This is a genomic window from Arthrobacter sp. YD2 (assembly GCF_030410475.1).
In the GTDB taxonomy this organism is placed as follows: Bacteria; Actinomycetota; Actinomycetes; order Actinomycetales; family Micrococcaceae; genus Arthrobacter_B; species Arthrobacter_B zhangbolii.
The window spans coordinates 327205-557052 of record NZ_JAUHHB010000002.1; the positions used below are offsets into that span (position 1 = coordinate 327205).

Below are 229848 nucleotides of genomic sequence, written 5' to 3' on the forward strand. Positions count from 1 at the left end.
TCTTGACGCCGTGAACGCTGACTCCGGTGTTCCGCTGACCGAGCTGCGCGTTGACGGCGGCATGGTGGCCAATGATGAGCTCATGCAGTTCCAGGCGGACATCCTCGGCGTGGACGTTGTCCGCCCGAAGGTCATTGAAACCACCGCGCTGGGTGCCGCCTACGCCGCCGGCCTGGCCGTCGGATTCTGGAATGACACCGAGGAACTCTCCCAGAACTGGGATGAAGGCAAGCGCTGGAGCCCGCAGATGGAAGATTCCGAGCGGCAGCGCCAGATGCGCCTGTGGAAGAAGGCCGTCACCAAGACCTTCGACTGGGTTGATGACGACGTCCAGTAACCTACGGTCCCAACCGGCGACAGAGCTCGTCGGGTAACGGCTGGCAAATGCCCCGGCGGATATCCGCCGGGGCATTTGCGTACCCGGAGTTCGTCACATTCGGCGCGTTGGTTGGCGGCCCCGGGACAGGTTCGGTAGCGTTCGGTCAGCATCAATGGTGATGCAGATCACAGAAACAGGTAGAAGTGTCTTCCGAATCCAATACAACACATACGGCGCTTCCGGTTGCCGTTATCGGCGCCGGGCCCAGCGGCCTTGCGGCCATGCGTGCACTGGCAAAACAGGGACTCGACTTTGTGGGCTTCGAACGCCACACCGAGGTCGGCGGGCTCTGGAACATCGGGAATCCGGCCAGCACGGTCTATGAGTCCGCGCATCTGATCTCCTCCAAGTCCACCACCCAGTTCAGCGAGTTCCCGATGCCGGAGGGAACCCCGGACTATCCCGGGCATAGGCACCTGAAGGCCTACTTCACGGCCTATGCCGAGCACTTCGGGTTGAGCCACCGAATCCGCTTCGGCACAGCGGTCACGTCCGCAGTCCCGTCAGGGGATGCCTGGACCGTCAGCTGGGACGGTCCCGACGGGCCCGGAAACGGCAGGTTCAGCGCGGTGATGGTCGCATCCGGAACACTGCACACCCCGTCGGTTCCGCGTTTCGCCGGACAGTTTGCCGGCGAGATCCTTCATTCCGCGGCCTACAAGCGGGCAACTGAGCTGGCCGGGAAGCGGGTACTGATAGTCGGGGCAGGCAACAGCGGCTGCGACATAGCGGTGGACGCCGTGCATCACGCAGCCGCCGTTGATATCAGTGTCCGCCGCGGTTATTACTTCGTGCCCAAGTATGTTTTCGGCCGGCCGACGGACACCCTCAACCAGGGCCGGCCACTGCCGCGCCCCCTGAAGCAGTTCCTGGACAAGCGGCTCCTGCGCATGTTCACCGGGGACCCGCAGCGGTACGGATTTCCGAAGCCGGATTACCGTATCTACGAGTCGCACCCGGTCGTGAACTCCCTGGTGCTGCACCACCTGGGACACGGCGATCTCCGGGTCCGGGCGGACATAGACCGGCTGGACGGGCACACGGTGCACTTCCGGGACGGCACATCGGGGGAGTATGACCTGATCCTGCTGTCCACGGGGTACCTGCTGGACTATCCGTTCCTGGACCCACAGCTGCTGGGCTGGACCGGACCGTCACCGTCGCTGTACCTGAACATCTTCAGCCGGCAGGCAGCCAACCTGCTGATGATCGGCATGGTGGAAGCCTCGGGCCTGGGCTGGGAAGGCCGGTACCGGCAGGCCGAGCTGGCCGCGGCCTATCTTGCGGCCCAACGCGACGATCCGGCGTCGGCGGAGCGGTTCGCCCGGCGCATCGCCGGGCCCGGCCCGGACGTCACGGGCGGGTACCGCTACCTCGGCCTCGACAGAATGAGCTACTACGTCAACAAAGACGCGTACCGGGCCGAACTGGACGCCCACCTGGAACAGCTGGCTGCGCCCGCCCCGGCACGGGACGAGGTGAATGCCTGATGTCCATTGACGACGTTGTCCTGAGTTTCACCCCGGGGTCCCTGGTGATCCTGAACGTGGTCCTTGCGGTCATCATCCTCGGCATCGCCCTGGAAGTCCGGCCGGCTGATTTCCGAACCGTGCTGCGCAGCCCCAAAGCGGTACTGGTGGGCATTGCCGCCCAGTACCTGGTGTTGCCGGCAGTAACCGTGGGGCTGGCTCTGCTCCTGAATGTGCCGGCGTCGATTGCGCTGGGCATGATCCTGGTGGCGTGCTGCCCGCCCGGCGGGATATCCAACGTTCTGACGCACCGGGCCCACGGAAACGTGGCACTCTCGGCGTCCATGACCGCGGTGTCGAACCTGGTGGCCATTGCAGTGATGCCGTTGAACGTAGCCCTGTGGGCACGGCTGAACCCTGGCACCGAATCCCTGATGCGGGAATTCTCGCTGGACCGGTGGGAGATGCTGATCCAGGTCCTGCTGATCATCGGACTTCCCTTCGCCCTGGGGATGCCGCTGGCCCGGCGTTACCCGCGCATTACCGATAAAGTGCGGCCCTGGGTCCAGCGCATCGGCCTGATCGCCCTGCTGGTTTTTATTGTTTCGGGCACGGCGAGCAACCTCGGGCCGCTGCGCGAACACCTGGGCACCATCTTCCTGGTGGTACTGCTGCACGACGCCGTGGCTTTGGCCGTGGGCTACTGGACTGCGGCAGCCGTCCGGCTGGACGAGCCCAGCCGGAGGGCCTTCGCCTTCGAAGTGGGAGCCCGGAATACCGGCCTGGGCCTCGGCCTGACCCTGACCTTTTTCGCCGGGTTGGGCGGTATGGCCATGGTTGCTGCCTGGTGGGGCATCTGGGACATCCTGGCCGGACTCCTGCTGGCCGCCTGGTGGCGGCGCAGGGACGCCCGGGCAGGCAGGGCAGCGGCCCAACCGCCGGATGCTGAACCGCCGGCTGCTGAACCGCCGGCCGCGGCAACAAACGGAGCAGACCGGTGACCCGCGTCTGCGTTACGGGCGGCAACGGGTTCCTGGGCAGTGCCGTGGTGGCACGGTTGGCCGAACACCCCGATATCACCCATGTACTGAGCCTCGACATCCGGGAACCGGCTCCGGAGCGACGGCTCGACGGCGTCGCCTACGCCCTCGCAGACGTGTGCTCACCGGAGGTCGCGCGGCTGCTGGCAGAGCACCGGATAGACACGGTGGTGCACCTGGCGGCAATCGTAAACCCCGGGAAAAGCACCACCCGGGAACAGGAATACCGGGTGGACGTGGACGGGTCACGCAACGTCCTGGCGGCCTGCATTGCCGCCGGCGTCAAACACGTGATCATTTCCTCCTCCGGGGCCGCCTACGGCTACCACCCGGATAACTCCCCGTGGCTGACCGAAGCCGACCCGATCCGCGGGAACGACGAATTCGCCTATTCACAGCACAAACGCCTGGTGGAGGAGGAACTGGCCCGGGTCCGCGTTGAGCATCCGGAACTGAAGCAGACAGTTTTCCGGATCGGCACCATCCTGGGGGAACGGGTCCGCAACCAGATCACCGCCCTGCTGGACGCCCCGCGGCTGCTGAGGGTGGCGGGCAGCGAGTCACCCTTCGTTTTCGTCTGGGATGAAGACGTTGCCGGGGTGATGGTGCAGGCTGCCGTCACCGGCCGCAGCGGCATCTACAACGTGGCCGGCGACGGCGCACTGACCGTCCGGGAGATCGCCGCGCTCCAGGGACGGGGCACCATCACGGTCCCGGCTCCGGTGCTGGCCGCAGCGCTCTGGCTCGGCAGCAGGCTCCGGCTGACGGTGCACGGTCCGGAACGGGTGCGGTTCCTGCGCTATCGGCCGGTGCTGGACAACAGGGCGCTTAAAGAGGAGTTCGGCTACACCCCCGGCCGCACGAGCAGGGAAGCGTTCCTGGCCTTTCGGGCGGCGCGCGAGGCACAGGAAGCCGGGGAGGCGCAGGGAGCCCGCAGGCGCCGGGATGCGGCTGCACGCTAGGGCCGGGTGCACTTGGATGACGGAGGGGCCTGCGGCGCCGGGAAATTCCCCGGCGCCGCGGCGCTGCCGGTCAGGAGCCGCAGCACCGCCGGTCAGAAGTAGGACACTCCGTTGGTTTTGAAAGGCAGTCCCAGGCCGCCGGCCACTTCCGCCAGCAGTTCCGGGCAGAAGTAATAGACCTTGGTTTCGGCAATCAGCGGCACGCCGTCGGCTGCACGCATCCGGACGACGTCGGCCACCACCTCCGCAGCGTGCGGACTGTCCTTGGGCCGCTCCCACAGCAGGATAACTTCCTCGCCGTCGAACGCATGCACGGTGGCCCGGTAGATCTCGGGCGCATCCGGACCGAACGTGTGCTCCAGCGAACCGGTACGGATTTCCTCGTGTCCGGTTTCGCTGACGTTGCCCACCACCTCGGTCCGGCCGTTTGCAAGGAACAGGCTGACCATGGACTCAATGTCGTAGGAATTGAACGCATCCGCCAGCCGGCGCAGCAAGTCGGCGTGCCCGGCAGGAGCCGCCGCGGAACTGCCTGCGGGAGTGCCCGCCGCGGAACTGCGGGCCGAACCGTCGGCCGGACTATCGGCACGGGAGGACGGCTCCTGCGCGGCAGCCAGCGTACTCCGGCCGCGGTGCAGGGCCGATTTCACCGCACCGGCACTGGTCTCAAGCACGTCAGCGGTTTCGGCGAGGGAATAGCCGAAGACGTCCTTGAGGACCACGCAGACGCGCTCCCTCGGGGGCAGGAGAAGCACCAGGCGCAGCAGGGCGGCTTCCACGGCCACGGCTGTAAGGGGATCGGCGGCGCCGTCATCGGGGCGGTCCATCTCCGGTGTGCTGAAATCCGCCGTCGTGCTCCGGTTGCTGCGCCGGACGGTGTCCAGCCAGGTGTTGGTGGCAATGCGGATCAGCCAGGCCTGAGGGTTCCGGATGGGTTCGTGCCGCTGGGATGCCTCGGCCAGTGCCTTGGCCAGGGTGTCCTGGAGCAGATCCTCCGCGTCCCACACGTTTCCGGCCAGGCTTCGGCAGTAACGGTAAACGGAAGGACGAACCGGCTCCAATGCGAGCAGGAAATCGCGCCGGACCTGCCGCAGCCGATGCGGAATCCCGCCCAGTCCCGCACTGTTGCTTTCCATGCCCGCCAATGACACAGCAGGGGTTGTCTCCACTGACATTTCTCCGCTCCTTTTCCCGGGCCGCCCCCGGCGGTCCTGAACCAACAATGGCATTGCGCCAGAGTCTTTAACCGGTAGACGCACGGAGCCGCCAAAAAGATACGCTGCCGGTCGGAATTTCCCGCTGCGGCTCACCCCGTCATCCTGCTTCCGGAGCGCACGCTCTGTTGTAAAGTGGAGAAATGAGCGCAGTACTCCTCCTTAGCTAGCCGCGCACCGTCCGTGCGCGGCCGCCCCTTGCTTGTCGAGGGGCTTTTGTGTGTCTGGGGAGGACCCGGTTTTCCGGGACGGGGAACACGGGCCCGGAATGCGCGGATCAACATTTTTCTTTCAGGACAGAGGCGAAGCATAGTGAGCACGCAGTCACAGACTGATCAGCAGGAAGAGGCCGTCTACAGTTTCGCGGCCATCGAGCAGAAATGGCCTCAGGTCTGGGAGGACCTTGGCGTATTCGCCCCTGCCGACGACGGCTCGCGCGAGCGCCGCTACGTCCTGGACATGTTCCCCTACCCGTCGGGTGACCTGCACATGGGCCATGCCGAAGCGTTCGCCATGGGCGACGTCGTCGCCCGTTACTGGCGCCAGCTCGGTTACGACGTGCTCCACCCGATCGGCTGGGATTCCTTCGGCCTGCCGGCTGAGAATGCCGCGATCAAGAACAACGCGCACCCCAGCGACTGGACCTATCGCAACATTGAAACCCAGGCTGAATCCTTCAAGCGCTACGCCATCAGTGTTGACTGGTCCCGCCGCATCCACACCTCGGACCCGGAGTACTACCGCTGGACCCAGTGGCTGTTCACGCGCTTCTACGAGCGTGGTCTGGCCTACCGGAAGAACTCCCCGGTCAACTGGTGCCCCAAGGACCAGACCGTGCTGGCCAACGAACAGGTAGTCAACGGCGCCTGTGAACGCTGCGGCACCCAGGTCACCAAGAAGTCCCTGAACCAGTGGTACTTCAAGATCACCGATTACGCGGACCGCCTGCTCGATGACATGGAGCAGCTCAAGGGCCACTGGCCCGAGCGCGTGCTGGCTATGCAGAAGAACTGGATCGGCCGCTCCGAAGGTGCCCACGTCCGCTTCGTCATCGAAGCCGCCGGCGGCAAGGGCGAAGAGCAGGTCACCGTCTTCACCACCCGCCCGGACACCCTGGCCGGTGCCACGTTCTTTGTCGTGGCGGCAGACGCACCGCTGGCGATGGACCTGGTCACCGATGAGAACCGCGATGCGCTGACGGCGTACCGGGAACAGGTCAAGACCCTCTCGGACATCGAGCGCCAGTCCACCGAACGCACCAAGACCGGCGTTTTTACCGGCCGCTACGCAGTGAACCCGCTTAACGGCGAAAAGCTGCCCGTCTGGGCCGCCGACTATGTGCTGGCCGACTACGGCACGGGCGCCATCATGGCGGTCCCGGCGCACGACCAGCGTGACCTGGACTTCGCCAGGACCTTCGACCTGCCCGTGAAGGCGGTCCTGGACACCGGCGAAGAGGATCCCGCCGTCAGCGGCGTGGCCACCACCGGCGAAGGCACCCTGATCAACTCCGGCACCCTCGACGGACTGCCGAAGTCCGAAGCGATCCCGGCCGCCATCACCATGCTCGAAGAGCAGGGCACGGGGGAGAAGTTCGTGAACTTCCGCCTGCGGGACTGGCTGCTCTCCCGCCAGCGCTTCTGGGGCACGCCCATCCCGATCATCCACTGCGAAAAGTGCGGCGAGGTTCCGGTTCCGGATGACCAGCTGCCCGTCACCCTGCCCACCGGGCTGAAGGGCGAGGCCCTGGCGCCGAAGGGCACCTCACCCCTGGCCTCGGCCGAGGAATGGGTCAACGTCTCCTGCCCGAAGTGTGCCGGCCCCGCCAAGCGCGACACCGACACCATGGACACCTTCGTGGACTCGTCCTGGTACTTCATGCGCTTTGTCTCCCCGCACTTCACCGAGGGCCCGTTCGATCCCGAGGCTGCGAAGAACTGGATGCCCGTTGGCCAGTACGTGGGCGGCGTCGAGCACGCCATCCTGCACCTGCTCTACGCGCGGTTCTTCACCAAGGTGGTCCATGACATGGGCCTGCTGCCGGCAAGTGAGCCCTTCAGCTCGCTGCTGAACCAGGGCCAGGTGCTCAACGGGGGCAAGGCCATGTCCAAGTCCCTGGGCAATGGCGTGGACCTGGGCCAGCAGCTGGATAAGTACGGCGTCGACGCCGTGCGCCTGACCATGATCTTCGCGTCCCCGCCGGAGGACGACGTCGACTGGGCGGACGTCTCGCCGTCGGGCTCTGCGAAGTTCCTGGCCCGCGCCTGGCGCCTCGGCCAGGACGTCAGCAGCGAACCCGGCATCGCCTTCACGGGCGGGGACAAAAAACTCCGTGCCATGACCCACCGGACCGTAGCGGACGCCACCGAACTGCTGGAGAACAACAAGTTCAACGTGGTGGTGGCCAAGCTGATGGAGCTGGTCAACGCCACCCGCAAGGCCATCGATTCCGGCGTGGGCGGTGCCGACCCGGCAGTACGCGAAGCGGCCGAGGCGGTTGCCGTGATCCTGAGCCTTTTCGCCCCGTACACGGCCGAGGATCTGTGGAACCTGCTGGGCCGCGACGCCTCCGTGGTGAACGCCGGATGGCCGACTGTGGATGAAACCCTGCTGGTGCAGGACACGGTCACCGCTGTGGTCCAGGTCCAGGGGAAGGTCCGTGACCGCCTCGAGGTGGCCGCGGACATCTCCGAGGACGACCTGCGCGAGGCCGCGCTGGCCTCCGAGGCCGTGCAGCGCACCCTGGACGGCCGCGGCATCCGCACCGTGATTGTCCGGGCGCCCAAGCTCGTGAACATCGTTCCGGCCTAGGCACCGGAACCATGGACTGGCTGGAACGGCTCGCACTGCGGGCCAGGGGGCGGCAGCGGGCAACTGCCGCCGCCCCCGGGCCGGTCGTGGGCATAGTCACCGACTCGGCAGCCGCCCTGCCCGCGGGGTGGGCCGAAGCGGCGAAGGCGTCGGAGTTCGTGCGGGTTGTTCCGATGCCGGTGATGATCGGCGACCAGATCTACGGGGAAGGCTCCGAAGACCTGATCCCGGCACTGGCCATGGCCCTGGCCCAGGGGCACCCGGTACGCACCTCCCGTCCGGCACCGGGCCGGTTTGAGGCTGCGTATGCCGAGCTGGCAGCCGCCGGCTGCACCTCGGTGGTCTCCGTGCACCTGTCCGGGCAGCTCTCCGGCACCGTGGACTCCGCCAGGCTGGCCGCCCGCTCCGCATCCGTTCCGGTGGAAGTGATCGACAGCACGACGGCGGCCATGGGACTGGGTTTTGCCGTGGCCGCGGCTGCCGAGAGTGCCCGGAGCAGCAACTCGGCAGAGACCGTCTCCGCGTGCGCACGCGCCGTGGCCGCGGACTCAAACATACTTTTCTACGTGCCCAGCCTGGACCAGCTGCGCCGCGGAGGGCGCATCGGGGCTGCCGCCGGCTGGCTGGGTACCCTGCTGGCCGTCAAACCGATCCTGGTGATCCGTGACGGTCGGGTGGTCCCGCTGGAACGTGTCCGCACCGCCCCGAAAGCGCTGGCCCGGCTGGCCGAACTGGTGCAGGAGGATATTGCCGGCCGGACCGGAAAGGTCCGTGCCGCGGTGCACCACTTCGGCAATGCGGCCGAGGCGGAGCGGCTTGCCGGCATCATCGGTGCCGCGGCCCCGGAGGTGGAAATCCTTATCTGTCCGCTCCCGGCAGTTCTGGCGGCCCATGCCGGGCTGGGCGTTTTGGCGGTGGCGGTGGCCGGCGACGGGGCTGCCGGGTCCGGGACCCGCACACAGGAGGGGCCCGCAAACCCCGGTGAGCTGGGATCCGGCGGGGTTGCCCCTGCAGACAAGGCCTAGGGAAGCACGCCCGGGATTCCCGGGTGTTGTCCTCGGCGGCGTCTTCCTTCAGCATGTTCTTGTCCTCCACACTATGTTCTTGTCCTCCACACCGCGGCTGCCGGCAGCGTTCCGGCGGTCCCGCTCCACTCGCTGCCAATCGGTGCGCAGGGAGGGGCAGGCCTGCAGCTAGGTTCGGCGGATGGCACAGCATCGTTGGGACACTGCGGGCACCGCGGACACCGGGCAGGATGAGTCCCCGGATCCTCCCGGGTTTCGGCGCCGGTGGGCGCTTTCGCTGCCGGCGGCAGTGCTGGCAGTGTGTCTGCTGCTGGGATGCGCAGCGGCAGCTGTGCTGCTCCGCGACACAGGCCCTGCGCCCATCGCCAGCGTTGAGCTGTCCGCGCCCGCCTCCACTGCCCCGGCAGATGCCGAAGGAGCTGCCGGTACCGGCACAGCGGGGAGCACCCGGCCGGCTTCCCCGGTTCCTTCACCTGAGGCGGCGGAAGCGGATCCGGGTCCCGCCACGGTGGTAGTCCACATCGCCGGTGCCGTGCAGCGTCCAGGTATTGTGCGTCTGCCGCCCGGCAGCCGGATAGTCGATGCCGTTGATGCCGCCGGCGGAACGGCCGCCGACGCGGACCTCACCGCCGTGAACCTTGCCGCCCCGGCGCAGGACGGGGCGATGGTATTGGTTCCCCGGATCGGTGAAGAGGCACCTCCACCCGCCGGGGCCAACGGGGACACCGGCGGGGGAACTGGAGGCGGCGCGGCCGCCGGCGGTTCACCGACAGGGCCCGATGCCGGTTCGGCTGCCAAGGTCAACCTGAACACCGCCGACGCTGCCGAGCTGGAGACGCTTCCGCGGGTGGGGCCGGTCCTCGCGGAGCGGATCATTGCGTGGCGTACCGAGCACGGAAGCTTCAGCCGGCCCGAGGACCTGGACGCAGTGCCGGGCATCGGTGAAGCCATGATGGCCGCGCTCCTGCCGCTCGTGACGGTATAGCTGCTCCGGTATGAGTCAGCAGGGGGACTGGGCCCGGTATGTGTCTTCGGCCCGGGGCTCCATGCCCGGTGCAGCCGAACCCGGTGCAAGCGAACCTGGTGCAGCCGAACCGTGTTCAGCCGAGCCGGGAGCGGAGAAGCCGTTACCGGTGCCTGCTGCACGACGGCAGATCCGGCGGGAGGCAACCCGGCGGTCCAGGTTAGGGGCGGCGGAGCCGGTACCGCTGCGTGAAATGCGGCTGCTCCCGACGGCCGCGGCGGCGTGGGCTGCCGCTTTCCTCGCGGTCCGGCTGCCACCCTCGTCCGGATGGCTGACAGCAGGCATCGTGGCTGCGGTGAGTGTCGGTTTCCTGCTGCTAACGGGGGTCCTGGCACGCCGCCGCCCTGCCGCACTGTCCAATCGCGCCGAGCGGTCCAGCCGCGCCGAGCTGTCCAATCGCGCCGCACTGTCCGATCGCGCCGCACTGTCCGATTCCCCTGCCCGGTTCAATCCCGCTGCCCTGTTCAGGGGGACGGCAGTGCCCCTGGCGGCCGTGGCACTGGTCTGTGCCGGGGCGGCCGGTGCGTTGGCGGAGCGCAGCAACGGTCCGATGGCCGGGGTGATTGCCGCGGAGAGATCAGTAAGCGGAGAGTTCCGTGCCGTCTCCGATGCCCGGGCGGCCACACCGGACCGCTTCACCGGCAGGCCCCGCTATCTGGTGGACGCCGTCGCCGAGAGCGCTACGGCGGACGGGAAGCGCTTTGGCAGTGCCGCACCCATTCTGGTGGTCGGTGGAGATGACTATGCAGGCATCCGGTGGGGTGACGGGTTTAGCAGTGCCGGGGCACTGAGCAAACTTCCGCCCGGCGACCGGAACCTGGCGCTCCTTCGTGCAGCAGCGGCCCCGGACATCCGCCCCGCCGGAGGCTGGTACGGTGCTACCGCGCAGCTGCGGGCCGACTTTGTGCAGGCCGCTGCGGACCGCGGCGTATCCGTGGACGGGCTTTTAGCCGGAATGGTGCTCGGCGACCGCAGCACGTTGGACCCGGACCTTGGCCAGGCGATGAAGGACACCGGATTGACCCACCTGACGGCAGTCTCCGGCGCCAACTGCTCGTATCTCCTGGCCTTCATCTTCCTCACCGCCCGCGCGGCCCGCGTGCCCCGAGCAGCGGCAGTGGTGCTGGCACTGGCCGGACTGGCGGCGTTTGTCCTGCTTGTCCGGCCCGATCCCAGCGTGTTGCGGGCAGCGGTCATGGGCGGACTGGGCACGCTGGCAGTTCTCTCCGGACGCGGCCGCCTGCCCGTGGCACTGTTGCTCCTGTCCATTACCGTCCTGCTGGCCATCGATCCGTGGTTGTGTACCAGCTACGCGTTCATCCTCTCGGTCTGCGCCACGCTGGGCCTGGTGGTTCTCGGGCCGCACCTGGTGCTGGTGTTGTCCCGCAGACTTCCGCTCTGGTTCGCGGCATCGCTGGCCGTACCGATCGCCGCGCAGCTGTTCTGTGCCCCGGTGCTGGTTCTTCTGCAGCCGCAGCTGCCGGTATATTCGGTGCCCGCCAATTTAGTGGCCGCCCCTGTTGTCCCGGTGGTGACCATTGTCGGCATGCTGGCCGTCGCCGTAGTGGGCCTGGCCCCGCCGCTGGCCGCGGTGCCGCTGGTCGCTTCGGCCGCGGGTGCCTGGTGGGTGGCCGGCACCGCCCGCACCTTCGAATCCGCGCCCGGCGCGCTGCAGCCCTGGCCCGCCGGCGGACCGGGGTTCGTGCTGATGGCAGCGGCGGCGGCCGGAGGGACCGCTCTGGTCCTGTACCTGTCCCGCGGCAGAAGCAGGCATCGGGACCGTCCGCCCCGGCGCCGGGGCCATGGTTGGAAGGCGGGACGGTGGAGCGTCGTTCCCTGGCAGGCCAGGCCCTGCAAGGTTGGCCGCTGGACGGTAGCCGGCGCCGTCGTCGTACTGATCCTGCCGGCGGGAACGGTGCTGGCCCTCAGGAGCGTGGGGGAGGGGCTGCCGGGCCAGGCGGATGAGTGGGTTCTTGCTGCCTGCGACGTAGGGCAGGGCGACGGGCTGGCCGTCCGTACCGGGCCGGGCAGCGCCGTCGTGGTGGATACCGGCGGGGAACCGGCTGCCATGGAGACCTGTTTGGACAGGCTGGGTGTGCAGAACGTCGACCTGCTGGTGCTCACGCATGCACACCTGGACCACTACGGCGGAGCCGCCGGTGTTATCTCCGGGCGGACCGTACGGGAGGTGGGCTATTCCACGGCGGGAGCCGGGCTGCCCCGGGACCTCGATGTCGCCCTCGCCGGATCAACGGCGCCACGTACGCAGCTGACGGCGGGAATGACGGGCAGTGCAGGGGATGTGAGCTGGGAAGTTCTCTGGCCGCCGGAAACGGCCGGGAGCACGTCGGGGTCCGCTGCGGGGGAGGACGATGAGAACAATGCCAGCGCCGTCCTGCTGCTGAGTGTCGGCACGGCGGACCTGACGCCCCTGAGAATCCTGCTCACCGGTGATGCGGAGACAGACGCCGCGACAGCGGTGTTGGCATCCCATCCTGGACTGCGGTCCGGGGTGGATGTCCTCAAGGTGCCCCATCACGGTGCCCGCAACGGCGGCGACGCCTGGCTGCGTGCAACCCGTCCCTCTCTGGCGGTCATATCGGTCGGTGCGGACAATGACTATGGACATCCCGCTCCGCAGATTATTGAAGGGCTGGAACGCTCCGGTACGGCGGTGGTGCGCACCGATGTCCTCGGCACCATAGTGGTGGCCCGGGAGGAGGACGCCCTGCGGATCAGCGGGTTGCGGTGAATAATTGACCTGGCCGAGGAACCGGCAAAGACCCGGGACGGGTCAACCGGCAAAAACGGAGGAGTCCCGGAGTCTGCCCTTCGGAGGGAACCGGCCGGAAGCAAACACGGGCAGGTGCAAAATTGGCGGGGCCGGGCCGGCATGGCAATCTTGGAGTAGGCCGGTCCGCGCTGCGGATACGCGCCGCCCCGCTCAACCCGCTTCGGCCCGCCCCCTCGGCCCGCCCGCACCATCCCAGGAGATCCAGCTGTGAATCCGGCCGTTCCATCCAAGCGCAGCTCCGGCGGCAAAACCTCCGGCAGCAAGACATCCGCGACGGCCTCCTGGCGCGATGTGGAACCCGCTCCCGTTGTGCTGCTGGCCGGCTCGGAGGACTATCTGGCCGCCCGGGCGCGGGACCGGATCCGCACCCTGCTGCGGGAAAAACAGCCCGACACCGAACTGGTGCAATTTGACGCCGCGACCTATGCATCCGGGGAACTCACCCTCCAGTCCAGTCCCTCACTGTTCGGCGAAGCCAAACTCATCGAGGTGGTCAACCTGGCCTCCATGAACGAGGATTTCCTCACAGAAACCCTCGCCTACCTGAAGGATCCGTCACCGGACGCAGTCCTGGTGCTGCATCACAGCGGCGGCAACCGCGGCAAGAAGCTGCTGGACGCCGTCAAGGCAGCCGGTGCCCCCGTGGTGGAATGCCAGCCGTTCAAGAAGGACGCCGAAAAACTCGACTTCGTGACCTCCGAATTCCGTACCGCCCGGCGCCGCATCGACCCTGCTGCCGCCCGGGCACTGGTCAACGCCGTCGGCTCCAAACTCTCCGAACTCGCGGCCGCCTGCCAGCAGCTGATCAGCGACTCCACCGGCGAGGTCAGCGAGGAACTCGTGGAACGCTACTACGGCGGCCGCGTGGAGGCGACGGCGTTCAAGGTCGCCGATGCCGCCCTTGCCGGCCGGGCAGCGCAGGCACTGTCCATGCTGCGGCATGCCCTGGATACCGGAGTGGACCCGGTCCCGCTGGTAGGTGCCCTGGCCATGAAGGTACGGGCCGTAGCGCGGGTAGCCAATTTGCGCGGCTCCTCAGCCTCCATGGCCAAAGAGCTCGGCATGGCGCCCTGGCAGGTGGACCAGGCCCGGCGGGATGCCCAGCGGTGGACCTCGGAATCCCTCATCGAAGCCGTACAGGCCCTCGCCGAAGCCGACGCCCAGGTCAAGGGCGCCGGCCGCGACCCGGTGTACGCCGTGGAACGTGCCGTGACCGTCATTGCCCTGGCGGCCTCCGGGCGATAGCCGCGCCGCAGCGTCCTCTGGATGAAAGCAGACCCTGTGGCTAAAAGCTGACGGTCCTGGAGCAGAGACGGTGTTAAACCAAAAACGGCCGGCCCCCGAAGGGACCGGCCGTAGATGTAAGTCTGTACTGGCTGCTTAGAGCGCGCTGACCTTCTTGGAGATGGCCGACTTGCGGTTGGCAGCGTTGTTCTTGTGGATAACGCCCTTGCTGACGGCCTTGTCCAGCTTGCGGCTGGCGGTCTTCAGCGCTTCGGCTGCTGCGTCCTTGTCGCTGGCCTTGACTGCGGCATCAACCTTGCTGATGACGGTCTTCAGCTCGGACTTCACCGAGTTGTTACGCTGACGCGCCTTCTCATTGGTGAGGATGCGCTTCTTCTGGGACTTAATATTGGCCACTTATAAACTCTCTTTGTATTGCGGACTTGGTCGGTGAGGGAATTTCAGCCCAGGCATTGACTGAGTGGCGTGGGGATACCGTTTGTGGCGCCTGTGCTGAAGTGCCCGTCGACCTGCGCGGACACACAGCAATAAATGTTAGCAGAGATTGGGCACGTGTACGCCAACGCAGCCCTCAGCGTGCCGGGCGCTGCATAGCCAGCGCTGCGGCCACCCGCCGAAACACGGACTCGTCCATGACGGCGCCTTCCCGGCGGACGTCCTCCGGTGCCAGTTGCAGCACGCGGTCCAGCTTGACCTCGCTCGGGCGGCCCTTGCTGTCCCAGGGCCCGGTGCCGACATCAAGGTACCGCGGATCGGCGCTCCGGGAATTGTTCCGGTCCCGGCTGGTCATCATCAGCCCCAGCAGCAATCCCCGGTTCCGGCCGATCAGCAGGACCGGGCGGTCCTTGCCCTGCGACGGGTCATCCTCGTAGGGAACCCAGGCCCAGACAACCTCGCCCGGGTCAGGGTCGCCGTCGGGCTGCGGGGCGTAGACCGGGCTCAGCGGACCCTGGTAGTCGCCGGCAGCGCTGTTCTTCCCGGCACGTCCGGCGCCGGGTCTCAGGCCGGGGGAGGGAGACGGTGTCCGCGGCGACGGTGTCCGGGCGCCGGTGCCGGCACGGGGGCCCGAACGCGTGCCCGGCGGCTGGGCGCCAGTGGCGGAAACCTGGCGGAGCAGGCGTGCCGCCGAACGGGCCAGGGAGACAAAAGAGCGGGCGTTGAATGGCATGGCACTACGTTATGCCCCCGGCGCAGCAAACGGCCCGGCACCAAAGTTCCTGCCCGGACGGGCAAACGTGGGAGACTGTTAATTCGAAAGAACACCCATCAGCCCTCCGGGACTCCAGCACAGAATACCCGCGCACCCGCGTGATGCGTCGGAGAGTCCCGGGAACAGTAAAGGAACCGCCACAGTGTCACCTATGGCCCGCTTCTCGCCGGTGCCTGCCGCGACGGATCCGGCGATCATCAGAAACTTCTGCATCATCGCCCACATCGACCACGGCAAGTCCACCCTGGCCGACCGTATGCTCCAGTCGACCGGCGTGGTTGAGCATCGGAACATGAAGGCCCAGTACCTGGACCGGATGGATATCGAGCGCGAGCGCGGCATCACCATCAAGTCCCAGGCCGTGCGCATGCCGTGGGAACTGGATGGACAGTCCTATGCACTGAACATGATCGACACCCCGGGCCACGTGGACTTCACCTACGAGGTCTCCAGGTCCCTGGCCGCCTGCGAGGGAGCTATCCTCCTCGTGGACGCGGCGCAGGGCATCGAGGCACAGACGCTCGCGAACCTGTACCTGGCCATGGAAAACGATCTGACGATCATTCCGGTCCTGAACAAGATCGACCTCCCGGCAGCGCAGCCGGAGAAGTACGCCGAGGAACTCGCGAACCTGATCGGCGGCGATCCGGCGGATGTCCTGAAGGTCTCGGGCAAAACCGGTGTGGGCGTGGAGGACCTGCTGGACAAGATTGTCCGCGACATTCCTGCCCCGGTCGGAGATCCGGATGCCCCTGCCCGGGCCATGATCTTCGACTCCGTGTATGACACGTACCGCGGGGTGGTCACCTACGTTCGCGTGATCGACGGTTCACTGTCCCCGCGCGAGCGCATCCAGATGATGTCCACGCGCGCCAGCCATGAACTTCTGGAGCTCGGCGTCAGCTCACCCGAACCCACCCCGTCCAAGGGACTGGGTGTTGGTGAGGTGGGGTATCTCATCACCGGTGTGAAGGATGTCCGCCTGTCCAAGGTGGGCGACACCGTCACCAACCTTGCCAAGCCGGCCACCGAATCGCTGCCCGGTTACGCCGATCCCAAGCCCATGGTCTTCTCCGGGCTGTACCCGATCGACGGCGCCGACTACCCGGTGCTGCGCGACGCCCTCGAAAAGCTGATGCTCAACGATGCCGCCCTGGTGTACGAACCCGAGACCTCTGCGGCGCTGGGCTTCGGTTTCCGTGTTGGTTTCCTGGGCCTCCTTCACCTGGAAATCACCCGTGAACGCCTTGAGCGTGAATACAACCTGGACCTGATCTCCACCGCACCCAACGTGGAATACGAGGTGACGCTTGAGGACAAAAAGGTCGTCAAGGTGACCAACCCCAGCGAATACCCCGAAGGCAAGATCAAAGAGGTCCGCGAGCCGATGGTTTCGGCCACGATCCTGGCGCCGAGCGAATTTGTCGGCGCCATTATGGAGCTGTGCCAGGCCCGCCGCGGTGTCCTGGGCGGCATGGACTATCTCTCCGAGGACCGGGTGGAAATCCGGTACCGTCTGCCGCTGGCGGAGATCGTGTTCGACTTCTTCGACATCCTCAAGTCCAAGACCCGCGGTTACGCCTCGCTGGACTGGAAGGCCGACGGCGAGCAGGTGGCGGACCTGGTCAAGGTGGACATCCTGCTCCAGGGCGAGCAGGTGGACGCCTTCAGCTCCATCACCCACAAGGACAAGGCCTACAGCTACGGCGTGATGATGACGGGCAAGCTGCGCGAGCTCATTCCGCGCCAGCAGTTCGAGGTGCCCATCCAGGCCGCCATCGGTTCCCGCATCATTGCCCGCGAATCCATCCGCGCCATCCGCAAGGACGTGCTGGCCAAGTGCTACGGCGGCGACATCAGCCGTAAGCGCAAGCTGCTGGAAAAGCAGAAGGAAGGCAAGAAGCGCATGAAGATGGTGGGCCGCGTGGAGGTCCCGCAGGAAGCCTTCGTGGCAGCACTTTCCTCCGACGAATCCAAGGACAAATCCAAGAAGTGACACCCAGCGCACTGCCCCTCGGGGACCCGGCACCCGCCGACGGTCTTCTCCCCGCCCAGGCCGCGGACGGAGCAGCGGACCGGAATTTCGGGCTCTACGTCCACATTCCGTTCTGCTCCGTCCGCTGCGGCTACTGCGACTTCAACACCTACACCGCCACGGAACTCGGCGGGGGAGCCTCGCAGGCCGCCTATGCCGGCACGGCTGAACGGGAAGTGGTTTTCGCGGCCGGCGCCATGCGCCGCTCCGGCCTGCCGGAGCGCCGTATGGGCACGGTCTTCTTCGGCGGCGGCACACCCACGCTGCTGCCGGCTGAAGACCTCGCAGCTATCCTGCGCACCGCCGTCGACCAGTGGGGACTGGAGCCCGGCGCGGAGGTCACCACCGAGGCCAACCCGGATTCGGTAACCCCGGAGTCCCTTCAGCTGCTCGCGGACGCCGGGTTTACCCGTGTGTCCTTCGGTATGCAGTCCGCGGTGCCGCACGTGTTGGCGGTCCTGGACCGCACCCACACACCCTCGCGGGTGCCACAGGCGGTGAAGTGGGCGCGCGACGCCGGCCTGCACGTCAGCGTGGACCTGATCTACGGGACGCCGGGGGAGTCCATGGCGGACTGGAAAACCTCCCTCGAGGAAGCGCTGAGCTACGAGCCGGACCATATCTCCGCTTATGCGCTGATCATCGAAGAAGGCACCAAGCTCGCTGCCCGGATGCGGCGCGGGGAGGTTCCGCCCATTGACGACGACGACCACGCGGACAAGTACGTCCTCGCCGACGAGATGATGAGCGCCGCCGGCCTGTCCTGGTACGAGGTCAGTAACTGGGCACGCACACCTGCTGACCAGTGCAGGCACAACCTGGCCTACTGGCGCAGCGATGACTGGTGGGGGATCGGCCCCGGGGCGCACTCCCATGCAGGCGGTGTGCGCTGGTGGAACGCCAAGCACCCCACGGCCTACGCCCAGCGGATTGGTGCGGGCGAGTCGCCGGCGGTCGGGCGGGAGACGCTCGACGCCGACACCCGGTATGTGGAAGACATTATGCTGCGCACGCGGCTGGCCGAGGGGCTGGACCTGTTCAGGCTCCGGGAACCGGGGCGGCTGGCGGTGGCAGGACTGATGGCTGACGGCCTGGTTGATCCGCGTGCCGCGCTGACGGGACGGGTGATCCTGACCGGCCGGGGGAGGCTTCTGGCCGACGCCGTGGTCCGGCGGCTGCTGCCGGACTAAGCAGCGCAGCTTCCGGGGAAGGTGCCTACTTGATGCGGCGCAGGTTGAACGGGTAGCGGTAGGGCCTTCCGCGGTTGCACTCAATGCCCGCGATCACGGAGGACACCGCAACGTACACCCAGATCAGGGCGTTGAGCACGGCAAAGAATCCGCCGACAACAGGGATGAAGGACAGCATCCAGACAATCAGGGCAGCAATGCTGGGCGGAAGCGTGAAGTTAAGCGCTTCCTTTGATTCCTGAGCGGTGAACGGTCCGCGGTCGCGGAAAACAAGGTAAATGATCAGCGACGGAACAAAAGCAAGGATGCCGCCAAAGTGCGCCATGGTTGCCCACTGCCGGTCTTCGGAGGCGGTCAGGGGCAGGGCGTTGGCCGGTGCCCCCTGATAGACAGGGCGTTGTCCGCTGCCGTGTTCATCCGGTCGTGGCTGGTGATTCTGGCGTGTGTTGGACACGGCGTAATTTCCTTCTGACTCGTGCTGACACAGGGTCGGTCCGCTACTACGTATTGAACAAGAGTACTGGCTGGGCCGCTTTATAACGGAACGGCGACGGCGGATGAGTCGTGTGTCTCATTCCGGCACGGTCAGGAAATCGATGACTTCCTCGACCCTGCCCAGCAGCGACGGTTCCAGATCGGCGTAGGTGTTTACCTGCCCAAGGAGCTTCTTCCAGCCCACGGCCACATCCGTGTGGTCAGCGTGGGGCCAGCCCAGTCCCTGCAGGATCCCGGTCTTCCAATCCAGGTGCCGGGGGACCACCGGCCAGGCGCTGCGACCGATTACCGAGGGTTTAATGGCCTGCCAGACATCCACGTAGGGGTGGCCCACAATCAGTACGTTCCCGTGCGCGCCGGGGCAGGTCATGGCTTCGGCGGCGATGCGGGACTCCTTGGAGCCGGGTACCAGATGGTCCACCAGGATGCCGAGGCGGCGCCCCGGGCCGGGAGCGAAGTCCTTCACCGCGGAATAGAGGTCATCCACGCCGTGCAGGGGCTCCACGACAATTCCCTCCACCCGGAGATCATCACCCCAGACCTTCTCCACCAGCTCGGCGTCGTGCTTGCCTTCCACCCAGATACGGCTCGCCCGTGCGGTGCGCGCGCGCTGGTTGGCCACCTTCACCGAACCTGACGCCGTGCGTGCCGGACCGGCTTTGGTGCCGGCCGCCTGCGGGGCCGTGACCTCCACGGGCTCGCCCTCCAGCAGGAAACCAAAACCGAGCTCAAAGGATTTCCGCTTGCCGCGGCGGTCCTCCAGCACCATAAGGTGCAGCCCGCCGGACTTTTCCACCCGGATCACCGCTCCCACCCAGCCGGTGGCGACGTCTTCCAGGACCAGGCCGGATTCGGCACCGACTTTGCGCAGGGTGGTCCGGGCCGGCGCAGTAATGTCCTGCGGGCCCCAGGAGAAGTTGGACACGTTGCTTGCCTCGCTACTGTTGCTGAATCAGGGAGCTGACCGCAGCGGGGCCGCGGATCCCTCAATGCTAACAACGCTGCCGTTCCGTACTAGACTTAGCACTTGAACACTGTGAGTGCTAAGCGGCGCCCCGCGGCGCAGGTGCTCCGCACGCCGCATCACAAGGACGCGCCCTTCTGATGCGCCCGCCAATTAACAGGGAGGGAAAACCATGAGTGAGCCACGCCGACTCGAGGTCCTCCGTGCCATTGTTGAGGATTACGTCCATTCGCGTGAACCGGTGGGATCCAAGGCCCTGGTGGAACGCCACCACCTGGGAGTGTCTTCGGCGACGATTCGCAATGACATGGCGGCCCTGGAGGAAGAAGGGCTGATTACCGCCCCGCATACCTCGGCAGGACGCATCCCCACCGACAAGGGCTACCGTCTGTTCGTGGACCGGATCTCCGACGTCAAGCCCCTCTCGGCACCCGAACGCCGCGCCATTTCCTCCCTGCTGGAGGGTGCAGACGACCTCGACGACGTGATGGACCGGACCGTGCGGCTGCTGTCCCAGCTGACCAACCAGGTGGCGGTTGTGCAGTACCCGCACCTCGGCAATGCCAAGATCCGGCACATCGAGTTTGTGCTCCTGGCCCCGGCCCAGGTGCTCGTGGTGCTCATCTCCACCACGGGCCGGGTGGAGCAGCGGGTTATCACGGTCCCCGAACCCGTGACCGAACCCGACCTTTCGGACCTCCGCCAGCACTTCCTGTCCTCTCTGGCCGGGACGCCGCTCAGCAGCATTACCGGCCACGTCGCCGAAGCCCTGGCGACCGTTCCGGCGGCGCGCCGCCGGGTTGCCGACGCCCTCGGGCACAGCCTGGAGCTGCTCGCCGGAATTAACCGGGAGGACCGCATGGTGATGGCCGGAACGGCCAACCTTGCCCGCTCCACGGTAGACTTCCCGCTGACCATCGGCCCCGTGCTGGAAGCCCTGGAGGAACAGGTGGTAATGCTCCGGCTGCTCTCCGAAATGGAACAGGACGCCCGGGGTGTTGCCGTCCGGATCGGACGGGAAAACCCGTACGGCGGCCTCTCCGAAGCCTCGGTGGTGGCCACCGGCTACGGGCCGGATGCCTCCGCCAAGGTCGGCATCCTGGGCCCCACCCGGATGGACTATCCCAACACCATGGCGGCGGTCCGTGCCGTGGCCCGATACTTGTCCCGAATACTGAATAACTAGGCTTATTGAACTCCACGCGGCCAGCCGTTGGCGGGCCGCCCCGCCGGCCGGGAAACCTGCCGGACTCCAAACAACGCCTTCAGCCATGAAGGCAGGTAATGCAGGCAATGCAGGAAGCGATGTGCACGAGTGAGCGATCACTACCAGGTTCTGGGCGTCGGACGAGACGCCACCGGTGAAGAAATCAAGAAGGCGTACCGGAAGCTTGCCCGCAAGCTGCACCCGGACGTCAACAACGCTCCGGGTGCCGCCGACGAGTTTAAGGCCGTGACGCACGCCTACGAGGTCCTCTCCGATCCCGAGAAGCGGCGTATCTATGACACCACCGGGAACGAAAACGGAACCGACAACGGTTTCGGCGGTGGCGGCTTCGGCGGCCAGGGCTTCGGCTTCCAGGACATCTTCGACACCTTCTTCGGCGGCGGCGCACCCGGCGGCGGCCGGGGCCCGGCCTCGCGCAGCCGGCGCGGCCAGGACGCCCTGATTACTGTTCGGATTGACCTCAAGGATGCTGTCTTCGGCGTCAACAAAAAGATCGACGTCGACACCGCCGTGGTATGCCCCACGTGTGACGGGTCCTGCTGCCAGCCCGGCACCTCCCCGCGTACCTGCGACATCTGCCACGGTACCGGCCAGGTCCAGCGGGCGGTCCGCTCCATCCTGGGCCAGGTCATGACCTCGGCTCCCTGCGGCACCTGCAACGGTTTCGGCACGGTCATTCCGGATCCCTGCCACGAGTGCTCCGGCGAGGGGCGCGTCCGCAACCGCCGCACGCTGAACATCAAGATCCCGGCCGGCGTCGCCACCGGAACCCGGATCCAGCTGAGCCAGCAGGGCGAAGCCGGCCTCGCCGGCGGACCCGCCGGTGACCTCTACGTGGAAATCCGGGTCAATAATGACCCCACCTTCCTGCGCGAGGGCGATGACCTCCATGCCACCCTGACGGTGCCGATGACCGCCGCAGCGCTGGGCACCACGGTCACATTGGACACTTTCGACGGCGAACGCGACGTCACGGTCAAGCCCGGCACCCAGTCCGGCGAGGTCACCGTGCTCAACGGTCTCGGCGTCACGCACCTGCGCGGCCACGGACGCGGCGACCTGCGCGTCCACCTGCACGTGGAAACCCCGCAGAAGCTGGATTCCGAGCAGGAGGAACTGCTCCGCCGGCTGGCCCAGCTGCGCGGTGAGGAATACAGCGAAGGCCGGCTGAACAGCTCGGGCACCGGCGTATTTGCCAAACTGCGGGACCGGCTGGGCAACCTCTGAGATGACCAACCCCATCTTTTTCGGGGACCCGGCGCAGGTGGCCGCGGCCAGTCCGGGGGACACATTCCGCCTGGAGGGGCCTGAGGCCCGGCACGCCGTTTCCGTCAAGCGGATCAGTGCGGGCGAAAACGTGGACATTGTCGACGGCGCGGGCCGGCGCCTCACCGGTACCGTGTCCGCGACCGGCCCCTCGCTGCTGGAACTGAGCGTGGAACACGCGGCGGAGGAACCACCGGCAGCAGTTCGTTTCATCCTGGTCCAGGCCCTGGCCAAGGGGGACCGGGATGAGCAGGCAGTGGAGGCAGCCACTGAACTGGGCGTGGATCACGTCATTCCGTGGCAGTCGGACCGCAGCATTGTCCGTTGGAAGACGGAAAAGGCGGTGAAGGGGCAGGCCAAGTGGCAGGCTCTGACCACGGCGGCCGCCAAGCAGTCGCGCCGCGCCTGGATTCCCGGCGTGGAACCCGTCCTGGACAGCCGGGGCCTGGCCCGCCGGCTCGCGGACACGGACCTGGTCCTTGTGCTGCATGAGGAAGCCGACGCGCCCCTGGCGGACGCGGTGCGGAACCTCCCGGGCCGCAGCGCAGACGCAACCGGCAGGACGGCGGCGCCGGCAGAGATAGCGATAGTGGTCGGTCCGGAGGGCGGGATCAGCGCGGCAGAACTGGAACTGCTGCGCGGCGCCGGGGCGCTGGCTGTACGGCTGGGACCGCATGTGCTGCGCTCCTCCACCGCCGGTCCCGCAGCCCTGGCAGTGCTGAACCAGCTGCTGGGCCGCTGGTAGCGGAACGAAGTCCCGCTCCCGGTGTCAGCTCTCCGGGTCTCCCGGCGCTGCGGTGACCGTGATGCGTTTGGAATCGCCTGCCGCCTCATGGCCCTTGTAGTACACCTTGAGGCTGTAGGTGCCGGGGGCCAGGGTGGTTGAGAAGGTGAATTCCCGGGTGGAACCCGGTCCTTCGTGGAAGTCGACCCGGCCGGAGGCCACGGCGTCCGAGGAGGGCCGGCCATCCACTACGGGTTCGGCCCGCCAGTACAGGCCCTCCGGCTGCGATGCGGCTGTGCCGGTGACGGTGAGCGAGGTGGACCGGACCTGGGATTCCTGCGGATCAATGATCCAGATGGGGGCTACCAGGGACGGATCGCGCCGCAGCGGTTCTTCCAGGGATTCGTGGCCGAAGGCGCGGTAGCCGGCTTTGCCGTCCACCAGCACCACCACGGTGCTTTCCTGGCCTACCGTTGTCAGTCCGGCGTTCACCGCCGCGGCGGTGGCGGTGTACACCAGTTGCTGCACCGCTCGGTGGGCCATGCCGGCGTCCAGGGATCCCTTGAAGGCCTTCGACGGGATGTCCACCGTGATGACGTTTTTGCTGGAAATGGAAGCGGTCACCTTGTCCGCGGGCTGCCACGGCGTGAAGTAGTCCTGATCCAGCGGCTTCCCTGCCGTCATGGCGCGGACCGCTTCGCCGATGGGGTCGCCGGTATTGTCGGACTGCAGGAATTCGCGGTAAAGGCTCACCGTGGTGTCGTTCAGTCCGAGCCAGTAGACGGGCATCAGCGTGCCGGAACCTGCTTCCGCCGGCGGTGAAATGGTCATCGGTGCCAGGCTGCGGGACTCGGCGCTGAAGGCCGTGGGCATGGTGGTGGTGGGATACTCCGCCACCACTCCGCAGCCGCCCGTGGCCAGCATTGCCACGAGCAGTGCGGCACCGGCACCCGCACGGACCAGCCTGCGGCTGCGGCGGGCGGCGTCAGGGGAGGATGCTCGGCCCGGCAACAGGGTGACCATCAATCCTCCTCAGGCGGTCGGGGCAAAATGTACGTCTTCAACCTTTACATACGGTTTGGGGCCATCCGGCGCCGTTTGCGGCTGGCGTGCGGACTGAAACACGATTGAGACATCACCGTTGCGATGCCGAGATATTCCGGCTCCACTCCCGCCCGGGACGGGGCACATCAAGTAACATTTAGGTAGCCGGCAGACCCGCCGGCGCCGTCGCGCACCGGAAATAACCGGCGCCGTGCCGGCGTTGACATTGCGGGGTGCTGCGGGCGCGAGCCGGCGCCACCCGGCGACTGCACCATTCCAAACTCTGAACGCGACTTACCAAAAGGGGCGATGAAAGGCCTGCGAGGGCCGACTATATGACCGAATCTTCAATGGAAATCGGCACCATCCGGCGGGACACCCAGACAATAGTCTTTGATTCCACGGAACACATGGTCCAGTCGCTGGGGGCCAATGACGAGGCCCTGCGGATCATTGAGGCGGCCAACCCCGAGGTGAGCATGCTGGTGCGGGGCAATGAGCTTTCCGTGTCCGGCCCGTCCGCGGACGTGGAGCAGACGGTGCGGCTGGTCAACGAAGTGCGGATCCTGGCCCGCAACCAGACCCGGGTTACGCCGCAGGTCCTGGAGCAGCTGATCAGCATGCTGCGGGACCAGACCGCCGTCCGCCCGGCGGATGTCCTGACGCAGAACATCCTGTCCACGCGCGGCAAGACCATCCGGCCCAAGACCCTGAACCAGAAGAACTACGTGGATGCGATTGACCGCAACACGGTGGTCTTCGGCATCGGCCCCGCCGGCACGGGCAAGACCTACCTGGCCATGGCCAAGGCCGTCCAGGCGCTGCAGCAGAAGGAAGTCAACCGGATCATCCTGACCCGCCCCGCTGTGGAAGCGGGGGAGCGGCTCGGCTTCCTGCCCGGCACACTCAGCGACAAGATTGATCCTTACCTGCGTCCGCTGTACGACGCCCTGCACGACATGATGGACCCGGAATCCATTCCGCGGCTGATGGCGGCGGGCACCATCGAGGTGGCACCCCTGGCCTACATGCGCGGCCGGACCCTCAACGATGCCTTCATCATTCTCGACGAAGCGCAGAACACCACGCCGGAACAAATGAAGATGTTCCTTACCCGCCTCGGCTTCGGCTCCAAGATGGTGGTCACGGGTGACGTCACCCAGGTGGACCTGCCGGGCGGCACTGCCTCCGGGCTGCGCATCGTCCACGACATCCTCGGTGACATTGACGACGTCGCGTTCTCCGAGCTGCAGGCCGTCGACGTTGTGCGGCACCGGCTGGTCAGCGACATTGTTACTGCCTACAGCGAGTGGGATGAAACCCGCCGGCTGAGCCGGACCCCGGCCGAAGGCGGCGGCGGACGTGCCAACAACCGCGGACTATCCAATCAGCACGGGCGGGAGGCCCGTAAATGAGCATCGAAGTCAATAACGAATCCTCAGCCCCGGCCATTGACGAGGAAGAGCTGGCCCGGCTGGGCCGGTACCTGCTGGACAGCCTCTACGTGCATCCGGAAGCGGACCTGTCCATCATCCTGGTGGACGAGGACGCCATGGAGAAGCTGCACATCGAGTGGATGGACCTTCCCGGCCCCACAGATGTCCTCTCCTTCCCCATGGATGAGCTGCGCCCCGGCACGGCAGGACGGATAACTCCCGCCGGCGTGCTTGGCGATATTGTGCTCTGCCCGCAGGTGGCAGCCCGCCAGGCGCAGGATGCCGGCCACGAGACCCAGGACGAACTCCTGCTCCTCACCACACACGGCGTGCTCCACCTGCTCGGCTATGACCACGCCGAGCCGGAGGAGGAGAAGGAGATGTTCGGCCTCCAGCGCCGCCTGCTCTCTGCCTACACGGGCAAAGAAGCGCCCAAGGAGACGCGCAGTTGAGTATTGGCGTCCTGATCGTTATGGCCATGGCGTTTATGTTCCTGGCAGGTCTGCTGACCGCTGCGGAATCCGCCTACGGCTACCTTCCCCGGCAGGACGCCGAGGCGTTGCTGAACGGCAAGGCCGGTGCCCCGCTGCGGCGCATCCTTGCCCACCCCGTGGCCCATATGCACGCCCTGCGGTTTTGGCGTGTCTGGTTTGAAATGGCCATGGCGGTGTCCGTGGCCACCCTGTTCCAGCTGGTACTGGACAACATCTGGCTCGCCGGGCTGCTGGCCACGGTCACCATGGCAGCCGTCGGTTTCGTCCTGGTGGGCGTTTCACCCCGGCAGATCGGGCGCAAGCACGTCACCGCCGTCGTCGTGATGACGGCAGGACTGGTGCGGGTGCTGCGCGCGGTGCTCGGACCGGTTCCCGGCTGGCTGGTCCGGCTCGGAACCGCCGTGGCACCCGGCACCCAGGGACCGGATGCCGCCTTCTTCACCGAAGAGGAATTCCGTGAACTGCTGGACCGCGCCTCGGATGCGGACATGATCGAGGACACGGAAGCGGAACTGATCCACTCCGTCTTCGAACTCGGAGACACCAAGGTCAGGTCGGTGATGGTCCCGCGTACCGACATGGTCTGCATTGACGCCGGGAGCAGCCTGCGCCAGGCCATGTCCCTGTTCCTGCGCTCGGGCTATTCCCGGGTCCCGGTGATCGAGGACAGCGCGGACCATCTGGTGGGCATCCTGTACCTGAAGGACGTTGCCGCCCAGGTCCACAGCGACCCGGATCACGCCTCCGTGCAGAAGGTCGAGGACTTTGCCCGGAGCGTGCGCTACGTGCCCGAGTCCAAGGCCGTCAGCGAACTGCTGCAGGAACTGCAGCGCGAGTCTACCCACGTGGCCATCGTCATCGACGAATACGGCGGCACCGCCGGACTGGTCACCCTCGAAGACCTGATTGAAGAGATCGTCGGGGAGATTGTTGACGAGTACGATTCCGAGCGCCCCGAGATAGAAAACCTGGGCGGCGGCCGCTACCGGGTGAGCTCCAAAGCCGGTATTGATGACCTCGGTGAGCTCTTCGACGTCGAACTGGAGGATGATGAAGTGGACACCGTGGGCGGTTTGCTCGCGAAGGTCCTCGGCCGTGTCCCCATTGTCGGCAGCGAGGTAGAGGTCGAAGGCATCACCCTGCACGCCGAGCGCCTGGAGGGACGCCGGAACCGCGTCTCCCACGTCCTGGCGTGGAAAGCGGCCCCTGCAGCAGAAAACGAAGAATCCCGCGACGACGGCAGGAACACTGCCCACCGCTCCCGCTCTACAGAATTGGTACCCCGAAATGACTGACCCGAAATTCCGCGCAGGATTTGTTTCCCTGGTGGGCCGGCCCAACGCCGGCAAGTCCACTTTGACCAATGCGCTGGTCGGTTCCAAGGTGGCTATCACCTCCGCCAAGCCGCAGACCACCAGGCACACCATCCGCGGCATCGTGCACCGCGAGGACTCCCAGCTGATCCTCGTGGACACTCCCGGCCTGCACCGCCCGCGTACCCTCCTGGGCAAGCGGCTGAACGAGCTGGTGGCAGACACGCTGGCCGAGGTGGATGCGATCGGTTTCTGCCTGCCTGCCAACGAGGCGGTTGGCCCGGGTGACCGCTACATCGCGGCCCAGCTGGCGGCGTTGAAGCGTACCCCCGTGATCGCCCTGGTCACCAAGACGGACCTGGTGGACCGTGCGGCACTGGCGAAGCAGCTGATGTCCGTCACGGCGCTGGGCAATGAGGTGCTCGGCGAGAAGGGGTGGGCCGACGTTGTGCCCGTCTCGGCTGCCGACGGGTTCCAGGTGGATACCGTAGCCGACGTACTGGTAGGCCACATGCCTGCCTCGCCGCCGCTTTACCCCGACGGTGAGCTCACTGACGAGCCTGAAGCCGTTATGGTCGCCGAACTCGTCCGCGAGGCCGCCTTGGAAGGCGTGCGGGATGAACTTCCTCACTCGCTGGCCGTTGTGGTGGAGGAGATTGTTCCCCGGGAAGGGCGCAGCGAGGACAACCAGCTGCTGGACGTACGGGTCAACCTCTACGTGGAGCGTTCCTCCCAGAAAGCCATCATCATTGGCCGCGGCGGATCCCGGCTGCGCGAGGTCGGTACCGCCGCCCGCCGCGGTATTGAAGCGCTCCTGGGCACCCGGGTCTACCTGGACCTGCATGTGAAAATAGCCAAGGACTGGCAGCGGGATCCCAAGCAGCTCGTCAAGCTGGGCTTCTAGGCCCGGCCGGTCCCTGCCTCCGGGCAGCGGGCCGGGCCGGAAGCACCGGCAGGGGTCTGTTCCCAGCAGCAGCCCTTACACTTTGAACATTCGTTTGAGCATATCGATTCATGAAGGGGACCGGCTATGTCATCTCGCCGTGCCGCAACGGGCGGCGGCCCCTCGGGAAAATCTACCGGAGGGTCGGACGCTTCCGCCGTGCCCGGCGGCAGACACCTGTCCCGCAGGGCGTCCGCCGGCCACCCGGTTCTTAAGGGCATTGCCGCGTTCCTTTCCCTCGTGCTCGTCGCCGGGGTTGTCTTCGGCGTGGTCCAGGTACTGCGCCTGCAGGGCAACTTCGATACACAGCCGCTGAACCTGGGCTCCGGCGACTCAGTGGAGCAGGTGGATGCCAACACTGATCCCATGCAGATCCTGGTCCTCGGCACGGACCAGCGTGACGGCCAGAATTCGAACAACTCCGATGTCATGATGCTGGTCAACCTTTCGGCCGACCGTTCCAACGTGACCGTTGTCAGCTTCCCGCGTGACCTGCTGGTTCCGCTGCCGCAGTGCCAGGATCCGGAATCCGGCCTTGTCTACGAGGCCATGGACCTGGGACAGCTGAACGGAGCCCTGGGCAACGGCGGCCCCGGCTGCACGGTCGCGGCCATCAACGAGCTGACCGGCCTGACCATCGACCACTTTATGATGGCTGACTTTGATGCCGTAGAAGAACTGTCCAATACGCTGGGCGGCGTGGAGGTCTGCGTCAATCAGCCGGTGGATGACCCGCTTTCCGGCCTGAATATCCCCGCCGGTGTCAGCAGTATCCAGGGTGAACAGGCCCTGGCCTTCCTGCGGACCCGGCACGGTTTCGGCAACGGCGGCGATGAGGGCCGTATCCGTGCCCAGCAGAGCTTCCTCGCCTCCATGGTCCGCAAGGTCAAGGACGAAGGCACGCTGAACAACCTGCCCAAGCTGTACTCGATCGCCGAGACTGTCACCAAAAACCTCACTGTTGATGACGGCCTGGCCCAGATCCCGGACCTGGTATCCCTGGCCACCCGGCTGAAGGATACCGACCTGGGCAGCATCGCATTCGTGACGGCGCCCGTGGTTCCGTACGAATACGATCCGAACCGCCTTGTCCTCGACGAACCCAACGCCCAGCCTCTTTTTGACGCACTTCAGGCGGACAAGGGCATCACCAACGGCACGGAAGAAACCCCGGCACCGACGGATGCCGCCACGGAGCCGGCAGCACCGGTTGAGGAACCGGCTGTCACAGTGGATCCGGCTGCCGTTCCCGTGACCCTGCTCAACGCATCCGGCACTGCCGGACGCGACTCTTCCGTAGCTCAGTCCCTGGTGTCCCAGGGCTTTGTCCAGGCCCTCGCCGGCGGCACGGCCGCAGCGGAGAGCCCGGCAACCCAGGTGTTCTTCGGCTATGGCTATGAAGAAATGGCACTGGAAGTGGCACGGGTCCTGAATATCCCCGATGTTCAGGTAGTGCTGAGCCCTGCCGCGGCCGGCGTGTCCGTGGAAATCGGCGCCGACTTTGCCTCGGGTTCGGCCATGAAGGACCTGGGCGATCTGGGGGACCTGAGCGGACAGACCGCAGCGCAGGTTACGTGCCAGTCCGCCTTTGGGAACTAGCGTTTGAAGCCGCGTAAGAGGTGCGTGTTAGTCTGATCACGTGCACGCAGAGACCCTACTTCTTAGCTGCCGCGGCGAGGCCACACAAGCACCTGCTTAGGCCGGTTCCTCGCTGCGGAGTTTGTGTTGCCGGCCACTCTCTTGCGAAGTTCGATTAGAAAAGGCCCTTTCAACACCATGCGTAACGCACAGCAGACATCCGGCATGCCGACGTCGAAGTACACCCCGTTCCACGAGCAGATCACGGTGGACCTGCCGGACCGGACCTGGCCGGACAAACGGATCAGCAAGGCACCGCGCTGGTGCGCCGTAGACCTGCGGGACGGCAACCAGGCGCTGATTGACCCGATGACCCCCGAGCGCAAGCACAAGATGTTTGACCTGCTCGTCAAAATGGGCTTCAAGGAGATCGAGGTCGGGTTCCCGTCAGCCTCCCAGCTGGACTTCGACTTTGTCCGCCAGCTGATTGAAGGGGACCGGATTCCGGACGACGTCACCATCCAGGTCCTGACCCAGTCCCGGGAACACCTGATCGAGCGCACCTACGAGTCCCTCGAGGGAGCGGACCGCGCGATCGTCCACCTCTACAACTCCACGTCGGTGCTGCAGCGGCGGGTAGTGTTCAACACCGACCGGGACGGCATCGTTGATATCGCCCTCTCAGGTGCCCGGCTGTGCAAAAAGTATGAAGAACAGCTGCGCGGAATCGATCTGACCTACGAATACTCGCCCGAGTCCTACACCGGCACCGAGCTGGACTTCGCCGCACGGATCTCGGACGCCGTGGCTGAGGTCCTGGAGGCCTCGCCGGACCGGCAGATGATCCTGAACCTGCCCGCCACGGTAGAGATGACCACCCCGAACGTCTACGCGGACTCCATCGAATGGATGCACCGCAACCTCGCCAGCCGCGATTCGGTGATCCTGTCCCTGCACCCGCACAATGACCGCGGAACCGGCGTCGCAGCCGCTGAACTGGGCTACCTGGCCGGCGCGGACCGCATTGAAGGCTGCCTCTTCGGCAACGGCGAGCGGACCGGCAACGTGGACCTGGTAACCCTGGGCATGAACATGTTCAGCCAGGGCATTGATCCGCAGCTGGACTTCTCCGACATGGACGAAATCCGCCGCACGGTGGAGTACTGCAACCAGCTGCCCGTTCCCGAGCGTTCCCCCTACGGCGGCGACCTGGTCTTCACCGCGTTCTCCGGCTCGCACCAGGACGCCATCAAAAAGGGCTTCGAGGCGATGGAAAAGGACGCGGCCGCGGAGGGCAGGACGGTGGACGAGATCCCGTGGGCCGTGCCGTACCTGCCGATCGATCCGAAGGACATCGGCCGCAGCTATGAAGCCGTGATCCGGGTTAATTCGCAGTCCGGCAAGGGCGGGGTTGCCTACCTGCTCAAGCACGAACACAACCTGGACCTGCCGCGCCGCGCGCAGATCGAGTTCTCCGGCGTCATCCAGCGCCGTACCGACACCGCCGGCGGCGAAATCACCGGGGCGGAGCTGTGGAAGGTCTTCCAGGACGAATACCTGCCGCACACCCCCGAGTCCGACGGCGAGGCGTGGGGACACTACGAACTCACCTCGGTGAACGCGGATACCCCCGCGGACGGCCGCTTCAACCTGACGGCCACCTTGAGCGCGAACGGGGTGTCGCAGCGGCGGATGGCCAGCGGTACCGGTCCCATCGCGGCGCTGCTGGAAATCCTGGGCCAGGACGGCATCGACGTCCGGCTGCTGGACTACACCGAGCACGCCCTCTCCGCCAGCGGAAACGCGCACGCCGCAGCATACGTGGAACTGGCCGTGGGGGAGCGGGTGCTGTGGGGCGTCGGTATTGACGCCAACACCACCATGTCTGCCCTGAAGGCAGTGATTTCGGCAGTCAACCGGGCCATCCGCGACCAGGCCTGAGCACCATCGGGGCGCGCCCGGACGGCAGCAGTCCGCCGGGCGCCCCGGGACGTGGGAAAATAGCAGCGTGGCAAAATCCTTTGCATCCCGCACCTACCGGGATGACGCAGTGGTCCTGCGCACGCACAAGCTGGGCGAGGCGGACCGTATCCTGGTCCTCCTGACCCGGGAACACGGCCAGGTACGCGCCGTGGCCAAAGGCGTGCGGCGGACCTCCAGCAAATTCGGTGCCCGGCTTGAACCGTTTATGGTGGCGGAACTGCAGCTCTCGCACGGCCGGAACCTGGACATCGTGACGCAGGCGCAGACCAAGGGGGCCTACGGGCACGGGATAGTCGCCGACTATGCCCGCTACACCGCCGCGGCCGCCGTCGCCGAAACCGCTGAACGCCTCACCGACATTGACGGTGATTCGGCGAAGGCCCACTACCAACTGGTCATCGGTGCGTTTGCCGCGCTCAGCCGGGGCGCGCATGCACCGGAACTTATCCTGGATTCCTACCTGCTGCGGGCCCTGGCCACCGCCGGCTGGGCACCGAGCTTCACCGAGTGCGCCCGCTGCGGTGCCCCCGGGCCGCACACGGCGTTTTCGGCGCCGCTGGGCGGGGCCGTCTGCGCAGCCTGCCGTCCCCCCGGCTCGGCGTCGCCGTCACCGGAAACGATGACGCTGCTGGCCGCCCTGCTCAGCGGTGACTGGAACACGGCCGATGCCTCCGGCCCGCAGCCGCGGCATGAGTCCGCCGGGCTGGTAGCCGGCTATCTTCAGTGGCACCTGGAACGGGTGCTGCGGTCCCTTCAACATGTGGAGCGTGTCTGACCTTGCGTTCGAAATCCGCGGCCGGTGTCCCGGCAGGATCCCCCGGCTACCCCGCACCCCACCCGTCCGGCGCTCTGCCTCCGGCGGTTCCGGCTGAACTGGTGCCCGCCCATGTAGCCATTGTGATGGACGGCAACGGCCGCTGGGCCAACCAGCGGGGACTGCCGCGCACCGAAGGCCACCGGGCGGGCGAAGCCGCGCTGCTGGATGTTATGGCCGGGGCCATCGAAATGGGGATCCGGCACGTGTCCGTCTACGCCTTCTCCACGGAGAACTGGAAAAGGTCACCCGAAGAGGTCCGTTTCCTCATGGGCTTCAGCCGGGACGTGCTGCGCCGCCAGCGGGACCAGCTCAACGAATGGGGTGTACGGATCCGCTGGTCCGGCCGCCGGCCCCGGCTCTGGCAGAGCGTGGTCAGGGAGCTGGAGGTCGCCGAAGAGGCCACCCGGGACAATACCGTCTGCACCCTGAACATGTGCGTGAACTATGGCGGCCGGGCGGAAATTGCCGACGCCGTGGCTGCGATCGCCGCCGACGTTCAAAAGGGCCGGCTGCGTCCGGGCTCCATTAGCGAGAAAACCATCCAGAAATACCTGGACGAGCCGGACCTGCCGGACGTTGACCTGTTCCTGCGGACCTCGGGGGAGCAGCGCCTCTCCAACTTCATGCTGTGGCAGTCCGCATACGCCGAAATGGTCTTTATGAACACCCTCTGGCCGGACGTGGACCGGCGGACCCTGTGGGAGGCCGTGGAGATTTACGCCCGCCGGGACAGGCGCTATGGCGGTGCGGTGGACCAGGCCGCCACGGGCGCCCTCTGACTAGCGCCCGAGCATAAACGCCCCGGCCCAGCGTGCCAGCCCTGCATATACGCGGGTACGCACCGGAAGGGCTGAGAGCAGGGTGTCGTGCAGGGCGCCGTCATACCGGAACACGGTAACCTCCGGGCCCAGCAGCAGGCCGCGCTGCACCATCAGGCCCACGTCCAGCACACTGTCGGTGCTGAGCATCAGCGGATTCCAGGTAGGCGCGATCGTGGAGGCAGCCGAAGCCATGAGCAGGACCGGCACCCGGATGTCCAAACCGCGGGCCACCTGCGCGTGCCCGGCCAGCACAGCCTTGATCCAGCCGGCGCGGACCGGAAAGCTGAACGGCGGGCGCCAGGCAGGGTCCACGTTCCACTCACCCTCCATCTGGGCGCTGATGCTCCGGTAGTAGAAGCCGAACTCCGGGATCTTCAGCCGGGCCAGCGGGCGCCGCCGGGCCACGGGTTCCAGCAGCCCGTTGGTCGCGAAGCGAAGCATGGCACTGCCGCTGAACTCCAGCCACGGACTGTTCAGGATCAGGGCCCTGATCCGCCCCGGGTTCCGGTGGGCCCACAGCGAGGCCACCAGCCCGCCCGTGGAGTGGGCCATCAGGGTGGTCCGCACCGCAGTGTCCGAACCGAAACGGTTCCTGAGATCGGTGTCCATGGCGGCCAGGGCAGCCTCAATATCGGCGTCATATTCCTGCAGGTCCGCGACATAACCCTCCGACTGCCCGGGGCGCAGGCTCCGGCCGTACTTGCGCAGGTCCACGGCGTAGAACGCCACGCCCTGCGCCGCCCAGAAGCGGGCCAGCTCGGTCTGGAAGAAATAGTCGCTCCAGCCGTGAATATAGAGGACGGCGTCCACGCCGCCCACAGTGCGGACGGGCAGGACGGCCGCCAGATCGGCCGGAGGAACATAGGAAACGAGGGTAGCCGCAACGGGGCCTTCCGCATCCTCTCCCAGGTCAAGGGTCAGGCTGCGGAATCCGTCGCCGAGAATGTCCGGAATCCAGTCCGCCTGCGTCTCACCCATGGTTTCGAGAATAGTCGACCCGGCGTAGCGGGAAGTGCGGGGTTTGGTTGCCGGTCCGGGTTCTGGAATCTTTAAGCCATGCGCATTTATCCTGCCTTTTTCCGTCTTGTGTTCTCCGGGATGGACCCCGAACGTGCCCACCGGATCGGTTTCACCCTGATCCGCACCGCCGCACGTACCCCCGCCGGGCCGGTGATGCGGCGGCTGATGAGCCCGTCCCCGAAGCTCCGGACCAGGGCCTTCGGCATCGACTTTCCCTCACCGTTCGGGTTGGCGGCCGGTTTCGACAAGGAGGGATCCGGCATCCTGGCGCTCACCAACCTGGGTTTCGGGCACGTCGAGGTGGGCACCGTGACGGCGCAGGCCCAGCCGGGAAACCCGAAGCCACGGCTGTTCCGCCTGGTCCAGGACCGCGCCGTGATCAACCGGATGGGGTTCAACAACGACGGCGCCGCGAAGGTGGCGCCCCGGCTCGCCTCGGCCCGGGCCGCCCTGGCCCGGACATCCGGTGCGGGACGGCCGGTGATCGGTGTGAACATTGGCAAAACCAAGAAGGTGGACCTGGCGGATGCCGTGGAGGATTACCTGCTTAGTGCCCGGGAACTCGCTCCGCAGGCCGACTACCTGGTGGTCAACGTCAGTTCCCCGAATACTCCCGGCCTGCGGCTGCTGCAGGACATCGAGTCGCTGCGCCCGCTCCTGACCCGGGTGCGGGAGGCCGCGGATGAGTCCGCCGGGCGCCACGTACCCCTGCTGGTGAAGATCGCCCCTGACCTCAGCGACGCCGATATTGACGACGTCGCCGATCTGGCCCTGTCCCTGCAGCTGGACGGAGTGATTGCCACGAACACCACCGTCACCCGGGGAAACCTGGTGACGGATCCGGAAACCGTAACCGCCTGCGGAGTCGGCGGACTCAGCGGCGCCCCGCTGAAACAGCGTTCGATCGACGTCCTGCGCCGCCTCCGCAGCCGGCTGGGAGCGGACGGCCCCGCCATCGTGTCCGTCGGGGGAGTGGAGACGGCCTCGGACGTGAAGGAACGCCTTGATGCCGGGGCCACGCTGGTGCAGGGATACACGGCGTTCCTCTATGAGGGACCGTTCTGGGCTGCCCGGATCAACCGCAGCCTGGCCCGGTCCCGCTAAGCGGGCGCCGCGCAGAGGAATCCGTACCCCGGGCGGGCCCGCGCATCAGACTCGTCCGACCATCAAACTCGTCCGCACATCAAAAAGGGACCACGCATCAAAAAGGGACCGCCCATCAAAAAGGGACCGCCGGAAGGCGGTCCCTTTTTGGTGCGGTGCGTGGGGATCAGGAGGGGTACTGTCCGCGGCTGACCTGCGGCTTCGGCAGGCGGAAGCGGCGCAGCTGGAGGGACCGGGAGACCCCGTACCAGACATCCCCGGGATTGGGGGCCCCGAACTTGGCGGTCAGGCGCTTCCTGATCTGCCGGCGCAGCATAAAACTGTCGGCGATGACCAGCAGGATGAGGACCCAGAAGGCCGCCATCACAATCAGCTGGACATCGATGTTCCGGATGAAGCTGAAGAGAACAAACACCAGGGCGGCAATCATGATGAACTCGCCAAGGTTCCACCGGGCATCCACTATGTCGCGGACAAAGCGGCGGTTGGGTCCCTTGTCGCGGAGCGGCAGGTAGCGCTCCTCACCGGTGTCCAGGGCCCGGCGGGTCTTCATGCGTTCTTCGCGCAGGGCCTCGCGGTTGGCTGCCTTGGCTGCCTTCCGGTCATCGGGTACCAGCGGGCGCCGGCGGGCAGCCTCCTGGTCCTTGCGGCGGGGCGTGGGCGCACCCTTGCCGACCCGTTCCGTTGCACCGGCTTGTGCGGCGGCTGCCTGGTCCACAGTTTCCTGCGCGGTGGGCGCTTCATTCTTTCGTCCAAACACACCCCAAGGATACCGCGAATGATCCGCCGGAAACTCCGTTTGCAGTCCGGGGGAGCGGCGGGTAAAGCCTGTGCTGCTGCCCGCCCGGCGGCAGGCAGCACACTTCAATGCGAACCCGGGCCGGATGTAGGGTTTTGGCTATGACTTCCAACCCTGCCCCCGAGCACGATTCGTCACCGGACGTGCATGAAGACTCCCTGCGCGCCAGCGTGGCCGCAGACTTCCCCCGCACCGTCGAACAGCTCAAATCCCTGGTCAGCATTCCGGGCATAGCCTGGGATTCCTTTGACCCCGAGCACCTCAACCGCAGCGCCGCCGCCGTCGCCGACCTCGTCCGTGAGGCCGGCATCGAGGATGTGCAGGTGCTGCGCGTGGATAACAACGGCACCCCCGGCGGCCCCGCCGTCGTCGCCCGCCGCCCCGCCCGCGACGGTGCACCCACGGTGCTGCTGTATGCCCACCATGACGTGCAGCCGCCCGGAGACCCCGATCTGTGGGAGTCCGATCCCTTTACGGCGCAGGAGCGCAACGGCCGCCTGTACGGGCGGGGTGCTGCGGATGACAAGGCCGGCATTATGGCCCACATTGGTGCCCTCCGGGCCCTGACGGACGTGCTGGGGGAGGACTCGCCGGTCGGCGTCACACTCTTTATCGAGGGTGAGGAGGAAGCCGGTTCGCCCACCTTCCGCACCTTCCTTGAGACGTATCAGGACCTGCTCCGCGCCGATGTCATTGTTGTCGCCGATTCAGGCAACTGGAAAGTGGGCGTTCCGGCCCTGACCACAAGCCTGCGCGGCCTGGTGGACGGCGCGGTGGAGGTCCAGGTCCTGGACCACGCAGTGCACTCGGGCATGTTCGGCGGTCCGGTGCTGGATGCGCCGACGCTGCTCGCCCGGCTGATCGCCACGTTCCACAACGACGCCGGCGACGTCGCCATCGAGGGCCTGGTCTCCGGTGATGACGCAGCTGTGGAGTATCCGGAAGCGGACTTCCGTGCGGATTCCTCGGTGCTCGAGGGTGTCCGGCTGGCCGGCACGGGGTCGATTGCCTCCCGGCTGTGGACCAAGCCAGCCCTTTCCATCATCGGCATCGACGTCCCCACCGTCGCCATGTCCTCCAACACCATCCAGCCCAAGGCGCGGGCCAAGTTCAGCCTGCGGCTCGCTCCGGGCCAGAGCCCCGAGGCAGCCATGGAGGCCATTGAGGCCCATGTGCAGGCCAACGCCCCGTTCGGCGCCAAGGTGACGTTCACGCCGGGGGAGCAGGGCAACGCGTTCGCAACCGATACCAGTGCCAGTGCGGCGCGCACAGCACTCTGGGCCCTGGAACGGGCCTGGGGCGTGGAACCGGTGGAATCCGGAATGGGCGGTTCCATTCCGTTCATCGCGGACCTGGTGGACCTGTTCCCAGAAGCCCAGATCCTGATCACCGGTGTGGAAGACCCGGATTCCCGGGCGCACAGCGCCAATGAGTCACTGGACCTGAATGACTTCCGCAACGCCATCCTGGCCGAAGCGCTCCTGCTTGCCCGCCTGGGTGCCCGGCAAGGCTAGAACTGCCTGCGTACGGATGCGGGGCGGGAATTGATTCCTGCCCCGCATCTGTTAGATCGATGGGGACCACCAGACGTACCATTGAGACACTGGCCGCGGTCCGCGGCAGGCGCGACGGCCTGCCGAACGGACGGCCAGCTGAGGAAAGAGAGAAACTATGAGCGTTTCCACGAGCGAAAACAAGACCGCTGCGGCAGAGGCAGAACTGCCCACGCATGAAGTACTGCTCTCGGATGTGGCCGCCCAGAAGGTCCGCAGCCTGCTGGAGCAGGAAGGCCGTACCGACCTCCGCCTCCGGGTGGCGGTGCAGCCCGGAGGCTGCTCGGGACTTATCTACCAGCTGTACTTTGACGAGCGCGTCCTCGATGGCGACGCCGTCCGGGACTTCGACGGGGTTGAGGTCATTGTGGACAAGATGAGCGTTCCGTACCTTTCCGGCGCTTCCATCGACTTCGAAGACACCATTTCGAAGCAGGGGTTCACCATCGACAACCCCAACGCCGGAGGATCCTGCGCCTGTGGAGATTCCTTCCACTAAGACGCAAAAGGCTGACGGCCCGTAACAGCAGAGCTTTTTTTGCCCGGCGCGGCGGCGATCTGTCACTGGATCGCCGCCCGTACGGGTAAGCTCTACACGTAGTAGTAAAACTAATGTCCGCAGCCGGGAACTTTTTTGTCTCCGGCCGGACAGCACTTGCACGCAACAAGAGGAAGGGCCGTCTGTGAGTTCGCAGGACCGAACCAGCAGCCGACGCGCCAGGATCTTAAAGATCTCAGCCGTAACGTCGGCCGGCGCGTTGTTTTTATCGGGGTGTACATCGGATGTCCAGAAGGGCTGGCTGCCTACGGACCGCGACACCACTAACCACACCGGCCGCATCATGGACCTTTGGGTCAACTCATGGATCGCCGCACTGGCAGTAGGTGTCCTTACCTGGGCGCTTCTGCTGTGGTGCATGGTTGCCTACCGCCGCCGGAAGAATGAGACGGGCTACCCCCGCCAGCTCAGCTACAACCTGCCGCTGGAAATCTTCTACACGGTGATCCCGCTGTTTATGGTCCTGGTGTTGTTCTACTTCACCAACCAGGACATCCAGGCGCTCAACGAGCGCAGCGATGATCCGGACAAGGTCGTCATTGACGTCCGCGCCAAGCAATGGTCCTGGGACTTCAACTACGTCAACGAAGACAAGTACAGCCAGGGCGTCCAGGTAAACCTCGACGGCCAGGAAGTCACGCAGGACAAGTTCCCGACGCTGGTACTGCCCGTTGACAAGACAATCGAACTGCAGCTGAACACCCGCGACGTGCAGCACTCCTTCTGGGTGCCTGCCTTCCTGCAGAAGATGGACGTCTACCCCGGCCGCACGAACTACATCACCCTCGAAACCGGCAAGATCGGAACCTTCGACGGCAAGTGCGCCGAGCTCTGCGGCGAGTACCACTCCGAAATGCTCTTCAACGTCGACGTGGTCTCGGAAGACGATTACAACGAATACGTAGCCGGTCTGCCCGACGGACAGGTCACGGGCGAGTACGACCGTATGTACAACTCAGAATCAAGCGAAGTAAGGAGGTAGGAGGACGCTATGACTACTCTCGAATACACTTCGGAAGATTCCGGCACCAAGGTTGCACCACGCGTAGTACCCGTCTCCAAGGGACGCATTGTCGTCAACTGGATCACCTCCACTGACCACAAGACGATCGGGTACATGTACCTGATTGCCTCATTCATTTTCTTCTGCCTCGCAGGCGTGATGGCACTGGTCATCCGCGCGGAGCTGTTTGAACCCGGTATGCAGATCCTGCAGACCAAGGAACAGTACAACCAGCTGTTCACGATGCACGGCACCGTGATGCTGCTGATGTTCGCCACCCCGCTGTTCTCCGGGTTTGCCAACGTCATCATGCCCCTCCAGATCGGTGCGCCGGACGTTGCCTTCCCGCGTCTGAATGCCCTGGCCTTCTGGTTCTTCCTCTTCGGCAGCACCATCGCGGTGGCCGGCTTCATCACCCCGCAGGGCGCTGCGTCCTTCGGCTGGTTCGCTTACGCGCCACTGTCGAACACCACGTTCTCGCCGGGTGTCGGCGGTGACCTCTGGGTCTTCGGCCTGGCGCTCTCCGGCTTCGGCACCATCCTGGGTGCGGTCAACTTCATCACCACCATCATCTGCATGCGTGCCCCGGGCATGACCATGTGGCGTATGCCGATCTTCACCTGGAACACCCTGGTCACCGCCATCCTGGTGCTCATGGCGTTCCCGCCCCTGGCTGCAGCACTGTTCGCCCTTGGTGCGGACCGGCGGTTCGGTGCAATGATCTTCGACCCCGAACGCGGCGGTGCCATCCTGTGGCAGCACCTGTTCTGGTTCTTCGGCCACCCCGAGGTGTACATCATCGCGCTGCCGTTCTTCGGCATCGTCTCGGAAATCTTCCCGGTCTTCAGCCGCAAGCCGATCTTCGGCTACAAGGGCCTGGTCTACGCGACCATCGCCATTGCCGCACTCTCCGTGACCGTGTGGGCACACCACATGTACGTCACCGGTGCTGTTATGCTGCCGTTCTTCGCCTTCATGACCATGCTGATTGCGGTGCCCACCGGCGTGAAGTTCTTCAACTGGATCGGCACCATGTGGCGGGGCTCGATTACGTTTGAGACGCCGATGCTCTGGAGCATCGGCTTCCTGATTACCTTCCTCTTCGGCGGCCTGACCGGCATCATCCTCTCGGCACCGCCGCTGGACTTCCACGTTTCGGACACCTACTTCGTGGTGGCGCACTTCCACTACGTGATCTTCGGAACCGTGGTCTTCGCAATGTTCGCCGGCTTCTACTTCTGGTGGCCCAAGTGGACCGGCAAGATGCTCAACGAACGCCTGGGCAAGATTCACTTCTGGCTCCTGTTCGTCGGCTTCCACGGCACCTTCCTGATCCAGCACTGGCTCGGTGTGCTGGGCATGCCGCGCCGCTACGCGGACTACCTGGTGGAGGATAACTTCACCGCAATGAACCAGTTCTCCACCATTGCCTCCTTTGTCCTGGCTGCCTCGATGATCCCGTTCTTCTGGAACGTGTACATCACCTGGCGCCACGGCAAGAAGGTGGAAGTGGATGACCCGTGGGGCTTCGGCGGATCGCTCGAGTGGGCTACGTCCTGCCCGCCGCCGCGCCACAACTTCACCTCGCTGCCCCGTATCCGCTCGGAGCGTCCGGCACTGGACCTGCACCATCCGGAACTGCAGCAGCACGTAACTGACGAATCAGCCGCGGCCAAGGTCTTCGGCCCCGGCGACCGGGAGGAAAAGGTCAAATGAAAGTAGAGACTAAGCTCTTCGCTTACATGACGCCGTTCTTCCTGGTGGTCGGCGTGGTCTACGGCTACCTGGTGGAATGGACGGAGCCCGTAGGTTACCTCGCGCTCTTCCTGACCGCCGGTATGTCCGGCATGATCGCCTTCTACATCGGCTTCACCGGCAAGCGCGTCGGACCCCGTCCCGAGGACCGGCTGGACGCCGAAATCCATGAAGGCTCCGGCGAACAGGGCTTCTTCAGCCCCTGGAGCTGGTGGCCGCTGCTGCTCGGTGCCGCCGCAGCCACCGGATTCCTCGGCATGGCAGTGGGCTGGTGGATCCTGTACATCGGTATGGGCATGGCCATCATCGCCCTGGTCGGCTGGGTCTTCGAATACAGCCGCGGAAACCACGCACACTAGGACAAGCGGCAACGCTTAGCCAGTAAAGAGAAGGACCTGCAGGTAACTGCGGGTCCTTCTTTTTCGTGCGTTTGCAGGGCGCAGCCGCACGCGGGGGGAGTGCAGTGTGTAGGGTGCTGCTATGCCCCAGCGCCTTATGCTGCTCGATACTGCCTCCCTCTACTTCCGCGCCTTCCACGGCATCCCGGAGACCATCCGGCGCGACGACGGCACACCCGTGAACGCCCTCCGTGGCCTGCTGGACATGATCGCCCGGCTTGTGGCCGAGTTCCGCCCCACCCATCTGGTGGCCTGCTGGGACAATGACTGGCGCCCGGCGTGGCGGGTGGAGCTTATTCCCACCTACAAGGAGCACCGGCTGTCGGCCGCCGGTCCTAGCGGCGCCGAGGAGGTGCCCGCCGGACTAACCGCCCAAATACCCCTGATCCGGGAGGTCCTGGCCACATCAGGGATCGCCGTTGTGGGCCGGGACGGATATGAGGCCGATGATGTCATTGGAACATATGCGGCAACCGCCGAAATGCCGGCAGACGTGGTTACGGGGGACCGGGACCTGTTTCAGCTGATCGATGACGCCCGGGAGGTCCGCGTGCTCTACACCGCACGGGGGATGAAGAACCTCGCCGTCCTGGACGAAAAAGCGGTGGTGGCCAAATACCGCGTCCTTCCGGGCCAATATGCCGACTACGCCACCCTGCGCGGAGACCCGTCCGACGGACTGCCGGGGGTAGCCGGGATCGGGGAGAAGACGGCCGCCGCGCTGTTGGGCGAATACGGCACGCTGCAGGCCCTCCTGACGGCCGCCGCGGAGCCGGACAGCCCGGTATCCGCCCCGGTCCGGGCCCGGCTCAGCGCAGCCCGTGACTACCTCGCCAACGCACCGAAAGTTGTCCGGGTGGCGCGGGACGTTGCCGTTCCTTCACTCAACGACGCCGGTGCACGCCTGCAGGCGCCGGCAGGGGAGGACAGGGCGCGGTTGGAAGCACTGGCAGCACAGTGGAACGTGGAAGGCCCCATGAAACGTTTCCTGCAGGCGCTGCAGGGCAGCGGAGGCTGAGTACCTGCGGCATGTCCGGGTCCCGGCGCCCGGCGGGATGTGCCCCGGCGATGCCGGTATTCTTAGACGGCACTGGTTTTCCCGGCGGAAGGGGCGAAGCAACAGAATGCAACGAATCGGAACAAGGCCCGGCACGGGAACTCTACTGTGAACAGCCATCGGCTCCGCCTGCTCAGCGAAGGCATAGATACCGGCACGGGAGTTGCCAAGCACGTCCAGCTGCAGGGTATCCTCCGCCGCTTCGTGGAAACGCACGCCCGGGCGGGCGATGTCATTCCATCCGAACGGGAACTCTCCGAACACTTCGCCGTGGCCCGCATGACCATCCGGCAGGCCGTGGACGCCCTAGTCGCCGACGGCGTCCTGGAACGGGTGGTTGGCCTGGGCACGTTCGTTGCACGCCCCAAAATGGACCTCCAGGTCCAGCTGACCTCCTACTCCGAAGAAATGCACAGGCGGGGGATGGTGCCCGATGCACATGTCCTCAGCTTCGAGCAGGTGGGCGCATCCCCGCTGGTGGCCAGGGAGCTGCAGATCGATCCCGGACAGCCCGTGGTGCGCTTTCGCCGCCAGCTCCTCGCAGACGGTGAACCCATGAGCGTTGACGAGAACTTCATCCCGGCACACTATGTGCCGGGAATCCTCGAGGAGGATCCGCCGACGTCCTTGTACAACGTGCTGAGTGAACGGTACGGCCTGGTGATGGAATGGGGTGAGGACACCATCGAGGCAACCGCAGCATCCGCGTCAATTGGGCGGCTCCTCAACGTGGAACTCGGTGCACCCGTGCTGAAGATCCAACGGCATGCCTATGTCTCGCGGTCGATGGTGGACTACTCCGTGTCCTACTACCGGGCGGACCGGTACAAACTGTGGGTGCCGCTCCAGCGCCCGGGCGTCCGCACACCGCGTTCGTATCACCCGCGCCGGCATCCCGGTTCCTAGCCGCCGGCCCCCGGCCAGCCAATTTCCTTCCATAGCCAGCCAGCCGCCTTCCCGGCCCTGGCGGCCAGCCGGCCACAGCGGCCATACCGCGGCCGGCACCACACCCCCAGCACGAAGAGGACAGAAAATCATGATCACCATCCGGATGTATAAGCGCGATGAAGCAGGGGTGCTGCACTTCCGCGAGGCCCTCTACGAGGAGGACGAGGGGCAGCTGATGCTGACCTCGGGCCCGGTGGGCCATGAAGGCTCAGCGAAGGTCCAGCAGGTGGCTCCGGAGGCGGCGGAGGGCCTGCTCCATGCCTTCGCCGTGGCCTCGGCGGAAGACGGCTACTCCGAGCTGGAACCGGACGAGCAGCACTGGGTTATCGCCCAGTACGCTCTCAAGACCGTCTCCGGCACGGAACGGGACCGCTACCTGGAGCACAAGGCCACCCAGGCCATCTCGTCCTACTTCCTGTGGCGAGGGCTGGGGGAGGTGGACCACACCGAGTTCGCACCGCGGAAACTGAACATCTATTGCCTGGTGCCGGACGTCAAGCTTGCGGTGGCCGGGCTCAAAGTGGTGCTGCGCGATCCGCTGCTGGACTTTACCAAGCTCTCCATCGGGTCCGCCCCGGTGACCGACCTAGGGGCCCTGCGTAAGCGCCACCCACTGCCCGCCAAGCAGCCTTTTACACTGGCCTAGCCGGCCGCGGCACCGGTACGTAGCCGGGGACAGACAAGGGAAGGGCCCGACCGGATGATCCGGTCGGGCCCTTCCCTTTGGTGCTGATACGCCTTGCGGCTGGATCAGTGCTGTTCGATCGATGCCTGGTCGTCGGCCTTGGCCTCAACCTCGGCAGGCGACTCGTGGTGATGTGCGTTCTCCAGCTCGGACGGCGTCACCGGGGCGACACGGTCTTCGAAGAAGAAGCGGGAGATCTTCGCACGGCGCTTTTCCTTGCGGGAGATCTTGCCGTTGGCATCCGGCTGGGCCGGCAGTGCCTTGTAGGACTCGAAGTCCACCAGGCGGTAGCGCTTGTACTCGTCCAGCGGCTCGTGCACCTCGATGTACTCACCGTGCGGCAGCCGGACAATGCGTCCGCTTTCCACGCCGTGGAGCACAATCTCGCGGTCCTTGCGCTGCAGTGCCAGGGCAATGCGGCGGGTAATGATGAATGCCAGTACCGGGCCGAGGAAGAACAGGACACGGAGCCAGTAGGTCACATCGTTGAGCGAGACATGGAAGTGCGTGGCGATGAGGTCGGAGCTGGCTGCAGCCCACATAACGCTGTAGAACGTGATGCCGGCAACGCCGACTGCCGTACGGAACGGTGCGTTTCGCGGGCGGTCAAGCAGGTTGTGTGTCCGGTAGTCCTTGGTGAGCCAGGCTTCGATCCACGGCCATGCGAACAGCAGGGTGAAGACCAGGCCTGCCGGCACCAGGGCCGGGAGCAGGACGTTTAGGACCAGGGTGTTATCGCCCCAGGGGAACGGGATAACCCATTCGAAGGGGAACGCACCCAGGAACCCTGGCATCAGGCGCAGCGCACCGTCAACCCAGCCGATGTACCAGTCAGGCTGGGTACCGGCAGACACCGGCGACGGGTCATAGGGACCGTAGTTCCAGATCGGGTTGATCGTGAACAGGCCCGCGATGATGGCAATCACGCCGAAGACGATGAAGAAGAATCCACCGGCCTTGGCTGCGTAGACGGGGCCGACAGGGTAGCCGACCACGTTGTTGTTCGTACGGCCGGGGCCGCGGAACTGGGTGTGCTTGTGAATGACAACCATAAACAGGTGCAGGGCGATCATCAGCAGGATCAGCGCGGGAACCAGGAGGATATGCAGCACGTACAGACGGCCGATAATCGCGGTTCCGGGGAATTCACCGCCGAAGAGGAAGAAGCTGATGTAGGTGCCCACCACGGGAACCGACTTGATCACGCCGTCGATGATGCGCAGGCCGTTACCGGAGAGCAGGTCATCGGGGAGGGAGTAGCCGGTGAAGCCGGCGGCGAGGGAGAGGATGAGCAGCGTACCGCCCACCACCCAGTTGAGTTCGCGGGGCTTGCGGAAGGCGCCGGTGAAGAACACGCGCAGCATGTGCACGGAGACCGCCGCTACGAAGAGCAGTGCGGACCAGTGGTGTACCTGGCGCATAAAGAGGCCGCCGCGGACATCGAAGGAGATGTTCAGGGAGGATTCATAGGCCACTGACATCTCCACGCCGCGCAGCGGCACGTAGCTGCCTGCGTAATGCGTTTCCGCCATGGACGGATCGAAGAAGAACGTCAGGAACGTACCGGTGAGCAGCAGGATGACGAAGCAGTACAGTGCAACTTCACCGAACATAAAGGACCAGTGGTCGGGAAAGACCTTGCGGCCGAACTCCTTGACCATGGCCGAACCGCTAACCCGGGAGTCAACGAAGTTCGTGATGCGGCCAAGACGGGTCTTGGCCTGGTACGGCGTAGCAGAGGGAACACTCATGGTTAGCCACGCTCCCAGTAGCTCGGTCCAACGGGTTCTTGGAAGTCGTCAGTTGCAATCAGGTAACCCTCATCATCAACGCCGATCGGCAGCTGCGGCAGCGCGTGGCCGGCCGGGCCGAAGATGACCTTGCATTCCTGGGTCACATCGAAGGTTGACTGGTGGCACGGGCACAGCAGGTGGTGCGTGTGCTGTTCGTACAGTGCCACCGGGCAGCCGACGTGGGTGCAGATCTTGGAGTAGGCCACGATGCCGTCAACGGCCCAGTCTTCCCGGCCGGGGGACGGGTTCAGCTCGGAGGGGTCCAGGCGCATCAGCAGGACAACTGCCTTGGCCTTCTCCTCGAGCTTGTGCTCCTCCAGGTCCTGCAGGCCTTCCGGAATCACGTGGAAGGCAGAACCGATGGTGACATCGGAGGCCTTGATCGGAGTGCCGCTGGGATCGCGTGCCAGACGCAGGCCCTTTTCCCACATGGTGTGCCGCAGCGTGTCACCGGGCAGCGGGCCCAGGTCGCGGAAGACGGCAATGGCGGGAAGGGGAGCCAGGATCATGGCGCCGAGGAGGGTGTTGCGGATCAGGGGACGGCGCTTGATGCCGGTCTCCTCGATGATGTCGCCCACCATCTTTTCAGCGATGACGCGGTCCTCTTCGGGCCGGATCTCGTGGCGTTCCTCCACGACCTCATGGTCCGGCATAAGGGTCTTGGCCCAGTGCACGATACCGACACCGATGCCCAGCATGGCAAAGGCGGTACCCAGGCCGAGGAGGATGTTCTGCAGCCGCAGCGTAGCGATGCTGGCATCATCCAGTTGGATGCTGAAGTACCCGATGAAAAACACGATGGTACCGATGATGGAGATGACGAACAGAAGCGCCACCTGCCGTTCGGCCCGCTTTTCGGCGCGGGGATTAACGTCGGCTAGACGAGGGCGGTGCGGAGGAAGTCCCGGATCCTGGAACTTCTCCCCATCTCCCTGGCCAGCCGTAGCGACGGTGCCCGAGGTGTTCGGACTGCCGTGACTATGGTCGCCCATGATCCCCCTCATCCTTCTCTGAAAACTGCATTTATAGACCTATGTGTAACTGTGATGTCACCCGTGCGGGTGAGCGCGGCGGTGGTTAGGAAGACCGGGAGGTCAACCAAATGGTGAAAGCGATGATGATTCCCAGACCAGCGGTCCAGATAAAGAGACCCTCGGAGACCGGACCCAGCGAGCCGAGCTGCGCTCCACCGGGGGAGCCGCTTGTCTCGATGTCCTTCAGGAACGTGATGATGTCCTGCTTGTCCTCGGGGGAGATGTTGGTGTCGTTGAAGACAGGCATGTTCTGCGGGCCGGTGACCATGGCCTCGTAGATGTGCTTTTCGCTGACGCCGTCCAGGGACGGGGCGAACTTGCCGCGGGTCAGCGCACCGCCGGCTGCGGCGGCGTTGTGGCACATGGCGCAGTTGACGCGGAACAGTTCGCCGCCGTTGGCGGAAGCTTCCTCGTCGGAGGTGTCCGGCTCAAGGTATTCCGAATCCGGAACTGCAGGGCCGGCGCCGAGGCTCGCAACGAAGGCAGCCATCTGAGCGGTCTGCTCCTCATCGAACTGGACAGGCTTCTGCTGGGCCTGCGGGCCCTGCATGGCCATCGGCATACGGCCGGTGCCCACCTGGAAGTCCACAGATGCGGCGCCGACGCCTACCAGCGAAGGCCCGTTCTCGGTGCCGGTGGCTTCAACGCCGTGGCACGTTGCACAGTTGGCGACGAAGAGCTTCTGCCCCTCGCTGACGTCTTCGGCAGTGTACGTGGTGGTCGCGGCCTGGGCCTGGTTGGTGCCGTTGGCTACGGCATAGAGACCACCCGTAACGAGGAGTCCCAACAGCAGCAGCGCGACTGCTGCGAGGGGATGACGCCGCCTTTGCGATAGTGCCTTCACTTCGTAGTTCCTAACTTATGTGGTCTTTGGGAAACAGGTGCCACTTTGGGGTATTTCGTGGGTGCGGTCCTCAAGCAGTGTTACTTGAGGAAATAGATGATGACGAACAGGGCAATCCAGACCACATCAACGAAGTGCCAGTAGTACGAGGTGACGATCGCCGAGGTCGCTTCGAAGTGTCCGAAGCGCTTGGCGGCGTAGGCACGGCCGATGATGAAGAGGAACGCGATCAGTCCGCCGGCCACGTGCAGGCCGTGGAAACCGGTGGTGAGGTAGAACGCGGAACCGTAGGAGTTCGACGAGAGGGATACGCCTTCAGAGACGAGCATTGCGTATTCGTAGGCCTGTACGGAGACGAAGATCGCTCCGAGTACGAAGGTCAGCAGGAACCACTCAGTCATGCCCCAGCGGGAAAGCTTCAGGAGCCCTCCGGTGCGGCGTGCCTGAAGCCGTTCTGCGGCGAAAACGCCAGCTTGGCAAGTGAAGGAACTGGAAACAAGGATCACCGTGTTAACGAAAGCGAACGGAACGTTCAGCTTCTCCGTCTCCATGGCCCACAGATCGCTCGACGTGGAGCGAAGGGTGAAGTACATGGCGAACAGGGCAGCAAAGAACATCAGTTCACTGGAGAGCCACACCACGGTTCCAACGGAAACCATATTGGGGCGGTTCAGCGTAGGGTGAGCCGGGGTACTGGGGGCATGGGTCGCTGTTGTCACATAGACATTATGGCGGTAAAACCGCCCAGTTCTCCAACAGATGGAGGCGCTCGGCGCGTCCAGGAAGGCGACCGGACCCCCGGATCCCAGTACTGGCGCGGAAATGGGGGTTCCAGAAACAATCCAGCAATTTCTACGAATCGTAGATAACCTAAGGTGTGTGACTACCATTCCGACTTCAACGGACACCTGGCCGAGCCTGATTACTGCTCTGATTGAGGGCAGGAACCTCGGGACGGAGCAGACCCGATGGGCCATGGCCGCGATCATGGCGGGGGAGGCCACGGACTCGCAGATTGCGGGCTTCCTGGTTGCCCTCCGGGCCAAAGGGGAGACCGTTGACGAGCTCACCGGGCTGGTTGAGGCCATGCTCGCCAGCGCACGCCCCATCCATATTCCCGGTGACACACTGGACATCGTGGGCACCGGCGGGGACCGGCACAATACGGTGAATATCTCCTCAATGGCTGCCCTGGTCTGTGCCGGCGCCGGAGCGAAGGTGGTAAAGCACGGCAACCGGGCGGCGTCGTCGTCCTCGGGATCAGCCGACGTGATCGAGGCACTCGGCGTGCGGCTGGACCTTCCGGTGGACCGCGTTGCGCAGGCTGCGGTGGAGGCGGGAATCACGTTCTGCTTCGCCCAGGTGTTCCACCCCTCCATGCGGTTCGCCGCCGTGCCGCGCCGCGAGATGGGGGTGGCCACCGCGTTTAACTTCATGGGACCGCTGACCAACCCTTCGCGGCCGAGCGCCTCGGCGATCGGTGTGGCGGATGCGCGTCTGGCGCCGCTGATGGCGGGGGTGCTGGCGCGGCGCGGCGTGCGTGCCCTGGTCTTCCGCGGGGATGACGGCCTGGACGAGATGACCACCACCGGCGTGTCCACCGTCTGGGAGGTCCGTAACGGGGCCGTGAGCGAGTCAGTAGTGGATCCCCTGGACCTGGGGATCAGCAGGGCCACGCTGGAGGATCTGCGGGGCGGAGACGCGGCCGCCAATGCCGCCGTTGTGCGCAGCGTGCTGGCCGGTGACAAGGGCCCGGTGCGTGATGCTGTAGTGCTCAACGCCGCCGCGGCCCTCGTGGCACTGGATCCGGAGGCTGAGGGCACCCTGCCTGAACGGCTGGCGCGAGGGCTGGAGCGGGCCTCTGCATCCATTGACAGCGGTGCGGCCCAGGCTGCCCTGGACCGCTGGGTGGAGGTAACCCGCTAGGTCCCCCGCGGCTGACGGCGGCGGGTCAGCTGTCGAAGCCGAGGGAGAAGGCGGCGTCGAGATCGTGTTGGGAGTATGCCCGGAACGCAATCTGTGTGGTGGTCCCGATGACGCCCTCGACCTTGGAGAGCCGGTTGGCGATAGCGTCCGCCAGGTCTTCGTGGCGGCGGACCCGCGCGATGGCGATCAGGTCGCAGTCGCCGGTGACCGAATAGACCTCGCTGATGCCCTCGATCTCTGAAATCTCTTCGGCACATTCCGGAATCCGGGCCGCATCCGTCTGGATGAGTACAAAAGCGGTGATCATGGCGGGCCTTTCGCTGCTGGGGTGGCGCCGGTGGCGCCTGTTTTCCCTTTGAGCCTAGTTGATCCGTTCCGGCCGGGGGTTCTGCGCCCCTCGCCGGGACACCACATGCCACACCAGCCGGTGGCCGAGAAGGAAGGCGCCCAGCACCAGCAGGGTTACCAGCTGGAAGCTCGGTGCGGTGCCACCGCCGGCCAGCGCCCGGATGCCCAGGCCTGCCGCCACGGTGATAAGCCAGATTACGACGCCGGCGGGCCACAGCTGCCCGGGACGGCGCCACGCCCGCATAACGGCCCAGGCGGCCAGGCAGGCAAGGATGAAGGGCAGTGCGGTAAGGAGGATTCCGGTCACGGCGAGCCCGTGCTCGTGGCTCTGCCGGCCCAGGGCGGCGAAGATGGTGATGAGCACCAGGTCCGCGCCCAGCAGTACCGGCCAGCTGCGGCGCTGCGCCCGGGAGGCGGCGGTGCCCCGCGAGGCGCCCGCAGGCTCCGCGGATCGGGGAGTGTTGGTCATGTTCATGCCTTCTGTCCTACCGCGTTTTCGCGCACATAGGGTCCGATCAGTTCGCGTACCCGTGCTTCCACTGATTCGCGCCCGGTGCCTGATTCGAGCAGCCGGGTGGAGGAATGCACAATCGCGTTGATGAGTTCGGCGGTGACCGCGGGATCCTCAACGCCGAGCAGGGTCAGTGTCTCCACCAGGGGCGTGAGCAGCTGCCGGTGCATCATGGCGCTTTGATTGTCCAGTTCCTCGCCCGGGGCAACGGCGGCCAGCGCGTTGCCTACCGCGTGTTCCCCCTCTGCCACCAGCGCAATGTTGGTCAGGACGTAGGCCATGATCCGGTCAGCGGGCTCCGGCTCCGCGTCCATGGCCTCCCGGACCCGGCGGGTCCAGCGGGGGAAGACGTCCAGTACCAGCGCGTGCAGCAGGTCCTGCCGTGATTTGTAGTATTGGTAGGCGCTCGGACGGGCGAGGCCCGCCAGCGCGGCAACTTCGGCCATGCTGGGTGCCTCGCCCGTGCGGGCCAGGAGGGTACGTGCCGCGTCCAGCAGCGCCCGCTGCTGTGCCGCCCGGTGTTCGGCCACCGTGGGGGCATTAATTCGGGGCACTGATCCTCCTGTTCGTACTGTCCAAGCGTTGTGCGCCGGGGTTAGCCGGCCAGCCGACCGTCGACCATCTCCACTACGCGGTCGCAGTGGTGCAGGACGTCGTGATCGTGCGTCACCATAACTGTAGCAACGCCACGCTCATGGGTTTCGCGTGCCAGCAGGGCCACTACGTCCTGGCTGCGTGCGCGGTCCAGGGCCGCCGTGGGCTCGTCCACGAGCAGCAGGGTGGGTCGGTTCACGAGCGAGCGTGCAATACCCACGCGCTGGCGTTCACCGCCGGAGAGCTGGTCGGGGTGGCTCTTGGCCTTGTGGTCCATGCCTACCGCTGCGAGCAGTTCCATGGGATCGAACCCGTCCCGACTGCCTGCGAGCTTGAGCATAAGCCGCAGCTGGTCAGCGGAATTCAGGGCCGGAATCAGGTTGCCTGACTGGAAGACAAAACCAATCTCCTTCAGCCGGAACCTGGCCCGGTCGGACTTGCTGAGGGTGCCCAGGTCCACACCGTTCACCTGTACGGTGCCCGAATCCGGGGTGGTCAGGGCGCCCGCCACGGCGAGCAGGCTGGACTTGCCGGCACCGGAAGGGCCAACAACTGCCACCATTTCCCCGGGTGCAACCGACAGCGTGACGTTGTCGAGTGCCTGGACGGTGCTTTCGCCGTCGCCCAGTGCGAGGTTCGCTGCCTCGATGAGCAGCCCGCCGGTACGGGTGCCGGGAGTGTGTGCCTGTGTTTCGGTGCTCATCGCTGTCCTCCAAGTGCCACCAGGGGATCTACGCGGGAAATCCGGACAATGGCAAGGGCGGCGCCCACCAGGCCCAGAAGGATCGTCAGCACGGTTGCAGTGGCGATCGGAGCGGCTTCCAGGGCGAACGGCATGGCCGTGCCGCTCAGGCCGGCGCCCATGCCGAGTCCGGCGAGGATGCCGATCACGGTGGAGACGACGAGGATGATGGCGGCCTGGAGCAGTCCGTCACGCAGCAGGTAGCCGGTGGAGGCGCCGACGGCGCGCAGCACGGCCAGTTCGTGACGGCGCTGGATGGTCCACACCGTGAAGAATGCGCCGACCACCAGTGCGCAGATCGCGTAAAGGAAGACCTGGATCATTTCCAGGGTCATGGTTTCGGCGGAGTAGCCGGGGGAAGCGTTGAAGGATTCCGCCAGGGTGGAGGTGACGGTGCCCGCGGCGGCGTCGCCGGCTGCGAAGTCGATGTCCGCGCCGTCGGCGGCCTTCAGGGCCACGGTGCTGGCCGTGGCGAAGTCCACGGAGTCAATGGCGTCCTGTGTCGGGGTGCCGGGGGCGCTCTGGCCGCTGGCCAGGTACTGCCAGGTGTCCAGCGGCAGGTAGGCGAGGTCAACGTGTCCGAAGGTTGCCTGCCCGTCGGTGTAGCCGACCACGGTGAGGTCGACGCCGATGCGCTCGAGCGTCACGACGTCGCCGATGGCCAGGCCGGCGTCCGCGGCCGTGGAGGAGACCACGATCTCGTCGGGAGCGCTGATGCTGCGGCCTTCGCCAATCTGCGGAGCCAGGAAGGAATCCGTTTCGACGCCGAACAGTGCCAGGTCAACCTGGGTGCCGTCGCCGGTGGTGCCGTTCATCATGGCGGTGCCCATCAGGGCCGCTTCCTCGACGCCGGGCTGCTCGGCCCAGGTTTCGGCCTGGCCCCTGTCCACCACGCTGCGGGAGAACGCATTATCGGTTTTGGTGCCTTCATTAAAGGCGAAGGCGGTGGCCGGCATGGACTTCAGGCCGGACACACCGTCATTGACGAGGCCTGAGGACAGGCCGGAAAGCAGGACCATAAGAACGGCTATAAGGGCGACAACGCCACCCATCAGTCCGAACCTGGCCCGTGCGAAACGCAACTCGCGAAGCGCTAAAAACATCGGAACCCCTTGCTGGATCGTATGCAGATGTTGCCAACAGCTTGTCGGTAACATACCAACATACTGTCAGAAACATGCTGGAGGAACAACCGGGATCTGACCGCGGCGGAATCTGGGGGAGCCGTGTCTGGCGGCTGCCCCGCCGGGGTGGTCTGCTTAACTCATGGCCAAACGCGGAGGACCCGCCTCCCGCTCCGGGCACGGCCGCAGGCGCTATCTGCGCTGGTTGGCGGTGTTCGTCGTCCTCGCGCTTACCTTCGAGTACGTGGTCCTGCCGCAGCTTGCCGGCACGGAGAACGTCCTGAAGTCCCTGTCCAGGCTCCCGCCGTTCCTGATGATCGGAGCACTCTGCCTGCAGGTTGGGTCCTGGCTGAGCTACAGCGCCCTGACCAGCGTGGTACTCCCGGGGAGCGCCCGGCCGTCCTATTTCACGCTGATACGGATAGACCTGTGCGACAGTGCCGTCAACCATGTGGTGCCCGGCGGTGGCACTACGTCGGCGGCTGCGCGCTACCGGCTGCTGACGCTGGCCGGGGTGCCGCCGCGGGAGGCTCTGAGTGCTGCGACCATCCAGACCCTGGGCGCGTATCTGATCCTCGGCGCCCTGTTTGGCGTGGGGTTGGTCTTTATGGCTGGGCAGGTAAGCGTGAACAGGAACTACGCCGTCGCCGGGGCCGTAGTGCTGGTGCTCTTTGGTGTGGCGCTGGTACTTCTGGTGCTGCTGGGCCGGCATCTCGATGCCGCAGTGCGGGTGGCGCGGGCCGTGGCGAGGGCCGTGCCGCGGCTGCACCCTGACGGCGCCGAACGCTTTGTCCGAACCGTCGCCGGGGAAACCCGGATTTTCCATGCGGAACCCCGGAGGTCTGCGGAGGGGATCGGACTGGCAACCCTGCGCTGGGTTCTGGACGCCGCGAGCCTGTGGGTGCTGTTGGCGGCATTTGGGCACCAAGTCGGTGCAGGGCAGCTGATCGTGGCCTATTGCCTGGCCAATCTGGTGGCCATGGTTCCGCTCACGCCGGGTGGTGTGGGTTTGGTGGAGGGGCTGCTGGTGCCAACGCTGACGGGGTTCGGCACACCGGCCGGGGTGGCTGTCCTGGGAGTGTTGTCCTGGCGGATCCTGCAGTATTGGCTGCCGATCCCGGTGGGCGCCCTCGCATATCTGACGCTGCGCCTGGGGGTTCTGCGGCATGCCGCCCGCCGGCCCCGGGGGATAGTCCTTCCCGGTGCCGGCGGCACGCGGCGAAGCTAGGACCAGATATCGTCGCCGCGCAGCGTCGCGTCAGCGCCGCCGTCGGTGTAGATGGTCTGGCCGGTGGTGTGGGTGTTCTCCTCGGAGGTCAGCCAGATCAGCAGGCGGGCAATGACCTCGGGCTCGGAGTGGCCGTTGAGCGGCATTGGAACGTTTTCATCCACCATGGCCCGGCCTTCGGGGGTGGCGAGCAGTTCGCGGGTCATCGCCGAGAGTACGGTGCCCGGGGCGACGGCGTTCAACGGGATGCCGGCTCCGGCGAAGGCCGGGGAGATGCTTTCGCGGCGAACCCAGCGGCTCAGGGCACGCTTGCTGGACGGGTAGTTCAGGTAGCCGGTCTGCGGGCCCTGGTCTGCCAGTTCCTTGCCGATCCGCAGGGCTTCCTCCTCGTTGCCGGCCAGCATTGCCTCGACCAGTTCGGGGGAGTTGGGCTGCAGGCTGGCCATGGAGCTGACGACGGCGGCGCGCGGGGCGCTGCTCTTGGCCAGCGTGGGTGCCAGGGCGGTAAGGAAATCGGTGACGCCGAAGAAGTTCACTGCCACGGTGATGGGTGCCGGGGCGGAAATGCCGGCGCAGGCGATCACGGCGTCGACGTTGCCGCCGGCCAGCTCAACGGCCCTGGCGACGGCGGCCGAGCGGCCCTCGGGGGTGCTCAGGTCCGCTTCGACGTCGGCGTTGCGCAGGTCAACGCCAATGACGTTGTTGCCGGCCTCCTTCAGCAGGTTGGCGGTGGCTGCTCCGATGCCCGAAGCTGATCCGGTGACGATATATGTTCTAGTCATGTTTACAGTGTAAACCCGTTAATGGAGCAGTGGCAGGGCCGCTAAAACCCGCAACTGGTGGCCAGCGCAGGCCGGCAGTCAGCGCAGGCGTTCCGGCCAGTCCGGCGGAACCCGGTCTGCCGGGCCGGGGACTGACTGGTCAAGCGGATGATGCTCCGGCGGAGCCAGCACGGGGCCGGCAAAGACCGAGGCGTCCGTGTAGTTCCAGAACCAGTCCTCGCCGGGCTCGTAGCTGCGGATGATCGGGTGCCCGGTGTCCTGTTCATGGGCGGTGGCATGCCGGCCGGGGGAGTTGTCGCAGCAGCCTATGTGGCCGCATTCGGCGCAGCGTCGCAGGTGGTACCACCAGCCCTGCTGCTGCGTGCATTCCACGCAGCCCGGGCCGCTGGGCGGAACCGAAGCATTGATGCCGGGGATGGAGGGGACGGATTCCATCGGGGCTCCTTCCGAAAAGCGGTAGGTTCCACGCTAACCAGCCGCGGGCTTCGGCAACAGGGCCGCCGGCCGCCTCGACCAGGTCGCCGGGGGGAGTCAGCGGTCCGCTCAGCCCAGCCAGGCGGTCGTGTCGGGCGGCAGCATCCCGTCCTGCAGCGGCGCGCTGGTGTGCAGTACGGTCCCGGCGGGCAGAGCGACAGCAGTATGCCCGAAGTTGGTAATGCTCTGCCAGCCGCCGGGACGCTCGAAGTGCAGCACCGAATCCGCGCTGGGCAGCCAGGCCAGTTCCTCCGCGCACTGCTGCTTGTCCCGGAGTTCCAAAGCACGCCGGTAGAAGTTCAAGGTGGATTCCGTGTCGGCATCCTGAACCGTCACGGCCGCCGGCCCGTACTCCTTCGGCTGGGGCAGATGGGCCGGGACGGTACTGAATCCGAAGGACGGCCCGTCCGTGGTCCACGGCAGCGGCACACGGCAGCCGTCCCTGCCCTTTTCCACGCCGGCATTGCGGAAGAACGTCGGATCCTGCCGGTCGGCATCCGGAATGCCGGCTACCTCGTGAAGACCCAGTTCCTCACCCTGGTAGAGATAGGCCGAACCGGGCAGCGCCAGCATCAGCAAGGTGGCTGCCCGGGCACGGCGCAGGCCGGCCGTGCGGTCCAGCTGGTCCTCGGGTCCTCCGGCGAACACCCAGGCCTTGCCGTCCTGCCCCTTCCCGCTGTCCTCCGGCGCGGGCGGCAGCCCGTACCGCGTGGCATGCCTGACCACGTCGTGGTTGGAGAGCACCCACGTGGAGGAAGCGCCGGTGGCAGCTGCCTGCTCCAGATTTGCCGTGATGACCGAACGGAAGCGGGCGGAGTCGAAATCGGCCTGCAGCAGGTCGAAGTTGAAGGCCTGGCCCAGGCCCTCGGGGCTCGCGTAGCGTCCGCGGCGGGAAGCGTGGACCCAGGCCTCGGCCACCGCCGTGCGCGGAGGCGTGTACTCATTAAAAAGGGTGCGCCATTCGGCGTAGATCTCGTGCACCTCGTCCCGGTCCCAGAACGGGTGCCCGCCGTCGGTGCCCTCACCTTCCGCTATGAGTTCGGCTTGTGAGGGCAGCGGTTCGCTCAGATCCTTGGCCAGGGCATGGGCCACGTCGATCCGGAAGCCGTCCACGCCGCGGTCGGACCAGAACCGCAGGGTCGCCAGGAATTCGTCCCGGACCTCCCGGTTCTCCCAGTTGAAGTCCGGCTGTTCCGGGGCGAACAGGTGCAGATACCACTGTCCGTCCGGCACCTGCTCCCAGGCGCTGCCGCCGAAGACCGACTGCCAGTCCGACGGCGGTTCACTGCCGTCCGGGCCCGTGCCGTCCCGGAAGATGTACCGCTCACGGGCCGCGGAACCCGGGGGAGAGTCCAGCGCTTCACGGAACCAGGTGTGCCGGTTGGAGGAATGGTTGGGGACGATGTCGACGATGAGTTTGATTCCGGCGTTATGCAGGGCGGCGGCCATCGTATCGAAATCTGCCAGGCTGCCCAGGCGCGGATCGACGTCCCGGTAATCGTCGACGTCGTATCCGCCGTCCGCAAGGGCGGAGGGATAGAAGGGGCTCAGCCAGACGGCGTTGATCCCGAGTGCGGAGAGGTAGGGAACCTTGGCGGTGACCCCCTGCAGGTCGCCCAGGCCGTCGCCGTTGGTATCCGCGAAACTGCGCGGATACACCTGGTATACGGCGGCTTGCCGCCACCAGTGGGGATCCGTCATGGGATCGGCGTCGGAGGGGAAGGGCTGCGGGGTTGTGGTCAAGGTGGTCCTTTGGCGATGGGGTGCGGTGCCCGTGAAAATGGTCTGGTTGGACTCTACTCTGCCCGCGGTGCGGCCGCGTTCGGAGTTGCTGACGGCTTCTCCGCAGGATCCCCGGTTCCTTCCCGGCTCCTGTCCCGGTGCCTGTCCCGGGCTTCCCGGGGACGCTGCGGAGTTCTAGAGTGTGCCCATGCCCGGGGCTGCGCCGCACACAGCAGCCCCTCCCGGCCCGCATTTCCCGGGAGCCGGGCCTAACCGGACCCGGGAGCATTTTCCAAGGACGTGAGGATATGGCCACATTTCCGGACGACGCCGGTGCGGACAGGGAGATCAAGGACCGTCTGCGGGCCATCTGGTCGATGGGGGACTATGCGGCCGTGGCCGCGCAAACCGTTGAGCCTCTGGGACCGGCCCTGGTTCGGGCCGCCGGGGTCAGTGCCGGCGACCGGGTCCTGGACATTGCCGCAGGGACCGGAAACGCGGCCATCGCGGCTGCCGAAACGGGAGCGGACGTTACGGCGTCGGACCTGGCACCGGATTTACTGAATGCCGGCAAACGCCTGGCGCTGGCCCGGTCCGTCCGGCTGACCTGGTCTGTGGCCGACGCCGAGGATCTGCCCTATGCCGACGCGTCCTTTGATGCGGTGGTTTCCTGCGTGGGGGTGATGTATGCCCCGCACCATCGACTGGCTGCCGCTGAACTGGTTCGCGTCTGCCGGCCCGGGGGAGGCCTCGGGATCATCAGCTGGACGCCCGAAGGCTTTATCGGCAGCATGTTCGCCGCCATGAAGCCGTACTCACCGCCACCGCCGCCCGGAACGCAGTCTCCGCCCCTGTGGGGAAACCGGGAGCATGTGGAGTCCCTGTTGGAAGGCCGGGTGCGGGAATTCCGTGCGGAGCGCAGCACCCTGCTTATTGACCGGTTTTCGACGCCGAAGGACTTCCTGGTGTTCCTGAAGGCACACTACGGACCGGTCATGGCGGTTTACGCGTCCCTGGCGTCGGCGCCGGAGCGGGGCAGCGCCCTGGATGCGGAACTGCTGGCTCTGGTGAAGAGGTACAGCACGCAGGCGGGCGGCATGACCATGGACTGGGAATATCTGCTCGTAACCGCCAGACGGGCCTGACGGAGGCGGACATCCGGGGGCCGGGGCGGCCAGAACGGCAGGCCGGAACGGCAGGGGAGTGGGCGGGGTTTGATCGGATCCGGGAGTTCGGCGGTGTGGGCTGTTGGCGGACATACGCCGGGGTTATCTGCTTTATCCGGACTCAGCTGCCGGTTTGCGGGCCCATGACCGAAACCTTCGCGGATGGCAGGGCCTGCCGCAGGCACTCGGCAACGCGCTGTGCGTCTTCATCGGTGGCGGCGCCCGCGAGGGAGATACCCAGATGCGAGGCGGGGTAATCGGCGGACACGTATGATTCCTCAACCAACGGATCCTCCAGGCACTGCTCATATAAACCGGTTCCGGGGTCGGAAGCGCTCACCGTCCAGCGGTCCGGGCGTCCGTCGGGGCTGTCCGCTCCGCCGGTGCCGCAAGCAGTCAGGGCCAGCACGGCAGCCAGCACAGCGGCGCTGCGTGCCGCCACCACGGAAAGCCAGCCATACCTGCTCATTGATGCACCTTCCGGGAAGCCGGACAATTAGCGGAAGCCTACTGTAGCCCGATGGCCGTCCACAGGTGCTCCCGCACGGGTCGGGGGACCTCTTCCAATACGCTAGTTGACATAATGTGGATTATCGGCGTTTATCCGGGGTTCGCGGAAGGAGCTTTACTGTCCGTATTCTGCCTCTGGTACATATAACTCCTTCTGTGCCTGATCCCCCGGATTTTTCACCGATTTGAGTGTTTTTTCGGCGCGCGGCCGGCTGTGCCTCAGTTCTGCGGTGTTGCCGCCTAGATCGCCGGGTGCGCCGCGCAGGCGTCCGAATCCCGGAAAACGGCTGACCTGGTCACGCAGATTCCCGTCGCCGGGCGGCCCGCAGCGCACCGGTGAACGAGTTGACATAACGTCCCCCGCAGGCTGGCAGAGGTATCCGGGCAGGTTGACATAACCGCGCAGTGACGCCTGTGGCTGCCGTTGCCTCCCCCGGCTGCCCTGGCACCGGCGGCGGCGGAGCCCTGAGCCCGCACGGCATGCCGGTCCGGTCCAACAAACGGGATGTTGGTCACTTTGACGCTATATTTCGCCATGACGGGCCCGCCGTCGCTGTACGGTTTGGTGCAGCGACTTTGATTGCCTATATGATCTACGCTCAAACCCCCCCAAATCAGGAGATAAACACAACAAAATGGCTACCGATTACGATGCCCCGCGCGTCAAGGAAGAAGACCAGCCGACAGACTCCCTGGAGGGACTGAAAGCTCAGCAGCGCGGCGGAGCGATGACTGCCGTCATTGATGTCGAAGAGTCGGACGCGATCGACGGTTTTGACCTTCCGGGTGCGGACCTGTCCGGCGAGGAACTCCTGATCAAGGTTGTTCCCCCGCAGGCTGACGAATTCACCTGCATGTCCTGCTTCCTCGTCCGCCACCGTTCGCAGATTGCCCGCGAAAAGAAGAACGGCGAGGCCTACTGCCTGGACTGCGAAGGCTAAGCACTCCCCGCTTGGACCAGCCGGGTTCCGTCCGTAAGGCGGGGCCCGGTTTTTTGCTGCCCGAAACGCCCCCGCCGCCTGCCGGGGGCCACCCCCTTCGCGTCTAGGATTTCCGGATGAGCATCACACTTCCCGCCTCAGCCCGGCAGCTTGGCCCGGCAGACCACGCCCTGGTGGAACTTGCCCGCCGGACCATCGACGCAGCCACCGATGCCGGCCCGGACGAGGACGGCATCCACACCATGGGTGCAGCGGTCCGGACAGCCGACGGCGGCGCGTATGCGGGCGTGAACCTCTATCACTTCACCGGAGGTCCCTGTGCGGAACTTGTTGCCCTGGCAGCAGCCCGGGCCGCCGGAGCGGGGCAGCCGACCCATATTGTGGCCGTCGGCAACCACGGCCGCGGCGTGCAGAGCCCCTGCGGCCGCGACCGGCAGGTGCTCAGCGATTACTATCCCGGCATCCGCGTTATTGTGCCGGCACCGGAGGGCCCGGTAAGCGTTGAGGCCCGCGATCTCCTGCCGCTCGGGTTCGTTCCCCCGGCGGACTGAGAGCATGGCCGGAACCTGCCCCGCCGTCAGTCCCCCGGCCCCTCCACGTCCTGGATGACTTCATTGCGGCGCAGGAACCACGGCCGGTACGGCGGATCGAACCGGGCGAAGCGCGGACTGCCCAGCGGCGTGAAACCCTCTGCGGAGACGGCCCCGAGCAGGCCGGCCAGGTGGCCCTGGAAATTGGCCTCGCTCCACCTCCCGCTAAAGGAAGCGGCTGCGCCGGTCCGGCCCGGGACCGGGACAATGCTGACTGCCGGATCCGCCGGTACCGGTGCGGTAGGGGCGGTCAGATCGGCTGGAAGGACAAAAGCCACGCTGTAGGCGCCGGGGACAGGGCTCGGCTCAAGCAGCACCGGCGCCGTCATGGCCAGAGTTTCCGCGAACCGCACCTCCCCCGGGGGATCCGGCTCCAGCACGGCCCGGGAGGAGTTCTGCCCGCTGATGTAGGCAAACAGATGTCTGAACCCGGTGTTGCCGGCGCCTTCAAACCCGGCATTTACCGTCACCTGGGCCAGGACGTGCGCCGGGTAGTGGCGCAGTTCGAAGCCGGGGTATTGGCCCAGGACGGTATAGGGCTGCTGCTCTGTCATGGTCCAGCCGAGGGTACGCTTCACGCACGCACAACAACAGCGTGGAGGGCACTAGGATAAAGCGGTGCCCACCGATTCGACTGCCCTGCTGCGCGACCTGGTTCTTCCCATGCTGGAGCAGGATCTTGTGCCGATTGTCCAGCTCGGGCACCCTGCCCTCCGGCGTACTGCCCTGCCCTTCGACGGCGAACTGGACGCTGCCGAACTGCAGGCCCTGATCAGCCTTATGCGCAGGGTGATGCATGCTGCCCCCGGCGTGGGGCTCGCGGCACCGCAGCTGGGTATCCCGCTGCAGATCGCGGTGCTTGAAGACACCTTCGAGGTGGGCGCTGAAGTGGCGGCGGTCCGGGAACGGTCTCCCCTGCCCTTTTTCACCATCATCAATCCCCGTTATGAGGCCGACGGCGAGCAGTCCGCCGAGTTTTATGAGGGGTGCCTGTCCTTTGAGGGATACCAGGGGGTGGTCCGCCGGCACGCGTCCGTGGTGCTGGATTACACCGACGCGCAGTCCCGGCAGCACATGGAGCGGTTCAGCGGATGGCAGGCCCGTATTGTCCAGCATGAAACGGACCACCTCTACGGAACCGTGTATGTGGACCGGATGCTGACCCGCTCCCTGTGCAGCAATACCGAATATGCCCGGCGCTGGGCCTCGCCGGATATCGGCGAGGCCCGGCACGTGCTTGGGTTCTAGCCCCTAAACAGGGGCGGCCTCCGTTTTCCGGGCTTCGTCCGGAGCGGGGTTCTGCGCGGTCGGAAGCCATCGCGCCCACCAGTCCAGCAGGTGCTCGAAGCGCTGCCGGCGGTGCCATGGCGTGCCGCTGCGTGAGAGTTCGTGGTTCTCCCCCGGGAAAAGCAGCATCTGCGTGGGCACGCCCCGGAGTTTCAGGGCAGTGTAATAGCGCTGGGCCTGCTCCACCGGGCAGCGCAGGTCATCTTCGGAATGAACCACAAAGGTGGGTGTCCGGACGGACTCCACACACGCCATCGGGCTCTGAGCCAGTACGCCGGCATGGTCAGTGCCGGTGTACCCGGCACTGAAGAACCAGCCAATGTCGGCGGACCCGATGAAGGAGAGCGGGTCCAGGAAACCGCGTTCCACCACGGCAGCCGTGAACCGGTGATCGTGGGCAATAGTCCACGCGGTGAGGTATCCGCCGTAGGATCCCCCCATGATTCCCAGCCGGCTGCTGTCCAGCTCGGGGTGGGCGGCCAGGGCGCCGTCAACATACGCCAGGACATCGGCGAGGTCATGGGTTCCCATGGCGCCCTTGATGGCCCTGCCGTGTTCCTGCCCGTATCCGGCGGATCCGCGCGGATTGCACATGAGCACCGCATAGCCTGCGCGGGTGTAGATCCGGGTCTCATCGAAGTATCCCCAGCCGTACTGGGCAAAGGGGCCCCCGTGGATGTTGAGCAGCACCGGATGCGGGCCGGGGCCGTCGGGCAGTGCCAGCCAGCCGTGGACCGGATAGCCGTCCGCGGAGGAATACGTCTCTTCCATGGGTGCTGATACCGGGCACTTTTCCCGCAGGTCGGCGGAGAAATCCGTGACGCTCCGCAAGCCGCCTTCCTCGACGACGGCGAGGTCCCCTGCAGTGCCCGCGTCCGTGTAGCTCACCACCACGGTGCCGTCCGCGGACCCGGCGGCGGTAACCACCCGGGGCCCCGAGACCAGCGTCTGAACACCACCCCGCGGATCCGCGGACAGGAGTTCACCCGTGCCGCGGTGCCGGTTGAAGACCAGTGCCTCGGCGCCGCGGTGGGCCAGGACGGTGCCTTCGGCAAGGTCCGTGTGTTCCGGATCCGTGAGCCTCCGGACGGCGGCCGGATCTGCGGTCGGCGCGGCATACAGGGCAGTATTGCGCGACACGAAGTCCGTGCCGCTTTCCGCGAGCTCCTGGCCGAGGTAGAACAGCCAGGCCCCGTTGGTGCTTTCCACCGGATCCGAAACGGACAACGGCGTCCGGCCGCCCGGGTTGGTCAGCTTCCGCAGCCCGGTACCGTCGGTGGTGATGCTGTAAACGTCGCTCACGAGCGTGGTGTCATCCTGCTCCCGGGAGTAGAGGATGCGGGTCCCGTCTGCGGAGAAAACCGGCTGCAGGTGATCGGCCGGTGCAGTGGTGAGCTGCAGAGCCGCAGGTATGCCGCCGGAATCCGGGCGGGCCTCGGGTCCGGCCGCCGCGCGTCCCCGGGGTTCAACATACGGCTCGGCATCCAGGTCCGGCAGGTCCAGCAGGAAAACCTGGGTGGGTTTGTCCCCCGTGTAACCCGTCCCGTTCATCCGGTACTTCAGCGTGGTGATCAGGCGGGGGTCCTCTGCAGCGGCGGGAACGCCCTTGACGGTGCCGTACCGGCCTTCCTCGGGCACACGCGCGGAGAAAACCACCTGCTGCCCGTCCGGCGAGAAGGAGAACCAGCTTACGCCCAGCTTCGCATCCGTCACCCGGACGGGTTCGCCGCTGCCGGCACCCAGCACAAACAACTGGGGCGGCTCCCCCGCCCCGGCGCGCAGGAAGCCGAGGGAGGCGCCGTCGGGACTGTACTTCGGCATGGTGTCCCGGAAGCCGCGGGTGAGCCGGCGGGGCTGGCCGTCCCCGGCCAGGGGAACCCGCCACAACTGTCCGGTGTACGCGTCGGAGGCAAAATCGGGGCGGGTCACCGACACGACACAGTGCAGAGCATCGGGATGCACGGCGGGGGCGGAAAGGGAATTGAGGAGAGGCAGGTCACATGGATTCACGCTTCGAAGCCTAATCATCACCGGCTTCCCGGCCAACTGCCGCCTTAGGATGGACATATGCCTCCCCAGCCGCCCCTCGCCTGCCCGGTCTGCGGCGGCAGGCTCGAACCGGATTCCGCCCGCACAACACTAACCTGCCCTGCCGGACACCGGTACGACGCCGCGAAGCAGGGGTATTTCAACCTGCTCACCGGCAGCGGCACGAAATTCCAGGCCGATACCGCCGCTATGGTGGCAGCCCGCACCGATTTCCTGGCCGCCGGGCATTACCGTCCGCTGGCAGCCGAACTCGCCCGGCTGGCCGCGGAATCGGCGCCGGAACAGGCAGTGGTGCTCGACGCCGGCGCAGGCACCGGCTACTACCTTGCTGAGGTACTCGCGGCCCTTCCCTCCGCAACAGCGGTGGCACTGGATATCTCCAAGTACGCACTGCGCCGGGCAGCCCGCGCGCTGCCCGGCACGTACTGCCTGGCCTGGGATGTGTGGCGGCGGCTGCCGCTGCCGGACGCGTCGGTGGACGTGGTGCTCAATGTCTTCGCCCCGCGGAACCCCGCCGAATTCCGTCGGGTGCTTACGCCGGGCGGGCTCCTGGCCGTGGTGACGCCCCGCCCCGAGCATCTGCAGGAAATCCGCGGTGCGGCCGGGATGCTGGACATCGCCGGCAACAAGGAAGGCGATGTCGCCGCGGCCGTCGCGCCGGGATTCACCCCCGTGTATACAGGCACCTGCACGTATCCGATGCAGCTTTCTTCCTCCGATATTCAGAACGTGGCACTCATGGGCCCTTCGGCCCGGCATCTGGACGAGGCAGCCCTCCGCGCTGCGGTTGCAACACTGCCGGATCCGATGCAGGTGACCGCCTCGTTCACCCTGCAGCTGTTCCGGGCGGAATAGGCACACCTTTACAAAACGTTATCCATCCGGTGCCCCGGGCCCTAGGTCTGAGGCGGAAATTCAGGCAGAATGAACGCATACGCCCGCAAGATACCGGAGACCGGCGCCCAACATCAGCACCACAGGCGGCGGACCGGGGAACCGAGGGGATCACACGATGCAGGACGTTTTCGAATGGATGCTCAGCTACGGCTGGGCGCTCTGGCTGGTGCTCTTCCTGGGCTTTGCAGCTGTTGAAGCACTCACCCTGGACCTGTTCTTCGGGATGTTGTCAGTCGGTGCGCTGGCGGCCATGATCGCCTCCCTCTTTGCCGCACCGCTTTTCCTGCAGGTGGTGATCTTTGCGCTGGTCTCGGTGCTGATGATCGGCGTGGTGCGGCCGCTGGCCCTGAAGCACCTGAGGCACAGCACCAAGGACCAGCTGTCGAACATCGACCGGCTGCTGGGTGCTCCCGCGCTGACTCTGGAACCCGTGTCCGGCACGGCGGGAACGGTCAAGCTCGGCGGAGAGACCTGGTCTGCACGCAGCGCCGATTCCACCGTGCTGCCGGCCGGCGTGCAGGTCAGCGTTGCCCGGATAGACGGCGCCACCGCCGTCGTGGAAGCGCCGCACAGTGGCGGCCCTGCGGAGCATCCGGCTCCGAACCAAAACGAAGCACGCTGAGACTACAGCCGGGACGGCGCCGCCGCACCGGAGACAACAGAGCAGGATCCGCGGATCCCGCGCAAACCCGAGGGGGAACATGGGAACGGGAACAGCCGTCCTGATAGTAGTACTAGCCGTCCTGGTGATTTTTGTCCTGGTGGTCCTGGTCAAGGCCGTCAAGATCGTTCCGCAGGCGCGGGCCGGAGTAGTGGAACGCCTCGGCAAGTACCAGCGGACCCTGACCCCGGGCCTGACCATCCTGATTCCTTTCGTTGACCGCATGCTGCCGCTGCTGGACCTGCGCGAACAGGTGGTGTCCTTCCCGCCGCAGCAGGTCATCACGGAGGACAGCCTGGTTGTCTCCATCGACACGGTGGTCTACTTCCAGGTCACCGATGCCCGTGCAGCCACCTATGAGATTGCCAACTACATCCAGGGTGTGGAGCAGCTGACCATCACCACCCTGCGAAACGTGGTGGGCGGCCTGAACCTGGAAGAGGCGCTGACGTCCCGCGACCAGATCAACGGCCAGCTGCGCGGCGTGCTGGATGAAGCCACCGGCCGCTGGGGCATCCGGGTGTCCCGGGTGGAACTGAAGACCATCGCTCCCCCGCTGACCATCCAGGATTCGATGGAAAAGCAGATGCGTGCCGAGCGGGAACGCCGCGCCACCGTCCTGACGGCCGAGGGTTCGAAGCAGTCGCAGATCCTGACCGCCGAAGGACGCCGGCAGGCGGCCATCCTTGCTGCCGAAGGTGACGCGAAGGCAGCAATCCTGCGTGCCGACGGCGAGGCCCAGGCCATTGCGAAGGTTTTCGGTGCCATCCACAAGGGGAACCCGGACCAGAAGCTGCTCGCCTACCAGTACCTGCAGACCCTGCCCAAGCTCGCCGAAGGCAGCTCGAACAAGGTGTGGATCATTCCCAGTGAACTCGGTGAGGCACTGAAGGGTGTTGGCAGTGCGCTGGGCGACTTTGTACCCGACCCCAAGCAGCATTCCGCGAACGGCAATGTGCCGGCGCAGAACGGGACCGGCCCGTCCGCGGATCCGAAGGCCTAGACCGCCCTGTGGTATCCGGTGCCGGCCTGCAGCCGGTATAATTGACTGTTTGCCGGGCAGTAGCCGCTAAACGCGGCAGGACGCGGGAACAGCGACGGCGTCGCCGGCGTTGTTCCAAGTGCAACAACAGGCGGCCAGGGGTGGCCGGCCGGATGCCTACCGGGGACGACAGGGCGACGGCACCGGCATGACAGAGGGTCCGCCAGCGGATCCAGCGTATTGATGAGGGAGAAAAGATGAGCGATCGTAGCCTGCGGGGTATGCGCCTGGGCGCGCAGAGCATGGAGACAGAATCCGGCGTAGAGCCGGCTCCCCGCCAGCGGGTGGAATACCGCTGTGAGGACGGCGAGCGTGTTTTCGTAACTTTCGCTGCCGAAGCGGACATTCCCCCGGTCTGGATTTCCAAGACCGGCAAGGAAGCGCTTCTGGTAGACGGTGAGAAGCCGGACACCAGCAACGACAAGCCGGTGCGTACGCACTGGGACATGCTGCTGGAGCGCCGCAGCATCGAGGAACTCGAGCAGATCCTCCAGGACCGCCTGACGCTTCTGCGCGAACGCCGCGGAGAGCGCACCAGCGCCTAGTCTTCCTGCATCCGCACGGGCCTCGGCCCGGCGCCACTGAAGACACAAGCAGGGCGGCTGCCGTAACGGCAGCCGCCCTGCTTTTTTGTGCCCGGAATCCTAGCCGCGGCCGGTGAGCTTCTTCCAGCGTGCCGACAGGCCCCAGCGGGTGACGTTGGCGATGGCTTCGAACACAATGTTGCCGCTCATCTTGGAGGCACCGAATTCACGCTCGACAAACGTGATGGGCACCTCGGTAATCCGCAGCCCCATCCGGGCCACCCGGAACGTCATATCCACCTGGAAGCCGTAGCCAACGGACTCAACGGCTCCGAGGTCCAGCTGCTCCAGGGTGCCGCGTCGGAAGGCGCGGTAGCCCGCGGTGATGTCCCGCACCGAGATGCCGAGCATCAGGCGGGAATAGGTGCTCCCGGCCCGGGAGAGAAGCTTCCGGCGAAGCGGCCAGTTCACTACGGAGCCACCGGGTACCCAGCGCGAACCGATCACCAGGTCCGAGCCGGCCTTGGACGCCTCCAGCAGGCGCGGCAGTTCTTCGGGACGGTGCGAACCGTCCGCATCCATCTCTACAAGGATGTCGTAACCGCGCTCCAGTCCCCACCGGAAGCCGGCGATGTAGGCAGCGCCAAGACCTTCCTTGCCCCGGCGGTGCAGCACATGCACCTGGGGGTCCTTGGCGGCGATTTCGTCTGCGTAGGCGCCGGTACCATCCGGGCTGTTATCGTCCGCAATCAATACATCCGAGTCGGGGACGGCGTTCCGCAGACGCGTGAGCGTTTTGGGCAGCGACTCGATCTCGTTGTAAGTAGGGATGATGGTCAGGACACGCACTCGCTAAGCCTTTCGTGGACGCACGCCGCCGCTGTTCGCGGCCGGCACGGGGATCTCTCCCCCGGCAGAGTACCCAGTATATGGGAGTGCGTGTTGGTGTTCTTCCGGCCGGCAGCTGCGGAGGCGCACACATCCGGGCGGGTTCAGCCGTCTTCGGGCCAGTACCGGCTGAATGCCGGGCCTGTTTTCTACTGACGGTTGAACCCACCCGAGTGCGCTAATACTGGACCCGGAGACCGGCGGCCTGCGGCGTACGCGAAACCCCGGCGCGTTGTATCGCGGCCCTTGCAGCACGGTCACGGCCGATCTGAGCAGCACAAAAACGACGGCCGGGTGTAGCCGGACAAGGCCTCTGTGCGCCTTCGAAACGGACGGTCCCGACTGCGGTTCTCATAGCCTACGTGCTGACCCTCAACTGTCAATAAGGCTGCTGACTAGGGGTTTTCCGTATTGTCGCAGGTCAGAGCGGCATTCCGCGGTGCATGGATTGGTTGGCATTTTTGCCGGGCTGCCAGCTACCCGGCGAGGTCCGATGCGCGGTACAGCTCTATGCCGTTATGAACGGTCTGCAGGCAGCGCGGTTCATCACCGGTATCCAGCGCCGGGAGCAGCGGCGTACCGGCCCTCGGGTCCGTACTCCAGGCCGACACGTTGGCATCCGGGGTTTGCACCATAAGCTCCTGCACCTCCCAGACGGCAAAGGATGCCGGCGCGCCCGGGGCCAGCTGGCCGAGCATGAAATTGCTCTCACCTGCCGCCCGCCAGCCTGCCCGGGTGTGTCCGATAAATGCGGCCCGTGCGGAAACCCGTTCCTTGGGGTTCGAGTGGAAGACGGCTGCCCGGACCCCGGCCCAGGGATCCACGGCCAGGACGGGGGTGTCCGAGCCCAGGGCCACGGGGACCCCGGAGGAGAGCAGCGAAGCCATCCGGTTCATCTGCCGGCTCCTCTCCCCCAGCCGCTGTTCGTACAGCCCGCCCGGGTTGCCCCAGGCAGCGTCAAAGCCCGGTTGCAGGCTTACGCCCACTCCGAAGCGGAGGAGCCCGGCAATAGCCGCATCGTCGGTCATTTCGGCATGCTCGAGCCGGTGGTGGGCGGCACGGATGGCTGCCTCGCCCACCGCGTCGGCTGCCAGCTGCAGCCCGGCCAGGGCAACATCCATGCCCGCGTCGCCAATGACGTGGAAGCCGCCCTGCAGCCCTGCCCGGGTCATCAGCTCCAGATGCCGGCCTACCTGTTCCGGGGTCAGGTACAGGGTTCCGGTGCCGCCGGGTTCGTCGGTGTAAGGCTCACGCAGGGCTGCCGTCCTCGCGCCGATGGAACCGTCTATGTTCAGGTCTCCTGCCAGACCGAGCAGCCTGCCCTCAAAGAAGTCCAGCAGCCCGGCTACCTCCGCCTCCGTTTCCACCAGCTGGCCCCAGTACGGCAGTACCTGCGGCAGCGGAGTCTCCGGAAGGGCGCCGTCCAGTCCGAGGAGCCGGCGCAGGTCCTCGGGAGGCGCAATGTGCGGGGCCGCCATTTCCGTCACGGCCACTATGCCGCGGGAAGCGGCATGCCTCAGGGCTGCCTGCTGGAAGGCCGCACGCTGGTCCGGGTCAATGGCGCGGGAGACGGTACGGGCCGCTTCGTGCGCGGCCCTCACCACAAAGCCGTTGTCCCACCCGTCATATTCGTGGAGCTGCATGTCGGCTGCAAGGGTGCCGGAAACCACCGCGCAGTGGACATCGGTGCGGGAGAGGTACACCGGACGGTTGCCGGAGGCCGCATCCAGTTCGGCGGCGGTGGGGACCCGGCGCTCGGGCCAGGACGATTCATCCCATCCGGAACCAAGGATCAGTCCCGCGGTCCCCTTCGCGTAGCTGCTGACCCGCCCGAGCAGGTCCGCCAGGGAGCTGCAGCCGCTGAGGTCCAGCGTTTCCAGGGACATGCCGAGTTCGGTGGTGTGGACGTGTGCATCCACGAAGCCCGGGGCCACCAGCGCACCGTGCAGGTCCACCACCTCCATCCTGCTGTCCTGGATGGAGGTGGCGGCGTGTTCGGAACCCACCCAGGCCACGGTGTCGCCATCGACGAGCATGGCGGTGGCGAAAGGGTCAGCGGCACTGTAGACCGAGCCGTTGCGGTAGAGCGTCAGGGTGGGGGCGCTCTGGATGGGACTGCCGTTCAAGGACTCACCTGTTTTCTGTAGAACTATCGGTAAAACGTACGGAACGTGGTTAGCCCACGTTGGAGTAGGCGACGACGCCGCGCCGCACCAGGGCAATGGCGTCAAGGAAGCGGCGGCGCATTCCCGGCGGCAGGTCCGGCACCTTCGCCAGCTGGTCGAGCAGGTCAATCACCTGCTTGGCCCAGCGCACAAAGTCGCCGGCGGCCAGCTCGGTGCCGTTCAAGGCGACCTGCAGATGCTTGCCCTTGACCCACTTGTACATTGGCCAGACCAGCCCGAGTTCCGGTTCCCCGGTCTCGGGCAGCCGGGATGCCTCTTCCATATCGGTCAGCTCGGACCACTGCCGGATGACGGTGTCCACGGCGACCTCCAGCGAGATACTGGGCATCTTGGGCCGCAGGCCGCGTTCCTCACGCTTGGCCTGGTACACCAGTGCCGTGGCAAGGCAGGCGAGCTCGGCTGCATCCAGGTCATCGAAGGCACCCTGTTCCAGTGCCAGGGCAACCAGGAGGTCCTTTTCGCCGTAAATCCGCCGCAGCTTCTGGCCGGCCGGTGTGACGGCGTCAGTACCGGAGGCATCCGGCGCCACATAGCCGTAGCGGGTGAGGACGTCGCAGACCCGGTCGAAGGTTTTGGCAATCGTGTTGGTCCGGCCACGGATCTGGCCGACCAGGTTGTCGGTCTCGCGGCGAAGCTTCCACCAGCGCTCAGCCCAGCGGGCATGGTCTTCCCGTTCGCTGCAGCCATGGCAGGGATGCGCACGCAGCTTGCGGCGCAGCTCGGCAATGGCCTTCTCCTGCCGTTCGGTTCCGGACGTGTGCAGCGTATTGGCACGTGCAGCGGCAGGACGCGGCGGCCGGTGGTCATGCAGCGCGTTACGCAGTGAGGAGGCAAGGTCGCGCCGGTCCTTGGGGGAACGGGAGTTAAAGGATTTGGGGATCCGGATGTGCGAGACGGCCTCTGCAGGACCGTCCAGGTCCATGCTGCTGATCCGCCTGATTTGCTTGTCCTCCGTCAGGACCGAGGGACGCACCTCGTGTGCGGCGGCATCCACGTCCAGGACCACGGCGTGGCCGCCGATGCGGCCGCCGGGTATGAGGATGATGTCGCCGGGACGCAGGTTCTCCAGCGATGCGGCGGCGGAGCTGCGCCTGTTCCGGGCACGGGACTTGGAAGCTGCGGATTCCAGGTCCGATAGTTCCCGGCGAAGCGCCGAGTACTCGGTGAAGAACCCGAGATGGCAGGTCATCGCCTTTTCGTACCCGGCCAGTGATTCCTCACGGGAACGGACCTGTTTGGCCAGGCCCACCACTGAACGGTCGGCCTGGAACTGGGCGAAGGAGGATTCAAGGATTTCGCGTGCCCGTTCCCGGCCGAACTGGGCAATGAGGTTGATGCTCATGTTGTAGGTGGGCCGGAAGCTGGAGTTCAGCGGGTAGGTCCGCCGTGATGCCAGGCCGGCAACGGCAGCGGGATCGGTTCCGGGCTGCCACAGCACCACGGCATGGCCCTCGACATCGATCCCGCGGCGTCCGGCACGTCCGGTGAGCTGGGTGTACTCCCCTGCCGTGATGTCCACGTGGGCTTCGCCATTGAACTTGTCCAGCTTTTCCAGCACCACTGATCGTGCCGGCATGTTGATGCCCAGGGCCAGGGTTTCGGTGGCAAAAACGGCACGGACCAGCCCGGCTGCGAAGAGACGTTCCACCACCTCCTTGAAGGTGGGCAGCATGCCGGCATGGTGGGCCGCGAATCCGCGGACCAGGCCTTCGCGCCAGGTCCAGAAGCCCAGCACTTCCAGGTCATCCTCCGGAATGTCCTGGGTAGCCTCATCCACCACCCGGGCTATTTCCCGGCGTTCCTCCTCGGTGGTCAGCCACAGACCGGCGTCGACGCACTGTCGCACGGCGCCCTCGCAGCCGTTGCGGGAGAAAATAAAGGTGATGGCCGGCAGCAGGCCGTTGCGGTCCAGCTGGGCAATGACCTGCGGGCGGGATGCACGCGGAATCCGGGTGATCGGCGGACCGCCGTTTCCATGGCCGCCCGGACGGTTGCCGCGGTGCCGGTCGCTGCGCCCGCCGCGGGATGATCCCCGGGCGCCGCCCCAGTGCCCGCGCTGGTTCACGCGGGACTCGGCCCGCGCGAGTTCGGCCAGTTCAGGGTTTACCCGGTAGCGCTCCTTGATGCCGGGCTGTTCGCCGGCGGCTTCGTCGAACGAGACATCGGATTCGAACAGGTCGTAAATGTCCCTGCCCACCATGACGTGCTGCCACAGCGGAACCGGCCGGTGTTCGGAGACCACCACGTCGGTGTCTCCCCGCACGGTGTCCAGCCAGGCCCCGAACTCTTCGGCGTTGGAAACCGTGGCGCTCAGTGAGGCAACCAGCACATCGGAGGGAAGGTGGATGATCACTTCCTCCCATACCGCTCCGCGGAACCGGTCAGCCAGGTAATGCACTTCATCCATGACCACATAACCAAGGTCCATCAGGGCATCGGAGTCGGAATAGAGCATGTTCCGCAGCACTTCGGTGGTCATCACCACTACGTCGGCGTCCGGATTGATACTGGTGTCCCCGGTGAGCAGCCCCACGCGTTCACTGCCGTACGCGGCCGCCAGCTCCGTGTATTTCTGGTTGCTCAGCGCCTTGATGGGGGTGGTGTAGAAGGCCTTCAAACCCTTTTCAAGGGCGAGGTAGACGGCAAACTCTCCCACCACCGTTTTTCCTGCCCCGGTGGGAGCGGCCACCAGGACGCCGCGGCCGGCTTCCAGGGAACGGCACGCCTCCGACTGGAAGGCATCGAGTTCAAAGCCCAGCGACTTCTCGAAGATTCCGAGGGAGGTTTTGCGATGTTCGGAACGTTGTTTTGCGGCGAGATACCGCTCCGAAGGAGACGTCATAAACCCAGCCTATGCTCTGTGTGCCCGGCACTGCGCCATATCATCGGTGGGCGAACGTGGACGGGGCCGGTTCAGAGCTCGTGTACGGGCGTGGCGGTGTTCACGTCCGCTGCCACGGCGGCTTCCCTCGATGCCTGCCTGCGGATCCGGCGCTTGTCATTGATCAGGCAGATGCCAACGGCAACGGCAAACAGCAGCAGCAGCGGCGCGGCGAGGTAGAACATGCTCAGGGCGTCGGCACCGGGGGCTGCCATGGCCGCAAACAGGCAGATCACAAACACCGTAATCCGCCAGTACTTCAGCACGGTTTTACCTGTGAGCAGGCCGGCAAGGTTCAGTCCCACCAGGAAGACAGGGATCAGGAAGGCGATGCCGAAGGCCAGCAGCAGCCGCAGCACAAAGGCCAGGTAGACGGAGGCGGTGATGACGTTGGAGCCGCCCTCGGGGGTGAACTCGGTCAGCACACGCACGGCGTTGGGCAGGATGAGCCAGGCCAGGCCGACACCGGCCAGGAACAGCGGGACGGCGGCAGCGAGGAACCCCAGGGCCGCCCGGCGTTCCTTGGTCTTTAACCCCGGCGTGACAAAGGCCCATGCCTGGTAGAGCCAGACAGGGCTGGAGACCAGCAGGCCGATAAAGACCGAGACCTGGATCATCTGGTCAAAGGGGGTAGCCACACCCTCAAAGTTGATCGTGGTGAAGCGGCCGTCGCTGTTGCCCGCATCGATGAGGGGCCTGGTCAGGGCTTCGAAGACGGGCAGGTACAGGAAGAACCCGCCCACGGTGCCCAGGACCACGGCGACGGCGGCCTTGACCAGGCGGTTGCGGAGCTCCCGCAGGTGCTCCTTGAGGGCCATCCGACCCTCAGGGTTGGATTTGCGCCCTTTACGCAGCGCCACGGCTGCTAGCGGCTGGCGGGCGGGTTACCCGCGGAATCCGGGGAACTTCCGGGGGTACCGGACGGCGGAGTCTGACCGGGGAAGAACGTCTGGGACTGTGCCTGCTGCTCAGGGTTCACCACGTGGCCCTCCACCGGGTCGGTGGCGGGTTTGGGGTCTTCGTCCTTCATCTGGCGTACCTCGGACTTGAAGATGCGCAGGGACTGACCAACGCTCCTTGCCAGGCCCGGAAGTTTCGGGGCGCCGAACAGCAGGATAGCCAGTACAACAATGACAATGATTTGCCAGCCTTCAAGCCTCATGGCGGGGTCCTTTCGTTGAGCAATAATTCTATGTCAGAGATCCGGGAGATCGCGCCATGCGCGCGGCTGTCCCTTGGCTGTACGGCGTTCAATGCGCCGCTGCCGGCGTGCGTCGCGGCGCGCGGCCTTCCCGGCCTCGTAGGACGTTCGTGCCGTTGCCGGTTCCATGAAGATCCCGCCGCCGCCCTCCTCCACGACGGTGGAGGACACCGTCTCCGGGACGCTGAAGGACAGTTTCGCTGAAGCGGTCTCGAACTCGCGCAGGATGCCGAGGAACCGCTGGAAGAGCCGGTAGCCGATCAGGGCGTAGAACGCCGCCGCGCCTGCCGCGAGGGCAAGCCAAATGAGTATCCAGGACCACCAAGGCATAGTCCCAGCATAGTGGAGTCTGCTGTGCGGGAACGCAACGGTTCCTAGGCGGGCGGATAGTTCGCTGCGGCCTCCCTTAGCCAGGCCTGCGTTGCTGATCGCAGCTCCGGCGGTGATGCGACGGCGGCGGCTCCGCCCAGCCGGGCAATGAACGCCGGAATCCAGTCGGTATGGGCTGTGCGCAATTCAACTGCCGTCCTGCCGTCGGGAAGGTCCGCGCGCCGTTCGGCGTCGTAGGCTTCGGCCACCCACAGGGCTGACGGCTCCAGCACCAGCACAACCAGGCTGTCCAGCGGCCCTGGCGTGAAGAGGCTCGACGGGAAGGCGGCATCCGTTCCGGGGGCATGGGTCAGGGCCGGCCCGCTGTCCCGGACGCCGTGGATACGGTCCAGCCGGAAATGCCGCATTGCTTCGGCCCGGTGGCACCAGGCTTCCAGATACCAGGTGTTGTCCACGGAGAACAGGCGCCGCGGGTCCACCGTGCGGTCGGTGAGCTCGTCACGGCTGGGTACCAGATAGCGCAGTTCAAGCTGGCGGGCGCCGGCAATGGCCTGCTGGAGCTGGGCCAGGACCGGCGCGGCCGCGGAGTCGTCCAGCCGTGCGGCGACGGCGGTTCCGACTCCGCCTGACTCCCCCGCTGCCGCAGCCAGCTTCTCCAGTGCACTGGCGACCGCCGCTGAGGAGCCGATTCCGGGAAGCGCCGAAAGCGTGTCCAGTCCTACGATCAGTGCCGCTGCCTCGTCCATCCCGAAACGTACCGGCTCGGACAGGTCATCCGCGTTCTCAATGTAGATCCGGTCATCATCGAAACTGACATCCATCAGGCCGTTGGGGTAATGCCGGGGTCCGCTGACAAAGAGCAGGTTCAGGTCCTTGGCCAGCTGTTCCTTGCTCACCCCGAACACGGCGGCGGTTTCCGCCATATCCGCGCCCTGGTTGGCCAGGACATAGGGCACCAGGTCCAGCAGCCTGGTGAGATGGTCCTGGGCGCCGGAGGCCTGCCGGTGCCCGGGCGCCGCGGGTACCTGCAGCTCGAATGCCGGCAGCGGTCTGTCCTGGACTTCAAGGGATGCCGTCAGGGCGGTCCGGACGCGGTCCACGTACTCTGCCGGCTCGACGGCGACGGCGGCGGCTCCCAGCGCCGCCGTGTCGGCAGCGAGGGCATCAAGGTCACGGACCCGCAGGTGCAGCCGGTCCCGTCCCCCGGATCCTTCGGTTACGGTCAAGGCCTCAAGGCGCAGTGCGGCGCCGGACCCGGGACGCACGTCCACGGCCGCCGGGCGTGGGGGAAACACGCCGTCGAGCGAGGCCAGGGAGGCATCCATGTCAAAGTCCGCGGGCACGGGGTAGGTGCCGGGCCGCAGCCGGACGGGTCCGTCCATCCGTGAGAGCCGGAAGATCCGCTCGGCGTTGCGGTCAAGGTCATAACCGGCCAGGTACCAGTGGCCGAAGCGGCTGCCCATGCCCCACGGCTGCACGCGGCGCAGTGAGTGCTCTCCGGCCCCGGCCGGCCGGTAACCGAAAGTGACCGGAGTGCGTGTCGTGGTGGCCTGCCAGATTTCGTCGAAGTGCGGGTCATTGGTGCGGATGGTGGGCTGCAGCGGAATCCGGCCGGCGTCTTCGGGCAGCACGCCGCGGGCCTGGAGTTTGCGCAGGGCACGGGCGGCGGCGGAGCCCAGGGAGGCCTGGTCCCACATGCGCGCTGCCAGGCCCAGGACCGCTGATTCCTCCGGTGTGAAGCGGACGCCGGGCAGACGGTACGCGTCCTGCCGGATGCGGTAGCGCTGGATGGTGTTGTCCTCGAACATGGGGTCTTCGCTATAGGACTCCACGGGGATGCCCTGCTCGCGCAGGAAGGCCTTGTCCCGGTCGAAAAGCTTCTCCCGTGCTTCGGGCGAGGAAGCCTCTGCATACAGTTCGATCTCTTCGAACAGCTCGTGCTTGGTAAAGCCCCTGCGGGTGGAGAGCAGGGCAATGACCAGGTTCAGCAGGCGTTCGGTTCTCTTGGCGGACACGGGAGCTAATCTACCTCCCTTCCGGACAGGGCAGACGACAAAGGGCGGAACCGCCGTCGGTGATGACGGCGGCTCCGCCCTTTGCGGAGGATTCGGATTAGCGGACGCCGAGCAGGTCCACCACGAAGATCAGGGACTCTCCCGGAGCCACGGCGGAACCGGCACCCCGGTCGCCATAGGCCATGGAGGACGGGATTTCCAGCCGGCGGCGGCCGCCGACCTTCATGCCCAGCAGGCCCTGGTCCCAGCCCTGAATGACCTGGCCGACTCCGACACGGAAGTCCAGGGGCGTGCCCCGGTTCCAGGACGCGTCGAATTCCTCGCCGGTGGAGAAGGCAACGCCCACGTAGTGGGTGGAAACCGTGTCGCCTGCCTTCACTTCCTGGCCGTCGCCAACAACGATGTCCTCGATGACGAGATCAGTGGGTGCGTCGTGTTCCGGGAAATCAATCTCCGGCTTCTGACGGTCGTATTCGCGCTTTCCGAATGACATGGTGCTCCTCGCGGTTGAGTCAGGTGTGTCTGGTGAATCAGGTGTTAAAGGCTACTTGACTTCCTGGATGTCTACGACAAACACCAGCGGACCGGACGGGCTGCTGCCGGAGGCCGGATCACCGTAGGAGAGCTCGGACGGCAGGACCAGGAGCACCTTGGAACCGGCCTTCTGGCCGGCCAGGCCATAGGTCCAACCGGAGATGACGTTGCTCAGCGGGAACTCGGCGGGTTCTCCCCGCTCGTAGCTGGAGTCGAAGGTGGCGCCGTCGCGCAGTCCCACGCCCAGGTAATCGGCCACAACCGTGCCGCTGGTCTCGAGCACAGGACCGTCGCCCTCCTCGAGGACCTTCACGATCAGCTTCTCCGGCTCCTCGGCGCCTTCGGGGATGGTGACCGACGGCGTTCCGTCCTCGGCGAACGTGACCTCGGGCAGCTTGCCGTCAGCGCTCAGGGATTCGACTTCCTCCGGGGCCATCAGCAGGGTCCCGTCCGCGTTGCGGGCGGCTGCTTCATCCTGGGTCAGCGGCTTCACGGTGTCCTTGGCGTCGGTGACGGTGAAGACGAGGAAGTTCTCCTCACGGCCCGTCTCTTCGTCAGCCGGAATGTAGTACGCGAAATCGGAGCCCACGGGTGCACCGAGCAGTGCGTCATACATCTGGGAGTTGCCGGTCTTGAGGTTTTCGTCCACGGCAATGCCTTCGGCCTGTTCCGCGGTGTAGGTCTCCTGGCTGATGGAACCGTCTTCAGGGTTCACAATGGCCAGACGGATCATCGCCGTCTGCTCGGCCGCAACCTCGGCACCGTCACCGTTGTTCACGCGGGTCAGCGTGGGGTCTTCCGCGCTCAGCGGCTTATCAAACTCCACGGTGGGGGCAGCACCGTCCTCTCCCCGTTCGATCTTCACAGAGGACAGCGGGCCGGCGTCGTTCCCTTCGCCCTCGCCGCCGGAGCAGGCGGTGAGGAACAGCAGGAAAGGAAGGAGGATGGCTAGTACTTTGCGCACAGTACTTCTTTCAGTGGTGGACATGGGTGTGATGCGGGCGGGCACAAGGGCCCCGGGGCGCACGGGGCTTCCCGGCCGGGAGCCGGGCGCCGCGCAACACCGCAACAGGCCCACCCTAACGGGTTCTCCTGAGTGAATCCTAGGCGCGGCGCAGGAGCCGGTCCTAAAGGCACGGCCTTAGAGGGTGGACAGAAGCGCTTCCACCCGCTCGTCCACGGAGGCAAACGGATCCTTGCACAGGACGGTCTGCTGGGCCCGGTCATTGAGCTTCAGGTGCACCCAGTCCACCGTGAAGTCCCGGTTGGCGGCCTTGGCGCGGCGGACAAAGTCACCGCGCAGCTTGGCCCTGGTGGTCTGCGGCGGCTGGTCCACCGCCTCCTTGATGTCACTGTCCTCCACCACCCGCGCGGTTTCCCCGCGTGCCTGCAGCAGGTAGAACAAACCCCGGCGCCGGGAGATGTCGTGATAGGTCAGGTCCACCTGGGACAGGCGCGCGGAGGACATCTCCAGGCCGTGCCGTTCACTGACCCGGTCCACCAGCTTCTTCTTGATGGCCCAGTCAATCTCGGTATCGATACCTGAATGGTTCCCGGATTCAATTGCGTCCAGGGTCCGTTCCCAGAGGTCCACCACGCGTCCGGTATGCCGGTTGTGCCCGCCGTTCACGGCCACGAAGTCCTTGACCCGCTGCAGGTAGATGCGCTGCAGTTCCAGCGGCGTGATGGTGGAGCCGTTGGCCAGTCTCAGCGGCTGCCGGCCCGAGAGGTCATGGGAGGTTTCCCGGATGCTGCGGATGGGGTTTTCCAGCCGCAGGTCACGCATCAACACCCCGGCTTCGATCATCCGCAGCATGAGGTCCACGGATCCGGCCTTGAGGAGCAGGGTGGTTTCGGACATGTTCGAGTCCCCGGCGATCACGTGCAGGCGCCGGTAGTGCTCGGCGTCGGCATGCGGCTCGTCACGGGTGTTGATGATGGGCCGGGACCGGGTGGTGGCCGAGGAGACCCCTTCCCAGATGTGGTCGGCGCGCTGGGAGAAGGCATAGAGGGAACCGGACTGGGTCTTGAGCACCTTGCCGGCGCCGACCAGCAGCTGGCGGGTGACCAGGAACGGGATCAGCACATCGGCGAGCCGGGAAAACTCCAGCCTGCGCGGGATCAGGTAGTTTTCGTGGCTGCCGTAGGAATTCCCGGCAGAGTCGGTGTTGTTCTTGAACAGGTAGACGCTGCCGTTGAAGCCTTCGGCCTTCAGCCGGTCTTCGGCCTCGTCCACCAGATCGTCCAGGATCAGCTCACCGGCCCGGTCATGGGCCACCAGCTGCGCCAGGTCGTCGCATTCCGCGGTGGCGTACTCGGGGTGGGATCCGACGTCGAGGTAGAGGCGGGAACCATTGGTGAGGAACACGTTGGAGGAACGTCCCCAGCTGACCACCTTGCGGAAGAGGTAGCGGGCTACTTCCTCCGGGGACAGGGGCCGTGAGTCCGGCCCTGAGTAAGCAATGCCGAATTCCGTTTCGACGCCGAAGATCCTGCGGTCCATCAGTCTCCTTCCGCGCTGGACAGCAAACGGTCCAGCTCAACGGTGTTTATCCTGCGGAAGGCCCTGACGGTCCCCCGTGTGGAGAGCGGGTCCCTGTCGAGGACGGCCACTTCGAGCAGGCCGGCGCCCAGGGGTTCAGCCGGCTGCCCGGATCCGGCGCCCTCGGGCGTGCGGGTGGCAGCCAGTGCACGCACTGCCGTCCGGATGGCGGACGGGAAGTCCGCGTCCTGGTTCCAGGTGCGCGCCAGTGCTTCGTTGACAATTTCGGCCTGTCCGCCCATTACCGTGTAGTTGCTTTCATCGGCGATTGAGCCGTCGAAATTGAGCCGGTACAGGTGGTCGGAGTAGGGATCGGCACCGACCTCCACTACAGCCAGTTCCACCTCGAACGGCTTGCCCTCGGTGGTAAAGACCGAGCCCAGGCTTTGTGCGTAGACACTGGCAAGGCCGCGCGCGGAGACGTCCTCCCGGGAATAGGAGTAGCCGCGCACGTCAGCGAACCGGATGCCTGCCTGGCGCAGGCTTTCGAATTCGTTGTATTTGCCAACGGCGGCGAAACCGATGCGGTCGTAGATTTCGCTGAGTTTATGCAGTGACGGCGAGGGGTTCTCCGCCACCAGGGCAATGCCCTCGCGGCAGGTAAGCACCACCACTGAGCGTCCCCTGGCGATGCCTTTCCGGGCGAAATCCGCCCGGTCCTTCATGAGCTGTTCGGGCGAGACGTAGAACTGCTGGGTCACGGTTACGCCTCCAGTCCGGCGGCGGAGCGCCGTTGGATCAGGTCAGTCGAAAGTTCCTGCAGCTCGCGTTCGGGGATTTCCCGGTTCCCGGCGCTGTTGACCACGTAGATCACGGGCCAGAGGCGGCGCACCACATCGGGCCCGCCGGTGGCCGAATCGTCGTCGGCGGCGTCGTAGAGGGATTCCACCGCCACCCGGACCGCTTCGTCCTCGTCCATATTCGGCCGCCAGAGTTTCTTCAGGGCGCCCCTGGCAAACACGGATCCGGAGCCTACCGAGTGGTGCTCATATTCCTCATAACGGCCGCCGGTGACGTCGTAGGAGAAGAGCCGCCCGGTCCGCCGCTGCGTGTCGTAGCCGGCGAACAGCGGAACCACGGCCAGTCCCTGCAGCGCCAGCGGCAGGTTGGAGCGCACCATGGCTGCGAGCCGGTTGGACTTGCCGTCCAGGCTCATGGGCGTGCCTTCGATCTTTTCGTAATGCTCCAGCTCCACCTGGAACAGGCGGATCATGTCCAGGGCAAGCCCAGCGGTACCGGCAATGCCCAGGACGGAGTAATTGTCCGCCGGGAACACCTTCTTGATGTGCCGGCTGGCAATCATGTTGCCCATGGTCGCCCGCCGGTCCCCCGCCATCAGGACGCCGCCCGCGTAGGACAGCGAGACGATGGTGGTGGCCTGCGGAGCCAGCCCGGCTCCGGATCCCGCGGATACGGGCCCGAGGGTCCGCGATGAGGGCAGCAGTTCCGGGTTATGCCTGGTGAGATGTTCGGTGAAGGAGGACGAGGGTGCTTGATGGACAGCGGCAGCAGGGTCCCGGGGGCCCATCCGTCACTGACCGCCCTTTTGGATAAAACCGCGGACAAACTCTTCCGCGTTGTTCTCGAGGACACCGTCAATCTCATCCAGCAGGTCGTCCACGCCTTCTGTTTCCGCGCTGGCCGCGGGTGCCTCCGTCTCGGCTGTGGGAGGAGGAACTGCTTCGGTTTCCTCCTGTTCGGCGGGATGCGTTCCGGTGGTTTTGCGGTCCTGGGTTGCCATGATGCGAAGCCCTTTCTTGCCCGGGGGATGAATCCTAGTCCTATGGTGCCACGGTGGCCGCTGAACCGGTCAGGAGTCTGGCGACAAAATCCTCCGCATCGGCGGAAGCGTTGAAAAGTTCCTCGGTCAGGGCCCTGGTTCCGCGCAGCGGCTCCCGGGTGGGGATGCGCTGAAGCCGCCGGCGGGAGGGCAGTTCAAAGATGATGGAATCCCAGCTCGCCCCGATCACTTCACGCGGGAAGCGTCGGAGGCAGTTGCCGCGGAAATAGGCGCGGGTGTCCTCGGGCGGATGCGTCACGGCCCGGGCGATCTCCTCATCGGTGAGCACCCGGTCCATCTGCCCGCGTGCGGCCAGCCGGTAGTACAAACCCTTTTCCGGGCGCATGTCCGAGTACTGCAGGTCCACCAGATGCAGGCGTGCATCGGACCAGGCCAGCCCGTCGCGTTCCCGGTAGGCCTGCAGGATTTTCAGCTTGGCCACCCAGTCCACCGAGGCTGCGGCTTCCAGCGGATCCCGTTTCAGCGTGCCCACCAGCGACGTCCAGCGGGAGAGGATGTCCTCGGTGTCCGCGTCCGCCTCCCCTGCCGCGCGGGCGTGGGCGGCGGCGGCCTGGAGATACATCTCCTGCAGGTCCAGGCCGGTGACCATCCGGCCGTCGGCCAGTTCAACCAGCTGCTGCAGGGTGGGATCGTGGCTGATCGCCTGCAGTGCGCCCACCGGATCCCGGAGCTCTATGGCGGGAACGGTGCCGGCCTCGATCATGGACAGGACCAGGGAGGTGGTGCCCGTCTTCAGCAGCGCGGACACCTCACTTAGGTTCGCATCACCGATGATCACGTGCAGCCGGCGGTATTTTTCCGCCACCGCGTGCGGCTCATCCCGCGTGTTGATAATCGGCCGCCGGATGGTGGTCTCCAGGCCGACTTCGGTTTCGAAGAAATCCGCCCGCTGGCTCAGCTGGAACCCCTGGCGCTGGTTGTTGGTGCCGATACCCACCCGGCCCGAGCCGACAATGACCTGGCGTGAAACAAAAAACGGCACCAGACCGCTGACAAGGCTGCCGAACGGGACGCTGCGGGGCACCAGGTAGTTCTCGTGGGAACCGTAGGAGGCGCCTTTGTTGTCGGTGTTGTTTTTGTACAGGTTCACGGGAGCAAAACCCGGCATACGCGCAATGTGGCGCATCGCCGCGAGCACCACCGCGTCCCCGGCCTTGTCCCACAGCACTGCGTCGCGCGGCCGGGTGACCTCCGGGGACGAGTACTCCGGATGGGCATGGTCCACGTACAGGCGTGCCCCGTTACCCAGCACCATGTTCATCAGCACCGGATTATCGGAGGTCTGCTCCCCGTAGAGGGCAGCGGGTCCCCCGCCCTCCAATGCGATCTGTTCGGCGTCGAGCACCGGCGGATCATCGGTGAGCTGGGTGGGATCCGCCGCCGCCCGGGGCACCGCAAATCCGCGGGCATCATTGAGCGGTGCCTCGTCCGTGTAGTCCCAGCGCGTTCCGGAGAGGTTGCCCGCTCCGGCACGCAGGCTCGCCGCGTAGGCGTTGACAATCTGGCTGGAGAGCACAGTGGCGTTGGCCGAGGGCAGCGACGGCGCCAGGATCCCGTATTCGGTCTCGGTTCCCATCACGCGGCGCACGGTCACAGATACTGCCCCGGGTTGGCGGCGGTTTCGATGGTGCGGCCCGGTTCCTGACCGGCCTTGCCCTGGACGATGGTGCGGATATAGGTAATGCGCTCGCCCTTCTTGCCCGAGATCCGTGCCCAGTCATCCGGATTGGTGGTGTTGGGCATATCCTCATGCTCGCGGAATTCATCCACGACGGCGCGCATCAGGTGTTCGATGCGCAAACCGCGCTGATGCAGCTGGAGCAGGTCCTTGATGGCGTACTTCTTGGCCCGGTCCACAACGTTCTGGATCACCGCCCCGGAGTTGAAGTCCTTGAAGTACAGCATCTCGGTGTCCCCGTTGGCGTAGGTGACTTCCAGATACTCGTTGGCCTTGTCCTCTGCGTACATCTTTTCCACTGTGCGGCGGATCATTTCACGGACCGTGGCCACCGGATCGTAGCCGTGTTCGGCCAGGTCTTCCCGGTGCAGGGGAAGGTCCGGGGTCAGGTACTTGGTGAAGATCTCTGCGGCTCCTTCCGCGTCGGGCCGCTGGATCTTGATCTTCACGTCAAGCCGTCCCGGCCGCAGGATGGCCGGATCGATCATGTCTTCACGGTTCGAGGCGCCGATGACGATCACGTTTTCCAGCTTTTCGACGCCGTCGATCTCGCTGAGCAGCTGCGGAACAATGGTGGTTTCGACGTCGGAGGACACTCCGGTTCCACGGGTGCGGAAGAGCGAATCCATTTCGTCGAAGAACACGACCACGGGGCTTCCGTCCGAGCCCTTTTCCCGTGCCCTGCCGAAGATCAGCCGGATGTGGCGCTCGGTCTCCCCCACGTACTTATCCAGCAGTTCGGGACCCTTGATGTTCAGGAAGTAGCTGCGTGCCCCCTGCATGCCGGTCTGTTCCATCACCCGGGCAGCCAGGGCATGTGCCACGGCTTTGGCAATCAGGGTTTTGCCGCAGCCGGGAGGGCCGTAGAGCAAAATGCCCTTGGGTGGCTTCAAGCCGTGTTCGCGGTACAGGTCCGGATGCATAAAGGGCAGTTCCACTGCGTCGCGGATCTGTTCGATCTGCGGACCCAGGCCGCCGATGTCTGCGTAGGAGATGTCCGGGACCTCTTCCAGGACGAGGTTCTCCACTTCACTGCGCGGAATCTTCTCCAGCGCGTAGCCGATGCGGGTGTCCACGGTCAGCGCGTCACCCACCCGCACTTTCTCCCGGCCAAGGGGACCATTGAGCCGGACCACGCGCTCGTCGTCGGCCCGGCCGATCACCAGCACCCGGTCCGATCCCAGGAGTTCCTTCACCGTGAACAGTTCGCCCGCCCGTTCAAAGCCGAGCGCAGCTATCACGGTGAGGGATTCGTTGAGCAGTACCTCCTGGCCCGGGACTATCTGTCCCAGGTCCAGGAGGGGGGAAACCGCCACGCGCAGTTTGCGCCCGGACTGGATGATGTCCAGGCTCTCCTGGACGGCTGCCGCGGTGGTCACACCGGGCTGCGCGTCACCGCGCTGGTTGACTCCGATCACGGTGCCAAAGCTGAAAGGTGTGGCACCCTCGTTCTCCAGGGCATCCTTCAACCGGATGATCTCCGACTTCGCGGTCTCCAGCATGGCCACGAGCCGGGCGTTGTTGTGTGTCAGGGCAGCAAGCTGCCGGTCCAGATTCCGTAGTTTGTCACGAAGGACATTCAACTGCCGTGCTTCCGTGCTGGTTCCAGCCGCTGAGGATACGGGCCGGGTTTCCCCGGTTCCCGGTCCGGTGTTCTCGGGTTCAGCCATCATGCCGACCGCCTTCACGTTGCTCTGGGTCTGTCCAACGACAGTAACCCAGGGCGCCGTGAGAAACACGGGGTCAGGTCTCTTGTGTTTCGGCAGTTACCCGTTATGGGGTGCCGGACTCCTGCTGGAACTTTTCAGCGCTTTCCAACGCACCCCGCTGGACGGTGGAACTGGCGTCCCGTGCCGCCCGGCGCAGCTTGTGGGCTGAGACCTCCCGCTCGCCCACCGCAGCGGGGGTCCAGGCGTTCATGTCCTCTTCGCTGAAGTTGGTCTTGGACGCCCGGCGCTTGGCCACGAGGCCGGTGGCACCCTCGGCCAGCCGGCGGGCTGTCAGAAGGAAACCGGTGTGCGCCACCATGCGGTGGTCCGGCCGTACGGCAAGCCCCTCCAGGTGCCAGCCACGGACCATGGATTCCCAGCCATCGGGTTCGGTGAAGCGGCCGTCAGCCCGGATGGCCTCTGCGGTGCGGGAGAGCTGGGTAACCGTGGCGACGTAGGAAATCCATACACCGCCCGGGGCCAGGACGGTGGCAACGGCGTCGGTGCATTCCCAGGGGGCGAGCATGTCCAGGACCACCCGGTCCACGCTGCCGGGTGCCTGGGTCTTCACCACTTCGTCCTGGAAGTCGCCCAGGCTGATGTCCCAGGCCGGGTGCGGTCCGCCGAAGAAGGTCTCCACGTTGCCGCGGGCAATCTGTGCGAATTCCTCACGCCGTTCGTAGGAGTGCAGGCTGCCCTGGTCGCCCACGGCACGCAGCAGTGAAATGCTCAGCGCACCGGAACCGACGCCGGCTTCCACCACCCGCGCGCCCGGGTAGATATCCGCCATGGTGACGATCTGCGCCGCGTCCTTGGGGTAGACCACGGCCGCACCGCGGGGCATGGAGAGGACGAAGTCGGAGAGCAGCGGGCGAAGGATCTGGTACTGGTGGCCGGCCGTGTTCGTGACAACGGACCCTTCGGGCAGCCCGATGACGGAGTCGTGCTGCAGGTAGCCGCGGTGCGTGTGGAATGCCCCGCCCTCGGTGAGGGTGATGGTGTTCCGGCGTCCCTTTTCGTCGGTGAGCTGGACCCGCTCGCCGGGGCGCAGCGGCCCCCTGCGGATTTCAGCTCCGTGCGGCGCTGCGGCGGTGTCCTGCTCCTGGTTATCGGAGTTCATGGTGTTTCCTTTGGTTCTTGTGCGGGTCTGTACTGCCTCGGACCGGTGAGGGGCGGGGCGGGGTCAATGTGGGATACGGGAGGCTGCGGGTCCGGTGCTACCGGGCCGGGCGGGCCGGCTTGCCGGTCATTGCGGCGATGACTGCGGCCTTGTGGAGCAGGCCGACCACCCGGCCCTCCCGGTTGATCACGGCGTACTCACCGCCGGTCAGCTTGGAAAGGTACTGCACCAGTTCCTGCCCGGAGGCGGCATCGGGTACGTAGGCACCCGGGGCCAGCGGGCGGGAAACGGCATTTACCGTGACGGTGGCCGAGTGTTCCGGCGGCACCTGGGCCAGGGCACCGCGGTCCACCACGGCTTCCGGCTGACCGGTTGGCGCAGTGATGACCACAGCTGCGTCCGGGTGTTCGCGGATCAGGTGCGCGGCGACGGCGGCGGTGGACCCGGCAGGCAGCGAAACGGCCGGTTTCATCAGGGCTTCGGCGCTGACCTGCGGCAGCCGCAGCCGCATCCGGGCGTTGGTGATGGCAGCCCCGGCGCCCATCCAGAGGAAACCGCAGAGCAGTGCAGCCACCAGGACCAGGCTCAGCGACGGCGATTCACCGCGCAGGTAGGGAGGAACAAACAGTGCCGCCAGCAGCAGCACCACAATGATGCGGCCTGCCCAGCCGGCTGCCACGGTGCCGCGCTCCTGCGAGCCCGTAGCCTTCCAGACGGCGCTCTCCACAATCCGGCCGCCGTCCAGCGGCAGGCCCGGCAGGACGTTGAAAATGGCCACCAGCAGGTTGGCGTAGACAAAGATCAGAGTGACCAGCTGGCCTACGCTGCCGGCCGGTACCAGCTGCAGCACGCCGAAACCGATGGCTGCCAGGACGAAATTGGCCGCCGGTCCGGCAAGGGCGACCACCAGGGAACGCCCCGGCGTCGAGCGGAGGTCGCCGAACTGTGTGTGACCGCCCCAGAGGGTGAGGACAATCCTGGCGGTGGGCCAGCGGTAGGCCCTGGCGGTGAGGGCGTGGGCAACTTCGTGGGCGAGGACGGACAGCAGGAGCAGCAGGGCATAACCGAACGCGACGGCGTAGGCACCGATTCCGAGGTACGGGAACGCGCCGCGGACCTGGGGGCCGAACACGGCGACGATCAGCGCGGCGATAATGAACCACGAATAAGCCAGGATGATCGGCACACCGGCGATGCTGCCCAGCGGTATGCCTTCCCTGCGTCCGGTTCCCGCCGGATCGGTACTGCTCACCTGGCGGGCTCCGGGACAGTGGCGGGGAGCAGGCTGATCAGATCGCGGACACCCCGGCCGGCGAGCGTATCCCATTCGTGCTCCACCGTCCCGGGTGGCAGCGGAACGAAGTTGGGGATGCCAAGGGTCACGAGGCCGGCGGCACGGGCGGAGGCGGTTCCGGGGAGCGAATCCTCGATGGCCACTACCCGGTCGGGGCGCAGATCCGGAACAGTCCGGGCGAGCGTCTCGAATGCCTGCAGGTACGCCTCCGGGTGCGGTTTGCCGGCGTCGACCATGTCACCGGTGACCACCAGGTCGAAGCTGCCGGCCGGCAGGGACTCGACAATCACCTTCGCCAGGACCGGTTCGGACATGGTGACCATGCCGCACGGAATGCCTGCCTCCTTCAGCCCGGCCAGCAGCTCGCGGGCCCCGGGGCGCCACGGCACGTCCTGCCGCACCTGATCGGCCACGCGGTTGATGAGGCGGTCGACAATCGTACGGACGGGGAGGTCCACGCCTGCCTTACGGAGCATGCCCGCTCCGAATTCCAGGGCCTGGCCCACCATGGCCTCCGCCTGCGCCTCGGTCCATTCCACTCCGAAACTCAGGGCAAGGTCCTTCTCGGCGGCGATCCAGTACGGTTCGGTATCCACGATGGTGCCGTCCATGTCCCAGAAAACAGCCTGCAGGGACGGATCGGCGGAACTGCGGACGGAATTGGCTGAGGCGTGTTCGGGCATGTCCTCAGTCTAAGGGGCGGCGGCAGAGTGTGTTTCTTTTGCTCTCCGCGAAGCCCCGCTACGCGGTCCTGACACGAGGTGGTCCGGGGCATAGTGTGGTCGTGTGAGCAATACTGATGGCTTTGGCGCCGCTGGCCTCCAGGACTATTTTGGTGACGATTCGCCCTCAGGGCGCGTCACGGTGATGCTGGCTGCCTTCGAAGGATGGAACGACGCCGGCGAAGCCGCCTCCGACGCCCTGAAGGTCCTGAGCAGGCACTGGGACAGCGAAAAAATAGCCAGCATAGACGCCGACGAATACTACGACTTTCAGTTCACCCGGCCCGCGATCAGGCGCACCGCCTCCGGGGCCCAGCGGATCAAGTGGCCCACCACGCGGATTTCAAGGGCGGAAGTCCCGGACAGCAACCTGGACGTCATCTTCGTCACCGGGGTGGAGCCGTCCTACAAGTGGCGCGCCTACACCGCCGAGATTATTGCCCTGGCCAAGGAACTCGATGTGGACTGTATTGTCCTGGCCGGGGCCCTGCTCGCCGATGTTCCGCACTCCCGGCCCATTCCGGTCACCGCCACGTGCGAGGAAGCGGACCTGCAGGATGCCCTGACCCTGGAGCCATCGACCTATGAAGGCCCCATCGGCATTGTCGGCGTGGTCTCCCATATGGCGGGGCTGGCGGACATTCCCTCGGTTTCGCTGTGGGCCGCGGTGCCGCACTATGTAGGGCAGGCGCCGTCGCCCAAGGCGCAGCTTGCCTTGCTCAACCGCATCGAAGAACTCCTGCAGGTGCCGTTGGAAACCCAGCTGCTCACCGAAGAGGCCGAAGCCTGGGAACGCGGGGTGGATGAGCTGGCTACCGAGGATCCGGAAGTGGCAGCGTATGTGCGCCAGCTGGAGGAAGCCAAGGACACCGCAGAGCTGCCCGAGGCCAGCGGCGAGTCGATTGCCCGCGAGTTCGAGCGTTACCTCAAGCGCCGGCGCCGGGACTGACAGCACTCCCCCGGCCGGCAGCATCCCGCGGGACGCGCGCAGCCGGGGGCGGGTTCCTAGAGGCGGGTTCCTAGAGGCGGATGCCCAGCAACGCGTTGACTGCGGCGGAAACCAGTTCCCCGCCGCCCCGGGTGCCCGGTGTGCCCGCGGATACGGCTGCGGATGCCCAGGCATCCACGGCCCGCAGCGCGGCAGGTGCGTCCAGGTCCTCTGCCAGTGCGGCGCGGATCTGCTGCAGCAGCGTCCTGGCGGCGTCTTCGGCAGTATATTCAAGCGCCCTGCGCCAGTCGGCGAGACGCTGTTCGGCCGCGCGCAGCTGGTCAGCCGTCCAGAACCAGTCGCTCCGGTAATGGTGTCCCAGGAGAACCAACCGGATGGCCGCGGGCTCCACGCCGTCGGCACGCAGCCGCGAGACGAGCACCAGGTTGCCCAGCGACTTGCTCATTTTCTCGCCGTCAAGGCCCACCATGCCGGCGTGGGCATAGTGGGAGGCCAGCGGCGCACCGGAACAGGCGTAGGCATGGCCGGCACTCATCTCATGGTGCGGGAACACCAGATCGGATCCGCCTGCCTGCACGGTAAACGGCCGGGGAAGGAACCGCTGGGCAATGACGGAGCACTCAATGTGCCAGCCCGGACGGCCGCGGCCGAGCCGGCCGCCGTCCCAGGACGGCTCGCCGGTGCGTGCCTGGCGCCACAGCAGCGGATCCAGGGCGTTGCGCTTGCCCGGCCGTTCAGGGTCGCCGCCGCGTTCGGCGAACACCGGCAGCATCTCCTCCCGGCTCATGTGGGAGACCTGCCCAAGCCACCAGGCATCCGGGTCTGACGGGGCCAGCGCTGACGCGGCGTCGACGTCGAAGTACAGATCGCCGTCGGGTTCCCCGGCGCTGCCGGGCACCCGGTACGCCAGTCCGCGGTCCATGAGGGCTTCAACTGCCGGGACGATCCATTCAACGGACTCCACCGCACCGATGTAGTGGTCCGGTGCCAGGACGTTGAGGGCTTCCATGTCGTCACGGAAGAGCTGTGTCTGTTCCGCGGCGAGCTCCCGCCAGTCCACTCCCGTGGCGTTGGCGCGCTCCAGCAGCGGATCATCCACGTCGGTGACGTTCTGCACGTAGGTGACGGTGTGCCCGGCGTCCCGCCACTGGCGGTTGAGCAGGTCGAAGGCAACGTACGTGGAGGCATGGCCCATATGGGTGGCGTCATAGGGGGTGATTCCGCAGACGTACATGCTGGCGGCACCGTCCGGCTGCACGGTCACATGTTTTTGTGCAGCCGTGTCATACAGACGGATGTCATCCGAGGTTCCGGGCAGGGAGGGCAGGGAGGGGGATTTCCAGGCAATCACCTAACAAACTCTACTGCTCACGGCTAGGCCGTAATGACGCCGAAGCCCAGCAGCAGGTAGATGCACACGCCCAGCAGGATGCGGTACCAGACGAACAGGCGGTAACTGCGGGTTGAGACGTAGCGCAGGAACCAGCCGATGATGACAAAGCCCACAACGAAGGCAACCACGGTGGCGGCGCCGGTCTGCAGCGCCGTGTACGGCATGGGCTCGTCGATTGACTTCACCAGCTGGAAGAGTCCGCTGCCGAAGACGGCGGGTATGGCCAGCAGGAAGGCGTAGCGGGCAGCCGCTTCACGGGTGTACCCCATCAGCAGGCCGGCAGTAATGGTGCCGCCGGAACGCGAGACGCCGGGGATCAGTGCCAGGGCCTGGGCGAATCCGTACAGGATGCCGTGCTTGTAGGTCAGCTTGTCCAGGGTGCGCTGCTGCCGTCCAACAGTGTCCGCCACCGCCAGGATGATGCCGAAGACAATCAGCATGGTGGCCACGATCCACAGGCTGCGGAAGGTGTTTTCGATCTGGTCCTGGAAGAGGAGCCCCAGGACCACAATGGGCAGTGTGCCGATAATGATCAGCCAGCCCATCCGGGCATCCGGATCGCTGCGCGGCACCCGGCCCACCAGGGAGCCCCACCAGGATTTGATAATCCTGACGATGTCCTTCCAGAAGTACACGGCCACCGCCGTTTCAGTGCCCAGCTGGGTGATGGCGGTAAAGGCGGCACCCGGATCCTGTGCACCGGGCAGCAACTCACCGACAATGCGCAGGTGGGCGCTGGAGGAGATGGGGAGGAATTCTGTCAGGCCCTGGATCAGGCCAAGGAAGATCGCTTCAAACCAATTCACACTAGAACTCTATGACACGAACTCCGTGCCCCGCGGACGGGGTCCCCGGTGCCGGCAGCGGGTTCTTCCGGGATTACCAGCCCGCCGGGCGGTTGCTGCCGTTGTCTCCGGTGTCCGGAGTGCGTCGGCTTTCGGGCCGGGTTGACGGGGCATCGCCGGTAAGGTCCGGGCCGATGACGTCGATGCTGTCGTCTTCGGCCGGATCCAGCTCGTCACCGGTTTCATAGTCCTCGTCATCGTCCTCATAGATCTCCAGCGGGGTGACTTCCCCGTAGGCGTCGTAGAGGACTTCCTCGTAGACTTCGAAGGCATCCGCAATTGCCAGATACGCGCTCTCCACCACCGGGTCCTTCTCGCCGCGGCGGGTTGCGGCGGCGGCAAGGTGCTCCTCCAGGGCGGTAATCAGGGACTGGAGCGCGATGCGCGGATCTATGCTCATGCACTAGACGTTAGCTGTAAAGTAGGCAAAATTGGAGGGAAATGCGCGAACAAATTCTTGCACCGGATGTCTCCCGCCGGCCGGAAAACGCCCGGGACTATGAGTACCTGGTGGTGTCGGTAGATCCCACTGAGCCGCTTCACGAAGCGCGCCGACGGCTGGTTGAGCACGCCGAATACGGGAAGTGGGAGCTGCACCGAAGCCGGATTTACAGCGGCGGTGGCCGCCGTTTCTGGCTGCGCCGCCGGATCCTGCGGGTACAGCGCACCGCCTGAGCCCGGATTACCCGCTGTCCACCGGCCCCAGGACAGCATTGGCCACACTGGCATGCACCGAGTCCTCGCTGGAGGGATGGAACATGCCCGCGAGGACATCGCGGTACAGCCGCTCCAGTTCCTGCCCGCGGGAGTAGGCCTTTCCCCCTGCCACGCGCACCGCGGTTTCCACGACGCTGCGGGCGGTCTCCGTGGACCGGTATTTCAGGCCCGAGAGCAGCGGGAACCAGTAGGTCCCGTGATCGACGCCCTCTTCCAGGTCCCGGGCGACGGCTGCGAGCTGCAGGTGCACCCCGTCCATGCGCAGTGCCGCATCGGCGATCTTCCACCGGGTCTCCGGATGGGCCGACGCCGGAACCCCGTCGGGCGAGACGCGCCCCGCCGCTGCCTCGGCTGCCAGCTGTACGGCCCGGTCGCCTATCCCGGTGTACACGGCAGAGAGCAGGGTCTCGAACATGCTGAAGATCCCGAATACAAAAGCGTCCCCGTGTGGGCCTACGGGCGTGGACCGGACCATCCGGCCCGCCGGAACCTCGGCTCCCTCCAGTCGTGTGGTGCAGGACTGGCTGGCACGCATGCCCATGGTGTTCCAGTCATCAGCCGTGCTGATGCCTGCCGTGCCCCGATCAGCGAATCCGAAGACCAGCCGCGGCTCGCCGGGGTCCGTGGCGTCCTTGCCGAAAATCCCCAGCCGCGTCCATGCCGGGGACAGGCTCGTGAAGATCTTGGTTCCGGTGAAGGCATAGCCGCCGTCCCCCAGCGGACGCGCGGAGGTGTGCGAGTCAAAGAGCACCGCCGGGTTGCCGGGTTCGGAGACCCCGAAGGCGAACAGCTCCCCCGCGGCAGCCTCCCGGAGAATGAACGCCAGGGAATCATCTCCGCGCAGGGCCAGCAGGTGGGCAACCCCGCACCACACCAGGTGCATGTTCACCGCCAGGGCGGTGGCGGGTGCCGCGCCTGCCAGCAGCCGCTGGCAGGCCACGACGTCGGGCACCCCCATACCCGACCCGCCCTCGGTGAGCGGCGTGAACAGGGCAAGGTAACCTGCTGCGCGCAGATCCTCCAGGTCCTCCGTGAAGAAGGAATTGGTATCGTCATAGCCGGCTGCGCGGGAGCGCAGCCGCTCCAGCAGTTCGGGGCTGAGGATTTCGGTGGCCGGCACGGCGGCGCTCCTTTCGCAGAAGGCGGTCTGGCCCGGGGGCCTAGTAGTCCTGCAGCAGGCGGGAGAGTACCCGCGTGCCGAATTTGAGTGAGTCCACCGGTACGCGTTCATCCACGCCGTGGAACATGCCGGTGAAGTCCAGGTCCTCCGGCAGGCGCAGCGGTGCGAAGCCGTAGCCGGTGATGCCCAGCCGGCTAAGCGACTTGTTGTCCGTGCCCCCGGAGAGGGTGTACGGCAGTACCGGTGCGCCCGGATCCTCTGCATGCAGGGCGGAGATCATCGAATCCACCAGGTTTCCGCTGAACGGGACCTCCAGTGAAACGTCCCGGTGTTCATAGCTGACGTCTATTCCCTCGCCGGCGAGTTCCCGGATGGTGGCAAGCACTGCCTCTTCCTGGCCCGGGAGGGTCCGGGCATCGATCAGGGCCTCGGCGGTCCCCGGGATGACATTGTGCTTGTAACCGGCCTTCAGCACGGTGGGATTTGAGGTGTTCTGCAGGGTAGCGCCCACAAACCGGGCCACGGTTCCCAGTTCAGCCAGGATCCGGTCCGGGTTGTCCGGATCGAACTCGACGCCGGTCAGCTCCGTCACGCCGTCGAGGAAGGCCCGCGTGGTGTCGGTCAGTTCAATGGGCCACGGGTGGCTGCCGATGGTGGAGACGGCGCGGGCCAGCCGCGTGACGGCATTGTCCGTGTTGATCTGGGAGCCGTGACCTGCGCGGCCGTGGGCAACCAGCCGGAGCCAGGAAATGCCTTTTTCAGCGGTCTGCAGCAGATAGGTGCGGCGTCCGCCGATGGTGGCCGAAAACCCGCCCACCTCCGAGATGGCCTCCGTAGCGCCGTCGAACAGTTCCGGGCGGTGCTCCACCGCCCAGCGGGCACCGTAGTCCCCGCCCGCCTCTTCGTCAGCGAAGAAGGCAAAGACAATGTCGCGGCGGGGCCTGGTGCCGGTGGCTGCCATGGAGCGCATAACGGACAGGATCATCGCGTCCATGTCCTTCATATCGACGGCGCCGCGCCCCCAGATCAGGCCGTCACGTTCCTCGCCGCTGAAAGGGTCAACAGTCCAGTCCTGCTTCTGGGCAGGAACCACGTCCAAATGCCCGTGCACCACCAGTGCCGGCAGGGACGGGTCGCTGCCCTCCATCCGGGTGACCACCGAAGCGCGGCCGGGGGCTGATTCAAACAGATCAGCTGTGAGTCCGGCCTCCTCAATCAGCCCTGCGGTGTATTCGGCCGCTGCCCGTTCCCCCGGGCCGGAATTGTCGCCGAAGTTGGAGGTGTCGAAGCGGATCAGGTTCCGGCAGATCCCAACAACCTCGTCTTCGGCGCGGAGGTGTCCGGACGCGGACTCTGGACGGACATCATCGGGCATGCGGGTTCTCCTTCGTAGCTGTCCAGCAAGCTTAGCCAGAATGGAGGTGCGGACGGTCACATTTGGACCTTGGAAAGTGCACAACCGCCCTCCGGCTTGGGCCGATTCGTTGTTACGGCCAAAAGCGTGTTAGAGTTTTTTCCGTTGCTTTTGAAGCTTTCAAACAGCGGAAACGCTGCAGACAAGGCAGATAAACCACTCTCTGCGCGGGTGGCGGAATGGCAGACGCGCTAGCTTGAGGTGCTAGTCCTCTAACGAGGGTGGGGGTTCAAGTCCCCCTCCGCGCACAGCGAAGTCCCCCGGGAATCTTTGGATTCCCGGGGGACTTTTTTGTTATCTGTTGCGCCGGTGCCCCGAATCCGGGTTGCCTTGATTACGTCAAGGCAAAAGGAGGCCCCCGTGGCTTCGGAGACAGAAGGTACCGGCAGGGCGTCCGCGCTTCCGCGGAGCGCCGTTATCCTGCTCACTCTGGCGGGAGGGACCGTAGCAGCCTTCGGCCTTGCCGCCGTCAGGGATGTTTTCACCCCGGCCTTTCTTGCTCTGGTACTTACCCTCTGCGTCCATCCGCTGAGTCAGTGGCTGCATGGCCACGGCGTTCCCCGTGGTCTGGCAACCGGAACGGGGATAGTCACCGTTTTTGCCCTGCTCGCCGGTTTCGCCGCGGTGCTGGTGGCGGCCTTGGGCCGGTTTTCGGCTCTGCTGCCGCAGTACGCCGGGCAGCTGGAAGAGGCCGGGGCGTCGCTGGCGGACGCACTGACCGCTGCGGGCTTCGGGCCGGAGCAGGTGCAGGCAGCCGGTGAGAGCCTGACCCCCGAACGGCTGCTCGGATTCATCGGGGGTCTGCTGGGCAACGTCACCGGGCTGGTCGGGGCCTTGGTCATTATCCTTACGCTGCTCATCCTGATGGCCGTGGACGGTTCCCGGATCCCCGCCCTGCTGGAGCACCTGGGCGGCCACCGTCCCGTCCTGGTGACGGCGCTGAAGGACTATGCCTGCAGCGTGCGCCGCTACATGGTTGCCACCACTGTCCTGGGGCTGCTCCAGGGGCTTTTCAACTGGCTGGTCCTGCTCATCCTGCAGATTCCCGGGGCACTGCTGTGGGGGCTGCTGTCCTTCATCTGCAGCTTTATACCGAACATCGGGTACTTCATCGCCCTTATTCCGCCGCTGTTTTTCGGCTACCTCACCGGGGGCTGGCCGACGGTGGTTGCCGTGGTGATCATTTTCGGCGGCGTCAACGCCGTCATCCAGTCAATTGTGCAGCCCCGGTATGTGGGCAACGCGGTGAATCTCAGCGAGTCGGTAACCTTCATCTCGGTCCTGTTCTGGGCCGTGGTGCTCGGACCGGTGGGTGCCGTCCTGGCCATCCCGCTCACCCTGCTGGTGCGGACCATCCTGCTGGACTCGAATCCGTCCCTGTCCTGGTGGCGGCCGGTCACCGGCGACCGGACGGAGCTTGAACCGCTGCTCTCGGCGGAGGACGCCGCCATCCGGTCGCGGCGCCGGAGGATCAGCCGGCGAAGGGCCGGCGGTGCCGGGGCCTCCCCCGCGTGACGGCCCGTCTTACTTCCCGCGGCGGCTGACGGCACTGCATACGCGCCGGACTGGCCGCCCGCGTCCCCGGGATTCCGGTGGAACGTGTCCTGTACGCCCGGGCGCCGGTACGCTCGGAGTCATGGACGGCGGTACTGGCTTTAACCTCCTGCTGGTTGTCTTCTTCATCCTCCTTGGCGGAGTATTCGCCGGTGCCGAAATGGCACTGGTGTCCCTGCGCGAGAGCCAGATCAACCGGATCGAAGCAACGGGCACCGGCGGAAAGAAGATCGCGGCGTTGGCCCGCAACCCCAACCTCTTCCTTTCGTCCATCCAGATAGGCGTCACGCTTTCAGGCTTTTTCTCGGCCGCATACGGCGCCTCGGCACTGGCCCCGGCCGTGGCACCGCTGCTGCGCGGCGCGGGGCTGGGACCGGCAGCCGCAGATGCTGCCGCCTTCATCCTGCTCACCCTCGCCGTCGCCTATTTGTCCCTGGTGCTGGGAGAACTGGTCCCCAAACGCCTGGCAATGCAGAACGCGGAGCGGGTGACCAGGATCCTCGCCCCGCCGCTGAACGTCTTTGCCGTGGTGATGCGCCCAGTGATCAAGGCGCTGTCCGTATCCACGGACGCGGTAGTCCGCCTGCTGGGCGGTGACCCGCGGGTCAAAACCCCGCCCATTAGCTCGCAGGAACTGTGGGACATGGTCGCGGCCAGTCCGGTCCTGGCGGAGGACAGCAGGCGGATCCTTTCGGACGTTTTTGGCGCAGGCCAGCGCCTGCTCCAGGAAGTGATGCGCCCGCGGCCCGAGGTACGTTTCCTGCAGGCGGACCTGACACTGCCCCAGGCACGGGTGGCAGTCCATTCGCTGCCGTATTCCAGGTACCCCGTCATCCGGGACTCCCCGGATGACGTCATCGGCTTCATCCACGTCCGTGACCTCCTGCGGGGAGACGGGGACGGCGGGGCGAACGCCACGGGCGGAAGCCGGGGCGAAACTCGGACCATCGCGGATATTGTCCGCCCGCTGCTGTTCCTGCCCGGGACGGCCACCGTAGTGCCCTCGCTGTCGCGAATGCGGGCCGAGCAGAGCCATATTGCGGTTGTGGTGGATGAATACGGCGGAACGGACGGCATTGTCACGCTGGAGGATCTGGTCGAGGAACTCGTGGGCGAGATTTACGACGAATATGACACCGGGCGCGACCCGGAAGACCGGTTCCGGAAGGAAAAGGGCCAGCTGGTGGTGGACGGGGCGCTGATCCTTCAGGAGTTTGAACGCCTGACCGGAATCGGCCTGCCGGAGGGGCAGTACGAGACGGTGGCGGGATACATCCTTGAACAGCTTGGCCGCATGGCCCGCCCCGGGGACAGTGTCGCTGCACCGGGGTGCCGGCTGGAGGTCCTGGGCGTACGCCGGCGCAGGATCGGGGCCGTCCGGGTGATTCCCGGGTCAGCCGGGCAGCCGGGTGGCCCGGCGCCATTGCCTTAGCCTCGCGCACCGCGCAGAATACCGACCAATGCGGTATCGGTGAACGTCCGGGAGGACAGCCATGGCTGACATCAAAGCGGAAACCGGTCAGACCGAGCTCAAGCGGGTCATGGGGACCAAACTGCTGCTGCTGTTCATCGTCGGTGACATTCTGGGAACCGGTGTGTACGCCCTCACCGGGCAGGTCGCCGGTGAGATCGGCGGAGCGGCGTGGGCGCCGATTCTGCTGGCCTTCGCAGTGGCCACCATCACGGCACTGTCGTATCTGGAGCTGGTCACCAAGTATCCGCAGGCGGCCGGAGCGGCGCTCTACACCCACAAGGCCTTCGGGGTACATTTCCTGACCTTCCTGGTCACGTTCGCTGTGCTCTGTTCGGGTATTACCTCCGCGTCCACTGCGGCCAAGTTCCTGGCCGAAAACTTCATTGTCGGATTCCGGCTGGAATGGGGGCAGACCGGAGTCACCTGGATAGCGGTCGCCTTTATGCTGCTGCTGGCCGCGATTAACCTGCGTGGAGCCGCGGAGAGTGTGCGCTTCAATATCGTCCTGACGGCCATTGAACTGACCGGGCTGCTGATTGTGATCGTTATTGGTTTCTGGGCCATGGGCCAGGGGAATGCGGACTTCTCCCGCGTGGTGGTGTTCGAGACCGAGGCGGGCAAGAGCGTGTTCCTTGCGCTCACGGGCGCCACCGCCCTGGCTTTCTTCTCCATGGTTGGCTTCGAAGACAGCGTGAACATGGCGGAGGAAACCCACGACCCGGTGCGGATCTTCCCGAAAGTGATGCTGACTGGCCTGAGCATCACCGTGACGGTCTACCTGCTGGTGTCCATCGCGGCGGTGGCCGTGGTCCCCGTGGGCCAGCTCTCCGAAAGCGCAACACCGCTGCTGGAAGTGGTGCGGGCAGGAGCCCCGAACCTGCCGGTGGACAGTATCTATCCGTTCCTGTCCATCTTTGCCGTAGCCAATACCGCCCTGATCAACATGCTGATGGCCAGCCGGCTGCTCTACGGCATGGCGCGGCAGGATGTGCTGCCGCGCGGGCTCTCGCTGGTACTGCACGGACGGCGGACGCCGTGGGCGGCCATTGTTTTTACGACGGCGATTGCCGTGGGCCTCATTGTGGTGGTCACCAACTTCATGGGCCGGGGAACGGTCACGGCCCTCGGCGGAACCACCGCGCTGCTGCTGCTGGCCGTCTTCACGGTGGTGAACATTGCGTGCATCGTGCTTCGCCGGACGCCAACGGACCGGCCGCACTTCCGCTCCCCCGGCATCATGCCCTTCATCGGCGCCCTGACCTGTGCCTTCCTGCTCGGCCCGTGGGCCCAGGATCCCATCGAATACCGCATCGCCGGGATCCTGCTGCTCCTGGGCCTGGTGCTCTGGGTGCTGACCTGGTTCTGGAACCGTGCCGTCAAGGCACGCAGGACCCGGTTTACCGACCCCACGGAGTTGAATTAGGTGCGAAGGCACGGCCCGTACACATCAGGAAGAAGGAGACCATGAGCGTCGTCGTCGGATACGTCCCCACACCGGAGGGCGAATCGGCCCTGAGCGCCGGCATCCGTGCTGCCAGGGAACTGGGTACCGGGCTTGTGGTGGTGAATGTGGAGAGCAGCCACGGCGCCCGGAGTGCCGCCCCACGGGACTACCTCCAGGCACTGGAGACGGTGCTGCAGGGCTCACGGCTGCCCCATCAGCTGCTGCATCCGGTAGGCGACTACGATTCCGCGGAGGAGATCCTCAAGGCAGCGGAAAGCCATGACGCGCGGCTGATCGTGCTGGGGCTGCGGCCCCGCACCCCGGTTGGGAAACTGCTGATGGGCAGCACCGCCCAGCGGGTCCTGCTGGAGGCCGGCTGCCCGGTGCTCGCGGTTAAGGCCGGGCAGGCCTAGAGTTCCGAGAGCACCGCCTCAACGCCGGTAAACGTCTCTTCAAAGGACGTGGACAGCGGCGAGAGCCCCAACCGGATACCGTCCGGGTTGCGGTAGTCGGGAATGATCCCCTGTTCCCAGAGCCTGGCAGTCACCGCTTTGAAACCCGGGCCGTCAATGGTGATATGGCTGCCACGGCGCTCCGGATCGCGCGGTGAGGCAAGCACGACGCCGTGCGGCGCCAGCAGCGCGTCCACAGCAGTTACGGCATACGCGGTAAGGGCCTCGGACTTGGCCCGGACAGCCTCCATGCCGGCTTCGCGGATCAGGGCAATCATGTCCTGCATGGCGAGCATGCCCAGGATCGGGGGTGTGCCGGACACCAGACGGCGGATGCCGTCCGCCGGAACATAGCCCTGGGCCATGCCGAACGGATCCTGGGAACCCAGCCAGCCCTGGATCGGCTGGGAGAAATCCGGCTGGTGGCGGGCAGCAACATAGGCCCAGGCCGGCGCACCGGGACCGCCGTTGAGGTATTTGTAGCTGCAGCCTACGGCGTAGTCCGCGTTCCAGGTATCAAGCTCTGCCGGAACCGCCCCCGCGGAGTGGCAGAGATCCCACAGCACCAGCCCGCCGGCCCGCTGCACGGTTTCGGTAATGGCGGCAGCGTCGGCCAGGTAGCCGGACCGGTACGCCACATGGCTGAAGACAGCCAGCGCGGTCTGCGGTCCCACGGCATCGGCAACCGCCCCGGCGCTCACGCCGCCGGCATAGTCTGCGCTGACCCAGCGAAGGGTCAGGCCGCATTCGCGGGCCACACCCTCCAGCACGTACCGGTCGGTGGGAAAATTGTCCGCGTCCAGCAGGATCTCGGTGCGGTCCGGTCGGGCGGCGACGGCGGCCCGGGCAAGTTTGTAGAGCAGTACGGTGGTTGAATCTGCCACGATGCACTGGCCGGGTGCCGCGCCCAGGGCTACCTCCCCCAACTCGTCACCGATGCGGGCGGGCAGCTCCAGCCATTCCTCGTCCCAGCCGCGGATCAGCCGTCCGCCCCACTGCCGGGCAACAAATTCCTGCAGGTGTTCGGCAGTGGCACGCAGCGGACGGCCCAGCGAATTACCGTCCAGATAGGCACGGACTCCCTCTGCGGGCAGGAAACGGTCCCGGTAGCCCGCCAGCGGATCAGCCGCATCCAGTTCCTTGGCCCGCAGCAGCAGGGCGGCAGCATCAATCATGAGCAAAACATTAGCAGCGCCCCGCCTGCACGGGACCGCCGTCCCGCCGTCCCGCGGCACGTTAAACGGGCCTGCCCGGTACCGGAGACTGGCTCGGGTACCGGGCAGGCCCACCCGGGGAACTGCGCCGGAATCAGGCGCGTGTGCCGGCGGCGAACCCGCCGGCAGGTGCATCTCCGGAAACCAGCGGAGCAACAATCCCGGAGAAGTGCCGGCGCTGGGAGCGCGGGTTCCAGCCGGTGAAGCTGGAACCGGACCATCCGGCGTCCTGCTCCTCGTCGGTGATGGCCACGGCAACCGTGGCGGGCAGGAACACCGGCGACTCGAAGTCAATGCTCCATTCGAAGGGCCCCTCGTGGGTCTGCACCGCATCGGCCACCACCCGGGAGGCCAGGTACATGCCGTGGGCCAGGGACCGCTTCATGCCCAGTGCCTTCGCCGACAGGCGGCTGAGGTGGATGGGATTAAAGTCCCCCGAGACCCGGGCATAGTTACGGCCTGCATCCGCCCCGAGGCGCCACGACGCCGTCGGCAGCGGCGGAATGAACTCGGGGCGGGGACCGGCCGCTGCCGGCCTGTCGATCTTCGGCAGGAAGACGCCCTTGGCCAGGTAGGTCGAGCGGCCGCGCCACAGGACCTCACCGGCATCGGAAGTAACCTCGGCAACCAGCTCCACCTGGGTGCCGGCACGGTGGCCGTCCAGGTTTTCCGCCCAGGCGGTGACCGTCAGCGGTTCGGTGTAGTGGATGGGACGGAAATGCTGGACAACGTTGCGCAGGTGCACCATGCCCAGCAGCGGAAGCGGAAAGTCCTCCCGGGCCATCAGGCTCATGGCGACCGGGAAGGCAAACGTGTGCACGTATCCGGTGGGCAGGTAATCCGTGGCGCTGTGCAGGACCAGGCGCTGGAAATCGGTCAGCTTGGCCAGATCCACAACGGCGCCGCGGACTTCATGCCGGTCAGCCGGGAGCAGCCCGGTCCCCTTGGCCGGGGACAGGCGCGACTTCGCCGCGCTGCCCACGGCGCCGGCATACAGCTTGCCCAGTGCCGGGATTTCGGTGAGCTGGGTAGTGCTCATGCGCCCACCATGTTCTGGCCGCACACCCGGACCACCTGGCCGTTGACCCCGGCAGCCGCATCGGAGGCAAGGAAGGCGATCGTCTCTGCCACATCCACCGGCAGGCCGCCCTGCTGCAGGCTGGACAGCCGGCGGGCCACCTGACGGGTCAGTGCGGGGATGGCTGCGGTCATGTCCGTCTCAATGAATCCCGGGGCAACGGCATTGATGGAACCGCCGCGCGGAGCCAGCAGCGGTGCCGTGGCCCGGACCATGCCGATCACGCCGCCCTTTGAAGCGGCGTAGTTGGTCTGGCCCCGGTTGCCGGCGATTCCGCTGGTGGAGGCCAGCGACACAATCCGGCCCTCCGGGCTGAAACCGTCGGAGGCCAGGAAGGTTTCATTCATGCGCAGCTGGGAGGCAATATTCACTGCGATGACCGAGCCCCAGCGGGATTCGTCCATGTTGGCAAGGAGCTTGTCGCGGGTGATCCCGGCATTGTGGATCACGATGTCCAGGTGCCCGTAGCGCTCGGCGGCGTGGGCGAGGATCCGGTCAGCGGCGTCTTCGCGGGTGATGTCCACCTGCAGGGCAGTGCCGCCGATTTCGTTGGCCACCTTCGCCAGCTGTTCACCGGCTGCCGGAACGTCCACCACAATGACCTGCGCGCCGTCGCGGTGCAGGACCTTGGCAATGGCTGCGCCAATGCCGCGGGCAGCACCGGTCACCACCGCCACCTTGCCTGCCAGCGGCGCATTCCAGTCCGCCGGCAACGTTCCCGCATCGGAACCGACCGTGACGAACTGGCCGCTGACGTAGGCACTCTTGCCCGACAGCAGGAAACGCAGGGCGGCGGCCACCGAGGGAGCAGTAGCCTGTGTCCCGTTGGCCAGCACGATGCCGTTGGCAGTGGCACCGCCACGCAGCTCGTGGGCGATGGAGCGCAGGGTCCCGTCAATGCCCTGCCGCGCTGCTGCTGCGGCAGGGTCCTGCGCCTCGGCAGCGGGACGGGAAACAGTCACTACGCGGCCGCCCGGGGCGAGGTCGCGCAGGGCAGCACCGGCAGCCAGCACCGGCTCGCCCAGATCGGCAGGGGCCGCGGCGTCGTCGAGCACAATCACGATGGCGCCGAGCTTCTCCTTTGGCATCGCGTGGCGGCGGACGTCCTGGTCCCAGGACAGCAGCAGCTGGGCCAGGTCATCGGCGCTCTCGCCCTTGCCCAGTACCAGCACGGGGCCGGGGACCAGCGGCTTCGACGGATCGAAGCGCCGCAGGATGGCGGGACGCGGCAGGCCGAGCTTTTTGGAGAGGTCCCGGGTGATGCCGGTGTTGACCAGCTTGAGGTAGGTATCAGTCATGGTTAGCGCGCCTCCAGGATCGCGACGAGGCCCTGTCCGCCGGCGGCACAGATGGAAATCAGGCCGCGGCCCGAACCCTTCTCATGCAGCATCTTCGCCAGCGAGGCGACGATGCGGCCGCCGGTGGCAGCGAACGGGTGGCCGGCTGCCAGTGAGGAGCCGTTGACGTTGAGTTTGCTGCGGTCGATGCTTCCCAGCGGTGCATCCAGTCCCAGGCGGGTGCGGCAGAACTCCTCGTCCTCCCAGGCAGCCAGGGTGGAAAGGACGGTGCCGGCGAAGGCCTCATGGATCTCGAAGAAGTCGAAGTCATCGAAGGTGAGGTTGTTGCGGGCCAGCAGGCGGGGCACTGCGAAGGCCGGAGCCATCAGCAGCCCGTCCTTGCCGTGCACAAAGTCCACGGCACCGGCTTCGGCGTCCACAACGTTGGCCAGCATCGGCAGGTCGTGTTCGCGTGCGTAGTCTTCGGAGCCAAGCAGTACCACGGAGGCGCCGTCGGTCAGCGGGGTGGAGTTGCCGGCGGTCATGGTTGCGGCGTCGCCCAGGGATTTGCCGAAGACGGGCTTGAGCTTGGCGAGCTTTTCCATGGTGGTGTCCGGACGCAGGTTGGCGTCCTTGGCCAGGCCGCGGTACGGGGTCACCAGATCATCAAAGAAACCGCGGTCATAGGCTGCGGCCATGTTCCGGTGGCTGTTGAACGCCAGTTCGTCCTGGGCCTCCCGGGTAATCTTCCACTGCGCCGTGGTCAGTGCCTGGTGCTCGCCCATGGACAGACCGGTGCGCGGTTCGCCCGTGGTCGGGGCGTTCGGGGACAGGTCCTTGGGCCGGATCTTCGCGACGGCGGCGAGCTTCTGCTTGGTGGTGCGTGCACGTGAGAGGTCCAGCAGGGCCCGGCGCAGACCTTCGCTGACTGCGATGGGGGCATCCGAAGCGGAGTCCACGCCGCCGGCAATGGCGGATTCCAGCTGTCCCAGCTTGATCTTGTTGGCCAGGCTGACCACGGTCTCCAAGCCGGTGGCGCAGGCCTGCTGCACGTCGTAGGCGGGGGTTTCCGGCGACAGTGCCGAACCCAGGACCGCTTCACGGGTGAGGTTGAAATCGCGGGAGTGCTTCAGGACGGCGCCGCCGGCCACTTCGCCGATCCGTTCGCCCTGCAGGCCGAAACGGGCAATCAGCCCGTCGAGGGCAGCAGTAAGCATGTCCTGGTTGGAGCTGTAGGTGTACTTGCCGCCGGAGCGGGCGAAGGGAATGCGGTTGCCGCCGATCACTACGGCCTTGCGGGGTGCGGTGGTGCCGTTTGCGGGCGTGGCGCGGGCGGGTTCGGGCTGTGCAGCCATGTCGTCGCTCTCCTTGGAATCCAGGGGGGTGGGTGGAACGGTTCGGTGTGACGGTAGTTACTGTTACCCAGCGTACCTGATACGCTGGGTATCGTGAACAACGCAATGGAGGATCCGTCCTCTTCTCCCCCGGCCGGGGACGGCCGCTCGCTCCGCTGGGAAGCCCACCGGGCCGAGCGACGACGTACCCTGATCAAAACGGCGCGCGGCGCCGTGCATACCCTGGGCTACTCCGCGTCCATGGAGGAAATTGCGGCAGCCTCAGGGACATCCAAGTCCGTCTTCTACCGCTATTTCGGTGATAAGGCCGGTCTGCAGCAAGCCATGGGCGAGATGGCGGTAGCCCGTATGCAGGACAAGATCCTCGCCGCCGGCCGCACCGCTGACTCGCCGCGCTCGGGCCTGCGCGCCATGGTCTCCGCTTACCTCCAGATGGCCGAGACCTCTCCCAATGTCTACCTGTTTGTCACCGGCCGTCTTGCCGAGGGCGGACCGGAGCAGCAGGCGGAAACACCGCTGTCACATTTCTTCGAAACCATCACTTCCATGATGGATTCCGCAATGCGGCAGTACCTGGCCGGCCGGGAGGTTCCTCCGCAGGCCACCGCCACCGCCCAGTACTGGCCCTCGGCGGCACTGGGCATGATCCGTGCCGCCGGTGAACGCTGGATCGCTTCACCGCCCAGCCCCGACAAGCCCACGGAAGAGCAGATGACCGATCAGCTCACGGCGTGGCTGTTTGACGGCATCGGCCATGACCAGGGGCGTTCGCCCCTCCCCCGACTTTCTTCTGATACGCCCCCAACCACCACGAAGGACACGCAATGACGCAAACGCTTTCAACCACGGAACGCCAACTCCCGGCAAGTGCCGCTATCAGCGACAATGACGCAGCCGTCGTGGACACCGATTCCCTCAGCCGCGCTCTGCTGGGCAAGTGGGCGGATATCCGCCTGCAGGCCCGCGCGCTGGCAGGCGAGGATGCCCTGCATACCCCGGCCGGGCTGAGCCACCACGAGCACCGCGAACGGGTCATGGGACAGCTGAAGATCCTGGTGGATGCCGGTGCCGTGCACCGTGCCTTCCCCAAGTACGTGGGCGGCGAGGACAACCACGGCGGCAATGTTGCCGGTTTCGCGGAACTGGTCACCGCCGACCCCTCCTTGCAGATCAAGGCAGGCGTCCAGTGGGGCCTCTTTGGCTCCGCCGTGCTGCACCTGGGTAACCGGGAGCACCACGAGAAGTGGCTCCCGGGCATCATGAGCCTGGAGATTCCCGGTTGCTTCGCCATGACGGAGACCGGCCACGGGTCCGATGTTGCGAGCATCGCCACCACTGCGGAGTACGACGCCGCAACGGAAGAGTTCATCATCAACACACCGTTCCGCGCGGCGTGGAAGGACTACATCGGCAACGGCGCGGTCAACGGCAAGGCGGCCGTTGTGTTTGCCCATCTCATCACCCGGGGCGTTGACCACGGCGTGCACGCCTTCTACGTTGAACTCCGCGACGACAACGGCTTCCTGCCCGGTGTCGGCGGCGAGGATGACGGCGTCAAGGGTGGCCTGAACGGCATCGACAACGGCCGGCTGCACTTCTCCAATGTCCGCATTCCCCGGACCAACCTGCTCAACAAGTACGGCGATGTGGCAGCGGACGGCACTTATACCTCCGCCATTTCCAGCCCGGGCCGGCGCTTCTTCACCATGATCGGCACCCTGGTCCAGGGCCGCGTGTCCCTGGACGGCGCCGCGGTGGCGGCCAGCAAGCTGGCCCTGAAGACAGCCATCCAGTACGGCACCGAGCGCCGCCAGTTCAATGGCGCCTCGGATATCCGCGAAGAGGTGCTGATGGACTACCAGCAGCACCAGCGCCGGCTGCTGCCGCTGCTGGCCACCACGTTCGCTGCGTCCTTCGCGCACGACGAGCTGCTGCAGAAGTTCGACGACGTCTTCTCCGGCGCGCACGACACCGACGAGGACCGCCAGGACCTGGAGACCCTTGCCGCCGCCCTGAAGTCCCTCTCCACCTGGCACGCCCTGGAAACCCTGCAGGAATGCCGCGAGGCAACCGGTGGTGCGGGCTTCCTGGCGGAGAACCGGTTCACCGCGCTGCGGGCCGATCTGGATATCTACGCCACCTTCGAAGGTGACAATACGGTGCTGCTGCAGCTGGTGGCCAAGCGTCTGCTGGCCGACTATGCAAAGGAATTCGCAGGAGCGGACTTCGGCGTGCTGGCACGCTACGTTGTGGGCCAGGCGGCCGATGTCACAGTGCACCGCACGGGCCTGCGGCGGATCGCCCAGACCGTGGCGGATTCCGGTTCGGAGAAGAAGTCCGCGATTGCCCTCCGGGATCCCCGTGCCCAGCATGATCTGCTCGCTGACCGGGTGAACACCATGGTGGCGGAGGTAGCCGGTGCCCTGAAGGCGGCCCGCGGCCTGCCGAAGGAAAAGGGGGCGGCCATCTTCAACGAGAACCAGCACGCCCTTATCGAAGCCGCCCGCGCCCACGCCGAACTGCTGCAGTGGGAAGGTTTCACCCGTGCACTGGACCGCATTGACGACGCCGGCACCCGCCAGGTCATGACCTGGGTCCGGGACCTCTTCGGGCTGTGCCTGATTGAAAAGAACCTGGGCTGGTACCTGATGAACGGGCGCCTCTCGGCCCAGCGTGCGCGCACCCTCGGCCCGTACATCAACCGCCTGCTGGCCAAGATCCGCCCGCACGCCCTGGATCTGGTGGACTCCTTCGGATACGGCCAGGAGCACCTGCGCGCCAGCATCGCTTCCGGCGCTGAAAAAGCACGCCAGGATGAGGCCTTTGAATACCAGCGGCTGCTCCGTGCCAGCGGTGCCGCACCGGTGGATGAAAAGGTCCTGATTGCCCGCGAGAAGGCGGCCAAGAAGAAGTCCGGCAAGAAGAAGTAGAACGCCCTCGTCCGCACGGGCAATACAAAGGCGCCGCCGCACTGCAGCAATATGCAGGACGGCGGCGCCTTTGCCGTATCGGGGCCGTGCCCGGGAGGGCCTAGGGCAGTACCGAGCGGTAGACGGCCAGGGTGGCCTCGGCGATGGATTCCCAGGAGAACTCCCTGGTGGCGCGGAGCCGGCCCGCCTCCCCCATCCGTTCGGCCATGGCCGGGTCGGTGACCACAGTGGTCAGCGCCGCGGCAAAGTCGCGTACAAAAGCCTCGGGGTCCAGCGGAGTGCCCGTGCCGTCGGTGACCTGCTCAATGGGCACCAGCAGGCCGGTCACGCCGGTGTCCACCACCTCGGGAATCCCGCCGGTGGCACTGGCCACCACCGCGGTGCCGCACGCCATGGCCTCAAGGTTCACAATGCCCAGCGGTTCATACACGGAGGGGCAGGCGAACACGGTGGCAATGGAGAGGATCCTGATCAGTTCAGCGCGCGGCAGCATCCGTTCAATAACCACAACACCGGTACGGGTACGCCGCAGATCCTCGATCAGCACGGCGGTTTCCGCTGCCAGCTCGGGTGTGTCGGCAGCACCCAGGCACAGGACCAGCTGTACGTCCGGGGGCAGCAGCGCTGCCGCGCGGAGCAGGTAGGGCACGCCCTTCTGACGGGTGTTGCGGCCCACGAACACCACACTGGGCCGGTCCGGGTCGATTCCGAACGCGCGCACGCCGTCGGGATCGGGGTCCGGCTGCCACTGCTCCACGTCGATGCCGTTGTGGACCACCCTGACCTTTTCCGGATCCACCTCCGGGTAGCTGCGCAGGATGTCCTGGCGCATGCCCTCTGAAACGGCGATGATGGCTGCGGCTGCCTCGTACGCGGTTTTCTCCACCCATGAGGACACCGCATAACCGCCGCCCAGCTGCTCCGCCTTCCAGGGGCGCAGCGGCTCCAGGCTGTGGGCGCTCAGTACGTGCGGGATGCCGTGCAGCAGCGATCCCAGATGCCCGGCCATATTGGCGTACCAGGTGTGCGAGTGGACCAGGTCCGCGCCGGCCAGCCCGCCCAGGATTTCCAGGTCCGTACCCAGGGTCTGGACGGCCGGATTGGCGTCCCCCAGTTCCGCCGGTGCCCGGTAGGTACGCACCGTGGCCCCGTGGAAATCCTCGGGCCGCTCCGCCCCGAAACAATGCACATGGAGATCAACTTCTCCGGCCAGGACACGGCTGAGCTCGGCTACATGAACGCCTGCTCCCCCGTAGATTTCCGGCGGGAATTCCTTCGACACAATATCTACTCGCACTAAACCAACGTAGTGCACCGGGCAACCTGTGATCTAGTGTGAAGTCAGCAGACTTACTTCCGGAAGAGGTTCAACACAATGGCGCCAAAGAAGGTCCTGGCAGTAGTGCTTGCAGGCGGCGAGGGCAAACGCCTGATGCCCCTGACGGCAGACCGGGCAAAACCCGCGGTACCCTTCGCGGGGCGTTACCGCCTCATCGACTTCGCACTTTCGAACCTGGTGAACTCCGGGTACCTGCAGATAGTGGTTCTCACGCAGTACAAATCCCACAGCCTGGACCGGCATATTTCCGAGACCTGGCGGCTGTCCACCCAGCTGCAGAACTATGTGGCTTCCGTGCCGGCGCAGCAGCGCGTGGGCAAAAGCTGGTTCCTCGGCAGCGCCAACGCGATCTACCAGTCCATGAACCTGATCGATGATGCCCAGCCGGACATCGTGGTTGTTATTGGTGCCGACCATGTGTACCGGATGGACTTCTCCCAGATGGTGGAGGCACACATCGCCTCGGGCGCCTCGGTCAGCGTTGCCGCGGTGCGGCAGCCGATGCACCTGGTGGACCAGTTCGGCGTTATCGAAACCGATCCGGAGAACCCCGGCCGGATCGGTGCGTTCGTGGAGAAGCCCGATTCCACGCCCGGCCTGCCCGATGACCCGGACAGCTTCCTGGCCTCCATGGGCAACTACGTCTTCAACACCGATGCCCTGGTCTCCGCACTGCAGGCCGACGCCGAGCGGCTGATCACCAAGCACGACATGGGCGGGGACATCATTCCCTACTTCGTGGAGCGCAACGATGCCGCGGTGTACGACTTCACTACCAACGTGATCCCCGGGGCTACCGGAAGCGACCATCAGTACTGGCGCGACGTCGGCACCCTGGACTCCTATTACGACGCCAACATGGACCTGATTTCCCCGCTGCCGGCGTTCAACCTGTACAACCTGCAGTGGCCCATCTATACCCGGCAGAGCATCTCCCCGCCCGCCAAGTTTGTCCGCAGCGCGTCGGAGCAGGCAGGGACGGCCTTCGATTCGATTGTCTCCGACGGGACGGTCATCTCCGGCGGAACGGTCACCGGTTCGGTGCTGGCCCAGGACGTCTACGTTTCCGCCAATGCCGAGGTCACCGACTCTGTCCTGATGGATAAGGTGCACGTGGGTGAGGGTGCCGTTATCCGCCGGGCCATCATTGACAAGAACGTGCGGATCCCGGCCGGTGCCACCATTGGCGTGGACCGCGAACTCGATCTGAGCCGCGGGTTCACGGTGACGGAATCCGGGCTGACGGTGCTCAGCAAGGGCCAGCGGATCCCGGCGGAAGCACCCCGGGAAACCGTTTAGGCCCGGCATAATGCCGGTCTGACAGGCGGCGGGGGCAGCGGATGTGAGATTCCGCCGTGCCCCCGCCGCCGATACGGGTGCCGTGCCGCTTCTCCGGTATCCTCGAAGTGCGCACTCCAGTTGCGCCGCGCCGTGAATCCGCCGGTGTCGATGAGCAGAAGGCCCCGATGAGCACCCCTGAACTGAGCCCGGAAGAACTAAGCCCGGAAGAGATCCAGACCGCCCTGCGCGTCCTGGCCTCCATCCACGTCCTGGATGAGGAGAACCCGGATTACGTCGCGGTCCGGCGGGCAACCGCCAAGATGTTCAAGTCAGTGAAAAAGCACCGGAAGAACGAAAAGCGCAGCGCCGTCGCAGAGGCGGACCGCGCCGTCGTCGCCCTGACGGCCACCGGTGCGGCAGACCGGATCGACGACGAGACCCGTGGCGCACAGCTGACCAGCGCCGCCCACGGGCCTTCTGCCGGAACGCTGCTGAAGCCGCGCAACTGCTACATCTGCAAGCAGCCGTACACCGTGGTGGACGCCTTCTACCACCAGCTTTGCCCCGAATGCGCAGCGTTCAGCCATGCCAAGCGGGATGCCCGCACCGACCTGACCGGCCGCCGTGCACTGCTGACCGGCGGACGGGCCAAGATCGGCATGTACATTGCCCTGCGGCTGCTGCGCGACGGGGCACACACCACCATCACCACCCGCTTCCCCAAGGACGCCGCCCGGCGGTTTGCGGCCATGGAGGATTCCGCGGACTGGCTGCACCGGCTGCGCATTGTCGGCATCGACCTGCGTGATCCGGCCCAGGTCATCTCCCTGGCGGAATCGGTTTCGGATGCCGGCCCGCTGGACATCCTGATCAACAACGCGGCCCAGACCGTGCGCCGTTCCGCCGGTGCCTACCGTCCCCTGACCGAGGCCGAACTGGCCCCGCTGCCGGACGGCCCCATGCCCGAGCTGGTGACCTTCGGCCACACCTATGACGCGCACCCCACCGCGCTGGCCGGTTCCGTGGCGGCACACCCGGTGCTGGCCGCCGACGCCGTCACCTCCCTGGCGCTGACCGCGGGCTCCTCCTCGTTGGCACGGATGGAGGCCGGCACGGCCATCGACGCCGGCGGCCTGGTGCCGGACACGGCACCGATCAACAGCTGGACGCAGGTGGTGGACCAGGTGGATCCGCTGGAAATGCTCGAAGTGCAGCTCTGCAACGTCACCGCCCCGTTCCTGCTGGTGAACCGGCTCCGCCCGGCCATGGCGGCGTCCTCCGCCCGCCGGAAGTACATTGTGAACGTCTCCGCCATGGAGGGACAGTTCTCCCGCCGTTACAAGGGCCCCGGCCATCCGCACACCAACATGGCCAAGGCGGCACTGAACATGCTCACCCGCACCAGTGCCCAGGAAATGCTGGACACCGACGGGATCCTGATGACGGCGGTGGATACCGGCTGGATTACCGACGAGCGTCCGCACCCCACCAAGGTCCGCCTGGCCGAGGAGGGCTTCCACGCCCCGCTGGACCTGGTGGACGGCGCGGCACGGGTTTATGACCCGATTGTGATGGGCGAAAACGGTGAAGACCAGTACGGTGTCTTCCTCAAGGACTACAAGCCCTCACCCTGGTAGGACGGGCGCGGGGCCGGTGCCGCCGGCTCCGGTGTGCCGGCGCCGTGTGGCCAGCCGCTGAACCGCCTTCCCGATTTCCGAAACCACCAGCACGGTAGCGCCCACTGCGATGCACAGGAACCACTGCGCGGAGGTCAGCGGCACCGTGTCGAAAAAGCCTTCGAAAATGCTCAGCTGTACCACCAGTATCTGCAGAACCACCACTGCCGCCAGCGAAACCCAGATGGCCCGGTTGGTGAAGGTCAGCAGCGAAAAAACGGAACCGGTTTCCGAACGCACATTGAGCAGATTGAACACCTGGTAGAAAACGAAGGTTGTAAAGGCCATGGTGGTGGCGAAGTTAGCACTGCCGGCGCTCTCGGGGAACAGGCGGGGAGCACTGACCAGCACGGCGCAGGTGCCGATGGCCATGACTATGCCCAGCATGGCCAGTACCGCAATCCGCCGTCCGGTCAGCAGCGGTTCCCCTGCCCGCCGGGGCGGACGGTTCATCACGCCCGGATCCGTTTTGTCCACGCCAAGGGCCAGGGCGGGCGGGCCGTCCATGATGATGTTCACCCACAGAATCTGCAGCGCGGTGAACGGGGCCCCGCCGGCAAAGCCGAAGGTCGCCGAGGCCAGGAAGATCAGCACGAACCCCCACGCCGTGGTGAGCTGGAAGCGGACAAACTTCACGATGTTGTCATAAATGCCCCGGCCTTCCTCGACGGCCGCCACGATGGTGGCGAAGTTGTCATCAGTGAGGATCATCCTCGCTGCACCCTTGGAAACATCGGTGCCGGTGATGCCCATGGCGATGCCAATGTCCGCCCGTTTCAGCGCCGGTGCGTCGTTCACGCCGTCGCCGGTCATGGCCACTACATAACCGTCAGCCTGCAGCGCCTTGACCACGCGGATCTTGTGCTCGGGTGAGACCCTGGCCAGGACCCCCAGCCCGGGAGCCTCCGCCTGCAGCTGCTCGTCATCCATGGCATCAAGTGCCGAACCGGCCACGGCCCTGCCACCAATACCCAGGTCCCTGGCAATCGCCGAGGCGGTGACCAGGTGGTCTCCGGTAATCATGTGCACATCAATACCGGCGGCCTGGGCCCGGGAGATGGCTTCGCCGGCCTCCTGCCGGGGCGGGTCAAGGATTCCGACAATGGCGTAAAGGACCAGATTCGCCGCCTCCGCAAACAGCCCCTCCGGGCTTCCCGGCAACGGTGCGTCCAGAACCCGTCCGGCCACCGCCATGGTCCGCAGTCCCGCCTTGGCAAGCGAGTCGACGTCGGCCGAAATGCGTGCCCGATCCTGAGCGTCCAGCGGCTCCGGCCCGTCCGCGCCCATCACAAATGCCGTGCGTTCCAGGACGACGCCGGGTGCACCCTTAACGTTGCAGTGCACGGGCGCTCCCGCGGACTCACCGCGGTTGAACGTGGCCATGAACTTGTAGTCGGAATCAAACGGAACCTCGGCGATGCGCCGGTGCGTGGCCCGGGCCCCGGCCACGTCAATGCCGCCCTTTTCGGCCAGCACCACCAGCGCCCCTTCGGTGGGGTCACCGGTGAGGCGCCCGTCTTCCACGGAGGCGTCGTTGCACAGCGCCATGGCCAGGTACGCCTCGATGAACGCCGGCACGGACCGCCCGTCCGGGCTGAGGATCTTGCCTTCGGTGGAGTAGCCGGATCCGGTAACCCGGAAACGGCTGCCCGACGGGGAATACAGCCGCCGGACCGTCATCTCATTCAGAGTCAGGGTGCCGGTCTTGTCGGTGCAGATCTGCGAGGTGCTGCCGAGGGTTTCCACGGCCGCGAGCTGTTTGATGATGGCGCCGCGGGCCGCCAGCCGGGAGGCGCCCATGGCCAGGGTGAAGGCGACGACGGCGGTCAGCCCTTCCGGAATGGTGGCAACTGCCAGGGACACGGCAGTCAGGAACAGGTCCTGCCAGCTGTCCCCGCGCAGCAGCCCCAGGATAAACACCAGGGTCACTACTGCCAGGGCGATGTAGGTCAGGACGCGGGCGAGCTGGTCGATGCTGCGCTGCAGCGTGGTTTTTTCCTCGGCAGTGCTGCCCAGCAGATCCGCGATGGTACCGATCTGGGTGTTCATTCCGGTGCCGGTAACCAGCAGCACTGCCCGGCCGCGGGTGACATCGGTATCCATGTACAGCAGGTTGGTGCGGTCCGCGACGGGGAGCTGCGGGTCTGAGAGAGCCCCGGCCACCTTGTTGGAGGGCCGGGACTCCCCCGTCAGCGCCGCTTCGGCCACCTGCAGGCGGACCGCTTCCAGGAGCCGGCCGTCGGCAGGAACGGTGTCTCCGGCTTCCAGCAGCACGATGTCCCCGGGTACCAGGGCGGTGCGCTCCACCGTGGCCTGCGTGCCCGAGCGCAGGACCCGGCAGGCATCCACCGCGGCATTCCGCAGTGCTTCGAGACTGGATTCGGCGCGCTGCTCCTGCACATAGTTCAGCGTGGTATTCAGGATGATCACCAGGAGAATCACCACCGGGGTTTCCCATTCCCGGGATACCACGGCGCTGACGACGGCGGCAATGATGAGGACGATGGTCAGCCGGTCCGAAAGCAGCCGGAGGACTTTCCGCCACGCCGGCACCTTTTTGCCCTCGGCCAGTTCGTTGGGTCCGTAGCGTCCCAATCTCTCCCGGGCCTCATCCCCGTCCAGTCCCGTGGACGGATCGGTGCCGAGCTCTGCCGCGACCTCTTCCGCGGGATAGAGCCAGGGGGTCGCGAGAACCCCCGGCTCCGCGGGAAGGGATTGTTCCGCGGAGACGTGTTCGGCGCCGCGGCCGTTGCTGTGCGTGCTCATGGGCGCTTCCCCTGATGCTCGAGGATGGTAACCCATGGTAACAACGCCCGGCCGCGCAGCAGTACGTTGTGCGGGTCCGAAGCGTGCGCCGGGGTGAACTGCTTTGGTTATCCGTTCCGACTCGGGCAGGGTATAGACGTGCCTGATTCCCCCGCTGATCCGCCCCGGCCGCAGCAGCCCGCCGACGGGCGGCTGCCGCGCGGGTTCGCCGCGCTCAAAAAGACCGCGCCCGGGCTGCTGGCGGCTGCGGCCGCCGTCGCCCTGTCCTACCTGCTGCATCTGCTGGTTCCGGCTGTCCCGGTACTTACTGCTGCGGTGATCCTGGGACTGGTGGCCGCAAACCTGCCCGGTGCGGCCGCGGCAACAACCGGTCCGCTTAAGCCGGGGCTGGCGCTGGCTGCGCGGAAATTCCTGCGTATCGGCATTGTTCTGCTCGGGCTTAAGGTGTCGCTGGTGGACATTGCCGGCCTGGGGTTCGGTGCACTCGGGTTGGTTGTCCTTCTGGTCCTCACGGCCTTTGCCGGCACCTACGCCATCTGCAGGATGTTCCGGCTCCCCGGAGACGAACCGCTGCTGATCGCTGCAGGATTCTCCATCTGCGGTGTCTCCGCGATTGGCGCCGTTGCTGCCGCCCGCCGGTCCCGCAGCGGGGATACCGTGGTGCCGATTGCCCTGGTGACCCTCTGCGGTACCCTGGCCATCGCCGCCCTGCCGGTGGCCGGAGCGTTGCTCCGCCTCGACCCGGTGGTTTTCGGTACCTGGGCCGGCGCATCAGTGCATGACGTCGGCCAGGTAGTGGCCACGGCGCAGACGGCCGGCACCGCTGCGCTGGCCGCCGCGGTAGTGGTCAAGCTGGCCCGGGTGGTGCTGTTGGCGCCCATGACAGCCGCGGTGGGACTGCAGGCCCGCCGCGCGGACCGCGCCTCCGGCTCCGGGGCGGGTCCGCGGCCGCCGCTGGTTCCCCTGTTTGTGCTCGGCTTCCTCGCCCTCATCCTCGTGCGTACCTTCGGGCTGCTGCCTGCACCGGCACTGGAGGTGGCATCCGTGCTCCAGGAACTGCTTTTTGCCGCCGCCCTGTTCGGACTGGGCGCCGGGGTGCGGGTCCGGGCGCTCTTTGCTTCCGGCATCCGTGCCGTCGCCGCCGCCCTGGCATCCTGGGCGCTGGTGGCGGGGCTGGGGCTGGGCGTGGCGGTGGCCATGACCGGCTGACCGACGGCAGCTCAGGCAGCTGGTGCATCCGGTGCAGGGAAAGCACCGGAGGCGCCGGGGAACGCACTGCCGGTAGCGGCGCCGGCAGGCCGGAATCCGCCCCTCTACTTGTGGCTGGGATGCACGCCGCCTAGTGTCCAACGAGGAGGAGCACAGCCATCCCATCAGGAACGGAAGGCGGGTTTCCGCGCGCCGTGGATTGGAGCCTGAATGGCCTCGGATGCCCGCCTGCCCGGAATGCTTCCGGACTCCGCGCACCCTTCCGGCACTGCCGCAGGACGTCGCCGCGACCGGCGTGCAGGACGTCGCCCGGGCCGGCCCGCAGACGGACCGGGAACCCGGCTGACCTTTGCCGCCCGCCTGCCGGCGGCGGCCGGACTGGTCTTCTGCGGGATTGCGGCCTGGTCCGTGATCGGCAATCTGCTCAGCCCGCACTACGGGTTTTCGCAGTATCCCCGGGGGTGGGCCGCAGCAGCTGCCGGCGCCGTCCTGGTCCTGATGGCCGGGCTGTACCTGCTGCAACAACGGAGTACCGGTGCGCTCTCCCGGCACCGCGGGCTGCGGAACCTGATGCGCGTGATCCTGTGGGCAGGTCTTTTTGCGCTGCAGGTCCGGCTGGTGTTTGCCGTGCGTCTGCCGGCGGACTGGGATTCCCATGCTGTTTTTGAATCCGCTGCCGGGTTGGCCCAGGGCACACAAACAGCGCTCTCCTCCTATTTCGGCATCAACCCGAACAACACCCTGCTGGCGCTGCTGCTGTCCGCCTACCTCCGCTTCGTCACTGCCTTGGGCGTGACGGACCTTGAGATGGCCGCCGCGTTCCTGAACGCCGTCGTCCTCTTTGCCGTAACGGTGCTGACGTACTGGGCGGCGCGGATGCTGGCCGGCACCAGCGCCGCCGTGCTGGCACTGCTGCCGCTGGGCATCTTTGTGCTCTTTTCCCCGTGGGCGGGAGTGCTCTATTCGGACACCGTGGGGATGGTGTTCCCCATCCTGATCCTCTGCCTGCTGCTTGCCGCCTGCCGCAGCGGGCACTGGCAGGTCCGGATACCTCTGTGGATCCTTGCCGGCGCTGCCGGTGCAGTGGGCTACGGCATCAAGCCCACCGTACTCATCTGCCTGGTGGCCGCCGGCCTCACTGCCCTCTGCCTCCTGCCCGGCAGGCAGGGTACTGCCGGCCTCCTGGCGGGACTGGCTGTGGTCACGGGCAGTTTCCTCGCGGCATACGCAGGCATCAGCACCTTTGAGCGGAACAGCGCCGCGGTGCCGGACACGGACCGCGCCCTGCCCGCCACCCATTTCCTCAAGGTGGGCGCCCAGCAGGCACCCGGGCCGCACGGGCCGTACTACGGCAGCTACAACCAGTCCGATGCCGAAACAACGGTGCAGATTGCAGACCCGCAGGAGAGGTTCCGGCATGGCCTGGACGTTTATGCTGCCCGGGTCCAGGCCATGGGTCCGGCAGGCTACGCGGGGTTCCTCAACCACAAACTGCTGTGGATCACCGGCGACGGGTCCTTTTTTACCTGGGGTGAAGGCACCGTTGACGGCAACGACTTTGTCTCCGACAACCCGGCAGACCAGGCCATCCAGGACTTCTTCGGCAATACCCGGCCCCATTTCCCCTGGACGCTGTCACTGTGGCAGGGAACCTGGTTCCTGCTCCTCGCCCTCGCCGCGGTGCCGCTGGCGCTCCGGACCCCGGTCCTGCTGCGCCCGGAACTCTCCGCCGTGCGAATAGCGCTGCTGGGCCTGCTGCTGTTCCTGCTGCTCTCGGAAGCGAGGTCCCGTTTCCTGTACCTCTACACCCCGTATTTCATTCTCCTGGCCGTTGTCTCCTTTCAGGCACTCGGCCGCCGTTTCCTGCCGGCGCGCACCGGACAGGACCCCGCTCGACACCGCGGCCCGGCGCGCACCGGACGGGCCGCCGGACGCGCTAAGTACGGTGAAGGTGATTGAATGAACAAGTGTCCAACCAGAATCTGAGCCGTGACGAAGCCGCCCGGCGCTCCCGCCTGCTGTCCGTGACCTCCTACAACGTCCATCTGGACCTTGGTAATGCCGAAGATGCCGGCGCCGCCGGTTTCCGGTCCACCAGCACCATCGTGTTCAGTTGTTCCGAACCCGGGGCGGCCACCTTCCTTGATTTCATCCACGGCGGGATCTCCTCCGTGGTGCTGAACGGCCGGGAGCTGGACCTCGCCACCGCCGTGGACTCCTCGCGCATCCATCTGCCCGGCCTGCAGGCAGAAAACACCGTCACCGTGGACGGTACGGCGCTGTACAGCCGCAGCGGCGAGGGCCTGCACCGTTTCGTTGACCCGGCTGACGGGCAGACGTACCTGTACACGCAGTACGAACCCGCCGACGCCCGCCGGGTGTTCGCCAATTTCGAACAGCCGGACCTGAAGGCCTCCTTCAGCTTTTCCGTCACAGCCCCGGCCGGCTGGCACGTGGCCTCCAACGGTAGCGAAACCTCCCGCACGCAGACGGACGACGGCGGCCTGAGCCGCTGGGAGTTCGCGCCCACGCAGCGCATTTCCACCTACATCACCACCGTGCTGGCCGGCCCGTACCACCGGGCCGAAGACCAGTGGTCGATGACACTGCAGGACGGTTCGGAGCTGCAGGTGCCGCTGGCGGCCTATTGCCGGTCTTCCCTGGCGGAGTACTTTGATCCGGAGAACATCTTTGCGGTCACCAAACGGGGCCTGGACTATTTCCACCGCCTCTTTGCCTTCCCCTACCCGTTCGGGAAATACGACCAGGCCTTTGTTCCCGAGTACAACCTGGGGGCCATGGAAAACCCGGGCCTGGTGACCTTCACCGAGGCGTATGTCTTCCGCTCCCGGGCCACGGAAGCCCAGTACGAGGCACGCGCCAACACCATCCTCCACGAGATGGCCCACATGTGGTTCGGCGACCTGGTCACCATGGCGTGGTGGGATGATCTGTGGCTCAAGGAGTCCTTCGCCGACTACATGGGCGCCCTCGCAGTGGACCGCGCCACGGATTTCGCCAATTCCTGGGTGAGCTTCGCGAACCGGCGCAAGGCCTGGGCTTACGTCCAGGACCAGCTGCCCACCACGCACCCCATCGTCGCTGACATCCCGAACCTGGAAGCAGCAAAACAGAACTTCGATGGCATCACCTACGCCAAGGGCGCTTCGGTGCTCAAACAGCTGGTGGCCTACGTAGGGTTCGACACGTTCATCGAAGCGGCACGCGGTTACTTCCGCGACCATGCCTTCGGCAACACCACGCTGGCGGACCTGCTGGCTGCCCTGGAAGCGGCTTCCGGCCGGGACATGGGCCAGTGGTCGCGGCAGTGGCTGCAGACCGCCGGGGTGCCGGTACTGGTGCCGGAGACGGAGACCGACGACGCCGGGAACTATACCTCGGTAGTGATCCGCCAGAACGCACCGGATCCGGTGAGCGGGGAACAGGTTCCGCGGCCGCACCGGCTCCGCATCGGGCTGTACAACTTTGACGACGCCGGGTTCCTGATCCGCACCGACAGCATTGAACTGGATGTGGCGGGCGCCCGGACCGAGGTCCCCGAGCTGACCGGTCGGAGCCGCCCGGCACTGCTGCTGCTCAATGACGAGGATCTGACGTACGCGAAGATCCGCTTTGACCAGCAGTCACTGCTGACGCTGATGGATTCCCTGCACCGCCTCACCGATCCCCTGGCCCGGGCAATCAGCCTCTCCGCCCTGTGGAACAGCGTCCGCGACGGTGTACTCAGTGCGCGCGACTACGTCCGGCTCATCCAGCGCGTGGCCCCGCAGGAGTCCGGTGCAGGGGTGCTGCAGGTCCTGCTGGACAACGCGCTCTCCGCCGTGGAGTACTACGCGCCTGCTTCGCTCCGCGGAGAGCTGCGCGAGGAGCTCTATGCCGCCATGGTTTCCGCACTCCACGCTGCCGAGCCGGGCAGCGACCGCCAGGTCATCTGGGCCCGTGCTGCTGCGGCAGCCGGACGCCGCAGCAGCACCCATCATCAGCTGCTGCGGGGATTGCTGGACGGCAGTACCGGCATCAGCGGACTGACCGTTGATTCCGATCTGCGGTGGCGCCTGTGGCTGGCCCTGGCGGCGACCGGGCTGGCGAACCGTGCGGAACTGAACGCGGAGCTGGAACGGGACAACACGGCGTCGGGCCGCGTGGGGTACACCACCGCTGCCGCAGCCTTCCCCGAGCCGGCGGTCAAGGACTCGGCCTGGCAGGCCGCCGTTCATTCGGATGCCCTGTCCAATGAGCTGCTTTCGGCCACCATTGCCGGCTTTACGCTGGGCAGCCACGAGTTGCTGGACGGCTACACAGAGGATTACTTCTCCTCCCTGGCCGGAGTATGGGCAGGCCGCAGCATCGAGCTGGCCTCTCGTGTGGTGGGCGGACTGTATCCCGGCCACCAGGACGCGCTGCCCGGCACTGTCCCGGCGGACCACCCGGTAGTGCAGAAATCCGTGGAGTGGCTGGAGCTGCATCCCGACGCACCGGCAGCCCTCCGCCGGATCATCATCGAAGCGCAGGACCAGCTGCTGCGATCGCTGCGGGTGCAGGCCGCCGCGCAGTGACGCCGGAAGGGCAGTGACGCTGGAGGAGCAGTGACGCCGGAAGGGCAGTGACGCTGGAGGGGCAGTAACGCTGGAGGCGCAGTGTGAACCTGAAGGGCAGCGACGCTAGGGCGCTGCCCGCTTGGCGACCGTCAGGAGTACAGCCGAATCCTCCAGGGCCTTCAGGGAGTGCCGCGCCTGCGGCACAATCAGCAGGTCCCCGGCGGAACCGTCCCAGGTGATGCCTTCGGAAATCAGGCTGACCCTGCCCTTGAGCACGTGGACGGTCGCCTCCCCCGGGTTCTCATGCTCATCGAGCATGAACCCTGCCTGCAGGGCGATGACTGTCTGGCGCAGGACGTGTTCGTGTCCCCCGTAGACCGTGGCGGCACTGCGTCCGCTGGACGCCTGGCGGGCAGTTTCCATCTGCCGGCGGGCGAGGGCAGTGAGTGACTTTTTCTCCATGGCCGCAGTCTAGGCCCGGTACCGGCGGCCGGGGTAGCATCCAGCCCGCCCGCACTGCACCGTGGCCACTCTGCCCCGCGGCCGTACCGCGGATCAGGGTACCCGGTTCAGCCACTCCGGCGTGTTGAACTTTTCCTTGACCTTTTCTTCGGCGAGAGCCATCTCTTCCTCGCTGATACCAGCCTGCACGGCACCGTACCGGGTGGTGAAAGTGTCCATCATGGTGGCAATGATGTCTTCGCGCGAGAGACCGGTCTGGCGCTTGAGGGGATCCACCCGCTTTTTCGCGCTGGTGGTGCCCTTGTCGGAGAGCTTTTCCTTGCCGATCCGCAGCACCTCCACCATCTTGTCCGCATCGATGTTGTAGGACATGGTGACGTGGTGCAGCATGCCGCCGCTGCTGAAGCGCTTCTGGGCGGCTCCGCCGATCTTGCCCTGCTCCGTGGCCATGTCATTGAGCGGTACGTACCAGGCCTGGATGCCGAGCTTCTTCAGGGATTCCATCACCCAGGCGTCGAGGAACGGGTAGGAATCGGCGAAGCTGAGCCCGTCCACCAGGGACTGCGGAACATAGATCGAATAGGTGATGGCGTTGCCGTGCTCCATGAACATTGCCCCGCCGCCGGTAATGCGGCGGACCACCGTAACACCGTGGCGCCGGGCGCCTTCGGGGTCCACTTCATTCTTCAATGACTGGAAGCTGCCAATAACCACTGAGGGCGATTCCCACTCCCAGAACCGGAGGGTGGGATTCCGGTGGCCCGTGCCCACTTCCTCGGCCAGCACTTCGTCCATGGCCACGTGCATATGCGTGGACAGCGGCGTGGGAGGAATGATTTCCCACTGGTGATCACCCCAGCCGGTTGCCTTCCCCAAGGCGCGGCGCACCGCGGTGGCTACGGCCTCCGGAGAGAAACCGAAGAGCACTGCGTCGGGGGCCAGGCGCGCATGTACGGCGGCGGCAATCTCACCGAACGGGGTTTCGGCCGGGAGGCCCTCCAGGGCCGCGTTGATATCCAGCAGGGCTTCGTCCGGTTCCAGGAAGAAGTCTCCGCCCAGGGACACGTTAGCCAGACGGCCGTCGCGGACGTCCAAATCCACTACCACGAGCTTGCCACCGGGAACCTTATATTCCCCATGCCGCCGCGTGCCGTACTGTTCTTCGCTTGCCATCAAGGACTCCTCTGCTGGAACCGGTGCCGGAACCGGTCGGCCCCGTGACGGGGAAAGGCCCGCCGGGCAGATGCCGACGGACCTTTCTCCAAGTAATGCTCTTTATCCCAAATGGGTTACTTCTTGGCGCCGAAGCCCTTGAAGCGGGCGTTGAAGCGCTCCACGCGGCCGGCGGAGTCCATGATGCGCTGCTTGCCCGTGTAGAACGGGTGCGATGCGGAGGAGATTTCCACCTCGATGAGGGGGTAGGTGTTTCCGTCTTCCCACTCGATCGTCTTGGAGGAGGTGGCGGTGGAGGCCGTCAGGAAAGCGGTGTCGGACGCCAGGTCACGGAAGACAACCGGTGCATACTTGGGGTGGATATCAGACTTCACAGTTTTACCTTCTTTTGGTACCTGGATTTTGCCAGGCACAGGTGGTTAAAAGCTTTAGCGGCCGGAGTTTTCGGCCAGCAACCCATACTAGCGCATCAGCGCCTCCGCATGGAAACGGTTCCCGGGCGCGGCGTCAGGGAGCAGGGAGGGTGCCCCACTGCGAGTTTACTGCCGTAATCCGCGAGGATATGCCCTGGTTCAGCCCGAGAATTTCAATCCGCACCGGCCGGTAGTAGTCATCCAGGAAAAGGGTGAAGGAGCCGGCCGGTATTTCCGCTCCGGAAGCCGGGTCCGGCGGCGCCTCCCGGCCTGCGGTGTCGAAGCTGCCACTGATCCGGGTGAAGAGCGCGCCGTCCAGCGGTGCGGCATATGCCACCTCCACCGGCCGGGCCGAGGCCACCATTCCCGCTAAGCGCTCCGGCCGGACTGTCAGTTCGGCGGCGTTTGCCATGACCGCTGCATACGCTTCTTCCGCCGTACCGTCGGGATTCGCCGATACGGCTGAGCCCGCCTGGCGTAACTCCCTGCGCCCCTCCCGGATACTCACGTGCACGTCCAGCTCTTCGTTGTTCAGCTCCAGGGCAAACTCCGGGGTGGTGGCGAAGGCAACGGTGTAGGTGCCCGCCGGCAGCCAGCTGGTCTCCGTTTCCAGGGTTTGCACTGCTCCCCCGCCGGCAGCCATGGCGGCGGAGATGCACTCCCCGGCTTCGGCAGCGGGCATGGGCGCCGTGTCACGGCGCAACAGCCACTGGCAGGCGTCCTGCACGGGCGCGGGCATGCCGGCCTGGCTGCCGGTGACGCCCACGCGGGCGGGGGTGGTGGGTGTTGGCTGAACCGGTGTGGGGACCGGCGTCTCTGTCGGACGCGGGGCAGCCGTGCGGGGTTGAAGGGGGGTGGCTGAGGCCGATTCCTCGCGGGCACGCAGCTGGTCCGCTGTCGGCCCGCAGGCTGAAAGGGGAAGGAGCAGGGCAGCGGCGAGGGCCAGGGCAAGGCCCGGGCTGGCGATCGCACGGCTTTCCATGGCGGCTCCACTGGCTTTTCCAACTGACTGGCTGGGCACAGTCTGGCACCTGGGCCGCCTCAGGGTAAGAGCAAAGCGCCTGGCGGGCCTTTACGGCCGGCACTCCCAAAAGGCCACGGCGCTGGCGGCTGCCACGTTCAGGGAGTCGACGCCGCCGCTCATCGGGATGCGCACGGCCAGGTCCACACCTGCAAGGGTGCTCCCGGACAGTCCGTCCCCTTCGGTGCCGAGGATCAGTGCAAGGCGTTCGTCGCGGCGTGCGCTGAGTTCATCCAGGGTCAGGGAATCCTCGCGCAGGGCCAGCGCCGCAGTGACAAAGCCGGCGTCCCGCAGCTGGGTGAGCTGGCCGGGCCAGTCCGTCAGGCGTACCCACGGGACCTGGAACACGGTACCCATGCTGACCCGGATGGCACGCCGGTACAGCGGATCGGCGCAGCGCGGCGTCACCAGCACCGCGTCGACCTGCAGTGCCGCGGCGGAGCGGAAGATCGCTCCGATATTGGTGTGATCGACAATGTCTTCCAGAACGGCAACGCGCCGTGCGGTGGACAGCACTGCGGCCAGGTCCAGCGGGGCAGGCCGTTCCATTGCGGCGAGGGCACCGCGGTGCAGATGGAAGCCGGTAATTTCCTCGAGGATGTCCGCCGTGCCGACAAAGGCCGGAACCTCGGGGAAACGGTCCAGGATGTCCTGCAGGTCCGGCAGCCACTTCTCCGCGAGGAAGAAGGACCTCGGCCGGTGGCCGGCGTCGACCGCCCGGCGCAGTACCTTGGAGGACTCGGCAATGTACATGCCCTCAACCGGCTCCCTGCGGCGCCGCAGGGAGGTGTCCGTGAGGGAGGTGTAGTCGCTGACGCGCGGATCGTCGGCGGAACTTAGGTACTCAAGGCTCACCCGTGCACCGGTCCTAGCTGCGGCGTGCGGTGGCGAAGTACCGGCCGCCGTCGCGGCGCAGCTCCAAAGGCAGGTCGAAGGCGGTGCTCAGGTGCTCCTCGGTAAAGACGTCGTCAATGGGACCTGCTGCCACTACGCCGCCGTCGCGCAGCAGCAGCGCGTGCGTAAAGCCGGTGGGCACTTCCTCGAGGTGGTGGGTGACCAGCACCATGGCGGGGGCTTCCTCGTCCCTGGCCAGTTCCCCGAGACGGAAGAGCAGGTCTTCGCGGCCGGCCAGGTCCAGGCCCGCGGCCGGCTCATCCAGCAGGAGCAGTTCGGGGTCCGTCATCAGGGCGCGGGCAATCTGCACACGCTTGCGTTCGCCTTCGCTGAGCGAGGAGAACCGGCGGTTCATAAAGGTGGACATACCCCAGTCATGCAGCAGGCGGAAGGCGCGGCGTTCGTCCAGTTTTTCGTACTTTTCCCGCCAGCGGCCGGTCATGCCGTAGGAGGCGGTCAGCACGACATTAAGAACTGTTTCGTCCTCGGGAATCTGTCCGGCCAGGGCAGCCGAAGCCAGGCCGATGCGGGGGCGGAGTTCAAAAACGTCGACGGCCCCCAGCACCTCCTCGAGGATCCCCGCGACGCCGCGGGTGGGGTGCATTCGGCCGCCGGCAACCTGCAGGAGCGTGGTTTTACCGGCGCCGTTGGGTCCCATGATGACCCAGCGTTCCCCCTCCTTGACCTGCCAGTTCACGCCGTCCAACAGGGCCTTGCCGCCGCGAACCACGCTCACGCCGGCAAATTCAAGAACATCACTCATAGCACTAGACACTAGGCTAAAGAAAGGGACATTGGCGAAACGATACGCCGCAGCGGCCGCTCCGAGAACGGCCGGGGAACCCCGTACCCACCAGGTACCTACGCCTGCCAAGCAGAACGGATGCCATGCCGAACGCCCCCGAATACAGTGTTGTCAGCTACGGACGGGAGATCTCCGACGCCTACCTCGGCACGGTCCAAGGCGCGGTTACGGGCCTGGGAGCGCGGATCCTTGAACTGGAGAACACGGGCGGAGACGGGTACACGGTGTGCAAGCTGTACGTCGGGTACGACGGCGGCCTGGACCGCCTGCGCGCCGCCGTCGCCACCGCGGCGGCGTCGGTGGATGTCCGTGCCGGAGGAGAGCAGAGCGCGGTGGTGCCTCCGTCGCTGCTGCAGGAGGCGCGGAAGCTGCTGGTCATGGATGTCGACTCCACCCTGATCCGCCAGGAAGTTATTGAATTGCTGGCAGCCCACGCCGGTCGCGAAGCGGAGGTGGCGGCCGTGACCGAGGCCGCAATGCGCGGGGAACTGGATTTTGCCGCCAGCCTGCATGCCCGGGTCAAAACCCTGGCCGGACTGCCGGCGTCCGTCATTGACGAGGTGGGGGCCCGGATTGAGCTCTCTGTTGGTGCCGAGGCTCTGGTGAAGGAATTCATGGCCGCAGGCCACGGTGTGGCAGTGGTGTCCGGCGGCTTCAGCCAGGTCCTGGAGCCGCTGGCCGCCCGGCTCCAGCTGACGTTCTCACGCGCAAACCTGTTGGAAATCGAGGACGGCGTACTGACGGGCAGGGTCAGTGGCGCCGTGGTGGACCGCGCGGTCAAAGCACGGTCGCTGGCCGAATGGTCCGATCAGCTTGGTGTCGCCCGGGAGCATACGGTTGCTGTGGGCGACGGTGCCAATGACCTGGACATGCTGGCGGCGGCCGCACTGGGCGTGGCGTTCAACGCCAAACCGACCGTGCAGGCCGCCGCGGATGCCGTGCTGAACCTGCCCAACCTGGACGTGGTGCAGCACTTTGTGAAGCTCTAGGCGGTCTCGCCGGCCTTCAGGTAGTCGGCCCCGCCCACATACTCGGTATGCCCTGAGGGAACGTCCGCGGTAGCCATGCGGGCCACTTCGGCACCGAACTCAGCCACCGAGTACAGCTTGCCGGCTTCCTCGCGGCGGGCCTCGATGGCTCCGGGATTGGCGCGGTCCAGCAGGGTGGCGGTGACGGTCCCCTCGATCATGTCGCCGGAGACAACCACCAGCGAGATGCCCTTCCTCTCGAGGTCCGGCAGCAGTGCCCGCAGGGCGTCCTCGCCGGCACGCTTGCTCAGCGCCACTGCCTCGTATTCGGGCATGGTGGGCACTGACTTGATGAAGTGCGCCTGGTGGCTGGTCACGAAGACCACCCGGGAACCGGCGGGCATCACGTCCAGGGCCGCCTTAAGCATGTTGACCTGCGCGTCGCGGTTCAGCTTCAGCGCGTAATCCTCTCCCATGCCGGTTTCCATGCCGCCGGAGGCATTCAGCACCAGGACGTCGAGTCCGCCGAAACTGTCCTGCGCCGCGGCGACCAGGGCGGCGGGGCCTTCGGGGACGGTCAGGTCCGCACCCACGGCGACAGCGCGGCCGCCGTCGGCCTCAATGGCCGCAACCACCTTGTTGGCGCGGGGCGCCTTCTGCCGGTAGTTGACGACGACGCCGGCGCCCTCAGCGGCGAGGAACTTCGCCACCTCGGCTCCGATACCGCGCGAGGATCCGGTGACGATGGCGGCTTTGCCCTCCAGCAGGCCCATGGGAACTCCTTTTTGTGGAAAGTATCTAAGTGTTGTGCTCCAAAGCCCATCCTGCCAGCCGCCGGTCCCGGGAACAGTTGAGGAAACCTCCAACGAATCCGGGACCGGCCATTACCTGCGGCTAATGGCCCATGCCCAGGCCGCCGTCGACCGGGATGACCGCACCGGAAATGTACCCCGCTTCGCTGCCGGCAATCCAGCGCACCACGTTGGCCACTTCCTCGGGCTCGGCAAACCGGCCCGCGGGAATGGAGGAAAGATAGTTCTTCTGTGTGTCCTCGGGCAGGGCCGTGGTCATGTCGGTGTTGATGAATCCCGGTGCCACAACGTTGGCAGTGATGTTCCGGGAACCCAGTTCCCGGGTGAGTGACCGTGCGATGCCGATCAGGCCGGCTTTGGAGGCTGCGTAGTTGATCTGCCCGGGCGAGCCGTAGAGTCCCACCACCGAGGAGATCAGCACTACGCGGCCTTTTTTCATCCGCAGCATGCCCTTGGAGGCGCGCTTGATCACCCGGAAGGCGCCCGTCAGGTTGGTGTCCACAACATCGGTGAAGTCGTCTTCGCTCATCCGCAGCAGCAGCGTGTCGCGGGTGATCCCGGCGTTGGCTACCAGAACCTCGACCGGCCCGTGCGCCGCCTCAACTTCGGTGAATGCGGCGTCCACGGATGCCATGTCCGTCACATCGGCCTTCACTCCCAGCATGCCGTCGGGCACTTCGCCGCTGCGGTACGTGATGGCCACCCGGTCGCCGCCGGCCAGGAAGGCCCGGGCAATTGCCAGCCCGATCCCGCGGTTTCCGCCGGTAACCAGGACGCTGCGGCCGGACTCGTGCTCTGGGGTGTTCTGCAACGGATATTCCTTCTTTCCACGTTCGGCAGGGGTGCTCCGATCCTACGTGGGACCGAATCAACTTCTACAACGCGGCCGGGAATGAGAGAATGGACGAACCTGTTTGGAGAGTGATGACAAAGCACACAAACCGCGGGGACGGCGTTCCCAGAATCACGGCCGCACCCACGCCGCACACTGATGAGATGCACGCCCGGATGGTCAAATACGGCGTGTCCATGGGCATCCGCGTCGTCTGCCTTTTCCTGCTGTTTTTTGTGCACGGATGGCTGCTGTGGGTGGTGATAGCGGGCGCCGTCGTTATCCCGTACTTTGCCGTCATCCTCGCCAACGGGGGTTCGGACACCAGGAACATGACCGCCTCGGACGCCATGATCTCGCAGCCTCCGGCTGCGGCGGTGGAGGCCCCGGCAGCGCCGGTATCCCCTGACCGGACCGAATCTCCCGAAACCAGCGTGGTGCAGGGCGAGATTATCGATAACGACGACGAAGACAAGGCTCCGCCCACCGCATGAACCTCCTAGACTCACTCTCCGGTGCGCCGTCGCCCGATCAGGGGGCTCCCGTGTGCTCGCGGAAAGCCTGCCGGAATGATGCCCGCTGGCAGCTGCTGTGGAACAACCCCCGGATCCATACCCCGGAGCGAAGGAAAACCTGGCTCTCCTGCGAGGACCACCGCGGCTGGCTGGAAGACTACCTGCGGACCCGCGGGCTGTGGAAGGAAACCCTTCCGTTGGGACCCGATGCGGGTTCCGGGGCAGCCGGAACCGATGAAGGCGGGCAGGAATAGATGTACCGCTTTCTTCTTTCCAGCCGCTGGCTCGGCTGGTTTGTGCTCGTCTGCATTTTTGCTGCCGCCTGCGCCTGGCTCGGGTCCTGGCAGATGGACCGCCGTGCGGCATCGCTGGCGGATACCAGCCGGATTGAGGCCAATTACGACGCCGACCCGGTCCCCTATGCCGAGGCCGCGCGCTATTTCGACAGCTTTGAGGAATCCGCCGAATGGCTGCCGGTACGCCTGGAAGGCACTTACGATTCCTCGGAACTGCGGATTATCCGCAACCGGCCGCTGAACGGCCGCGCGGGTTATGAGGTGGTGGTGCCGCTGAAGCTTGATGACGGCACGGCTATCGCGGTGAACCGTGGCTGGCTGCCGATCGGCAATAACGAGGCAGGGCGGCCGGACACCATTCCGGCGGCCCCCGAAGGCCGGGTGAGCGTGGTGGCCCGCGTGAAGCCGGGGGAACCTGCCCTGGACCGCAGCGCACCGGAAGGGCAGCTTCCCTCCATTGACCTGGCGGCCTTCGGTGAGCAGCTGGACTACCCGCTGCACCAGGGATCCTACGGCCTGATGGCCGGCGAGGACCCCTCCGCAGCCGTTGTGCCCGAAGCCGCTCCGCGCCCCGAGGTAAATGAGGGCCTGCACCTTTCCTACGGCCTGCAGTGGTACGCCTTCGGCCTGATGATGTTTATCGGACTGGGCTATGCCGCCCGTCAGGAAGCCCTGAACCGCTATTACGGGCGGATCGAGGACGAGGACGAGGACGACGACGAAACGATCTCCGCGCACCCGGCACCCTCCCGGCGCCGGCCGCCGCGCAAAAAGCGGCGCCCGACCGGTGAAGAGGAAGAGGACGCGATCCTGGACGCGCAGGGGCTGTAGCCGGTCCGGACCCGGCTACTGGTAGGAAATGAACCAGGGTTTGGGTGAGACGTCGATGTACGTCTGTTCCGGCGTCAGAGTCGGCAGATCTTCGTCGTAGAAGTTCTTCCACCCGGGCCAGATCCCGGGCTGCAGGCCGGTCAGGAGCGTATTCCACGTCTCCAGTTTCTGCCCCGGGGTGCCATGGCCGTCGGCATGCAGGCTGACCGCAAGTTCGTCATGGCTGACGTCAACCTGGTCACGGTTGGTGATCATGGCGGTATTGAACTGGTGCAGCATAAATACCTTTTGCGGAAGGGCATGCTCCCGGGTCAGCTCCGCCAGCCAGCGGGCCGTCGCATTGATCTCCCCGGCGTCCACGGACCCGATCTGCTCCATGTGCCGCTGTCCCGGTGCGAGCCGCCATTCAGCGTCCAGGGCCAGGCCCACGGACGGCCGTTGCAGCAGCTCCGTGTAGGTTTTGGCCTGATCCATGAACGTGCTGCGCCCGGGCTGCAGGTCCAGCACCACATACACACCGGCGGCTTCTGCAGCCTCAATCCACGGGAGCAGATCGGCGGCGGGGGTAACGCGGGAGTAGTTGCCGTCCGGACCGGCCTCGGCACTGGCCACGGTGGCGATAATCTCCAGGGCCGGAATGACCGGCTCAGCGCTATGCGGCTGGTACTGGGCCGCGGTGTCCTTGGCGCGCTGGATGGTTGCCGCAATCCCCTGCTCCCCCAGAACACCCAGGCTGCCCCCGCCGGGATGGCCGTAGAGGGCCACCATGCGCCGCTGGGGGAACACGGTCTGGCCACCGCCGGGGAGCTGGACACCCGTCCGGGCCACCGCTACGCGGTCCGCGAGGAGCTCGGGGGTGCCAAAGGCTTCACCGGCCGCAAAGACGTCCGCGTCAGGACGCCCGTGCAGGAGCGCTACCGTGTCGGGGTCGGCCCGCGGGTCTCCGCCAGGCAGGCGGAGAACCGTGGCTCCGGCAGCCCGAGCCGTGGCCTCCGCGGCCGCAGCGAGGGGGCTGCCGTCACTGAGGAACACGGCGTCAGCCTTTTCTGCGGGAGCGGCAAATTCCGGCAGCGCACCGGCGTCGTCGGTTAGTTCACGGTTCCCCAGTACCGGCTCCCAGCCGGCGTCCGGGGTTCCGTAGGTCAGGACGGACGTGGTTTCCAGCCGGTCGAGTTCAGCCCGCAGGCCGTCCCTGGCTGCGGGATCCTCCCCGGCAGCATCGTCCACCTGCAGCAGGGGGATACCGAGCCTGGCGGCGTCCTCACCCGCTGCCGCCAGATGGGGCCCGCTACCGGCGGTGACCACGGCGACGGGGGCCGTGCGGAAAAAGGCGGCGCTGGCCGCCTGCGAGGCCGCTGCCGCACCGCCGTCGAAGAACCCGGTCCTGCCGTCCTCCTCTGTCAGCACCACGGCCGGAACCGCAGGGGTGTCCCCCGCCGCTGCGCAGCCGCCGAGTGTGAGGCTCAGCGCCAGCGCCGAGCCGATCAGAAGCCGGGATCGCGGGACAGCGGACAGGACGGGCAGGGACAGGTAAAACGAACGGATGGCGCAGTGGCTTTCTGTAGTGCGGCGGCTGCGGGCGGCGGAAATCAGGCGGTGTGCCGGATCAGGGTCAGGCCAGCGTGACCAGGTCCAGGTAGTTTTCGTTCCAGTGGTCCTCGTCGCCGTCGGGCAGCAGGACCACGCGTTCCGGGTTCAGCGCGGCAACGGCACCCTCATCGTGGCTGACCATCACCACGGCCCCGGTGTAGTTGCTCAGGGCACCCAGGATTTCCGCGCGGGAGGCAGGGTCGAGGTTGTTGGTCGGTTCATCGAGAAGCAGCACGTTGGCCGAGGAGGCCACAATGGTGGCCAGCGCCAGGCGGGTTTTTTCACCGCCGGAGAGCACCCCGGCCTTCTTCTCAACGTCGTCGCCGCTGAACATAAAGGAACCCAGGACGCTGCGGACCTCGGCATCATCCATGTCCGGCGCCGAAGAGCGCATGTTTTCCAGGACGGTACGCTCGGTGTCCAGGGTTTCGTGTTCCTGGGCGTAGTAGCCCACCTTCAGGCCGTGCCCCGGAATGATCTTTCCGGTGTCGGGCTGGTCCACTCCGGCCAGCATGCGCAGCAGCGTGGTCTTGCCGGCACCGTTCAGGCCCAGGATGACCACCTTCGAACCCCGATCAATGGCCAGGTCCACGTCGGTGAAAATTTCCAGCGAGCCGTAGCTCTTGCTCAGGCCTTCAGCCATCATGGGGGTCTTCCCGCAGGGGGCCGGATCCGGGAAGCGCAGTGCGGCAACCCGGTCCGTGGCGCGCACGGCGTCGAGCCCGCCCATCAGGCGGTCCACGCGCTTGAGCATGCTCTGCGCGGCGGAGGCGCCCGAGGCGCGGGCCTTCATCTTGTTGGCCTGGGCCAGCAGGATGCCGGCCTTCTTCTCCGTGTTGGCGCGCTCACGCTTACGGGCGCGCTCGTCGGTCTCGCGCTGGACCTTGTAGCGCTTCCAATCCATGTTGTAGATGTCGATGGTGGCGCGGTTGGCGTCCAGGCTGAAGACCTTGTTGACGGTGGCTTCGAGCAGTTCCGTGTCGTGGCTGATCACAATCAGGCCGCCGGTGTGGTTCTTCAGGAATTCCCGCAGCCAGGCAATGGAATCAGCGTCAAGGTGGTTGGTGGGCTCATCGAGCAGCATGGTGTCGGCGTCGGAATACAGGATCCGGGCCAGCTCCACGCGGCGGCGCTGGCCGCCGGAGAGGGTGCTCAGCGGCTGGTTCAGGAGCCGGTCCGGCAGCGCCAGGTTGGCGCAGATGGTGGCTGCTTCGGACTCGGCGGCGTACCCGCCGGCGGAAAGGAACTCCGCCTCGAGCCGGTCGTAGCGGTTCATGGCCTTCGAGGAGATCTTCGGGTCATCGCTGGCCATCTCGTCCTGGCACTTCTTCAGCTGCGCGGAAACCTTGTCCAACCCGCGGGCGGAAAGGATCCTGTCGCGGCCCAGCTGCTCCATGTCCGGGGTCCGCGGATCCTGGGGCAGGTAGCCGATCTCGCCGACCCGCTTCACGTGTCCCGCGGCAGGCAGTGCCTCGCCGGCGAGGACCTTGGTGAGCGTGGTCTTCCCGGCGCCGTTACGGCCCACGAGGCCGATCTTGTCTCCCTTGTCCACACGGAAAGAAACCGCTTCCATGAGAAGGCGTGCGCCTGCGCGCAGCTCGAGACCAGATACGGAAATCACTCAGTGGACCTTTCGAAGGTTTTTGGTGTTGCTTGATGACGCTGCGCGGGGCGCGGGCCTCGTACCGGGTGGGAATCCACCGAGGCGGGGAGGGTCACAGGGACCGGTTGGGAAGGCCTTGTTGGCCGGAACAGCCTTCCCAGTCTAGCCGCACGGACCGTTTTGTAGAAAACCTCCAATGGAATCGCGTCTGCGCGCCGCTAATGTTCGAAACGCGGGACGGTTCGGTTTTCTTCCAACTTCGGAAAGTGCAGCGATGAACAACACACGGGCAAATGCGGCGGATCCAACTCCCGCAGCAGGCAGCGGTCCTGCCACAGCAAAGACCTCCCCCGACGGCGGAGTACGGGCGGCAGCAGGTGCCCATCAGGGCCGGGAGCGCAGCGCTCCGCGACGGTCCTGGACCCCCACCGACCTGTCACTGATAGCCGTCTTCGCTGCACTGACAGCTGTGTTCTCCATTCTTCCCGGCATTCCGCTGGGCGCCGGCGTGCCCCTGACGCTCCAGACCCTGGCCGTTATGCTGACCGGAATGATTCTCGGTCCCGGCCGCGGTGCGGCAGCGGTGGGGTTGTTTCTGCTCGCCGGGCTGGCGGGCCTTCCGGTGTTCAGCGGGTTCCGCGGCGGATTGGGAGTCCTGGCCGCACCGTCAGCCGGATACCTGCTGTCCTTTCCCGTAGCGGCATTTGTTGTGGGCGTCCTGTCCGCGGTGGTGCTGCGCCGGATCAGCCGGGCACGGTATGTGTGGCTTTTCGCCGCCGCCATAACAACCAGTTTCCTTGTGGTCCACCCGGCCGGGATCACCGGCCTGATGGTGAACGCACACCTGGACTTCAGCGCGGCGCTGGCCGCTGACATGGCCTTCTGGCCCGGCGACGTACTGAAGAACCTGTTGGCTGCAGCCGTGGCGGTCAGCGTTTTCAAGGCCTTCCCCGGGATGGCCCCGGCCGGCCGCCGGACACGGCGCTGATGCCCCGGATCCTGCTGCAGGACGTCAGCGTTCTGCCGGCATCGCCAGGAACGGATGCAGAACCGCCGCCCATTCTGCATCCGCTCTCCCTTGAACTGGCCGGCCCCCGCACAGCGGTGATCGGCGCCAACGGGTCCGGCAAATCGACCCTGCTGAAACTCCTCAACGGTTTGGTCCTGCCGGACACCGGGTCCGTCACCGTGGACGGACTGGACACGGCTCACAAGGGTGCGGCCGTGCGGCGCCGGGTCGGCTTTGTCTTCACGGATCCGCTCTCACAGCTGGTTATGCCGACCGGCAGGGACGACGTCGAGCTGTCACTGCGTGCCTCGGTGCCGGGCCGTGCCGCGCGGCGGCACACAGCAGAAGCCCGGCTGGCTTCGCTGGGCCTGCTGGACCTGGCGGAAAGAAGTATCTATGACCTATCCGGCGGTGAGCGCCAGCTGATGGCACTGGCCTCCGTACTCGCGGTGGAGCCGGACATCCTGGTTGCGGATGAGCCCAGCACGCTGCTTGACCTGCGCAACACTGCACGCCTTCGCGGGATCTTTTCCTCGCTCCCGCAACAGGTCATCTACACCACGCACGATCTGGAGTTCGCCGCCGACGCGGACCGCGTCATTGTGATGGAGAACGGTTCGGTGGTGTTCGACGGCGGTCCGCAGGAAGCCATAGCCGACTACCGGGCGCTGGCCCTCGGAGTGCGGTGAGGCGCCGGGCCGGCCGCGCGGCGGCAACCGACCTCCTTGGCGGCTACACGGAGGGATGTTCCCTGGTCCACTCGGCGCCCCTGTGGACCAAAGCCGCAGTGCTGGTGGCACTGTCCGTCACGGTGCTGGTGTTCTCCTCCCCCACTGTGCTGGGTGCCGCCGCGGTGCTGGTTGCCCTGCTTTACGCCGCAGCCGGGCTGCTGCGCCGGATCTGGCAGCCGTTGCGGCCGATGTGGCCGCTGCTGGTGCTGCTCGGTGCGTTCCAGATCTGGTCCGCCGGGCCGGTAACCGCGGTGCTGGTGACCGGCAATATCGTGATCTGTGTTGTTGCCGCCCGGCTGCTGACCCTCACCACCTCTCCCCAGGAGCTGCTGGACGGGCTTGTGTCGCTGGCGTGGCCGCTGCGCTTTGCCGGTGCCGACCCGGAACGGTTTGGACTCACGCTGGCCCTGATGCTGCGCAGCATTCCGTTCCTGCTGGGGTCCGCCAGGGACGTGCGGGAATCCGCAATGGCCCGCGGGCTGGAGCGCAATCCGCGGGCGTTGACGGTGCCGGTGGTCATCCGTTCGGTGGCGTACGCCAGGCAGACCGGTGATGCCCTCGCCGCACGCGGCCTAGGCGAAGCGTCACCGTCCCGGGAGGGACGGGTCCCGGAACGGAAGCATGCTGACGGCCGGGGATAATCGGGTTCATGAGTTTTAACGAAAATGCACAGCTGGATTCCTCGCGCGTCAGTGACCGGCGGGGCAAAGGCAGGGGGCTCGCCGTCGGCGGCGGCCTCGGCGGCGGATTGCTGCTGATCCTGTCCCTGTTCTTCGGTTCGGATGTCATCGACGGCCTGGGACTGAGCGACGGCGGGTCCGTGGCCGCCGGGCAGGGGCAGTCCGAAAGTATCGACACGTGCCTGAACGGCGGGGACGCCAACGCGCGGCTGGACTGCCGCATTCTGGGAACGGCCGAGAGCCTGGACAGCTTCTGGGCGCCGTACCTGGCGGACTATGGCACGGAATACACAGAGCCGGGCGTGGTGCTTTTCACCGACCGGACCGCCACCGCCTGCGGCTCAGCAACCAGTGCAGTTGGCCCCTTCTACTGCCCGGCTGATCAGCAAACCTATTACGACACTGCTTTCTTCTCCGATCTGGTCAGCAACTACGGATCTTCCGGCGGACCGCTGGCACAGGAATACGTGGTTGCTCACGAGTTCGGTCACCATGTCCAACAGCTCACCGGCTTTTCCGCAGGCCGGAACGCGGATCCGCAGGGCCCTGAGTCCGCATCCGTGCGCAGCGAACTGCAGGCGGACTGCTATGCCGGTCTCTGGGCCCGCCACGCGGCTTCACAGCCCGCGCCCGGCGGCGGGGAGCCGTTCCTCGCTCCGTTCACCGAGAGGGACATCAGCGATGCTCTCTCCGCCGCCTCGGCCGTGGGCGATGACCGGATCCAGTCCGCCGCCACCGGAGGGGTGAACCCGGAAACCTGGACCCACGGTTCCAGCGACCAGCGCCAGGCCTGGTTCCTCGCGGGTTACGAGGGCGGAAGCCTGGAGACCTGCGATACCTTCAGCGCAGCGGAGCTGTAACTAACGGCGGTAACGGTAACTAGCGGCCGAACCTCTAAGGGACGGCAGACCCGCCCGAACGGCGGTCCTGCACGGGGCAGCTAGTCCCGCAGGTCCGCCAGTTCCTGCAGGAGATTGGTCCATGGTCCGAAATGCACCGTCCGGATCCCCAGGTTCTGCGCCGCCTCAATGTTCCGCGCGTTGTCGTCGATGAAGACCACGTCTTCGGGCGCAGCATGCATCCCGGCCAGGACGTGCCCGAAGATCTCCGGCGCAGGTTTGAGCAGGTCGAGCTCTCCGCTGAACCAGGCGGTGCGGAAGAACTTCATCCACCGGGATTCCCGCCGGTACCGTTCCGCCATCCCGGCCGGCATGTTGGACAGCAGGGCCAGGCGGGCCCCTTCGCCGCTGAGCGTCTTCAGGACCCGCAGTGTCGCCGGGTTCAGGTGTGCCCACTGCCGCGCGTCGAGCTCCTCCAGAGTGGAGACCTTGCCGGCGTCCACCGCCGGCGTTCCCACTACCCTGGCCCAGTAGCTCCCGGGACTGAGCCGGCCGGCGTCGAACTCTTCCCGGTGCCGCCAGTAGGAACTCCCCGGCGCGGCCAGGTCCAGACCGGTTTCGCGTTTCAGGGCCGCCCAGTCCCCCGGCGTGGGGGCGGTGGAGATCACCATGCCGTAGTCGAAGAGGTACCAGGGGCCGCCGGACTCCCGCAGGGAAGGATCAGGCGGCGGGCTGGCCGACATTCACTTCCGTGAAATCCCGGCAGAGCAGCCACGCCCCGTTCGTGAGCCGCCAAGACTCCAACAGCAGTGCGCGGCCGGTGATCTCGGCGCCGCTGCGGTAGGTCATTTCATAGAAGACAACTGCCTCATCCCGCCCCCGGGGAGTCACGGTGCGGAAATCCGCGTGTACGGTACACCCCCGCATGTCTGCCACGGTGCCGGCAAAGCCTTCCCGGGCGGTGGCGGCATCAAAGGGGGCGGTGGCAGCAGCCTCCTGCCCCAGCCAGCCGTGATACTCCGGGGAAAGGAACTCCTCAATCGGTGCGCTGCGCCCGGTGCCCATGGCCTCATTCCAGGCGTCGATATACCGGTCATGAAAATGCGTGGTCCCGCCGGCCATAGTGTTCCCCATGGCGAGAACGTAGCACCGCCGGAGTGTGCCGCCGCCGCGACACGCAGAAGGGCCGCCGCCGGAGTGGTTCCGGTGGCGGCCCTTCGTGGATGGCGCAGCGAACCTGCTAGATGTTGAAGCCGAGGGCCCGCATCTGGTCGCGTCCGTCGTCGGTGATCTTTTCAGGTCCCCACGGCGGCATCCATACCCAGTTCAGGCGCCACTCGTCGACAACGCCGTCGAGTGCCTGGGCGGTCTGCTCTTCGAGCACGTCCGTCAGCGGGCAGGCCGCCGTCGTCAGCGTCATGTCGATGAGCAGGGCGCCGTCGTCGGCGTACTTCAGCCCGTAGAGCAGGCCGAGGTCCACCACGTTCACCCCCAGTTCGGGGTCAATGACGTCCTTGAGGGCCTCTTCGACGTCCTCCAGGGACGTCTGGGCCAGATCGGAGTCGCTCATATGTTGCTCCTTCAGCTGCTCTGTGTCGCGTGTATCAGTTACGCGCCGGCTGCGGCGTTGGCGCCGGTGAAGCGGTCGTAGCCTTCTTCTTCGAGCCGGTCTGCCAGTTCGGGGCCGCCCTGCTCGGCGATGTGGCCGTCAACAAAAACGTGGACGAAGTCAGGCTTGATGTAACGCAGGATACGCGTGTAGTGCGTGATCAGCAGCGTACCCATGCCGCCCTTGGAGTGCTCACGGTTGACGCCCTCGGAGACAACCTTCAGCGCGTCCACGTCGAGGCCGGAGTCGGTCTCATCCAGGATGGCGAACTTCGGGTGGAAGAGCTCGAGCTGCAGGATCTCCACACGCTTCTTCTCACCGCCGGAGAAGCCTTCGTTGACGTTGCGCTGGGCAAAGTCGGCGTCAATGCGCAGGTCGGACATGGCTGCCTTGACGTCCTTGGTCCAGTGACGCAGCGAGGGAGCCTCGCCGTCCAGTGCGGTCTTGGCGGTCCGCAGGAAGTTGGTCATGGTGACGCCGGGGACCTCTACCGGGTACTGCATGGCCAGGAAGAGGCCGGCGCGTGCACGCTCGTCCACGCTCATGGACAGGACGTCTTCACCGTCGAGGGTGATGGAGCCGCTGTCCACGGTGTAGCGCGGGTGGCCCGCAATGGTGGAGGCCAGGGTGGACTTACCGGAGCCGTTGGGGCCCATGATGGCGTGCGTCTCACCGGTGTTGATGGTCAGGCTGACACCCTTCAGGATCGGCTTGCGGCCCTGTTCGGTCTCAATGCTGACGTGAAGATCCTTGATCTCAAGAGTAGACATGCGAGTTGGCTTTCTCCTTTGCACCCTGTGGTGCGTTACTAAGCTTTGGGGATGGAAGGCGGGACATCCGAAGGTGCCGGAAGGATCCGGCACCTTCGGTGAGGTCCTAGTAGGCTCCGGAGGCTTCGAGCTCGCGCTCGACGGCGTCGGTGAGACGCTCTTCCAGGGCCGGAACCTTGATCTGCTGGATGATCTCGGTGAGGAAGCCGCGGACCACCAGACGGCGGGCGGTTTCCTCGGGGATGCCGCGGGCCATCAGGTAGAACAGATGCTCATCGTCGAACCGGCCGGTGGCGCTGGCGTGGCCGGCACCCTCGATCAGTCCGGTTTCGATTTCCAGGTTCGGAACGGAGTCGGCACGGCCGCCGTCGGTCAGCAGCAGGTTGCGGTTGACCTCGTAGGTGTCGGTGCCTTCTGCTTCCTTGCGGATCAGGACGTCGCCAACCCACACGGTGTGCGCGTCGCGGCCCTGCAGGGCGCCCTTGTACATCACGCGGGACTTGCAGTTGGGTACTGCGTGGTCCACGAACAGACGCTGTTCCAGGTGCTGGCCGGCGTCGGCGTAGTACAGGCCGAACATTTCCACGTCACCGCCGGTGGCGGTGAACTTGGACGACGGCGTGATGCGCACCAGGTCGCCGCCGAGGCTGACGACAACATGCTTGAACTTCGCGTCGCGGCCGATCCTGGCGTACTGGGCGGAGGCGTGCACGGCGTCGTCGTCCCAGTCCTGGACCGAGACCACGGTCAGCTCTGCACCGTCCTCAACCACGATCTCCACGTTCTGGGACAGCACGGCCGAACCCTTGTGGTCCAGGACCACAACACCCTTGGAGAACTTCTGCGCGGTGATCACAATGTGCTGCGCGGCGGGATCCTTGCTGACACCGTTGATGGTCAGCGTGACGCTGCCGTCCACCACGGTTTCGGCAGGCAGGGTCACAGCGGTGGCTTCACTGAAGTCCTCCCAGGCAGCCGCAGCCACCCGGTCCTCCGGAATACCGGCCGAGCCGATGCGGGCATCGGTGCGGGCAATGCTCTCCACGAGAACACCGTCCGGAGCCACTACTGCCAGCTCGGGTGCGGAACCGTTCAGGTCCGCAGTGTGCAGGCCGCGCAGGCGCTTAAGCGGGGTGAACCGCCAGTCCTCTTCGCGTCCGTTCAGTTTGCCGAAGTCAGCCCGGTGGTAGGAGGTCATCCGGCCGGCGCGGGAGCTGTCCGGGATGCCCTCTCCGCCGCCGTGGCTGTGGGCCTTGCTGCTGTCGCCGCCGAGGGGCGAGGAATCGTCATTCAGCGGGGAAAGGTTTTCGCCTTCCTCGGTGAAGCCGTCAATGCGGATGCGGTTGGACTCGGAGGAGCCGACCTTCGCCTTGACCTCCTCCACTACGTTGCTGACCTTCTCGGTCACTGTTTCGACGACGTCGTTAAGCTTCGACATTAACCGACGGCTCCTTCCATCTGGAGTTCGATGAGGCGGTTGAGTTCAAGGGCATATTCCATCGGCAGCTCACGGGCGATCGGCTCAATGAAGCCGCGCACGATCATTGCCATTGCCTCGTCCTCGGGAAGGCCGCGGGACATGAGGTAGAACAGCTGCTCCTCGCTGACGCGGGAAACAGTGGCTTCGTGGCCCATGGTGACGTCATCTTCGCGGATGTCCACGTACGGGTACGTGTCCGAGCGGGAGATGGTGTCCACCAGCAGGGCGTCGCAGCGCACGGTGTTGGCCGAGTGCTTGGCGCCTTCACGGACCTGGACCAGGCCGCGGTAGGCAGCACGGCCGCCGCCGCGGGCCACGGACTTGGAGATGATGGAGCTCTTGGTGTTGGGGGCAATGTGGACCATCTTGGATCCGGTGTCCTGGTGCTGGCCTTCGCCGGCGAAGGCGATGGACAGGGTCTCACCCTTGGCGTGCTCGCCGACCAGGTAGACAGCCGGGTACTTCATGGTGACCTTGGAACCGATGTTGCCGTCGATCCACTCCATGGTGGCGCCCTCGTGTGCAATGGCACGCTTGGTGACCAGGTTGTACACGTTGTTGGACCAGTTCTGGATGGTTGTGTAGCGGACGCGGGCGCCCTTCTTCACGATGATTTCGACGACGGCGGAGTGCAGCGAGTCCGAGGTGTAGATGGGCGCGGTGCAGCCCTCGATGTAGTGGACGTAGGAATCTTCGTCCGCAATGATCAGCGTGCGCTCGAACTGACCCATGTTTTCCGTGTTGATGCGGAAGTAGGCCTGCAGCGGGATTTCCACGTGGACGCCCTTGGGGACGTACACGAAGGAGCCGCCGGACCACACGGCGGTGTTCAGCGAGCCGAACTTGTTATCGCCCACCGGGATAACCGTGCCGAAGTACTCCTGGAACATTTCCGGGTGTTCCTTCAGTGCGGTGTCGGTATCCAGGAAGATAACGCCCTGGCGTTCCAGGTCCTCGCGGAGCTGGTGGTAAACAACCTCGGACTCGTACTGGGCGGCAACGCCGGAGACCAGGCGGCCACGCTCCGCTTCGGGGATGCCGAGCTTCTCGTACGTGTTACGGATGTCCTCGGGCAGGTCCTCCCAGGTGTTCGCCTGCTTCTCGGTGGAGCGCACAAAGTACTTGATGTTGTCGAAGTCGATGCCGGAGAGGTCTGCGCCCCAGGTCGGCATGGGCTTGCGGTCGAAGTACTTCAGGCCCTTGAGGCGGAGGTCCAGCATCCACTGCGGCTCGTTCTTCTTCGCGGAGATGTCGCGGACGACTTCCTCGCTCAGGCCGCGGCGGGCGGTTGCACCGGCGACGTCGGAGTCGGCCCAGCCGTACTCATAGTTGCCAATACCCTCTAGCTCAGGGTTTTTCTCCAGGATGTCTGAAATCACAGAATCCGGCACCGTGGCAGGTGCCGATGGCTTCTGGGTTACTTGATCCGTCATCACGGCCTTTCTTGCTGATGAATGGATGTGGTCTGGGTGGTCTCGGCGTGCAGGGGTACCTGCGGCGCAGATCTGGTCCGGCCCACGGGAATGTGGGTCGTACAAACGTGTCCGCCCCTGGACAGCGTGGAAAGTCTGCGGACATCCACGTCCAGAAGGCGGGCGAAAACTTCGGTCTCCTTGTCACAGAAGACGGGGTAGGCCGTGGCCAGGCCCTGGATCGGACAATGGGCCTGGCAGAGCTGGACGCTGAGAAGCGTGCTCTTTTTTGCCGTGGCGCCGATCATCGTGGTGGACGCAACGAAACCGTCCTTGGTCAGCTCCGCAGCCAGCGCCTCGGCCCGGTCCGCCGTTTCCGGCCCCGCGGCGTCGACCACGGGACGGTACCGCTTCTCCATTTCGGCGAACCGGTTCGCGGCGAACGCCTCAATGGCCTGGGGTCCGAGTCCGGCACCGAGCTGCCGCAGTGCCTCCGTGGCAATATCCAGGTAATCGTTGCCCAGATACGCCTGGCCCTGCGGGCTGAGGACATAGCGCCGTGCCGGCCGTCCGGCTCCGGAGGCCGAGTTGCGGACCAGTTTTACCTGGATCAGCCCCTTGGCGGAAAGTGCGTCAAGGTGGCGGCGCACGGCGGCGGGTGTGAAGCCCAGCCGTTCGCCCAGCTCGGCCGCGCTCACCGGGCCGTGTTCCAGAACCGCACCGAGTACCTTGTCCCTGGTGCGTTCCTCCGCTTCGCGGGCAGCGCCTGGCGCGGCCGCCGCCTTGGTTTCAGAGTTGCTCACAGAATACACAACACAAGCATGACCTAATCTGTTCCCCGTTTCCACTAAGGCAAGGCTTCCCATTGCCTGCCTTCCCGTGCCGGAACCACTACTACCTAACGTAGAATATGCAGGTGCCTATCGATGAACCCTGCCTGACCATTAAAGGTCTGATCAAGGACTGTGGCCCGGTTGCTGGTCTCGACGGCAAAATGATCCGCGTACTCGCCGGCGTAGACTTCACAGCCCGCCGCGGTCAGGTCACCGCCCTGCTCGGTGCCAACGGCGCCGGCAAGACCACCACGCTTGAATGCGCCCAGGGCCTGCAATCCATTAACGGCGGTGAAGTGCGGCTGCTGGGGCAGGACCCGTACCGCGCTGACGCCAGGCTCCGCAGCCGTGTCGGCGTGATGCTGCAGGACGGCGGGCTGCCGCCGTCAGCCCGACCCGTGGCCCTGCTGGAGCATGTGGCCCGTATGTACGAGGCGCCCCGGCCGGTGTCCGAGCTGGTGGAACGCCTGGGCATCCGCAGCTTCGCCAATACCGGGATCCGCCGCCTCTCGGGCGGGCAGAAACAGCGCCTGGCCATGGCCGCGGCGCTGATTGGCCGGCCGGAAGTGCTGTTCCTGGATGAACCCAGTGCCGGGCTGGACCCGCAGTCGCGGCAGATTGTCTTTGACCTGATCGCCGAACTGCGTGCGGAGGGACTGGGCATCATTCTCACCACGCACCTGATGGATGACGCGCAGAAGCTTGCGGACTACGTGTACATCATCGACGCCGGGAAAACCGTCGCCTCCGGCACGGTCGCCGAACTGACCTCCGCCACCGGGCACCAGGCCGAACAACGGCTGCTGACGTTCGACGCCGATCCGGGCCTGGACCTCACCGGTTTGGCTTCAGGGACGCTGCAGCACCTGGACGTGGCCGAAGCGGCCCCCGGGCACTATGCCCTGCGCGGCGCGCTTACCCCGCAGGACCTCGCTGACGTGGCCGCATGGTGGGCCCGGCGCGGGATTCTGCCGGCCTCGGTCCACATGGCCTCCCGCACGCTGGAGGATGTCTTCCTCGACCTTTCCGGAAGGACAATCCGTTGAGTGCTCCCGCCTCGCTGCCCGCGCGCATCCTGAATCAGGGCCGCTACGAAGCAGTCATGATGCTGCGCAACGGGGAGCAGCTGATCCTTGCCGTGGTGCTGCCGCTGCTGGCCATGGTTGCCCTGGTGGTCACTCCCCTGTTGGACGGTTACGGGACCAGCCGGATCAATATGGCCACCCCGGGGATTTTCGCGCTCTGTGCCATGTCCACGGCGTTCACCGGCCAGGGCATCGCCACCGGCTTCGACCGCCGCTACGGGGTGCTGCGGTACCTGTCCACCACTCCCCTTGGCAGGGCCGGGCTGATCGCCGGCAAGGTGATCGCAGTGCTCGCCGTCCTGGTGATCCAGGTTGCGCTCGTCTCCATAGTGGCGCTGCTCTTCGGCTGGCGCCCGGAGCTCAGCGGGCTGGTGCCGGCGGTACTGCAGCTCCTGCTCGGCGCCATTGCCTTTACCGCGCTGGGACTGCTGGTGGCAGGCACTGTCCGGCCCGAGGCCACCCTGGCCATCACCAACCTGCTCTGGATCCTGCTGGCTGCGGCCGGCGGTATCATCATCCCCGCAGGCAACCTGCCCGGCATCGTGCAGCCGTTTGTGGAAGTCCTTCCCTCGGCTGCGCTTGGGGATGCCCTGCGCTCGGCTCTGATCGACTCGCAGTTCAATATTTCCGCCACGCTGATTCTTCTGGCGTGGACAATACTGGGCGGCCTGGGTGCTGTCCGCTGGTTCAAATGGAGTTAGCTACCGTGTCACAGACCTCGGCCGGTGTTCCGGCCCGGCAATCCAACAGCCGACAGCCTGCAACGGGCCGGCTCATCCGTTCACTGGCAGTCGCCTCCCTAGTAGCCAACATCGTCATTGTGGTCACCGGCGGCGCCGTCCGACTGACCGCTTCCGGACTCGGTTGCCCCGAGTGGCCGCTGTGTACCGCTGATTCGCTGGTCACTACCCCGGAAATGGGCGTCCACGGAATCATTGAGTTCGGCAACCGCCTGCTCACGTTTGTCCTGACCGCCATTGCGTTCGCCACCCTTTTCTCCGTGTGGCGCCTGCGGGCCGAACGCCGCGACCTGTGGTGGCTGTCCATCGGCCTGCTGGCAGGCATTCCAGCGCAGGCCGTCATCGGCGGCATTACCGTCCTCACGGGACTGAACCCCTGGGTTGTGGGCCTGCACTTCATTGTGTCCATGGTGCTGATTGTTGCCGCCGTCGTCCTTGTGAACCGGGCCTGGCTCTCGCCGGAAGACCTGGCGGTGCGCCACGCTCCGCTCGCTGGGAGGACTCTTCGCCCGCTGCTGGGCGCCGTGGGCGTGCTTGCGGCCATCACCGTGGTGCTGGGCGTGGTTGTGACCGGCTCCGGCCCCCATGCCGGTGACCACGGAGCGGCCCGCAACGGGCTGAACCCGGACCTGATGACACGCATCCACGTAGTGCCCGTCTACCTGCTGGTCTTCACCCTGGCCGTGGCCCTGTACCTGGTCTTCCGCCGGGTGACCGATGCCCGGCTGCGCAATGCCGTGGTGCTGGTGACCGTTGTTGTCCTGGCGCAGGCCGTCATCGGGTACGTCCAGCACTTCCTGCATCTGCCCATCGCCCTCGTGGCGCTGCACATGCTCGGCGCCTGCCTGCTGACGGCCGCTGCGGCGCAGGCTGTGTTCGTCGGCTTCGCCAGGCAGGTCCCCGGTGGCGATACCGTCCCCGCGGCCGCTGCTGCGCCTGTGGACTAACCGCCGCTGCACCGCCCGTTGAAAGGGCCGGCCCCCGCATTGGACTGCGGCGGCCGGCCCTTTTTTGGTGCGCGGGGTCTGGTGGGCGGCGGTGTCTGGCGGGCGGCGGGGCGTTTAGGGGTCTTGGGACGGGCCCGTCCCTATCCTTATCCCCGTCCCGGGCGTTAGGGTGTGCCGAACCAGTGCCGGCTCCAGCTTCAGCTTCAGCTTCAGCGTCAGGCTGCCCCAGCCCCAGAGTCAGGCTGCCCCGAACCAGTGCCGGCTGCCGGCTCCAGCTTCAGCTTCACCGTGCCCCGAACCAGTGCCGCCGAAGCCCGTGCAGCTGATCCTGCGCAATTATCCGTTCGGGATACGCGCAGTGCACCGGATGCTGTCCTGACCTGGTCCGGGCCGCGCCTTCTGCTGTATTGATGCCAGTGTCCGGGTATTTGGCCCTGGGCCGCGCCGATAGTACAGATGAGGGCCCTATCGGCATCGTTTAGGGCCGTTATCTGTACTATCGGCAGCCGAAGCCGAAGCCGGCAGCCGGCAGCCGAAAAAGCGCGGCGAGCCCCGCACGAAGCAGCCCGGAACCCACGAAGCCCGAACATGCAAAAGCGGCCGGAGCCCGAAGGCCCCGGCCGCTGCCAGTCTGCTGCTGCGCACGTACCGCGCGCAGAAACCGCTCCTAGACCAGTGCACCGCCAACAAAGGGGTCCACGGCCAGGGCGAGGAAAAGGATGGTGAGGTAACTGATCGACAGGTGGAAGACCTTCATGGCCGACTTGTCGCTGAGGTCTTCACGCTGTGCCCGGGAGTGCAGCTTGTGGGACTCGGCAATAAACCAGACACCGGAAAGTACGGCCGCGCCGGTGTAGACCCAGCCGGCGCCGCCCACGGGTACCAGCAGCAGCGAGCAGGCCACGGTGGCGTACGCGTAGAGCACCACCTGGACCGAAACCAGCTTGGCGCCGGCCACGGCACCGAGCATGGGAACGCTGGCGTTGCGGTAGTCCTCCCCGTACTTCATGGACAGCGGCCAGTAGTGCGGCGGGGTCCAGAGGAAGATGATCATAAAGAGGATGATGGCCGGCCATTCGACCTTGCCGGTCACGGCGGCCCAGGCAATAAGGACGGGCATGCAGCCGGCCGCACCGCCCCAGACAATGTTCTGCGTGGTCCGCCGTTTGAGGATCAGCGTGTAGAAGACCACGTAGAGCAGGATGGCGCCGAGGCCAAGCAGCCCGGTGAGGGGGTTGGCCCCGAACCACAGCATGGCAATGGAAACAATGCCCAGCACCCAGGCGAAGACCATTGCCTCCCGCGGGGAGACCTCGCCGGTGACGAGCGGACGGTTTTTGGTCCGCTTCATCAACTTGTCCATGTCGCGGTCGATGTAGCAGTTAAAGGCGCCGGCACTTCCTGCCGCCAGCGCACCGCCAACCATCGTGACCAGGATCAGGCCAAGCGAGGGCAGTCCCTGCTGGGCAAAGATCATGGTGGGCAGGGTGGTTACGAGCAGGAGCTCGATGACGCGGGGTTTGGTGAGCGCCACGTATGCCCGGACCTTGCGGCCCGCCGTCATCTTCCCCGAGTAGACAGGGGATTCGGCATGCTGGGTAGTCACGAAGCGATCACTGTATCCAATCTGGAACGAAAAAGTCCGTCCTCATCATAGCCTCTATCGGCTGTAGAAATCGAAGTACAGCCCGCCGGGGCGTATATACGCGCGCGGCGCCGCCGCATTTGCGGGTGACAGCAGGCTACCCGCACAGTGTCCGGACCGGGAGTCGATGCCGCCCAAATCGGCTCCGTTGCCGCGTTCGCAGCGTTGCGGGCCCGTCATCGTGCGGCAATAAGGCAGGCAGGAAGCACCCGCAGAGGATAAGGTTGGAGCGGACCTTTCCTGCAGCCAAATAAGGTATCGCGGCTGCGAAAGCGACCCGCAGTATGAAAAAGGTTTCCGCAGCGTGAAGCTGCGAATAACGGAAGCAGCGAATCCCCCGGTGGGGAATCGATTTCCTTCCAACGTTGGTTGTAGTGGTAAAGGCACCGGTAACACCCGCTGTCCGCGGGGGTTTCCGGGCATGTCCGGCACTGTACGGTGCCGGTTATCTGCACAGAGAGGGGCCCGTAAACGTGCCACATATGGAAGAGCAAGAACTGACCTGGACGGATACGGACCGCAAGGCAGTGGACACCGTCCGCGTCCTGGCCGCCGACGCCGTGGAAAAGGTCGGCAACGGACACCCGGGTACGGCCATGAGCCTGGCCCCGGCCGCGTACCTCCTGTTCCAGAAGGTTATGCGCCACGATCCGAGCGATCCCCACTGGATTGGCCGCGACCGCTTTGTCCTCTCCCCCGGGCACACTTCACTGACCCTTTACATTGAACTCTTCCTCTCCGGCTACGGCCTGGAACTCGAGGACCTGAAGTCCCTGCGCACCTGGGGCTCCAAGACCCCGGGGCACCCCGAGTACCGGCACACCGACGGCGTGGAGATCACCACCGGCCCCCTCGGCCAGGGCCTCGCGTCCTCTGTCGGGTTTGCGTTTGCCCAGCGCCGCCTGCGCGGCCTGCTCGATGCCGACGCCGCCGAGGGCACCAGCCCGTTCGACCACACCATCTGGGTCATTGCCTCCGACGGCGACCTGCAGGAAGGCGTCACGGCTGAGGCCTCCTCGCTGGCCGGCCACCAGGAACTGGGCAACCTCGTGGTGATTTACGACGAGAACCACATCTCCATCGAAGACGACACCGACATTGCCTTCACCGAAGACGTGCTCAAGCGCTACGAAGCCTACGGCTGGCACACCCAGCGGGTGGACTGGACCAGGACCGGCGAATACGTCGAAGACGTCAATGAGCTCTACAACGCACTGATGGCAGCCAAGGCCGAGACGAACCGGCCGTCCATCATCTCCCTGCGCACCATCATCGGCTGGCCTGCACCGAACAAGCAGAACACCGGCAAGATCCACGGCTCTGCCCTGGGTGCCGACGAAGTGGCCGCGCTGAAGGAAACCCTGGGCTTCGACCCGGAGAAGAGCTTCGACGTCGACCCCGAGGTCCTCGAGCACGCACGCCAGGTGGTCAGCCGGGGCGCGAAGGCCCACGAAGAGTGGAACGAAGGATTCCAGGCCTGGCAGGATGCCAACGCCGAGGGTGCTGGCCTGCTGTCCCGCCTGGAGAAGGGTGAACTTCCCGAGGGCTGGGAAGACAGCCTTCCCGTCTTCGAGGCCGGCAAGGACATGTCCACCCGTGCAGCCTCCGGCAAGGTCCTTTCCGCCATCGGCCCGGCACTGCCCGAACTCTGGGGCGGCTCGGCGGACCTCGCCGAATCCAACAACACCACCATCGAAGGCTCTCCCTCCTTCATCCCGGCCGGCAAGCAGACCAACGCCTGGTCCGGCAACCCGTACGGGCGGGTGCTGCACTTCGGCATCCGGGAACACGCTGCCGCGTCGATCGTCAACGGCATCACGATGCACAGCAACACCCGGGCCTTCTCCGGAACGTTCCTGATCTTCAGCGACTACCAGCGTCCGGCCATCCGCCTCGGCGCCCTGATGGGTGTTCCCTCCATCTACGTCTGGACCCATGACTCCATCGGGCTCGGCGAAGACGGACCCACCCACCAGCCGGTGGAGCAGCTGGCTTCGCTGCGCGCCATTCCGGGACTCGACGTCGTCCGTCCCGGAGACGCCAACGAGGTAGCCGTTGCCTGGCGGACCATTTTGGAGAACACCGAGAACCCGGCCGGCATTGTCCTCACCCGGCAGAACATCCCCACCTACGCCCGCGGCGAAGGCAGCGCCACAGCCGAGGCGTTCGCATCGGCCGAAGGCGCGGCACGCGGCGGGTACGTACTGGCTGAGGCCGTCCGCGACGGCGCCGTCGTGACGCCGGACGTGATCCTGATCGGCACCGGCTCCGAGGTGCAGCTGGCGGTGGAGGCCCGCGAGGTCCTGGCAGCCGAGGGCGTGGCGGCACGCGTTGTGTCCATGCCCAGCATCGAGTGGTTCAACAAGCAGGACGAGGCCTACCGGGAATCCGTACTGCCCAAGGACATCCGTGCCCGGGTTTCCGTTGAGGCCGGCATTGCCATGGGCTGGCGCGAGATCATCGGCGACGCCGGCCGCAGCGTGTCCCTGGAGCACTTCGGCGCCTCGGCCGACTACAAGACGCTGTACCGCGAGTTCGGCATCACCTCCGACGCCGTGGCACAGGCTGCCCGCGATTCCCTGACCGCCGCCGGCGGCAGCGGCTCTGCTCCCGACGGCACCCCCGGTGCCGCTTCCGGGGCACAGTCCACCGAGACCGGCGACCAGCAGTAACCCCTTCACAAAGGAGCACCACCATGACTTCCACACCCACTGCCGCGCTTTCCCAAGCCGGTGTGTCCATCTGGCTGGACGATCTTTCCCGCGAACGGATTGTGTCCGGCTCCCTGAAGAAGCTCATCGACGAGAAGAACGTCGTCGGCGTGACCACCAACCCGAGCATTTTCGCTGCCGCTCTGGCCAACGGCGAGTCCTACGCCGCCCAGGTGCAGCAGCTTTCCCGTTCCGGTGCCGACGTCGACAAGTCCGTCTTCGAAATCACCACCGATGACGTCATCCAGGCCTGCGACGTGTTTGCGCCCGTGTACGAGGCAACCCACGGTGTTGACGGACGGGTCTCCATTGAGGTTGATCCGCGGCTGTCCCGGGATACCCAGGGCACCATCAACGAGGCCAAGGAACTCTTCGACAAGGTCGGCCGCGCGAACGTGCTGATCAAGATCCCCGCCACGAAGGAAGGGCTGCCGGCCATTTCCGCCACGCTGGCTGCGGGTATCAGCGTCAACGTGACCCTGATCTTCTCCCTGGAGCGCTACCGCGAGGTCATCAACGCGTTTATGGTCGGCATTGAGCAGGCCAAGGAGAACGGACACGACCTTTCCACCATCCACTCCGTGGCTTCCTTCTTCGTCTCCCGCGTGGACGCCGAGATTGACAAGCGCCTGGACGGCATCGGCACCGACGAAGCCACGGCCCTGAAGGGCAAGGCCGGCCTGGCCAACGCCCGCCTGGCCTACCAGGTCTTCGAGGAACAGTTCGCGACCGAACGCTGGCAGGTGCTGGCTGCAGCCGGTGCCAACGCGCAGCGTCCGCTCTGGGCGTCCACCGGCGTCAAGGACCCGGCCCTGCCGGACACCCTGTACGTCACGGGGCTCGTGGCTCCGGAGACGGTGAACACCATGCCGGAGAAGACCCTGGAAGCCACCGCAGACCACGGCGAGGTTACCGGCAACACCATTGCCGGCACGTACGAAGAGTCCAACGGCGTCCTGGACCGCCTGGACGGGCTGGGCATCTCCTACAACGACGTCGTGGAGCAGCTGGAAACCGAAGGCCTCGATAAATTCGTGGTCAGCTGGGGCGAACTGCTTGAAACCGTTCAGACCGCACTGGATACCGCGAAAGAGGCGTAGGAAAAAATGACCACACTGTCCTTTGAAGCAGCCGGAGCAGCACGTGCAGCAGTAGATGCCCATGTGCCCGAACTCGTGGGCGACGAAGTAGCGTCGCGCCTGGTAGCCCAGGACCCCACTCTCTGGGGTCCTGATGCCGAAGCTGAGGCGTCGATCCGCCTCGGCTGGCTGAACCCGGGGGAAAGTTCCCGGCCGCTGCTGGGACAGATTGCGGCGCTTCGGGAGGAGCTCGCCGCCGAGTCGGTGACCCGCGTGGTCCTGGCCGGCATGGGCGGCTCCTCCCTGGCGCCGGAGGTTATTACCCGCACAGCGGGAGTGGACCTGACGGTCCTTGATTCCACCGACCCGGACGTGGTGGCAGCCGCCCTGGGTGAGCGCCTGGCGGAAACCGTGATTGTCGTGTCCTCCAAGTCCGGCTCCACCGTAGAAACGGACTCCCAGCGCCGGGTCTTCGAACAGGCCTTTACCGATGCCGGGATTGACGCCAAGTCCCGCATCGTCGTCGTGACCGATCCCGGATCACCCCTGGATGCAGCGGCGCGGGAAGCCGGCTACCGTGCCGTCTTCAACGCCGACCCGAACGTGGGCGGACGTTACTCGGCGCTGACCGCCTTCGGGCTGGTGCCTTCCGGCCTGGCCGGGGCCGACATCGAAACACTGCTGGATGACGCGGAAATGACCGTGGAGATCCTGCGCGACGACGCCCCGGACAACATGGGCCTGGAGCTCGGCGCAGCGCTGGGCGGTACCGAGCCGCTGCGCAACAAGATTGTCATTGTGGACGAGGGTTCCGGACTGGCAGGTTTCCCCGACTGGGCCGAGCAGCTGATCGCCGAGTCCACGGGCAAGCTCGGGACGGGTGTGCTGCCCGTTGTCGTTGAGGCCGGCGCACCGGAAATCACCTCGGACGCGGCCGACATCCTGACCGTCCGCATTGTCCCCGCGGACTCCGAGGCCCTCCCGGAGGGAAACCAGGTACTGGTTGCGGGCAGCCTCGGCGCACAAATGGTGCTGTGGGAGTTTGCCACGGCCGTGGCCGGACGCCTGCTGCACATCAATCCGTTTGACCAGCCGGACGTGGAAGCCGCCAAAAAAGCGGCACGCGGACTGCTGGATGCGACCCCGGAGCCCACGCAACCCGCCTTTATTGACGGATCCGTTGAGGTTCGCGGCCCAGCGTCCCTGCTGGGAACGGCCAACACCCTGCGCGGTGCACTGACGGCGCTGCTGGGCGAACTGGGGCCGGAGGGCTACCTGAGTGTCCAGGCCTACCTGGACCGCGACCGGCAGGCTGGCCTGGCCGATATCCGTGCCGACCTCGCGGCCGCCACCGGCCGTCCGGTGACCTTCGGGTGGGGACCGCGGTTCCTGCACTCCACCGGCCAGTTCCATAAGGGCGGACCGGCGGAAGGCGTCTACCTGCAGATCACCGGCCGTCCCGCCACCGACGTCGCGATCCCCGACCGGCCCTTCACCTTCGGCGAGCTCATCAGCGCCCAGGCCGCCGGCGATGCCTCCGTGCTGGCCGATCAGGGCCGCCCCGTGCTGCGCCTGCACCTGCTCAACCGCGAGGAGGGCGTCCGCGAAATCGAAAACGTCGTGCGGTCCCTCTCCGCTCAAGGCGGTAACAAGTAAATGGCCGCAAAGGAGAAAACCGGCAGGAGGAACCCGCTCCGGGATCCGCGGGACCGGCGGCTGAGCCGGATCGCCGGGCCGTCCTCCCTGGTAATCTTCGGGGTGACCGGAGACCTGGCGCGGAAGAAACTGATCCCTGCCGTCTATGACCTGGCTAACCGCGGGCTGCTTCCGCCGAGTTTTTCGCTGGTCGGTTTCGGCCGCCGGCCCTGGAGCCACGAGGAATTCGCCGCGCAGGTGAAGGAGTCGGTGCAGGCCCACGCCCGCACCGACTTCAACGAGAACGTCTGGAAGCAGCTGGCCGAAGGTATCCGTTTCGTTGAAGGCGGTTTCGACAGCGACGAGGCTTTCGGACAGCTCAAGGCAACACTGGAAGACCTCGACGCCCAACGCGGAACGCGCGGCAACCATGCCTTCTACCTTTCCGTCCCGCCCAAGTCCTTCGAACAGGTCTGCCAACAGCTCTCCGAACACGGGCTGGCGAAAACCTCGCAGGGCAAGTGGCGGCGGGTGGTGATCGAGAAGCCGTTCGGCCACGACCTGAAGTCCGCACGCGAACTGAACAACGTGGTGGAATCGGTGTTCCCGGCCGACTCGGTGTTCCGCATCGACCATTACCTGGGCAAGGAAACCGTCCAGAACATCCTGGCCCTGCGGTTCGCCAACCAGCTGTTCGAACCCATCTGGAACGCCAACCACGTGGACCACGTGCAGATCACCATGGCGGAGGACATCGGCATCGGCGGGCGCGCCGGCTATTACGACGGCGTGGGTGCGGCCCGCGACGTCATCCAGAACCACCTGCTCCAGCTGCTGGCACTCACCGCCATGGAAGAACCCATCTCCTTTGACGCTGACCACCTGCGGGCTGAGAAGGAAAAGGTCCTGGCTGCGGTCCGGCTGCCCAAGGACCTCTCCCGCAGCTCGGCACGGGGCCAGTACACCGGCGGCTGGCAGGGCGGTGAAAAGGTCACCGGTTTCCTGGAGGAGGAGGGCTTCAATCCCGAATCCAGGACTGAAACCTTCGCCGCCATCCGCCTGGACATCAACACGCGCCGGTGGGCTGGTGTCCCGTTCTACCTGCGTGCCGGCAAGCGGCTCGGCCGCCGCGTCACGGAGATCGCCGTGGTCTTCAAACGCTCCCCCAACCTGCTGTTCCGGGAGCATAATGATGACGATTTCGGCCAGAATGCGGTTGTGATCCGGGTGCAGCCGGACGAAGGTGCCACCATCCGGTTCGGCTCCAAGGTGCCCGGGACCCAGATGGAGGTCCGCGATGTGTCGATGGACTTCGGCTACGGCCATTCCTTCACCGAATCCAGTCCCGAAGCCTACGAACGGCTCATCCTGGACGTGCTGCTGGGCGAACCGCCGCTCTTCCCCCGCCATCAGGAAGTGGAGCTGTCCTGGAAGATTGTGGATCCCTTCGAGGAGTACTGGGCATCGCTCGATGAGCAGCCTGAGCCGTATGCCCCGGGCAGCTGGGGTCCCGACTCCGCCAACGAACTGCTTGCCCAAGATGGAAGGACCTGGAGAAGGCCGTGATAGTAGACCTGCCGGACACCACTACGTCCAAGGTGTCCAAGGAAATAGTTGCCATGCGCGAAAAGGGCGGCGTGGTGACTCTTGGCCGGGTGCTGACTCTGGTGGTGGACACGCAGCCCGACTTCGTCGAAGAGGCCATTGCTGCAGCCAACGAAGCCAGCCGGGAACACCCCTGCCGGATTATCGTGCTTGCCGAAGGCAGCTCCGCTGATCCCACCCGGCTCGATGCGCAGATAAGGGTCGGCGGAGACGCCGGCGCCTCCGAGGTTATTGTCCTGTCCGGGCACGGGGAACTAGCCGGTGAAAGCGAGTCCCTGGTCTCGGCGCTGCTGCTGCCGGATGCGCCCATTGTGGTGTGGTGGCCGCACGGCGTTCCGGAGAACCCGGCAGAGACTCCGCTGGGGTGCATAGCGCACCGGCGGATTACCGACGCTGCGACCGAGCCCAACCCCAAGGAAGCGCTGCTGCACCTGGCGGACACCTATGCGGCGGGGGATACGGACCTGAGCTGGACGCGGCTGACCAACTGGCGGGTCCAGCTGGCAGCCGTCCTTGACGGCGCAGGATCGTCGCCGGTGCAATCCGCCGTGGTCGAAGGTGCTTCGGATTCGGCCAGCACTTTCCTGCTCGCCGCCTGGCTGAAGAAGGCCCTGGCCGTACCGGTGGAAATCATCGAAGGCGAAGCGGGCACTGGAATCCACCGGGTGCAGTTCCGCAGGCCGGAGGGAGACGTGGTGCTGGCGCGCCCGGACCAGGTCACGGCCCACCTTACCCAGCCCGGCCAGCCCGAACAGCAGATTTCGCTTCCGCGGCGTACCCTGCGGGACTGCCTCGCCGAGGAACTGCGCCGGTTGGACCCGGACGAAGTGTTTGGAGAAGTACTCACTGAGGGACTGGCCGCGTGCCTGTCCCAGGAAGGGGCCAGCGCATGAGGCACTCCCCCAACGGCGTCAGCATCCACCCGGACCCGCAGGCACTGGTCTCGGCCATTGCTGCCCGTCTGATCACCAAACTCGTTGACGTGCAAAGCCGCCGCGGCGAGGCCACGGTGGTTCTCACGGGCGGAAGCGTGGGGATCGCCGCACTGGAGGCCGTCACTGCGAATCCTGCCCGGACTGCGGTGGACTGGACCCGCGTCAACTTCTGGTGGGGCGATGAACGGTTCCTGCCGCAGGGCGATCCGGAGCTGAACTCCCTTCAGGCCAGGCAGGCCATGCTGGCACCCCTTGGGGTTCCGGCCGAACGCATTCATGCCGTGGCCACGTCCAACGAGGTAGCCACTGTGGAAGAAGCGGCAGCGGATTATGCCCTGCAGCTGGCCGAAGCGGCCGCAGCCGAGGAGCTTGCTCAGGGTTTCGAGCCGGTTGACCCGCGGCTGCCCCGCTTCGATGTACTGCTGCTCGGTGTCGGTCCGGATGCGCACATTGCCTCACTCTTCCCGGAAATGCCGGGGGTGCGGACGGTCGGTGCAACCACCGTGGCAGTTCGGGACGCGCCCAAGCCGCCGCCGGAACGTATCTCCCTGACCCTGGAAACGATCAATACCGCCGAAGAGGTCTGGCTGGGAGTTGCCGGCGACGATAAGGCCGGCGCCGTGGGCCTGGCCCTGGCAGGCGCCGGACCCATCCAGGTGCCGGCAGCCGGTGCCCGCGGGCGAACCAAGACCCGCTGGCTCATCGACCAGGCGGCAGCAGCCCAGCTCTCCCGCCGCCTGCTCGATTCCGAGCAGGAGCACGCCGGCACGGACGACGACGAGGAATAAGGCACCACAGCACAGGAAAGGCCCCCGGCGAAACCGCCGGGGGCCTTTCCAGTGCTGAGTCTGTTATTAGGCTTCGCCGGCGAAGCGCTGGATCAGTCCGAGGGCCACGATGACCAGGCCCCAGGCCAGTGCAAGCCCCACCGTGAAACGGTTCAGGTTCTTTTCCGCAACGCCGGAGGAACCGAGGCTGCTGGTCATGCCGCCGCCGAACATGTCCGACATGCCGCCGCCGCGTCCCTTGTGCAGCAGGATCAGCAGGGTCAGCAGCAGGCTCGTGATGGCAAGAAGCACCAGCAGGATGATCTTCAGAATTTCCACTTACGGCCTTTCGGGTGACTCATGGATTGGGGACGCCGCTGCGGCGCCCTTCAGCGGCAGTTCAGTCAGTCACCAGATGTTGTTCGAACCTGACAATATTAGCAAACTCGCCTACATCCAAACTGGCGCCGCCCACCAGCACGCCGTCTACGTCACGCTCGCCCAGAATACTGGCGGCATTGGCAGCCTTGACCGAGCCGCCGTACAGCAGGCGCGTCCTGGCTGCAGTGGCGTCGTCGTACAGATCCGCGATTTCCGCGCGGATGGCAGCGCACATTTCCTGAGCGTCCTCCGGGCCTGCGACTTCACCGGTGCCGATGGCCCATACGGGTTCGTAGGCGATGACGAGGTTGGCCACCTGCTCCGCGTCGAGGCCCGAAAGATCCTTGCGGACCTGCTCCAGGGTGTGAAGCACGTGGTCCCCGGCCTGGCGGACTTCAAGGCCCTCACCGACGCAGAGCACGGGCACGAGGTTATGCCGGTAGGCCGCCTTGAGCTTCTCGTTCAGCAGCTCATCGCTTTCTCCATGGACGGAGCGGCGTTCGCTGTGGCCCACCAGGACGTAGCTGCAGCCAAGCTTGGACAGGAACTGGCCCGAAACGTCGCCGGTGTACGCGCCGGAATCAAACGGAGACAGGTCCTGAGCGCCGTACTCCACCTTGAGCTTGTCACCCTGGACCAGGGTCTGGGTGCTGCGGAGGTCGGTGAACGGCGGGAACACCACTACCTCCACCCGTCCGAAGTCGTGGCGGGCGTCGCTGAGCGTCCAGGCCAGCTTCTGCAGCAGGGTGATGCCCTGGACGTGGTCCATGTTCATCTTCCAGTTGCCGGCGATCAGGGGTGTGCGGTCGAACTTCCCGTTCGTGGAGGTTGTCATGGTTGCTCCGGTTTCTAACTCGCGGTGCACCGGCCGTGCGGGCCGGGCGGGATGGGACATGCAGGTGCGGGCCCCCGCCGGTTACCCGGCGGCGGACCCGCACCGAAAAACTACTTATCCAGGACGGTGAGGCCCGGCAGGGCCTTGCCTTCCAGGTATTCGAGGCTGGCGCCGCCGCCAGTGGAAATGTGCCCGAAGTCCGCTTCGGAGAAGCCCAGCTTGCGGACGGCCGCCGCGGAGTCGCCGCCGCCGACGACGCTGAAGCCGGAGGAGTCCTTGAGCGCCTGGGCAACGGCACGCGTGCCGTTGGCAAAGGCTTCGAACTCGAACACACCCATGGGTCCGTTCCAGAAAATGGTCCGGCCCTTGCCGATGTGTTCGGCAAACGCGTCCGCGGAGTCGGGCCCGATATCCAGGCCGATGCCCGAAGCACCAAAACGGCTGGACTCCATGGCATCGGCAGGGACGGTGGCAACATCGGCGTCGGCGGCGAACTTATCCGCCACCACAATGTCGGTCGGCAGGACAAATTCGCAGCCGACCTCCTTGGCACGGCTCAGGTATCCCTTAACATTCTCGATCTGGTCTGCCTCCAGCAGGGAGGCACCCACCTGGTGGCCCTGGGCGGCCAGGAAGGTGAAGACCATGCCGCCGCCCACCAGCAGGTAGTCGGCACGGTCCATCAGGTTCTCAATGACGGCGAGTTTGTCCGAAACCTTCGATCCGCCCAACACCACCACATAGGGCTTTTCGGGGTTTTCGGTCAGGCGCTTGAGCACCTCGACCTCGGTGTGCACCAGATCCCCTTCGTAGGCGGGCAGGATCTCAGCGATGTCGTAGACGCTGGCATGCTTGCGGTGGACGGCGCCGAAGGCATCATCCACGTACGCGCCGCGATCTCCGGTCAGTGCCGCAAGGTCCCGCGCCAGGGCCTGCCGTTCGCCGTCGTCCTTGGACGTCTCCCGGGGGTCGAAGCGGATGTTCTGCAGCACCAGCACGGACCCTGCGGCCAGGGAGCCTGCCAGTTCCCGTGCGCTGTCCCCCACCACGTCTTCGGCGAACTCCACCGCGAACGGGGAAAGTTCGTCAAGCCGCTCGACGGCGGGGCGCAGCGAATACTTTTCGTCCGGCGTGCCCTTGGGGCGGCCGAGGTGCGCCATGACAATGACTTTTGCGCCGTGTTCCACCAGCTTCTGAAGCGTGGGAATGGAAGCCCGGATACGGCCGTCATCGGTGACACGGCCGTCCGCCAGCGGCACGTTCAGGTCCGAGCGGACCAGGACATACCTGCCGTCGACGCCGTCACTGATCAGGTCGGAGAGAGTTTTGACAGTCATTTCTACCTTTGCGTGCGGTCGGTTAAAGTTTCGAGGCGACGAGGGACGTCAGGTCCACCAGGCGGCAGGAGTAGCCCCACTCGTTGTCGTACCAGCCCACAACCTTCACCTGGTTGCCCATCACCCGGGTGAGCCCGGAATCGAAGATACAGGAGGCCGGATCGGTGACGATGTCGGAGGAGACAATAGGCTCGTCCGTGTAGCGCAGGATGCCCGCCAGCGGACCGTTGGCCGCCGTCTTGTAGACATCGTTGATCTCCTCAACCGTGGCTTCGCGGCCGACTGTCACGGTCAGGTCCGTCACCGAGCCGGTGGGAACCGGCACCCGGAGGGCGAACCCGTCCAGCTTGCCGTCCAGTTCGGGAAGCACCTGCCCGATGGCCTTTGCAGCACCGGTGGTGGTGGGCACAATGTTCAGGGCGGCGGCACGGGCCCGGCGCAGGTCACGGTGCGGGCCGTCCTGGAGGTTCTGGTCTGCGGTGTAGGCGTGCACGGTGGTCATCAGGCCGCGTTCAATGCCGAAGGCTTCGTGGAGCACCTTAGCCAGCGGGCCCAGGCAGTTGGTGGTGCAGGAGGCGTTGGAAATAATGTTCTGGGTGGCGGGATCATAGTCCGCATCATTGACCCCCATCACGATGGTGATGTCTGAGCCCTTGCCCGGTGCGGAAATCAGCACTTTCTTGGCGCCCGCATCCAGGTGCTTCTTCGCGTCTTCGGCCTTGGTGAAGAAACCGGTGGACTCAATGACGATGTCCACGCCCAGATCCGACCAGGGCAGGTTTGCGGGGTCGCGTTCCGCCAGGACCTTGATGGTTTTGCCGCCAACAACAATGTTGCCGTCCCGTACTTCAAGGTCGGCTCCCAGCCGGCCGGTCACGGAATCGTACTTCAGCAGGTGGGCGAGGGTTTCCGGGCTGGTGAGGTCATTGACGGCGACGATGTCGAGGTCCGCGTTCTGCTCCAGGGCGGCACGGAAGTAGTTGCGGCCGATACGTCCGAATCCGTTGATTCCAACACGAGTAGTCACTTTTCTGTCTCCTTGATAGGGGGTCAATTGAGAACTGAGTGACCTCGGTAAGAAGCCACCGGACTGACTGCGGCCTGACAACCTCCGCTTGGGGAACAAATCCGGCCGCGGCGCCGTGTCTCCGTCCTGCCCGGATGCCGGAGCATCGGGCAGGACGGTGACCTACGGAATATCTTACGCGTCACAGTCTCCGTAGGGACCGGGACGGGAGCACATTGGTGCTCTTTGGGTACGGACTAGGCCGGGACGATCAGGCCCTTGGCACCGGTGCGGGCAGCGTCGAAGCGTGCTGCGACATCGGCCCAGTTGACAATGTTCCAGAAGGCCTTGACGTAGTCAGCCTTGACGTTGACGTAGTCCAGGTAGAAGGCGTGCTCCCACATGTCCAGCATCAGCAGCGGAATGGTGCCTACGGGGACGTTGCCCTGCTGATCGTAGAGCTGCTCGATGACCAGGTTCTTGCCCAGCGGTTCGTAGGCCAGGATGGCCCAGCCGGAGCCCTGGATGGAGTTGGCCACAGCGGTGAACTGGCCACGGAACTTGTCGAAGGATCCGAAGAACTCGTCGATGGCCGCTGCGAGTTCGCCTTCGGGCTTGTCGCCGCCGTCCGGGGACATGTTGTTCCAGAAGATGCTGTGGTTGGTGTGGCCGCCCAGGTGGAAGGCCAGATCCTTGGAGAGCTTCGTCATGGTGCCGAACTCGCCCTTTTCGCGGGCTTCGGCCATCTGTGCCAGTGCCGTGTTGGCGCCTGCTACATAAGTGGCGTGGTGCTTGTCATGGTGCAGTTCCATGATGCGCGCGGAGATGTGGGGTTCCAGGGCTGCGTAGTCGTACGGCAGTTCCGGCAGTGTGTATTCGTTCACGAAAATCCTCCGTTGATATGTCGGATCGATGATCCGGACGGAATGCCCGTCCGGAAACTCATGGTGCCGCCAAAAGGCAGCATGCTTAGTCCATCCTATGCAATATCGCTATTCATCCAACATTTCCGGCGTGACACTGGACTCAGTACCCGGAATCCCCAGTTCAGCTGCCCTCTTGTCGGCCATGGCAAGCAGCCGCCGGATCCGGCCGGCGATGGCGTCCTTGGTCATGGGCGGTTCGGCCAGGTGGCCCAGTTCGTCGAGGCTGGCCTGCTTGTGTGCCACGCGCAGCTCCCCCGCGTAGCGCAGGTGCTCGGGCACGTCCTCGCCCAGGATTTCCAGGGCACGCTCCACACGGGCGCCGGCAGCGACGGCGGCCTGGGCCGAACGGCGCAGATTCGCGTCGTCGAAATTGGCGAGCCGGTTTGCGGTGGCCCGCACTTCCTTGCGCATCCGCCGTTCCTCCCACACCATCAGCGCATCGTGGGCGCCCATCCGGGTAAGCAGGGCGGCGATGGTGTCGCCGTCGCGGATCACCACGCGGTCCACTCCGCGGACCTCGCGTGCCTTGGCGGAAATGCCGATCCGGCGGGCGGAACCGACCAGGGCGAGGGCGGCCTCGGGTCCCGGGCAGGTGACTTCCAGGGAGGAGGAACGGCCGGGCTCGGTGAGGGACCCGTGTGCCAGGAAGGCGCCCCGCCAGACGGCTTCGGCGTCGGCTGCGGAGCCGTTGACCACCACTGAGGGCAGGCCGCGGACGGGACGGCCGCGGGAGTCGAGCAGCCCGGTCTGCCGGGCCAGGGATTCGCCGTCCTTGACTACGCGCACCACGTAGCGGTTTCCGCGGCGCAGGCCGCCGCCGGAGACCACAATGATGTCGCTGGCATGCCCGTAGACCTCCGCGATGGCCGAGCGGAGCCGGCGGGCGGTGGAAGCAAGGTCCACTTCGGCTTCGATGACTATGCGTCCGGAGATGATGTGAAGCCCCCCGGCAAAACGCAGCATCGCCGATACTTCAGCCTTGCGGACTGAGGATTTTTTCACCTCGAGGCGCGAAAGTTCCTCTTTTACTGCTGCGGTCAGCGCCACAAAAACACTCCTAAATCTCCCCAAACATATCGTGGAAGGCGGTCGCGAGGCGGAGCGGATCATGGATCGGACGCCCCGACGCTGCCCCCACCTTACCGAAGACCGCGCGGCCGCCCAGTTCGGCGACGGCCTCTTCGAACGCTTCCCGGTCCCCTACCACTGACGGATCCACCAGGACGGCATCCACCTTGAACTCCGGGGCGTAACGCCGGATCACAGCCAGGTGGTCCACGGCGCTCATGCCCGCGGTTTCCGTGGTTTCGTTGCTCAGGTTCATCGTCAGGCAACGCTTGGCGGAGGTGGCGCAGAGCGCATCCCGCAGCTGCGGCAGCATCAGGTGCGGAAGCACCGAGGTGTACCAGGACCCCGGGCCAAGGATGACCCAGTCGGCAAGGTCGATTGCCTCCAGGGCAGCCGGGCAGGCCGGTGCGTCAGCCGGCAGCAGCCTGACCTCATGGACATTGCTGCGGGTTCCGGCGGCGGCCAGGCGGGCCTGCCCGGTTACCGTTTCGATCCGGGTGCCGGCAGCGGTCCGGCGGATCACGTCGCCTTCAATGGTCAGCGGCAGGGTGGACATCGGCAGTACCTGGCCGCGGGCACCGAGCAGCGCACCGGCCCACTGCAGTCCGGCTACCGGATCCCCCAGCAGCTCCCAGAGGGTGACAATCAGCAGGTTGCCCAGGGCATGGTCATCCAGTGAACCGTCCACGCCCGGACGGGAGCGGAAGCGGTGCTGCATCACGTCACGCCAGGTCCTGCCCCAGTCGGTGTCGTCGCAGAGCGCGGCCAGCGCCATCCGGAGGTCGCCGGGCGGCAGGACACCGAGCTCCCGGCGCAGGCGGCCCGAGGACCCGCCGTCGTCGGCCACGGTGACGACGGCGGTGAGGTCGGTGGTGAGCAGCCGCAGGGCAGAGAGGGACGCAGAGAGGCCGTGGCCGCCGCCCAGGGCGACAACGGATCCGGCCTTACCGGGTTCCCCCCGTCCCTTCGCCTCCGGTATCAGGGGCAGCGGTCCGGTGAGAAAGGACATTATTCGCGCCCCAGATCCCGGTGGTGGGAGCTGACGGTGACGCGCGGAAGCTGGGCCAGGCGCTTGGCCAGCTCTTCGGTAACCGCTACGGAGCGGTGCTTGCCGCCGGTGCAGCCCACGGCAATGGTGGCGTAGTGCTTGTTCTCCCGGCGGTAGCCGTCGATGACCGGCTCCAGGGCTTCCACGTAGCGGTCCAGGAACTCGGCGGTTCCCTTGGCCTGCAGGACATAGTCCCGGACATTCTCGTCCAGCCCGGTGTGCGGGCGCAGCTGCGGGACCCAGTGCGGGTTGGGGATGAAGCGGACATCCGCCACGTAGTTCGCGTCCACGGGCAGTCCGTATTTGAACCCGAAGCTCATCACGTTCAGGCGCAGCACAATGGGACCGGACTCGGTAAACAGCTCGGTGACGGTGGTGGCCAGCGCGTGCACGTTCAGCTTGGAGGTATCCACCACGACGTCGGAACTGTCCCGCAGCTCGGCAAGCACCTCCCGTTCGGAGGCGATGCCATCCAGGATGCTGCCGTCCCCCTGGAGGGGATGCGGGCGCCGGCCCTGTTCAAACCGGCGGACCAGGGTTGCGTCGTCGGCGTCGAGGAAAAGGATCTGGTAGGCGACGCCCGCGGCACGCAGGTTCCGCAGGGCTTCCTGGATGTCCCGGAAGAGCTCCTTGCTGCGAACATCGATGACGACGGCCAGCTTGGGGATGGACTGCGGCATCCTGGACACCAGTTCGGTGAGGGTGCCCAGCATCAGCGGCGGGAGGTTCTCCACCACGTACCAGCCGTGGTCCTCGAGGGCATTCGCCGCCGTGCTGCGTCCGGCGCCGGACATGCCCGTGACAACGAGCAGCTCCGATTCCTCGGGCTTGACTATGGACAAGCCGTCCTCTTGCGTCATGTGGTGTGATCCCATCCTGTTGCACTGCCTGGCCCTGCCCGGAAAGGCATCATCCGTTCCCGCGACACGCCGGTTTCCCAGCGTAGCTAAGTTTCCAGGATTTCGCCGGTGGACATGTTTACTGCCGGTGCCGCCTCCGCCTTGGAACTATCGGCCAGACGGCTGCGGAGGTTAGCAGCCATGGCCGGTCCGATGCCGGGAACCTGCTGCAGTTCCTCCTCGGAGGCAGCCCGGAGTTTCTTCACTGAGCCAAAGTGCTTGAGCAGGGCCTGCCGCTTGGTGGGGCCCAGGCCCGGGACCTCGTCTAGGAGTGAAGCGGTCATGGACTTGCCGCGCTTCTGGCGGTGGAAGGTGATGGCAAACCGGTGCGCCTCGTCGCGGATGCGCTGCAGCAGGAACAGTGCTTCGGAGGCGCGGGGCAGGATCACCGGGAAATCGCTGTCCGGGACCCAGACCTCCTCGAGGCGTTTCGCCAGACCCACCACCTGCACGTCGGTGATGCCCAGGTCCGCCAGTGCCTTGGAGGCCGCGGCAACCTGGGGCTGGCCGCCGTCGACCACCACCAGGTTCGGCGGATAGGCGAACTTGGTGCGCGGCGCCGGGGTCAGGGTATCCGTGAGCGGCTGCACGTCGGTTGCGCCGTCGTCGAGACGCTCTGCCGGCAGTTCCTGCGGGGCATCCGGATCAGCTGCGGGGTCCGCGTTTTCGGCAAGGTAGTTGCGGAAGCGCCGCGAAATGACGTCATACATGGAGGCAGTGTCATCACGTGCGGCTTCTCCGGTGATGGAGAACTTCCGGTAGTCGGATTTCTTGGGCAGGCCGTCTTCGGCCACCACCATGGAGGCCACTACGTTGGTGCCGGAGACGTGGGAGATGTCATAGCATTCGATCCGCAGCGGAGCCGCGTCCAGGTCCAGGGCCTCCTGGAGCTCCTGCAGGGCGGCAGAGCGCGTGGTGATGTCGCCCGCCCGGCGGCTCTTGTGCAGCCGGAGGGCATCGGAGGCGTTACGGGCCACGGTTTCCATGAGCGCTTTTTTGTCGCCGCGCATGGGCACCCGGATGTCCACCCGCGCGCCCCGCAGGCCGTGCAGCCACTCGGCCAGTTCCTCGGCATTGGGGGGAAGCACCGGGACCAGGACCTGGCGCGGAATGCGGTCCGTGGAATTCGCCTCGCCGTAGACCTGCTGGATCAGGTGCTCCACCAGATCCGCGGTGTCGTTGTCCTCCACCTTTTCCACCACCCAGCCGCGCTGTCCGCGGATGCGCCCGCCGCGGACGTGGAAGACCTGGGCTGAGGCCTCCAGCTCATCCTCTTCGAGGGCGAAAATGTCCGCGTCAGTGTCTTCGCTGAGCACTACGTTGTTGCGCTCGAACACTTTGCGCAGTGCCGAAATGTCGTCGCGGAGACGGGCCGCGGTCTCATAGTCCAGTTCGGACACCGCAGCCTGCATCTCCTTTTCCAGGCTGGAGATGAACCGTTTGCCCTCCCCTGCCATGAAGTCGCACAGCTCGGCGGCGAGCTGGCGGTGGTCCTCGGGGCTGATCCTCCCCACGCAGGGGGCGGCGCACTTGTCGATGTAGCCGAGCAGGCAGGGCCGGCCGGTGCGTTCGGCGCGTTTGAAAACGCCGCTGCTGCAGGTGCGCACCGGAAAGACGCGGAGCAGGGTGTCCAGGGTTTCCCGGATGGCTTTGGCCGGGTAGAAGGGCCCGAAATAGCGGGTGTCCTTGCGCCGGTCGCCGCGCATCACCTGGGCGCGGGGGTACTTCTCCCCCATGGTTACGGCCAGGTAGGGGTAGGACTTGTCGTCCCGGAACATGATGTTGAACCGCGGATTGAATTCCTTGATCCACGTGTATTCAAGCTGCAGTGCTTCCAGCTCGGTTCCCACCACGGTCCACTCCACGCCGGCGGCAGTGTGCACCATGGCCCTGGTTTTGGGCATCAGGCCGCGCGGATTGGCGAAGTAGGAGTTCAGTCGGGAGCGGAGGTTCTTGGCCTTGCCCACGTAGATGATCCGGCCGTGTTCATCCCGGAAACGGTAAACGCCCGGGGCCGTGGGGATCTCCCCTGTTTTTGGCCGGTAGGTTGCTGGATCTGCCACTGTTCCATCCTACGTTCGCCTCCGCGGCGTCCCTGACGTACGGCCGGCGTTTCGCGGGACGCTGAACGCCGCGGGCTACCCCTCGGGAATACCGTTGAGGACCTTTTGTCCGAGGGCCGTTATATGGTCCTTTTATGCCGCATGTTTCCTTGCCCAAAGGGGCAAACTCCCTTATCGCAGCGCCCGTCCACCAAGGACTCCGCTTAGAGCTCCACTGGACGGCGCAGTCCGGCACACAGGAGGTGGACCTGTTTATGCTGCTGCTGGACGCTAACGGAAAGGTATCCACCAACGCAGAGGTTGTCTTTTACAACCAGCCGGATTATCACAACGGTATTGCCCGCTATATAGGACGAAGCGACACTTCGTCGAAGCATGCGCACAGGGCAGAGATATTCCTTGACCGATTACCCGACGATGTCCACACCATCGCAGTCGCAGGCGCCCTCGATGCTGAAGACTCCAGATTAGGTGAACTCTATTCGCTGGGTCTCACGCTGTCGGCTGACTCTGGAACACTTTTCGAGATCCCCTGTGAAGGGTTATCCACGGAACGTGTTGCCGTTGCTGGTGAAATCTACCGCCGGAACGGAGAATGGAAGGTTCGTTCAGTCTCGCAGGGGTGGAACGGCGGGCTCCCGGACCTGCTCAGGTACCACGGGGCAGTCCTCGACGAGGCGCCAGCGACGGATGAAGCCACAGTCGAGCGACCCAATAGTGCATATCCGCCTTCCCCTGCCGGGGTGCCGGACGCATCAAAGCTGGCCGTGCTCCAGGATTTGGACCACCGAATCCGTGAACGCGAGGCTGTTCTGGCCGAGCTTGAGTCACGGATAGTGGAGACTCGCGAGATCAACCTTCTCCAAGACCTGGGTATTTATGAGTTCGCGCATCCGCTGGAGGATGCCGTCCAGTACAAAGACCGCCTTTCCAAGCTTCGGAGCTCCATAAAGGAAGTCGTGAAAGAACGAGCGGTTACGGGAGCGACGAACTGGGCGGTAAACGGTAGCCTCGCCAAAGGTGCACAGATGGTGAAAGAGCAGTGCAAGCTCATGCTGAGGGCATACAACGCCGAGGCGGATAACTGCGTACGTACGGTCCGTGCCCACTCTCTTGAAGCCAACCTTTCCCGACTTGAACGTGCCAAAAAGTCAATCGAGAAACTCGGCAAGAGCATGGCAATCGAGATCACCGAGGACTACCACCGGCTGCGGTTGGAAGAGTTGAGACTGACCGCCGATTACCATGCCAAGGTGGCGGATGAACGCGAGACGCAGCGCGCACTCAGGGAGGAGGCACGCGAACAGGAAAAAGTTGAAAAGGAGCTGCAGAAGGCTCGGGACAAGATTGAGCAGGAGCGCGACAAGTACCTGGCAGCTCTGGCGATCGCGGTCGATAGCGGGGAACCCGGCGCCGTCGCCGCCATGCAGCAGTTTGTTGAGGAAGCGGAGGCGAAGCTTCGGGATATAGAGAATCGGCAGGCGAATGTGCGCACGGGCTATGTTTACGTCATCTCTAACCTAGGCGCCTTCGGGGATCGTATTGTAAAAATCGGCATGACTCGAAGGCTCGAGCCCACGGAACGTATCAGGGAACTCAGCGGCGCCGGCGTTCCATTCCTTTACGACATACATGTCCTTTTCTTCAGCGAAGACGCGGCCGCTCTGGAGGCAGCGTTGCATCGTGAATTTGAAGCACGGCGGGTCAATAAGGTCAATCTCAGGCGGGAGTTCTTTTATGCCACCCCTGCTGAAGTCAAAGAAGCCGTCACGCGTTTGGTGGGTGTCACCACTTTGGAATTTAAGGAAGAATCGGAAGCCAGCGAATTCAGGACCAGCCTGTCGCTAACGGAAGGCGAGTAGTGGGATTTAAGAAAAGCACGTCGATCAAGGTCATGCCCGGCGTCACTGTCCGTGTTTCCACCACGGGTGTCAGCGCCTATGCCGGGCGGACGAAGGTGGCGGGAACGTCGTCATCCTCACGCAGGCCGGCTGCGAGGACCGCCCCTCAACGGAGGGCTGCTCCTGTTGCCCCGCCCCGCCCAACATCGCTGCCGAAGCCTGGCTTACTCGCACCCAAGGAAGAAAAGGCACTCTACGCCTACGCGGTATCCGGACAGACCCCAGGACTTGATGGACTGGTCCTGCAACATCCCGTATACGGGCACGCGGCTGCGGCACTGCTGGGACTCCAGCAGTTTCGCGAAGGCAACTACGAGGCTGCCGCACTTCAACTGCGAAGCGCTATCCACGGCCCGGCACCAATCGAGACCAATCCGTTTGTCCTCAAATACCTGCCCGGCTTCACCTATGATCTGGAAATAGCAGGCGGGGTGATAGTGTGCCTGCCCCTTACAGGGGCTGCGTTGACCTTGGTCCTGGCAGAGGCCCTTCAATCGCTGCACCGGGGTGATGAAGCTATTCACTACGTTGAACAGCTGGATCCGACCTACCCCGCGCTGCTCAGCCTCACAGAGCTCTATTCCGACAGGGGGGATTGGGACGAAGTGCTCAGGCTGACCGACCGCGTCCCCGTGGATTCGGAAGTCACCGCGCTGCTGGCCATTCTCCGATCCCAGGCCCACCTCGAACTCGGACAGCTTGTGGCCGCCAAGGAGTGCATCAAACCGCTGACTGCCAGCAAGAAGTATTCAGAGAATATTCGCTTTAAAGCCCTAGTCCACCGGTCCAATATCAGCCTTCAGGAGAAGGCTTACGGGCGGGCTGTCGCCGATTTAGAGAAAATTCTGGCCGAAAACTCACAGGTGCAGGGGATCCGCGAAGCCATCGCCGAGATCAATAGGGCCAGGCTTGAAGCGGACAGGCAAAAAGCAGATGCAGCCGCCCAAAAGGCAGCCGAAGCCCAGCGTCTGCGGGAAGACAAGGCCGCGGAGGCGCAGCGCCAACGCGAGGCGAAGGCTGCGCAGGCGCAGCGTGCCCGCGAGGAGAAGGCGGCTGCGAAACTCGCGCAGAAGGCAACGCCGGTGATTCAGACCGGAGTCATAAGCCTGAGCGACGATGGTGCAGATAACGGGGAGATTCCGGAGGCTTCAGCCCCGGATTCACAGGCTGGGAACACGGACAAGATTCCCGGCTTTTACCCGGACCCCGAAGGAATAGCGCCTTTCAGGTACTGGGACGGTCACTCCTGGACCTCCCGCGTTCGCATGACGCAGTAGACGGTCGCATGCTCGGCATCCGAGGGGTAGGAGCTTCCGGGATCCCGCGGGCTACCCCTCGGGCCGGTTGCGGTTGTAACTCTCCGCGCGCTCCTGGCCGGTGAGTTCGGCGATGGCGTCCATGACCCGGTCCGTGGCCTGCCGGCGCGCCGGAAGGGCATGTTCGGGTCCGGTCTTCTGGAAGTACAGCGGCGCACCGACCTTCAGGGTGAAGTGCCCCGGCTTCACGGTCTTTTTGCCCGCCGGCTGCAGGTTCTCCGTGCCGATCAGGCCCACCGGAACCACGGGGGCACCGGAGGTCAGTGCCAGCCAGCCGACGCCGGTCCGGCCGCGGTAGAGCAGCCCGTCCCGTGAGCGGGTGCCCTCGGGGTAGATGCCTACCCCTCCGCCGTCCTCGAGGATGTCCAGCAGGGTCCGGAGGGCTGCCACACTGGCGGCCTGCTGGTCACGCTGCACCGGGATGGACCCCACGCCTTCAAAGAAGCTCTTCATGGCGTAGCCCTTGAGGCCCGTGCCGGTGAAGTACTCGGCCTTCGCGAAGAACCCGACCCGCCGCGGCAGCAGCGCCTGCACCAGGACGCTGTCCAGGAAGGAGAGATGGTTGCAGGCCACAATAAAGGGTCCGCTGGACGGTACGTTCTCCAGTCCGGTGATGGTGGGCCGGCACAGGCCGCCCACAAGGCCGCGGATACTGGTCCGCGTGAGGTTATAGAGCGCCATGGAGCGCCGGTCCGTTCTCAGCGGAGCGCAGTACCGCATCCACCAGTTCCGCGGCGGTATCCACCACAACGGCGGCGCCGGCTCCGTCCAGTTCGCCCGGGGCTGCGAAGCCCCAGGACACACCGATGCAGTCCAGTCCGTTGGCGTGTGCACCCTCGACGTCGTGGCGCCTGTCGCCGATCATCACGGCTGCGTCGTAGCTCCCGGCGTGCCGTTCCAGGGCCGCACGGATAATGCTGCGCTTGCCGTCCAGTGCGGCGGCGGCCTGTTCATCCGCCGGTGAGCCGTGCACGGAGGCGAAGAGTCCACCCATCTCCTGCACTCCGAGGAGTTCCACGGCCAGGGCCTCCGGCTTCTGGGTGGCAACGGCCACTGTGTGCAGGGCGCCCAGCCGCTCGACGGCGTCGCGGATCCCCGGGTAGGGACGGCTCTGTGCCATCCCGGCGGACCGGTAGCCGGTGCGGTATTGCCGGATAACCTCTTCGACCCGGCTTTCCGGTACGCCTGCGATGTCCCGCAGGGAGGTCACGAGGGCGGGGCCCACCATCCGCTGCAGGTCCGCGTCAGCCGGAACCGGAAGGCCGCAGGCGGACAGGGCGGCACTGATACCGCCGGTGATGGCGCCGTTGGGGTCAACCAGCGTTCCATCGAGATCAAAGAGCACCAAGAGCCGGGGAGAAGTCACGGCCCAAGTTTGGCATACCGGGAAGGACTAAGGGAAAAAGGTATACCAATGATGGAATATGTCGGCGGCGGTTATATTCCGCAGAAGTGTCTGTGGCACCGCGCGCCGTGCCCGGGCAACACGGCATGGCCGGGCCAAACATCACGCGGTCCGGAAGACGGGAATGCCCCCGGACAGTCCGCCGAAACGGACTGTCCGGGGGCATCATGGCGCCCTGCCGCAGAACGGTTACGGGTTGAGGATCTCCGCGAGGAACGTGGCCGTGTGGCTGCCCTCCACCTTGGCCACCTTCTCCGGGGTGCCGGAGGCCACGACCCTGCCGCCGCCGTTGCCGCCGTCGGGGCCCAGGTCAATGATCCAGTCCGCGCTCTTGATCACGTCGAGGTTGTGCTCAATGGTGATCACGGTGTTGCCCTTGTCCACCAGGCCCTGGAGCACTTCCAGCAGCTTGCGGACGTCCTCGAAGTGCAGGCCGGTGGTCGGCTCGTCCAGGACGTAGATGCTGCGGCCGTTGGAGCGCTTCTGCAGCTCGCTCGCCAGTTTCACGCGCTGCGCCTCACCGCCGGAGAGCGTGGTGGCCGGCTGGCCGAGCCGGACGTAGCCCAGGCCCACGTCCACCAGCGTGTTCAGGTGCCGGGAGATGGGACCGAACGCTGCGAAGAACTCCGCTGCTTCCTCGATCGGCATGTCCAGCACCTCGGCAATGTTCTTGCCCTTGTAGTGGACTTCCATGGTTTCCCGGTTGAACCGGGCGCCGTGGCATACCTCGCAGGGCACGTACACGTCCGGCAGGAAGTTCATCTCGATCTTGAGCGTGCCATCGCCGTGGCAGGCTTCGCAGCGCCCGCCCTTGACGTTGAAGGAGAACCGGCCCGGCAGGTAGCCGCGCACCTTCGCCTCATTGGTCTCCGCGAAAAGCTTGCGGATGTGGTCCCAGACGCCGGTGTAGGTGGCCGGGTTGGAACGCGGCGTGCGGCCGATGGGGCTCTGGTCCACGTGGATGACCTTGTCCAGCTGCTCCAGGCCCTCCACCCGGGTGTGCCGGCCGGCCACATGCTTGGCGCCGTTGAGTTTGTTCGCCATGGTCTTGTAGAGGATGTCGTTGATCAGCGTGGACTTGCCCGAGCCGCTGACACCGGTCACCGCTGTGAACACGCCCAGCGGAATGTCCACGTTCAGGTTCTGCAGGTTGTTTTCCCGCGCGCCCACGATCTTCAGCTGGCGGGACTTGTCCACCTTGCGCCGTTTGGCCGGGATCTCAATCTTCTTCCGGCCGGAAAGGTAGGCACCGGTAATGGAGCGTTCGTTGGTGAGCAGCTCAGCCAACGGACCGGAGTGCACAATCTCGCCGCCGCGCTCACCGGCACCGGGTCCGACGTCAACAATCCAGTCCGCTTCATGGATGGTGTCTTCGTCGTGCTCCACCACAATCAGGGTGTTGCCCAGGCTGCGCAGCCGGGTCAGGGTTTCGATCAGCCGCCGGTTGTCCTTCTGGTGCAGGCCGATGGACGGCTCGTCGAGCACGTACAGCACGCCCACCAGGCCGGAACCGATCTGGGTGGCCAGGCGGATGCGCTGTGCCTCGCCGCCGGAGAGGGTGGCCGCCGGCCGGTTCAGGCTCAGGTATTCGAGTCCGACGTCGAGCAGGAACGTCAGCCGCGCCTGGATCTCCTTGAGTACGTTGCTGGCGATCTGTGCTTCCCGTCCGGTGAGGGTCAGGCTGCCCAGGAACTCGGCGGCCTCACGGAGCGGTAGGGCGCTGATCTCGGCAATGTTGCGGCCGTTGATCAGCACGGAGAGGGAGGCAGGGTTCAGCCGCGCTCCCCCGCACTCGGGGCAGGCGATTTCGCGCATGTACTCCTCGTACCGGTCCCGGGCATGGTCCGATTCGGTTTCCAGGTGCTTGCGGTGGATGTACTGGATGACGCCTTCGAAGCCGGTGCTGTACTTGCGTTCGCGGCCGAAGCGGTTCCGGTACTGGACCACCACCTTGTGGTCCTTGCCGTTGAGGACTGCCTCGCGCGCCTTGGCGGACAGCTTCTTCCACGGGGTGTCCATGGAAAAGCCCATGTCCTTGGCCAGGCCCTCAAGCAGCCGGTTCCAGTATTCGGTGGTGGCGGCGCCCAGTGACCAGGGAGCGATGGCGCCTTCGGCCAGGGACTTGGACGGGTCCGGAATGATCAGGTCCTCATCCACCTCCAGCTTGGAGCCGATGCCGGTGCAGACCGGGCAGGCACCGAAGGGGTTGTTGAAGGAGAAGGAGCGCGGCTCAATCTCGTCAATGGCCAGCGGATGCTCGTTCGGGCAGGCCAGGTTTTCGGAGAAGGCCCGGGTGCGGTCCTCACTGTCCTCGGGCAGGTCCACGAAGTCGACCACTATCCGGCCATCGGCGAGGGCCAGGCCGGTTTCCACCGAGTCGGTGAGCCGCTGCCGGATGCCGTCCTTGGCTACGAGGCGGTCCACCACCACTTCAATGTTGTGCTTGATCTGCTTGCCGAGCTTGGGCGGGTCGGAGAGCTGGATCTGCTTGCCGTCCACCCGGGCACGGGAGTAGCCCTTGGCGGCAAGTTCCTTGAACAGGTCCACAAATTCGCCCTTGCGGCCGCGGACCACCGGGGCGAGGACCTGGTAGCGGGTACCTTCTTCAAGCTCCAGGAGCTGGTCCACAATGGCCTGCGGGGTCTGCCGGCTGACCGGCTCGCCGCAGACGGGGCAGAACGGGCGTCCCACGCGTGCCCAGAGCAGGCGCATGTAGTCATGGATCTCGGTGATGGTACCCACGGTGGAACGCGGGTTCTTCGATGTGGACTTCTGGTCAATCGAGACCGCAGGCGAGAGGCCTTCGATGAAGTCGACGTCGGGCTTGTCCACCTGGCCCAGGAACATGCGGGCGTAGGCGGAAAGCGATTCGACGTAGCGGCGCTGTCCTTCCGCAAAGATGGTGTCGAAGGCCAGCGACGACTTTCCGGAGCCGGACAGGCCGGTGAACACGATCATGGCGTCCCGGGGCAGATCCAGGTCAACGTTCCGGAGGTTGTGCTCGCGCGCCCCCTTCACTACCAGTCGGGACAGATCATTGGCAGTATGCGGCGCAAACACAGTGTCCGCCGTCGTGAGAGTCGATTTAGGCACGTTTTCCACTCTAGTTCAAACACCGATTCGAAAACGTATTCGAGCAGCCGAGTTTCGCCGCAGGCGAAGAGCAGCAGCCTTACTGCAGGGCGGCACGCACCAGCGCGACGGCGTCGTCCGCGGGAATGCCGTTGGCGCGGGCCGCGTCGGCAAAGACCCGGGCGGCCTCGGCTACCCGGCTGCGGCCGGCGTCACCGGCGGCGGCCACCACTGTTCCCGCCCGGGAGCGGGTGGTGACCACCTGGGCCTGTTCCAGCTCCCGGTAGGCCCGCGCCACCGTGTTCACCGCAAGCCCAAGGTGTCCTGCCAGCGCGCGGACCGGCGGCAGCCGGGTGCCCACGGCGAGCCGGCCCTCGTTAACGGCGTCCAGGATCTGCAGGCGCAACTGCTCGTACGGGGGGACCGAGCTTGCAGCGTCGATCCGAACCCAGGGCAGGACACCGGGATCGGTGACGGTGGAGGGCGATTCAGGGCCGGTGCCGGGCGCGGGAGTCATGATGTCATGCTAGTGCCCGTCCGGTGCGGACGGCGCAGCGGCCGCCTCAGCACCCCCGGCCGATTCCACTGCCGGTCCGGCGAACTGGGAGCGGTACAGCTCGGCATAGAAGCCCTCGGCAGCGAGCAGCGCGTCATGGACACCCTGCTCCACAATCTCTCCGTTGCGCACCACCAGGATGACGTCCGCGTCGCGGATGGTGGAGAGCCGGTGCGCAATCACGAAGCTGGTCCGGTCCTGACGGAGGGCATTCATTGCCATCCGGATGGCCACCTCGGTGCGGGTGTCCACGGAGCTGGTTGCCTCATCCAGCACCAGGATGGCCGGGTCGGAGAGCCAGGCGCGGGCGATTGTCAGCAGCTGCCGCTGGCCCTGGCTCAGGGATCCGCCGTCATAGCCCAGCACGGTGTCATAGCCTTCCGGCAGGGAGCGGACAAAGTGGTCCACGTGCGTAGCCAGTGCAGCGGCATGGATCTGCTCGTCCGTGGCCCCGGGGGCGCCGTAGGCCAGGTTTTCGCGGACGGTGCCCTCAAAGAGCCAGGCGTCCTGCAGCACCATGCCGATCCGGCTGCGCAGCTCTTCGCGGCTCAGCCGGGCAATGTCCACGCCGTCAATGGTGATGCGTCCGGCATCAACGTCATAGAAGCGCATCAGCAGGTTCACGAGGGTGGTTTTGCCGGCACCGGTAGGACCGACAATCGCCACCGTCTGCCCCGGTTCGGCGACAAAGGAAAGATCCTTGATGAGCGGCGCTTCAGGACTGTAGCTGAAGGACACGTCTTCGAAGGCCACCCGTCCGCGCACCTTGTCCAGATGTTCCGGGTGCGCCGGATCCGGTTCCTGTTCCCGCGCATCCAGCAGCGCGAACACGCGTTCGGCCGAGGCGACGCCGGACTGGAGCATGTTGATCAGCCCGCCCAGCTGGCCAAGGGGCTGGCTGAACTGCCGGCTGTACTGCACAAAGGCCTGGACCCCGCCGATGGACAGCTGCCCGCCGGCCACCTGCAGCCCGCCCACCACGGCCACTGCCACGTAGTTCAGGTTCGAGATGAACATCATCGCCGGCATGATGATGCCGGAAACGAACTGTGCCCGAAATGCTGACCGGAACAGACGGTCATTGGCCGGCGCGAATCCTTCAATCACCCGTTCCTGTTGCCCGAAGGCCTTCACCACGTCCTGGCCGGTGAACATTTCCTCGATATAGCCGTTCACCTCACCGGTGGATTTCCACTGCGTTTTGAACTCCGCCTGCGAGCGCCGGGCAATGAGTACCGTCACCAGGGCGGAGACCGGAACCGTGACCACGGCGATCAGCGCCAGCAGCGGGGAAATGGAGAGCATCATCGCCAGGACACCAATGATGGTCAGCACGGAAGTGACTATCTGGGTGAGGCTCTGCGAGAGGGTCTGGGCCAGGTTGTCGATGTCATTGGTGACCCGGCTCAGGACATCTCCGCGCGACTGCTGCTGGAAGTGGGACATGGGCAGGCGGAACAGCTTGCCGTCCACGTCGCGCCGCAGCCGGTACATGGCGTTCTGGACAATACGGGCCGTCAGCCGGGCCTGGAACCAGCCGAAGACGAAGGCCGCCAGGTAGATCGCCAGGACGCCCAGCAGGATCCCGCCCAGCCGGCCGAAGTCCAGCCCCTGCCCGGGCACCACGTCCATGGCGGCGAGCATGTCAGCCAGTTCCCGCTCCCCCGAGGCCCGCAGGGCTTCCACCTGGGCGTCCTTGGACATTCCCGCCGGCAGGCTGTTCCCGATGAAGCCGTCGAAGATGACGTTGGTGGCTTCCCCCAGGATCCGCGGGGCACTGACCGCGAGCGCCACCGAGACGACGGCGGCCAGCATCACGGCGGCCACGCGGAGCCGGTCCGGTGCCATCAGGACCAGGATGCGCCGGACACTGGCGGCAAAGTTCTCGGGTTTCGCCGTTGCCGGGGCTCCCGGGCGTCCTCGCATGCCCGCCCCGTGCCCGCTCACGCGACCTCCTCGGCCGTGAGCTGGGAGGCGACGATTTCCCGGTACGTCGGGGAGGACTCCATCAGCTCGGCGTGGGTTCCCTGCCCCACGACCCGTCCCTCCTCCAGGACCACTATCCGGGCAGCGTCGGTGATGGTGTTGACCCGCTGGGCCACCACCACCACGGTGGCGTTCCGGGTCTGCGGTTTCAGGGCGCTGCGCAGCCGCGCGTCGGTGGCAAAGTCCAGGGCGGAGAAACTGTCATCGAAGAGGTAGATCGAGGGCCGCACCACCAGGGCACGGGCAATGGCCAGGCGCTGGCGCTGTCCCCCGGAGAAATTGGCACCGCCCTGTTCCACCGGATGGTCCAGCCCGCCGTCCCCGGCCCGGACGAAGTCTGCGGCCTGGGCGGTCTCCAGCGCTTCCCACAGTTCCGCGTCCGTTGCCTCCGGACGTCCGAAGCGCAGGTTGGAGGCAATGGTGCCGCTGAACAGGTAGGCCCGCTGCGGCACCAGGCCGATCCCGTGCCGCAGGGAGGCGAGGGTGACACCGGCAATATCCTGGCCGTCCACGCTGACGGTGCCGGAAGTGGCATCAAGCAGGCGCGGCACCAGATTCAGCAGGGTGGTTTTCCCGGCCCCGGTGGAGCCGATGATGGCTGTGGTCTCCCCCGGCAGCGCCTCGAAGCTGATGCTGTGCAGCACCGGGTCCTCCGCCCCCGGATAGCTGTAGCCGACGTCGGTGAAGGTGAGCCGGCCGCCGTCGTACTCCAGTTCCGCCGCGTCCGGGGTGTCCGTGACGCTGGTGCGGGTATCCAGCACCTCGTAAATGCGCTCGGCACAGACTGCAGCGCGGGGCAGCATCATGATCAGGAACATGGACATCATCACGGCCATGAGGATTTGGATGATGTAGGCGATAAAGGCCGTCAGGGCGCCGATCTGCATTTGCCCGGCCTCGATCCGGAACGCGCCGAACCAGATCACGGCAACGGTGGCGAGGTTGGCCACCAACATGGCTGCCGGGAACAGCAGCGCCAGCAGCTGGCTGATCCGCAACTGGGTGCCGGTCAGGTCGGCGTTGGCCGAATCGAACCGCTGTTCCTCCGAGCGCTCGCGGATGAAGGCCCGGATAACGGCGATCCCCATGATCTGCTCCCGCAGCACGGAGTTCACCCGGTCGATCTGCCGCTGCGCCCGCCGGAAAAGCGGGATCAGGCGCCGCAGGACCAAACCGATCACAACGAACAGCACCGGCAGGATCAGCAGCAGGATCCCGGAGAGCGGTATGTCCTGGTTCAGGGCCAGCAGCACCCCGCCAATGCCCATGATGGGCGCCGAGACCATCATGGTGAACGTCATCAGCAGCGTCATCTGGACCTGCTGCACGTCATTGGTGGTCCGGGTAATCAGTGACGGCGGCCCGAACAGGCCCACTTCGCGGGAGGAAAAGGTTTCCACGTTGGTGAACAGCTCGGAACGGATATTGCGGCCCGTGCTCATCGCCACCCGCGCGGCGAGGAACGTGGCAGCGATGGAACAGAGAATCTGGCCCGCCGTGACGGCGAGCATCCAGCCGCCCACCTCCATGATGACGCCGGTATCCCCGGTGACGACGCCGCGGTCAATGATGTCGGCGTTCAGGGTAGGCAGGTACAGCGTTGCCACAGTCTGCAGCAGCTGCAGCGCAACGACGGCGGCTACGGTGCCTTTGTAGGGAGCGAGGTACTGCCGGACCAGCCTCAGGAGCATCCTTGCAACCTACGCCCGTCGGCGGGTGCAGACAATAGCCCTGCGCAAGCACGTGCGGGAACGGCCTCGCTAGACTGGGCCGATGGAGAATCTGCAGAACATCACCATCCGGAGCGCGTCCGTGGGCACCATGGACAACAACGTTTATGTGCTCACCGACAAGGACACCGGCGCCCAGGTCCTTATTGATGCCGCTGATGATTTCGCCGCCATCCAGCGCCTGCTGGCCGAAGGGGCCGCCGATGCCCGGGTGCCGGCGAAGCTTGAACTGGTGATCACTACGCACAGCCACTGGGACCATGTCCGTGCGCTCGCCGAAACGGCGGCTGCCACCGGAGCGCGTACCGCCGCCGGGACGGAGGACATCGGGGACATCGAAGTACCCACCGTCCTGGCACTTGAACACGGCGACAGGGTGCCCTTTGGCGGCGCCGAACTTGAAGCACTCAAGCTGCGCGGGCATACCCCCGGATCCGTGGCCCTGCTCTACCGGGAGCCGGACGCGCCGGCCCACCTCTTTACCGGTGACTCCCTGTTCCCCGGCGGCCTGGGCAACACGCAGAAGGACCCGGAACGCTTCGCGTCCCTGTACCGCGACGTATTCGAACGTATATTCGAGTACCTTCCGGATGACACCGTGGTGCACCCCGGCCACGGCGCCGGCACCACTCTGGGGGCCGAACGGCCGCACCTGGCCGAATGGAAGGAACGCGGCTGGTAAAGGCGCACAACCCACGCTCCCCGTTGACCCTGCTTCGCGGCCGGCCGTACGCTCCAAAGAGGCCTGCCGGACCGAGTGAGGGAGCGCAGCCGTGGCCGTACCAGCGTTGCCAAAGTCCCGGACGCCCCGGGCCCCGGGGCAGATCGGCCTCGTAGCCTGCGTAGCGTTCGGGGTTGGCACCACGGTGGGCGGAGGGGTATTCACCCTTTCCGGCACGGCGGTCAACCTGGCCGGACCCGCCGCCGCCGTCAGCTACATCCTCGCGGGCATCGTGATGTTCCTGTGTGCACTGTCCTTCATCGTGGTTTCCACCAGGGCCGGCGACGGCGAATCCGGCTACGCCCCCGTGGGCACCATCCTCGGCCCCTTCTGGCGGTTCATTGTGATGTGGGCCTTTTACCTCAACGGGGCCACCATCATCGCCTACCTGGTGGCCTCCTTCGGCGACTACTTCAGCGAATACTTCCTGCCCGCGGCCGGCACCCTGGCGGTGGCGCTCGCCACCACCGTACTGGTCACCGCACTGAACCTCGGCCCGACGTCGCTTGTCGCCCGGGCGGAGACCTGGATCGTTGGCATCAAACTGGGCCTGCTGGTGCTGTTCTCCATCTGGGGCCTCACCGAACTCCGGCCCGATGACCTTGACCGGCCGCTGCCTTCCGGCACCGGGGGGATCTTCTCCGCCGCCGCACTGCTGTTCACTGCCTACACCGGCTTCAACGTCATCACCAACATGGCCGGATCGGTGAAGAATCCGCGCAAAACAGTTCCGCGCGCCATCATGCTGACCATCCTGGTTTCCGGTCTCGTCTACCTCGGCACTGTCCTGGCCATGACAGCCAGCGGGATCACCAGGTTCACCGCCACCGGCGTATCCCAGGCTGCCGAGACGGTCATGGGGGCCTGGGGTGGCGTCCTGGTGGCGTTTGCGGCCTGCCTGTCCACGTTCTCGGGAGCCAACGCCAATGTGCTGGGCGCCTCGGAGATCATGCTGCGCATGGTGGCCCGCGGGGATGTTCCCCCGGCACTGGGCCGGCACACACGCAACGGCCACCCCTACATAAGCGTGCTGCTGCTGGGAATCATCACCGTTCTCCTGGTGGTGCTGCGGGACACCGCGTTTGTAGTCTCCGTTGCCAACGTGGCGGCGATTATCGCCATGATTGTGGTGAGCGTTGCGGCGGCCGTGCTGGGATTCCGCAAATGGCCGGGCGAGGGCGCACGGTTGCCGCTTGGGCCGGTGATTCCCATCCTGGCCGTGCTGGCCGCGGCCGGCCAGCTGCCGTCACTGAACCCGGAAGCAATTGTGGCCGGCTTCTTCCTGACCGGTTTCGGTGCCGCCCTGTACTTCGCCCGGCTGTACGAACGCGGCGGCGCGGGAACCCGGGCGCACGCGAGCGCCCAGATCGATACGCTGAACACCCCGCTGATGAAAGCCGCACGCACCGGGACCATCGCAAACAGCGCGGATCCCTCCGGGCCGCGCCGGCGCCTGCCGCCCGAAGCCTGACCTACGCCGTTTTCCTTGCCACCATAAAAATGCGGCGGAACGGAAAGACGGTTCCCCAGCCGTGCTGCGGGTAGGCACTGCGCAGCAGAGCCGCGTATTCGGCCTCAAACCGGGAGAGCTCCTCTGCCGTCAGGGCAGCAATCACCGGGCGCAGCGCCGTGCCGCGGACCCATTCAAGTACCGGGTCCTCCCCGGGGAGAACCTGCTGGTAACTGGTCTCCCAGACATCGGCCTCCATCCCCGCTTCAACCAGGAGAGCCAGATACTCGTCGGGCGCGGCGACGGCGTCCGCATGGCGCAGCACCCCCTCCAGCTTCGGTGCCCAGCGGGCGCTCGCCGCCAGGTCACGCATGAGCACATGCGACGGGGCAGTGAAGTTGCCCGGCACCTGCACTGCCAGCCACGCGCCGGCGTCGAGCCGTTTGGCCCACTTCCGCAACAGGTCCCGGTGGCCGGGAACCCACTGCAGGGCAGCGTTGGAGACCACCACGTCCGTACCGGCGTCCGGTTCCCAGTCCTCGATCCGGGACCGGATGAACTCCAGATTCGGAGGTGCACACTCCAACGCCCCGGCCTGCTCAATCATGTCGGCGGAGGAATCCACCCCGGTCACCTGCGCACCGGGCCAGCGGGCGGCGAGCGCAGCGGTCAGTGCCCCGGTGCCGCAGCCCAGGTCCACCACCCGCCCGGGCGAGGACGCCGCTATCCGGGCGGTGAGGTCGAAGAAGGGCCTGTCGCGGTGCGAGGAGAACTGTGTGTACTTTTCCGGATCCCATTTCATGCGGCCGAGCCTACCGCCGGAAAGGGAGGAAAAACGCGACAGGCGCGGCCCCGTTAGTCTGGTAGAGACATGAAACTTCTTGAGCAGCTGCCCTCCGGTCCCTCCGCCACCGCAACCATTGACCCCGACGAGACCTACACCTCCTTCCTGGAATGGGTTGAGAGCCGCGGTATGTCGCTGTACCCGGCGCAGGACGAGGCAGTGATGGAACTGGTGACGGGTAACAACGTCATCCTGGCCACGCCCACCGGATCCGGTAAGTCCATGGTGGCCATTGCCGCGCACTTCCACGCCATGGCCCACGACGAGCGCAGCTACTACACCGCTCCCATCAAGGCACTGGTGTCCGAGAAGTTCTTCGCCCTGTGCGAGATTTTCGGTGCTGAGAACGTGGGCATGGTCACCGGGGACTCCTCGGTGAACAAGGACGCACCGATCATCTGCTGCACCGCGGAGATCCTGGCCAACATTGCCCTGCGTGAAGGGCCGGACGCGGATCTGGGCACGGTCATCATGGACGAGTTCCATTTCTACTCCGATCCGCAGCGCGGCTGGGCCTGGCAGGTGCCGCTGCTGGAGCTGCCGCAGGCGCAGTTCCTGCTGATGTCCGCCACTCTGGGCGACATGACCCGGATCGCCAACGAACTCAGCGAGCTCACCAACCGGGACACCGTCACGGTCTCCTCCGTGCAGCGGCCCATCCCGCTGCACTACTACTACGTGGAAACCCCCATCCAGGAATCCCTGGAGGAACTGCTGGCCACCAAACAGGTCCCCGTCTACGTGGTGCACTTCTCCCAGATCGAAGCCATTGACCGGGCCCAGGCGCTGATGAGCATCAACGTCTGCACCCGCGAGGAGAAAGACCGCATAGCCGAGCTGATCGCCGGGTTCCGGTTCGCCCCCGGCTTCGGCAAGACCCTCAACCGGCTGGTCCGCCACGGCATCGGCGTACACCACGCCGGCATGCTGCCCAAGTACCGCCGCCTGGTGGAGCAGCTGGCCCAGGCCGGACTGCTGAAGGTCATCTGCGGCACCGACACCCTGGGCGTGGGGATTAACGTGCCCATCCGCACGGTGCTGATCACCGCCCTGTCCAAGTACGACGGCACCCGCACCCGGCCGCTGAAGGTCCGCGAATTCCACCAGATTGCCGGACGCGCCGGCCGGGCGGGTTATGACACCGCCGGCACCGTGGTGGTGCAGGCACCGGAACACGTGATCGAAAACGCCAAGGCCATGGCCAAGGCGCAGGCGAAGTTCGGTGACGACCAGAAGAAGCTGCGCCAGGTGGTGAAGAAGAAACCGCAGGCCGGTTTTGTCTCCTGGGGCAAACCCAGCTTCGAGAAGCTCGTGGACGGCACCCCGGAGCCGCTTACCTCCAGCTTTAACATCACCCACTCCATGCTGCTGAACCTGCTGGAGCGCCCGGGTGACCCGTTCACCGCAGCCAAGAAACTGCTCACCAACAACCACGAGACGCGGTCCTCCCAGCTGGCGCTGATGAAGAAGGCGCTGAGCATCTACCGCGAACTGAAAACCGCGGGCATTGTGGAGGTGCTGCCCGAACCCGACGCCGACGGCCGCACCGTCCGGCTGAAGGTGCACCTGCAGCCCAACTTTGCCCTGAACCAGCCGCTGTCCCCGTTTGCCATGGCATCACTGGAAATCCTGGATCCGGAGAGCCCGTCCTACGCCCTGGATGTGGTCTCGGTGATCGAGGCGATTATGGAAAAGCCGCGCCAGGTGCTCTCCGCCCAGGAGAAAAAGGCCCGCGGCGAAGCGATCGCGGCCATGAAGTCCCAGGGCATCGAGTATGACGAGCGGATGGCGCTGCTCGAAGAGGTCACCTATCCCCAGCCGCTGGCGGAACTCCTGGAGCAGTCCTTCGAGGTATACCGCTCCGGTGCTCCCTGGCTGGGCGAGTTCGAGCTCAGCCCCAAGTCGATTGTCCGGGACATGTATGAGCGGGCCATGAGCTTCGGCGAGTACGTGCAGTTCTACTCGCTCGCGCGCTCGGAGGGCGTGCTGCTGCGCTACCTCTCCGACACCTACAAGGCGCTGCTGCACACGGTGCCCCCGGAGCGGCTCCGCGAAGACCTGGAGGACATCATCGAGTGGCTCGGCGAGCTGGTCCGCCAGACCGACTCGTCGCTGCTGGACGAATGGGAGGAACTCACCTCCGGAGTCAACCCCGACGCCAGCAGCGAACCCGTGCTGCCGCCCGTGCCGGACCGGCTGACCGCCAACGTCCGGGCCTTCCGGGTGATGGTGCGCAACGAGATGTTCTCCCGCGTCAAGCTTTTCGCGGACGAGGATGACCGCGCGCTGGGCGAGCTCGACGGCGACGCCGGCTGGGACGCCGACCGCTGGGCAGACGTGCTGGACGCCTACTTCGAGGAACACGAGGACATCGATGACGGCCCCGACGGCCGCGGCCCGAACCTGCTGATCATCAAGGAAGTGCCCGGCAAGTGGGAGGTCCGGCAGATTTTCAAGGATCCTGCCAACCACCTGGACTGGGGCATCACCGCGGAAGTGGACCTGGCCGCCTCAGACGAAGCCGGCAGCCCCGTCATCAAGGTGATCACCGCCGGACGGCTGGATTAAGCTGGATCCCATGCAGATCCGTCCCGCGCGCAAAGAAGATGTCCCCGTCATCCTGGAACTCATCCATGATCTGGCGATCTACGAAAAGGAGCCGCACGCCGTGAAGAACACGGTGGAGGCCCTCGAGGAGAACCTCTTCGGCCCGCATCCGGCCATTTTCGCGCATGTGGCAGTGGAGCAGGGACGGGTCCAGGGCTTCGCCCTGTGGTTCCTGAACTACTCCACCTGGGAAGGTGTGCACGGCATCTACCTCGAGGACCTGTACGTCCGGCCCGAAGCGCGCGGCAAGGGCATGGGCAAGGCGCTGCTGCGCACCCTGGCCGGGATCGCCGTCGAGCGCGGCTACGCCCGGGTGGAATGGTGCGTGCTGAACTGGAACGAACCCTCCATCCGGTTCTACAAGTCCCTGGGTGCGGTTCCGCAGGATGAGTGGACCACGTTCCGGCTGACCGGCGACGCGCTGTCCTCCTTCGGCAGCCCCGTGGTTTCAGGAGGGGCAGCATGAGCGCCCCGGTCCCGCGTATCCCCGTTCCCCACACTGCGTCGGCCCCCTACACGGTGCGTGGCATGAACGTCACCGACCACCGGTTCACCGTTCCCCTGGACCACGCGGCACCGGACGGGGAAAGCATCACCGTCTTCGCCCGTGAGTACTCCGATGCGGCCCTCCCTGCTGCCCGGGTGCGGGAACTGCCGTGGCTGCTGTACCTGCAGGGCGGACCCGGAGGCAAGGGCAGCCGGCTGCTGCAGTTCGGCGGCTGGACCAAGGCCGCCTCGAAGCACTTCCGCATCCTGATGCTGGACCAGCGCGGCACCGGGCTGTCCACCCCTGCGGACCGGCAGACGCTGGCCCTGCGCGGTGACGCCGCCGCCCAGGCGGTCTACCTGACCCATTTCCGGGCGGACTCCATTGTTGCGGACGCCGAGCTGATCCGCCGGGCCCTGGGCTCCGGACCGTGGACCACTTACGGGCAGAGCTACGGCGGTTTCTGTACCCTCACATACCTCTCCTACGCGCCGGAAGGTCTGCGCGGGAGCCTGATTACCGGCGGCCTGGCGCCGCTGACCGGTCCCGCTGACCGGGTGTATGAGGCCACCTTCGGGCGGGTGGCCGCACGCAACGCCGAATACTTTGCCCGCTACCCCGAAGACCGGGACATCGTTACCCGCATAGCCCGGCATCTGGACAGCGTTCCCGAATACCTGCCGTCCGGCGAACGGCTCTCCGTCCGGCGCTTCCAGATGGCCGGCTCCTACCTGGGTGGAAACACCCGGGTGGACGGCCTGCACTACTTCCTGCAGGAAGCCTTTGTCCCCACCCCCGACGGCGACCGGCTTTCGGATACCTTCCTGGAGACCATGTACGGACTGGTCAGCCGGGCATCAAACCCGCTCTACGCCCTGATGCACGAGTCCATCTACGGGCAGGGCGAAGCCACGAACTGGGCGGCCTGGCGGGTGCTGCAGTCCCATCCCGAATTCGAGCCCGCGGCCGCTGAGCCGCTGTTCACCGGCGAGATGGTCTATCCGTGGTACTTCGACGAGGACCCGGCGTTGGTGCCCTTGAAGGAGACCGCGGAACTGCTGGCGAAGAAGACAGACTGGGGTCCGCTCTATGACACTGCCCGGCTGGCACGGAACACCGTGCCGGTGGCGGCCGCGGTGTACACCGATGACATCTATGTGGACCGGGACCTCTCGCTGGAAACCGCTGCTGCCGTGAAGGGACTGCAGGTCTGGGAAAGCGGCGACTTCCACCACGACGGCATTGCCGACGACGGCGAGGCAATCTTCAACCGCCTGCTGGGCATGGTGCGCGGCGGCGACGCATAAAAAGCAGGTCCCCGGCGGATAGCCGGGGACCTGAAGCGTTTTTGTGGAGACTCCGCTGCGGAGCTTCGACGGCTACAGGGGTTTCTTTGCCAGTTCCTTGACCCAGTCAGGAGTCTGCCGGCCCAGTTTCTTGTCTGTGGTGACACGAAGCTGGGCGGCACGGATCTGGACACGTTCCTGGTCACGGCGGTGTACAACGGCGGTAGCCGTCTGCCGGCCGGCATGCCTAGCTTCGGGGTTCAGCGGTATGGCCTTGCTCATTATCCGCCTCCTTCACGGGTGTCACGTCGATATCGTCATTCTCCCCCAGGATCGCGGCCGCGTCCATTAACGTGGTCAGCGGTTCATCCGAGGCAATGCTGATGATCGCGGCTTCCTCTTCACCGGCCAGGTCGCTTTGTGCCAGGAGGTTCAGGACACCCAGGCCGGTTTCCTGCCGGTGCGGGTCCTCGGACAGGGAGGCATCGATGGCCCATTGCGCCCGCGCCCACCATTCCGAGCGGCGGTCTGCTTCCCGGCGCTGTTCCAGGGCAGCGGCGTCTGCCCGGCGCCGCTGGTCCAGCGTCTTCCAACCGATCACAAAGGTGAGGATGGCAGCGCCGAGCACCGCCAGCGGGCCAAGGGCGCCAAGTATCTCCCACCACGGGGTGTTCACGGCAGCGGCCGGCACCGGTGCTGGGCTGGGCTGAGCAGAAACCATCAGCCCAGCGTAGCGCCGGCCGCCGACAATAGACGCGAAGCAACCCTAGGCGTGCCCGGCAGACTGCATCTGGCGCAGTTCCTTTTTCAGGTCTCCCACCTCGTCGCGCAGGCGGGCTGCCAGTTCGAACTGCAGCTCGGCCGCGGCCGCATGCATCTGCTCGGTCATGGAGGCAATCAGCTCGGTCAGGTCCTCCGCCGGGGCGGCGGCAAGTCCGTCCTTACGGACAGCCTTGCCCTTGCCCTTGGCCTTCTTGTTCCTGGCCGCTTCCTCCAGGAGTGCCTTGGTGTCGGCGTCCTCGCGGGCCAGCTGATCGGTGATGTCGGCGATCTTCTTGCGCAGCGGCTGCGGGTCCACGCCGTGCTTTTTGTTATAGGCGATCTGGATGTCCCGGCGACGGTTGGTTTCGTCGATGGCATGTTCCATGGAGTCGGTGATCCGGTCCGCGTACATGTGGACCTCGCCGGAGACGTTACGCGCGGCTCGGCCAATGGTCTGGATCAGCGACGTGGAGGAACGCAGGAAGCCTTCCTTGTCGGCATCGAGGATGCTCACCAGCGACACCTCGGGCAGGTCCAGGCCCTCACGGAGCAGGTTAATGCCCACCAGCACGTCGAACGTGCCCATCCGCAGCTCGCGCAGCAGCTCCACGCGCCGCAGGGTGTCGACGTCGGAGTGCAGGTACTCCACCTTCACCCCGTGCTCGAGGAGGTACCCGGTCAGGTCCTCGGCCATGCGCTTGGTCAGGGTGGTCACCAGCACGCGCTCGTCCCGTTCCGTGCGGGTGCGGATCTCGCCGAGCAGGTCATCGATCTGGCCCTTGCTGGGCTTGACCACCACCTGCGGGTCCACCAGCCCGGTGGGCCGGATGATCTGCTCCACGTAGCCGTCCGACTTGGAGAGTTCGTATTTGCCCGGGGTGGCGGACATGTACACGGTCTGGCCGATCCGCTCGAGGAATTCGTCCCACTTCAGCGGCCGGTTGTCCATGGCCGAGGGCAGCCGGAAGCCGTGGTCCACCAGGGTCCGCTTACGGGACATGTCGCCTTCATACATGGCGCCGATCTGCGGAATGGTCACGTGTGACTCGTCCACCACGAGCAGGAAATCGTCCGGGAAGTAGTCCAGCAGGCAGTGCGGGGCGGTCCCCGGGCCGCGGCCGTCAATATGCCGGGAGTAGTTCTCGATGCCGTTGCAGAACCCCATCTGCTGCATCATTTCCAGGTCATAGGTGGTGCGCATCCGCAGCCGCTGGGCTTCGACCAGCTTGTTCTGGGATTCAAGTTCCGCCAGCCGCACCTGCAGTTCATCCTCGATGTTGCGGATGGCCCGCTGCATCCGGTCCTCACCGGCGACGTAGTGCGACGCCGGGAAAACGTACATCTCGGTTTCTTCATGGATGACGTCGCCCGTCAGCGGATGCAGGGTATAGATGTTCTCGATCTCGTCGCCGAAGAACTCGACGCGGATGGCGTTTTCCTCGTACATCGGGATGATCTCCACCGTGTCACCCCGCACCCGGAAAGTGCCGCGGTGGAAGTCCATGTCATTGCGCACGTACTGCATGGCCACGAACTTGCGCAGCAGGTCGTCTCGGTTCATCTGCTGCCCGCGGCGCAGGGTCACCATCTGCTCGATGTACTCTTCCGGGGTGCCCAGACCGTAGATGCAGGAAACGGTGGCCACGACAATGACATCGCGGCGGGTCAGCAGGGCGTTGGTGGCGGAGTGCCGCAGCCGTTCAACTTCCTCGTTGATGGAGGAGTCCTTCTCGATGAAGGTGTCCGTCTGCGGGACGTAGGCTTCCGGCTGGTAGTAGTCGTAGTAGGAAACGAAGTATTCCACGGCGTTGTTCGGCAGCAGCTCACGGAATTCGTTGGCCAGCTGGGCGGCGAGGGTCTTGTTTTGCACCATGACCAGGGTGGGCCGTTGAACCTGTTCCACCAGCCATGCCGCGGTGGCGCTTTTGCCGGTACCGGTGGCTCCGAGGAGGACTATATCCTTCTCGCCGGCATTGATCCGTTCGGCCAGTTCCTTGATGGCGGTGGGCTGGTCGCCGGCCGGCCGGTAATCGCTGACGACCTCGAAGGGCGCCACTACTCTCTTGATGTCCTGCGCAAGACTCATGTCTACAAAACTACTCCGCCATGCGGTCAGCCGTGGTCCGCTTTGCTAGGGGCTGAACGGAAATTATCCGGTCCCTTCGGCGTCCGGCCTGCGCCGGTTCATCGGCACCAGTCTCTGTTCCCACAGCGCCCGCACAGCGGCCGCCAGGTCTTCGGGAGTACCGGTGTTGTGCAGGACGACGTCGGCGGCCTCCGCGCGCTCAGCGGCGGTGGCCTGCGCCGCGATCCGCGCCCGTGCGGCGTCGGGATCCATCCCGCGGTCCCGGACCATCCGGGCCAGGCGTTCCTCTTCGGGAGCCTCCACCACGAGCACAAAGTCAAAGTTTCCGGCCTGTCCGGTCTCCACCAGCAGCGGAATATCCTGCACCAGGATCCCATCCTGCGGAGCTTCAGCCGCCAGCGCTGCGGCGCGGGCACGGACCAGCGGATGAATGATGCCGTTAAGGACCGCCCGGCGCTCATCGTCGCCGAACACCACTGCCGCCAGCGCGGCACGGTCCAAACTGCCGTCCTGCGCGAGAACGGAAGGACCGAACGCCTCCACGACGGCGGCGAGACCGTCAGTTCCCGGTTCCACCACCTCGCGGGCCAGGGCATCGGCATCAATCAAAACGGCGCCGCATTCCACGAGGGTCCGGGCAACCAGGGATTTTCCGGCGGCGATCCCGCCGGTGAGTCCAACCTTGAGCATGCAGCCCAGCCTACCGCCGAAGCCCCGGGCCCCGGGCAGCCGCGGCGCCGGACCACTAGACTAAAGGGGTGAGTGACATCGACGCGGCGGCGGGGCGCTACACCACCGTTGCCGGGGAGCACCGCTCCGAACTGGAGATCAAACGCTCACGCTTCATCACGGTGCTGCGCCGCACCGAAACCGAAGACCAGGCACGGGCGCTGGTCGCAGAACTGCGCCGCGAATTCCACGACGCCCGGCACCACTGCAGCGCCTTCGTCCTGGGCCCGGGACGCGAGGTCCAGCGCTCAAACGACGACGGCGAACCCTCAGGAACCGCCGGCATCCCCATGCTGGAGGCACTGACCAAACGTGAAACCGCCGGCGGCGCTACGGACCTGAGCGACATCACGGCGGTCACCGTACGCTACTTCGGCGGCATTCTGCTGGGTGCCGGCGGACTGGTGCGGGCCTACTCGGAATCCGTCTCCACTGCCCTGTCCACCGCTCCCCTGCTGCAACGGCGTCGGATGTTGCTTTACGCGGTGCCCGCCGGCCACGCCGAGGCTGGACGGCTGGAAAACGACCTGCGCAATGCCGGCCTCAGCGTCACCGGCACCGACTACGGAGCGGCCGGGGCCAGTATCACCGTGGCCCTGCCGGACACCCCGGGCAGTGCTGAGCATTTTCATGACCGGCTGGCAGCCTTCACCGCCGGGGTCAGCACCCCGGAACCGCTTGGAACAGAATGGATCGACCTGTGACGCAAGACCCCGCCGTGACGCCCGGGTTTTCCTTTGAGAACCTCAGCCGTCGCCCCGATGTCGAGGCAGAGAACCTGCAGGCCCACGATGCTGCGGACCGGCTGCTGCTGGATACCGCCGCAGACCGCCTGTGCGCGGACGCAGGCGGCGTCGTCGTCATTGGGGACGCCTATGGTGCGCTGACTCTCGGAGCGGCCGCGCTGCACGGTGTGCGGGACCTGCGGGTCCATCAGGATCCGTATTCCGGTGAGCTGGCACTGGCACGCAACGCCGACGCCGCCGGGCTGGCCGGGGTGTACCGCTCGCTGCCGCTGGATCCGGCACTGGTGCACGGAGCCCGCACGGTGCTGCTGCGGCTGCCGCGGTCCCTTGACGCGCTCGAGGAAATAGCCGCCCTGATCGCACGGCATGCCGATCCCGGTGTGGTGGTTTATGCCGGCGGCAGGGTCAAGCACATGACCACCGCCATGAACGCCGTCCTGGGGCGGTGGTTCGGCTCCGTCTCCGCCGGCCTGGCCCGGCAGAAATCCCGGATCCTGACCGCGGCCGGTCCGCTGCCCGCTGAGCGGCTGCCCGAGGACCGGTTTCCGCTCGCCCAGAAGCACGATGTCGAACTCACCGCACCGCTGGAACTGCGGGCCTACGGTGCCGCGTTTGCCGGGGCATCCCTGGACATCGGCACCCGGTTCCTGCTGCCGTACCTGGCGCAAGCACGGCAGGCGGCGTCCGCCATCGATCTGGGTTGCGGTACCGGGGCCATTGCCGCATATCTGGCACTGACCCGCCCGGATCTGCAGGTGCTGGCCACAGACCAGTCAGCTGCCGCCGTGGCCTCCGCCTCCGCAACCATGGCAGCCAACGGCGTGGCGGAGCAGGTGCGGGTCCGGCGGGATGACGCACTGGCCGGTCTTCCGGAGCGTTCAGCCGAACTGGTGGTGCTGAACCCGCCGTTCCATATCGGTGCCAGCGTGCACGCCGGTATTGCGCTGAAGCTGTTTGCCGACGCCGGCCGTGTCCTGGTGCCCGGCGGGGAACTCTGGACGGTCTGGAACAGCCATCTGGCCTACAAGCCGGCCCTGACCCGGTTGGTCGGCCCCACCCGTGAAGTAGCCCGCAACCCCAAATTCACGATCACGGTCAGCACACGCGCCTAAGCGGACAGTAGCCCCGGCACGCCGGGCGGGACGCCCCTCTTCCCCCGCAGCGCATAATCCCGCACCCGCATGCCACAACCAATCTGAGAGAGCGCTCTCTTGACAGTGACCTTTGTCACACCTAGGCTCACACGAAGATCAGAGAGCGCTCTCTCAGTCCGGCGGATGTTTGCGGACCGGCTCTCTTTTGTATCCAGCTTCAGTCCCGCCCCCGGCGGATCAGGCCCGGTTGCTGTCCCGGCACGGTCCAAACAGTTATCACCACCGGCTAGACCCACACACAAAGGAGTGACCGTGAAGAACTTTAAGCACCGGGCAGGGGCAGTGGCAGGCGCCGCAGCCCTCGCATTGCTCGCCGCCGGCTGTGGCGGCGGAGACAGCCAGGCCGGCACCGCGGAGGATCCCCTGGAAATCTCCATCACCACCTTCGGCACCTTCGGCTACGACGATCTCTACGCCGAGTACGAAGAAGCGAACCCGGGCATCAAGATCCGGCACAACAACATCGACCGCGGAGCCAACGCGCAGACTGACCTCTTCACGAAACTGGCCGCCGGCTCCGGCGTCAGCGACGTCGTCGCCATTGAAGAAGGCTGGCTCGGCGCCGTCATGGAGGTCTCCGACGAATTCGTGGACCTGAATGACTACGGCGCCGAGGACATCAAGGACAACTGGGTCGACTGGAAATACCAGCAGGGCACCGACGCGGAGGGCCGCGTTATCGGTTACGGCACGGACATCGGGCCGCAGGGCCTGTGCTACAACGGAAAGCTCTTCGAAGCCGCCGGCCTGCCCAGCGACCGCGAGGCAGTGGCGGAACTCTTCGGCGGGGATGACGCCACCTGGGACCGCTACTTCGAACTGGGCAACGAATACCACGAGAAGACCGGGCTGGGCTGGTATGACCAGTCAGGATTTGTCTGGAACTCCATGGTGAACCAGATGGAAGAGGGCTACTACACTGCCGACGGCGACCTGAACATTGAGGACAACGCCGCCATGAAGGAACAGTTCATGCAGCTCGCTGCCGGAACCGAGGCCGGCCTGTCCGGCAACGAGAAGAAGTGGGACTGGGGCAAGGGCCGCGCCTTCACCGACGGTTCCTTCGCCACCTTCGTGTGCCCGGGCTGGATGCTCGGCACCATTCAGGAACAGCTGGAATCTGCCGGCGGTGCCGAAGACTCCGGCTGGGACTTCGCCGATGTGTTCCCCGGTGGGGCATCCAACTGGGGCGGCGCCTTCCTCTCCGTATCGGAAGAGTCCGAGCACAAGGAGGAAGCAGCAAAGCTGGCCGCCTGGCTCACCGCCCCGGAACAGCAGGTCAAGCAGTCCGCAGCGGCCAACAACTTCCCCAGCACCCTGGAAGCACAGCAACAGCTCGCCGAGGATGCAACGCCCAATAAGGTCTTCAACGACGCTCCTACCGGGGCGATCCTCGCCTCCCGCGCAGAGGGCGTAAAGGCGCAGTTCAAGGGTCCGGATGACTCGGTGATCCAGGAGAAGGTCTTCGGAGCCGCTCTGACGCAGCTTGATGCGGGCAGCCTGGACGGCGAAGGTGCCTGGAACGAGGCGATCAAACTGCTGAACGAGCAGGTCGAACAGGACTAGCTCCCCGTCGGGGCCTCCGGGAAACCGGGGGCCCCTCATGGACTGTGAGAATCGAAATGACCGTAACCCTCAAGCCGTCCGCGCCCCCGGCGCCGGCGCACAAGCCCAAACCCTCTTTCCGGCAGCGCCTTAACGTCTGGGATTTCAAGGCGTCGCCGTACCTCTACATCTCCCCGTTCTTTCTCCTTTTCGCGCTGGTGGGCCTTTTTCCGCTCATCTACACGTTCTACGTGTCCCTCTACGACTGGCACCTGCTGAAGGGCCAGGGCGAGTTTGTCGGACTGGGCAATTTTGCCAATGTGCTCGCGGACCGCTTCTTCTGGAACTCGCTCTTCAACACCATGAGCATCTTCCTGCTTTCAGCCATTCCGCAGCTGGCCGGCGCCCTGCTGATTGCCGCCGTGCTGGACCAGAACATCCGGGCCAAAACCTTCTGGCGCATGAGTGTCCTGGTCCCCTACGTGGTCACCCCCGTGGCCGTGGCGCTGATCTTCACGAATATGTTCGGTGAAGACTACGGACTCATCAACAGCATCCTGGGGAACTTCGGAATTGATCCCATCATGTGGCGGACCGAGACCTTCCCCAGCCATGTGGCCGTGGCCAGCATGGTCAACTGGCGCTGGACCGGGTACAACGCCCTGATCCTGCTCGCCGCCATGCAGTCAGTGCCGCGGGAAATCTACGAATCCGCAGCCCTGGACGGCGCCGGTGCCTTCCGGCGCTTCTTCAGCATCACCCTGCCGAGCATCCGGCCCACCATGATTTTCGTGGTGATCACCTCCACCATCGGCGGACTGCAGATCTTCACCGAACCGCGACTCCTGGACCCGACGGAAGCCGGCGGCTCCCAGCGGCAGTTCCAGACAACGGTTCTGTACCTCTGGGAAATGGGGTTCCAGCGCAAGGACTTCGGCGAGGCCTCTGCCATCGCGTGGCTGCTGTTCCTCCTGATCATCGTTGTCGGGATCATCAACCTGGCCCTGTCCAGGCGGATAGCCTCCGGCGGCCCGTCCCGCGGCCGCACCGCCGTGAAAGGGAAGAAAAAGTGAGTGTCATAGAGCGCAAGGCCGCGCCCGGACGGGAATCGGCACCGCCCCGCAGAGGGCCGAGTCTGCGAAACCGGGCCTTCGGAAACGGGCTTCGCCCCGGGTTCCTGACGTACGGTCTGCTGCTGGCTTTCTTTATCGGTTCCGCCTACCCGCTGTGGTGGTCGGCGATAGTGGGCAGCCGGTCCAACGAGGCACTGGGCCTGACCTATCCCCCGCTGCTGCCGGGCGGCAACTTCTGGACCAACGTCGGCGAGGTGATGGACACCATCCCGTTCTGGACCGCACTGTGGAACAGCGTCCTGATCTCCAGCATCATCACGGTGTCAGTCGTCATCTTCTCCACGCTGGCGGGCTATGCCTTCGCCAAACTGCGGTTCCGCGGCAACGGGGTGCTGATGGTTGCGGTGGTGGCCACCATGGCCATACCCACCCAGCTGGGCATCATCCCGCTGTTCATGGTGATGCGGACCCTCGGGTGGACGGGCGAAATCGGCGCGGTGATCGTACCGACGCTCGTGACGGCATTTGGTGTCTTCTTTATGCGCCAGTACCTGGTGGACGTGATCCCGGACGAGCTGATCGAGTCCGCCCGCATGGACGGGGCCAACATGATCCGGACGTTCTGGCATGTGGCCCTGCCCGCCGCCAGGCCGGCTATGGCCATTCTCAGCCTGTTCACCTTTATGTCGGCCTGGACTGACTTCCTTTGGCCGCTGCTGGTGCTCGACGCCGGAAACCCGACCCTCCAGACGGCACTCAGCCAGCTTCAATCCTCCCGGTACGTGGACTACTCGGTGGTCCTGACCGGCGCAGTGCTGGCCACCATCCCCCTGCTTGTGCTCTTTGTGCTTGCAGGCAAACAACTTATATCCGGAATTATGCAGGGAGCAGTGAAGGGCTAATGACAAACAACACCCCGGAATGGAACAACTTCCCGGCCGGCTTCATCTGGGGCTCCGCGACGGCGGCTGCCCAGGTTGAGGGCGCCGCCGCCGAGGACGGGAAGGAAGAGTCCGTGTGGGATGCCTTCGCGGCCGTCCCCGGCAACGTCCGGAACGGCGACACCCCCGCGGTGGCCGTGGACCATTATCACCGGATGCCCCAGGATGTGGCGCTGATGAAGGACCTGGGACTGGACTCCTACCGGTTCTCCACCAGCTGGGCACGGGTGCGGCCAGGCGGCCGGGACCTCAACCGGAAGGGCCTGGACTTCTACTCCCGCCTCGTTGATGAACTCCTTGAAGCCGGCATCCTCCCCTGGCTAACCCTGTACCACTGGGACCTTCCGCAGGCACTGGAGGAGGCAGGCGGCTGGACAAACCGGGACACCGCGTTCCGGTTCGTGGAGTACGCCCGGGACGTCTATTCGGCCCTGGGCGACAGGGTGGCCCACTGGACGACCTTCAACGAGCCCTTCTGCTCCTCGCTGCTCGGCTATGGTTCGGGCGCACACGCGCCCGGCCGGCAGGACCCCCGCGCAGCAATTGCCGCCGTCCATCACCAGCATCTCGCCCATGGCATGGCAGTCACCGAGCTGCGCGGACTTGGAGCCAGGGAACTGGGCATCACCCTCAACCTGAGCAACTCGATCCCCCGCGACGCGGCGGACCCGGTGGATGTGGAGGCCGCCCGGTTGTTCGATTCCCTGCAGAACCGGATTTTCCTGGACCCGATCCTCCGCGGCGCCTATCCGGAGGACTCGCTCCGCGACCTCGAACCGTACGGCCTGCACGAACTTATCCTGCCCGGTGACATGGAAACCATTGGGGCGCCTATCGATTTCCTGGGCGTCAACCACTATCACGATGACCAGATCAGCGGGCATCCGGACACCTCCGGCTCAGATGGGCACGGCGGCGGTTCCGGACGGCCCACGGCCTCACCATGGATCGGGGCGGAGCACATCACCTTCCCCAGCCGCGGCCTGCCCCGCACGGGGATGGACTGGGAGGTGAACCCCGGCGGCTTGCGCACGCTGCTGCTGCGGCTGGGCGAGGAGTATCCGCAGCTGCCGCCGCTCTACATCACGGAGAACGGGGCTGCCTACGACGACGAGGTGCTCGAAGACGGGAGCGTCCCGGACACCGAACGCACCCGGTTCATCCTCGACCACATCCGGGCGGTCTCGGAGGCCATCTCTGCGGGAGCCGATGTCAGGGGCTACTTTGTGTGGTCCCTGCTGGATAATTTCGAATGGTCCTGGGGATACAGCAAGCGTTTCGGCATTGTGCGGGTGGATTACGAAACGCAGGAACGGACGGTGAAGGACAGCGGCCATGCCTACCGGCAGCTCATCGCCGCGGGCAGGAGCACGGCCGCGGCGGCCTCAGCGGTGTGAGGTCCCGTAAGCTGGGCATCGGCCGAATGTCCCGGCCCCGGTCCCGAGGGAGAACATGGTGAACGCTGAGCCCGGCCAGGTCCGTCCTGCCCCGACTCTGGAAATGGTCGCGGCCCTGGCCGGGGTGTCCCGGGCAACGGTGTCCCGGGTAGTCAACGGCGCATCGTCCGTTGATCCGGGACTCACCGCCTCGGTGCAGAAGGCCGTGCAGGCCCTGAACTATGTACCCAACCGGGCGGCGCGGACACTGGCGAGCCGGCGTACTTTCACGGTCACCCTCCTGGTCCCGGAATCCACCTCGAAGGTCTTTGCGGATCCGTTCTTCGCCGCCGTCGTTGAGGGCGTTGCGCGGTACCTGAACACCACTGAGTACATGCTCAACATGGTGACGTCCTCGGAATCGAATCCGGAGAAAACCCGGCGCTACCTGTTGGGCGGCAACGTGGACGGCGTCCTGGTGGTCTCCCACCATACCGGCGACCACTCCTGGGCCCATCTGGACGGTTCCCTGCCCCTGGTCTTCGCCGGGCGGCCGCTCCTGAACTCCGCGGATGCGTACTTCGTGGAGGTCGACAACGAAAAGGGAGCCGCCACAGGCACCGCCCGGCTGACCGGATCGGGACGGACAAACATCGCCACCATCGCCGGTCCGCAGGACATGCACCCGGGCGTGGACCGTCTCGCGGGCTGGCGGGGCGAGGTTCTCCGCGCCGGGCTGACAGACGCGCTGGTGGAAATCGGCGACTTCACGGTCGCCTCCGGTGCGGCAGCCATGCAGCGGCTGCTGGACCGCGGGGCACCCCTGGACGGCGTGTTCGCCGCCAACGACCAGATGGCCGCCGGCGCGTATTCGGTCATCAGGGAGCGCGGCCTGCGCATCCCCGAGGACATCGCCGTCGTCGGTTTCGACGACGACTATTACGCCACCAGTCTCACACCGGCGCTGACTACTATCCACCATCCGATCTCCCTGCTGGGCGAGAAGATGGCCGAGGTACTGGTGGACCTCATCGAGGGCCGGCCGGCTGAGCGGATCACTCGCCTGCCGACCTCGCTTGTGGAGCGGGAATCGGCTTAAGGGCAAACCAAAAAGCGGACCCCCACTTCCGTGGGGGTCCGCTTTTATGTGGTTACTGCAACCGGGTCGCCGAGGCGACTAAACCGGAATTAGTTGCCCGTGAGCTTCTCGCGCAGTGCAGCCAGTGCTTCGTCGGAAGCCAGCGTGCCGGCACCCGTCTCAGCAACAGCCGGCTCGGAGGAGTAGCTGGTGGTACCGGAATCGTTGGATTCCGATGCAGCTGCAACATCCTCGGAGTTGTGCTGAGCAACCTGCTTCTTGTGGGCTTCCCAACGGGCCTGGGCGTCAGCGTACTGCTGCTCCCAAGCGGCACGCTGGGTCTCGTAACCTTCGAGCCATTCGTTGGACTCGGGGTCGAAGCCCTCCGGGTACTTGTAGTTGCCGGCTTCGTCGTACTCTGCGGCCATGCCGTACAGAGCCGGATCGAACTCGGTGCCCTCGGGATCGACACCCTCGTTGGCCTGCTTGAGGGACAGCGAGATGCGGCGACGCTCGAGATCGATGTCGATGACCTTGACGAACAGTTCGTCGCCAACGGAGACAACCTGCTCGGCGAGCTCCACGTGGCGGACAGCCAGCTCGGAGATGTGGACCAGGCCTTCGATGCCGTCTTCGACGCGAACGAACGCACCGAACGGAACCAGCTTGGTGACCTTACCCGGAACAACCTGGCCGAGGGCGTGGGTGCGGGCGAAGGTCTGCCACGGATCTTCCTGCGTAGCCTTCAGCGACAGGGAGACACGCTCGCGGTCGAGGTCAACTTCCAGAACCTCAACGGTGACTTCCTGGCCAACTTCGACAACCTCGGAGGGGTGGTCGATGTGCTTCCAGGACAGCTCGGAGACGTGAACCAGGCCATCTACGCCGCCAAGGTCCACGAATGCACCGAAGTTGACGATGGAGGACACAACGCCGGGACGAACCTGGCCCTTTTCCAGCTTGTTGAGGAACGTGGAACGAACCTCGGACTGGGTCTGCTCGAGCCATGCACGGCGGGACAGAACAACGTTGTTGCGGTTCTTGTCCAGCTCGATGATCTTGGCTTCGATCTGCTGGCCGATGTACGGAGCCAGGTCGCGGACACGACGCATCTCCACGAGGGATGCCGGCAGGAAGCCGCGCAGCCCGATGTCGAGGATAAGACCACCCTTGACAACCTCGATGACGGTACCGGTAACGACGCCGTCTTCTTCCTTGACCTTCTCGATGTCGCCCCAGGCACGCTCGTACTGTGCGCGCTTCTTGGAGAGGATCAGACGGCCTTCTTTGTCTTCCTTGGTGAGCACCAGGGCTTCGACCTGATCGCCAACGGAGACAACGTCTCCGGGATCAACGTCGTGCTTGATGGAAAGCTCGCGGGAAGGAATGACACCCTCGGTCTTGTAACCGATGTCGAGCAGGACCTCGTCGCGGTCGACCTTGACAACGGTGCCTTCGACGAGATCGCCGTCGTTGAAGTACTTGATCGTTGCGTCAATCGCGGCGAGGAAGTCCTCGGCAGTACCGATGTCGTTGATGGCGACCTGCGGGGTACCGGACTTCTCGTTGGTGGTGATGGTCATGTAGTTGGGACTCCGATGTGGAAGTTGTTTTGTATTCCGGGCTGGTTTCCACTTAACCGGCAGCAGGCCTAGCGGCCGCCGCAAGCAAGATACTTGCCCAAGTGCAGGCCCTAGGCACGAAAACGCCTCTGACACACAGCTTGTTTGCCCGGAGATGGACAGGATGGGTAATAACTCGCGCTATTACGCGCCCGATCAGTCTAGCCGGACGCGCCAACGCAGGTCAAAGGGAGACGGTCATCCGGAGCCCGAAAAAATCACGCGGGCACTCAGGTGGTCAGAAATGGGTACTGCAGTACGGTGCCGGGCCGGCGCTGAACATCCCGTCCAATACGGCCAGGGCCTCCGGTGTACCGCGCACCGCGCCTGCTGCGGCAAGGGTACGGGCGGTGACATCACCAAGATACAGGGATCCGAGCGCGGAGATGTCCACGGTGGCCTGCGGTGCCTGCGCTGCCGTTCCGGGAGCGATCGCCCGGACCGTCCCGGCACCGCCCCTGACCTCAAGAAGCCAGGTGCCGGCGGCGAAGCCCAGGGGGTCGCTGACATCCAGGGACACCGTACCGTCCCCGAAGTACCCGCGGGCTTCCAGCGCGGCCCTGGTATCCAGGATCCGCAGCCAGAGCACGTCCTCCACCTCGGTGACCTTGTAACGCCGCCGGTCCGCGAGCATCCACGGCAGCGGATCCGCGACAGGGGCAGCACCAAAGGTCAGCCGGTCCACCAGGTCAATGGACCCGAGATATCGCCAGAGCTCGCGGTAGGCCTCATCGCTGGCGGCCACCAGGTCAGTGACCTTCATGGTGTGGGGTTCGTTCCGCCATCCCAGCGACTTAAAGGCGGCATAACCGTCCGGGACGCCGTCCGCGGTGTACCTGATCACGCCCCGCAGCGCCTTGTCCGGTTGCGTGGTCCCGTCACTCCATGCTCCGGAGGCACGCAAGGCGTAGCTGTGCTGCCTGCCCAGGGCACCGAAGGTCCGTTCCAGGTGCGCCCGGAAGATTTCCGGGGCGAGGGCCTGCAGCTTTCCGCCGTCAGCCACTGCAATGCTGCCTTCCGGCGGCGCGCTGACCTCCAGTCCCCCGCGGGTATCCAGCTGGACGGTGGCGGTGGAGCTGGCGGCACCGAAACCGAACCGTCCGTAAATGGTGGCTTCGGAGGCGGTTAGCGCGGCCAGCGCCAGGCCGGACTCCTTCGCACGGGCAAGGTCGCCGGTGATGAGCCGGCGCAGGATGCCCCGCCGCCGGTGGGTGGGCCGGACGGTCACCATGGTGATCAGATGGGCTGCGAGCAGGTCGGCTCCACCCACATTCAGTCGGTTCACCATAGTGGCGTAGGTAGCCACCGGCACCGCCGGGTCCCAGGCATATTCAGGCGCGGCGTCGTCATAGACGCCGGTCAGGATCCGGCGGTCCCGCTGGTAGGCATCCACCATGGCCGCCACGTCCGACGACGTCTGGCGCTCCTTATGGAACCCCAGGTTCACCGCGTCAACCCAGTTCAGCGTCCGTGTGTCGGCGGACTCGGGATTTGCGGCGTCGTACCCGGCGGGAAACGAGACGAACCGCAGTCCATCGGCACTCCGGCTATCTGACTCGGTCATTCCTGCCCCCGTAGCTCGCATTGTTTCCTGCAGCCTAGAACATCCGGCCGCCCGTTGCAGGCGGCCGGATGCCGGAGCGTACCGGGAAAGGCGGGTCAGTGCCCTGCTTCGTGCCAGCTGATGCCCTGGCCCACGGAGACGTCCAGCGGCACCGAGAGGTCAGCGGCGGCGCCCATCTGCGCCCGGACCAGCTTCTCAACCGCATCCCGCTCGCCGGGAGCGACTTCGAGCACCAGTTCGTCATGGACCTGCAGCAGCATCCGGGACTTCAGGCCCTGCGCCTTGATTTCGGTGTCCACGCCGAGCATGGCCTTCTTGATGATGTCCGCTGCCGAGCCCTGGATGGGGGCATTCAGAGCGGCCCGCTCGGCCATTTCGCGCAGCTGGCGGTTGTCGCTGGAAAGATCCGGCAGGTACCGGCGGCGGCCCTCGATGGTGGAGGTGAAGCCGTCCTTCCGGGCCTGCTCGACGACGCCGCGCAGGTAGTCACGCACGGCACCGAAACGTTCGAAGTAGTCACGGATCAGGGTGCGGGCCTCGTCCACCGGGATGGCCAGCTGCTTCGAGAGGCCGAAGGAGCTCAGGCCGTAGACCAGGCCGTAGGACATGGCCTTGACCTTGGAGCGCATGGCACTGGTGACTTCTTCGGGCGCCACGTTGAACACATGCGAACCGACGAAGCGGTGCAGGTCCTCACCGGCACGGAAGGCCGAGATCAGCCCTTCGTCGCCGGAGAGGTGCGCCATGATGCGCATTTCAATCTGCGAGTAGTCGGCCGTCAGGAGTTCCTCGTACCCTTCGCCCACCACGAACACCTCACGGATCCGGCGACCTTCCTCGGAGCGGATGGGGATGTTCTGCAGGTTCGGGTTGACCGAGGACAGCCGGCCGGTGGCTGCCACTGTTTGTGCGTATGTGGTGTGGATGCGGCCGTCGTCGGCTACGGACTTCCGCAGCCCTTCGACGGTGGAGCGCAGCTTGGAGGCGTCGCGGAAGGCCAGCAGCTGCTCCAGGAACGGATGCCCGGTCTTCACAATGAGGTCTGTCAGCGCATCGGCGTCCGTGGAGTAGCCGGTCTTGATTTTCTTTGTCTTCGGCAGGCCGAGTTCGTCGAAGAGGATGGCCTGCAGCTGCTTCGGGGAGCCGAGGTTGATTTCCTTGCCGATGATCCGGAAGGCTTCCTCGCTGGCGTGGGTGATGGTGGCGCTGAAGTCATCGAGCAGCCGGTCCAGCTTCTCTCCGGAGACCGCGATGCCTGCAAGTTCCATTTCGGCCAGGACTTCCGAGAGCGGCAGCTCCAGCCCGCCCAGCAGCTGGTTCGCGCCGCGCTCCACCAGCTGACCGGCAAAATGCTCGCTCAGGCGCAGGGCGGCAAAGGCCTTGGACACAGCGGGGGTGGCGGCGTCCTCGTCACCCAGGGACAGCTCGAGCTGGTTGCTGCCTGCCGCCGCCGGCACAATGTTCATGCGCAGGTGGTACTGGGCCAGGTCCGCGAGGTCATAACTACGGCGGTCCGGCTGGATGAGGTACCCGGAGATGGCAGTGTCATCCACCTCGCCGGCCAGGTGCAGGCCGCGGGCGGACAGCGCCTTGTAGGCTTCCTTGAAATCGTGCACCACCTTCGGAGCGTCCAGATCAGCGAGCCAGGCAGCGAGCACCTGCTCCGCGTCGGCGTCGAGCTCGGTCAGCGGCACATAGGCGGCGGAGGCGTCCGTTACCAGGGCGATGCCAACGACGTCGCGGGACGCGGCGGTTCCTTCAGTCACCAGCTGGACGGCGGTCCGGGCCTGGTTGGTGGCACGCAGCCAGGCCTCCAGCGCGGCGGCATCGGTGATGATGCTGTGGGCCGGGGCAGCGACTTCGGCGTGTTCGGGGCCGGCGGCTCCTTCTTCCTCGCCGTAGACGTCAAAGAGCCGCTTGCGCAGCGCGTTGAACTGCAGGGCATCGAAGAGTTCCTCGATGGCTTCCCGGTCCGGACGCTGGGCGGCCATGGCGTCCAGGTCCACCGGGAGGTCAAGGTCCCGCAGCAGCCGGTTGAGCCTGCGGTTACGCTTGACGTCCTCAATATTGGCGCGCAGCGAATCCCCCACTTTGCCCTTGATGGCGTCCAGGTTCTCCAGGATGCCTTCGAGCCCGCCGTAGAGCTTGATCCACTTTGCAGCCGTCTTGGGCCCTACGCCCGGAACTCCGGGAAGGTTGTCGGCGCTCTCGCCTACGAGCGCGGCCAAGTCGGAGTATTTGTCCGGCGGAACCAGGTATTTCGCCTCGACTGCGGCGGCGTCCATCCGGGGCAGGTCCGAGACGCCCTTCTTGGGGTAGAAAACCGTAACGTGGTCATCCACCAGCTGGAACGCATCGCGGTCACCGGAGACCACCATGACATCCCAGTTGCGGTCCGAGGCCTTGGCGGCCAGGGTGGCAAGAATGTCATCGGCTTCATAGCCGTCCATGGACAGGGTGGGGATGCGCATGGCTTCCATGACCTTGATGATCAGGTCCACCTGCCCGTGGAACTCCTCGGGCGTCTTGTTCCGTCCGCCTTTGTACTCGGTGTACTCCTCGGAACGGAACGTGGGGGTATCCAGGTCGAAGGCCACAGCCACGTGCGTGGGCTTCTCTTCCTTGATCAGGTTGATCAGCATGGAGGTGAATCCATAGACGGCGTTGGTGTGCTGGCCGGTGTCCGTGGAGAAATTCTCTGCCGGCAGGGCGTAGAAAGCCCGGAAGGCCATGGAATGGCCGTCAATAACCAGGAGCCGGTTATGGCCGCCGGCGTTGACGCTGCCCAGGGAAGCCGGTGCAGCGGCGGCAGTTCCGTCGGCGCTCACCGTGCCGGTTCCGGTGCCGCTCCCGCCGGGAGTTTCGAGGCTTGCGCTGTTGCTGTCTTCAAGGGGTTTTGCGGCCAGTTTGGTAGATTCACTCACAAATGCAAGCCTAGTTGCCATGAGCGAGATTTTCACGCCGGGCCAGGCCGGCTCCGAGGCGGACACGAACCCGTACAAGCGCGACCTGATCGAGGCCGGCATTCCGGAGGAAATGCATGAGTGGCTCTCCTCGCACGGCCCCGGCCGCCTGGTGGTGAAACTGGGCATCCGCTTCCTGGAGATGTCACCGGACCGGCTTGTGGCCACCATGCCGGTGGAGGGCAACGAGCAGGTGGCCGGAATCCTGCACGGGGGCGCCCACCTGGTCCTGGCGGAAACCCTCGGTTCCTTCGGCGCCGGCATGCACGCCGGACCGGGCAGGCACGCCGTGGGCATTGAGATTGGTGCCACGCATCACCGTTCGGTTTCCTCAGGTCTGGTGACCGGAACCGCCACCGCCGTGCACCTTGGCAATACCCTTACCACCCACGAAGTGGTCATGACCGATGAACAGGGCCGCCGGCTCTCCACCGCACGGATCACCAACATGATCCGCGAAACCCGCTAGCCGAACCCGTAGCTAAGCAGGACACTGCCGTCGGCGGACGGCCGCGCAGCCAGCAGCCGTGCGGACCGGCCGGCTGCCGACGGCAGGACCGGTTGTCCCGCGCCCAGCACTACCGGATGAAGTGTCAGGCGCAGCTCATCCAGCAGTCCGTGCCGGAGGTACTGCCCCGCCAGATCCGCTCCGCGCAGCCAGATGTCCCCGCCGTCGGCTGATGCCGCGATGTCGGCTGCAAACTCCGCCACCGGTCCCCGGACAAACATGATGTCCGCCCCTTCAACGCCGGGAAACTCATGGTGCGTGTAGACCCAGACAGGGGCCGGCGGACAGTCCCAGGCTCCCGTTCCCTCCTCTTCCACCTGCCTGCGGAGCCGCGCGTAGGTGCCTGCCCCCATAACGACGGCGCCTGCCGGAGCGGGCACCTCGCTGCCTAAGGGCTCCAGTCCGGCGGCATCAAATCCGTCCAGCGAAGCTGACGCGTAATACACGGCCCGGCTCATGGGCCCATGCTAGCCAGCGCGGGTTCCGCGGGAAACGGTGTTCCCTGGAAACGGTGTTGCCGCGAAACAGTGTTCCCGAGAAAAGGGCGGCGATAGACAGCTGCCCGGAAACAGGTGCGCGGCCGGATGCCCCCGGGTCCCGGGCGGCGGGCGGCGGGCGTCGGGCGGAGCCCGAGAGGAATAGACCCGCGGGGCTCGGGGTTGTCCGCCTATGGAGTGAACCTGCCGCTGCCGGCGTCCCACGGGGGCGCGGACGGCGGCGATCTACAGGAAGAGTTACTTAGTGAATTTGTTTTCCCCCATGACCGCGGGCAGCCTGAAGCTGTCCAACCGCCTGGTAATGGCACCGCTGACGCGTCAGCGTGCCGGACGGGAAGGTATCCCAGGCCCCCTGATGGTGGAGCACTACCGTCAGCGTGCGTCCCTGGGGCTGATTGTCAGTGAAGGGACCTACCCCTCCCGCGAAGGGCAGGGGTTCCCGGGCCAGCCCGGCCTGGTTGATGCTGAGCAGCTGGACGGATGGCGGAAGGTTACCGACGCCGTACACGAAGCCGGCGGCAGCATTGTGGCACAGGTGATGCATGCAGGCCGGGTGACCCACACCAACACCACGGGCGGACTGGAACTGGTGGCGCCGAGCGCCATCGCAGTGGACGGGCTTTCCCACACCTATGACGGCAAGCAGCAGTATCCCGTGCCGCGCGCATTGGAAACCGAAGAACTGGCCAGGGTCATCGATGACTTCGTCCGTGCCTCACGGGACGCGGTGGATGCCGGGTTCGACGGCGTGGAGCTGCACGGTGCCAACGGCTACCTGCTGCACGAGTTCCTCTCCCCCACAGCCAACCTGCGGATGGACGGCTACGGTGGCAGCCCGGAAAACCGCGCGCGCTTTGTCATCGAAACCGTGCGCGCCGTCGCTGCGGAGATCGGTGCCGACAGGGTTGGCCTGCGGCTTTCCCCCGAACACAACGTCCAGGGCGCGCTCGAGACGGACCCGGCCGATGTGCTGGCCACCCACGGCGCACTGGTGGATGCCATTGCCCCGCTGGGCCTTGCCTACCTCAGCCTCCTGCACCGGAACCCCGCCGGTGAGCTGGTGCAGACCCTGCGCAGCCGTTTCGGCGGGCCGGTATTCCTGAACTCCGGCTTCGGCGTCATCACTACCCGGGACGAGGCCGTGGCGATGCTGGCCGACGGCCTGGCGGACGCCGTCGTTGTGGGACGCCCTGCCATCGCCAACCCGGACCTCGCCCGGCGCTGGGAGGAAGACCTGCCGCTGAACACTCCGGACGCCACCACGTTCTACTCCTTCGGCGCCGAGGGCTACACGGATTACCCGTTCTACGTTCCGGAGCACGCCGCGGAAAGCGCCGTTCGGAACTGACGGCGCTCCTCCCCCGGACAACGGAAAAGGCCTGCAGGATCATCACGATCCTGCAGGCCTTTTTGCCTGTTCTGTGCAGCGTAAGCCGCGCAGTTAGCCGTGCAGCGCCGGAACGATCAGGTAGATGCCGTACAGAACTGCTGCGCCGCTGAGGGCAAAGCAGGCAAAAGCGCCGGCTTTGGCCAGGGCAGGACGGGTTCTTGCGGGGGTGCCGGTGTCCTCATCGAGGGAGACCGCGTAGAGACGGACCCCGAAGGAGTAGATACCCACAACCGTCAGCGCGGCGAGGAGGGTGACCCCGAAAACCGTGAGGTAATCCAGCCAGTGGATGTTCATTTGGAACCTTCCTTGAGCTTGCCGGCAGCCTTGCCGCCGCCCTTGCTTCCGGTATTGCCCTGGCCGCTCCTGGCGCCCTGGTTCTTCCCGCGGGACTTGCCCCTGCTCTTCTTGATCCTGACCACCTCACCGGCACTCTCAATGTTGGTGACGGCGTTGTCGTGACCAACCCGGTTGCGGCGGGACCAGAGGAAAATACCGAGGATGACGGCAGTGCCGACGACGGCGTCCACCACCACGCCGACCATGCCCAGCTGGGCGATCATTGCGGTAACGGCGCCCATGGCGGCGGCAGCCGGGAGGGTGAGCAGCCAGCCGCTGCCGACCCGGCCGGCGGTACGCCAGCGCACCTCGGCACCCTTGCGGCCCAGGCCGGACCCGATGACCGAGCCGGAGGCTACCTGCGTGGTGGACAGCGCGAAGCCCAGGTGGGAGGAGGCCAGGATGGCGGCCGCGGTGCTTGTTTCAGCGGCGAATCCCTGTGCCGGCTTCACTTCGGTGAGTCCGGTTCCCATGGTGCGGATGATGCGCCAGCCACCTGCGTAGGTACCGGCGGCAATGGCGACGGCGCAGGCGGTTACCACCCAGAACTCCGGGCCGGTGCCGGCCGTCTGGAGTCCGCCGGCAATCAGGACGAGGGTGATCACGCCCATGGTCTTCTGCGCGTCGTTGGTGCCGTGAGCCAGGGCCACCAGGGAGGACGAGAAAATCTGGGCGTACCGGAAGCCGCCGCGCCGGCGCGGGAGTTTGCTCCCGGAATCCGGATCATGCCGCCGGGTGATGCGGTAGGCGAGCTTGGTGGCCAGGTAGGCGACGAAACCGGCGATCAGGGGGGCGATCAGCGCTGGCAGGATCACCTTGGACATCAGAACCGAGAAATCCACGGCGCCGAAGCCGGCACCCACCACGGCGGCGCCGATGAGGCCGCCGAACAGGGCGTGGGAGGAGCTGCTGGGCAGACCTTTCAGCCACGTGATCAGGTTCCAGATCACCGCTCCCATCAGGCCCGCGAAAATCATGACGGGGGTAATCTGTATGCCCCCGTCGCCTTCGCGGATCAGGCCGCCGGAAATGGTTTTGGCTACTTCGGTGGAGAGGAAGGCGCCGACCAGGTTCAGCACTGCGGCCAGGGCCACGGCGGTTTTCGGCTTGATAGCACCGGTGGCGATGGGGGTGGCCATCGCATTGGCGGTGTCATGGAAACCATTGGTGAAATCGAAGAACAGTGCTAGCGCGATCACCAGCGCGACCATAAGGGTGAGGTCCACCACATACCTAACTAAAGACAGTTTGAAGGAATCCGCGCTGCGGGTACTGCCTCGGCACGTTGTTTCCGCCGGGGCCCGCTTCGCGCCTGAATGATCGTATGCGCTTGGGTGGGCGGGTACCAAAGCCGGGGATGTGCGCTTGGTCTCCTCCGGGACCGTGCACCGCGGATCAGGCGGAGACCGGGTGGTGCAGGGAGGGGCTTCCGGGCCGGAGGAAGCATTGCCCTCATATCTGTATTCCGGTCCGGTTCCCGCGGCTGCCGTCCAGCTCGATGTCGACGACGCTGTTGGCCAGGGGGAAGGACAGCCGCCTGCTGTGGGTGGTGGACCCGTCCGGCTCAATGACACTGAGGATGTAAACACCGGATCCCGGCAGCGGCAGCTCATAGTTCCCGCCGTCATCCGACCGGGTGGAAATGGAGGCCTCTCCTCCCGGCCGCAGCAGGATCAGCAGGGCCGCCGGGACGGCACGTCCTTCCTGCCGCACGGTGCCGGAGAGGGTCCGGCGGTTCCGGAAGCGGACGTCGTGTTCCTGCTGGACGCCGGGGAAGGCCAGCACCTCGGTGACCGGCTGCCAGGCAGACTGTGTGGCCACCACTGCGTAGTGGCCATCGCCCGGAAGCACCACGCTGTACCGGCCGGCATCGTCTGCACGGGCCCAATCCACCCGGTTTCCCGCGGCATCCAGGGCGGTCACCGTTCCGCCGGGCACCGGACCGCTGTCGGAGAGCATCCTGCCGCGGAGCATGATCTCCTGCTTTTCATCCGCCGGTTTCGGCTGTTCCTGCCCCGGGGCGGGATGCAGCTGCGGATGGGTTGCCTCGCGCCGCTGTGAACGGGGCACCAGGCAGGAGACCCCCGTGGCCAGGAGCGCCGCCAGTCCGGCGAAGACGAAGATGGTGCGGAAGGCATCCAGACCGGGGTAGACCGTACCGTCCACGCGCAGGGTCAGTGACGTGAGTATGGTGGCTACGGCGGCACTGCACGTGGATGTTCCAACCGAGCGCAGCAGCGTGTTGACGCCGTTGGCGGCGGCGGTGTCCGTCAGCGGCACGTTGCTCATAATGATGGTCGGCATGGCGGCCATGGCCATGGCCGTACCCACCGATACGATCACTGCCCCGATGATGATCTGGGTGACGGAATGAACAAGGAGCACTCTGGAGGCGTAGCCTGCGGCCATCACGGCGCAGCCGGAGACCAGGGTGGTCCTGGCTCCGAAGGCGTTGGTCAGCCGGGCGGAGACAGGGGCCGCCGCCACCATCGCGAGCCCTGATGGAATCATGGTCAGTCCGGCCACCAGCACGCTCAGGCCGAACCCGAAACCCGTGACCGGTGAGAGCTGCAGCTGCTGGGTGGTGACCAGCATGTTGGCGTACATCGAGAACCCGACCAGTACGGCTGCGGCGTTGGTGAGCAGGACCGGCCGCCTGGCAGAGGTACGCAGGTCCACCAGAGGCGCTCCGCTGCGCAGCTCGGCCGGAAACCAGAGGGCAAAAAAGACGGCGGTTGCGGTAAAGAGGCCGATGATCGGGTAGCTTGTCCAGCCCCACACGCCGCCCTTGCTGATGGCCAGCAGCAGGGCGGTCATTCCGGCTGAAAGCAGCAGGGCCCCGGTGTAGTCGAAGCGGCCGGGGGTCCGCACGTCGGACTCGGGGACGAAAACAAAAACGCCCAGCATAAGGACGGCGGCAATCACGCCGACCACCCAGAAAGTGGCTTCCCAGCCCAGCCGCTCATAGATCAGCCCGGACAGCGGCAGACCCAAAGCGCTGCCAATGCCGAAGCTCGCGCTCATCATGGAGACCGCGCCGGCGATTTTCTTTTGTGGAAGCGCGTCGCGCAGGATGCTGATGCCCACCGGGATTACGGCTCCGGCAAAGCCCTGGAGGCCCCGGCCGATCAGGGCCCAGGTGAACGTACCGCCGAGAGATGCGGCAAAGGCGCCGGCGACCATCATGGCCATGGCGAGCAGCAGCATTCGACGCTTGCCGAACATGTCCGCCAGGCGCGAGACGATGGGCGTTGCCACCGCGGCGCAGAGGAGCGTTACGGTGACCATCCAGGACACGTCATCGCTGGTTACCCCGAAAATGCGGGGGTACTCCGGCAGAAGCGGAACCACTGCCGTCTTTTCCAGCGAGACGACAATGCCGCCGCATGCCAGCGTCGCAATGACCAGCCAGTCCGGGTAGACCCGTTTACGCCGTGCCACCGGTGGCGTGCTCATACCTGCCTTCGGTTCAGCCCCGCGAGATCGGAATCTTCGTTGACGAGGCTCCGGGCTCCGGCACCGGTATGCGGACCTCCAGAACGCCGTCGTTGTAGGTGGCACTCACCCCGTCCTGGTCGCTGCCTGTGGGCAGTGGAATCTCCCGCGAAAAGGAGCCGTAGCGGAACTCCGAGCGGTATCCGTGCCGGTCCTTGTGCTCCGTCTCCTGGCGCCGCTCGCCTTTTATCTGCAGGACACCGTCGCTTACGGTGACGTCCAGTCCGGTATCGGGGTCAATGTCGGGAAGTTCGGCGCGGACCACCATGGTGGAGCCGTCCCGGTATTCCTCCACGGGGAAGGCCGGTACATCCCAGTCACCTTCGAAGAATTTCCGTACCGGTTCCGGCAGTTCGAAACGTTCCCGGCGTGCAAGTGAGGCCATGCGATTCTCCTGTTGCTATGGTCCCGGCAGGGCGGACTCCGGTGCTGCGCGGAGCCCGGACGGCGGGGACGGTGGTGAATCTCGGTTCCAGCAAGGTTATGCCCGGCTACCGGCGGGCTCAATGCGGGGCAGGCGAAACCAGGCGGGCAGCACCTGCTTTGGCAGGGCTTTGGCGGCCGTGCCGGCAGTGCGGAGCGGGAGCCTAGTAATGGATTTTCGCCCCGCGTATAGTTTTTCGTGCGCGCTGCCCTGTGGGGATATGACCGCCGTTCACTGCGGCCTTGCCGGTAGGCATTCCGTCGACGAGAGGGTTCCAAAATGGCGCAGAAAAAACCTGATTCAGTGACCGTTAATCCCATATTCGCCCGTCCGGGCGAGGAAACGTCAGCCCCGAAGTTCAAACTGAATGACGGGCAGATGCTGCCCGAGACCGCGTACCAGATTGTGCATGACGAGACCATGCTCGACGGCAACGCCCGCCTGAACCTGGCGACCTTCGTGAGCACCTGGATGGACGACTACGCCAACCGGCTCTACAGCGAGACGTTCGACAAGAACATGATCGATAAGGACGAATACCCGCAGACAGCGCAGATTGAACAGAACTGCTGGCGCATCCTCGCGGATCTGTGGCACTCCCCCAATCCGGAGGGCACTATCGGCACGTCCACGGTGGGCTCCTCCGAGGCCTGCATGCTGGGCGGGCTGGCGTTAAAGCGGCTGTGGCAGCACAAGCGCCGCAGCGAGGGAAAGTCCGTGGATAAACCGAACCTGGTGATGAGCTCCGCGGTGCAGGTGTGCTGGGAAAAATTCTGCAACTACTTCGACATTGAAGCCCGGCTTGTTCCCATCAGCGAGGAGCACAAGTGCCTGGACGGTTTTGAACTCGAAAAGTACGTTGATGAGAACACCATCGGCGTCGTCGCCATTATGGGTGTGACCTATACCGGCATGTACGAACCCGTAAAGCAGATTGCCGCGAAGCTGGACGAGATCCAGTCCTCCACCGGCCTGGACATCGCCATCCACGTGGACGCCGCGTCCGGAGGGATGATTGCCCCGTTTATCCAGCAGGACCTTGAATGGGACTTCCGCTTGGAACGGGTCCACTCGATCAGCACGTCCGGACATAAGTACGGGCTGGTTTATCCCGGCCTCGGCTGGGTGGTCTGGCGTGAACGCCAGTGGCTGCCGGAAGACCTCATTTTCTACGTCAGCTACCTCGGCGGGGACATGCCCACCTTCGCGCTGAACTTCTCCCGGCCCGGGGCGCAGGTAGTGCTGCAGTTCTATCTGTTCCTCCGCCTGGGCAGGGACGGTTATGCCAAAGTGCAGCAGGCCTCCCAGGACGTGGCGCTTTACCTGTCCAGCAACATTGCGGAGATCGGTCCCTTCGAGCTGTGGAATGACGGCTCCGACATCCCGGTCTTCGCGTGGCGGCTGAAGGAGGGGCATACCGATAAGTGGAATCTCTACGATCTGGCGGAGCGGCTGCGCACCAAGGGGTGGCTGGTTCCCGCCTATCCCATGCCGGATGACCTGGCGAACCTGACAGTTGAACGGATTGTGGTCCGCAACGGTTTGAGCATGGACCTGGCGGACAATCTGCTCACGGACATCCGCCGGGAAACCGCGTACCTGGAACAACTGAGTGCGCCCATGCCCCGCGAGTCGGAGCACCCCGGGTTCCACCACTAATCCCAGGAGGTGAGTTGAATGAGCGATTCGAAGGCAAGCGCTTCAACTGCATCCACGAACGATCAGCAGGGGCTTTCGGCGAAGCAGAAAGCGCAAATCACCATCGGCGCCCTGGCCGTGATGAACATTGTGGCGGTGGTGAGCCTCCGCGGACTTCCCTCGGAGGCGGAATATGGTTTGAGTTCCGTTTTCTATTACGTATTTGCCGCGATTGTCTTCCTGATCCCGGTATCCATCGTCGCAGCGGAACTGGCCACGGGCTGGCCGGAAACGGGCGGCGTTTTCCGTTGGGTCGGTGAGGCCTTCGGGCCCCGCTGGGCCTTCCTGGCCATGTTTATGCTTTTCATCGAAGTCACTATCTGGTTTCCCACGGTACTGACCTTCGGTGCGGTGTCGCTGGCCTATACGGGAACAGAGCAGAACCTGGACGCGCAGCTGGCAGGCAACAAACTGTTCGTCCTGGCAGTGGTCCTGGTGGTCTACTGGCTGGCAACCTTCATTGCATTCCGCGGAGCCAAGGCCTTCTCGCGAGTGAGCCAGTGGGGCGGAATCATCGGCACCATCATTCCGGCCATCATCCTGATCGTGCTTGGTTTTTCCTATTTCTTTGCCGGAAACACCCCGCAGATCCAGATGGGCTGGGGTGAACTCCTGCCGGACTTCGGCAATTTCTCCAACGTGGTGCTCGCCGCGTCGATTTTCCTTTTTTATGCCGGCATGGAAATGAACGCCATCCACGTGAAGGAAGTGAAGAACCCGACGCGCGACTATCCGATTGCGGTGCTGATTGCCGCAGCCGGCACAGTGATCATCTTCGTCCTCGGCACCCTGGCCATTGCCTTTGTGGTGCCGCAGGCGGATATCAACCTGACCCAGTCCCTGCTGACCTCCTATAACGACATGTTCGAGTGGGCCGGTATCGGCTGGGCCGGACCGATTGTTGCGGCCATGCTCCTGCTGGGGGTCCTGGCCGGCGTGGTGACCTGGGTGGCCGGTCCCTCCAGCGGCATGCTGGCCGTTGCCAAGGCCGGCTACCTGCCGCGCTTCTGGCAACACACCAACAAGCACGGCATGGGCACGCACATCCTCTTCTTCCAGGCATTTGTGGTGACTGGCCTGGGATTCATCTATGTGGTCCTGCCGTCCGTGCAGGCGGCCTACCAGATCCTGAGCCAGCTGACCGTGATCCTGTACCTGATCATGTACATGCTGATGTTCGCGGCGGCCATCTACCTGCGCTACAGCCAGCCGAACCGCCCCCGGCCCTACCGGGTGCCCGGCGGAGACGTGGGCATGTGGATTGTCGCCGGAGTCGGCTTCCTGGGCGCGCTGATGGCCTTCTCCTTCAGCTTCATCCCGCCCGCCCAGATCGCCGTCGGTTCCCCCGCCGTCTATGTGGGCATTCTGGTAGCCGGTGCAGCCATTATGGTGATCCTGCCGTTCATCATTTACGCCTTCCGCAAGCCGCACTGGCGTGACCCCGCCAGCCCGTTCGTGCCGTTTACCTGGCAGATTGAGCACTCGAATCCGGGCACGGTGACGGAGTCCAGTGTTTCGACGCAGCAGCTGACCCGGGAGGCGGAGGCTTCGGGATCACCGCTGACCTATTCGCAGGACAGCGGACACGGAGAGCACACCAAGGCTGCGCATCCGCCCGCCCACGTGCAGCCGTCCGGGCATGAGGGCGAGCACGCGGCTACTACGGGCGCCGCTCCGGCGCCCGGTTCTACCCGGCCGCGCGGTAGTGGCGGCAGCACAGGCACAGGCGGGAGCACAGCAGTATGAAACTCGACGAGGCATCCATTGAGAATGCCGTGAAAACCGCCTACGCGGACCATAAGGATGACACCGGCGGCGAGAACGCCAGCTACATCCCGTACCTGGCATCGGTGGACCCGGCGTTGTTTGGTGTCTGCGTCATGACTGCCGACGGCCAGTTGTTCGAAATGGGTGACACCGGCTTCGAATTCGCGCTGGAATCCATTTCCAAGGTCTTTTCCATGGCCTGGGCCATGGAAAAGGTGGGGCTGGAAACCTTCCAGCAGAAAGTGGGCGCCGATCCAACGGGTGAACCGTTCAACTCGGTCATCTCCGTGGCCCTGCACGGCGACGCGCCTGTGTCGCCCCTGGTCAACGCCGGGGCCATGTCCACCGTCTCGCTGATCCCGGGCGACACAGCAGAGGACCGGTGGGAAGCCATCCTGCAGGTCCAGAGCGCCTTCGCCGGGCGGAAAATCAGGCTTAGCGATGAGGTGAACGAATCGGAGCAGTCCACCAACTTCCACAACCGGGCCATTGCCTGGCTGCTGTACTCGGGCGGCACCATGTATTCCGATCCGATGGAAGCCTGCGATGTGTATACCCGGCAGTGCTCGACCCTGGTTACGGCCCGGGACCTGGCCGCTATGGGTGCCACCATTGCAAACCGCGGGGTAAATCCGCTGACCGGCGACCGCGTGGTTCAGGCTGCGCATGTGCCGGCCATGTTGGCGGAGATGACCATGGAGGGGTTATACACCGCGTCCGGTGACTGGGCCTACCAGGTTGGACTGCCGGGCAAAAGCGGGGTGGGCGGCGGAATCTTGGCCGTGATGCCCGGCAAGCTGGCCATCGCCGGCTTCGCGCCTCCCCTGGACCCCGCCGGCAACAGCGTCAAGGCCCAGCATGCCGTGGCGCAGGTGGCCAGGTCATTGGGGCTGAGCATTTACAAGGCCAGCGAATACAGCGAGTAACTGCTGATTAGGCCGGGCCGCCGCGGCTGCCGAGATCCCTGGAGATCCGGTCCGCGGCGGCCCGCAGCAGCGGAAGAACCGTTGTCTCCACGCCGTCTGAACTGTGCAGCTGCAGGGACACGTTGGCGGCTGCAACCACTGTGCCGTCCGCACCCCGGACCGGCACGGCAACACCGCGCAGTCCGTCTTCCAGCTCATCCGTCACCTTTGACCAGCCGCGGATGCCGGCAAGCAGGACTTCCTCCCGCAACTCCGCCACTGAGGATACGGTGCTGCGCGTGTACTGCTGCAGCCGGACGTCCGCAAAATAGGTTTCCAGCTCTTCGGCCGGCAGCTGAGCCAGCAGGACCCGCCCCATGGAGGTGGCCCAGGCCGGGAAACGGGTCCCCACGTTCACTGCCACCCGCAGGAGCCGCAGCGACGTGATCCGGGAAACGTAGACGACGTCGGTTCCGTCCAGGATGCACAGCGACGTCGTCTCCCCCAGCTCGGCAGAGAGCTGCTTCAGGTGCTGTTCGGCCACCTGCGGCAGGGAGAGGTGTGCCAGGTACGCGGCGGCGACGTCCAGGGTCCGCGGTGCCAGTCGGAAGGCGGTGCCGTCAAAGCCCAGATAGCCCAGGTCCCGCAGGGTGAGCAGGAACCGGCGGGCGGCGGCGCGGCTGGTCCCCGCCGCGGCCGCGGCCGTACTGACCGTGTGTTCCGGAACGTCCGGCGTGAACGCGCCGAGGATTGCGAAGGCCTTCTCCACGGATTTAACGTAGTAGCCCTCGTCCACGGTCATCCCTCTCCGCGCCGGGAATCATTCCTCGATGCCAGGTACTGGGACGCCAGCCGAACCGGGGCGTTGGGGGCGCCGTAGCCGTCATAGCTGCCACGCCGTTCCACCACTTCGAAGAACACGTTGCCCACGGTTGCGGTGTAGAAGTGCAGGAACTCCCCATCCGCATCCCGGTCATATAGCAGGTTCAGTTCCTGCAGCTCGGACAGGAACGCCGGGTCGAGGCGGAACCTGGCGGCAAGATCCTCATAGTAGTTTGCCGGTACCGGCAGGAACCGCAGGCCGCGCTCGGCCGCCCGCCGGGCTGTGGCGATCAGGTCGGTGGAGGCAAAGGCGACGTGCTGGGGGTACTCCCCGCTTTCCGGGCCGGATTCCACAATGAGCGGGGCAATGTTCAGCGCCAGCCGCACCCCGCCGTCCACACTGCGCATGACCTGGCTGCGGACCAGGCCCATGGGGCTGGGAACCTCCTGTGAGGCAATGGGGGCCAGGGACAGCGTGGATTCGTAAAACAGTACCGCTTCGTCGAAGTGCTGCCACGGCTGGGACAGGTTGATGTGGTCGATGGCAGAGATCAGGGGCTCGGCCAAACCGTCGCCGTCCGGTGCGTCCGGCGCCCCTTCCGGCCCGCCGGTACCCGCCGGCCGGCTGAACTCTCCGGCCCACGCGGCGGTGCCGTCGGCCGTCGCTTCGCAGAGGAAGACTTCGGTGGAATCCGGGGCGAACACTGCCTGCAGGACCTGCTCGTCAGCCTGGCTGCGCCGGTTCACCGGACGTGCACGCAGCTGCAGCGCCCGCGATGCCGCCGCCTGCGGGTCCTTCACATCCAGCCCCAGTGCTGAGATCCCCGGTTCCATGCCGCGTGCCTGCTGGCCGTTGATGATGACGCGGGCACGGCCCTGCGTCCACAGCTGCACCGGCTTGGTCCGGTGCCGGCCGGCGAAGGTGAAACCCAGCTGATAGAGCAGGGTGCATACCGTTTCCGGGTTTTCCGCCTTGACCTCGGCAAAGTTGAACCCGCTGGGTTCCGCCACCCGCGGCAGCGTGGCCAGCGACATTGGGTACGAGGCACCGCCGTCGTGCTCAGCGAGGTATGCCGAGGTGCGTTCCTCCAGCCAGATCAGGGACCGCATGGCGTCCACTGCCGTCCGCTCCTCGGCGGTCTGGCGGAACACGTCGTTAAAGATTTCCAGTGACACGGGGCCGTCATAGCCGCTGCGGACCAGATGGGCCATAAACCCAACGAGGTCGAAGGCGCCCTCGCCGGGAAACACCCGGTAGTGCCGGCTCCAGGACAGGACATCCAGGGAGAGTTCCGGGGCATCGGCGAGCTGGACAAAGAAGATCTTCCCGGCCGGGATCTTCTCGATCGCGGCGGGGTCCCATCCGCGGGAGAGAATGTGGAAGCTGTCCAGGCAGGTACCTATGTTGGGATGGTCGGCCAGGTCCACTATGCGCTGGGCGTGCTCAAAGTCGTTGACGTAGCGTCCCCAGGCCAGGGCCTCGTAGGCCACTTTTATGCCATACCGGGCCGCGGTGTCCCCGAGCCGGCGCAGCTGCCGGGCTGCCACGGCGTCGTCGTTGATGGTGGCCGTACCCACGTTGCTGCACAGCAGCATGGTGTCGATGCCCAGCCGGTTCATCAGGGCAAACTTGGCCTGCGCCCGGCGCAGGTTCTCCTCCAGCTGCTCCTCCTCCACGCCTTCCAAGTCGCGGAAGGGCTGGTAGAGGTCAAGGGTAAGGCCAAGCGTGGCGGCGAGGTCCCGGATTTCCTCCGGGCTGGAGGGTGAGACCAGCAGGTCCGGTTCGAAGATTTCGATGCCGTCAAAACCCGCGTCGGAGCAGGCACGCATTTTCTCTTCGAGCGTTCCGCTAAGGCAGACGGTGGCTATGGAGGTGCGCATTAGCGTCCCTGGGCAATCAGCTCGTGGAAGTGGGCAAGCATCCGCGCGGCATCCGGCCGGATGCCGGTGATCAGCTCAAAGGCGTCCACCGCCTGGCCCACGGCCATCCGTCCGCCGTCCAGGACCCGGCAGCCCTTGGCGCGGGCGCCAATGATCAGTTCCGTGTCGACCGGGCGGTAGACGACGTCGGCCACCCACTGGGACGGGTCCAGCAGGTCCAGGTCCACGGCGAGTCCGGGGTGGGAATGCATGCCCACCGGCGTCGCATGGACCAGTCCGTCGGCACCGGGCAGCACGGCGGGCAGGTCCGCCGGCGTTCCGGAGTTCACTCGCCGGTCAGGGAAAAGCTGTGCAAGTGCCGCCGCGCGCTCGGCTGCGCGGTCCGGGTCCAGGTCCAGCAGCGTCAGTTCCGCGGTGCCGGCCTTCAGGAGGGCGTACGCGACAGCGGCTCCTGCCCCGCCCACACCCAGCTGGACCACGGACCCCAGCGCTGCGTCCGGCAGGCCGGCGGCCAGTGCACCGCTAAAGCCGGAGAAGTCGGTGTTGTGGCCAATGAGCTTTCCATCCCGGATCAGGACAGTATTTACCGCCCCGAGGCGTGCGGCGTCCTCAGACACCTCGTCCAGTTCGGCCAGGACCAGCTGCTTGCAGGGGTGGGTGACGTTGAAGGCGTTGAAGCCCAGGTCCCTGCCCCAGCGCAGCAGGTCACCCACATCCGAGCCGGGGCGCCCCAGCCGCGTGAGGTCCACCGGACGGTAGACATAGCGCAGGCCCTGCCGGTCGGCTTCACGCTCGTGCATGGGAGGAGTAAGGGAGGCAGTAATGCCTTCTCCGATCAATCCGACGACGAACGATTCCTCCGTGCCACTCATGGGACTGTCCTTCCGGTCTACTTGGTGCTGCCGTGTGCTCATTCCGAACCGGAACAGCCCGGACGGCAGGTCACAGTTGCCGGGGTATCCGGCTGTGAGTTACATTACTGCAAGTGTACGGAGTATGCACATGTGTACGCATAGCGCACAATGGCTGCTGCCACGCATACCCGGACACCATCAACACTGCATCAGGTACGGCGCACCCCACCGCATTTGGTGCGGAAGCAGTACACCCTGCAGCACATCAGGTACCGCACACCCCGCACCACGGGGAAACACCCCGGAACCTGGTAACCGCACGGTATGCCGGCCAAGGCATCCCGTCGCCATCCGCCGTCCCCCCACCGCCACGCCCCCACGTCAGGAGAGATGCAATGGACGCATCCGCCCCCGCCGGAAAAGCGCCGGGCAAGTCCCCGCGCAAGGCCGCCACTGCCAGTTTTATGGGCAGTGCCGTTGAGTATTACGACTTCTTCATTTTCGGCTCCGCCGCCGCGTTGATTTTCCCGCGCGTCTTCTTCCCCGATGCGGATGCCCAGGCCAGCATCATGTCCCTGGCGACCTTCGGTTTCGCGTACATTGCCCGCCCCGTGGGTGCAGTGATCCTGGGACACTTCGGTGACAAGGTTGGCCGCCAGCGCGTGCTGATGTTCACCCTGCTTCTGATGGGCGGCTCCACGTTCCTCATCGGCTGCCTCCCGGACTTCAATACCATCGGCTGGTGGGCTCCCGCACTGCTGGTTTTCTGCCGGCTGATGCAGGGCCTTTCCGCTGCCGGCGAGCAGGCCGGGGCCAGTTCCATGACCCTGGAACACGCACCGGACAACCGCCGGTCCTTCTTCACGTCCTGGACGCTGACCGGAACGCAGGGCGGCCAGATCCTCGCAGCCCTGGTCTTCATTCCCGTCGTCGCGCTGCCGGACGAGATCAAGTACGGCATTGGCTGGCGTATCCCGTTCTGGCTGAGCGCCGTGGTAGTGGTAGTCACCTACTTCATCCGCCGTTCCCTGCACGAAACCCCCACCTTCACCGAAGCCAAGGAACGCAATGAAATCGTCAAGCTTCCGGTGGGTGTGCTGCTGAAGGACCACTGGCGCGATGTGCTGCGCGTAGTGTGCTGCGCCTTCATCGCCGCTGTCTCCACCGTGTACGGAACACTTGCGATCAAGTACGGCACGGAAGTCGGCAGCGTCAACGCGGACATCACGCTTTGGCTCGTAGTGGCGGGCAACTTCGTGGCACTGTTCACCCAGCCGTTGTTCGGACGTCTGGCAGACCGCATCGGCCGGCGGCCGGTCTTCGTCTACGGTGCAGTGTCCAGTGCGGTGATCATGCCCTTCTACCTGCTGTCCATGGAATCCGGAAACACCCTGCTGCAGTTTGCCCTGTCCATTGCCGTATTCTCCTGCGGCTACGCGGCTGCCAACGCTGTCTGGCCGTCCTTCTACGCCGAGATGTTCAGCGCCAAGGTTCGCTTCTCCGGCCTGGCCATCGGCACTCAGCTCGGCTTCCTGATGGCCGGTTTCGCGCCCTCCATCGTTGCCGCCATCGGTGGCCTGGAGCCCGGCGGCTGGCTGGTCACCAGCTACTTCACCGCAGCGATCTGCGCCATCGCCGCCGTATCGGCACTGACGGCAAAGGAAACCGTCCACGTTCCCACGGCCGAACTGGGTCTGCGCCCCAAGGCTGTTCCGTCCGGCGCTGCGCCGGCGAACCCGTACAGCTGAACCGCATAGCGCGGTAAACCGCCCGGGCGGCTCCTTTGCGGGGCCGCCCGGTTCCGGTTAAGCATCCGTTTACATACCGCGCAGCCGGGCGCGCCGCGATGTCCAGGCAATGTACCCGCCCAGCGCCCCGGTGGATGCCAGGCCGGCACTCATCAGGGGCGCCTGCCACGACTTCCAGCGCGAAGCGTCCCCGAGGGTCAGCTCCCCCACGCCACGGATGAAGGCAGAGGCGAAAATAGCTGCCACCAAACGGTTCCCCACCCGCTCCAACCGGATAACCAGCGGGAGCAGTTCTTCCGCCCTGAGGTGGACCTCCATGCCTTCGAAGTCCAGCGTTTCGATGAGCCGGCGCACCTGGTCCGGCAGTTCGGTGCCCAGTTCCAGGGCCTCTGCCCCTGCCCGCCCCAGCCGGCGGGCGTAATTGACCGGGTTCAGCTGCCTGGCGGTCATCCGGCGTGCATAGGGTGCCAGGGTCGGGCCCATCCTGAAGTCCGGGTCCAGCACCTCCCCCATGCCTTCGGTCATAATCAGCATCCGCAACAGCAGGGCCATCTCCCGCGGGAGCTGGATGTGATGGGTGCGGAGGATCCCCAGGCCGGTGGTGATCAGGCTGCCCACAGGCGCATCGGCCAGGCTCCTGCCCGAGTACATACGGATCAGCGGGCCAAGGTCCATGCGCAGCTTCACCCGGTCCACCCGCACACCTGAAGCGTTCAGCCGGACAATGGCGTTGGTCATCCGCTCCGGGTCCTTGCGCACAATGCCGACAAAAAGTGCGGAGAGCTGCCCCCGCAGCTTCTCATCCACTTCTCCGACCATGCCGAAGTCAATCAGCCCCACCCGGCCACCGGGCTCCACGAACAGGTTCCCGGGATGCGGGTCGGCATGGAAAAACCCGTCGTCAAAGACCATCTGCATTTCCACCCCGGCCGCCGCGACAGCCAGTGCCGGACGGTCGATTCCTGCCGCATCCAGCGCCTTGGTATCCGTGACCTTCATTCCCGTGATGCGGTCCATTGTCAGGACCCGTGAGGTGGTGTGGTCCCAATAGACCCGGGGAATCTGCACGGCCGTACTGTCTTCGAAGTTGAGCCGGAACCGGTCTGCGTTGCGTCCTTCCTGCAGGTAATCCAGCTCAGAACGCAGGGTCCGGGCAAACTCGTCCATCAGGCCGGTGAGATCGTAGTCCCTGGCGGCCTCCCAGTGCTTGCTGGCCGTGCTGGCGAGGTTCTGCAGGATCTCCAGGTCCTGGTCCACCTCCGTGGTGATGCCGGGCCGGCGCACTTTGACGACGACGGCGGTGCCGTCCTTCAGGGCCGCCGAATACACCTGCCCGATGGAGGCACTGGCCATCACCGCGGTGTCGAAGAAACCGAAAACCGATTCCGGTTCGGCGCCCAGTTCCTGGCGCAGCTCTTCCCGAATCGCCGGCCAGGGCACAGGATCGGCCCTGTCCTGCAGTTTGGCCAGTTCCCGCTGGTAATCCGGTGGCAGCAGGTCCGGCCGGGTGGAGAGCAGCTGGCCCATTTTGATGTAGGTGGGTCCCAGTTCCTCGAGTGCAATCCGCAGGTATTCGGGCCTGCTCGGCCGGCGTACGGCATCTTCAGCGTGCTCCTGGCGCCGGAACGGCAGCCGCCCCTCCAGCCCGAGGGCCGAGACGAGAAAGCCCAGGCCGTTACGGGAGAGGATTTCGGCTATCTGCCGGTAACGGTCCAGGTGGGTAATCATGGTCTGCTCCCGTCATGCGGCACGGTTCACCGCCGCAGGTGCTTAGCGAAAACACTAACCGCAGCCCACGGCCGCCGACAGGCCCTGCAGCGATGCGGCAGCCGGCCGGGCGGCATCGGATGGTTTGCTCTTCCGGCAGGCACCGGCGGCCCCTAGACTCCGGCACATGCCAATGCCTGCATCCGACAACCCGTCCGCTTCCATGCCCCGGGATGCCGGGTCCCTGACGCTGCCCCATAAGCTCTCCCTGCTGTCCGGCGCATCCTTCTGGCGCACGGCGGCCATTGCCCCTGCGGGTATCCGGCCGCTTGTCCTCTCCGACGGGCCCCACGGCATCCGCCGGCCACACAATGAGGATGAGCCGGGACTCGGGAACTCCATCGAGGCCACCTGCTTTCCCGCCGAGTGCCTCACCGCCTGCTCCTGGGATCCGGAGCTGCTGGCGCAGCTGGGCGCCGCGACGGCGCGGGAGGCGGCCGCGGCCGGCGTCGACGTCGTGCTGGGCCCCGGATTGAACATCAAGCGCACGCCCCTGTGCGGACGCAACTTCGAATACTTTTCCGAGGATCCGCTGCTTGCCGGCGAACTGGGTGCTGCGTGGGTACGCGCCGTCCAGGCACAGGGGGTGGCCGCCTGCCCCAAACACTTCGCCGCAAACAACCAGGAGGCGGACCGGATGCGCATTGATGCCTCGGTGGATGACCGGACGCTGCGCGAGATCTATCTGAAGGCCTTTGAAACCGTGGTCCGCTCCGCCCGGCCGTGGTCATTGATGGCCGCCTACAACAAAATCAACGGAATCCACGCAGCGGAGAACCCCTGGCTGCTGGATACGGTACTGCGCGGCGACTGGGGGTTCGACGGCGTTGTTGTCTCCGACTGGGGCGCTGTCACGGACCGCGCGGCTGCACTGGACGCGGGCCTGGACCTGGAAATGCCGGCAAGCAACGGCCTGGGCCTGGCCGAACTCGAGGCAGGGCTGGATGCCGGCACCATCAACCGGGAAATGGTGGACGCCTCCGTTGCCAGGCTGCTGCAGCTGGCCGCGCGGACCGCATCACCGGCCCGGGTACCGGTGGACCCGGAAGCACACCACCGGCTGGCACGTGACGCGGCAGCACGCTCCATGGTGCTGCTGAAGAACCAGGGCGGCATCCTGCCCCTGTCCCCGAAGCTCCGGCTGGCGGTCGTGGGTGAACTGGCCCGCACACCGCGCTTCCAGGGAGCGGGCTCCTCCCGGGTGAACCCTACGCGGATCAGCGTGCCGCTGGATGTCCTGGCAGAAGGGTTCACCGCCGTTTCCTTTGCCGCGGGGTACCGGCTGGACGGGGAGTCCGAGGAGGCGCTGGTAAGCGAGGCGGAAACCGCTGCTGCCGCCGCAGACGCAGTCCTGTTTTTCCTGGGCCTGCCGGAGGAGAGGGAATCCGAGGGTTTTGACCGTCCGGACCTCACGCTGCCGGCAGACCAGCTGCAGTCACTCGCTGCCGTCCTGGCAGCGAACCCCTGGACGGTGGTGGTGCTCTTCAACGGCGGCGCAGTTGAAACGTCGTGGGCATCGGATGTGCCTGCGGTCCTCGAAGCGTGGCTTCCGGGACAGGCCTGTGGGGAGGCGCTCGCCGATGTGCTGACCGGCGCCGTGAACCCGTCCGGAAAACTCGCCGAAACCTTCCCGCACCGGATCGAGGACACACCGGCCTTCGGTAATTATCCGGGTGAATCCGGGACGGTCCGGTACGGCGAAGGCATCTTTGTGGGCTACCGCTGGTACGACGCCCGGCGGATGGAACCGGCCTTCCCCTTTGGCCACGGGCTCTCCTACACCAGCTTCGGCTACAGCGGACTGGCTCTGAAGACCGCAGAGTCAGACGAGGGTCAAATGGTCTCGGTACGGCTGACCGTGCGGAACACCGGCAGCTGCGCCGGAGCTGAAGTCATCCAGCTCTATGTGGGCGCCCCGGGCGGCACGGCCCCCGCTGCGCCCCGCGAACTCCGGGCCTTCCGCAAGGTCTATTTGGAACCGGATGCCACCGCCGATGTGGCCTTTGACCTGCCGCTGGCGGCGCTGGCCCGGTTCGATCCGGCAGCGCACCGGTGGACCGCCGATCCCGGCGGCTACCGGATCGATGTCGGGTCCTCCTCGCGGGACATCCGGCTCAGCGGCAGCCTGGAGCTGCCCGGCACCGGCGCCGAACCGGCAGGACAGCTCAGCCTCGATTCGACCATCGCAGAATGGCTGGCGAATCCGCGGGGGCAGCGTGTACTTGGCGCACTGGCAGCAGAAGCGGCCGGCGGCGCGGGGGAAACCGGAGCGGCGGAAACCGGAGCCGGGGAAGCCGGAGCCGGGGAAGCCGGCGGGCTCGCCGGAGCGCTGTCGCTGATGGGCAGCCTTCCCCTTCGCCGGTTGGCACGCTTTCCCGGCAGTCCGCTGACACCCTCGATCCTGGCCGGGCTGGAACAGGCCGTCCGCGGCCCGGAAACCGGTCAGGGCGCCAGCACGGACGCGTAGATCTCCTCATGGGCCGCCGCCACGGCCCGCCGTTCGGCTGTCCGCTCCGCGCGTGAAAGCCCCGGCCAGGGACGCTCGGCATAGAGACCCTTGAGTGCGGTGGCCAGTGACTGCTCGTCCAAACCGTCCTCGGTGTGCACAAACTCCGCCACGGTTGAGCGTTGCTGGGCATAAAAACCGCAGGACGGGGCCAGCACGCTGGTGCCCAGATCCGTACAGGCCTCCAGCCAGCCGGAGTGGGTTCCGAACCGGTAGGGCAGTACTGACACATCCAGGGAGCCGAGGTAATCCCAGAGCGCCGTCTCATCGAAATAGTCCCGCACCTGCAGTTCCAAACGCCCAGCCGTTTCAGCTTCGGTGAGCCATTTGTGCAGCTCCGGACGGTATTTGTCCCCGCCCGGCGTGAGGATGTCCGGGTGCCCGTTAACCTGCAGCACGGCCCCCGGCAGCTGTTCCACCGCTGCCGTCAACGCCGGCAGGATGACGCCGTCAAGCATGTTGGGCCGCAGGCTCTTCAGGTGCACCCCCACGCGGAACCGGTCCTGCGGCGGCCGGGAAAGCCGCAGACGCTGCCGCCGTTCGAGTTCACCCAGCTCCACCACGTGCGGATGGGGCAGGACCACCGGCCGCCGCCCCCAGCGGGCCTCGACGGCTGCAGCTGCCCCGGGCGTCAGCGTAATCAGCCGGTCCGCCGCCGGAATAAGCACATCCAGCTGGGCATCATGGGCTTCCGGGGTGAGGTGGTGCGGATTGCGCAGGTCATGCACGGTGTAGACCAACGGCTTGCCCCGGGCCTTCAACTCGGCCGTCACAGCCCGCAGGTCCCGGGGGGAAATGGCATCAAACCCGAAGTGGATGTGCATCAGGTCAAAGGTGGAGGCGTTCTCCCGGATCCAGTGCGGGTCCAGCATGACGGGCGGCCACCAGGTGGATTCCGTTGACTGGCCGGGATTGCGCGGATCCGGGTCCGGCAGGCGCAGCACACCGCCTGGCCGCGAATCACCGGGGACACGCCCCGTGTGGCGGATATAGACCTGGCTGTGCGGCACGCTTGCCACCCTGACGGTTGACTCCCCCACCGGATCCGACACCGCCGCGCCCACTGCCCCGGAATCCGCCATCGCGCCTGACTCTGCCACGTCACTGCACCTTTCCCGGGCCGAATCCGGCCCTGTCAGCAAATTGCCTTCAGTATACTTACTGTTTTGGGCGCCGGCAGGGAGCGCCTGCGGCGGAGGGGAACCCATGGAGCAGACCGGCGGCGACGAACCGTTTTCAGTGCTGATCATCAGCTCCGGGAGGGACCGGCACCTGGCCCGGACTGTCCAGGGCATCCAGCGCTCCACCCGCCTGCCGGCTGACATAGTGGTCTGCTACATGAACCAGCCCGACGCTGTTCCGCCCCAGGGCACACTGCCCCTCAGTGTGGTCCATGTGGACACACCGTCCGGTGCGCCGCTGCCGCTTGGTGCCGCCCGCAACGCCGCCGCCGCTGCTGCGCAGACCCGAACGCTGGTTTTCCTGGACGTGGACTGCATCCCCGCCCCGGAGATGTTCGAGCAGCTGCTGGCTGATCTGCAGCAGGCAGGAGGGCTGGTGATGGCGACGCCGCGCTACCTGTACCCGGACGCGGACCTGGCGGCCTGGGAGACGGGAGGCAGCATGGACGTGCTGATGCAGGGGTCCATTCCCCATCACGCCCGGGCAGCGCTTTCCCCGGATCGCGGAGAACCCGCGGCCCCGTCCACCGAGTACGCCCTTTTCTGGTCCCTGGGCTTCGCCGTCCGGCGGTCAACCTTTGACCTAATCGGCGGTTTCGACGAGACCTTTGCCGGCTATGGGGGTGAGGACACCGATTTCGCGTTCACTGCCCGCGGGATGGGGATCCCCCTGGCATTCTCCGGGGCCACGATGTTCCACCAGCACCATGGTGTGCACCGGCCGCCCCTGCAGCATCTGGAATCCATTGTGGTCAATGCCCGGGCGTTCCGGAGAAAGTGGGGAACCTGGCCCATGACGGGATGGCTGGAGGCCTTTGCCCGGGCCGGCTACGTGGCGTGGGACCCGGACGGCGGGGAACTTCGGCTGCTTGCCACGCCCGGCCCGGCGGAGCTGGCTGCGGTGCGGGTCAGCGCTCCCTACTGAATGCAGGGACCGGCGGCCGCTCCCCTGCCCCGGATTCGGCGGTGGCACGCTCCACTGCCGTCAGGAAGCGGCTCCGGAATTCTGCCTCCGAAACCAGCAGTGTCCGCGCCAGCAGTTCCGGATCGGAGGCGCTGAGCGCCGCCAGTGTGCGCTGCCAGTCCGTAGGTGCCGAGAAGTCCGGGGCAGCAGTGGCGCCGGCGCCGGCCAGCGCCTGCGCAAACCGTTCCTGCTCTCGGAAGGGCCGCTGTTCGGGAATGAGCAGGGCCGGCCGGCGGGCTGCGGCGGCCGCGGCCACCGCGTTGTGCCCTGCCGAGGTCACCAGGACCTCTGCGGCTGCCAGCAGCGGTGCCGGCTCCGCTACAACGCCAAGCAGTTCAACATTGGAGGGCACGTCCCGGACAGCACCCGAAGTACGGCCCATGATCCGCCACGTCCAGTCCGGGGTTGCGCGGGCGGCCTCAAGTACGGCCGGCAGCCGGACCCCGGTCCCGCCGAGGGATGTCTGGACAGCAACCGTGCGCGGCTGAACAGCCTGCCGCCCCGCTGACCGCGGCGCGAGCATGCCGAGATAGGTGCTTTTTGTGCCGTAGGCCGCCAGATGTTCAGGGGTTTCGAGGGTTTGGGGGAAATACGCAATCAGTCCGTTGACGGAATCATAGGCGAGCCGGTGCGGGGCATCCGTCCGGTCCCCGTGCATACGCCGGTGGATGACCGGATATCCGGCCAGCCGGGCGAACACGGCGGTTTCCACCGAGACATCCACCACCACAACGTCCGGCATGAACTCCTCCCAGTACGCGTGCAGCCGTGCGAAGCGTTCCCGGACCGCAGGAACGGTGGGCGCATAGTGCAGGGACGTACCGGGTCCCGGCGGGAACGGGCCCTGCCGCGCGACGTCGGGCGGCAGCGGGGCAAACCGTGCCCCGCCCGGCAGGTCCGGGACGCCGGCGGCAGGCATGGTGCCGGTTACCAGCAGGTCCACGGCGTCAAGCCGGGCAATGTTCGCTGCGTGACGCAGGTGCCCTGTGCCGTGATGGTGCGCGTAGTACGCCACACGGGGTTTTCTCCGGGAGGTCATGACAGATCGGCTCAGCTCAGGGGCAGGGCAGCTTCGGCGCTGCCGGACTGGGGGCGGGAAAACCCGGCCGGCTGTGCAAGTGACGGCAGGCCCTCGGGCTGGAGCAGGGAACGGAGGTGCACCTCATAGGAGTCCACCATGGCACCTGCACTGAAGCGGGCGGCGGACCGGCGGACCCGGCTGCGGTCCAGGCCCCGCGCAGCCGTCATGGCATCGGCCAGTTCGTCGGCACCGAGCCCGGCGGCCACCCGGCCGGCGTCGGCGTCGATAATCTCCGGCATGGCGCCCAGCGGCAGTGCCGCTACGGGGGTGCCGCAGGCCATGGCTTCCAGGGCTGTAAGGCCAAAGGGCTCGGACCACACGGGTGAGGCGATAAAGACTTCACCCGAGCCCAGGAAGGCCGCCAGTTCGCGGTGATCGAGGTGCCCCGCATGTCTGACGCCCGGACCCAGCCGGGGAGCTATAACGCGGTCAAAGTACTTACCGTCACTGACAGGGCCCGCAAAGTGCAGGTCCATGCCGGCTTTCCGGGCGGCGTCGATCGCAATGTGCAGGCCCTTCTCCGGAGTCACCCGCCCCGCCCAGACCGCGGTACCGGGGCGGCGGGAGGTACCCGCGGGCCAGTCTGAGAGACGGATGCCGTTGTGGATGACGTGGAGGTCCGGCAGATGAGGTGCCCAGCCCGTGGCGTTCCGGGCGGAGACACTGACAAACCGGTGCAGCGGGGAGATGGCCGTGCGTCCCTGTTCAACCGCGTCCACGATCCACGGCAGGGGCGGGGTGTGCAGGATGGTCAGGGTGGGGTGGTCCGCCAACTTCAGATAGGGCTGCAGGCTCAGCGAATTGTTCACGACGACGTCGAAGGAGCCGTCCCGGACCGCGTCCAGTGCCAGGCCCAATGCCCTGTCCAGCGTCCCCTGCTGCGCCTGCATGGCGTCATCGGGCATCCCGCGGCGGAACTCAAAAGCGGCTGGAAGGACATCCACCACCCGGGCTGCGGACACGGATCCCACTTTGGCAAAAAGCGTCACGTCATGACCGCGTGCGGCGAGTTCGTCTGCCATCAGGGAGGTGTGCATTTCGAGCCCGCCCAGGAACGGACTGGCAATCGGGTGATGCAGATGGGACAGCACCGCAATCCGGAGCGGACCCCCGCCCGCCGTGTGCCCCTGCGGGAGGGGGAACTCGAGACTCATATTAGTAAGTATGCCTTGTATTATCCCGCTCCCCGCCTAAGCCGGGCTCCCGGAGCTTCGGTCCACGTGCTTGGGGTTTGGGCGGTGCAGGTATCCGCCGGGGCGCTAACTAGGCTGTAAAGGGAATGGGCGGAAAGTGGTGCGTGGGCAGGCGGTCACGGTCGTAACTGATGGTGGTGTAGCCGTGGGGTGCGGGCTTGCCGTGCTCATCCAGGTTCACGAACACGATCTTGTCGATGGTCAGGATGCTGTCGCGGGTGATCATGTTCCGCACTTCGGCCTGCATTGTCAGCGAGGTCCGGCCGAACTTGGTTGCGGTAAGCCCCATTTCGATCAGGTCGCCCTGCACGGCGGAACTGACGAAGTTGATCTCGGACATGAACTTGGTGACAACCCGGCCGTTCCCCATCTGCAGGATCGCGTAGACGGTAGCTTCCTCGTCAATCCAACGCAGCAGGCTGCCGCCGAACAGGGTGCCGTTTGCGTTCAGGTCTTCGGGCCGGACCCACTTGCGGGTATGGAAGTTAATGTTTTGGAGGGGCATATATTCAGCTTATCCACAGCCCGGCCACCGTCCTGACCGATCCGCGGATGCCTTGCTCACACACCCCTGTTAGCTCTCTGACCTCTCTGTGACAGCCATCCCCGCACGGCTGTGAAAGCGGTCATTGCCAATCCGGCCTTTCGTTGAGTACGTCCCCCTGATGTGTAAGGTCGCCGTCTGCGGGCACGGGCAGTGCTTCCACAGACCCGGAGTGAATCAGCTGCCCGATGAGGGCGGCTGAGCCGCCCACGATGGTTGAGTCCATATCTATTTCCGAGGCCAGGAACCACGCACGGTCTTCGGGCCAGAGCAGGTTTGGGCTCTGCAGCACGTCCCATCCGCTGGCCTCGTGCCAGCCGGGCTCGGTGAAGACTGCAAGGTCGGCGTTAAACAGCAGGTACTTCCGTCCCGGCAGTTCCAGCCTGGCCGCACCGGCCACTGTGTCCTGATGGAAGGGCGGGGGCAGGGGTTCTTCGTACGTATGGCCTTCACTGTCCACGGTGACGTTCACGGCCGCGCCGCTCACCCACCCCCACCCCTCCCAGAGGCCGGCGATACAGGCTGAGGGCGAATCCGTATGGCTGGACAGAATGCGCACCACCTCAGCCAGGCATCCGGCCGCCAACGCGCCTACGAGGGGATCTTCGTACTGCCAGCCCGGTTCATTCCAGACCGGGTTGCGGTAGCCCGCCAGGATGGAGTTCCACTGCATCAGCGGGTGCGCCAGCGTTCCGCGGGTCTCGGCAAGGTCCCGCCACTGCATGGTCCGGGACTGTACCGGCACCGGATAGTCCCGGTCCCATTCCATTAGCCGCGCGTGGACGGGATGGAAGATCCGTGCGTAGGCCTCGAATCCGGCCGGTACGGTTCCGGTCACTGTGCCCGGGCGGGCGAGGCTCCCGGGAATCCAAAGACCGGACTCGGAATCGGCAAGGGGACCCTCCAGCGGCGTCGTCATGCGGCCAGTATGCCTTAGTCGCTGCCGGATGCGGCGTATCGGGGCAGTGTTGGACCGCCGGCCCGCAGGAATCGCCACCGTGGCCGTGGTGCGGCCCTGCCGATCGGTTCTGCCCGCCGCGTGCAGCGCTAGAAATTAATCATGTGGCCCGTCAATCCGTGGAAGGCCTCCTGCAGCGCCTCACTCAGCGTCGGGTGGGTGTGGACATTACGGGCCAGTTCAGCGGCCGTAAGGTCCCACTTCTGGGCCAGCGTCAGTTCCGGCAGCAGCTCGGAGACGTCCGGGCCGATCAGGTGCCCGCCCAGCAGTTCCCCATACCTCGCATCCGCCACCAGCTTCACAAAACCCACCGGCTCGCCCAGCCCGTGCGCCTTGCCGTTGGCCGTAAACGGGAAGGTGCTCACCAGCACATCGTGGCCCTCGTCCCGGGCCTGCTGCTCGGTAAGCCCGAAACTGGCCACCTGCGGCTGGCAGAACGTGGCGCGCGGCATCATCCGGTAGTCACCCAGCGGCATCGTTTCGGCCTTGCCGATGGTTTCGGCGGCAACCACCCCCATGGCCTCCGCTACGTGGGCGAGCTGGAGCTTGGCGGTGACATCACCGATGGCATAGATATGGGGCACATTGGTACGCATGAAGTCATCGATGCCAATGGCGCCACGGTCCGTCAGCTGCACCCCGGTCTTCTCCAGGCCGTAGCCCTCGGTACGCGGCGCAAAGCCGATGGACATCATGACCCGGTCCGCTTCGATGCTGCCGGCCTTCCCATCCTTGTCCGTGTAGGCCACCGTTACGGAGGAGCCGTTATCCTTCACGGTCTCCACCTTGGTGGAAGTCAGGATGGGAATGCCCAGTTTCTTGTACTGCTTTGTGATCTCCTTGGACACGTCAACATCCTCGTTGGGCAGCGCCCGGTCCAGGAACTCAATGATGGTGACGTCCACACCGTAGCTGCGCAGCACATAGCCGAATTCCATGCCGATGGCCCCTGCGCCCACAATGACCATCTTTTTGGGCAGGTCCCGGTCCATGATCTGGGCCTCATAAGTGACCACGTTGTCGCTCAGTTCCACACCGGGAAGAAGCCGGACATAGGTGCCTGTGGCGATGATGGCGTTATCGAAGGTGACGGTTTCACTGCCGCCCTTTGACAGGCTGACCTCAAGGGTGTGGTCATCGGAGAAGACCCCGTGGCCGTCGTATTCGGTGATCTTGTTTTTCTTCATCAGGAAGTGCACGCCCTTGACCCGGCCGTCGGCCACCTGGCGGCTCCGGTCGAAGGCCGCCCCGTAATCGAACGTGACATCACCGTTCATGCCGAAGGTCTTGGACTGATTGGTAAAAATCTGCGCCAGCTCGGCGTTGCGGAGCAGGGCTTTGGAGGGGATGCAACCGACGTTAAGGCACACCCCGCCCCAGTATTTTTCCTCCACAATGGCAGTCTTCAGTCCCAGCTGGGCAGCACGGATGGCGGCCACATACCCGCCCGGTCCGGCTCCGAGAACAACGACGTCGTAATGTTCGCTCATGCGCTCTGACTCTCCTTAGCTGCGGTGCTGAAAACTGGTGCTGAACACTGTGGTGCTGGAAATCATAAGCCAGCTTACGACGCCCGCGCCGGTGCCGCGAGAGGCGCCCGCACCGGCCGCCGAATCCCGGGGGGCTGCCGCTCCGGCAGGGCAGCGCGTCAGATGTAGCCGCGGTAGCCCGCCCAGGCCCTGCGCCGTTCCGGGAACGGATCGGATTCAATCCGGTCGGCCTTATCAAACACGCGTGTGTGCCGGTGGAACTCGTCATATCCGGGCCAATCAGCGCCGGGGTGGGAGTGCCTGGCCAGGCTCAGCAGTGAACCCTGGAACCTCCGGGAGAGTGCTTTCAGCTCATCCCCTCCGCCCAGGAGCGTGAGGGCTTTGGCCAGCCCCCTATCGGTATCGCCGAACATTACGGGTACGTCAAA

The 229848-nt window shown here is 65.8% G+C and carries 202 protein-coding genes, 1 tRNA gene and 1 pseudogene (2 of these 204 cut by a window edge); 94 read left to right on the forward strand and 110 right to left on the reverse strand.

The window, feature by feature from the left end; all coding sequences use genetic code 11:
- The 4 genes from glpK to QWJ37_RS08165 form a co-directional block, all read left to right on the forward strand.
- A protein-coding gene (gene glpK / locus QWJ37_RS08150; RefSeq protein ID WP_290245011.1) for a glycerol kinase GlpK crosses the window boundary here: on the forward strand, positions 1 to 337 show its end. The gene continues 1187 nt to the left of window position 1, outside the view; only the last 337 of its 1524 coding nucleotides appear in the window; its start codon lies off the left edge, out of view; the stop codon is at positions 335 to 337.
- A gap of 185 nt (positions 338 to 522) precedes the next feature.
- The gene (locus QWJ37_RS08155) at positions 523 to 1869 is read left to right on the forward strand and encodes an NAD(P)-binding domain-containing protein (RefSeq protein WP_227901784.1); all 1347 of its coding nucleotides are present in this window, start codon (positions 523 to 525) and stop codon (positions 1867 to 1869) included.
- A complete protein-coding gene (locus QWJ37_RS08160) occupies positions 1869 to 2849 on the forward strand; it encodes a bile acid:sodium symporter family protein (protein WP_290245012.1) in 981 nt (326 codons plus the stop codon). The genes QWJ37_RS08155 and QWJ37_RS08160 overlap by 1 nt, the downstream gene beginning before the upstream one ends.
- Positions 2846 to 3850 carry an SDR family oxidoreductase gene (locus QWJ37_RS08165; protein ID WP_290245013.1) on the forward strand — a complete coding sequence of 335 codons (1005 nt, stop codon included), beginning with the start codon at positions 2846 to 2848 and terminating at the stop codon, positions 3848 to 3850. Before QWJ37_RS08160 ends, QWJ37_RS08165 begins: the two co-directional genes overlap by 4 nt.
- 92 nt (positions 3851 to 3942) lie before the next feature.
- On the opposite strand, the gene QWJ37_RS08170 is transcribed toward QWJ37_RS08165, so the two are convergent.
- Positions 3943 to 5025 carry an RNA polymerase sigma factor gene (locus tag QWJ37_RS08170; protein WP_290245014.1) on the reverse strand — a complete coding sequence of 361 codons (1083 nt, stop codon included), beginning with the start codon at positions 5023 to 5025 and terminating at the stop codon, positions 3943 to 3945.
- Between the two features lie 351 nt (positions 5026 to 5376).
- Between QWJ37_RS08170 and leuS the strand changes: the two genes are divergently transcribed.
- The 5 genes from leuS (at position 5377) to holA (ending at position 13963) form a co-directional block, all read left to right on the forward strand.
- Positions 5377 to 7875 carry a leucine--tRNA ligase gene (gene leuS, locus QWJ37_RS08175; RefSeq protein WP_290245015.1) on the forward strand — a complete coding sequence of 833 codons (2499 nt, stop codon included), beginning with the start codon at positions 5377 to 5379 and terminating at the stop codon, positions 7873 to 7875.
- 11 nt (positions 7876 to 7886) lie between these two features.
- Complete coding sequence (locus tag QWJ37_RS08180) at positions 7887 to 8900, forward strand: DegV family protein (protein WP_290245016.1); 1014 nt, start codon at positions 7887 to 7889, stop codon at positions 8898 to 8900.
- A gap of 181 nt (positions 8901 to 9081) precedes the next feature.
- Positions 9082 to 9885, forward strand: coding sequence for a helix-hairpin-helix domain-containing protein (locus tag QWJ37_RS08185; protein WP_227901790.1), 804 nt, complete (start codon positions 9082 to 9084; stop codon positions 9883 to 9885).
- Between the two features lie 148 nt (positions 9886 to 10033).
- Positions 10034 to 12676 carry a ComEC/Rec2 family competence protein gene (locus tag QWJ37_RS08190; protein WP_290245017.1) on the forward strand — a complete coding sequence of 881 codons (2643 nt, stop codon included), beginning with the start codon at positions 10034 to 10036 and terminating at the stop codon, positions 12674 to 12676.
- A gap of 249 nt (positions 12677 to 12925) precedes the next feature.
- Positions 12926 to 13963 (forward strand): DNA polymerase III subunit delta, encoded by a 1038-nt coding sequence (gene holA / locus QWJ37_RS08195; protein ID WP_290245018.1) that lies wholly within the window; start codon positions 12926 to 12928, stop codon positions 13961 to 13963.
- Between the two features lie 135 nt (positions 13964 to 14098).
- On the opposite strand, the gene rpsT is transcribed toward holA, so the two are convergent.
- A complete protein-coding gene (gene rpsT / locus QWJ37_RS08200; RefSeq protein ID WP_146361896.1) occupies positions 14099 to 14359 on the reverse strand; it encodes a 30S ribosomal protein S20 in 261 nt (86 codons plus the stop codon).
- Positions 14360 to 14534: 175 nt separating this feature from the next.
- A complete protein-coding gene (locus QWJ37_RS08205) occupies positions 14535 to 15131 on the reverse strand; it encodes a type II toxin-antitoxin system PemK/MazF family toxin (RefSeq protein WP_290245019.1) in 597 nt (198 codons plus the stop codon).
- A gap of 184 nt (positions 15132 to 15315) precedes the next feature.
- Between QWJ37_RS08205 and lepA the strand changes: the two genes are divergently transcribed.
- A complete protein-coding gene (gene lepA, locus QWJ37_RS08210; protein WP_227901793.1) occupies positions 15316 to 17169 on the forward strand; it encodes a translation elongation factor 4 in 1854 nt (617 codons plus the stop codon).
- Positions 17166 to 18398, forward strand: coding sequence for a radical SAM family heme chaperone HemW (gene hemW, locus QWJ37_RS08215; protein WP_290245020.1), 1233 nt, complete (start codon positions 17166 to 17168; stop codon positions 18396 to 18398). The genes lepA and hemW overlap by 4 nt, the downstream gene beginning before the upstream one ends.
- A 25-nt stretch (positions 18399 to 18423) precedes the next feature.
- On the opposite strand, the gene QWJ37_RS08220 is transcribed toward hemW, so the two are convergent.
- Entirely contained in the window at positions 18424 to 18852 is a 429-nt protein-coding gene (locus tag QWJ37_RS08220; protein WP_227901795.1) for a DUF4870 domain-containing protein, read from the reverse strand.
- 117 nt (positions 18853 to 18969) lie between these two features.
- Positions 18970 to 19818 carry a DUF3097 domain-containing protein gene (locus tag QWJ37_RS08225; protein ID WP_290245021.1) on the reverse strand — a complete coding sequence of 283 codons (849 nt, stop codon included), beginning with the start codon at positions 19816 to 19818 and terminating at the stop codon, positions 18970 to 18972.
- 211 nt (positions 19819 to 20029) lie between these two features.
- On the opposite strand from QWJ37_RS08225, the gene hrcA reads away from it, so the two are divergent.
- The 3 genes from hrcA to QWJ37_RS08240 all read left to right on the forward strand — a co-directional run bounded on the left by hrcA (position 20030) and on the right by QWJ37_RS08240 (position 23096).
- Entirely contained in the window at positions 20030 to 21043 is a 1014-nt protein-coding gene (gene hrcA / locus QWJ37_RS08230) for a heat-inducible transcriptional repressor HrcA (protein WP_227901797.1), read from the forward strand.
- 129 nt (positions 21044 to 21172) lie between these two features.
- A complete protein-coding gene (gene dnaJ / locus QWJ37_RS08235; protein WP_227901798.1) occupies positions 21173 to 22312 on the forward strand; it encodes a molecular chaperone DnaJ in 1140 nt (379 codons plus the stop codon).
- 1 nt (position 22313) lies between these two features.
- Positions 22314 to 23096 carry a 16S rRNA (uracil(1498)-N(3))-methyltransferase gene (locus QWJ37_RS08240; RefSeq protein WP_227901799.1) on the forward strand — a complete coding sequence of 261 codons (783 nt, stop codon included), beginning with the start codon at positions 22314 to 22316 and terminating at the stop codon, positions 23094 to 23096.
- A gap of 24 nt (positions 23097 to 23120) precedes the next feature.
- On the opposite strand, the gene QWJ37_RS08245 is transcribed toward QWJ37_RS08240, so the two are convergent.
- The gene (locus tag QWJ37_RS08245; RefSeq protein WP_227901800.1) at positions 23121 to 24098 is read right to left on the reverse strand and encodes a GerMN domain-containing protein; all 978 of its coding nucleotides are present in this window, start codon (positions 24096 to 24098) and stop codon (positions 23121 to 23123) included.
- A gap of 356 nt (positions 24099 to 24454) precedes the next feature.
- Here QWJ37_RS08245 and QWJ37_RS08250 point away from each other — a divergent pair, with 356 nt between their 5' ends.
- The 8 genes from QWJ37_RS08250 (at position 24455) to QWJ37_RS08285 (ending at position 33462) form a co-directional block, all read left to right on the forward strand.
- On the forward strand, positions 24455 to 25534 hold the full coding sequence (locus tag QWJ37_RS08250) for a PhoH family protein (protein WP_227901801.1): 1080 nt from the start codon (positions 24455 to 24457) through the stop codon (positions 25532 to 25534).
- A complete protein-coding gene (ybeY, locus tag QWJ37_RS08255) occupies positions 25531 to 26007 on the forward strand; it encodes an rRNA maturation RNase YbeY (protein WP_227901802.1) in 477 nt (158 codons plus the stop codon). The genes QWJ37_RS08250 and ybeY overlap by 4 nt, the downstream gene beginning before the upstream one ends.
- On the forward strand, positions 26004 to 27344 hold the full coding sequence (locus QWJ37_RS08260) for a hemolysin family protein (RefSeq protein ID WP_227927773.1): 1341 nt from the start codon (positions 26004 to 26006) through the stop codon (positions 27342 to 27344). The genes ybeY and QWJ37_RS08260 overlap by 4 nt, the downstream gene beginning before the upstream one ends.
- The gene (era, locus tag QWJ37_RS08265; protein ID WP_227901804.1) at positions 27337 to 28266 is read left to right on the forward strand and encodes a GTPase Era; all 930 of its coding nucleotides are present in this window, start codon (positions 27337 to 27339) and stop codon (positions 28264 to 28266) included. The genes QWJ37_RS08260 and era overlap by 8 nt, the downstream gene beginning before the upstream one ends.
- A 126-nt stretch (positions 28267 to 28392) precedes the next feature.
- A complete protein-coding gene (locus QWJ37_RS08270; RefSeq protein ID WP_290245022.1) occupies positions 28393 to 29904 on the forward strand; it encodes an LCP family protein in 1512 nt (503 codons plus the stop codon).
- A 177-nt stretch (positions 29905 to 30081) separates the two neighbouring features.
- On the forward strand, positions 30082 to 31824 hold the full coding sequence (gene leuA / locus QWJ37_RS08275; RefSeq protein WP_227901806.1) for a 2-isopropylmalate synthase: 1743 nt from the start codon (positions 30082 to 30084) through the stop codon (positions 31822 to 31824).
- 67 nt (positions 31825 to 31891) lie between these two features.
- Positions 31892 to 32641, forward strand: coding sequence for a DNA repair protein RecO (recO, locus tag QWJ37_RS08280; protein ID WP_227901807.1), 750 nt, complete (start codon positions 31892 to 31894; stop codon positions 32639 to 32641).
- Positions 32642 to 32643: 2 nt separating this feature from the next.
- Positions 32644 to 33462, forward strand: a complete 819-nt coding sequence (locus tag QWJ37_RS08285) for an isoprenyl transferase (RefSeq protein ID WP_227901808.1) — start codon at positions 32644 to 32646, stop codon at positions 33460 to 33462.
- On the opposite strand, the gene QWJ37_RS08290 is transcribed toward QWJ37_RS08285, so the two are convergent.
- Positions 33463 to 34482, reverse strand: a complete 1020-nt coding sequence (locus QWJ37_RS08290) for an alpha/beta hydrolase (RefSeq protein ID WP_290245023.1) — start codon at positions 34480 to 34482, stop codon at positions 33463 to 33465.
- Positions 34483 to 34560: 78 nt separating this feature from the next.
- Here QWJ37_RS08290 and QWJ37_RS08295 point away from each other — a divergent pair, with 78 nt between their 5' ends.
- Positions 34561 to 35628 carry a quinone-dependent dihydroorotate dehydrogenase gene (locus tag QWJ37_RS08295; RefSeq protein WP_290245024.1) on the forward strand — a complete coding sequence of 356 codons (1068 nt, stop codon included), beginning with the start codon at positions 34561 to 34563 and terminating at the stop codon, positions 35626 to 35628.
- Between the two features lie 166 nt (positions 35629 to 35794).
- Here the strand turns inward: QWJ37_RS08295 and QWJ37_RS08300 are convergent, their stop codons facing one another.
- A complete protein-coding gene (locus QWJ37_RS08300) occupies positions 35795 to 36388 on the reverse strand; it encodes a DUF3043 domain-containing protein (RefSeq protein ID WP_227901811.1) in 594 nt (197 codons plus the stop codon).
- Positions 36389 to 36528: 140 nt separating this feature from the next.
- Between QWJ37_RS08300 and QWJ37_RS08305 the strand changes: the two genes are divergently transcribed.
- The 8 genes from QWJ37_RS08305 (at position 36529) to QWJ37_RS08340 (ending at position 44346) form a co-directional block, all read left to right on the forward strand.
- Entirely contained in the window at positions 36529 to 37941 is a 1413-nt protein-coding gene (locus QWJ37_RS08305) for a dipeptidase (RefSeq protein ID WP_290245025.1), read from the forward strand.
- A 157-nt stretch (positions 37942 to 38098) separates the two neighbouring features.
- Positions 38099 to 38479, forward strand: a complete 381-nt coding sequence (locus tag QWJ37_RS08310; RefSeq protein WP_227901813.1) for an iron-sulfur cluster assembly accessory protein — start codon at positions 38099 to 38101, stop codon at positions 38477 to 38479.
- 184 nt (positions 38480 to 38663) lie between these two features.
- Positions 38664 to 39521, forward strand: coding sequence for a cytochrome c oxidase subunit II (coxB, locus tag QWJ37_RS08315; protein ID WP_227901814.1), 858 nt, complete (start codon positions 38664 to 38666; stop codon positions 39519 to 39521).
- A gap of 9 nt (positions 39522 to 39530) precedes the next feature.
- Positions 39531 to 41258 (forward strand): cytochrome c oxidase subunit I, encoded by a 1728-nt coding sequence (gene ctaD, locus QWJ37_RS08320; protein ID WP_227901815.1) that lies wholly within the window; start codon positions 39531 to 39533, stop codon positions 41256 to 41258.
- Complete coding sequence (locus tag QWJ37_RS08325) at positions 41255 to 41656, forward strand: cytochrome c oxidase subunit 4 (RefSeq protein ID WP_290245026.1); 402 nt, start codon at positions 41255 to 41257, stop codon at positions 41654 to 41656. Before ctaD ends, QWJ37_RS08325 begins: the two co-directional genes overlap by 4 nt.
- Before the next feature lie 121 nt (positions 41657 to 41777).
- Positions 41778 to 42713, forward strand: a complete 936-nt coding sequence (locus QWJ37_RS08330) for a 5'-3' exonuclease (protein WP_290245027.1) — start codon at positions 41778 to 41780, stop codon at positions 42711 to 42713.
- Between the two features lie 168 nt (positions 42714 to 42881).
- Positions 42882 to 43658 carry a GntR family transcriptional regulator gene (locus QWJ37_RS08335; protein WP_227901978.1) on the forward strand — a complete coding sequence of 259 codons (777 nt, stop codon included), beginning with the start codon at positions 42882 to 42884 and terminating at the stop codon, positions 43656 to 43658.
- Between the two features lie 130 nt (positions 43659 to 43788).
- Positions 43789 to 44346, forward strand: a complete 558-nt coding sequence (locus QWJ37_RS08340; RefSeq protein WP_227901818.1) for a hypothetical protein — start codon at positions 43789 to 43791, stop codon at positions 44344 to 44346.
- 104 nt (positions 44347 to 44450) lie between these two features.
- Here the strand turns inward: QWJ37_RS08340 and QWJ37_RS08345 are convergent, their stop codons facing one another.
- The 4 genes from QWJ37_RS08345 to QWJ37_RS08360 form a co-directional block, all read right to left on the reverse strand.
- Positions 44451 to 46136: a ubiquinol-cytochrome c reductase cytochrome b subunit gene (locus QWJ37_RS08345; RefSeq protein ID WP_227901819.1), complete on the reverse strand. Its 1686-nt coding sequence runs from the start codon at positions 46134 to 46136 to the stop codon at positions 44451 to 44453.
- A gap of 2 nt (positions 46137 to 46138) precedes the next feature.
- Positions 46139 to 47170, reverse strand: coding sequence for a Rieske 2Fe-2S domain-containing protein (locus QWJ37_RS08350; protein WP_227901820.1), 1032 nt, complete (start codon positions 47168 to 47170; stop codon positions 46139 to 46141).
- A gap of 85 nt (positions 47171 to 47255) precedes the next feature.
- A complete protein-coding gene (locus QWJ37_RS08355; protein ID WP_227927781.1) occupies positions 47256 to 48056 on the reverse strand; it encodes a c-type cytochrome in 801 nt (266 codons plus the stop codon).
- A gap of 80 nt (positions 48057 to 48136) precedes the next feature.
- Positions 48137 to 48775 carry a heme-copper oxidase subunit III gene (locus tag QWJ37_RS08360; RefSeq protein ID WP_227901822.1) on the reverse strand — a complete coding sequence of 213 codons (639 nt, stop codon included), beginning with the start codon at positions 48773 to 48775 and terminating at the stop codon, positions 48137 to 48139.
- Positions 48776 to 48935: 160 nt separating this feature from the next.
- Between QWJ37_RS08360 and trpD the strand changes: the two genes are divergently transcribed.
- On the forward strand, positions 48936 to 49982 hold the full coding sequence (gene trpD, locus QWJ37_RS08365; RefSeq protein ID WP_227901823.1) for an anthranilate phosphoribosyltransferase: 1047 nt from the start codon (positions 48936 to 48938) through the stop codon (positions 49980 to 49982).
- 25 nt (positions 49983 to 50007) lie between these two features.
- Here the strand turns inward: trpD and QWJ37_RS08370 are convergent, their stop codons facing one another.
- Genes QWJ37_RS08370 through QWJ37_RS08390 form a run of 5 tightly spaced genes read right to left on the reverse strand, consistent with a single transcriptional unit; the run spans position 50008 to position 53280 of the window.
- Positions 50008 to 50289 carry an Lrp/AsnC ligand binding domain-containing protein gene (locus QWJ37_RS08370; protein WP_227901824.1) on the reverse strand — a complete coding sequence of 94 codons (282 nt, stop codon included), beginning with the start codon at positions 50287 to 50289 and terminating at the stop codon, positions 50008 to 50010.
- 54 nt (positions 50290 to 50343) lie between these two features.
- Positions 50344 to 50805, reverse strand: coding sequence for a DUF3054 domain-containing protein (locus QWJ37_RS08375; RefSeq protein ID WP_290245028.1), 462 nt, complete (start codon positions 50803 to 50805; stop codon positions 50344 to 50346).
- On the reverse strand, positions 50802 to 51395 hold the full coding sequence (locus QWJ37_RS08380) for a TetR/AcrR family transcriptional regulator (RefSeq protein ID WP_227901826.1): 594 nt from the start codon (positions 51393 to 51395) through the stop codon (positions 50802 to 50804). The genes QWJ37_RS08375 and QWJ37_RS08380 overlap by 4 nt, the downstream gene beginning before the upstream one ends.
- A 41-nt stretch (positions 51396 to 51436) precedes the next feature.
- Positions 51437 to 52138, reverse strand: coding sequence for an ABC transporter ATP-binding protein (locus QWJ37_RS08385; RefSeq protein ID WP_290245029.1), 702 nt, complete (start codon positions 52136 to 52138; stop codon positions 51437 to 51439).
- Positions 52135 to 53280 carry an ABC transporter permease gene (locus QWJ37_RS08390; RefSeq protein WP_227927784.1) on the reverse strand — a complete coding sequence of 382 codons (1146 nt, stop codon included), beginning with the start codon at positions 53278 to 53280 and terminating at the stop codon, positions 52135 to 52137. The genes QWJ37_RS08385 and QWJ37_RS08390 overlap by 4 nt, the downstream gene beginning before the upstream one ends.
- A 163-nt stretch (positions 53281 to 53443) precedes the next feature.
- Between QWJ37_RS08390 and QWJ37_RS08395 the strand changes: the two genes are divergently transcribed.
- Positions 53444 to 54529, forward strand: coding sequence for a YbhN family protein (locus tag QWJ37_RS08395; protein WP_290245030.1), 1086 nt, complete (start codon positions 53444 to 53446; stop codon positions 54527 to 54529).
- On the opposite strand, the gene QWJ37_RS08400 is transcribed toward QWJ37_RS08395, so the two are convergent.
- The 3 genes from QWJ37_RS08400 to QWJ37_RS08410 all read right to left on the reverse strand — a co-directional run bounded on the left by QWJ37_RS08400 (position 54526) and on the right by QWJ37_RS08410 (position 57486).
- Positions 54526 to 55311 carry an SDR family oxidoreductase gene (locus QWJ37_RS08400; RefSeq protein WP_290245031.1) on the reverse strand — a complete coding sequence of 262 codons (786 nt, stop codon included), beginning with the start codon at positions 55309 to 55311 and terminating at the stop codon, positions 54526 to 54528. The genes QWJ37_RS08395 and QWJ37_RS08400 overlap by 4 nt on opposite strands.
- A 78-nt stretch (positions 55312 to 55389) precedes the next feature.
- A complete protein-coding gene (locus QWJ37_RS08405; protein WP_227901831.1) occupies positions 55390 to 55746 on the reverse strand; it encodes a UBP-type zinc finger domain-containing protein in 357 nt (118 codons plus the stop codon).
- A 108-nt stretch (positions 55747 to 55854) separates the two neighbouring features.
- Complete coding sequence (locus QWJ37_RS08410) at positions 55855 to 57486, reverse strand: glycoside hydrolase family 13 protein (RefSeq protein ID WP_227928077.1); 1632 nt, start codon at positions 57484 to 57486, stop codon at positions 55855 to 55857.
- A 329-nt stretch (positions 57487 to 57815) separates the two neighbouring features.
- On the opposite strand from QWJ37_RS08410, the gene QWJ37_RS08415 reads away from it, so the two are divergent.
- Positions 57816 to 58652, forward strand: a complete 837-nt coding sequence (locus QWJ37_RS08415) for a class I SAM-dependent methyltransferase (RefSeq protein ID WP_227901832.1) — start codon at positions 57816 to 57818, stop codon at positions 58650 to 58652.
- Positions 58653 to 58794: 142 nt separating this feature from the next.
- On the opposite strand, the gene QWJ37_RS08420 is transcribed toward QWJ37_RS08415, so the two are convergent.
- Together QWJ37_RS08420 and QWJ37_RS08425 are read right to left on the reverse strand one after the other, a co-directional pair.
- On the reverse strand, positions 58795 to 59142 hold the full coding sequence (locus QWJ37_RS08420; protein WP_290245032.1) for a hypothetical protein: 348 nt from the start codon (positions 59140 to 59142) through the stop codon (positions 58795 to 58797).
- A gap of 156 nt (positions 59143 to 59298) precedes the next feature.
- A complete protein-coding gene (locus QWJ37_RS08425) occupies positions 59299 to 59535 on the reverse strand; it encodes a hypothetical protein (protein WP_290245033.1) in 237 nt (78 codons plus the stop codon).
- A 283-nt stretch (positions 59536 to 59818) separates the two neighbouring features.
- Here QWJ37_RS08425 and QWJ37_RS08430 point away from each other — a divergent pair, with 283 nt between their 5' ends.
- Complete coding sequence (locus QWJ37_RS08430; protein WP_227901834.1) at positions 59819 to 60124, forward strand: DUF4193 domain-containing protein; 306 nt, start codon at positions 59819 to 59821, stop codon at positions 60122 to 60124.
- 116 nt (positions 60125 to 60240) lie between these two features.
- Positions 60241 to 60675, forward strand: a complete 435-nt coding sequence (locus QWJ37_RS08435; protein ID WP_290245035.1) for a cytidine deaminase — start codon at positions 60241 to 60243, stop codon at positions 60673 to 60675.
- Between the two features lie 26 nt (positions 60676 to 60701).
- Here QWJ37_RS08435 and QWJ37_RS08440 read toward each other — a convergent pair whose 3' ends face one another.
- Complete coding sequence (locus QWJ37_RS08440; RefSeq protein WP_290245036.1) at positions 60702 to 61268, reverse strand: heme-binding protein; 567 nt, start codon at positions 61266 to 61268, stop codon at positions 60702 to 60704.
- A gap of 64 nt (positions 61269 to 61332) precedes the next feature.
- Between QWJ37_RS08440 and QWJ37_RS08445 the strand changes: the two genes are divergently transcribed.
- Positions 61333 to 61962: a peptide deformylase gene (locus tag QWJ37_RS08445; protein ID WP_341482010.1), complete on the forward strand. Its 630-nt coding sequence runs from the start codon at positions 61333 to 61335 to the stop codon at positions 61960 to 61962.
- A 3-nt stretch (positions 61963 to 61965) separates the two neighbouring features.
- Here QWJ37_RS08445 and QWJ37_RS08450 read toward each other — a convergent pair whose 3' ends face one another.
- A complete protein-coding gene (locus QWJ37_RS08450) occupies positions 61966 to 63930 on the reverse strand; it encodes a S9 family peptidase (RefSeq protein ID WP_356881775.1) in 1965 nt (654 codons plus the stop codon).
- A gap of 138 nt (positions 63931 to 64068) precedes the next feature.
- Here QWJ37_RS08450 and QWJ37_RS08455 point away from each other — a divergent pair, with 138 nt between their 5' ends.
- The 4 genes from QWJ37_RS08455 (at position 64069) to QWJ37_RS08470 (ending at position 67195) form a co-directional block, all read left to right on the forward strand.
- Positions 64069 to 64905, forward strand: a complete 837-nt coding sequence (locus QWJ37_RS08455) for a methyltransferase domain-containing protein (protein ID WP_290245038.1) — start codon at positions 64069 to 64071, stop codon at positions 64903 to 64905.
- 157 nt (positions 64906 to 65062) lie between these two features.
- On the forward strand, positions 65063 to 65569 hold the full coding sequence (locus QWJ37_RS08460; protein WP_290245039.1) for an NfeD family protein: 507 nt from the start codon (positions 65063 to 65065) through the stop codon (positions 65567 to 65569).
- Positions 65570 to 65648: 79 nt separating this feature from the next.
- A complete protein-coding gene (locus QWJ37_RS08465) occupies positions 65649 to 66611 on the forward strand; it encodes an SPFH domain-containing protein (protein WP_227901840.1) in 963 nt (320 codons plus the stop codon).
- A gap of 236 nt (positions 66612 to 66847) precedes the next feature.
- Positions 66848 to 67195, forward strand: a complete 348-nt coding sequence (locus tag QWJ37_RS08470; RefSeq protein ID WP_227901841.1) for an RNA polymerase-binding protein RbpA — start codon at positions 66848 to 66850, stop codon at positions 67193 to 67195.
- A 99-nt stretch (positions 67196 to 67294) separates the two neighbouring features.
- Here the strand turns inward: QWJ37_RS08470 and QWJ37_RS08475 are convergent, their stop codons facing one another.
- The 18 genes and pseudogenes from QWJ37_RS08475 to QWJ37_RS08560 all read right to left on the reverse strand — a co-directional run bounded on the left by QWJ37_RS08475 (position 67295) and on the right by QWJ37_RS08560 (position 88036).
- Positions 67295 to 68023 carry a polyprenol monophosphomannose synthase gene (locus tag QWJ37_RS08475; RefSeq protein ID WP_227901842.1) on the reverse strand — a complete coding sequence of 243 codons (729 nt, stop codon included), beginning with the start codon at positions 68021 to 68023 and terminating at the stop codon, positions 67295 to 67297.
- Between the two features lie 515 nt (positions 68024 to 68538).
- Positions 68539 to 70188, reverse strand: coding sequence for an amidohydrolase (locus QWJ37_RS08480; RefSeq protein ID WP_290245040.1), 1650 nt, complete (start codon positions 70186 to 70188; stop codon positions 68539 to 68541).
- A gap of 49 nt (positions 70189 to 70237) precedes the next feature.
- The gene (locus QWJ37_RS08485; protein ID WP_290245041.1) at positions 70238 to 73090 is read right to left on the reverse strand and encodes a DEAD/DEAH box helicase; all 2853 of its coding nucleotides are present in this window, start codon (positions 73088 to 73090) and stop codon (positions 70238 to 70240) included.
- Between the two features lie 71 nt (positions 73091 to 73161).
- Entirely contained in the window at positions 73162 to 73947 is a 786-nt protein-coding gene (tatC, locus tag QWJ37_RS08490; protein WP_227901845.1) for a twin-arginine translocase subunit TatC, read from the reverse strand.
- Between the two features lie 47 nt (positions 73948 to 73994).
- On the reverse strand, positions 73995 to 74291 hold the full coding sequence (gene tatA, locus QWJ37_RS08495) for a Sec-independent protein translocase subunit TatA (RefSeq protein WP_227901846.1): 297 nt from the start codon (positions 74289 to 74291) through the stop codon (positions 73995 to 73997).
- A 33-nt stretch (positions 74292 to 74324) separates the two neighbouring features.
- The gene (locus tag QWJ37_RS08500; protein ID WP_227901847.1) at positions 74325 to 74660 is read right to left on the reverse strand and encodes a hypothetical protein; all 336 of its coding nucleotides are present in this window, start codon (positions 74658 to 74660) and stop codon (positions 74325 to 74327) included.
- A 44-nt stretch (positions 74661 to 74704) separates the two neighbouring features.
- Positions 74705 to 76675 carry a WYL domain-containing protein gene (locus QWJ37_RS08505; protein ID WP_290245042.1) on the reverse strand — a complete coding sequence of 657 codons (1971 nt, stop codon included), beginning with the start codon at positions 76673 to 76675 and terminating at the stop codon, positions 74705 to 74707.
- A 97-nt stretch (positions 76676 to 76772) separates the two neighbouring features.
- Positions 76773 to 77168, reverse strand: coding sequence for an FKBP-type peptidyl-prolyl cis-trans isomerase (locus QWJ37_RS08510; RefSeq protein ID WP_227901849.1), 396 nt, complete (start codon positions 77166 to 77168; stop codon positions 76773 to 76775).
- Between the two features lie 51 nt (positions 77169 to 77219).
- Positions 77220 to 78173: an FKBP-type peptidyl-prolyl cis-trans isomerase gene (locus tag QWJ37_RS08515; RefSeq protein ID WP_290245043.1), complete on the reverse strand. Its 954-nt coding sequence runs from the start codon at positions 78171 to 78173 to the stop codon at positions 77220 to 77222.
- 177 nt (positions 78174 to 78350) lie between these two features.
- The gene (gene pafA / locus QWJ37_RS08520) at positions 78351 to 79712 is read right to left on the reverse strand and encodes a Pup--protein ligase (RefSeq protein ID WP_227901851.1); all 1362 of its coding nucleotides are present in this window, start codon (positions 79710 to 79712) and stop codon (positions 78351 to 78353) included.
- Positions 79712 to 80452 (reverse strand): proteasome subunit alpha, encoded by a 741-nt coding sequence (gene prcA, locus QWJ37_RS08525; RefSeq protein ID WP_227901852.1) that lies wholly within the window; start codon positions 80450 to 80452, stop codon positions 79712 to 79714. Before prcA ends, pafA begins: the two co-directional genes overlap by 1 nt.
- A 2-nt stretch (positions 80453 to 80454) precedes the next feature.
- Positions 80455 to 81279 (reverse strand): proteasome subunit beta, encoded by an 825-nt coding sequence (prcB, locus tag QWJ37_RS08530; RefSeq protein ID WP_290245044.1) that lies wholly within the window; start codon positions 81277 to 81279, stop codon positions 80455 to 80457.
- Between the two features lie 3 nt (positions 81280 to 81282).
- Positions 81283 to 81492, reverse strand: coding sequence for a ubiquitin-like protein Pup (locus QWJ37_RS08535; protein WP_227901854.1), 210 nt, complete (start codon positions 81490 to 81492; stop codon positions 81283 to 81285).
- A 40-nt stretch (positions 81493 to 81532) separates the two neighbouring features.
- Positions 81533 to 83128, reverse strand: a complete 1596-nt coding sequence (dop, locus tag QWJ37_RS08540; protein WP_227901981.1) for a depupylase/deamidase Dop — start codon at positions 83126 to 83128, stop codon at positions 81533 to 81535.
- 14 nt (positions 83129 to 83142) lie between these two features.
- Positions 83143 to 84819: pseudogene (gene arc / locus QWJ37_RS08545) on the reverse strand (proteasome ATPase); the annotation flags it as partial.
- A 184-nt stretch (positions 84820 to 85003) separates the two neighbouring features.
- A complete protein-coding gene (locus QWJ37_RS08550; protein ID WP_227901856.1) occupies positions 85004 to 86059 on the reverse strand; it encodes a tRNA (adenine-N1)-methyltransferase in 1056 nt (351 codons plus the stop codon).
- A 97-nt stretch (positions 86060 to 86156) separates the two neighbouring features.
- Positions 86157 to 87311, reverse strand: coding sequence for a site-2 protease family protein (locus QWJ37_RS08555; protein ID WP_227901857.1), 1155 nt, complete (start codon positions 87309 to 87311; stop codon positions 86157 to 86159).
- Positions 87308 to 88036 (reverse strand): HAD family phosphatase, encoded by a 729-nt coding sequence (locus QWJ37_RS08560; RefSeq protein ID WP_227927798.1) that lies wholly within the window; start codon positions 88034 to 88036, stop codon positions 87308 to 87310. Before QWJ37_RS08560 ends, QWJ37_RS08555 begins: the two co-directional genes overlap by 4 nt.
- A 103-nt stretch (positions 88037 to 88139) precedes the next feature.
- On the opposite strand from QWJ37_RS08560, the gene QWJ37_RS08565 reads away from it, so the two are divergent.
- On the forward strand, positions 88140 to 89024 hold the full coding sequence (locus QWJ37_RS08565) for a PAC2 family protein (protein WP_227901859.1): 885 nt from the start codon (positions 88140 to 88142) through the stop codon (positions 89022 to 89024).
- 70 nt (positions 89025 to 89094) lie between these two features.
- Here the strand turns inward: QWJ37_RS08565 and mshC are convergent, their stop codons facing one another.
- The 3 genes from mshC to QWJ37_RS08580 all read right to left on the reverse strand — a co-directional run bounded on the left by mshC (position 89095) and on the right by QWJ37_RS08580 (position 91662).
- Positions 89095 to 90375: a cysteine--1-D-myo-inosityl 2-amino-2-deoxy-alpha-D-glucopyranoside ligase gene (mshC, locus tag QWJ37_RS08570; RefSeq protein ID WP_227901860.1), complete on the reverse strand. Its 1281-nt coding sequence runs from the start codon at positions 90373 to 90375 to the stop codon at positions 89095 to 89097.
- Between the two features lie 23 nt (positions 90376 to 90398).
- Positions 90399 to 91223: an undecaprenyl-diphosphate phosphatase gene (locus tag QWJ37_RS08575; RefSeq protein WP_227901861.1), complete on the reverse strand. Its 825-nt coding sequence runs from the start codon at positions 91221 to 91223 to the stop codon at positions 90399 to 90401.
- Positions 91224 to 91296: 73 nt separating this feature from the next.
- Positions 91297 to 91662: a hypothetical protein gene (locus QWJ37_RS08580; protein ID WP_227927799.1), complete on the reverse strand. Its 366-nt coding sequence runs from the start codon at positions 91660 to 91662 to the stop codon at positions 91297 to 91299.
- A gap of 41 nt (positions 91663 to 91703) precedes the next feature.
- Here QWJ37_RS08580 and QWJ37_RS08585 point away from each other — a divergent pair, with 41 nt between their 5' ends.
- Positions 91704 to 91937 carry a DUF5703 family protein gene (locus QWJ37_RS08585; protein ID WP_227901863.1) on the forward strand — a complete coding sequence of 78 codons (234 nt, stop codon included), beginning with the start codon at positions 91704 to 91706 and terminating at the stop codon, positions 91935 to 91937.
- 7 nt (positions 91938 to 91944) lie between these two features.
- On the opposite strand, the gene QWJ37_RS08590 is transcribed toward QWJ37_RS08585, so the two are convergent.
- Together QWJ37_RS08590 and QWJ37_RS08595 are read right to left on the reverse strand one after the other, a co-directional pair.
- A complete protein-coding gene (locus QWJ37_RS08590; RefSeq protein WP_227927800.1) occupies positions 91945 to 93099 on the reverse strand; it encodes an acyl-CoA dehydrogenase family protein in 1155 nt (384 codons plus the stop codon).
- A 40-nt stretch (positions 93100 to 93139) separates the two neighbouring features.
- Positions 93140 to 94474 (reverse strand): M20/M25/M40 family metallo-hydrolase, encoded by a 1335-nt coding sequence (locus QWJ37_RS08595; RefSeq protein WP_290245045.1) that lies wholly within the window; start codon positions 94472 to 94474, stop codon positions 93140 to 93142.
- A 204-nt stretch (positions 94475 to 94678) separates the two neighbouring features.
- On the opposite strand from QWJ37_RS08595, the gene QWJ37_RS08600 reads away from it, so the two are divergent.
- From QWJ37_RS08600 to QWJ37_RS08620, 5 genes are all read left to right on the forward strand, one after another.
- Positions 94679 to 94761, forward strand: a tRNA-Leu gene (locus QWJ37_RS08600).
- A gap of 112 nt (positions 94762 to 94873) precedes the next feature.
- A complete protein-coding gene (locus QWJ37_RS08605) occupies positions 94874 to 96028 on the forward strand; it encodes an AI-2E family transporter (RefSeq protein ID WP_290245046.1) in 1155 nt (384 codons plus the stop codon).
- Positions 96029 to 96149: 121 nt separating this feature from the next.
- Positions 96150 to 97499 carry a hemolysin family protein gene (locus QWJ37_RS08610; protein WP_290245047.1) on the forward strand — a complete coding sequence of 450 codons (1350 nt, stop codon included), beginning with the start codon at positions 96150 to 96152 and terminating at the stop codon, positions 97497 to 97499.
- A gap of 61 nt (positions 97500 to 97560) precedes the next feature.
- Positions 97561 to 98964, forward strand: coding sequence for an APC family permease (locus tag QWJ37_RS08615; RefSeq protein WP_227901868.1), 1404 nt, complete (start codon positions 97561 to 97563; stop codon positions 98962 to 98964).
- Positions 98965 to 99005: 41 nt separating this feature from the next.
- Positions 99006 to 99398, forward strand: coding sequence for a universal stress protein (locus QWJ37_RS08620; protein WP_227901869.1), 393 nt, complete (start codon positions 99006 to 99008; stop codon positions 99396 to 99398).
- Here the strand turns inward: QWJ37_RS08620 and QWJ37_RS08625 are convergent.
- The 4 genes from QWJ37_RS08625 to QWJ37_RS08640 all read right to left on the reverse strand — a co-directional run bounded on the left by QWJ37_RS08625 (position 99395) and on the right by QWJ37_RS08640 (position 104361).
- Positions 99395 to 100612: an aminotransferase class V-fold PLP-dependent enzyme gene (locus tag QWJ37_RS08625; protein WP_227901870.1), complete on the reverse strand. Its 1218-nt coding sequence runs from the start codon at positions 100610 to 100612 to the stop codon at positions 99395 to 99397. The two genes, QWJ37_RS08620 and QWJ37_RS08625, sit on opposite strands and share 4 nt — an antisense overlap.
- A 133-nt stretch (positions 100613 to 100745) precedes the next feature.
- A complete protein-coding gene (locus QWJ37_RS08630) occupies positions 100746 to 101690 on the reverse strand; it encodes a MaoC/PaaZ C-terminal domain-containing protein (RefSeq protein WP_290245048.1) in 945 nt (314 codons plus the stop codon).
- A complete protein-coding gene (locus QWJ37_RS08635) occupies positions 101687 to 103027 on the reverse strand; it encodes a 3-oxoacyl-ACP reductase (RefSeq protein ID WP_227901872.1) in 1341 nt (446 codons plus the stop codon). The genes QWJ37_RS08630 and QWJ37_RS08635 overlap by 4 nt, the downstream gene beginning before the upstream one ends.
- A gap of 2 nt (positions 103028 to 103029) precedes the next feature.
- A complete protein-coding gene (locus QWJ37_RS08640) occupies positions 103030 to 104361 on the reverse strand; it encodes an acetyl-CoA C-acetyltransferase (RefSeq protein WP_227901873.1) in 1332 nt (443 codons plus the stop codon).
- Between the two features lie 93 nt (positions 104362 to 104454).
- On the opposite strand from QWJ37_RS08640, the gene QWJ37_RS08645 reads away from it, so the two are divergent.
- The gene (locus QWJ37_RS08645) at positions 104455 to 105189 is read left to right on the forward strand and encodes a TetR/AcrR family transcriptional regulator (RefSeq protein WP_227901874.1); all 735 of its coding nucleotides are present in this window, start codon (positions 104455 to 104457) and stop codon (positions 105187 to 105189) included.
- Positions 105186 to 107291 carry an acyl-CoA dehydrogenase gene (locus QWJ37_RS08650; RefSeq protein ID WP_227901875.1) on the forward strand — a complete coding sequence of 702 codons (2106 nt, stop codon included), beginning with the start codon at positions 105186 to 105188 and terminating at the stop codon, positions 107289 to 107291. Before QWJ37_RS08645 ends, QWJ37_RS08650 begins: the two co-directional genes overlap by 4 nt.
- A 100-nt stretch (positions 107292 to 107391) precedes the next feature.
- Here the strand turns inward: QWJ37_RS08650 and glgA are convergent, their stop codons facing one another.
- The gene (glgA, locus tag QWJ37_RS08655) at positions 107392 to 108588 is read right to left on the reverse strand and encodes a glycogen synthase (RefSeq protein ID WP_290245049.1); all 1197 of its coding nucleotides are present in this window, start codon (positions 108586 to 108588) and stop codon (positions 107392 to 107394) included.
- Between the two features lie 78 nt (positions 108589 to 108666).
- Between glgA and glgC the strand changes: the two genes are divergently transcribed.
- Together glgC and QWJ37_RS08665 are read left to right on the forward strand one after the other, a co-directional pair.
- A complete protein-coding gene (gene glgC / locus QWJ37_RS08660; RefSeq protein ID WP_290245050.1) occupies positions 108667 to 109929 on the forward strand; it encodes a glucose-1-phosphate adenylyltransferase in 1263 nt (420 codons plus the stop codon).
- Positions 109930 to 110111: 182 nt separating this feature from the next.
- Entirely contained in the window at positions 110112 to 111548 is a 1437-nt protein-coding gene (locus QWJ37_RS08665; RefSeq protein ID WP_227901982.1) for an SDR family oxidoreductase, read from the forward strand.
- Here the strand turns inward: QWJ37_RS08665 and QWJ37_RS08670 are convergent.
- A complete protein-coding gene (locus tag QWJ37_RS08670) occupies positions 111537 to 114353 on the reverse strand; it encodes a cation-translocating P-type ATPase (RefSeq protein ID WP_290245051.1) in 2817 nt (938 codons plus the stop codon). The genes QWJ37_RS08665 and QWJ37_RS08670 overlap by 12 nt on opposite strands.
- Before the next feature lie 192 nt (positions 114354 to 114545).
- Here QWJ37_RS08670 and QWJ37_RS08675 point away from each other — a divergent pair, with 192 nt between their 5' ends.
- The 3 genes from QWJ37_RS08675 to pepN all read left to right on the forward strand — a co-directional run bounded on the left by QWJ37_RS08675 (position 114546) and on the right by pepN (position 120139).
- On the forward strand, positions 114546 to 115562 hold the full coding sequence (locus tag QWJ37_RS08675) for a putative sulfate exporter family transporter (RefSeq protein WP_290245290.1): 1017 nt from the start codon (positions 114546 to 114548) through the stop codon (positions 115560 to 115562).
- Between the two features lie 210 nt (positions 115563 to 115772).
- Entirely contained in the window at positions 115773 to 117521 is a 1749-nt protein-coding gene (locus tag QWJ37_RS08680; protein ID WP_290245052.1) for a hypothetical protein, read from the forward strand.
- A gap of 8 nt (positions 117522 to 117529) precedes the next feature.
- Positions 117530 to 120139 (forward strand): aminopeptidase N, encoded by a 2610-nt coding sequence (pepN, locus tag QWJ37_RS08685; RefSeq protein WP_290245053.1) that lies wholly within the window; start codon positions 117530 to 117532, stop codon positions 120137 to 120139.
- 105 nt (positions 120140 to 120244) lie between these two features.
- Here pepN and QWJ37_RS08690 read toward each other — a convergent pair whose 3' ends face one another.
- The 6 genes from QWJ37_RS08690 to QWJ37_RS08715 form a co-directional block, all read right to left on the reverse strand.
- Positions 120245 to 120583, reverse strand: a complete 339-nt coding sequence (locus QWJ37_RS08690) for a cupin domain-containing protein (RefSeq protein WP_227901881.1) — start codon at positions 120581 to 120583, stop codon at positions 120245 to 120247.
- A gap of 93 nt (positions 120584 to 120676) precedes the next feature.
- Complete coding sequence (locus tag QWJ37_RS08695) at positions 120677 to 121756, reverse strand: biotin/lipoate A/B protein ligase family protein (RefSeq protein ID WP_290245054.1); 1080 nt, start codon at positions 121754 to 121756, stop codon at positions 120677 to 120679.
- Between the two features lie 116 nt (positions 121757 to 121872).
- Entirely contained in the window at positions 121873 to 122130 is a 258-nt protein-coding gene (locus QWJ37_RS08700) for a type B 50S ribosomal protein L31 (protein ID WP_146361982.1), read from the reverse strand.
- A 133-nt stretch (positions 122131 to 122263) separates the two neighbouring features.
- The gene (locus QWJ37_RS08705) at positions 122264 to 123151 is read right to left on the reverse strand and encodes a hypothetical protein (protein ID WP_290245055.1); all 888 of its coding nucleotides are present in this window, start codon (positions 123149 to 123151) and stop codon (positions 122264 to 122266) included.
- 90 nt (positions 123152 to 123241) lie between these two features.
- On the reverse strand, positions 123242 to 124045 hold the full coding sequence (locus QWJ37_RS08710; protein ID WP_290245056.1) for an RNA methyltransferase: 804 nt from the start codon (positions 124043 to 124045) through the stop codon (positions 123242 to 123244).
- A 13-nt stretch (positions 124046 to 124058) separates the two neighbouring features.
- The gene (locus QWJ37_RS08715) at positions 124059 to 124847 is read right to left on the reverse strand and encodes an ABC transporter ATP-binding protein (protein WP_227901885.1); all 789 of its coding nucleotides are present in this window, start codon (positions 124845 to 124847) and stop codon (positions 124059 to 124061) included.
- Positions 124848 to 124972: 125 nt separating this feature from the next.
- Between QWJ37_RS08715 and serB the strand changes: the two genes are divergently transcribed.
- On the forward strand, positions 124973 to 125878 hold the full coding sequence (gene serB, locus QWJ37_RS08720; protein ID WP_290245057.1) for a phosphoserine phosphatase SerB: 906 nt from the start codon (positions 124973 to 124975) through the stop codon (positions 125876 to 125878).
- On the opposite strand, the gene QWJ37_RS08725 is transcribed toward serB, so the two are convergent.
- Entirely contained in the window at positions 125875 to 126630 is a 756-nt protein-coding gene (locus QWJ37_RS08725) for an SDR family oxidoreductase (RefSeq protein WP_227927809.1), read from the reverse strand. The genes serB and QWJ37_RS08725 overlap by 4 nt on opposite strands.
- A 121-nt stretch (positions 126631 to 126751) precedes the next feature.
- Positions 126752 to 127480 (reverse strand): beta-ketoacyl-ACP reductase, encoded by a 729-nt coding sequence (locus QWJ37_RS08730; RefSeq protein WP_290245058.1) that lies wholly within the window; start codon positions 127478 to 127480, stop codon positions 126752 to 126754.
- Positions 127481 to 127593: 113 nt separating this feature from the next.
- Here QWJ37_RS08730 and QWJ37_RS08735 point away from each other — a divergent pair, with 113 nt between their 5' ends.
- Genes QWJ37_RS08735 through QWJ37_RS08745 form a run of 3 tightly spaced genes read left to right on the forward strand, consistent with a single transcriptional unit; the run spans position 127594 to position 129143 of the window.
- Positions 127594 to 127995, forward strand: a complete 402-nt coding sequence (locus QWJ37_RS08735) for a DUF3099 domain-containing protein (protein ID WP_290245059.1) — start codon at positions 127594 to 127596, stop codon at positions 127993 to 127995.
- A complete protein-coding gene (locus QWJ37_RS08740; RefSeq protein ID WP_290245060.1) occupies positions 127992 to 128270 on the forward strand; it encodes a hypothetical protein in 279 nt (92 codons plus the stop codon). The genes QWJ37_RS08735 and QWJ37_RS08740 overlap by 4 nt, the downstream gene beginning before the upstream one ends.
- Positions 128271 to 129143, forward strand: a complete 873-nt coding sequence (locus QWJ37_RS08745) for an SURF1 family protein (protein WP_290245061.1) — start codon at positions 128271 to 128273, stop codon at positions 129141 to 129143. It begins immediately after the preceding gene.
- Between the two features lie 15 nt (positions 129144 to 129158).
- On the opposite strand, the gene QWJ37_RS08750 is transcribed toward QWJ37_RS08745, so the two are convergent.
- Together QWJ37_RS08750 and QWJ37_RS08755 are read right to left on the reverse strand one after the other, a co-directional pair.
- On the reverse strand, positions 129159 to 130553 hold the full coding sequence (locus tag QWJ37_RS08750) for a hypothetical protein (RefSeq protein WP_290245062.1): 1395 nt from the start codon (positions 130551 to 130553) through the stop codon (positions 129159 to 129161).
- 202 nt (positions 130554 to 130755) lie between these two features.
- A complete protein-coding gene (locus tag QWJ37_RS08755; protein ID WP_290245063.1) occupies positions 130756 to 132354 on the reverse strand; it encodes an ABC-F family ATP-binding cassette domain-containing protein in 1599 nt (532 codons plus the stop codon).
- Positions 132355 to 132610: 256 nt separating this feature from the next.
- Here QWJ37_RS08755 and QWJ37_RS08760 point away from each other — a divergent pair, with 256 nt between their 5' ends.
- From QWJ37_RS08760 to QWJ37_RS08775, 4 genes are read left to right on the forward strand one after another with little or no spacing between them, the layout of a single operon-like run.
- A complete protein-coding gene (locus tag QWJ37_RS08760; RefSeq protein WP_290245064.1) occupies positions 132611 to 133324 on the forward strand; it encodes a biotin transporter BioY in 714 nt (237 codons plus the stop codon).
- Positions 133324 to 134034: an ABC transporter ATP-binding protein gene (locus QWJ37_RS08765; RefSeq protein WP_290245065.1), complete on the forward strand. Its 711-nt coding sequence runs from the start codon at positions 133324 to 133326 to the stop codon at positions 134032 to 134034. Before QWJ37_RS08760 ends, QWJ37_RS08765 begins: the two co-directional genes overlap by 1 nt.
- Entirely contained in the window at positions 134031 to 134717 is a 687-nt protein-coding gene (locus QWJ37_RS08770; protein ID WP_290245066.1) for an energy-coupling factor transporter transmembrane protein EcfT, read from the forward strand. The genes QWJ37_RS08765 and QWJ37_RS08770 overlap by 4 nt, the downstream gene beginning before the upstream one ends.
- An 8-nt stretch (positions 134718 to 134725) precedes the next feature.
- Positions 134726 to 135616, forward strand: coding sequence for a neutral zinc metallopeptidase (locus QWJ37_RS08775; protein WP_290245067.1), 891 nt, complete (start codon positions 134726 to 134728; stop codon positions 135614 to 135616).
- Between the two features lie 80 nt (positions 135617 to 135696).
- Here QWJ37_RS08775 and QWJ37_RS08780 read toward each other — a convergent pair whose 3' ends face one another.
- The 7 genes from QWJ37_RS08780 to QWJ37_RS08810 form a co-directional block, all read right to left on the reverse strand.
- Positions 135697 to 136338, reverse strand: coding sequence for an HAD family phosphatase (locus tag QWJ37_RS08780; protein ID WP_290245068.1), 642 nt, complete (start codon positions 136336 to 136338; stop codon positions 135697 to 135699).
- Positions 136316 to 136729, reverse strand: a complete 414-nt coding sequence (locus QWJ37_RS08785) for a hypothetical protein (RefSeq protein WP_290245069.1) — start codon at positions 136727 to 136729, stop codon at positions 136316 to 136318. The genes QWJ37_RS08780 and QWJ37_RS08785 overlap by 23 nt, the downstream gene beginning before the upstream one ends.
- A 106-nt stretch (positions 136730 to 136835) precedes the next feature.
- The gene (locus QWJ37_RS08790; protein ID WP_227901900.1) at positions 136836 to 137165 is read right to left on the reverse strand and encodes a metal-sulfur cluster assembly factor; all 330 of its coding nucleotides are present in this window, start codon (positions 137163 to 137165) and stop codon (positions 136836 to 136838) included.
- Between the two features lie 38 nt (positions 137166 to 137203).
- Entirely contained in the window at positions 137204 to 137974 is a 771-nt protein-coding gene (sufC, locus tag QWJ37_RS08795; protein WP_227901901.1) for a Fe-S cluster assembly ATPase SufC, read from the reverse strand.
- 106 nt (positions 137975 to 138080) lie between these two features.
- A complete protein-coding gene (gene sufD / locus QWJ37_RS08800; protein ID WP_227901902.1) occupies positions 138081 to 139412 on the reverse strand; it encodes a Fe-S cluster assembly protein SufD in 1332 nt (443 codons plus the stop codon).
- The gene (gene sufB / locus QWJ37_RS08805) at positions 139412 to 140887 is read right to left on the reverse strand and encodes a Fe-S cluster assembly protein SufB (protein ID WP_227901903.1); all 1476 of its coding nucleotides are present in this window, start codon (positions 140885 to 140887) and stop codon (positions 139412 to 139414) included. The genes sufD and sufB overlap by 1 nt, the downstream gene beginning before the upstream one ends.
- Positions 140887 to 141678, reverse strand: coding sequence for a MarR family transcriptional regulator (locus QWJ37_RS08810; protein ID WP_227901904.1), 792 nt, complete (start codon positions 141676 to 141678; stop codon positions 140887 to 140889). The genes sufB and QWJ37_RS08810 overlap by 1 nt, the downstream gene beginning before the upstream one ends.
- A 98-nt stretch (positions 141679 to 141776) precedes the next feature.
- On the opposite strand from QWJ37_RS08810, the gene QWJ37_RS08815 reads away from it, so the two are divergent.
- The 3 genes from QWJ37_RS08815 to QWJ37_RS08825 are packed head-to-tail and all read left to right on the forward strand — an operon-like array spanning position 141777 to position 144471.
- Positions 141777 to 142745 (forward strand): ABC transporter ATP-binding protein, encoded by a 969-nt coding sequence (locus tag QWJ37_RS08815; protein WP_227901905.1) that lies wholly within the window; start codon positions 141777 to 141779, stop codon positions 142743 to 142745.
- Positions 142742 to 143485 carry an ABC transporter permease gene (locus QWJ37_RS08820; RefSeq protein ID WP_290245070.1) on the forward strand — a complete coding sequence of 248 codons (744 nt, stop codon included), beginning with the start codon at positions 142742 to 142744 and terminating at the stop codon, positions 143483 to 143485. The genes QWJ37_RS08815 and QWJ37_RS08820 overlap by 4 nt, the downstream gene beginning before the upstream one ends.
- 5 nt (positions 143486 to 143490) lie before the next feature.
- Positions 143491 to 144471, forward strand: coding sequence for a COX15/CtaA family protein (locus QWJ37_RS08825; protein ID WP_227901907.1), 981 nt, complete (start codon positions 143491 to 143493; stop codon positions 144469 to 144471).
- A 667-nt stretch (positions 144472 to 145138) separates the two neighbouring features.
- On the opposite strand, the gene QWJ37_RS08830 is transcribed toward QWJ37_RS08825, so the two are convergent.
- Positions 145139 to 146035, reverse strand: a complete 897-nt coding sequence (locus tag QWJ37_RS08830; protein ID WP_227901984.1) for a heme o synthase — start codon at positions 146033 to 146035, stop codon at positions 145139 to 145141.
- Between the two features lie 563 nt (positions 146036 to 146598).
- Here QWJ37_RS08830 and tkt point away from each other — a divergent pair.
- Genes tkt through pgl form a run of 6 tightly spaced genes read left to right on the forward strand, consistent with a single transcriptional unit; the run spans position 146599 to position 154869 of the window.
- Complete coding sequence (tkt, locus tag QWJ37_RS08835; RefSeq protein ID WP_290245071.1) at positions 146599 to 148788, forward strand: transketolase; 2190 nt, start codon at positions 146599 to 146601, stop codon at positions 148786 to 148788.
- A gap of 23 nt (positions 148789 to 148811) precedes the next feature.
- Complete coding sequence (gene tal / locus QWJ37_RS08840) at positions 148812 to 149927, forward strand: transaldolase (RefSeq protein ID WP_227901909.1); 1116 nt, start codon at positions 148812 to 148814, stop codon at positions 149925 to 149927.
- 6 nt (positions 149928 to 149933) lie between these two features.
- A complete protein-coding gene (locus QWJ37_RS08845) occupies positions 149934 to 151562 on the forward strand; it encodes a glucose-6-phosphate isomerase (protein WP_290245072.1) in 1629 nt (542 codons plus the stop codon).
- Positions 151563 to 153107, forward strand: a complete 1545-nt coding sequence (zwf, locus tag QWJ37_RS08850) for a glucose-6-phosphate dehydrogenase (protein WP_290245073.1) — start codon at positions 151563 to 151565, stop codon at positions 153105 to 153107.
- Positions 153104 to 154039 (forward strand): glucose-6-phosphate dehydrogenase assembly protein OpcA, encoded by a 936-nt coding sequence (locus tag QWJ37_RS08855; protein ID WP_290245074.1) that lies wholly within the window; start codon positions 153104 to 153106, stop codon positions 154037 to 154039. The genes zwf and QWJ37_RS08855 overlap by 4 nt, the downstream gene beginning before the upstream one ends.
- Positions 154036 to 154869, forward strand: a complete 834-nt coding sequence (pgl, locus tag QWJ37_RS08860; protein ID WP_227901913.1) for a 6-phosphogluconolactonase — start codon at positions 154036 to 154038, stop codon at positions 154867 to 154869. Before QWJ37_RS08855 ends, pgl begins: the two co-directional genes overlap by 4 nt.
- Positions 154870 to 154935: 66 nt before the next feature.
- On the opposite strand, the gene secG is transcribed toward pgl, so the two are convergent.
- From secG to uvrC, 9 genes are all read right to left on the reverse strand, one after another.
- Complete coding sequence (gene secG / locus QWJ37_RS08865) at positions 154936 to 155187, reverse strand: preprotein translocase subunit SecG (protein WP_227901914.1); 252 nt, start codon at positions 155185 to 155187, stop codon at positions 154936 to 154938.
- A gap of 61 nt (positions 155188 to 155248) precedes the next feature.
- Positions 155249 to 156064 (reverse strand): triose-phosphate isomerase, encoded by an 816-nt coding sequence (gene tpiA, locus QWJ37_RS08870; protein ID WP_227901915.1) that lies wholly within the window; start codon positions 156062 to 156064, stop codon positions 155249 to 155251.
- A 110-nt stretch (positions 156065 to 156174) separates the two neighbouring features.
- Complete coding sequence (locus tag QWJ37_RS08875; RefSeq protein ID WP_227901916.1) at positions 156175 to 157401, reverse strand: phosphoglycerate kinase; 1227 nt, start codon at positions 157399 to 157401, stop codon at positions 156175 to 156177.
- 22 nt (positions 157402 to 157423) lie between these two features.
- Entirely contained in the window at positions 157424 to 158428 is a 1005-nt protein-coding gene (gap, locus tag QWJ37_RS08880) for a type I glyceraldehyde-3-phosphate dehydrogenase (RefSeq protein ID WP_227901917.1), read from the reverse strand.
- A gap of 236 nt (positions 158429 to 158664) precedes the next feature.
- Positions 158665 to 159291, reverse strand: coding sequence for a superoxide dismutase (locus tag QWJ37_RS08885; protein ID WP_227901918.1), 627 nt, complete (start codon positions 159289 to 159291; stop codon positions 158665 to 158667).
- 108 nt (positions 159292 to 159399) lie between these two features.
- Positions 159400 to 160380 carry a DNA-binding protein WhiA gene (gene whiA, locus QWJ37_RS08890; protein WP_227901919.1) on the reverse strand — a complete coding sequence of 327 codons (981 nt, stop codon included), beginning with the start codon at positions 160378 to 160380 and terminating at the stop codon, positions 159400 to 159402.
- Between the two features lie 10 nt (positions 160381 to 160390).
- Positions 160391 to 161410 (reverse strand): uridine diphosphate-N-acetylglucosamine-binding protein YvcK, encoded by a 1020-nt coding sequence (gene yvcK, locus QWJ37_RS08895; RefSeq protein ID WP_227901920.1) that lies wholly within the window; start codon positions 161408 to 161410, stop codon positions 160391 to 160393.
- Positions 161410 to 162309, reverse strand: coding sequence for an RNase adapter RapZ (gene rapZ / locus QWJ37_RS08900; protein WP_290245075.1), 900 nt, complete (start codon positions 162307 to 162309; stop codon positions 161410 to 161412). Before rapZ ends, yvcK begins: the two co-directional genes overlap by 1 nt.
- Before the next feature lie 86 nt (positions 162310 to 162395).
- Positions 162396 to 164411: an excinuclease ABC subunit UvrC gene (uvrC, locus tag QWJ37_RS08905; protein WP_290245076.1), complete on the reverse strand. Its 2016-nt coding sequence runs from the start codon at positions 164409 to 164411 to the stop codon at positions 162396 to 162398.
- A gap of 134 nt (positions 164412 to 164545) precedes the next feature.
- Between uvrC and QWJ37_RS08910 the strand changes: the two genes are divergently transcribed.
- A complete protein-coding gene (locus QWJ37_RS08910; protein WP_290245077.1) occupies positions 164546 to 166273 on the forward strand; it encodes a DUF4041 domain-containing protein in 1728 nt (575 codons plus the stop codon).
- A complete protein-coding gene (locus QWJ37_RS08915) occupies positions 166273 to 167589 on the forward strand; it encodes a DUF2510 domain-containing protein (RefSeq protein WP_290245078.1) in 1317 nt (438 codons plus the stop codon). The genes QWJ37_RS08910 and QWJ37_RS08915 overlap by 1 nt, the downstream gene beginning before the upstream one ends.
- Before the next feature lie 51 nt (positions 167590 to 167640).
- Here the strand turns inward: QWJ37_RS08915 and QWJ37_RS08920 are convergent, their stop codons facing one another.
- From QWJ37_RS08920 to QWJ37_RS08945, 6 genes are all read right to left on the reverse strand, one after another.
- Positions 167641 to 168309: a lysophospholipid acyltransferase family protein gene (locus tag QWJ37_RS08920; protein ID WP_227901923.1), complete on the reverse strand. Its 669-nt coding sequence runs from the start codon at positions 168307 to 168309 to the stop codon at positions 167641 to 167643.
- Positions 168296 to 168994, reverse strand: a complete 699-nt coding sequence (locus QWJ37_RS08925; protein ID WP_227927824.1) for an HAD hydrolase-like protein — start codon at positions 168992 to 168994, stop codon at positions 168296 to 168298. The genes QWJ37_RS08920 and QWJ37_RS08925 overlap by 14 nt, the downstream gene beginning before the upstream one ends.
- Positions 168995 to 169222: 228 nt before the next feature.
- A complete protein-coding gene (uvrA, locus tag QWJ37_RS08930) occupies positions 169223 to 172126 on the reverse strand; it encodes an excinuclease ABC subunit UvrA (RefSeq protein WP_227901925.1) in 2904 nt (967 codons plus the stop codon).
- 79 nt (positions 172127 to 172205) lie between these two features.
- Positions 172206 to 172622, reverse strand: coding sequence for a GntR family transcriptional regulator (locus tag QWJ37_RS08935; protein WP_227927825.1), 417 nt, complete (start codon positions 172620 to 172622; stop codon positions 172206 to 172208).
- Positions 172623 to 172631: 9 nt separating this feature from the next.
- Positions 172632 to 174587, reverse strand: coding sequence for an ABC transporter ATP-binding protein (locus QWJ37_RS08940; protein ID WP_290245291.1), 1956 nt, complete (start codon positions 174585 to 174587; stop codon positions 172632 to 172634).
- Positions 174588 to 174604: 17 nt separating this feature from the next.
- Positions 174605 to 176338 (reverse strand): ABC transporter ATP-binding protein, encoded by a 1734-nt coding sequence (locus tag QWJ37_RS08945; protein ID WP_290245079.1) that lies wholly within the window; start codon positions 176336 to 176338, stop codon positions 174605 to 174607.
- Between the two features lie 82 nt (positions 176339 to 176420).
- Here QWJ37_RS08945 and QWJ37_RS08950 point away from each other — a divergent pair, with 82 nt between their 5' ends.
- Both QWJ37_RS08950 and QWJ37_RS08955 read left to right on the forward strand, forming a co-directional pair.
- Positions 176421 to 177059 (forward strand): MBL fold metallo-hydrolase, encoded by a 639-nt coding sequence (locus QWJ37_RS08950; RefSeq protein ID WP_227901928.1) that lies wholly within the window; start codon positions 176421 to 176423, stop codon positions 177057 to 177059.
- A 91-nt stretch (positions 177060 to 177150) separates the two neighbouring features.
- Complete coding sequence (locus QWJ37_RS08955; protein ID WP_290245080.1) at positions 177151 to 178569, forward strand: APC family permease; 1419 nt, start codon at positions 177151 to 177153, stop codon at positions 178567 to 178569.
- Position 178570: 1 nt separating this feature from the next.
- On the opposite strand, the gene QWJ37_RS08960 is transcribed toward QWJ37_RS08955, so the two are convergent.
- On the reverse strand, positions 178571 to 179350 hold the full coding sequence (locus QWJ37_RS08960) for a trans-aconitate 2-methyltransferase (RefSeq protein ID WP_290245081.1): 780 nt from the start codon (positions 179348 to 179350) through the stop codon (positions 178571 to 178573).
- Positions 179351 to 179419: 69 nt separating this feature from the next.
- Between QWJ37_RS08960 and QWJ37_RS08965 the strand changes: the two genes are divergently transcribed.
- Genes QWJ37_RS08965 through QWJ37_RS08975 form a run of 3 tightly spaced genes read left to right on the forward strand, consistent with a single transcriptional unit; the run spans position 179420 to position 183793 of the window.
- Positions 179420 to 181960: a DEAD/DEAH box helicase gene (locus QWJ37_RS08965; RefSeq protein ID WP_227901931.1), complete on the forward strand. Its 2541-nt coding sequence runs from the start codon at positions 179420 to 179422 to the stop codon at positions 181958 to 181960.
- 10 nt (positions 181961 to 181970) lie between these two features.
- Positions 181971 to 182465 (forward strand): GNAT family N-acetyltransferase, encoded by a 495-nt coding sequence (locus tag QWJ37_RS08970; RefSeq protein ID WP_290245082.1) that lies wholly within the window; start codon positions 181971 to 181973, stop codon positions 182463 to 182465.
- The gene (locus tag QWJ37_RS08975) at positions 182462 to 183793 is read left to right on the forward strand and encodes an alpha/beta fold hydrolase (protein ID WP_290245083.1); all 1332 of its coding nucleotides are present in this window, start codon (positions 182462 to 182464) and stop codon (positions 183791 to 183793) included. Before QWJ37_RS08970 ends, QWJ37_RS08975 begins: the two co-directional genes overlap by 4 nt.
- A 72-nt stretch (positions 183794 to 183865) precedes the next feature.
- Here QWJ37_RS08975 and QWJ37_RS08980 read toward each other — a convergent pair whose 3' ends face one another.
- The 4 genes from QWJ37_RS08980 to coaE all read right to left on the reverse strand — a co-directional run bounded on the left by QWJ37_RS08980 (position 183866) and on the right by coaE (position 187310).
- On the reverse strand, positions 183866 to 184054 hold the full coding sequence (locus QWJ37_RS08980; protein WP_227901936.1) for a hypothetical protein: 189 nt from the start codon (positions 184052 to 184054) through the stop codon (positions 183866 to 183868).
- Complete coding sequence (locus QWJ37_RS08985; RefSeq protein WP_290245084.1) at positions 184020 to 184493, reverse strand: hypothetical protein; 474 nt, start codon at positions 184491 to 184493, stop codon at positions 184020 to 184022. The genes QWJ37_RS08980 and QWJ37_RS08985 overlap by 35 nt, the downstream gene beginning before the upstream one ends.
- A gap of 45 nt (positions 184494 to 184538) precedes the next feature.
- Positions 184539 to 186620, reverse strand: a complete 2082-nt coding sequence (uvrB, locus tag QWJ37_RS08990; protein WP_290245085.1) for an excinuclease ABC subunit UvrB — start codon at positions 186618 to 186620, stop codon at positions 184539 to 184541.
- 63 nt (positions 186621 to 186683) lie between these two features.
- The gene (gene coaE, locus QWJ37_RS08995; RefSeq protein ID WP_227901939.1) at positions 186684 to 187310 is read right to left on the reverse strand and encodes a dephospho-CoA kinase; all 627 of its coding nucleotides are present in this window, start codon (positions 187308 to 187310) and stop codon (positions 186684 to 186686) included.
- 68 nt (positions 187311 to 187378) lie between these two features.
- Here coaE and QWJ37_RS09000 point away from each other — a divergent pair, with 68 nt between their 5' ends.
- The 7 genes from QWJ37_RS09000 (at position 187379) to QWJ37_RS09030 (ending at position 195283) form a co-directional block, all read left to right on the forward strand.
- Positions 187379 to 188053 carry a YigZ family protein gene (locus tag QWJ37_RS09000; protein WP_227901940.1) on the forward strand — a complete coding sequence of 225 codons (675 nt, stop codon included), beginning with the start codon at positions 187379 to 187381 and terminating at the stop codon, positions 188051 to 188053.
- Positions 188050 to 189207 (forward strand): methyltransferase, encoded by a 1158-nt coding sequence (locus QWJ37_RS09005; protein ID WP_227901941.1) that lies wholly within the window; start codon positions 188050 to 188052, stop codon positions 189205 to 189207. The genes QWJ37_RS09000 and QWJ37_RS09005 overlap by 4 nt, the downstream gene beginning before the upstream one ends.
- A gap of 294 nt (positions 189208 to 189501) precedes the next feature.
- Complete coding sequence (locus QWJ37_RS09010; RefSeq protein ID WP_227927837.1) at positions 189502 to 190815, forward strand: extracellular solute-binding protein; 1314 nt, start codon at positions 189502 to 189504, stop codon at positions 190813 to 190815.
- Between the two features lie 56 nt (positions 190816 to 190871).
- Entirely contained in the window at positions 190872 to 191867 is a 996-nt protein-coding gene (locus QWJ37_RS09015) for a sugar ABC transporter permease (RefSeq protein WP_227901943.1), read from the forward strand.
- Between the two features lie 62 nt (positions 191868 to 191929).
- Entirely contained in the window at positions 191930 to 192769 is an 840-nt protein-coding gene (locus QWJ37_RS09020; protein WP_227901986.1) for a carbohydrate ABC transporter permease, read from the forward strand.
- Positions 192769 to 194205, forward strand: a complete 1437-nt coding sequence (locus QWJ37_RS09025; RefSeq protein ID WP_290245086.1) for a GH1 family beta-glucosidase — start codon at positions 192769 to 192771, stop codon at positions 194203 to 194205. The genes QWJ37_RS09020 and QWJ37_RS09025 overlap by 1 nt, the downstream gene beginning before the upstream one ends.
- A gap of 55 nt (positions 194206 to 194260) precedes the next feature.
- Positions 194261 to 195283, forward strand: a complete 1023-nt coding sequence (locus QWJ37_RS09030; RefSeq protein WP_290245087.1) for a LacI family DNA-binding transcriptional regulator — start codon at positions 194261 to 194263, stop codon at positions 195281 to 195283.
- Between the two features lie 89 nt (positions 195284 to 195372).
- On the opposite strand, the gene rpsA is transcribed toward QWJ37_RS09030, so the two are convergent.
- The 3 genes from rpsA to polA form a co-directional block, all read right to left on the reverse strand.
- Positions 195373 to 196845: a 30S ribosomal protein S1 gene (rpsA, locus tag QWJ37_RS09035; RefSeq protein ID WP_227901950.1), complete on the reverse strand. Its 1473-nt coding sequence runs from the start codon at positions 196843 to 196845 to the stop codon at positions 195373 to 195375.
- A gap of 277 nt (positions 196846 to 197122) precedes the next feature.
- Positions 197123 to 198448 (reverse strand): GNAT family N-acetyltransferase, encoded by a 1326-nt coding sequence (locus QWJ37_RS09040; protein ID WP_290245088.1) that lies wholly within the window; start codon positions 198446 to 198448, stop codon positions 197123 to 197125.
- A gap of 95 nt (positions 198449 to 198543) precedes the next feature.
- A complete protein-coding gene (gene polA, locus QWJ37_RS09045; RefSeq protein ID WP_290245292.1) occupies positions 198544 to 201180 on the reverse strand; it encodes a DNA polymerase I in 2637 nt (878 codons plus the stop codon).
- A gap of 211 nt (positions 201181 to 201391) precedes the next feature.
- Here polA and QWJ37_RS09050 point away from each other — a divergent pair, with 211 nt between their 5' ends.
- Positions 201392 to 201880, forward strand: coding sequence for a hotdog fold thioesterase (locus QWJ37_RS09050; RefSeq protein WP_227901953.1), 489 nt, complete (start codon positions 201392 to 201394; stop codon positions 201878 to 201880).
- On the opposite strand, the gene QWJ37_RS09055 is transcribed toward QWJ37_RS09050, so the two are convergent.
- On the reverse strand, positions 201877 to 202377 hold the full coding sequence (locus QWJ37_RS09055; RefSeq protein ID WP_227927842.1) for a dihydrofolate reductase family protein: 501 nt from the start codon (positions 202375 to 202377) through the stop codon (positions 201877 to 201879). The genes QWJ37_RS09050 and QWJ37_RS09055 overlap by 4 nt on opposite strands.
- A gap of 301 nt (positions 202378 to 202678) precedes the next feature.
- Here QWJ37_RS09055 and QWJ37_RS09060 point away from each other — a divergent pair, with 301 nt between their 5' ends.
- Positions 202679 to 203764, forward strand: coding sequence for an alkene reductase (locus QWJ37_RS09060; RefSeq protein WP_290245293.1), 1086 nt, complete (start codon positions 202679 to 202681; stop codon positions 203762 to 203764).
- 93 nt (positions 203765 to 203857) lie between these two features.
- On the opposite strand, the gene QWJ37_RS09065 is transcribed toward QWJ37_RS09060, so the two are convergent.
- The 4 genes from QWJ37_RS09065 to QWJ37_RS09080 form a co-directional block, all read right to left on the reverse strand.
- Entirely contained in the window at positions 203858 to 204094 is a 237-nt protein-coding gene (locus QWJ37_RS09065) for a hypothetical protein (protein ID WP_227901988.1), read from the reverse strand.
- A gap of 2 nt (positions 204095 to 204096) precedes the next feature.
- A complete protein-coding gene (locus tag QWJ37_RS09070; protein ID WP_279326958.1) occupies positions 204097 to 205368 on the reverse strand; it encodes an inorganic phosphate transporter in 1272 nt (423 codons plus the stop codon).
- A gap of 226 nt (positions 205369 to 205594) precedes the next feature.
- Positions 205595 to 207598, reverse strand: a complete 2004-nt coding sequence (locus tag QWJ37_RS09075; protein ID WP_290245089.1) for an MFS transporter — start codon at positions 207596 to 207598, stop codon at positions 205595 to 205597.
- A gap of 13 nt (positions 207599 to 207611) precedes the next feature.
- A complete protein-coding gene (locus QWJ37_RS09080; RefSeq protein WP_227901957.1) occupies positions 207612 to 208022 on the reverse strand; it encodes an Hsp20/alpha crystallin family protein in 411 nt (136 codons plus the stop codon).
- A gap of 318 nt (positions 208023 to 208340) precedes the next feature.
- Here QWJ37_RS09080 and QWJ37_RS09085 point away from each other — a divergent pair, with 318 nt between their 5' ends.
- Genes QWJ37_RS09085 through glsA form a run of 3 tightly spaced genes read left to right on the forward strand, consistent with a single transcriptional unit; the run spans position 208341 to position 212452 of the window.
- Positions 208341 to 209720 carry a glutamate decarboxylase gene (locus QWJ37_RS09085; RefSeq protein ID WP_227901958.1) on the forward strand — a complete coding sequence of 460 codons (1380 nt, stop codon included), beginning with the start codon at positions 208341 to 208343 and terminating at the stop codon, positions 209718 to 209720.
- A gap of 18 nt (positions 209721 to 209738) precedes the next feature.
- Positions 209739 to 211505: a putative glutamine/gamma-aminobutyrate antiporter GadC gene (gene gadC / locus QWJ37_RS09090; RefSeq protein WP_290245090.1), complete on the forward strand. Its 1767-nt coding sequence runs from the start codon at positions 209739 to 209741 to the stop codon at positions 211503 to 211505.
- Positions 211502 to 212452, forward strand: a complete 951-nt coding sequence (gene glsA, locus QWJ37_RS09095; protein ID WP_227901960.1) for a glutaminase A — start codon at positions 211502 to 211504, stop codon at positions 212450 to 212452. Before gadC ends, glsA begins: the two co-directional genes overlap by 4 nt.
- A 7-nt stretch (positions 212453 to 212459) precedes the next feature.
- Here glsA and QWJ37_RS09100 read toward each other — a convergent pair whose 3' ends face one another.
- The 3 genes from QWJ37_RS09100 to QWJ37_RS09110 are packed head-to-tail and all read right to left on the reverse strand — an operon-like array spanning position 212460 to position 216006.
- Positions 212460 to 213233 carry an IclR family transcriptional regulator C-terminal domain-containing protein gene (locus QWJ37_RS09100; protein ID WP_227901961.1) on the reverse strand — a complete coding sequence of 258 codons (774 nt, stop codon included), beginning with the start codon at positions 213231 to 213233 and terminating at the stop codon, positions 212460 to 212462.
- Complete coding sequence (locus tag QWJ37_RS09105) at positions 213230 to 215134, reverse strand: sugar phosphate isomerase/epimerase and 4-hydroxyphenylpyruvate domain-containing protein (protein WP_290245091.1); 1905 nt, start codon at positions 215132 to 215134, stop codon at positions 213230 to 213232. The genes QWJ37_RS09100 and QWJ37_RS09105 overlap by 4 nt, the downstream gene beginning before the upstream one ends.
- Positions 215134 to 216006 (reverse strand): shikimate dehydrogenase, encoded by an 873-nt coding sequence (locus QWJ37_RS09110; protein ID WP_290245092.1) that lies wholly within the window; start codon positions 216004 to 216006, stop codon positions 215134 to 215136. The genes QWJ37_RS09105 and QWJ37_RS09110 overlap by 1 nt, the downstream gene beginning before the upstream one ends.
- A 377-nt stretch (positions 216007 to 216383) precedes the next feature.
- Between QWJ37_RS09110 and QWJ37_RS09115 the strand changes: the two genes are divergently transcribed.
- Positions 216384 to 217736, forward strand: a complete 1353-nt coding sequence (locus tag QWJ37_RS09115) for an MFS transporter (protein ID WP_227901964.1) — start codon at positions 216384 to 216386, stop codon at positions 217734 to 217736.
- Positions 217737 to 217805: 69 nt separating this feature from the next.
- Here the strand turns inward: QWJ37_RS09115 and QWJ37_RS09120 are convergent, their stop codons facing one another.
- The gene (locus QWJ37_RS09120; protein WP_227927849.1) at positions 217806 to 219464 is read right to left on the reverse strand and encodes an AarF/ABC1/UbiB kinase family protein; all 1659 of its coding nucleotides are present in this window, start codon (positions 219462 to 219464) and stop codon (positions 217806 to 217808) included.
- 166 nt (positions 219465 to 219630) lie between these two features.
- On the opposite strand from QWJ37_RS09120, the gene QWJ37_RS09125 reads away from it, so the two are divergent.
- Positions 219631 to 221970, forward strand: a complete 2340-nt coding sequence (locus QWJ37_RS09125; RefSeq protein ID WP_290245093.1) for a glycoside hydrolase family 3 C-terminal domain-containing protein — start codon at positions 219631 to 219633, stop codon at positions 221968 to 221970.
- Here the strand turns inward: QWJ37_RS09125 and QWJ37_RS09130 are convergent.
- Positions 221946 to 223109 carry a glycosyltransferase gene (locus QWJ37_RS09130; RefSeq protein WP_227901991.1) on the reverse strand — a complete coding sequence of 388 codons (1164 nt, stop codon included), beginning with the start codon at positions 223107 to 223109 and terminating at the stop codon, positions 221946 to 221948. The genes QWJ37_RS09125 and QWJ37_RS09130 overlap by 25 nt on opposite strands.
- Before the next feature lie 106 nt (positions 223110 to 223215).
- On the opposite strand from QWJ37_RS09130, the gene QWJ37_RS09135 reads away from it, so the two are divergent.
- A complete protein-coding gene (locus QWJ37_RS09135) occupies positions 223216 to 224115 on the forward strand; it encodes a glycosyltransferase (RefSeq protein WP_290245094.1) in 900 nt (299 codons plus the stop codon).
- Here the strand turns inward: QWJ37_RS09135 and QWJ37_RS09140 are convergent.
- The 6 genes from QWJ37_RS09140 to QWJ37_RS09165 form a co-directional block, all read right to left on the reverse strand.
- Positions 224099 to 225169 carry a glycosyltransferase gene (locus QWJ37_RS09140; RefSeq protein ID WP_227901993.1) on the reverse strand — a complete coding sequence of 357 codons (1071 nt, stop codon included), beginning with the start codon at positions 225167 to 225169 and terminating at the stop codon, positions 224099 to 224101. The two genes, QWJ37_RS09135 and QWJ37_RS09140, sit on opposite strands and share 17 nt — an antisense overlap.
- Before the next feature lie 35 nt (positions 225170 to 225204).
- Complete coding sequence (locus QWJ37_RS09145; protein ID WP_290245095.1) at positions 225205 to 226389, reverse strand: glycosyltransferase; 1185 nt, start codon at positions 226387 to 226389, stop codon at positions 225205 to 225207.
- A 109-nt stretch (positions 226390 to 226498) separates the two neighbouring features.
- Positions 226499 to 226933, reverse strand: coding sequence for a hotdog domain-containing protein (locus QWJ37_RS09150; RefSeq protein WP_227901995.1), 435 nt, complete (start codon positions 226931 to 226933; stop codon positions 226499 to 226501).
- A gap of 121 nt (positions 226934 to 227054) precedes the next feature.
- Positions 227055 to 227891: a hypothetical protein gene (locus QWJ37_RS09155; protein ID WP_290245096.1), complete on the reverse strand. Its 837-nt coding sequence runs from the start codon at positions 227889 to 227891 to the stop codon at positions 227055 to 227057.
- Positions 227892 to 228019: 128 nt separating this feature from the next.
- Positions 228020 to 229420, reverse strand: a complete 1401-nt coding sequence (gene lpdA / locus QWJ37_RS09160; RefSeq protein ID WP_290245097.1) for a dihydrolipoyl dehydrogenase — start codon at positions 229418 to 229420, stop codon at positions 228020 to 228022.
- A 158-nt stretch (positions 229421 to 229578) separates the two neighbouring features.
- Positions 229579 to 229848: the final stretch of a carboxylesterase/lipase family protein gene (locus tag QWJ37_RS09165; RefSeq protein WP_290245098.1), read on the reverse strand. 1248 nt of this gene lie beyond the right edge of the window; 270 of the gene's 1518 nt are visible here — the last part of the coding sequence; its start codon lies off the right edge, out of view; its stop codon occupies positions 229579 to 229581.

Excerpts from the sequence above, each read along its gene's own strand:
- QWJ37_RS08160 (WP_290245012.1), top strand. The coding sequence starts at position 1,869 with ATGTCCATTGACGACGTTGTCCTGAGTTTCACCCCGGGGTCCCTGGTG.
- QWJ37_RS08170 (WP_290245014.1), bottom strand. The coding sequence starts at position 5,025 with ATGTCAGTGGAGACAACCCCTGCTGTGTCATTGGCGGGCATGGAAAGC.
- QWJ37_RS08180 (WP_290245016.1), top strand. The coding sequence starts at position 7,887 with ATGGACTGGCTGGAACGGCTCGCACTGCGGGCCAGGGGGCGGCAGCGG.
- QWJ37_RS08185 (WP_227901790.1), top strand. The coding sequence starts at position 9,082 with ATGGCACAGCATCGTTGGGACACTGCGGGCACCGCGGACACCGGGCAG.
- QWJ37_RS08205 (WP_290245019.1), bottom strand. The coding sequence starts at position 15,131 with ATGCCATTCAACGCCCGCTCTTTTGTCTCCCTGGCCCGTTCGGCGGCA.
- hrcA (WP_227901797.1), top strand. The coding sequence starts at position 20,030 with ATGAGTGAGCCACGCCGACTCGAGGTCCTCCGTGCCATTGTTGAGGAT.
- QWJ37_RS08240 (WP_227901799.1), top strand. The coding sequence starts at position 22,314 with ATGACCAACCCCATCTTTTTCGGGGACCCGGCGCAGGTGGCCGCGGCC.
- QWJ37_RS08245 (WP_227901800.1), bottom strand. The coding sequence starts at position 24,098 with ATGGTCACCCTGTTGCCGGGCCGAGCATCCTCCCCTGACGCCGCCCGC.
- QWJ37_RS08250 (WP_227901801.1), top strand. The coding sequence starts at position 24,455 with ATGACCGAATCTTCAATGGAAATCGGCACCATCCGGCGGGACACCCAG.
- ybeY (WP_227901802.1), top strand. The coding sequence starts at position 25,531 with ATGAGCATCGAAGTCAATAACGAATCCTCAGCCCCGGCCATTGACGAG.
- era (WP_227901804.1), top strand. The coding sequence starts at position 27,337 with ATGACTGACCCGAAATTCCGCGCAGGATTTGTTTCCCTGGTGGGCCGG.
- QWJ37_RS08270 (WP_290245022.1), top strand. The coding sequence starts at position 28,393 with ATGTCATCTCGCCGTGCCGCAACGGGCGGCGGCCCCTCGGGAAAATCT.
- leuA (WP_227901806.1), top strand. The coding sequence starts at position 30,082 with ATGCGTAACGCACAGCAGACATCCGGCATGCCGACGTCGAAGTACACC.
- QWJ37_RS08290 (WP_290245023.1), bottom strand. The coding sequence starts at position 34,482 with ATGGGTGAGACGCAGGCGGACTGGATTCCGGACATTCTCGGCGACGGA.
- QWJ37_RS08295 (WP_290245024.1), top strand. The coding sequence starts at position 34,561 with ATGCGCATTTATCCTGCCTTTTTCCGTCTTGTGTTCTCCGGGATGGAC.
- QWJ37_RS08305 (WP_290245025.1), top strand. The coding sequence starts at position 36,529 with ATGACTTCCAACCCTGCCCCCGAGCACGATTCGTCACCGGACGTGCAT.
- QWJ37_RS08310 (WP_227901813.1), top strand. The coding sequence starts at position 38,099 with ATGAGCGTTTCCACGAGCGAAAACAAGACCGCTGCGGCAGAGGCAGAA.
- ctaD (WP_227901815.1), top strand. The coding sequence starts at position 39,531 with ATGACTACTCTCGAATACACTTCGGAAGATTCCGGCACCAAGGTTGCA.
- QWJ37_RS08325 (WP_290245026.1), top strand. The coding sequence starts at position 41,255 with ATGAAAGTAGAGACTAAGCTCTTCGCTTACATGACGCCGTTCTTCCTG.
- QWJ37_RS08330 (WP_290245027.1), top strand. The coding sequence starts at position 41,778 with ATGCCCCAGCGCCTTATGCTGCTCGATACTGCCTCCCTCTACTTCCGC.
- QWJ37_RS08340 (WP_227901818.1), top strand. The coding sequence starts at position 43,789 with ATGATCACCATCCGGATGTATAAGCGCGATGAAGCAGGGGTGCTGCAC.
- QWJ37_RS08345 (WP_227901819.1), bottom strand. The coding sequence starts at position 46,136 with ATGAGTGTTCCCTCTGCTACGCCGTACCAGGCCAAGACCCGTCTTGGC.
- QWJ37_RS08350 (WP_227901820.1), bottom strand. The coding sequence starts at position 47,170 with ATGGGCGACCATAGTCACGGCAGTCCGAACACCTCGGGCACCGTCGCT.
- QWJ37_RS08370 (WP_227901824.1), bottom strand. The coding sequence starts at position 50,289 with ATGATCACCGCTTTTGTACTCATCCAGACGGATGCGGCCCGGATTCCG.
- QWJ37_RS08375 (WP_290245028.1), bottom strand. The coding sequence starts at position 50,805 with ATGAACATGACCAACACTCCCCGATCCGCGGAGCCTGCGGGCGCCTCG.
- QWJ37_RS08385 (WP_290245029.1), bottom strand. The coding sequence starts at position 52,138 with ATGAGCACCGAAACACAGGCACACACTCCCGGCACCCGTACCGGCGGG.
- QWJ37_RS08390 (WP_227927784.1), bottom strand. The coding sequence starts at position 53,280 with ATGTTTTTAGCGCTTCGCGAGTTGCGTTTCGCACGGGCCAGGTTCGGA.
- QWJ37_RS08395 (WP_290245030.1), top strand. The coding sequence starts at position 53,444 with ATGGCCAAACGCGGAGGACCCGCCTCCCGCTCCGGGCACGGCCGCAGG.
- QWJ37_RS08400 (WP_290245031.1), bottom strand. The coding sequence starts at position 55,311 with ATGACTAGAACATATATCGTCACCGGATCAGCTTCGGGCATCGGAGCA.
- QWJ37_RS08405 (WP_227901831.1), bottom strand. The coding sequence starts at position 55,746 with ATGGAATCCGTCCCCTCCATCCCCGGCATCAATGCTTCGGTTCCGCCC.
- QWJ37_RS08410 (WP_227928077.1), bottom strand. The coding sequence starts at position 57,486 with ATGACGGATCCCCACTGGTGGCGGCAAGCCGCCGTATACCAGGTGTAT.
- QWJ37_RS08415 (WP_227901832.1), top strand. The coding sequence starts at position 57,816 with ATGGCCACATTTCCGGACGACGCCGGTGCGGACAGGGAGATCAAGGAC.
- QWJ37_RS08420 (WP_290245032.1), bottom strand. The coding sequence starts at position 59,142 with ATGAGCAGGTATGGCTGGCTTTCCGTGGTGGCGGCACGCAGCGCCGCT.
- QWJ37_RS08425 (WP_290245033.1), bottom strand. The coding sequence starts at position 59,535 with ATGTCAACTCGTTCACCGGTGCGCTGCGGGCCGCCCGGCGACGGGAAT.
- QWJ37_RS08430 (WP_227901834.1), top strand. The coding sequence starts at position 59,819 with ATGGCTACCGATTACGATGCCCCGCGCGTCAAGGAAGAAGACCAGCCG.
- QWJ37_RS08435 (WP_290245035.1), top strand. The coding sequence starts at position 60,241 with ATGAGCATCACACTTCCCGCCTCAGCCCGGCAGCTTGGCCCGGCAGAC.
- QWJ37_RS08440 (WP_290245036.1), bottom strand. The coding sequence starts at position 61,268 with ATGACAGAGCAGCAGCCCTATACCGTCCTGGGCCAATACCCCGGCTTC.
- QWJ37_RS08455 (WP_290245038.1), top strand. The coding sequence starts at position 64,069 with ATGCCTCCCCAGCCGCCCCTCGCCTGCCCGGTCTGCGGCGGCAGGCTC.
- QWJ37_RS08460 (WP_290245039.1), top strand. The coding sequence starts at position 65,063 with ATGCAGGACGTTTTCGAATGGATGCTCAGCTACGGCTGGGCGCTCTGG.
- QWJ37_RS08465 (WP_227901840.1), top strand. The coding sequence starts at position 65,649 with ATGGGAACGGGAACAGCCGTCCTGATAGTAGTACTAGCCGTCCTGGTG.
- QWJ37_RS08470 (WP_227901841.1), top strand. The coding sequence starts at position 66,848 with ATGAGCGATCGTAGCCTGCGGGGTATGCGCCTGGGCGCGCAGAGCATG.
- QWJ37_RS08485 (WP_290245041.1), bottom strand. The coding sequence starts at position 73,090 with ATGACGTCTCCTTCGGAGCGGTATCTCGCCGCAAAACAACGTTCCGAA.
- tatC (WP_227901845.1), bottom strand. The coding sequence starts at position 73,947 with ATGGCCCTCAAGGAGCACCTGCGGGAGCTCCGCAACCGCCTGGTCAAG.
- tatA (WP_227901846.1), bottom strand. The coding sequence starts at position 74,291 with ATGAGGCTTGAAGGCTGGCAAATCATTGTCATTGTTGTACTGGCTATC.
- QWJ37_RS08500 (WP_227901847.1), bottom strand. The coding sequence starts at position 74,660 with ATGCCTTGGTGGTCCTGGATACTCATTTGGCTTGCCCTCGCGGCAGGC.
- QWJ37_RS08510 (WP_227901849.1), bottom strand. The coding sequence starts at position 77,168 with ATGTCATTCGGAAAGCGCGAATACGACCGTCAGAAGCCGGAGATTGAT.
- pafA (WP_227901851.1), bottom strand. The coding sequence starts at position 79,712 with ATGGACCGCAGGATCTTCGGCGTCGAAACGGAATTCGGCATTGCTTAC.
- prcB (WP_290245044.1), bottom strand. The coding sequence starts at position 81,279 with ATGGGCCCCCGGGACCCTGCTGCCGCTGTCCATCAAGCACCCTCGTCC.
- QWJ37_RS08535 (WP_227901854.1), bottom strand. The coding sequence starts at position 81,492 with ATGGCAACCCAGGACCGCAAAACCACCGGAACGCATCCCGCCGAACAG.
- dop (WP_227901981.1), bottom strand. The coding sequence starts at position 83,128 with ATGGGAACCGAGACCGAATACGGGATCCTGGCGCCGTCGCTGCCCTCG.
- QWJ37_RS08550 (WP_227901856.1), bottom strand. The coding sequence starts at position 86,059 with ATGAACTCCGATAACCAGGAGCAGGACACCGCCGCAGCGCCGCACGGA.
- QWJ37_RS08560 (WP_227927798.1), bottom strand. The coding sequence starts at position 88,036 with ATGCCCGAACACGCCTCAGCCAATTCCGTCCGCAGTTCCGCCGATCCG.
- QWJ37_RS08580 (WP_227927799.1), bottom strand. The coding sequence starts at position 91,662 with ATGAGCATAGATCCGCGCATCGCGCTCCAGTCCCTGATTACCGCCCTG.
- QWJ37_RS08585 (WP_227901863.1), top strand. The coding sequence starts at position 91,704 with ATGCGCGAACAAATTCTTGCACCGGATGTCTCCCGCCGGCCGGAAAAC.
- QWJ37_RS08595 (WP_290245045.1), bottom strand. The coding sequence starts at position 94,474 with ATGCCCGATGATGTCCGTCCAGAGTCCGCGTCCGGACACCTCCGCGCC.
- QWJ37_RS08610 (WP_290245047.1), top strand. The coding sequence starts at position 96,150 with ATGGACGGCGGTACTGGCTTTAACCTCCTGCTGGTTGTCTTCTTCATC.
- QWJ37_RS08615 (WP_227901868.1), top strand. The coding sequence starts at position 97,561 with ATGGCTGACATCAAAGCGGAAACCGGTCAGACCGAGCTCAAGCGGGTC.
- QWJ37_RS08620 (WP_227901869.1), top strand. The coding sequence starts at position 99,006 with ATGAGCGTCGTCGTCGGATACGTCCCCACACCGGAGGGCGAATCGGCC.
- QWJ37_RS08625 (WP_227901870.1), bottom strand. The coding sequence starts at position 100,612 with ATGATTGATGCTGCCGCCCTGCTGCTGCGGGCCAAGGAACTGGATGCG.
- QWJ37_RS08630 (WP_290245048.1), bottom strand. The coding sequence starts at position 101,690 with ATGAGCACTACCCAGCTCACCGAAATCCCGGCACTGGGCAAGCTGTAT.
- QWJ37_RS08635 (WP_227901872.1), bottom strand. The coding sequence starts at position 103,027 with ATGACTGATACCTACCTCAAGCTGGTCAACACCGGCATCACCCGGGAC.
- QWJ37_RS08640 (WP_227901873.1), bottom strand. The coding sequence starts at position 104,361 with ATGGCTGCACAGCCCGAACCCGCCCGCGCCACGCCCGCAAACGGCACC.
- QWJ37_RS08650 (WP_227901875.1), top strand. The coding sequence starts at position 105,186 with ATGACGCAAACGCTTTCAACCACGGAACGCCAACTCCCGGCAAGTGCC.
- glgC (WP_290245050.1), top strand. The coding sequence starts at position 108,667 with ATGGCGCCAAAGAAGGTCCTGGCAGTAGTGCTTGCAGGCGGCGAGGGC.
- QWJ37_RS08670 (WP_290245051.1), bottom strand. The coding sequence starts at position 114,353 with ATGAGCACGCACAGCAACGGCCGCGGCGCCGAACACGTCTCCGCGGAA.
- QWJ37_RS08680 (WP_290245052.1), top strand. The coding sequence starts at position 115,773 with ATGGCCTCGGATGCCCGCCTGCCCGGAATGCTTCCGGACTCCGCGCAC.
- QWJ37_RS08690 (WP_227901881.1), bottom strand. The coding sequence starts at position 120,583 with ATGGAGAAAAAGTCACTCACTGCCCTCGCCCGCCGGCAGATGGAAACT.
- QWJ37_RS08695 (WP_290245054.1), bottom strand. The coding sequence starts at position 121,756 with ATGGCAAGCGAAGAACAGTACGGCACGCGGCGGCATGGGGAATATAAG.
- QWJ37_RS08705 (WP_290245055.1), bottom strand. The coding sequence starts at position 123,151 with ATGGAAAGCCGTGCGATCGCCAGCCCGGGCCTTGCCCTGGCCCTCGCC.
- QWJ37_RS08715 (WP_227901885.1), bottom strand. The coding sequence starts at position 124,847 with ATGAGTGATGTTCTTGAATTTGCCGGCGTGAGCGTGGTTCGCGGCGGC.
- serB (WP_290245057.1), top strand. The coding sequence starts at position 124,973 with ATGCCGAACGCCCCCGAATACAGTGTTGTCAGCTACGGACGGGAGATC.
- QWJ37_RS08725 (WP_227927809.1), bottom strand. The coding sequence starts at position 126,630 with ATGGGCCTGCTGGAGGGCAAAGCCGCCATCGTCACCGGATCCTCGCGC.
- QWJ37_RS08735 (WP_290245059.1), top strand. The coding sequence starts at position 127,594 with ATGACAAAGCACACAAACCGCGGGGACGGCGTTCCCAGAATCACGGCC.
- QWJ37_RS08740 (WP_290245060.1), top strand. The coding sequence starts at position 127,992 with ATGAACCTCCTAGACTCACTCTCCGGTGCGCCGTCGCCCGATCAGGGG.
- QWJ37_RS08745 (WP_290245061.1), top strand. The coding sequence starts at position 128,271 with ATGTACCGCTTTCTTCTTTCCAGCCGCTGGCTCGGCTGGTTTGTGCTC.
- QWJ37_RS08760 (WP_290245064.1), top strand. The coding sequence starts at position 132,611 with ATGAACAACACACGGGCAAATGCGGCGGATCCAACTCCCGCAGCAGGC.
- QWJ37_RS08765 (WP_290245065.1), top strand. The coding sequence starts at position 133,324 with ATGCCCCGGATCCTGCTGCAGGACGTCAGCGTTCTGCCGGCATCGCCA.
- QWJ37_RS08775 (WP_290245067.1), top strand. The coding sequence starts at position 134,726 with ATGAGTTTTAACGAAAATGCACAGCTGGATTCCTCGCGCGTCAGTGAC.
- QWJ37_RS08780 (WP_290245068.1), bottom strand. The coding sequence starts at position 136,338 with ATGTCGGCCAGCCCGCCGCCTGATCCTTCCCTGCGGGAGTCCGGCGGC.
- QWJ37_RS08785 (WP_290245069.1), bottom strand. The coding sequence starts at position 136,729 with ATGGGGAACACTATGGCCGGCGGGACCACGCATTTTCATGACCGGTAT.
- QWJ37_RS08790 (WP_227901900.1), bottom strand. The coding sequence starts at position 137,165 with ATGAGCGACTCCGATCTGGCCCAGACGTCCCTGGAGGACGTCGAAGAG.
- sufC (WP_227901901.1), bottom strand. The coding sequence starts at position 137,974 with ATGTCTACTCTTGAGATCAAGGATCTTCACGTCAGCATTGAGACCGAA.
- sufD (WP_227901902.1), bottom strand. The coding sequence starts at position 139,412 with ATGTCGAAGCTTAACGACGTCGTCGAAACAGTGACCGAGAAGGTCAGC.
- sufB (WP_227901903.1), bottom strand. The coding sequence starts at position 140,887 with ATGACGGATCAAGTAACCCAGAAGCCATCGGCACCTGCCACGGTGCCG.
- QWJ37_RS08815 (WP_227901905.1), top strand. The coding sequence starts at position 141,777 with ATGCAGGTGCCTATCGATGAACCCTGCCTGACCATTAAAGGTCTGATC.
- QWJ37_RS08830 (WP_227901984.1), bottom strand. The coding sequence starts at position 146,035 with ATGACGGCGGGCCGCAAGGTCCGGGCATACGTGGCGCTCACCAAACCC.
- tkt (WP_290245071.1), top strand. The coding sequence starts at position 146,599 with ATGGAAGAGCAAGAACTGACCTGGACGGATACGGACCGCAAGGCAGTG.
- tal (WP_227901909.1), top strand. The coding sequence starts at position 148,812 with ATGACTTCCACACCCACTGCCGCGCTTTCCCAAGCCGGTGTGTCCATC.
- QWJ37_RS08845 (WP_290245072.1), top strand. The coding sequence starts at position 149,934 with ATGACCACACTGTCCTTTGAAGCAGCCGGAGCAGCACGTGCAGCAGTA.
- zwf (WP_290245073.1), top strand. The coding sequence starts at position 151,563 with ATGGCCGCAAAGGAGAAAACCGGCAGGAGGAACCCGCTCCGGGATCCG.
- pgl (WP_227901913.1), top strand. The coding sequence starts at position 154,036 with ATGAGGCACTCCCCCAACGGCGTCAGCATCCACCCGGACCCGCAGGCA.
- tpiA (WP_227901915.1), bottom strand. The coding sequence starts at position 156,064 with ATGACAACCTCCACGAACGGGAAGTTCGACCGCACACCCCTGATCGCC.
- QWJ37_RS08875 (WP_227901916.1), bottom strand. The coding sequence starts at position 157,401 with ATGACTGTCAAAACTCTCTCCGACCTGATCAGTGACGGCGTCGACGGC.
- yvcK (WP_227901920.1), bottom strand. The coding sequence starts at position 161,410 with ATGTCCTTTCTCACCGGACCGCTGCCCCTGATACCGGAGGCGAAGGGA.
- rapZ (WP_290245075.1), bottom strand. The coding sequence starts at position 162,309 with ATGACGCAAGAGGACGGCTTGTCCATAGTCAAGCCCGAGGAATCGGAG.
- QWJ37_RS08910 (WP_290245077.1), top strand. The coding sequence starts at position 164,546 with ATGCCGCATGTTTCCTTGCCCAAAGGGGCAAACTCCCTTATCGCAGCG.
- QWJ37_RS08920 (WP_227901923.1), bottom strand. The coding sequence starts at position 168,309 with ATGGCGCTCTATAACCTCACGCGGACCAGTATCCGCGGCCTTGTGGGC.
- QWJ37_RS08935 (WP_227927825.1), bottom strand. The coding sequence starts at position 172,622 with ATGACTCCCGCGCCCGGCACCGGCCCTGAATCGCCCTCCACCGTCACC.
- QWJ37_RS08940 (WP_290245291.1), bottom strand. The coding sequence starts at position 174,587 with ATGCGAGGACGCCCGGGAGCCCCGGCAACGGCGAAACCCGAGAACTTT.
- QWJ37_RS08945 (WP_290245079.1), bottom strand. The coding sequence starts at position 176,338 with ATGCTCCTGAGGCTGGTCCGGCAGTACCTCGCTCCCTACAAAGGCACC.
- QWJ37_RS08950 (WP_227901928.1), top strand. The coding sequence starts at position 176,421 with ATGGAGAATCTGCAGAACATCACCATCCGGAGCGCGTCCGTGGGCACC.
- QWJ37_RS08960 (WP_290245081.1), bottom strand. The coding sequence starts at position 179,350 with ATGAAATGGGATCCGGAAAAGTACACACAGTTCTCCTCGCACCGCGAC.
- QWJ37_RS08965 (WP_227901931.1), top strand. The coding sequence starts at position 179,420 with ATGAAACTTCTTGAGCAGCTGCCCTCCGGTCCCTCCGCCACCGCAACC.
- QWJ37_RS08970 (WP_290245082.1), top strand. The coding sequence starts at position 181,971 with ATGCAGATCCGTCCCGCGCGCAAAGAAGATGTCCCCGTCATCCTGGAA.
- QWJ37_RS08975 (WP_290245083.1), top strand. The coding sequence starts at position 182,462 with ATGAGCGCCCCGGTCCCGCGTATCCCCGTTCCCCACACTGCGTCGGCC.
- QWJ37_RS08980 (WP_227901936.1), bottom strand. The coding sequence starts at position 184,054 with ATGAGCAAGGCCATACCGCTGAACCCCGAAGCTAGGCATGCCGGCCGG.
- QWJ37_RS08985 (WP_290245084.1), bottom strand. The coding sequence starts at position 184,493 with ATGGTTTCTGCTCAGCCCAGCCCAGCACCGGTGCCGGCCGCTGCCGTG.
- uvrB (WP_290245085.1), bottom strand. The coding sequence starts at position 186,620 with ATGAGTCTTGCGCAGGACATCAAGAGAGTAGTGGCGCCCTTCGAGGTC.
- coaE (WP_227901939.1), bottom strand. The coding sequence starts at position 187,310 with ATGCTCAAGGTTGGACTCACCGGCGGGATCGCCGCCGGAAAATCCCTG.
- QWJ37_RS09015 (WP_227901943.1), top strand. The coding sequence starts at position 190,872 with ATGACCGTAACCCTCAAGCCGTCCGCGCCCCCGGCGCCGGCGCACAAG.
- QWJ37_RS09025 (WP_290245086.1), top strand. The coding sequence starts at position 192,769 with ATGACAAACAACACCCCGGAATGGAACAACTTCCCGGCCGGCTTCATC.
- QWJ37_RS09030 (WP_290245087.1), top strand. The coding sequence starts at position 194,261 with ATGGTGAACGCTGAGCCCGGCCAGGTCCGTCCTGCCCCGACTCTGGAA.
- rpsA (WP_227901950.1), bottom strand. The coding sequence starts at position 196,845 with ATGACCATCACCACCAACGAGAAGTCCGGTACCCCGCAGGTCGCCATC.
- QWJ37_RS09040 (WP_290245088.1), bottom strand. The coding sequence starts at position 198,448 with ATGACCGAGTCAGATAGCCGGAGTGCCGATGGACTGCGGTTCGTCTCG.
- polA (WP_290245292.1), bottom strand. The coding sequence starts at position 201,180 with ATGGCCTTCCGGGCTTTCTACGCCCTGCCGGCAGAGAATTTCTCCACG.
- QWJ37_RS09050 (WP_227901953.1), top strand. The coding sequence starts at position 201,392 with ATGAGCGAGATTTTCACGCCGGGCCAGGCCGGCTCCGAGGCGGACACG.
- QWJ37_RS09055 (WP_227927842.1), bottom strand. The coding sequence starts at position 202,377 with ATGAGCCGGGCCGTGTATTACGCGTCAGCTTCGCTGGACGGATTTGAT.
- QWJ37_RS09060 (WP_290245293.1), top strand. The coding sequence starts at position 202,679 with ATGACCGCGGGCAGCCTGAAGCTGTCCAACCGCCTGGTAATGGCACCG.
- QWJ37_RS09075 (WP_290245089.1), bottom strand. The coding sequence starts at position 207,598 with ATGAGCACGCCACCGGTGGCACGGCGTAAACGGGTCTACCCGGACTGG.
- QWJ37_RS09080 (WP_227901957.1), bottom strand. The coding sequence starts at position 208,022 with ATGGCCTCACTTGCACGCCGGGAACGTTTCGAACTGCCGGAACCGGTA.
- QWJ37_RS09085 (WP_227901958.1), top strand. The coding sequence starts at position 208,341 with ATGGCGCAGAAAAAACCTGATTCAGTGACCGTTAATCCCATATTCGCC.
- gadC (WP_290245090.1), top strand. The coding sequence starts at position 209,739 with ATGAGCGATTCGAAGGCAAGCGCTTCAACTGCATCCACGAACGATCAG.
- glsA (WP_227901960.1), top strand. The coding sequence starts at position 211,502 with ATGAAACTCGACGAGGCATCCATTGAGAATGCCGTGAAAACCGCCTAC.
- QWJ37_RS09100 (WP_227901961.1), bottom strand. The coding sequence starts at position 213,233 with ATGACCGTGGACGAGGGCTACTACGTTAAATCCGTGGAGAAGGCCTTC.
- QWJ37_RS09105 (WP_290245091.1), bottom strand. The coding sequence starts at position 215,134 with ATGCGCACCTCCATAGCCACCGTCTGCCTTAGCGGAACGCTCGAAGAG.
- QWJ37_RS09110 (WP_290245092.1), bottom strand. The coding sequence starts at position 216,006 with ATGAGTGGCACGGAGGAATCGTTCGTCGTCGGATTGATCGGAGAAGGC.
- QWJ37_RS09115 (WP_227901964.1), top strand. The coding sequence starts at position 216,384 with ATGGACGCATCCGCCCCCGCCGGAAAAGCGCCGGGCAAGTCCCCGCGC.
- QWJ37_RS09120 (WP_227927849.1), bottom strand. The coding sequence starts at position 219,464 with ATGATTACCCACCTGGACCGTTACCGGCAGATAGCCGAAATCCTCTCC.
- QWJ37_RS09125 (WP_290245093.1), top strand. The coding sequence starts at position 219,631 with ATGCCAATGCCTGCATCCGACAACCCGTCCGCTTCCATGCCCCGGGAT.
- QWJ37_RS09135 (WP_290245094.1), top strand. The coding sequence starts at position 223,216 with ATGGAGCAGACCGGCGGCGACGAACCGTTTTCAGTGCTGATCATCAGC.
- QWJ37_RS09145 (WP_290245095.1), bottom strand. The coding sequence starts at position 226,389 with ATGAGTCTCGAGTTCCCCCTCCCGCAGGGGCACACGGCGGGCGGGGGT.
- QWJ37_RS09150 (WP_227901995.1), bottom strand. The coding sequence starts at position 226,933 with ATGCCCCTCCAAAACATTAACTTCCATACCCGCAAGTGGGTCCGGCCC.
- QWJ37_RS09155 (WP_290245096.1), bottom strand. The coding sequence starts at position 227,891 with ATGACGACGCCGCTGGAGGGTCCCCTTGCCGATTCCGAGTCCGGTCTT.
- lpdA (WP_290245097.1), bottom strand. The coding sequence starts at position 229,420 with ATGAGCGAACATTACGACGTCGTTGTTCTCGGAGCCGGACCGGGCGGG.